Origin of the sequence: Prescottella sp. R16 (genome assembly GCF_030656875.1) — a bacterium.
In the GTDB taxonomy this organism is placed as follows: domain Bacteria; phylum Actinomycetota; class Actinomycetes; order Mycobacteriales; family Mycobacteriaceae; genus Prescottella.
Map to the genome: position 1 here is coordinate 4245378 of NZ_CP130943.1, position 227137 is coordinate 4472514.

220 protein-coding genes, 1 tRNA gene and 2 pseudogenes (2 of these 223 only partly in view) are annotated in these 227137 nt (G+C 68.3%); 92 read left to right on the forward strand and 131 right to left on the reverse strand.

What is annotated here, in order from left to right:
• Both Q5696_RS19820 and Q5696_RS19825 read right to left on the reverse strand, forming a co-directional pair.
• Positions 1-654, reverse strand: partial view of an ABC transporter substrate-binding protein gene (locus Q5696_RS19820; RefSeq protein ID WP_305092958.1) — the 5' end (the start) only. It extends 954 nt beyond the left edge of the window; the window shows 654 of its 1608 coding nt (coding positions 1-654); the start codon lies at positions 652-654; the stop codon falls past the left edge of the window.
• A 231-nt stretch (positions 655-885) separates the two neighbouring features.
• A complete protein-coding gene (locus tag Q5696_RS19825) occupies positions 886-1059 on the reverse strand; it encodes a hypothetical protein (RefSeq protein WP_305092959.1) in 174 nt (57 codons plus the stop codon).
• 13 nt (positions 1060-1072) lie between these two features.
• Between Q5696_RS19825 and Q5696_RS19830 the strand changes: the two genes are divergently transcribed.
• Positions 1073-2095: a dipeptidase gene (locus tag Q5696_RS19830; RefSeq protein ID WP_305092960.1), complete on the forward strand. Its 1023-nt coding sequence runs from the start codon at positions 1073-1075 to the stop codon at positions 2093-2095.
• Positions 2096-2188: 93 nt separating this feature from the next.
• Here the strand turns inward: Q5696_RS19830 and Q5696_RS19835 are convergent, their stop codons facing one another.
• The 8 genes from Q5696_RS19835 to casI form a co-directional block, all read right to left on the reverse strand.
• On the reverse strand, positions 2189-3007 hold the full coding sequence (locus Q5696_RS19835) for a MaoC/PaaZ C-terminal domain-containing protein (protein ID WP_305092961.1): 819 nt from the start codon (positions 3005-3007) through the stop codon (positions 2189-2191).
• Between the two features lie 20 nt (positions 3008-3027).
• A complete protein-coding gene (locus Q5696_RS19840; RefSeq protein WP_305092962.1) occupies positions 3028-4203 on the reverse strand; it encodes a lipid-transfer protein in 1176 nt (391 codons plus the stop codon).
• Complete coding sequence (locus Q5696_RS19845; protein ID WP_305092963.1) at positions 4203-4652, reverse strand: MaoC family dehydratase; 450 nt, start codon at positions 4650-4652, stop codon at positions 4203-4205. The genes Q5696_RS19840 and Q5696_RS19845 overlap by 1 nt, the downstream gene beginning before the upstream one ends.
• Entirely contained in the window at positions 4649-5761 is a 1113-nt protein-coding gene (locus tag Q5696_RS19850; protein ID WP_305092964.1) for an acyl-CoA dehydrogenase family protein, read from the reverse strand. The genes Q5696_RS19845 and Q5696_RS19850 overlap by 4 nt, the downstream gene beginning before the upstream one ends.
• Positions 5761-6699: a bifunctional MaoC family dehydratase N-terminal/OB-fold nucleic acid binding domain-containing protein gene (locus tag Q5696_RS19855; RefSeq protein ID WP_305092965.1), complete on the reverse strand. Its 939-nt coding sequence runs from the start codon at positions 6697-6699 to the stop codon at positions 5761-5763. Before Q5696_RS19855 ends, Q5696_RS19850 begins: the two co-directional genes overlap by 1 nt.
• Positions 6696-7862 carry an acyl-CoA dehydrogenase family protein gene (locus Q5696_RS19860; RefSeq protein ID WP_305092966.1) on the reverse strand — a complete coding sequence of 389 codons (1167 nt, stop codon included), beginning with the start codon at positions 7860-7862 and terminating at the stop codon, positions 6696-6698. Before Q5696_RS19860 ends, Q5696_RS19855 begins: the two co-directional genes overlap by 4 nt.
• Before the next feature lie 171 nt (positions 7863-8033).
• Positions 8034-8879: an SDR family oxidoreductase gene (locus Q5696_RS19865; protein ID WP_305092967.1), complete on the reverse strand. Its 846-nt coding sequence runs from the start codon at positions 8877-8879 to the stop codon at positions 8034-8036.
• A 1-nt stretch (position 8880) separates the two neighbouring features.
• Positions 8881-10551, reverse strand: a complete 1671-nt coding sequence (casI, locus tag Q5696_RS19870) for a steroid-22-oyl-CoA synthetase (protein WP_305092968.1) — start codon at positions 10549-10551, stop codon at positions 8881-8883.
• A gap of 236 nt (positions 10552-10787) precedes the next feature.
• Here casI and casG point away from each other — a divergent pair, with 236 nt between their 5' ends.
• Genes casG through Q5696_RS19895 form a run of 5 tightly spaced genes read left to right on the forward strand, consistent with a single transcriptional unit; the run spans position 10788 to position 15140 of the window.
• Complete coding sequence (gene casG / locus Q5696_RS19875; protein ID WP_305092969.1) at positions 10788-12452, forward strand: steroid-24-oyl-CoA synthetase; 1665 nt, start codon at positions 10788-10790, stop codon at positions 12450-12452.
• Positions 12452-12934, forward strand: a complete 483-nt coding sequence (locus Q5696_RS19880) for a nuclear transport factor 2 family protein (protein WP_305092970.1) — start codon at positions 12452-12454, stop codon at positions 12932-12934. The genes casG and Q5696_RS19880 overlap by 1 nt, the downstream gene beginning before the upstream one ends.
• Before the next feature lie 9 nt (positions 12935-12943).
• The gene (locus Q5696_RS19885) at positions 12944-13852 is read left to right on the forward strand and encodes a TIGR03619 family F420-dependent LLM class oxidoreductase (protein WP_305092971.1); all 909 of its coding nucleotides are present in this window, start codon (positions 12944-12946) and stop codon (positions 13850-13852) included.
• 11 nt (positions 13853-13863) lie between these two features.
• Positions 13864-14382: a nuclear transport factor 2 family protein gene (locus tag Q5696_RS19890; protein ID WP_305092972.1), complete on the forward strand. Its 519-nt coding sequence runs from the start codon at positions 13864-13866 to the stop codon at positions 14380-14382.
• Between the two features lie 32 nt (positions 14383-14414).
• Positions 14415-15140, forward strand: a complete 726-nt coding sequence (locus Q5696_RS19895) for a helix-turn-helix domain-containing protein (protein ID WP_305092973.1) — start codon at positions 14415-14417, stop codon at positions 15138-15140.
• On the opposite strand, the gene Q5696_RS19900 is transcribed toward Q5696_RS19895, so the two are convergent.
• Both Q5696_RS19900 and Q5696_RS19905 read right to left on the reverse strand, forming a co-directional pair.
• Positions 15077-15466 (reverse strand): VOC family protein, encoded by a 390-nt coding sequence (locus Q5696_RS19900; protein ID WP_305092974.1) that lies wholly within the window; start codon positions 15464-15466, stop codon positions 15077-15079. The two genes, Q5696_RS19895 and Q5696_RS19900, sit on opposite strands and share 64 nt — an antisense overlap.
• A 47-nt stretch (positions 15467-15513) precedes the next feature.
• The gene (locus Q5696_RS19905) at positions 15514-16434 is read right to left on the reverse strand and encodes a mechanosensitive ion channel family protein (RefSeq protein ID WP_305092975.1); all 921 of its coding nucleotides are present in this window, start codon (positions 16432-16434) and stop codon (positions 15514-15516) included.
• A 166-nt stretch (positions 16435-16600) separates the two neighbouring features.
• Here Q5696_RS19905 and Q5696_RS19910 point away from each other — a divergent pair, with 166 nt between their 5' ends.
• On the forward strand, positions 16601-16756 hold the full coding sequence (locus Q5696_RS19910) for a hypothetical protein (protein WP_305092976.1): 156 nt from the start codon (positions 16601-16603) through the stop codon (positions 16754-16756).
• A 78-nt stretch (positions 16757-16834) separates the two neighbouring features.
• Here Q5696_RS19910 and Q5696_RS19915 read toward each other — a convergent pair whose 3' ends face one another.
• The 7 genes from Q5696_RS19915 to Q5696_RS19945 form a co-directional block, all read right to left on the reverse strand.
• Positions 16835-17623, reverse strand: coding sequence for an SDR family NAD(P)-dependent oxidoreductase (locus Q5696_RS19915; RefSeq protein WP_305092977.1), 789 nt, complete (start codon positions 17621-17623; stop codon positions 16835-16837).
• 92 nt (positions 17624-17715) lie between these two features.
• Positions 17716-18366 (reverse strand): PaaI family thioesterase, encoded by a 651-nt coding sequence (locus tag Q5696_RS19920; RefSeq protein WP_305095380.1) that lies wholly within the window; start codon positions 18364-18366, stop codon positions 17716-17718.
• Positions 18366-19238, reverse strand: coding sequence for a MaoC/PaaZ C-terminal domain-containing protein (locus tag Q5696_RS19925; RefSeq protein ID WP_305092978.1), 873 nt, complete (start codon positions 19236-19238; stop codon positions 18366-18368). The genes Q5696_RS19920 and Q5696_RS19925 overlap by 1 nt, the downstream gene beginning before the upstream one ends.
• The gene (locus Q5696_RS19930) at positions 19238-20443 is read right to left on the reverse strand and encodes a lipid-transfer protein (protein ID WP_305092979.1); all 1206 of its coding nucleotides are present in this window, start codon (positions 20441-20443) and stop codon (positions 19238-19240) included. Before Q5696_RS19930 ends, Q5696_RS19925 begins: the two co-directional genes overlap by 1 nt.
• Positions 20444-20456: 13 nt before the next feature.
• Complete coding sequence (locus Q5696_RS19935; RefSeq protein WP_305092980.1) at positions 20457-22649, reverse strand: acyl-CoA dehydrogenase family protein; 2193 nt, start codon at positions 22647-22649, stop codon at positions 20457-20459.
• Positions 22650-22735: 86 nt separating this feature from the next.
• Positions 22736-23899, reverse strand: coding sequence for a steroid 3-ketoacyl-CoA thiolase (locus Q5696_RS19940; RefSeq protein WP_305092981.1), 1164 nt, complete (start codon positions 23897-23899; stop codon positions 22736-22738).
• Positions 23900-24148: 249 nt separating this feature from the next.
• Entirely contained in the window at positions 24149-24778 is a 630-nt protein-coding gene (locus tag Q5696_RS19945) for a TetR/AcrR family transcriptional regulator (protein ID WP_305095381.1), read from the reverse strand.
• Between the two features lie 209 nt (positions 24779-24987).
• Between Q5696_RS19945 and Q5696_RS19950 the strand changes: the two genes are divergently transcribed.
• Positions 24988-26532 carry an FAD-dependent oxidoreductase gene (locus Q5696_RS19950; RefSeq protein ID WP_305092982.1) on the forward strand — a complete coding sequence of 515 codons (1545 nt, stop codon included), beginning with the start codon at positions 24988-24990 and terminating at the stop codon, positions 26530-26532.
• 21 nt (positions 26533-26553) lie between these two features.
• Here the strand turns inward: Q5696_RS19950 and hsaA are convergent, their stop codons facing one another.
• Positions 26554-27720: a 3-hydroxy-9,10-secoandrosta-1,3,5(10)-triene-9,17-dione monooxygenase oxygenase subunit gene (gene hsaA, locus Q5696_RS19955; RefSeq protein ID WP_305092983.1), complete on the reverse strand. Its 1167-nt coding sequence runs from the start codon at positions 27718-27720 to the stop codon at positions 26554-26556.
• A 301-nt stretch (positions 27721-28021) separates the two neighbouring features.
• On the opposite strand from hsaA, the gene Q5696_RS19960 reads away from it, so the two are divergent.
• From Q5696_RS19960 to Q5696_RS19985, 5 genes are all read left to right on the forward strand, one after another.
• Entirely contained in the window at positions 28022-29179 is a 1158-nt protein-coding gene (locus tag Q5696_RS19960) for a 3-ketosteroid-9-alpha-monooxygenase, oxygenase component (RefSeq protein WP_305092984.1), read from the forward strand.
• Positions 29180-29231: 52 nt separating this feature from the next.
• Positions 29232-29423, forward strand: coding sequence for a hypothetical protein (locus tag Q5696_RS19965; RefSeq protein WP_370654827.1), 192 nt, complete (start codon positions 29232-29234; stop codon positions 29421-29423).
• Positions 29424-29451: 28 nt separating this feature from the next.
• The gene (locus Q5696_RS19970) at positions 29452-30243 is read left to right on the forward strand and encodes an SDR family NAD(P)-dependent oxidoreductase (protein ID WP_305092986.1); all 792 of its coding nucleotides are present in this window, start codon (positions 29452-29454) and stop codon (positions 30241-30243) included.
• A 74-nt stretch (positions 30244-30317) separates the two neighbouring features.
• Positions 30318-31211, forward strand: a complete 894-nt coding sequence (locus Q5696_RS21530; RefSeq protein WP_370654828.1) for a nuclear transport factor 2 family protein — start codon at positions 30318-30320, stop codon at positions 31209-31211.
• Between the two features lie 333 nt (positions 31212-31544).
• On the forward strand, positions 31545-32690 hold the full coding sequence (locus Q5696_RS19985) for an alpha/beta hydrolase (RefSeq protein ID WP_305092987.1): 1146 nt from the start codon (positions 31545-31547) through the stop codon (positions 32688-32690).
• Positions 32691-32759: 69 nt separating this feature from the next.
• Here Q5696_RS19985 and bphC read toward each other — a convergent pair whose 3' ends face one another.
• The 4 genes from bphC to Q5696_RS20005 all read right to left on the reverse strand — a co-directional run bounded on the left by bphC (position 32760) and on the right by Q5696_RS20005 (position 37763).
• A complete protein-coding gene (bphC, locus tag Q5696_RS19990) occupies positions 32760-33665 on the reverse strand; it encodes a biphenyl-2,3-diol 1,2-dioxygenase (protein WP_305092988.1) in 906 nt (301 codons plus the stop codon).
• Between the two features lie 40 nt (positions 33666-33705).
• On the reverse strand, positions 33706-34878 hold the full coding sequence (locus Q5696_RS19995; RefSeq protein WP_305092989.1) for an acyl-CoA dehydrogenase family protein: 1173 nt from the start codon (positions 34876-34878) through the stop codon (positions 33706-33708).
• A gap of 304 nt (positions 34879-35182) precedes the next feature.
• Positions 35183-36886 (reverse strand): FAD-binding protein, encoded by a 1704-nt coding sequence (locus tag Q5696_RS20000; protein ID WP_305092990.1) that lies wholly within the window; start codon positions 36884-36886, stop codon positions 35183-35185.
• A 10-nt stretch (positions 36887-36896) separates the two neighbouring features.
• Positions 36897-37763, reverse strand: a complete 867-nt coding sequence (locus Q5696_RS20005; protein WP_305092991.1) for an alpha/beta fold hydrolase — start codon at positions 37761-37763, stop codon at positions 36897-36899.
• Positions 37764-38026: 263 nt separating this feature from the next.
• Here Q5696_RS20005 and Q5696_RS20010 point away from each other — a divergent pair, with 263 nt between their 5' ends.
• Positions 38027-38554 carry a flavin reductase family protein gene (locus Q5696_RS20010; RefSeq protein WP_305092992.1) on the forward strand — a complete coding sequence of 176 codons (528 nt, stop codon included), beginning with the start codon at positions 38027-38029 and terminating at the stop codon, positions 38552-38554.
• 136 nt (positions 38555-38690) lie between these two features.
• On the opposite strand, the gene Q5696_RS20015 is transcribed toward Q5696_RS20010, so the two are convergent.
• Complete coding sequence (locus Q5696_RS20015) at positions 38691-39584, reverse strand: IclR family transcriptional regulator (protein ID WP_305092993.1); 894 nt, start codon at positions 39582-39584, stop codon at positions 38691-38693.
• Between the two features lie 297 nt (positions 39585-39881).
• On the opposite strand from Q5696_RS20015, the gene Q5696_RS20020 reads away from it, so the two are divergent.
• Together Q5696_RS20020 and Q5696_RS20025 are read left to right on the forward strand one after the other, a co-directional pair.
• Entirely contained in the window at positions 39882-40763 is an 882-nt protein-coding gene (locus Q5696_RS20020; protein ID WP_305095383.1) for a TIGR03619 family F420-dependent LLM class oxidoreductase, read from the forward strand.
• Between the two features lie 33 nt (positions 40764-40796).
• A complete protein-coding gene (locus tag Q5696_RS20025) occupies positions 40797-41282 on the forward strand; it encodes a nuclear transport factor 2 family protein (protein ID WP_305092994.1) in 486 nt (161 codons plus the stop codon).
• Positions 41283-41363: 81 nt separating this feature from the next.
• Here Q5696_RS20025 and Q5696_RS20030 read toward each other — a convergent pair whose 3' ends face one another.
• Complete coding sequence (locus tag Q5696_RS20030) at positions 41364-42980, reverse strand: acyl-CoA synthetase (protein ID WP_305092995.1); 1617 nt, start codon at positions 42978-42980, stop codon at positions 41364-41366.
• A gap of 288 nt (positions 42981-43268) precedes the next feature.
• Between Q5696_RS20030 and Q5696_RS20035 the strand changes: the two genes are divergently transcribed.
• Positions 43269-44210, forward strand: coding sequence for a 3-oxoacyl-ACP reductase (locus Q5696_RS20035; protein WP_305092996.1), 942 nt, complete (start codon positions 43269-43271; stop codon positions 44208-44210).
• 128 nt (positions 44211-44338) lie between these two features.
• Positions 44339-45997 (forward strand): GMC family oxidoreductase N-terminal domain-containing protein, encoded by a 1659-nt coding sequence (locus Q5696_RS20040; RefSeq protein WP_305092997.1) that lies wholly within the window; start codon positions 44339-44341, stop codon positions 45995-45997.
• A 48-nt stretch (positions 45998-46045) separates the two neighbouring features.
• On the opposite strand, the gene Q5696_RS20045 is transcribed toward Q5696_RS20040, so the two are convergent.
• Positions 46046-46978, reverse strand: coding sequence for a VOC family protein (locus Q5696_RS20045; RefSeq protein WP_305092998.1), 933 nt, complete (start codon positions 46976-46978; stop codon positions 46046-46048).
• A 140-nt stretch (positions 46979-47118) separates the two neighbouring features.
• Here Q5696_RS20045 and Q5696_RS20050 point away from each other — a divergent pair, with 140 nt between their 5' ends.
• Entirely contained in the window at positions 47119-47571 is a 453-nt protein-coding gene (locus tag Q5696_RS20050; protein WP_305092999.1) for a MarR family winged helix-turn-helix transcriptional regulator, read from the forward strand.
• A 64-nt stretch (positions 47572-47635) separates the two neighbouring features.
• Here the strand turns inward: Q5696_RS20050 and Q5696_RS20055 are convergent, their stop codons facing one another.
• The 3 genes from Q5696_RS20055 to Q5696_RS20065 form a co-directional block, all read right to left on the reverse strand.
• The gene (locus Q5696_RS20055; RefSeq protein ID WP_305093000.1) at positions 47636-48403 is read right to left on the reverse strand and encodes a MerR family transcriptional regulator; all 768 of its coding nucleotides are present in this window, start codon (positions 48401-48403) and stop codon (positions 47636-47638) included.
• Positions 48404-48431: 28 nt separating this feature from the next.
• On the reverse strand, positions 48432-49340 hold the full coding sequence (locus tag Q5696_RS20060; RefSeq protein WP_305093001.1) for a DUF2268 domain-containing putative Zn-dependent protease: 909 nt from the start codon (positions 49338-49340) through the stop codon (positions 48432-48434).
• Between the two features lie 73 nt (positions 49341-49413).
• On the reverse strand, positions 49414-50331 hold the full coding sequence (locus Q5696_RS20065) for an amidohydrolase family protein (protein ID WP_370654829.1): 918 nt from the start codon (positions 50329-50331) through the stop codon (positions 49414-49416).
• A gap of 153 nt (positions 50332-50484) precedes the next feature.
• Here Q5696_RS20065 and Q5696_RS20070 point away from each other — a divergent pair, with 153 nt between their 5' ends.
• Together Q5696_RS20070 and Q5696_RS20075 are read left to right on the forward strand one after the other, a co-directional pair.
• Entirely contained in the window at positions 50485-51624 is a 1140-nt protein-coding gene (locus Q5696_RS20070; protein WP_305093002.1) for an NADH:flavin oxidoreductase, read from the forward strand.
• A gap of 108 nt (positions 51625-51732) precedes the next feature.
• Positions 51733-52185 (forward strand): DUF7832 domain-containing protein, encoded by a 453-nt coding sequence (locus Q5696_RS20075; RefSeq protein ID WP_305093003.1) that lies wholly within the window; start codon positions 51733-51735, stop codon positions 52183-52185.
• Positions 52186-52188: 3 nt separating this feature from the next.
• Here Q5696_RS20075 and Q5696_RS20080 read toward each other — a convergent pair whose 3' ends face one another.
• Complete coding sequence (locus Q5696_RS20080) at positions 52189-52737, reverse strand: ribonuclease H family protein (protein WP_305093004.1); 549 nt, start codon at positions 52735-52737, stop codon at positions 52189-52191.
• Positions 52738-52833: 96 nt separating this feature from the next.
• Here Q5696_RS20080 and Q5696_RS20085 point away from each other — a divergent pair, with 96 nt between their 5' ends.
• Positions 52834-53739, forward strand: coding sequence for a DNA-3-methyladenine glycosylase family protein (locus Q5696_RS20085; RefSeq protein WP_305093005.1), 906 nt, complete (start codon positions 52834-52836; stop codon positions 53737-53739).
• A gap of 9 nt (positions 53740-53748) precedes the next feature.
• Here the strand turns inward: Q5696_RS20085 and Q5696_RS20090 are convergent, their stop codons facing one another.
• Genes Q5696_RS20090 through Q5696_RS20100 form a run of 3 tightly spaced genes read right to left on the reverse strand, consistent with a single transcriptional unit; the run spans position 53749 to position 56748 of the window.
• Positions 53749-54546: an SDR family NAD(P)-dependent oxidoreductase gene (locus Q5696_RS20090; RefSeq protein WP_305093006.1), complete on the reverse strand. Its 798-nt coding sequence runs from the start codon at positions 54544-54546 to the stop codon at positions 53749-53751.
• Positions 54539-55585 carry a 2,3-butanediol dehydrogenase gene (locus Q5696_RS20095; RefSeq protein WP_305093007.1) on the reverse strand — a complete coding sequence of 349 codons (1047 nt, stop codon included), beginning with the start codon at positions 55583-55585 and terminating at the stop codon, positions 54539-54541. Before Q5696_RS20095 ends, Q5696_RS20090 begins: the two co-directional genes overlap by 8 nt.
• Positions 55582-56748, reverse strand: a complete 1167-nt coding sequence (locus tag Q5696_RS20100; RefSeq protein ID WP_305093008.1) for an LLM class flavin-dependent oxidoreductase — start codon at positions 56746-56748, stop codon at positions 55582-55584. The genes Q5696_RS20095 and Q5696_RS20100 overlap by 4 nt, the downstream gene beginning before the upstream one ends.
• A gap of 126 nt (positions 56749-56874) precedes the next feature.
• Between Q5696_RS20100 and Q5696_RS20105 the strand changes: the two genes are divergently transcribed.
• On the forward strand, positions 56875-57666 hold the full coding sequence (locus Q5696_RS20105; RefSeq protein ID WP_305093009.1) for a helix-turn-helix transcriptional regulator: 792 nt from the start codon (positions 56875-56877) through the stop codon (positions 57664-57666).
• Here the strand turns inward: Q5696_RS20105 and fabG are convergent.
• The gene (fabG, locus tag Q5696_RS20110) at positions 57639-58400 is read right to left on the reverse strand and encodes a 3-oxoacyl-ACP reductase FabG (RefSeq protein WP_305093010.1); all 762 of its coding nucleotides are present in this window, start codon (positions 58398-58400) and stop codon (positions 57639-57641) included. The two genes, Q5696_RS20105 and fabG, sit on opposite strands and share 28 nt — an antisense overlap.
• 57 nt (positions 58401-58457) lie before the next feature.
• Entirely contained in the window at positions 58458-58907 is a 450-nt protein-coding gene (locus Q5696_RS20115; protein ID WP_305093011.1) for a DUF8021 domain-containing protein, read from the reverse strand.
• 127 nt (positions 58908-59034) lie between these two features.
• Here Q5696_RS20115 and Q5696_RS20120 point away from each other — a divergent pair, with 127 nt between their 5' ends.
• From Q5696_RS20120 to Q5696_RS20130, 3 genes are read left to right on the forward strand one after another with little or no spacing between them, the layout of a single operon-like run.
• Complete coding sequence (locus Q5696_RS20120; RefSeq protein ID WP_305093012.1) at positions 59035-60480, forward strand: aldehyde dehydrogenase family protein; 1446 nt, start codon at positions 59035-59037, stop codon at positions 60478-60480.
• Between the two features lie 9 nt (positions 60481-60489).
• Positions 60490-60951 carry a nuclear transport factor 2 family protein gene (locus Q5696_RS20125; RefSeq protein ID WP_305093013.1) on the forward strand — a complete coding sequence of 154 codons (462 nt, stop codon included), beginning with the start codon at positions 60490-60492 and terminating at the stop codon, positions 60949-60951.
• 4 nt (positions 60952-60955) lie between these two features.
• Positions 60956-61483, forward strand: a complete 528-nt coding sequence (locus Q5696_RS20130) for a nuclear transport factor 2 family protein (RefSeq protein WP_305093014.1) — start codon at positions 60956-60958, stop codon at positions 61481-61483.
• 9 nt (positions 61484-61492) lie between these two features.
• Here the strand turns inward: Q5696_RS20130 and Q5696_RS20135 are convergent, their stop codons facing one another.
• Positions 61493-62242: an enoyl-CoA hydratase-related protein gene (locus Q5696_RS20135; protein ID WP_305093015.1), complete on the reverse strand. Its 750-nt coding sequence runs from the start codon at positions 62240-62242 to the stop codon at positions 61493-61495.
• A 145-nt stretch (positions 62243-62387) separates the two neighbouring features.
• Here Q5696_RS20135 and Q5696_RS20140 point away from each other — a divergent pair, with 145 nt between their 5' ends.
• Positions 62388-63014 (forward strand): TetR/AcrR family transcriptional regulator, encoded by a 627-nt coding sequence (locus Q5696_RS20140; protein WP_305093016.1) that lies wholly within the window; start codon positions 62388-62390, stop codon positions 63012-63014.
• A gap of 34 nt (positions 63015-63048) precedes the next feature.
• Here the strand turns inward: Q5696_RS20140 and Q5696_RS20145 are convergent, their stop codons facing one another.
• From Q5696_RS20145 to Q5696_RS20170, 6 genes are all read right to left on the reverse strand, one after another.
• A complete protein-coding gene (locus Q5696_RS20145; RefSeq protein WP_305093017.1) occupies positions 63049-63687 on the reverse strand; it encodes a CoA transferase subunit B in 639 nt (212 codons plus the stop codon).
• On the reverse strand, positions 63684-64430 hold the full coding sequence (locus Q5696_RS20150; protein ID WP_305093018.1) for a CoA transferase subunit A: 747 nt from the start codon (positions 64428-64430) through the stop codon (positions 63684-63686). Before Q5696_RS20150 ends, Q5696_RS20145 begins: the two co-directional genes overlap by 4 nt.
• Positions 64427-65620, reverse strand: a complete 1194-nt coding sequence (gene fahA, locus Q5696_RS20155; RefSeq protein ID WP_305093019.1) for a fumarylacetoacetase — start codon at positions 65618-65620, stop codon at positions 64427-64429. Before fahA ends, Q5696_RS20150 begins: the two co-directional genes overlap by 4 nt.
• Positions 65617-66540 (reverse strand): hypothetical protein, encoded by a 924-nt coding sequence (locus Q5696_RS20160; RefSeq protein ID WP_305093020.1) that lies wholly within the window; start codon positions 66538-66540, stop codon positions 65617-65619. Before Q5696_RS20160 ends, fahA begins: the two co-directional genes overlap by 4 nt.
• The gene (locus Q5696_RS20165) at positions 66537-67754 is read right to left on the reverse strand and encodes a homogentisate 1,2-dioxygenase (RefSeq protein WP_305093021.1); all 1218 of its coding nucleotides are present in this window, start codon (positions 67752-67754) and stop codon (positions 66537-66539) included. Before Q5696_RS20165 ends, Q5696_RS20160 begins: the two co-directional genes overlap by 4 nt.
• A 250-nt stretch (positions 67755-68004) precedes the next feature.
• Positions 68005-68574 (reverse strand): MarR family winged helix-turn-helix transcriptional regulator, encoded by a 570-nt coding sequence (locus Q5696_RS20170; RefSeq protein WP_370654830.1) that lies wholly within the window; start codon positions 68572-68574, stop codon positions 68005-68007.
• A gap of 220 nt (positions 68575-68794) precedes the next feature.
• Here Q5696_RS20170 and Q5696_RS20175 point away from each other — a divergent pair, with 220 nt between their 5' ends.
• The 4 genes from Q5696_RS20175 to Q5696_RS20190 all read left to right on the forward strand — a co-directional run bounded on the left by Q5696_RS20175 (position 68795) and on the right by Q5696_RS20190 (position 74337).
• Entirely contained in the window at positions 68795-69478 is a 684-nt protein-coding gene (locus Q5696_RS20175; protein ID WP_305093022.1) for an IclR family transcriptional regulator, read from the forward strand.
• Positions 69479-69808: 330 nt separating this feature from the next.
• Entirely contained in the window at positions 69809-72109 is a 2301-nt protein-coding gene (locus Q5696_RS20180) for a cytochrome P450/oxidoreductase (protein WP_305093023.1), read from the forward strand.
• A gap of 42 nt (positions 72110-72151) precedes the next feature.
• The gene (locus tag Q5696_RS20185) at positions 72152-73498 is read left to right on the forward strand and encodes an MFS transporter (RefSeq protein WP_305093024.1); all 1347 of its coding nucleotides are present in this window, start codon (positions 72152-72154) and stop codon (positions 73496-73498) included.
• Positions 73499-73575: 77 nt separating this feature from the next.
• Positions 73576-74337: an alpha/beta fold hydrolase gene (locus Q5696_RS20190; protein WP_305093025.1), complete on the forward strand. Its 762-nt coding sequence runs from the start codon at positions 73576-73578 to the stop codon at positions 74335-74337.
• Positions 74338-74474: 137 nt separating this feature from the next.
• Here the strand turns inward: Q5696_RS20190 and Q5696_RS20195 are convergent, their stop codons facing one another.
• The 6 genes from Q5696_RS20195 to Q5696_RS20220 form a co-directional block, all read right to left on the reverse strand.
• Positions 74475-74963 (reverse strand): nuclear transport factor 2 family protein, encoded by a 489-nt coding sequence (locus tag Q5696_RS20195; protein ID WP_305093026.1) that lies wholly within the window; start codon positions 74961-74963, stop codon positions 74475-74477.
• Positions 74964-75029: 66 nt separating this feature from the next.
• Positions 75030-76397: an MFS transporter gene (locus Q5696_RS20200; RefSeq protein ID WP_305093027.1), complete on the reverse strand. Its 1368-nt coding sequence runs from the start codon at positions 76395-76397 to the stop codon at positions 75030-75032.
• Positions 76398-76439: 42 nt separating this feature from the next.
• Entirely contained in the window at positions 76440-77909 is a 1470-nt protein-coding gene (locus Q5696_RS20205; RefSeq protein ID WP_305093028.1) for an FAD-dependent oxidoreductase, read from the reverse strand.
• Positions 77906-78703, reverse strand: coding sequence for an SDR family NAD(P)-dependent oxidoreductase (locus Q5696_RS20210; RefSeq protein WP_305093029.1), 798 nt, complete (start codon positions 78701-78703; stop codon positions 77906-77908). Before Q5696_RS20210 ends, Q5696_RS20205 begins: the two co-directional genes overlap by 4 nt.
• On the reverse strand, positions 78696-79532 hold the full coding sequence (locus tag Q5696_RS20215) for an SDR family NAD(P)-dependent oxidoreductase (protein WP_305093030.1): 837 nt from the start codon (positions 79530-79532) through the stop codon (positions 78696-78698). Before Q5696_RS20215 ends, Q5696_RS20210 begins: the two co-directional genes overlap by 8 nt.
• A gap of 70 nt (positions 79533-79602) precedes the next feature.
• Positions 79603-80088: a nuclear transport factor 2 family protein gene (locus Q5696_RS20220; protein WP_305093031.1), complete on the reverse strand. Its 486-nt coding sequence runs from the start codon at positions 80086-80088 to the stop codon at positions 79603-79605.
• Between the two features lie 213 nt (positions 80089-80301).
• On the opposite strand from Q5696_RS20220, the gene Q5696_RS20225 reads away from it, so the two are divergent.
• Positions 80302-80967, forward strand: a complete 666-nt coding sequence (locus tag Q5696_RS20225) for an IclR family transcriptional regulator (RefSeq protein ID WP_305093032.1) — start codon at positions 80302-80304, stop codon at positions 80965-80967.
• A 110-nt stretch (positions 80968-81077) separates the two neighbouring features.
• Positions 81078-81929, forward strand: a complete 852-nt coding sequence (locus tag Q5696_RS20230; RefSeq protein ID WP_305093033.1) for a MerR family transcriptional regulator — start codon at positions 81078-81080, stop codon at positions 81927-81929.
• A gap of 17 nt (positions 81930-81946) precedes the next feature.
• Here Q5696_RS20230 and Q5696_RS20235 read toward each other — a convergent pair whose 3' ends face one another.
• From Q5696_RS20235 to Q5696_RS20255, 5 genes are all read right to left on the reverse strand, one after another.
• On the reverse strand, positions 81947-82069 hold the full coding sequence (locus Q5696_RS20235) for a hypothetical protein (RefSeq protein WP_305093034.1): 123 nt from the start codon (positions 82067-82069) through the stop codon (positions 81947-81949).
• A 57-nt stretch (positions 82070-82126) separates the two neighbouring features.
• Positions 82127-84043, reverse strand: a complete 1917-nt coding sequence (locus Q5696_RS20240; RefSeq protein ID WP_305093035.1) for an FAD-dependent monooxygenase — start codon at positions 84041-84043, stop codon at positions 82127-82129.
• Between the two features lie 4 nt (positions 84044-84047).
• Positions 84048-85373 carry an MFS transporter gene (locus tag Q5696_RS20245; protein ID WP_305093036.1) on the reverse strand — a complete coding sequence of 442 codons (1326 nt, stop codon included), beginning with the start codon at positions 85371-85373 and terminating at the stop codon, positions 84048-84050.
• A 252-nt stretch (positions 85374-85625) separates the two neighbouring features.
• Positions 85626-86576, reverse strand: a complete 951-nt coding sequence (locus tag Q5696_RS20250; protein WP_305093037.1) for a LysR substrate-binding domain-containing protein — start codon at positions 86574-86576, stop codon at positions 85626-85628.
• 73 nt (positions 86577-86649) lie between these two features.
• On the reverse strand, positions 86650-88080 hold the full coding sequence (locus Q5696_RS20255; RefSeq protein WP_305093038.1) for a DUF1254 domain-containing protein: 1431 nt from the start codon (positions 88078-88080) through the stop codon (positions 86650-86652).
• 152 nt (positions 88081-88232) lie between these two features.
• Between Q5696_RS20255 and Q5696_RS20260 the strand changes: the two genes are divergently transcribed.
• Together Q5696_RS20260 and Q5696_RS20265 are read left to right on the forward strand one after the other, a co-directional pair.
• Positions 88233-90182 (forward strand): acyl-CoA dehydrogenase family protein, encoded by a 1950-nt coding sequence (locus tag Q5696_RS20260; protein ID WP_305093039.1) that lies wholly within the window; start codon positions 88233-88235, stop codon positions 90180-90182.
• 143 nt (positions 90183-90325) lie between these two features.
• Positions 90326-91171, forward strand: a complete 846-nt coding sequence (locus Q5696_RS20265; RefSeq protein WP_305095386.1) for an alpha/beta fold hydrolase — start codon at positions 90326-90328, stop codon at positions 91169-91171.
• Between the two features lie 7 nt (positions 91172-91178).
• Here the strand turns inward: Q5696_RS20265 and Q5696_RS20270 are convergent, their stop codons facing one another.
• Positions 91179-92132, reverse strand: a complete 954-nt coding sequence (locus Q5696_RS20270; RefSeq protein ID WP_305093040.1) for a DUF808 domain-containing protein — start codon at positions 92130-92132, stop codon at positions 91179-91181.
• A 169-nt stretch (positions 92133-92301) separates the two neighbouring features.
• Here Q5696_RS20270 and Q5696_RS20275 point away from each other — a divergent pair, with 169 nt between their 5' ends.
• The 6 genes from Q5696_RS20275 to Q5696_RS20300 all read left to right on the forward strand — a co-directional run bounded on the left by Q5696_RS20275 (position 92302) and on the right by Q5696_RS20300 (position 101478).
• The gene (locus Q5696_RS20275; protein ID WP_305095387.1) at positions 92302-93831 is read left to right on the forward strand and encodes a bifunctional 3'-5' exonuclease/DNA polymerase; all 1530 of its coding nucleotides are present in this window, start codon (positions 92302-92304) and stop codon (positions 93829-93831) included.
• Between the two features lie 102 nt (positions 93832-93933).
• Positions 93934-94677 carry an SDR family NAD(P)-dependent oxidoreductase gene (locus Q5696_RS20280; RefSeq protein WP_305093041.1) on the forward strand — a complete coding sequence of 248 codons (744 nt, stop codon included), beginning with the start codon at positions 93934-93936 and terminating at the stop codon, positions 94675-94677.
• Positions 94678-94779: 102 nt separating this feature from the next.
• Positions 94780-96972 carry an MMPL family transporter gene (locus tag Q5696_RS20285; protein ID WP_305093042.1) on the forward strand — a complete coding sequence of 731 codons (2193 nt, stop codon included), beginning with the start codon at positions 94780-94782 and terminating at the stop codon, positions 96970-96972.
• 147 nt (positions 96973-97119) lie between these two features.
• Positions 97120-98640, forward strand: a complete 1521-nt coding sequence (locus tag Q5696_RS20290) for a catalase (protein WP_305093043.1) — start codon at positions 97120-97122, stop codon at positions 98638-98640.
• A gap of 67 nt (positions 98641-98707) precedes the next feature.
• The gene (locus Q5696_RS20295) at positions 98708-100084 is read left to right on the forward strand and encodes a hypothetical protein (protein ID WP_305093044.1); all 1377 of its coding nucleotides are present in this window, start codon (positions 98708-98710) and stop codon (positions 100082-100084) included.
• A complete protein-coding gene (locus tag Q5696_RS20300; RefSeq protein ID WP_305093045.1) occupies positions 100081-101478 on the forward strand; it encodes an outer membrane protein assembly factor BamB family protein in 1398 nt (465 codons plus the stop codon). Before Q5696_RS20295 ends, Q5696_RS20300 begins: the two co-directional genes overlap by 4 nt.
• A 7-nt stretch (positions 101479-101485) precedes the next feature.
• Here the strand turns inward: Q5696_RS20300 and Q5696_RS20305 are convergent, their stop codons facing one another.
• The 11 genes from Q5696_RS20305 to Q5696_RS20355 all read right to left on the reverse strand — a co-directional run bounded on the left by Q5696_RS20305 (position 101486) and on the right by Q5696_RS20355 (position 108402).
• On the reverse strand, positions 101486-102349 hold the full coding sequence (locus Q5696_RS20305; protein ID WP_305093046.1) for a DNA-3-methyladenine glycosylase family protein: 864 nt from the start codon (positions 102347-102349) through the stop codon (positions 101486-101488).
• On the reverse strand, positions 102346-102999 hold the full coding sequence (locus Q5696_RS20310) for an alpha-ketoglutarate-dependent dioxygenase AlkB family protein (protein WP_305093047.1): 654 nt from the start codon (positions 102997-102999) through the stop codon (positions 102346-102348). The genes Q5696_RS20305 and Q5696_RS20310 overlap by 4 nt, the downstream gene beginning before the upstream one ends.
• Positions 102996-103592: a methylated-DNA--[protein]-cysteine S-methyltransferase gene (locus tag Q5696_RS20315; RefSeq protein ID WP_305093048.1), complete on the reverse strand. Its 597-nt coding sequence runs from the start codon at positions 103590-103592 to the stop codon at positions 102996-102998. The genes Q5696_RS20310 and Q5696_RS20315 overlap by 4 nt, the downstream gene beginning before the upstream one ends.
• The gene (locus Q5696_RS20320; protein WP_370654831.1) at positions 103589-104146 is read right to left on the reverse strand and encodes an RNA polymerase sigma factor; all 558 of its coding nucleotides are present in this window, start codon (positions 104144-104146) and stop codon (positions 103589-103591) included. Before Q5696_RS20320 ends, Q5696_RS20315 begins: the two co-directional genes overlap by 4 nt.
• Positions 104133-104630 carry a methylated-DNA--[protein]-cysteine S-methyltransferase gene (locus Q5696_RS20325; RefSeq protein WP_370654832.1) on the reverse strand — a complete coding sequence of 166 codons (498 nt, stop codon included), beginning with the start codon at positions 104628-104630 and terminating at the stop codon, positions 104133-104135. Before Q5696_RS20325 ends, Q5696_RS20320 begins: the two co-directional genes overlap by 14 nt.
• A 31-nt stretch (positions 104631-104661) precedes the next feature.
• Positions 104662-105144, reverse strand: coding sequence for an Lrp/AsnC family transcriptional regulator (locus Q5696_RS20330; RefSeq protein WP_305093051.1), 483 nt, complete (start codon positions 105142-105144; stop codon positions 104662-104664).
• A gap of 13 nt (positions 105145-105157) precedes the next feature.
• Positions 105158-106009: a universal stress protein gene (locus Q5696_RS20335; RefSeq protein WP_305093052.1), complete on the reverse strand. Its 852-nt coding sequence runs from the start codon at positions 106007-106009 to the stop codon at positions 105158-105160.
• 62 nt (positions 106010-106071) lie between these two features.
• Positions 106072-107514 carry a wax ester/triacylglycerol synthase domain-containing protein gene (locus tag Q5696_RS20340; protein ID WP_305093053.1) on the reverse strand — a complete coding sequence of 481 codons (1443 nt, stop codon included), beginning with the start codon at positions 107512-107514 and terminating at the stop codon, positions 106072-106074.
• A gap of 344 nt (positions 107515-107858) precedes the next feature.
• A complete protein-coding gene (locus Q5696_RS20345) occupies positions 107859-108062 on the reverse strand; it encodes a hypothetical protein (protein ID WP_305093054.1) in 204 nt (67 codons plus the stop codon).
• Between the two features lie 36 nt (positions 108063-108098).
• Entirely contained in the window at positions 108099-108227 is a 129-nt protein-coding gene (locus Q5696_RS20350) for a hypothetical protein (protein WP_305093055.1), read from the reverse strand.
• Positions 108228-108270: 43 nt separating this feature from the next.
• Entirely contained in the window at positions 108271-108402 is a 132-nt protein-coding gene (locus tag Q5696_RS20355; RefSeq protein ID WP_305093056.1) for a hypothetical protein, read from the reverse strand.
• Between the two features lie 531 nt (positions 108403-108933).
• Here Q5696_RS20355 and hppD point away from each other — a divergent pair.
• The gene (gene hppD / locus Q5696_RS20360) at positions 108934-110121 is read left to right on the forward strand and encodes a 4-hydroxyphenylpyruvate dioxygenase (protein WP_305093057.1); all 1188 of its coding nucleotides are present in this window, start codon (positions 108934-108936) and stop codon (positions 110119-110121) included.
• A 21-nt stretch (positions 110122-110142) separates the two neighbouring features.
• Here hppD and Q5696_RS20365 read toward each other — a convergent pair whose 3' ends face one another.
• On the reverse strand, positions 110143-110955 hold the full coding sequence (locus Q5696_RS20365) for a mycofactocin-coupled SDR family oxidoreductase (RefSeq protein WP_305093058.1): 813 nt from the start codon (positions 110953-110955) through the stop codon (positions 110143-110145).
• A gap of 142 nt (positions 110956-111097) precedes the next feature.
• Here Q5696_RS20365 and Q5696_RS20370 point away from each other — a divergent pair.
• The 4 genes from Q5696_RS20370 to Q5696_RS20385 all read left to right on the forward strand — a co-directional run bounded on the left by Q5696_RS20370 (position 111098) and on the right by Q5696_RS20385 (position 112969).
• Positions 111098-111174: transfer RNA gene (locus Q5696_RS20370), tRNA-Met, on the forward strand.
• A gap of 163 nt (positions 111175-111337) precedes the next feature.
• Positions 111338-111811 (forward strand): DUF309 domain-containing protein, encoded by a 474-nt coding sequence (locus Q5696_RS20375; protein WP_305093059.1) that lies wholly within the window; start codon positions 111338-111340, stop codon positions 111809-111811.
• Between the two features lie 11 nt (positions 111812-111822).
• Positions 111823-112467: an LON peptidase substrate-binding domain-containing protein gene (locus Q5696_RS20380; RefSeq protein WP_305095388.1), complete on the forward strand. Its 645-nt coding sequence runs from the start codon at positions 111823-111825 to the stop codon at positions 112465-112467.
• 55 nt (positions 112468-112522) lie between these two features.
• Entirely contained in the window at positions 112523-112969 is a 447-nt protein-coding gene (locus Q5696_RS20385; RefSeq protein ID WP_305093060.1) for an SRPBCC family protein, read from the forward strand.
• A gap of 3 nt (positions 112970-112972) precedes the next feature.
• Here the strand turns inward: Q5696_RS20385 and Q5696_RS20390 are convergent, their stop codons facing one another.
• Positions 112973-113947: an alpha/beta hydrolase gene (locus tag Q5696_RS20390; protein WP_305093061.1), complete on the reverse strand. Its 975-nt coding sequence runs from the start codon at positions 113945-113947 to the stop codon at positions 112973-112975.
• A 71-nt stretch (positions 113948-114018) separates the two neighbouring features.
• Positions 114019-115158 (reverse strand): alkaline phosphatase family protein, encoded by a 1140-nt coding sequence (locus Q5696_RS20395; protein WP_305093062.1) that lies wholly within the window; start codon positions 115156-115158, stop codon positions 114019-114021.
• A 119-nt stretch (positions 115159-115277) separates the two neighbouring features.
• On the opposite strand from Q5696_RS20395, the gene Q5696_RS20400 reads away from it, so the two are divergent.
• From Q5696_RS20400 to Q5696_RS20425, 6 genes are all read left to right on the forward strand, one after another.
• Complete coding sequence (locus Q5696_RS20400) at positions 115278-116285, forward strand: NAD(P)H-dependent glycerol-3-phosphate dehydrogenase (protein ID WP_305093063.1); 1008 nt, start codon at positions 115278-115280, stop codon at positions 116283-116285.
• Between the two features lie 125 nt (positions 116286-116410).
• Positions 116411-117853 (forward strand): flavin-containing monooxygenase, encoded by a 1443-nt coding sequence (locus Q5696_RS20405; protein WP_305095389.1) that lies wholly within the window; start codon positions 116411-116413, stop codon positions 117851-117853.
• Positions 117854-117915: 62 nt separating this feature from the next.
• Complete coding sequence (gene aztD, locus Q5696_RS20410) at positions 117916-119178, forward strand: zinc metallochaperone AztD (RefSeq protein ID WP_305093064.1); 1263 nt, start codon at positions 117916-117918, stop codon at positions 119176-119178.
• 177 nt (positions 119179-119355) lie between these two features.
• Positions 119356-119838, forward strand: coding sequence for an alpha-isopropylmalate synthase regulatory domain-containing protein (locus tag Q5696_RS20415; RefSeq protein ID WP_305093065.1), 483 nt, complete (start codon positions 119356-119358; stop codon positions 119836-119838).
• A gap of 15 nt (positions 119839-119853) precedes the next feature.
• Entirely contained in the window at positions 119854-120507 is a 654-nt protein-coding gene (locus Q5696_RS20420) for an alpha/beta hydrolase family protein (protein WP_305093066.1), read from the forward strand.
• Between the two features lie 91 nt (positions 120508-120598).
• Positions 120599-121717, forward strand: coding sequence for a baeRF11 domain-containing protein (locus Q5696_RS20425; RefSeq protein WP_305093067.1), 1119 nt, complete (start codon positions 120599-120601; stop codon positions 121715-121717).
• Between the two features lie 27 nt (positions 121718-121744).
• On the opposite strand, the gene Q5696_RS20430 is transcribed toward Q5696_RS20425, so the two are convergent.
• Genes Q5696_RS20430 through Q5696_RS20450 form a run of 5 tightly spaced genes read right to left on the reverse strand, consistent with a single transcriptional unit; the run spans position 121745 to position 126172 of the window.
• Positions 121745-122482: a Clp protease N-terminal domain-containing protein gene (locus Q5696_RS20430; protein WP_370654833.1), complete on the reverse strand. Its 738-nt coding sequence runs from the start codon at positions 122480-122482 to the stop codon at positions 121745-121747.
• Positions 122483-122541: 59 nt separating this feature from the next.
• Positions 122542-123528 carry a glycine betaine ABC transporter substrate-binding protein gene (locus Q5696_RS20435; RefSeq protein ID WP_305093068.1) on the reverse strand — a complete coding sequence of 329 codons (987 nt, stop codon included), beginning with the start codon at positions 123526-123528 and terminating at the stop codon, positions 122542-122544.
• 1 nt (position 123529) lies between these two features.
• Positions 123530-124291: an ABC transporter permease gene (locus tag Q5696_RS20440; RefSeq protein WP_305093069.1), complete on the reverse strand. Its 762-nt coding sequence runs from the start codon at positions 124289-124291 to the stop codon at positions 123530-123532.
• Positions 124288-125523 carry an ABC transporter ATP-binding protein gene (locus Q5696_RS20445; protein WP_305093070.1) on the reverse strand — a complete coding sequence of 412 codons (1236 nt, stop codon included), beginning with the start codon at positions 125521-125523 and terminating at the stop codon, positions 124288-124290. Before Q5696_RS20445 ends, Q5696_RS20440 begins: the two co-directional genes overlap by 4 nt.
• The gene (locus Q5696_RS20450) at positions 125516-126172 is read right to left on the reverse strand and encodes an ABC transporter permease (protein ID WP_305093071.1); all 657 of its coding nucleotides are present in this window, start codon (positions 126170-126172) and stop codon (positions 125516-125518) included. Before Q5696_RS20450 ends, Q5696_RS20445 begins: the two co-directional genes overlap by 8 nt.
• Before the next feature lie 184 nt (positions 126173-126356).
• Between Q5696_RS20450 and Q5696_RS20455 the strand changes: the two genes are divergently transcribed.
• A complete protein-coding gene (locus Q5696_RS20455) occupies positions 126357-127145 on the forward strand; it encodes an SDR family NAD(P)-dependent oxidoreductase (RefSeq protein WP_305093072.1) in 789 nt (262 codons plus the stop codon).
• A gap of 1 nt (position 127146) precedes the next feature.
• On the opposite strand, the gene Q5696_RS20460 is transcribed toward Q5696_RS20455, so the two are convergent.
• Together Q5696_RS20460 and Q5696_RS20465 are read right to left on the reverse strand one after the other, a co-directional pair.
• Positions 127147-127914 carry an MgtC/SapB family protein gene (locus tag Q5696_RS20460; RefSeq protein ID WP_305093073.1) on the reverse strand — a complete coding sequence of 256 codons (768 nt, stop codon included), beginning with the start codon at positions 127912-127914 and terminating at the stop codon, positions 127147-127149.
• A gap of 35 nt (positions 127915-127949) precedes the next feature.
• Positions 127950-129128, reverse strand: a complete 1179-nt coding sequence (locus Q5696_RS20465) for a 3-ketosteroid-9-alpha-monooxygenase, oxygenase component (RefSeq protein WP_305093074.1) — start codon at positions 129126-129128, stop codon at positions 127950-127952.
• Positions 129129-129340: 212 nt separating this feature from the next.
• Here Q5696_RS20465 and Q5696_RS20470 point away from each other — a divergent pair, with 212 nt between their 5' ends.
• Positions 129341-130159, forward strand: coding sequence for an alpha/beta hydrolase (locus tag Q5696_RS20470; protein ID WP_305093075.1), 819 nt, complete (start codon positions 129341-129343; stop codon positions 130157-130159).
• Here Q5696_RS20470 and Q5696_RS20475 read toward each other — a convergent pair.
• The gene (locus tag Q5696_RS20475) at positions 130149-131117 is read right to left on the reverse strand and encodes a DUF2889 domain-containing protein (RefSeq protein ID WP_305093076.1); all 969 of its coding nucleotides are present in this window, start codon (positions 131115-131117) and stop codon (positions 130149-130151) included. The genes Q5696_RS20470 and Q5696_RS20475 overlap by 11 nt on opposite strands.
• 129 nt (positions 131118-131246) lie before the next feature.
• Here Q5696_RS20475 and Q5696_RS20480 point away from each other — a divergent pair, with 129 nt between their 5' ends.
• Complete coding sequence (locus tag Q5696_RS20480) at positions 131247-133880, forward strand: response regulator transcription factor (protein ID WP_305093077.1); 2634 nt, start codon at positions 131247-131249, stop codon at positions 133878-133880.
• A gap of 13 nt (positions 133881-133893) precedes the next feature.
• Here Q5696_RS20480 and Q5696_RS20485 read toward each other — a convergent pair whose 3' ends face one another.
• From Q5696_RS20485 to Q5696_RS20510, 6 genes are all read right to left on the reverse strand, one after another.
• A complete protein-coding gene (locus Q5696_RS20485; RefSeq protein ID WP_305093078.1) occupies positions 133894-134808 on the reverse strand; it encodes an urease accessory protein UreD in 915 nt (304 codons plus the stop codon).
• On the reverse strand, positions 134805-135419 hold the full coding sequence (gene ureG / locus Q5696_RS20490) for an urease accessory protein UreG (protein ID WP_305093079.1): 615 nt from the start codon (positions 135417-135419) through the stop codon (positions 134805-134807). Before ureG ends, Q5696_RS20485 begins: the two co-directional genes overlap by 4 nt.
• A 20-nt stretch (positions 135420-135439) precedes the next feature.
• On the reverse strand, positions 135440-136129 hold the full coding sequence (locus Q5696_RS20495) for an urease accessory protein UreF (protein ID WP_305093080.1): 690 nt from the start codon (positions 136127-136129) through the stop codon (positions 135440-135442).
• A 7-nt stretch (positions 136130-136136) separates the two neighbouring features.
• Positions 136137-138302: an urease subunit alpha gene (ureC, locus tag Q5696_RS20500; protein WP_305093081.1), complete on the reverse strand. Its 2166-nt coding sequence runs from the start codon at positions 138300-138302 to the stop codon at positions 136137-136139.
• Positions 138303-138406: 104 nt separating this feature from the next.
• Positions 138407-139195 (reverse strand): sirohydrochlorin chelatase, encoded by a 789-nt coding sequence (locus tag Q5696_RS20505; RefSeq protein ID WP_305093082.1) that lies wholly within the window; start codon positions 139193-139195, stop codon positions 138407-138409.
• Complete coding sequence (locus Q5696_RS20510) at positions 139188-139493, reverse strand: urease subunit gamma (protein ID WP_305093083.1); 306 nt, start codon at positions 139491-139493, stop codon at positions 139188-139190. Before Q5696_RS20510 ends, Q5696_RS20505 begins: the two co-directional genes overlap by 8 nt.
• A 360-nt stretch (positions 139494-139853) precedes the next feature.
• Here Q5696_RS20510 and Q5696_RS20515 point away from each other — a divergent pair, with 360 nt between their 5' ends.
• The 6 genes from Q5696_RS20515 to Q5696_RS20540 are packed head-to-tail and all read left to right on the forward strand — an operon-like array spanning position 139854 to position 146545.
• Positions 139854-141455 (forward strand): ABC transporter substrate-binding protein, encoded by a 1602-nt coding sequence (locus Q5696_RS20515; RefSeq protein ID WP_305093084.1) that lies wholly within the window; start codon positions 139854-139856, stop codon positions 141453-141455.
• Positions 141456-141469: 14 nt separating this feature from the next.
• Positions 141470-142423 carry an ABC transporter permease gene (locus tag Q5696_RS20520; RefSeq protein ID WP_305095391.1) on the forward strand — a complete coding sequence of 318 codons (954 nt, stop codon included), beginning with the start codon at positions 141470-141472 and terminating at the stop codon, positions 142421-142423.
• Complete coding sequence (locus Q5696_RS20525; RefSeq protein ID WP_305093085.1) at positions 142416-143252, forward strand: ABC transporter permease; 837 nt, start codon at positions 142416-142418, stop codon at positions 143250-143252. The genes Q5696_RS20520 and Q5696_RS20525 overlap by 8 nt, the downstream gene beginning before the upstream one ends.
• Positions 143249-144178, forward strand: a complete 930-nt coding sequence (locus Q5696_RS20530) for an ABC transporter ATP-binding protein (RefSeq protein WP_305093086.1) — start codon at positions 143249-143251, stop codon at positions 144176-144178. Before Q5696_RS20525 ends, Q5696_RS20530 begins: the two co-directional genes overlap by 4 nt.
• Positions 144175-144879, forward strand: coding sequence for an ABC transporter ATP-binding protein (locus Q5696_RS20535; RefSeq protein WP_305093087.1), 705 nt, complete (start codon positions 144175-144177; stop codon positions 144877-144879). The genes Q5696_RS20530 and Q5696_RS20535 overlap by 4 nt, the downstream gene beginning before the upstream one ends.
• A 52-nt stretch (positions 144880-144931) precedes the next feature.
• Positions 144932-146545 carry an MFS transporter gene (locus tag Q5696_RS20540; protein WP_305093088.1) on the forward strand — a complete coding sequence of 538 codons (1614 nt, stop codon included), beginning with the start codon at positions 144932-144934 and terminating at the stop codon, positions 146543-146545.
• Positions 146546-146558: 13 nt separating this feature from the next.
• Here the strand turns inward: Q5696_RS20540 and Q5696_RS20545 are convergent, their stop codons facing one another.
• Positions 146559-147125, reverse strand: a complete 567-nt coding sequence (locus tag Q5696_RS20545; protein ID WP_305093089.1) for a dihydrofolate reductase family protein — start codon at positions 147123-147125, stop codon at positions 146559-146561.
• Between the two features lie 74 nt (positions 147126-147199).
• Here Q5696_RS20545 and Q5696_RS20550 point away from each other — a divergent pair, with 74 nt between their 5' ends.
• Positions 147200-147766 (forward strand): TetR/AcrR family transcriptional regulator, encoded by a 567-nt coding sequence (locus tag Q5696_RS20550; protein WP_305093090.1) that lies wholly within the window; start codon positions 147200-147202, stop codon positions 147764-147766.
• 24 nt (positions 147767-147790) lie between these two features.
• On the opposite strand, the gene scpC is transcribed toward Q5696_RS20550, so the two are convergent.
• From scpC to Q5696_RS20565, 3 genes are all read right to left on the reverse strand, one after another.
• A complete protein-coding gene (scpC, locus tag Q5696_RS20555; RefSeq protein ID WP_305093091.1) occupies positions 147791-149323 on the reverse strand; it encodes a succinyl-CoA:acetate CoA-transferase ScpC in 1533 nt (510 codons plus the stop codon).
• A gap of 158 nt (positions 149324-149481) precedes the next feature.
• Complete coding sequence (locus Q5696_RS20560; protein WP_305093092.1) at positions 149482-149808, reverse strand: branched-chain amino acid transport AzlD family protein; 327 nt, start codon at positions 149806-149808, stop codon at positions 149482-149484.
• A complete protein-coding gene (locus tag Q5696_RS20565) occupies positions 149801-150535 on the reverse strand; it encodes an AzlC family ABC transporter permease (protein ID WP_305093093.1) in 735 nt (244 codons plus the stop codon). Before Q5696_RS20565 ends, Q5696_RS20560 begins: the two co-directional genes overlap by 8 nt.
• 79 nt (positions 150536-150614) lie before the next feature.
• Here Q5696_RS20565 and Q5696_RS20570 point away from each other — a divergent pair, with 79 nt between their 5' ends.
• Together Q5696_RS20570 and Q5696_RS20575 are read left to right on the forward strand one after the other, a co-directional pair.
• Positions 150615-151049: an Lrp/AsnC family transcriptional regulator gene (locus Q5696_RS20570; protein WP_305093094.1), complete on the forward strand. Its 435-nt coding sequence runs from the start codon at positions 150615-150617 to the stop codon at positions 151047-151049.
• Positions 151050-151208: 159 nt separating this feature from the next.
• Positions 151209-151331 (forward strand): annotated as a pseudogene (locus tag Q5696_RS20575) (M23 family metallopeptidase); the annotation flags it as partial.
• Positions 151332-151343: 12 nt separating this feature from the next.
• Here the strand turns inward: Q5696_RS20575 and Q5696_RS20580 are convergent.
• From Q5696_RS20580 to Q5696_RS20590, 3 genes are all read right to left on the reverse strand, one after another.
• Positions 151344-152882, reverse strand: coding sequence for an acyl-CoA synthetase (locus Q5696_RS20580; RefSeq protein ID WP_305093095.1), 1539 nt, complete (start codon positions 152880-152882; stop codon positions 151344-151346).
• Between the two features lie 87 nt (positions 152883-152969).
• On the reverse strand, positions 152970-153341 hold the full coding sequence (locus Q5696_RS20585; RefSeq protein WP_305093096.1) for a limonene-1,2-epoxide hydrolase family protein: 372 nt from the start codon (positions 153339-153341) through the stop codon (positions 152970-152972).
• Between the two features lie 4 nt (positions 153342-153345).
• Entirely contained in the window at positions 153346-153624 is a 279-nt protein-coding gene (locus Q5696_RS20590) for a hypothetical protein (protein WP_305093097.1), read from the reverse strand.
• Between the two features lie 116 nt (positions 153625-153740).
• Between Q5696_RS20590 and Q5696_RS20595 the strand changes: the two genes are divergently transcribed.
• Positions 153741-154007, forward strand: coding sequence for a hypothetical protein (locus tag Q5696_RS20595; protein ID WP_305093098.1), 267 nt, complete (start codon positions 153741-153743; stop codon positions 154005-154007).
• Here Q5696_RS20595 and Q5696_RS20600 read toward each other — a convergent pair.
• A complete protein-coding gene (locus tag Q5696_RS20600) occupies positions 153985-154578 on the reverse strand; it encodes a TetR/AcrR family transcriptional regulator (protein ID WP_305093099.1) in 594 nt (197 codons plus the stop codon). The genes Q5696_RS20595 and Q5696_RS20600 overlap by 23 nt on opposite strands.
• Before the next feature lie 146 nt (positions 154579-154724).
• Here Q5696_RS20600 and Q5696_RS20605 point away from each other — a divergent pair, with 146 nt between their 5' ends.
• From Q5696_RS20605 to Q5696_RS20620, 4 genes are all read left to right on the forward strand, one after another.
• Positions 154725-155894 (forward strand): phosphotransferase family protein, encoded by a 1170-nt coding sequence (locus tag Q5696_RS20605; RefSeq protein WP_305093100.1) that lies wholly within the window; start codon positions 154725-154727, stop codon positions 155892-155894.
• Complete coding sequence (locus Q5696_RS20610) at positions 155894-157054, forward strand: Rv3169 family protein (RefSeq protein ID WP_305095392.1); 1161 nt, start codon at positions 155894-155896, stop codon at positions 157052-157054. Before Q5696_RS20605 ends, Q5696_RS20610 begins: the two co-directional genes overlap by 1 nt.
• Before the next feature lie 273 nt (positions 157055-157327).
• On the forward strand, positions 157328-158062 hold the full coding sequence (locus Q5696_RS20615; protein WP_305093101.1) for a polyprenol monophosphomannose synthase: 735 nt from the start codon (positions 157328-157330) through the stop codon (positions 158060-158062).
• 110 nt (positions 158063-158172) lie between these two features.
• Positions 158173-158580, forward strand: a complete 408-nt coding sequence (locus tag Q5696_RS20620; protein ID WP_305093102.1) for a hypothetical protein — start codon at positions 158173-158175, stop codon at positions 158578-158580.
• 12 nt (positions 158581-158592) lie between these two features.
• Here the strand turns inward: Q5696_RS20620 and Q5696_RS20625 are convergent, their stop codons facing one another.
• Positions 158593-160215: a long-chain fatty acid--CoA ligase gene (locus Q5696_RS20625; protein WP_305093103.1), complete on the reverse strand. Its 1623-nt coding sequence runs from the start codon at positions 160213-160215 to the stop codon at positions 158593-158595.
• Positions 160216-160559: 344 nt separating this feature from the next.
• Here Q5696_RS20625 and Q5696_RS20630 point away from each other — a divergent pair, with 344 nt between their 5' ends.
• Entirely contained in the window at positions 160560-162293 is a 1734-nt protein-coding gene (locus Q5696_RS20630) for an RNA/DNA-binding domain-containing protein (protein WP_305093104.1), read from the forward strand.
• Between the two features lie 9 nt (positions 162294-162302).
• Here the strand turns inward: Q5696_RS20630 and Q5696_RS20635 are convergent, their stop codons facing one another.
• Positions 162303-162626 (reverse strand): cupin domain-containing protein, encoded by a 324-nt coding sequence (locus Q5696_RS20635; protein WP_305093105.1) that lies wholly within the window; start codon positions 162624-162626, stop codon positions 162303-162305.
• A gap of 200 nt (positions 162627-162826) precedes the next feature.
• Positions 162827-163417, reverse strand: coding sequence for a CHAP domain-containing protein (locus Q5696_RS20640; protein ID WP_305093106.1), 591 nt, complete (start codon positions 163415-163417; stop codon positions 162827-162829).
• 45 nt (positions 163418-163462) lie between these two features.
• Here Q5696_RS20640 and Q5696_RS20645 point away from each other — a divergent pair, with 45 nt between their 5' ends.
• The gene (locus tag Q5696_RS20645) at positions 163463-164077 is read left to right on the forward strand and encodes a class I SAM-dependent methyltransferase (RefSeq protein ID WP_305093107.1); all 615 of its coding nucleotides are present in this window, start codon (positions 163463-163465) and stop codon (positions 164075-164077) included.
• Positions 164078-164084: 7 nt separating this feature from the next.
• Here Q5696_RS20645 and zapE read toward each other — a convergent pair whose 3' ends face one another.
• The gene (gene zapE, locus Q5696_RS20650) at positions 164085-165119 is read right to left on the reverse strand and encodes a cell division protein ZapE (RefSeq protein ID WP_305093108.1); all 1035 of its coding nucleotides are present in this window, start codon (positions 165117-165119) and stop codon (positions 164085-164087) included.
• A 41-nt stretch (positions 165120-165160) separates the two neighbouring features.
• Here zapE and Q5696_RS20655 point away from each other — a divergent pair, with 41 nt between their 5' ends.
• Both Q5696_RS20655 and Q5696_RS20660 read left to right on the forward strand, forming a co-directional pair.
• A complete protein-coding gene (locus tag Q5696_RS20655; RefSeq protein ID WP_305093109.1) occupies positions 165161-165742 on the forward strand; it encodes a TetR/AcrR family transcriptional regulator in 582 nt (193 codons plus the stop codon).
• A gap of 148 nt (positions 165743-165890) precedes the next feature.
• Positions 165891-166472 (forward strand): DUF3592 domain-containing protein, encoded by a 582-nt coding sequence (locus Q5696_RS20660; RefSeq protein WP_305093110.1) that lies wholly within the window; start codon positions 165891-165893, stop codon positions 166470-166472.
• A 36-nt stretch (positions 166473-166508) separates the two neighbouring features.
• Here Q5696_RS20660 and Q5696_RS20665 read toward each other — a convergent pair whose 3' ends face one another.
• From Q5696_RS20665 to Q5696_RS20675, 3 genes are all read right to left on the reverse strand, one after another.
• Positions 166509-168194, reverse strand: coding sequence for an alkaline phosphatase D family protein (locus tag Q5696_RS20665; protein WP_305093111.1), 1686 nt, complete (start codon positions 168192-168194; stop codon positions 166509-166511).
• 199 nt (positions 168195-168393) lie between these two features.
• Positions 168394-169155: an ABC transporter permease gene (locus Q5696_RS20670; RefSeq protein WP_305093112.1), complete on the reverse strand. Its 762-nt coding sequence runs from the start codon at positions 169153-169155 to the stop codon at positions 168394-168396.
• Complete coding sequence (locus Q5696_RS20675; RefSeq protein ID WP_305093113.1) at positions 169152-169604, reverse strand: MerR family transcriptional regulator; 453 nt, start codon at positions 169602-169604, stop codon at positions 169152-169154. Before Q5696_RS20675 ends, Q5696_RS20670 begins: the two co-directional genes overlap by 4 nt.
• A gap of 75 nt (positions 169605-169679) precedes the next feature.
• Between Q5696_RS20675 and Q5696_RS20680 the strand changes: the two genes are divergently transcribed.
• Positions 169680-170900: an MFS transporter gene (locus tag Q5696_RS20680; RefSeq protein WP_305093114.1), complete on the forward strand. Its 1221-nt coding sequence runs from the start codon at positions 169680-169682 to the stop codon at positions 170898-170900.
• Positions 170901-171147: 247 nt separating this feature from the next.
• Positions 171148-171555: a DNA-binding protein gene (locus Q5696_RS20685; RefSeq protein ID WP_305093115.1), complete on the forward strand. Its 408-nt coding sequence runs from the start codon at positions 171148-171150 to the stop codon at positions 171553-171555.
• A gap of 78 nt (positions 171556-171633) precedes the next feature.
• Here Q5696_RS20685 and Q5696_RS20690 read toward each other — a convergent pair whose 3' ends face one another.
• The 4 genes and pseudogenes from Q5696_RS20690 to pepN form a co-directional block, all read right to left on the reverse strand.
• Positions 171634-171765 carry a hypothetical protein gene (locus Q5696_RS20690; RefSeq protein ID WP_005516815.1) on the reverse strand — a complete coding sequence of 44 codons (132 nt, stop codon included), beginning with the start codon at positions 171763-171765 and terminating at the stop codon, positions 171634-171636.
• Positions 171766-172030: 265 nt separating this feature from the next.
• Positions 172031-172867 carry a dioxygenase family protein gene (locus tag Q5696_RS21575; RefSeq protein WP_305095393.1) on the reverse strand — a complete coding sequence of 279 codons (837 nt, stop codon included), beginning with the start codon at positions 172865-172867 and terminating at the stop codon, positions 172031-172033.
• Between the two features lie 39 nt (positions 172868-172906).
• A pseudogene (locus tag Q5696_RS21580) lies at positions 172907-173959 on the reverse strand (maleylacetate reductase); the annotation flags it as partial.
• A 125-nt stretch (positions 173960-174084) separates the two neighbouring features.
• The gene (pepN, locus tag Q5696_RS20705; protein WP_305093116.1) at positions 174085-176574 is read right to left on the reverse strand and encodes an aminopeptidase N; all 2490 of its coding nucleotides are present in this window, start codon (positions 176572-176574) and stop codon (positions 174085-174087) included.
• 84 nt (positions 176575-176658) lie between these two features.
• On the opposite strand from pepN, the gene Q5696_RS20710 reads away from it, so the two are divergent.
• From Q5696_RS20710 to Q5696_RS20720, 3 genes are all read left to right on the forward strand, one after another.
• Positions 176659-177438, forward strand: coding sequence for an enoyl-CoA hydratase (locus Q5696_RS20710; protein ID WP_305093117.1), 780 nt, complete (start codon positions 176659-176661; stop codon positions 177436-177438).
• 97 nt (positions 177439-177535) lie between these two features.
• Positions 177536-177847: an integration host factor, actinobacterial type gene (gene mihF, locus Q5696_RS20715; protein ID WP_305093118.1), complete on the forward strand. Its 312-nt coding sequence runs from the start codon at positions 177536-177538 to the stop codon at positions 177845-177847.
• Positions 177848-178006: 159 nt separating this feature from the next.
• Positions 178007-179515 carry a flavin-containing monooxygenase gene (locus Q5696_RS20720; RefSeq protein WP_305093119.1) on the forward strand — a complete coding sequence of 503 codons (1509 nt, stop codon included), beginning with the start codon at positions 178007-178009 and terminating at the stop codon, positions 179513-179515.
• 9 nt (positions 179516-179524) lie between these two features.
• Here the strand turns inward: Q5696_RS20720 and Q5696_RS20725 are convergent, their stop codons facing one another.
• The 6 genes from Q5696_RS20725 to Q5696_RS20750 form a co-directional block, all read right to left on the reverse strand.
• Positions 179525-180220: a TIGR00266 family protein gene (locus tag Q5696_RS20725; protein ID WP_305093120.1), complete on the reverse strand. Its 696-nt coding sequence runs from the start codon at positions 180218-180220 to the stop codon at positions 179525-179527.
• Between the two features lie 296 nt (positions 180221-180516).
• A complete protein-coding gene (locus Q5696_RS20730) occupies positions 180517-182256 on the reverse strand; it encodes a cutinase family protein (protein WP_305093121.1) in 1740 nt (579 codons plus the stop codon).
• A gap of 111 nt (positions 182257-182367) precedes the next feature.
• On the reverse strand, positions 182368-183663 hold the full coding sequence (locus Q5696_RS20735; protein WP_305093122.1) for an RNA polymerase sigma factor: 1296 nt from the start codon (positions 183661-183663) through the stop codon (positions 182368-182370).
• A gap of 4 nt (positions 183664-183667) precedes the next feature.
• Entirely contained in the window at positions 183668-184090 is a 423-nt protein-coding gene (locus tag Q5696_RS20740) for a YciI family protein (protein WP_305093123.1), read from the reverse strand.
• A 175-nt stretch (positions 184091-184265) separates the two neighbouring features.
• Complete coding sequence (locus tag Q5696_RS20745; RefSeq protein ID WP_305093124.1) at positions 184266-184706, reverse strand: hypothetical protein; 441 nt, start codon at positions 184704-184706, stop codon at positions 184266-184268.
• Positions 184707-184756: 50 nt separating this feature from the next.
• Positions 184757-186205, reverse strand: a complete 1449-nt coding sequence (locus tag Q5696_RS20750) for a DUF6924 domain-containing protein (protein ID WP_305093125.1) — start codon at positions 186203-186205, stop codon at positions 184757-184759.
• Positions 186206-186353: 148 nt separating this feature from the next.
• Between Q5696_RS20750 and Q5696_RS20755 the strand changes: the two genes are divergently transcribed.
• A complete protein-coding gene (locus tag Q5696_RS20755) occupies positions 186354-187280 on the forward strand; it encodes an alpha/beta hydrolase (protein WP_305093126.1) in 927 nt (308 codons plus the stop codon).
• Here the strand turns inward: Q5696_RS20755 and Q5696_RS20760 are convergent.
• The 8 genes from Q5696_RS20760 to rpsF form a co-directional block, all read right to left on the reverse strand.
• The gene (locus Q5696_RS20760; protein ID WP_305093127.1) at positions 187258-189576 is read right to left on the reverse strand and encodes an FdhF/YdeP family oxidoreductase; all 2319 of its coding nucleotides are present in this window, start codon (positions 189574-189576) and stop codon (positions 187258-187260) included. The two genes, Q5696_RS20755 and Q5696_RS20760, sit on opposite strands and share 23 nt — an antisense overlap.
• Before the next feature lie 12 nt (positions 189577-189588).
• The gene (locus Q5696_RS20765) at positions 189589-190677 is read right to left on the reverse strand and encodes an FUSC family protein (RefSeq protein WP_305093128.1); all 1089 of its coding nucleotides are present in this window, start codon (positions 190675-190677) and stop codon (positions 189589-189591) included.
• A 154-nt stretch (positions 190678-190831) separates the two neighbouring features.
• Positions 190832-191758 (reverse strand): LysR family transcriptional regulator, encoded by a 927-nt coding sequence (locus tag Q5696_RS20770; protein WP_305093129.1) that lies wholly within the window; start codon positions 191756-191758, stop codon positions 190832-190834.
• Positions 191759-191791: 33 nt separating this feature from the next.
• Positions 191792-193180, reverse strand: a complete 1389-nt coding sequence (gene dnaB, locus Q5696_RS20775; RefSeq protein WP_305093130.1) for a replicative DNA helicase — start codon at positions 193178-193180, stop codon at positions 191792-191794.
• A 517-nt stretch (positions 193181-193697) separates the two neighbouring features.
• The gene (gene rplI / locus Q5696_RS20780) at positions 193698-194150 is read right to left on the reverse strand and encodes a 50S ribosomal protein L9 (protein ID WP_305093131.1); all 453 of its coding nucleotides are present in this window, start codon (positions 194148-194150) and stop codon (positions 193698-193700) included.
• Positions 194151-194166: 16 nt separating this feature from the next.
• The gene (rpsR, locus tag Q5696_RS20785; protein ID WP_305093132.1) at positions 194167-194409 is read right to left on the reverse strand and encodes a 30S ribosomal protein S18; all 243 of its coding nucleotides are present in this window, start codon (positions 194407-194409) and stop codon (positions 194167-194169) included.
• Positions 194410-194449: 40 nt separating this feature from the next.
• On the reverse strand, positions 194450-194980 hold the full coding sequence (locus Q5696_RS20790) for a single-stranded DNA-binding protein (protein WP_305093133.1): 531 nt from the start codon (positions 194978-194980) through the stop codon (positions 194450-194452).
• A 101-nt stretch (positions 194981-195081) separates the two neighbouring features.
• Positions 195082-195369 (reverse strand): 30S ribosomal protein S6, encoded by a 288-nt coding sequence (rpsF, locus tag Q5696_RS20795; protein ID WP_305093134.1) that lies wholly within the window; start codon positions 195367-195369, stop codon positions 195082-195084.
• 161 nt (positions 195370-195530) lie between these two features.
• On the opposite strand from rpsF, the gene Q5696_RS20800 reads away from it, so the two are divergent.
• Positions 195531-195959 carry a DUF2752 domain-containing protein gene (locus Q5696_RS20800; protein WP_305093135.1) on the forward strand — a complete coding sequence of 143 codons (429 nt, stop codon included), beginning with the start codon at positions 195531-195533 and terminating at the stop codon, positions 195957-195959.
• Here the strand turns inward: Q5696_RS20800 and Q5696_RS20805 are convergent.
• From Q5696_RS20805 to Q5696_RS20815, 3 genes are all read right to left on the reverse strand, one after another.
• Positions 195948-197576: a glycosyltransferase family 87 protein gene (locus Q5696_RS20805; protein ID WP_370654835.1), complete on the reverse strand. Its 1629-nt coding sequence runs from the start codon at positions 197574-197576 to the stop codon at positions 195948-195950. The genes Q5696_RS20800 and Q5696_RS20805 overlap by 12 nt on opposite strands.
• A gap of 23 nt (positions 197577-197599) precedes the next feature.
• Positions 197600-199753 carry a transglycosylase domain-containing protein gene (locus Q5696_RS20810; RefSeq protein WP_305095395.1) on the reverse strand — a complete coding sequence of 718 codons (2154 nt, stop codon included), beginning with the start codon at positions 199751-199753 and terminating at the stop codon, positions 197600-197602.
• Between the two features lie 450 nt (positions 199754-200203).
• Positions 200204-200629, reverse strand: a complete 426-nt coding sequence (locus tag Q5696_RS20815) for a DUF5318 domain-containing protein (RefSeq protein ID WP_305093136.1) — start codon at positions 200627-200629, stop codon at positions 200204-200206.
• A 144-nt stretch (positions 200630-200773) separates the two neighbouring features.
• Here Q5696_RS20815 and Q5696_RS20820 point away from each other — a divergent pair, with 144 nt between their 5' ends.
• From Q5696_RS20820 to abc-f, 6 genes are all read left to right on the forward strand, one after another.
• On the forward strand, positions 200774-201634 hold the full coding sequence (locus tag Q5696_RS20820) for a DUF1707 SHOCT-like domain-containing protein (protein ID WP_305093137.1): 861 nt from the start codon (positions 200774-200776) through the stop codon (positions 201632-201634).
• Positions 201631-202230 carry a hypothetical protein gene (locus Q5696_RS20825; protein WP_305093138.1) on the forward strand — a complete coding sequence of 200 codons (600 nt, stop codon included), beginning with the start codon at positions 201631-201633 and terminating at the stop codon, positions 202228-202230. Before Q5696_RS20820 ends, Q5696_RS20825 begins: the two co-directional genes overlap by 4 nt.
• A 68-nt stretch (positions 202231-202298) precedes the next feature.
• Positions 202299-203120, forward strand: coding sequence for a DUF1707 SHOCT-like domain-containing protein (locus Q5696_RS20830; protein WP_305093139.1), 822 nt, complete (start codon positions 202299-202301; stop codon positions 203118-203120).
• Between the two features lie 102 nt (positions 203121-203222).
• Positions 203223-203786 carry a PadR family transcriptional regulator gene (locus Q5696_RS20835; RefSeq protein WP_305095396.1) on the forward strand — a complete coding sequence of 188 codons (564 nt, stop codon included), beginning with the start codon at positions 203223-203225 and terminating at the stop codon, positions 203784-203786.
• Positions 203779-204876, forward strand: a complete 1098-nt coding sequence (locus tag Q5696_RS20840; protein ID WP_305093140.1) for an inositol-3-phosphate synthase — start codon at positions 203779-203781, stop codon at positions 204874-204876. The genes Q5696_RS20835 and Q5696_RS20840 overlap by 8 nt, the downstream gene beginning before the upstream one ends.
• Before the next feature lie 279 nt (positions 204877-205155).
• On the forward strand, positions 205156-206766 hold the full coding sequence (abc-f, locus tag Q5696_RS20845) for a ribosomal protection-like ABC-F family protein (RefSeq protein WP_305093141.1): 1611 nt from the start codon (positions 205156-205158) through the stop codon (positions 206764-206766).
• A 27-nt stretch (positions 206767-206793) separates the two neighbouring features.
• Here the strand turns inward: abc-f and Q5696_RS20850 are convergent, their stop codons facing one another.
• The 4 genes from Q5696_RS20850 to Q5696_RS20865 form a co-directional block, all read right to left on the reverse strand.
• On the reverse strand, positions 206794-207351 hold the full coding sequence (locus Q5696_RS20850) for a M23 family metallopeptidase (protein WP_370654953.1): 558 nt from the start codon (positions 207349-207351) through the stop codon (positions 206794-206796).
• A 256-nt stretch (positions 207352-207607) separates the two neighbouring features.
• Positions 207608-208369 carry an SDR family oxidoreductase gene (locus Q5696_RS20855; RefSeq protein WP_305093143.1) on the reverse strand — a complete coding sequence of 254 codons (762 nt, stop codon included), beginning with the start codon at positions 208367-208369 and terminating at the stop codon, positions 207608-207610.
• Positions 208369-209433 carry a phosphotransferase family protein gene (locus Q5696_RS20860; protein ID WP_305093144.1) on the reverse strand — a complete coding sequence of 355 codons (1065 nt, stop codon included), beginning with the start codon at positions 209431-209433 and terminating at the stop codon, positions 208369-208371. The genes Q5696_RS20855 and Q5696_RS20860 overlap by 1 nt, the downstream gene beginning before the upstream one ends.
• Positions 209430-210662, reverse strand: coding sequence for an acyl-CoA dehydrogenase family protein (locus Q5696_RS20865; RefSeq protein WP_305093145.1), 1233 nt, complete (start codon positions 210660-210662; stop codon positions 209430-209432). The genes Q5696_RS20860 and Q5696_RS20865 overlap by 4 nt, the downstream gene beginning before the upstream one ends.
• A gap of 91 nt (positions 210663-210753) precedes the next feature.
• On the opposite strand from Q5696_RS20865, the gene Q5696_RS20870 reads away from it, so the two are divergent.
• Both Q5696_RS20870 and Q5696_RS20875 read left to right on the forward strand, forming a co-directional pair.
• The gene (locus tag Q5696_RS20870) at positions 210754-211353 is read left to right on the forward strand and encodes a TetR/AcrR family transcriptional regulator (RefSeq protein ID WP_305093146.1); all 600 of its coding nucleotides are present in this window, start codon (positions 210754-210756) and stop codon (positions 211351-211353) included.
• Between the two features lie 194 nt (positions 211354-211547).
• Entirely contained in the window at positions 211548-212564 is a 1017-nt protein-coding gene (locus Q5696_RS20875; protein ID WP_305093147.1) for an asparagine synthase C-terminal domain-containing protein, read from the forward strand.
• A gap of 21 nt (positions 212565-212585) precedes the next feature.
• On the opposite strand, the gene Q5696_RS20880 is transcribed toward Q5696_RS20875, so the two are convergent.
• Positions 212586-214193, reverse strand: coding sequence for a hypothetical protein (locus Q5696_RS20880; RefSeq protein WP_305095397.1), 1608 nt, complete (start codon positions 214191-214193; stop codon positions 212586-212588).
• Positions 214194-214289: 96 nt separating this feature from the next.
• Entirely contained in the window at positions 214290-216485 is a 2196-nt protein-coding gene (locus Q5696_RS20885) for a transglycosylase domain-containing protein (RefSeq protein WP_370654954.1), read from the reverse strand.
• 165 nt (positions 216486-216650) lie between these two features.
• On the opposite strand from Q5696_RS20885, the gene Q5696_RS20890 reads away from it, so the two are divergent.
• The 4 genes from Q5696_RS20890 (at position 216651) to Q5696_RS20905 (ending at position 220718) form a co-directional block, all read left to right on the forward strand.
• Positions 216651-217052, forward strand: a complete 402-nt coding sequence (locus tag Q5696_RS20890; RefSeq protein ID WP_305093149.1) for a GntR family transcriptional regulator — start codon at positions 216651-216653, stop codon at positions 217050-217052.
• Positions 217049-217915, forward strand: a complete 867-nt coding sequence (locus Q5696_RS20895; protein ID WP_305093150.1) for an ABC transporter ATP-binding protein — start codon at positions 217049-217051, stop codon at positions 217913-217915. Before Q5696_RS20890 ends, Q5696_RS20895 begins: the two co-directional genes overlap by 4 nt.
• Positions 217912-218958: an ABC-2 membrane transporter-related protein gene (locus Q5696_RS20900; RefSeq protein ID WP_305093151.1), complete on the forward strand. Its 1047-nt coding sequence runs from the start codon at positions 217912-217914 to the stop codon at positions 218956-218958. Before Q5696_RS20895 ends, Q5696_RS20900 begins: the two co-directional genes overlap by 4 nt.
• 230 nt (positions 218959-219188) lie before the next feature.
• The gene (locus Q5696_RS20905) at positions 219189-220718 is read left to right on the forward strand and encodes an MFS transporter (RefSeq protein WP_305093152.1); all 1530 of its coding nucleotides are present in this window, start codon (positions 219189-219191) and stop codon (positions 220716-220718) included.
• A gap of 21 nt (positions 220719-220739) precedes the next feature.
• Here the strand turns inward: Q5696_RS20905 and Q5696_RS20910 are convergent, their stop codons facing one another.
• The 6 genes from Q5696_RS20910 to Q5696_RS20935 all read right to left on the reverse strand — a co-directional run.
• A complete protein-coding gene (locus tag Q5696_RS20910) occupies positions 220740-222947 on the reverse strand; it encodes a transglycosylase domain-containing protein (protein WP_305093153.1) in 2208 nt (735 codons plus the stop codon).
• 229 nt (positions 222948-223176) lie between these two features.
• Positions 223177-223368, reverse strand: coding sequence for a hypothetical protein (locus tag Q5696_RS20915; protein ID WP_305095413.1), 192 nt, complete (start codon positions 223366-223368; stop codon positions 223177-223179).
• Between the two features lie 14 nt (positions 223369-223382).
• Entirely contained in the window at positions 223383-224378 is a 996-nt protein-coding gene (locus tag Q5696_RS20920) for a carbohydrate ABC transporter permease (protein WP_305093154.1), read from the reverse strand.
• A complete protein-coding gene (locus tag Q5696_RS20925; protein ID WP_305093155.1) occupies positions 224378-225469 on the reverse strand; it encodes a carbohydrate ABC transporter permease in 1092 nt (363 codons plus the stop codon). Before Q5696_RS20925 ends, Q5696_RS20920 begins: the two co-directional genes overlap by 1 nt.
• 23 nt (positions 225470-225492) lie before the next feature.
• Positions 225493-226776, reverse strand: coding sequence for an ABC transporter substrate-binding protein (locus Q5696_RS20930; RefSeq protein ID WP_305093156.1), 1284 nt, complete (start codon positions 226774-226776; stop codon positions 225493-225495).
• Positions 226777-226920: 144 nt separating this feature from the next.
• A protein-coding gene (locus Q5696_RS20935) for an ABC transporter ATP-binding protein (RefSeq protein WP_305093157.1) crosses the window boundary here: on the reverse strand, positions 226921-227137 show its final stretch. It continues 866 nt past the right edge of the window; the window shows 217 of its 1083 coding nt (coding positions 867-1083); the start codon falls outside the window, past its right edge — the gene reads right to left on this strand; its stop codon occupies positions 226921-226923.

Consider the following 227137-nt stretch of genomic DNA (forward strand, 5'->3'; position numbering starts at 1 on the left):
CGGCCCGGCGCCGATCGGGGTGAACTGACCGTCCGGCCCCTCAGCGGCCGGCGCGGTCACCATGCCGTGCCCGAACGTGAACATCGCAGGAAACGCACTCCACGGGCTGGTCATCGTGAACGTCACGGTGTCCGGTGCCACGGCGTCGGTCTTCGCGACCGCCGCGACGTACAACTGCGCGTAGGCGCTGTTGTTACGGTTCACCCGGTCGATGCTCGCCACCACTGCATTCGCGTCGAGCGGTGTTCCGTCACTGAAGGTGACACCGTCGCGCAGCTTCATGGTCCAGGTGAGCCGGTCGTCGCTCTCGTCCATCGACTGCGCCAGGTGCGGCACGAACTCGTTCGTCGCCGAGTCGTGCCGGATCAGCAGGTCGTAGATGGCCGCCATCTCGGTGCCACCGGTCGTGCCGGCAACCTGAGTTCGCGCTGGATCCAGACTGGTCGGCATCGAGTACGCCGCATACGTCAGCGTTCCACCGGTCTGGACGGGGCCTCCGTCGCCCTGCTCTCCCACGATGCGGGCGGCACCCGACCGCTCGCCGCCACCGCCCGCGGTGTCGGCGCTGCCGGAAGCGCATCCCGCCACCAGTGCCGCGGCGGCACACGTGGCGAACACAGTCGCGCCGAGCCTGTGCCCGAATGTACGTCTCATTACTCGTCAGCCCTCCGTGAGTACATCGAACCCGCCATGGATCTCCCCTGCAGCTGAGCTTCGCCGGGCCCGGCTGGTGGGGCGTCGAATCGCACCGCCCCACGAGGGTGCCTCATCGTACTGTCACGAACAGTGCTGGCGCCCAGTGAATTAAGAAATTCTGTCAAATGTTCGACTCACACCCCCGGAGTGCCGACAGAAGCGCAACACCCGACCCGAACGTGATGCCCGTCACGATTCGATGCGGTAGTCTTCTCGCAATTCACCCAAATCCGAAAACTTGCCCGGCCCCGCCTCGGCGGACAGCCACCCCCGAACCGCGGATCCCCACAGCCACAAGGAGCAGATGTTGACGAAGGGTACGACCTCGTCGCCCGGCAGCGCGTTCGACGAATCGATCGTCATCGACGGATGCTCGGTGTCCGCCACCGCCTGGCACGAGCGCATCGAACACTCCGGGGCGACCGCACTGCAGACGGTCGTGACGTGGCCGCGGGACGATCTGAACCAGACGCTGAGCCGAATCCAACAGCATCGCAACATGATCCGAAAAGAGAAGCGGTTCGACCTGATCCTCACCGTCGACGACATCCACCGCTGCAAGACCGAAGGACGGGTCGGCCTCGTCCTGGGCGCACAGAGCACCGACATGCTCGGCCGGGACGACTCCCTCGTGGAGGTGCTGCACGATGCCGGCCTGCGGGTGATGCAACTCGCCTACAACGAACGCAACGCGGTCGCCGACGGAAGCCTCGAGTCGTCGAACGCCGGGCTGTCTCATTTCGGCCGAGACGTGGTCCGCGCCATGAACGAGACCGGAATGTTGATCGACCTCGTGGACACCGGTGTCGAATCCAGCCTCGAGGCAATCGAGTTGTCGACCAAACCCTGTGTCTTCTCCCGTCTCAATCCCCGCACCACCGCACTCGAACAGCAGCGGAACCTGACGGACGAGCAGATCACGGCTTGCGCCGCGAAGGGTGGGGTGATCGGACTGATCCCCTACAGCCCGCTGTGCGCGACCACCCCGGGGGAACGCCCGAGCATCGACGACTACATCCGGCACATCGACTACGTCGTCGATCTCGTGGGCATCGACCACGTCGCGATCGGCACCGACTCGGAGGCCACGCCGGGGAGCGTGTCACCGGACCTGGCGATGCTCATGGGCCGGATCGGGAGCATGGCGCACGGCGCGGACAACAGCATCGGCGAGATCGCCGTCGGCATGGGGCTACGCAAGCCCCGCACCACCCCACTCACCTACTTCGAGATGGCCGAAGCCCTGCAGAACGGCAACTGGGGTGCAACCGGATTCGAGAACGTTGCGAAACTGCCGAACCTGGCCGCCACCCTGACGAACGCCGGATGGTCCGACGCCGACCTCCGCAAACTGCTGGGCGGCAACCTGCTCCGGGTCTACGCGGCCAACTGGTCCTGAACCTCCCCCGCCTCCGGAAAAGCCGAAAGCCGAATGCCACACACGTTCAGTTGGACTGAACGCGTGTGACATTCGGCCACAGCGTGGAGAGGGTTACTTCTTCGCGAACACCGCGTGGGCGCCGGAGATGACGGCCTTGCCGTCGCGGACGAGTTCGAAGTCCACGCCGTCGGCGTCGCCCCACGCGCGCACCTGAGCGGTGTCGCCGGGGAACATGGGGGCGGCGAAGCGGCCCTGCAGTTCGAGCAGGTCCGCCGGATGCACGCCGAGCTCGCGAGCGAGCGGCAGCGTGGACGCGGCGAGCGTGCACAGGCCGTGCATGATCGGGCGGGGCTGCCCGATGACCGCGGCGGCCGCCGGATCGATGTGGATGTGGTGCATGTCGCCGAGCAGACGGTAGAGGGCCGTCTGGTTGGCGGCAGTGACCAGATCCGCCGTCACGTTCGGTTCGCCTTCGGGGCCGGCCGGCTTGGACGGTCCGCGTTCGCCGCCGAATCCGCCTGCGCCCGGGGCGAACAGGGACCAGGTCGCGACGAAGTACTCGCACTCGACCTTGACCTCGAACACCGCGGCGGCGCCCTTGTCCCACACCTCGCCGACGCTGGCCTTCAGCTCCACCGAACCGCTACGGGGCAGCGGGGCGAGGACCTTCAGTTCCTGCGAGCCGTGCAGCGCGGTCTTGGTGTCGAACGCGCCGCGCGTGCCGAGCTCGTCGGGTGCCCACTGGGCCAGGGTGAGGGCGAACGTCGGGAGTACCCGCAGCTGCTCCTCGAACACCAGGTCCAGTTCGGTGGCCTGGGCGCCCACGGCGAGGGCGTAGATGATCGCGTCCCGCTCGGTGTAGGAGACGGTACGGGTACCGAGGTCGACTCCGCGCCAGTCGCCGGCCGACTTCTGCTCCACTGCAGTCATTCTCGTGTCCTTCCGGAAGGTCAGAGGCCGAGGAGCAGACCGGACGTGGGAACCGCGGTTCCCGCCGTCACGATCATGTTCTCGACGTCCTCGGGCTGGTTGGTGGACGTACCGCGCAGAACACGGACGGCCTCGGCTATGCCGTTGACGCCGTGCAGGTACGCCTCGCCGATCTGGCCGCCGTGGGTGTTCGACGGCAGCCGGCCGCCGATCTCCAGGTTGCCCTCGCGGATGAAGTCCTTGGCCTCGCCGACGCCACAGAAGCCGAGCTCCTCGAGCTGCGGCAGCACCAGCGGCGTGAAGTGGTCGTAGAGGACCGCGGCCTGGATGTCGTCCGGGGTGAGCCCGGACTGTGCGTACAGCTGGCGTCCGACCAGTCCCATCTCCGGGATGCCGGTGATGTCGGGGCGGTAGTAACTGGTCATCATGTGCTGGTCCTTGCCGGAACCCTGCGCTGCACCCTTGATGACGACGGGCGTGTTCTTCAGGGTCTTGGCGCGTTCCGCGGAGACGATGACGAGGGCCTGGCCGCCGTCGGTCTCCTGGCAGCAGTCCAGCAGGTGCAGCGGTTCGGCGATCCAGCGCGAGTTCTGGTGGTCCTCGAGCGTGATCGGCTTGCCGTAGAACCATGCGTTCGGGTTGTTCGCGGCGTGCTTGCGGGCGACGACGGCGACACGGCCGAAGTCCTCGCTGGTGGCGCCGTACTGGTGCATGTAGCGGCGCGCGAACATCGCGACCCACTGCGCGGGCGTGGACAGGCCCTGCGGCGTCATCCACGCGTACGCGGCACGGTCGGCGGTGGAGTCCATCGGACGGTCGTGCTGGCCGAGACCGTAACGGACACCGGAGCGTTCGTTGAACGCGCGGTACACGACGACGACGTCGGCGACCCCGGTCGCGACGGCCATCGCGGCCTGCTGGACGGTGCCGCAGGCCGCGCCGCCGCCGTAGTGGACGCGCGAGAAGAACTTGAGCTCACCGAGGCCGCAGTTGCGGGCGACGATGACCTCACCGTTGGTCTCGGCGGTGTAGGTGGACAGGCCGTCGACCTCGGACGGGTCGATGCCGGCGTCCGCGAGGGCCGCGACGATCGCCTCGCACGCGAGCTGGAGTTCGCTGCGGCCCGAGTTCTTGGAGAACTCGGTGGAGCCGATACCGACGATGGCGGCGGCACCGGAGAGCGGGCTGACTGCCATCAGGCGTCCTTCCCTTCACTCGAGGGGTACGCATCCGGGAAAGACACCGTGACGGTTCCGGCGAGGTGGTTGCCGAGGCTGTTGGCTCCGACGATCTTCACCTCGACGACACCGTTCTCCTTGGCGACGACCTCACCGGTCATCGTCATGGTGTCGCCCGGGTAGTTGGGGGCGCCGAGCCGGATCTTGACGCGGCGCACCGTCGCGAACGGGCCCGCCCAGTCGGTCACGAACCGCCCCGCCAGGCCGTTGCTGGTGAGAATGTTCATGAACACGTCCTTGCTGCCGCGCTGCTGCGCCAGCTCGGGATCGTGGTGCACGTCCTGGAAGTCGCGGGTGGCCAGGGCCGTCGCGACGATCAGGGTGCGGGTCAAAGGAATCGCGAGCTCGGGCAGCTGTTCGCCGACGGTGATGTCGTCGTAGCTTCGGCCGGTGAGTGCGGTGGTCACGCGACCACCTCGACACCGGCGGCGAGCTGCGCGCCCAGACGGGCCAGGTCGGAGGCCGACCCGCCGAGAGTGGCGCCGATCTGCTTGCCCCACAGCAGGTGCCGGTGCACCGGGTAGTCGGTGTCGACACCCATGCCACCGTGGACGTGCGTGGTGCGGTGCACGATGCGCTGACCGCCGTCGGTGGCCCACCACTTGGCGACGAGCACCGAGGTGCCCGGGTCGATGCCGTCGACGAGGTTCTGCGTGGCCTGCCACAGCGTCACACTCATCGCCTGCAGGTCGATGTAGCAGTCGGCCAGCTGGTGGTTGACGGCCTGGAAGGTCGCGAGCGGGCGCCCGAACTGGTGGCGCCCGTTGAGATAGTCGACGGCCTGCGACACGGCGCCGGCGCCGACACCGAGCTGGATCGCGGCGAGCGCCAGCTCTACCCGGTCCAGCAGCCACTGCGCGGCGGTGCCGTCGGCCGGGCCGAGCAGTTCGGCGGGAGCGTTGTCGAGAGTGACGTTGCCGCAGATCTCCCAGTTGGTGGACTGCGTCTGCTCCACGGTGACACCCGCGCCCGCGAGGTCGACGACGAACAGCGCGGCACCGGTCGCGGTGGTCGCCGAGACGATCGCGCGGTCGGCGACGTGGGTGATCGGGACGACGGCCTTGGCACCGGTGAGGGTCCAGGCACCGCCGGTCTCGGCGGCGGTGGTCGCCGGAGTCCCGTCCGTGTACGGGCCGAACTCCTCGAGCCCGACGGTGAGGAACGTGCGGCCCTCGGCGACACCGGGCACCAGTGCCGCGGCCTGCTCGTCGGTGCCGAATTCGGCGACTGCGAGCGCGGCGAGCGTGGACTGCCAGATCGGCACGGGCGCCACGTGCCGGCCCTGCTGTTCGAGCAGCACGTACAACTCGGCCAGGCCCAGGCCGCCGCCACCGAGGTTCTCGGGCAGCGCGATACCGAGCAGGCCGGTGTTCGCGAGCTCACGCCACAGGTCGCGGTCGATGCGCTCGTCGCTCAGCTCGACCGCCTTGACGCGGTCGATGTCGGCCTTGCTGGTGAAGACCTCGTCGGCGAGGGTACGAATCGCCTCTTGCTCTTCGCTGAAGTTGAAGTCCATCAGGAGTCCTCCCGTGCAGCCGGCCGGAACGCGGGCAGCGTCAGATCCGGGTCGGCGTCGATCCAGTCCAGTTCCACCGGCATGCCGATCTCGACCTGCTCCGGCGTGATGCCGGTCATGTTCGCGATCAGGCGGGTGCCTTCCTCGAGTTCGATGGTCGCCACGATGAGCGGGTACTCGAAGCCGGGGATCTTCGGGTGGTGGTTGACGACGAAGCTGTAGACGGTGCCGCGGCCCGAGGCGTCGACGGTGTCCCAGTCGAGCGACCGGCACTCACCGCACATGGGGCCGGTGGGGTGCCGCAGCACGCCGCAGTTCGTGCAGCGCTGGATCACCAGACGGTGCTCCTTGGCGGCCTCGAACCAGAAGGCGTTGTCGGGGTTGAGGGCCGGGCGCGGCCGCAGGCCGACATCCGCCTTCTTCGGCTTCGGCGCGAACCGCAGGGTGCGCCACCGCTGCGTCGCGACGGTCTCGTCGTCGCCGTTGCGGTAGGTCTTGAGGGTGGTGACGAAGTGCCCGGTACCCAGGCCGGTCGTCTTCTCCTCGGAGATCGCCTCGATCGTCTCGGTGACCGAAACCCGGTCCCCGGCACGCAGTTCGGCGAAGAACTCGAAGTCCGAGTCGGTCGCGACGACGGACGTGAACCCGGCCTCGTCGAACGTGGCGATCATGTCGGTCCACACCTGCGACGGATCGTTGTTCGCCATCTTGTCGGTGAACGTGCGCATGATCCACACCTGCGCCATGAGCGCGGGCGCCACCGCGCCGTCCCGCCCGGTGGCTCTGGCAGCCTCGTCGTCGAGGTAGATCGGGTTGGTGTCCCCCATCGTCTCGACCCAGTGCCGGATCATCGGGGTGTTGACCTCGTCCGGACCCCAGGTCTTCGGGGTCAGGACCTGACCCTCGAATTCTTTGATCTTGGTAGCGAATTCGCTCACTTGACCCTCTTCTCCCGCACCAGACCCAGGCCCATCGTGCCGACCATGTCGCGCAGGACCTCGTTGACGCCGCCGCCGAACGTGTTGACCATGCCCTGACGGGAGATCTGCTCGACCTGACCGGCCAGCAGCGCGCCCGGCGACTCGGGCCGGATGCGGCCGGCCGCACCGAGGATCGCGAGCAGCGTGCGGTAGACGTCGATGTGGGTCTCGGTGCCGTACGCCTTGGTGGCGCCGGCGTCCGCACCGGACAGCGTGTCCGCGGCGACCGCGGCGGTCATCTTCCAGTTGAGCAGGCGCATCGCCTCGAGCTTCGCGTGCGTACGCGCGAACTCCTGCTGCACCCACGGGATCTCGATGGCGCCGTTCTCCCTGGCCCACTCGAGAACCTGGTGCCACAGGCCGTAGGTGCGGCCACCGATCGCGGCCAGGCCGATGCGCTCGTGGTTGAGCTGCGCGGCGATCAGCTGCCAGCCGCCGTTGACCTCGCCGATGACGTCCGATTCCGGGACCCGGATGCCGCTGTAGTACGTCGAGGTCACCATGAGGCCACCGACGGTGGGGATCGGCGACCACGAGAAGCCGGGGTCGTCGGTGGGGACGACCAGGATCGAGATGCCCTTGTGCTTGGGGGCCTCGGGATCGGTACGAGCGGCCAGCCACACGTAGTCGGCGGTGTTCGCGCCCGACGTGAAGATCTTGGCGCCGTCGACCACGAAATGGTCGCCGTCACGGACCGCGCGGGTCTTGAGGGATGCGAGGTCGGTGCCGGCCTCGGGCTCGGTGTAGCCGATCGCGAAGACGATGTCACCGGAGAGGATGCCCGGCAGGAACCGGTCCTTCATCTCCTGCGTGCCGTACTTCATCAGCGTCGGGCCGACGGTGTTGACCGTGACGAACGGGAACGGCAGGCCGGCCCGCTGCACCTCGTCGAAGAACACGAACTGCTCCTCGATGGAACGGCCCTGTCCGCCATACTCCTTCGGCCAGCCGATACCCAGCCAGCCGTCCTTGCCGAGCAGCTTGACGACCTCGCGGAAGTACTCGCCGCCGACACCTTCCTCACCGGCCTTGCGACGCTTCTCCTCCGGCAACAGCTGCGCGAAGTACGCCCGCAGCTCCTGACGGAGCGCGAGCTGTTCGGGGGATTCCCTCAAATCCATCGTTAACTCTCCCTGACGACAAACGACTGACAAAAGACTGACAATCGACACCACTGTCCGAGCGGACGACACCGGCCGTCCACCTATGTTTGGTCCGGACGCTAGCCAGCGTGCCGGACCTCCGGGGCGAACATCTCGCCCAGCGGGAACCACCCGAGACGGCCGCTCCGTTCAGCGCTCGGCGGGGGCTGCGAGGTCGGCCACCAGCTTGGGCGCCCAGACCACCCGGCCGAGGAACCGGTCGGACTCCGGCGCGGTGGCCAGCCAGACCGCGGCATCGGCCGGAACCGTCGCGGGCACCGAGTCGAACCCGGCGTCCTCGATCTTCTCGGTGCCGCCGCGGGCCTTGCCGGACTCGGTGACCACGAAGCCGGGGCTGAGGTTGAACGCCCGGACACCGCGTCCGCGGTATTCGGCGTTGACCGCGCCGGCGAGGCGGCCGAACGCCGCCTTCGACGCGGCGTAGGCCACGCCCCAGCCGCCCTCGCCGGGTGCGGCCGGCGGGTCGGTGGTCGCCGACCCGGACACCAGATTGACGACGACGCCGTCACCCCTGTCGACCATCGACGGCAGCACCCGCTGGATCAGCGCCAACTGGTGCAGGTAGTTGCCGCGCACCATCACCTCGGCATCGTCCTGCTGCAGGTCGAGGATGCGCTCCATGTGACCGGCCGTCTGGGCGTACGCGTTGTTGACGAGGACGTCGATGCGGCCCCACTCGCGCAGGACCTCGTCGGCCGCCCCGACCACCGAGTCCCGATCGAGCAGATCCATCCGGATCGGCAGTGCTCGCACCCCGCACCGCTCGATCTCGGCGGCCGTCGTCTCGAGGCTGCCGGGCACCGCGATGAGCGTCTCGCCCTCCGCGCGGGTGCGGGGCGTGACGGCACCCTCGCCCTCCCGGACCGTGCGTGCGGTGATCGCGACGTCGAATCCCTTGCGCGCGAATGCGAGCGCGATCTCACGCCCGATCCCCCGGCTGGCACCCGTGACGAGGACGGCCCTGCGGTCCGTCATCTCAGACCCCCAGGAAACGCTGGCGTCCGAAGGAGACGAACTCGGCCTCGAGTGCCGCCTTGCTGTCGTCGGTCATCGCCACGTACACGGGCTCGCCGCGACCCTCCCAGCGGTACACCGGCTCGCCGGTGCGCCACAGCTCCGCCTGCAACTCCCGCTTGAGGACCTTGTTGGAGCCGGTCACCGGCAGATGCGTCGACACCCGCAGGAACCGCGGGGTGGCCTTGCTGCCGAGATCGTCCTGGCCGGCCAGGTACTCGGCGAACTTGTCGACGTCGAACGATTCGAGCGACGCGACCTCGACCGCCGCCATCACCTGGTCGCCGGACCGCGGATCCGGGATCGCGTACACACCGGTCGCGATGACGTCGGGGTGGCGTCGGATGACCCGCTCGATCATCAGCGCGGACGTGTTCTCACCGTCGACGCGGATCCAGTCGCCCTTGCGTCCGGCGAAGTAGATGAACCCGGCCTCGTCGATGTAACCGAGGTCGCCGGTCCAGTACCAGCCGTGCTTGATGCGGTCGGCGTCGGCGGCATCGTTCTTGTAGTAGCCCTCGAAGGCCCGCGCCCCCTCGGTGTTGATCATCTCGCCGATCGCATCGTCCGGGTTGAGGACGCGGCCGTGCTCGTCGAGGATCGCGCGGGCACACTCCTGCCGGGTCTCCGGGTTCACCACGAGAATGCCGGCATGCGCGGGACGCCCCAGCGCCCCCTCCGGGGCCTCCGGGTCGAGCTTGACCGACCCGGCGCCCTCGGAGCTGCCGTAGCCCTCGAACAGCTCGGCACCGAAACGGCGCACGAACTCGACCTTGTCCTCGGGGGACGCCTCGGTGCCGAATGCGCGCTCGAGCCGATTGTCCTTGTCGTCGGCCTGCTCGGGCGTCGCCATCAGGTAGCCGAGCGCCTTGCCGACGTACGTGAAGAACGTGGCACCGAAGTACTTCACGTCGGGCAGGAAGCCCGAGGCGGAGAACTTGCGGGCCTCCGGCAGGCAGACGGTGGCGCCGTTCGCGAGCGCCGGCGCCCACAGCGCCATCAACGCATTGCCGTGGAACAGCGGCATGCAGCAGTAGTCGACGTCGTCACGCTTGTGTCCGTACTTCGCGGAGTTCGAGTACGCCAGCCGGGCCAGCCGGCCCTGGCTGCACTTGACGCCCTTCGACATGCCGGTGGTGCCGGACGTGAACAGCAGCAGGAACAGGCTGAACTCGTCGATGCCGTCGGCGATCGCCGGCTCGACCCGGTGGGCGTCGATCCGCTCCCGGTAGTCGGGGGCGTCGACGAGGACGAACCGGTCCTCGGTCAGCCCCAGATCGAGGTCCTTCAGCTTCTCCATGCCCGCCGTGTCGGTGACGATCAGCTGGCAGTCGACGTACTTGATCTCGGCCTCGAGCTCGGTGGCACCGCGCGTCGGGTTGATACCGACGACCGTCGCGCCGGCCAGGGCCGCCCCGCCGAGCCAGAACAGGAAGTCCGGCACGTTCTCGAGCAGGATGCCGATGTGGAAGGGGCCGTCGACCCGCAGGGAGCGGGCCAGGTCACCACGCGCAGCGCTCTCGCGCACCACCTCGTCCCAGGTCCAGTCCTGGTCGCGGGTGCGGAGACCGAGGTGCTGGTCACCGACGCGATCGAGCAACATCTCGGCAATCGTGGTGCGTTCCAACTTCAACTCTCCTGTCGAGGCGCCGGCGGGCGCGGGCGGCGTTCTTGGCCGAAAAGTAGCCGTGCCCTGTCGCCCGGATCACCGACAGTCTCGCTCAGTGGTAACTGTCCCCGCTCACGGTTCCGGACGTGAGAAATTGCCATGAGAAACCCGTCACATCCCATTTTCCCGAGCGGAAGAGCAGGGCGTTCACGAGTACGTCGGTGAACAGGTACGACTCCGCCTCGGAAGAAAGGCCCCTCATGACTGCCCCCGCGGATCCGCAACTGCACCTGGACCAGGTGATGTCCCGTCTGACCGGCCCCGGCGGACCGTTCGAGATCGTCGAGGAAGAGGTCCTCGGCACCCGGATGCCGGTCATGAAGAACCGGGACAAGTCGGTCGGCGACCTGCTGGCCGCGTCCGTCAAGTGGGGCGACCGCGACTACCTCGTCACCGAGGACCGCCGGGTGTCCTACGCACAGCACGCCGCCGACGCGTACGCCCTGGCTGCGGCCCTGCACGAGCGTTACGGTGTCGAAAAGGGCGACCGGGTCGCGATCCTCGCCGCCAACACCCCCGAATGGGTCACCTCGTTCTGGGCGACGCAGGCGCTCGGCGCCATCAGCGTCGGACTCAACGGCTGGTGGGTTCCCCGGGAGATCGAGTACGGCCTGCAGCACAGCACTCCCAAGGTCCTGATCGTCGACGCCAAGCGCGCGGCCGGTCTCGCCGACGTCGACACCACCGGCGTCGCGGTGCTGACCATGGAGGAAGATCTCCCCCGACTGTTCGCCGAGTTCGCCGGCGCGGACCGCCCCACCGTCGAGGTGGACGAGGACGATCCGTCCGTCATCCTCTTCACGTCCGGAACGAGCGGTCGCCCGAAGGGCGCACTGCACTCGCACCGCAACCTGCTCGCGGTCGTCGACTACCACCGCTACAACGGCGCGATCATGGCGGCGTTCACCGGCAAGCCGTTCGACCCGAACGTGCCGACCCACATGCGCGACCTGCTCACCTCCCCGCTGTTCCACATCGCAAGCCTGCACAACCTGGCGGTCCCCCGCCTCGCGATGGGCGGCGCACTGGTCATGAACCAGGGCTCGTTCGACGTCGACCGGATCCTCGCTCTCATCGAACGTGAGCGAGTCACCAACTGGGGTGCGGTCCCGACGATGGCTTCCCGCCTGCTCGAGCACGGCAACCTCGGCAAGTACGACCTGTCGTCGCTGACGTCGTTCTCGCTCGCGTCGGCACCGTCGTCGATCGCGTTCAAGGACCGGCTGCGCGAACAGGTTCCGTTCGCCCGCAACGCTCTGGTCGACAGCTACGGGCTCACCGAGTGCAGCACCGCGATCGCGGTGGCCACCTCGGCCGAACTCGAGGAGTTCCCGGGCACGCTGGGTCGGCCGATCATCATGGTGAGCATGGAGATCCGGGATCCGTTCGGCGAGTGGCTGCCCGACGGCATGGAGGGCGAGGTGTGTGTGCGCAGCCCGTTCGTCATGCTCGGCTACTGGAACGACCCCGACGCGACCGCCGCGTCGATCACCCCGGACCGCTGGCTGCGGACCGGCGACTTCGGTGTCGTCGAGAACGGCCGCCTGCGCCTCACCGGGCGTCGCTCCGACCTGATCCTGCGCGGCGGCGAGAACGTCTACCCCACCGAGATCGAGCAGACCCTCGACGAGCACCCGGCCGTGCAGGAGTGCGCCGTCATCGGAGCCCCGCACCCCGACCTGGGCCAGGAGGTGTCCGCGGTGGTCGTCGTCGCCGAGGGACATACCGTCACCGAAGAGGAGCTGCGCGAGTACGCGAGCGAGCGCCTGTCGTACTACAAGGTGCCCACCAAGTGGCGTATCACCTCCGACCTGTTGCCGCGCAACGCAACCGGAAAGATGATCCGCAAGCAGATCCACGTCTGATGCCGACCTGGACCGTCGAACGGCTCGCCGCTGTGGAGGCGATCCGCGACCTCGCGCACCGGTACACGCACCTCGTCGACGAGGGGCGCCTGGAGGAGGTCGGGGAACTCTTCTCCCGCGCGGTGTACGGGCAGTGCGACGGTTCCGGCACGCCGGTGGGGTCGGTGCACGACTCCGACCCCGCCGGCGTGCTCGAGGCGTGCCGAAACTTCATCCGGATGCACGGCACCCCACCCCGGCCGCGCACCAAGCACGTCGTCACCAACCTGCGGGTGGATGTCGCCGACGACCACCGCACCGCGACGTCGCTGTCGTACTTCACGGTGCTCCAGCAAACCGAACACCTTCCACTGCAACCGATCCTGTCCGGACGCTACTTCGACGCGTTCACCCTGATCGACGACGAGTGGACATTCACGCAGCGACTCACCTGCATCGATCTCGTCGGGGACCTGAGCGAACACGCCGCACGCGCACTGTAGAGGAGCATCATGCAGGTCGGACTGAACATCCTGGGAGCGGAACGCCTGTACGACGGCCGGATCCGGCCGGTGCTCGACCTGGCCGCGGCAGCCGACCGCGCCGGCATCGACATGATCTCCACCGGCGACCACCTCGGATTCGATGCGTCCGCGCACGCCGAACGTGTTCGCGAGCACGGCTTCCCGTTCCCGATCGACCACGACTGGTACGAGCCGATCGCCCTGCTGTCGTCGGTGGCGGCCGTGACCGAGCGAGTACTGCTGAACGTGTCCGTCCTCATCGCGACACTGCGGCCCCCACTGCTGCTGGCCAAGCAGATAGCGACCCTCGACCGACTGTCCGACGGCCGCGCCGCGATCGGCATGGGCGTCGGCTGGCAGGAAGCCGAATACACCGCAACCGGCATGCCGTGGGACGCCCGGTTCGGCCGGATGGAGGACACCGTTCGCGCCTGCCGGGAACTGTGGACGTCCGCGCCGGCCTCCTTCACCGGGCGCGACTTCGCGTTCGACGACTTCCATTCCTTCCCGCACCCGGTCCGGGACCGGGTGCCGGTGATCTTCGGATTCGCCCCCAGTCCACGCAATTTCGCACGCATCGCCCGCGTCGGTGACGGTTGGACCGTCAACCCCGCCGACATGGCGTCCTTCACCGACAGTGTCGCGCTGCTGCACCGCACGTTCGAGGAACACGACCGCGACCCGCATTCCGCGATCGTCCAAGTGTCCGTCGCGCCCGAACGTCGCGACGACGGCACCGTCGACTACGCCGCGACCGCCGGCAGGGCGCACGCCTGGCACCAAGCCGGCGCGACCGTAACCGTCTTCCGGCCCGCCACGTTCTGCACAGCGGGAGAAGAGGTTCCGCAGCTGATCGACTGGGCGGTAGAACTGAAGTCCACGATGCAGCACAGCTGAGGGGGCATATCATGGCGTCGAATGCACAGGCACTCGCCGACCTGATCGACAAACAGGCCATCCACGAGGTGGTGCTGCGCTACTGCCGCGGCATCGACCGCCTCGACTTCGACCTGGTCCGGAGTGTCTACCACCCCGGCGCCATCGACCACCACACCGGATTCGACGGCAGCATCGACGAATTCGTGACATGGGTGGAGCCGAAGCTGCGGGCCATCGGCGGCACGATGCACCACATCGGCAACCATCTGATCGAACTGCACGGTGACGTCGCGATCAGCGAGGCGTACTCGACGGCCGCACACTGGGGTGGCGGCGACGGCATCGGAATGGTCAACTTCACCAGCGGATGCCGCTACGTCGACCGTATGGAACGACGCGACGGGGTCTGGAAGATCGCCGAACGATGGGCGGTCCGCGAATGGACCCGCTCCGACGCCGGACGCCTCACCCTCCCCGAGAGCGACGGCCCGCGCGGCCGCCGCGACGGCACCGACCCTCTCGACACCCTGCGGGCCGTTCTGGGCTGACCGCCGGGGCCCACCCGTGCTGCACTGGGGGCGTGTACCGCGAGGAAGCATCCCGGAGCGTCCCCGGCGCGGTCGTGTGGCGCACCGTCCGCGCCGCCGACGGGTCGGTGCTGCCCGACGGATGCACGGACCTGGTGTGGCGGGACGGCGTCGTGGTGGTCGCCGGACCGGACACGGAGCCGTTCACTGTCCCCGCGTCATCCGAAATGGCTGTGGGGCTACGTTTTCCACCGGGGCTGCTCCCCCACCTGCTCGGCGTGCCGGCATCGGACCTGCAGAATCTGCGGGTGCCGCTCGACGACGTCGTCGGCCGACGCGCAGCACCCCTCCGCGGTATCGATCCCGGCGACGCCGCCGATGCGTTCGAGGCGTTCGGATGCGCACTCCTCGCCGGATCCGGCATGCCGGATCCGGCGGTGACCGCGACCGCACGACTCCTCGCCGCCGGCGCCACCGTCACCGTCGTCGCCGACACCACCGGCCTGTCCCCACGAACCCTGCACCGGCTCTCGGCCCGGCACTTCGGTTACGGGCCGAAGACCCTGTCGTCGATCCTGCGGCTGCAGCGTGCCCTCGCCCTCGCCGGCCGCGGACTGCCGTCCGTGGACGTGGCCACCGCCTGCGGATACGTCGACCAGGCGCACCTCATCCGCGAATCCCGACGCATCACCGGGCTACCGTTCGGTGAACTGCGTCAGGATCCGAGCGGCGCGAACAGGTCGACACCGTTACCGTCCGGGTCGACGACCGTCGCATAACGCTGCCCCCACGGCGCGTCGAACGGCTCCGTCACGGAATGTCCGGCGTCGGCGAACCGGGACCACACCGCATCCACCTCCGCCGGATCGGCGCACGCGAACGCCAACGCGACACGGGCGTCGCCCGTCGGCGGCGTGTACGGGCCGCCGAACGACTCGACCGTTGCAACCGTGTCCCACATGATCCGAATCCCACCGGCCACCGCTTCGACGTGCGGCTGCGACTCGGCGCCGTCCGGGATGTCCAGGCCGAGAAGACGATAGAAGCGAAGAGAGGCTGCAAGATCGGTGGTGACCAGGCCGATCGCATTCAACTGGGGAGTCATGACGCCCACGCTAGCGGCACCCCGCGCCCGCCGATTGGATATTTCGGTCACTCGGCGGCGGCAGGGGCCAGCACCCCCGACAGCAGCGGCACCGGTGCAGCGAACCCCATCTCGTCGAAGGCGACGAGCACAGCCTGCGAGACGAAACGCTCCACAGCCCACTGGTGGCCCGGCTTGACCTGCACCGTCAGGCGGAGAGTGACGGCCTCCGGGGTCACCTTGCTGACGCCGGCCAACTCGGGCGCCTCGAGCACCGACTCCGCGATCGCGTCCTTCCCGGCGGCGTCGAGCGCGGCCCGCAACGCCACCTCCGCAGCCCGCGTCACCGGCGTCGTATGCGCGATCGGCAACTCGACCACACCGACCGCATGCCCCTGACTCATGTTGCCGACGCGGGCGATCTCCCCGTTACGGCAGTACCAGAGCGTGCCGCCGAGATCGCGGATCGTCGTCACCCGCAACCCGACGGTCTCCACCGTGCCGACCGCGTCACCGACATCGATGATGTCCCCCACCCCGTACTGGTCCTCGAGCAACATGAACATGCCGGTCAGGAAGTCGCGCACCAGATTCTGCGCGCCGAAACCCAATGCCACACCGACCACACCGGCCGACGCCACCAACGGCGCCACATTCACACTGAACACCGTCAGGATCTGCAGCACACACCATGTCAGCGTCACGATCGACACCGCCGACTTGAGCACCGATCCGATCGTCCGCGCCCGCTGCGCCCGCCGCTGCGCGGCGATGTCGTCCCGCACCCCGGCAGGAAGGCGTTCCTTGAGCGGTTTGAGCAGCCGCGGCTCACCACCCGGGCGGTCCCGGGTGGCCCGATCGATGATCCGGTGCAACACGAAACGCAGGACGAGAGCGACCACGACATAGACCGCGATCACGATGGGCCGCTCGATCAACCACGTTCGCGCACCGTCGGACAATTCGAGTGCAGTGGTTTCGTACATCATCCGTGCCGACCATACGGACATTCACCGAATCCGGCACAGCATCGGTCGGGCGTCGGGGTCCGGGCGAAGACAGGGTGAATTCCCGGCATTCCACACCCCTTACCGCGTGCCGTCAGGTTTCATCCGTCCGAACTCCCCGATCGACACACGAAAGGAAACCCTCCCCATGATCGACATCCCCGGCATGATCGCCGTCTTCGTCCAACCCCTGTTCACCGGCAGTCTCGGCAGCTCGTCCGGCAGCCTCGGCAGTCTCGGCAGCACCTCCACCGGCAGCTTCGGCAGCTCCTACGGCAGCATCGTCGACGCACCGGGTAGCTGACCCCCTGTGGCCGAATGTCACATGCGTTCAGTCCAACTGAACCGATGTGACATTCGGCCACAGGAACCGAGTCGATGTTCAGTCCACCTGCGGCGCCCACTGGACGCCGTTGATGTGCCCGCCACCGTCGACGAACAGCGTGTTGCCGGTGACGTACCGGGAGTCGTCGCTCGCCAGGAACACCGCGACCGGGCCGATATCGTCGAGCGGATCACCGATGCGGCCCATCGGGTTCGCCTCCGCCATCGACGCGGCCATGGCCGGATTCGCCTCCTTGACCCGCCGATACGCTTCGCTCTGCGCGCCGGGACAGATGACGTTGCAGCACACCTGCCGCGGCGCCCACTCCCGGGCGGCGGTGCGCGTGAGGGTGCGCAGCGCCTCCTTCGCGGCGTTGTAGTGCACCGAGTACATGTGCGCGTTCACACCGTTCAGCGAGCACAGGTTGATCACCCGACCGGTGCCGTGCTTCGCGAGTTCCGGCAGTGCCCGCTGCATCGCCCAGAACGCGGCCATCACCGCCATGTCGAAGCCGCCCAGCATCTGTTCGTCGGTGATGTTCTCCAACCGAGCGAAACCTGAACTGCGCCAGGCATTGTTGACCAGGACGTCGAGCCGACCGAATCGCTCCACAGCCTGATCGACCATGTTGTGGACCTGGGCCTTGTCGGTGATGTCGGTACGCACGAAGTGGGCGTCGACACCCCACTCGTCCCGCAGCCACTGCACCGTGGACGTTCCGGCCGCCTCGTCGATCTCGGCCACCAGCACCGACGCACCCTCCCGGGCGAGAGCACCCGCGATACCACGACCGATTCCCATTCCCGCGCCGGTCACAACTGCCGCGCGGCCATCCATTTTGCCCACTACTGGTCTCTCTCTCGTGTTGAGCTGAAGGGACCCTTCGTGCGCCTGGAGCGTACGAAGGGTCCCTTCAGCTGGTGAACGGAACGAAACACCTACCGCGGGCGCGGAACTCCGGCTTCGATGAAGAGTCCTTCGACGGAGACGCACACTTCGCCTGCGGCATTGCGGATTTCACCGACGGTGTGGATTTTACGGCCGTCGACGGAGGTCTGCCTGCCGGTGATGGTGAGTTCCTCGAACAGGGGCGTGGGCCGGTGGTAGCGCGTGTTGAGCTGCGCGGTCATACCGGATTTGCCGCCCCAGGCGTTGGCGACGCCGAGGACGTGGTCGAGGAGCATCGAGGAAACACCGCCGTGGACGCATCCGGGGGGTCCCTGGTACGGCAGGGTGAGGGTGACGACGCCGCGGACGGTGCCGTCTTCGAGGCCTTCGAGGACGATCGGCGGGGCGATCGCGTTCTCGGGCCCGGTGATCGGGTCGTGCCGGGTGACGCCCTCGCCGGACCACATGTCGATCATGCGGTCGGCGACAGCGGGGGCGTGATCCTCGAGGTGCGCGACGATGCTGTCGAGTTCCTCGGTGACACGGTCCAGGTTGGCGTTGCTGCGGTCGGTGCGCAGCAACGCGTCGACGAGCCGGCGGGCCGCGGCGGTGGCGCGGTCGACGGGGGCGTCCTGCGGCGGCGACGTGAGCACGGTGCCGTTCGGATGTGAATGCTTGGTGGGGTGGTCCCCGGTCTCCATCACGAGCGGACCTCCATCGTGGCGTGGGTGAGCACCGGCTGGCCGTCGCGCTCGGGGCACGTGGCGAGCAGGGTGAGGGTGTCGCCGTCCTGCCAGACGGACGTCTCGATGGTCTCGCCCGGGTAGATCGAGCCGGCGAAACGCACCGAGAAGTTCTGCACGCGGGACGGATCGCCGCCGAGGATGCCGTCGACGACGGCCTTGCACACGACGCCGTACGACGCGAGCCCGTGCAGGATGGGGCGGTCGAAACCGGCCATCTGCGCGAACGCCGGGTCGGCGTGCAGCGGGTTCATGTCGGCGCTGAGGCGGTACACGAGGGCCTGCGCGGTGCCGGTCTTCGAGACCAGCACCTTGTCGGCGGCCCGCTCCGGGACCGCGTTGACGGCGTCCGGTCCGGCCTCGCCGCCGAAGCCGCCCTCGCCGCGCGCCCAGATCTGCATCTCGGTGGTCCACAACGGATTTCCGTCGTGGTCGGTGGCGGCCTGCTCGAGCACGATCATCGCGGCCTTGCCCTTGTCCCACACGTTCGCGACGCGGGACGCCACCAGCGCCGAGCCCGACGTCGGGATGGGGGCGTGCAGCGTCAGCGACTGGCCGGCGTGCAGGATCTTGCGCAGGTCGATGTCGATGCCGGGCATGTTCATCCCGGCCGGCTTCAGCGTGCCGGCGGAGATGCCCTGGCCGGCGACCATCGCGAACGTGGGCAGGACCTTGAGGTTCTTCTCGTACACCCAGCCGAGTTCGGCGGGGTCGAGCGAGTCCACCCCGGCGCCGAGGCCCAGGTGGTAGAGCAGGACGTCACGCTCGGTCCAGGCGGCCTCGCGCACGGTCGGCTCGGCCGCCAACGCGGCCGTCACATCAATAGGCATTACGACTCCTCAGAAATGGTCCCGGCACGGTACAGCGTGACGACGCACGCCCCACCGAGACCCAGATTGTGTTGCAGGGCAACCGAAGCACCCTCGACCTGGCGGGCACCGGCCCGACCGCGCAGCTGCCACGTCAGCTCCGCGCACTGTGCCAGGCCGGTGGCGCCGAGTGGATGCCCCTTCGAGATGAGACCACCGGACGGGTTGACGACCCAGCGCCCGCCGTACGTGGTGGCACCCGATTCGACGAGCTTGCCGCCGTCGCCGGGCGCGCACAATCCGAGACCCTCGTACGTGATGATCTCGTTGATCGCGAAGCAGTCGTGCAGTTCGATGACGTCGACGTCGTCGATCGTCAGCCCGGACTGCGCGAACACCTGCTCGGCGGCCGCCCGCGTCATGGGGGCCCCGACGACGTCGATCATCGACTTGTCGGCGAACGCCTCGTCGGTGTCGGTGGTCAGTGCCTGCGCGACGATCTCGACCGCACGGTCCTCGAGACCGTGCTCGCGCACGAACTTCTCGCTGACGACGATCGCCGCACCGGCACCGTCGGACGTGGGTGAACACTGCGAGCGGGTGAGCGGGGCGTGGATCATCTTGTCACCCAACACCTGTTCGAGGGTGTATTCGTCCTGGAACTGGGCGTACGGGTTGTTCACCGAATGCCTGTGGTTCTTCACCGCGACGGCCGCGATCTGCTCGACGGTGGTGCCGTAGCGCTCCATGTGCTCGAGCGCCGCATTGCCGAACAGCTGCGCGGTCATCGGGCCCGCACCCCAACCGAACGTCGAGGTCATCACCTTCAACTGTTCGTCGAGGGTGGTGACCTTCGGCATCTCCCCGGTGCCGGTCAGCGTCGTCTTCGTCATCTTCTCGAAGCCGACCGCCAGGGCGCAGTCCACGAACCCTGCCTGGACCCATTCACGGGCCGTGAGCAGGGCCGTGGACCCCGTCGCACAGTTGTTGTCGACGTTGACGATCGGGATCCCGGTCAGACCCGTCTCGTACAACGCCCGCTGCCCCGCCGTGGACGCACCGAACACGCAGCCGGCGGCGGCACGCTGCACCTGCGAGTAGTCGACGCCGGCGTCCGCGAGCGCCTTGCCCACGGCCTCGGTGACCATGTCCGGGTACTCCCAGTCACGGGACTCGATCTTCTCGAACTTGGTCATGCCGACGCCGACGACGAAGGTGCGGTTCATGGGGCTGCAGTGCCTACTTTCCGGGTTCGGGATCGCGCGGCAGACCGAGGATCCGCTCGCCGATGATGTTCAACTGAACATTCGTCGTACCACCCGCGATCGACATGCACTGCGAATTGAGGAACATCTGCGTGGCCGACTTGTTGTGCTGTCCGCCGAGCAGCGACGCCGGTCCCGCCCAGTCCATTGCCACTTCCCACACCTGCTGAATGTGTTCGACACCCAGCAGTTTCGCGATCGACGACTCCGCGCCCGGCTGTGCACCGGACAGCGATCGCATCGTGGTCCGCAGACCCATCAGGCCGCCGGACTGCGCGTCGCACAGCACCTTGCCCAGAACGGTCATTTGTTCGTCGTCGAGGCCACCGGGCAGCGTGTCGGCGAGGGTGAGCAGCGCCTCGCCGCCCGAACCGAGGGACGAGTCGTGCGACAGCGACACCCGCTCGTTCGCGAGCGTGGTGCGGGCCAGCTTCCAGCCGTCACCGGGCTCGGCGACCAGGCAGTCGTCCGGCACGAACATGTTGTCGATGAACACCTCGTTGAACAGGGCCTCACCGGTGATCTCGCGCAGCGGCCGGATGTCGAGGCCCTCGGAGTTCTTGATGTCGATCAGGAAGTACGACAGACCCTTGTGCTTGGGCACGTCGGCGTCGGTGCGGGCCAGGCAGATGCCCCAGTCGGCCTCGCGGGCCATCGACGTCCACACCTTCTGGCCGTTGAGCCGCCAACCACCCTCGACCTTGGTGGCCTTGGTGGACAGGCCCGCCAGGTCGGAACCGGCACCAGGCTCCGAGAACAGCTGGCACCACGTGATGTCGCCGCGCAGCGACCCGGGCAGGAAACGCTCCGTCTGCTCGGCATTGCCGTGCGCGATGAGCGTCGGCACCACCCAGTTTCCGATGATCATGTCGTGCGGAACGAGCGCAGCGCTGCGCAGCTCTTCGGCGATGACGAGCTGCGTGACGGCATCGGCACCCTTGCCCCACGGCGCGGGCAGGTGCGGGGACGTGTAGCCCTTCTCCGCCAGGTACGCCTTGCGCTCGGCGCCGTCGAGCGCCGTCGCGGGCTCGAGCTCGGCACGGATGTCGGCGCGGATCTGCTCGGCCTCCGCCGGCAGTTCGATGCTGAGCACGCGACGGGCACCGTCGATGGTCAGCTGCGCGACACGCCGCTTCCAGGAGGCCGTGGAGCCCAACAGGATTCGCAGGGACTGCGCGCGACGCAGGTACAGGTGGGCGTCGTGCTCCCACGTGAAACCGATGCCGCCGAGAACCTGGATGGCGTCCTTGGTGACCTGGAACGCCGACTCGAGCGCCACCGCACCGGCGACCGCCGCCGCGAGCGACGCCTCGTCCGCGGGCACGTCCTCGCGCAGAGCGCGGGCCGCGTCCCACGCGGTGACCCGGGCCTGCTCGGTGAGGCTGAGCATGCGGGCAACCTTGTGCTTGACACCCTGGAACTGGCCGATGACCCGGCCGAACTGCTGACGCACCCGTGCGTAGTCGGCGGCCGTCGTGGTGGCCCATTCCGCCAGACCCGACGCCTCCGCCGCGAACAGCGTCGCCGCGATGTCGAGGATCCGCTGCGAATCCAGTGCCAGCACGTCGCCGTCCGCGAGCTCGAGACCGTCGACGGTCACCTCGGCGTTGCGGCGGATCACGTCGTGGCTCGGCAGTTCGGTGACCGTCAGGCGATCCCGGTCGACAGCGACGAACACCAGGTCGCCCTGATCGTCGCGCGCGGCGAGCAGGAACAGGTCGCCCACCTGGCCGCCGAGCACGTAGCTCGACGTACCCGACAGCACGGCCTTGCCCCCGTCACGGGACAGCGTCAGGGTGCCCGGCTGCAGCGCGACGGCACCGAAGACGGAACCGTCGGCCAGGCCCTCGAGCTCGGCGGTGCGGCCGGCCTCGTGCAGGACGGTCGAGACGACGACCGTCGGCAGGAACGGTCCGGGCACCATCGCGCGGCCGAGTTCCTCGACGACGATCGCGAGCTCGACGAGCCCGTAGCCGACGCCACCGTGTTCCTCGGGCAGATGCAGGCCCAGCATGCCGAGCTCGGCGAGCGAACCCCAGTACGCGGGACGCGCCTCGGTCTTCGCCTCGTCGGCCTCCCGGATCACAGCCGGGGTGGCGTAACGCGCGGCCCAGCCACGCACGGAATCGCGAAGCTCGCGGTCTTCGTCACTCAAACCAATGGTCATGAAAAGTCCTCGATATCAGAAGAAGAAGGGCGGTGCGCCTTTCGGTGGCGGGTACCACCGAAAAGGCGCACGGGTGCCGAAGGCGCCTAGACCCGCTCGATCACGGTGGCGGTGGACAGGGCTCCGCCGGCGCACATGGTGATGAGGCCGGTGCTCTTGTCGGTGCGCTCGAGTTCGTGCAGGGCGGTGGTGATGAGGCGGGCACCGGTGGAGCCGACGGGGTGGCCGAGGGCGATGGCGCCGCCGTTGACGTTGACCTTGCTCATGTCGGCGTCGAGGACCTGGGCCCACGACAGTGCGACGGATGCGAAGGCTTCGTTGATTTCGACGATGTCGATGTCGCCCAACTTCATTCCGGCCTTGGCGAGGACCTGGCGGGTGGAGTCGATGGGGCCGTCGAGGTGGTAGTACGGGTCGGCGCCGACGAGGGTGGACGAGACGATGCGGGCGCGGGGGCGCAGGCCGAGTGCCGCAGCCTTCTCCTCGCTCATGAGGAGCACGGCGGCGGCACCGTCGCTGATCTGCGACGAGTTGCCGGCGGTGTGGATACCGCCCTCGACGACGGGCTTGAGTGCGGCGAGGCCTTCGGCGGTGGTTTCACGCAGGCCACCGTCACGCGTGACGGTGACGACCTCACCGGACTTGTTGCCCTCCTTGTCGACGACGGGCGCCTCGACGGGGACGATCTCACGATCGAAGCGGCCCTCGGCCCAGGCCTGGGCGGCGCGCCGCTGAGATTCGAGACCGAACGCGTCGACGTCGGCGCGCGTGATGCCGCGGTTGGCGGCGATGCGCTCGGCAGAGGTGAACTGGTCGCCCATGTCGACCGTCCAGTCCTCCGGGAACGGGATGCCGGTGCCGGGAGCGAGGGCCTGGCCGAGGAAGACGCGGCTCATGACCTCGACGCCGCAGCCGATGCCGGCGTCGATCTGACCGGAGGCGATGAGGCCGGCAACCATGTGGACGGCCTGCTGCGAGGAACCGCACGCGCAGTCGATGGTGGTGGCGGCGGTGGCGTAGGGCAGTCCGGCGTGCAGCCATGCGTTGCGGGCGACGTTGTTGGACTGTTCACCGGCCTGGGTGACGGCGCCGCCGACGACCTGCCCGATCTCCTCGGGGGCGATACCGGCGCGGTCGAGGACACCACGCTGGGCGGCGCCGAGCAGCGTGGCCGGGTGCAGGCCCGACAGCTGGCCGCGGCGACGGCCGATGGGGGTGCGGGCGGCCTCGACGATGACGACGTTGGTCATGGAGAGCTCCTTTGAGGTGCAGCGTGTAGGTGCATTCCACGAGCTGCACCGAACTGCAACTCGTTCATTTCTGGAATGTATTCTACTTATCCGCTCAGATCAACGGTCACCACGGAGTGGCCATCCCCACACGCCCGCACTCGACGGCACGGACCGTCCGGTCACCGAGGCCGATCAGCCTCCCGCGAAACTAGAATTCATTTCAATTTTGCGCGCGTGGGACACACACCGAGACCCCCCTGGGGACCGTCAGAGGTTCGTCGGCGTCCGCGCATTCGACAGATCCGCCAGCAACAACCGGCACGCGGTGCGCAGATCGGCCTCGGCGTCCGGCACCGAACTGCGCCCGTTGAGGCACGACTGGATGATCCCGAACCACGTCGACACCAGCAGTCGCACCAGCACCGAATCGTTCTCGGTGACCTGCTCGAGCCCCGCAGCATCGAACAGCACGTCCCGGAACTGCCGGTCGACGCGTGCCACGTCGGGGATCGTGGTGACCTTGGCGGTGCTCGTCGCCTGGATCATCGCGGTCGCGAGCAGTGGCTGCCGCATCAGCGACCGCGTGGCCCGCAGCAGCGTCTCGAAGATCTCGTCCTGTGGCGTGGCCGCCGGCTGGGCACGCCGCGCGAACCCCTCCCCCATCCGGTCGATCTGGTCGACCATGACCGCGACGAACAGGTGCGTCTTCGACGGGAAATAGCGATAGAGGGTACCGATCGCGACACCCGCGAGCTTCGCGACCTCGTGCATCTGTACCCGCTCGAGTTCCTTCTCGGTCCCCAGCTGCGCCGCGGCCGCGAGCATGCGCGCGAACCGTGCCCGCTGCTCGGCCGACGTCGGTTCGGCCGCGTCCCGTGCCTCGGCAACTCTCGGCACCACCGATCCCCTACTCTCTGCATCCTTCGATCCCGATCACCGTCGATCGGGCGTCGCGCACCGCAACGAGCGCACGCCGACACCCCCACGTCACCGGCACCACGCCGCCTCCGGCGGCACTTTTCCGCTGAGTGGGAGTCCGGCTGCACCGGAACAAGCACGTGCGATTGCGTCCCATATGGAACCCGAAATCTATGGAGGACACAACCATGACCGACTGGACAACCGAGTGCGACGTCGTCGTCGTCGGCTCCGGTGGCGGCGCGCTGACCGGCGCGTACACCGCTGCCGCGCAGGGCCTGAAGACGATCGTGCTGGAGAAGACCGACCTCGTCGGCGGCACCTCCTCGTACTCGGGCGCGTCCATCTGGCTGCCCGGCACCCAGGTCCAGGAGCGGGCCGGTCTGCAGGACTCCACCGAGAACGCACGCACCTACCTGCGCGCCCTGCTCGGCGACGCCGAGACCGCACGCCAGGACGCGTACGTCGACACCGCCCCGATCGTCGTCGAGTTCCTCGAACGCAACCCGCACATCGAGTTCCAGTACCGCGCGTTCCCCGACTACTACAAGGCCGAGGGCCGGATGGACGCCGGACGCTCCATCAACCCCCTCGACCTCGATCCCGCCGACATCGGCGACCTGGCCCCCATCGTGCGCCCCGAACTGGACCAGGACCGCACCGGGCAGACCCACGCTCCCGGCAAGCTGATCGGCGGACGCGCCCTCATCGGCCGCCTCCTGGCCGCGTTCACGGGCACCGGCAACGCCGAACTGCGCACCCGCACCGACATGACCGACCTGGTGATCGAGGACGGCCGCGTCGTCGGTGTCGTCGCCGACACGAAGGACGGCCAGGTCCGGATCAAGGCGAACCGTGGCGTGCTGCTGGCCGCCGGTGGCATCGAGGCCAACCCGGAGATGCGTGCCGATGCCGGCACCCCCGGCGAGGCCGCCTGGAGCATGGGCCCGTTCGGCGCCAACACCGGGGCCCCGATCGCGGCCGGTATCGCCGCAGGCGCAGCCACTGCCCTGATGGATCAGGCGTGGTTCTGCCCCGGTGTCGCCCAGCCCGACGGCTCGGCGGCGTTCATGGTCGGTGTCCGCGGCGGCATCCTCGTCGACCAGAAGGGCGAGCGATACCTCAACGAGTCGCTGCCGTACGACCGGTTCGGTCGCGCGATGGACGCCCACGACCGGGCGACCGGTGACAACCGCACACTGCCGTCGTACATGATCTTCGATTCGCGGGAGAAGGGCGGCCTGCCCGCGATCTCGCTGCCGAACACCCCGCCCGCGACACTGCTCGACGCCGGTGTGTGGGCGGTGGCCGACACCCTCGACGAACTGGCCTCGAAGATCGGTGTCCCCGCCGACGCCCTGCGCGCGACGGTCGAACAGTTCAACGACTACGCCGAGCGCGGCGTCGACGAGCAGTTCCACCGCGGCGAGGACCCGTACGACGCGTTCTTCTGCCCGCCCAACGGCGGCCCCAACAACGCGCTGACCGCGATCGAGACCGGCCCGTTCTACGCCGCGAAGATCGTGCTCAGCGACCTGGGCACCAAGGGCGGCCTGGTCACCGACGTCGACGCCCGCGTCCTGACCGCCGACGGCACCCCGATCGCGGGCCTGTACGCGGCCGGCAACACCAGTGCGTCGGTCAGCGGCAAGGTGTACCCGGGACCGGGTGTTCCGCTCGGCACGGCGATGGTGTTCGGCTACCGCGCCGTCGCCCACATGCTGGCGAACTGATCGCCCCGGCCGGGGACGACCTCAGACGAGGTTGTCCTCGACCGGCAGCCCGAACGCGCCCCGCCCGTACAGGGAGAGGGCGCGTTCGGCGTCGTTGGCGACGTGCACGCTGCCCGCGTGTGCGTCCCGCCACGCCCGCTCGATCGGGTTGCCGCGGCCCAGCGAGTTGCCGCCGGCGGTCTTGAACAGCAGGTCGATGGCCTCGAGGGCCCGTTCGGCGGCCCGGACCTGGTCCCGGCGCACCCGCAGCCGCATGCTCATCGGCAGCGGCTCCCCGGCCTGCGCCAGCTCGTACAGTTCCCGGATGTTGCGGTCCATCTGCAGTATCGCGGCATCGATCTCCGACGACGCCCGCGCGACCGCGACCTGCGCGAACTGGTCCTCCGCGAACCGTCCGCCACCGAGGCTGAGTCGCACCCGGTCCCGCATCGCCGACAGGTACTGCTCGTAACAGCCGGCGACCGTCCCGACGACCGGTGCCGCGACCGTGCTGGTGAAGATCGCCGCGAACGGCAGCTTGAACAACGGCCCTGCGTTGACCTTGTGCCCGGGCGCCCGCAGCTGCGCCACCTCGTAGTTGCGGATGGTCCGGTACTCGGGCACGAACGCCCTCTGCACCGTGATCTCGTTGCTCGCCGTGCCCCGCAGACCGACGACGTCCCACACGTCGTTGATCCGGTAGTCGGTGCGCGGCACCATCACCGTCACGAAGTCGACGGGGCGCCCCTCGGCCCCGACGACGAGACCACCGAGCAGCGCCCATGCCGCGTGATCGCAGCCCGACGAGAACCGCCACGTCCCGGTCAGTTCGTAGCCGCCGTCGACCGGTACGAGTTCCCCGACCGGCGCGTACGCCGACGACACGAGCACCGAGGTGTCCTGCCCCCACACCTCGTCCTGCACGCGCACGTCGAACAACCCCAGATGCCACGGGTGCACGCCGAGCACGGCCGTCACCCATCCGGTCGATCCGCACACCCCCGAGATCGCACGGACCACCTCGTAGAACTCGACCGGATTCGATTCGAACCCGCCGTAGCGGGCCGGCTGGAGCATCCGGAACACTCCGGCCGCGCTCAGGTCCTGGATGGTCTGGTCGGAGACCCGACGGGAATCGTCGACGGTCTGTGCACGTTCGGCGATGGCGGGCAGCAGTTCGCGGACCGACTTCAGAACCTCGCGGGCCATGTGGGTCTCCTCTTCGACCCGGGGTGGGGTCGGCTGTCGTCGATGGGGGTGCTCGCATGGTAAATCGGGATACCGGTCGTCCGTCCCGTGGGAGTCCTGTTCGCACGATTCGGGCGGATCCGCGGTTCCGTCTCGACGGTCCCGGCCAGTGGGATCACAAAGTACCGGGTGACCACAGTCACCTACCGTGGCGGCCAGATGCCATAGGTGTGCATCCTGCACACGGGACACCACCGACGGCCGGCGCTCGATCTCCGAACGCCCTCGAATTCGACATGCATTCCCCGAAAGGACGGACGAAGTGACGCTCAAGTCCGAAGAAGCCGAAGTCCGCGAAATCGTCGCAGGCGCCTCCCCCACCCGCTTCGCCCGCGGCTGGCACTGCCTGGGCCTGTCCGAGTCCTTCAAGGACGGCAAGCCGCACTCGATCGAGGCGTTCGGCACCAAGCTCGTCGTCTTCGCCGACAGCAAGGGCGACCTGAAGATCCTCGACGCCTACTGCCGGCACATGGGCGGCGACCTGAGCCAGGGCACGATCAAGGGCGACTCGGTGGCATGCCCGTTCCACGACTGGCGCTGGGGCGGCAACGGCCGCTGCACCTCGATCCCCTACGCCCGCCGCGTCCCCCCGATCGCCAAGACCCGCGCATGGCACACCCTCGATCAGGACGGCATGCTGTTCGTCTGGCACGACCCCGAGGGCAAGGCACCGACCGACGAGGACATGTACATCCCGCGGATCGAGGGCGCGCTGAGCGACGAGTGGTCCGACTGGGTCTGGTTCACCACCGAGGTCGACACCAACTGCCGCGAGATCGTCGACAACATCGTCGACATGGCGCACTTCTTCTACGTGCACTACTCGTTCCCGACGTTCTTCAAGAACGTCTTCGAGGGCCAGGTCGCGAGCCAGTTCATGCGCGGCACCGCCCGTGAGGACGAGCGTCCGCACGCCGCCGGCACCCCGAAGATGAAGGGCAGCAACTCGGCCGCGTCGTACTTCGGCCCGTCGTTCATGATCGACGACCTGGTCTACGAGTACGAGGACCACAACGTCGAATCGGTCCTGCTGAACTGCCACTACCCGGTCAGCCCGGACAAGTTCGTGCTGATGTACGGCATCATCGTCAAGAAGTCCGAGAAGTTCCAGGGCACCGCCGCCACCGACATGGCGAAGAACTTCGGCACGTTCATCGCCAAGGGCTTCGAGCAGGACATCTCGATCTGGAAGAACAAGACCCGCATCGAGAACCCGCTGCTGTGCGAGGAGGACGGCCCGGTCTACCAGCTGCGCCGCTGGTACGAGCAGTTCTACGTCGACCGCGCCGACGTCACGACCGACATGACGGACCGTTTCGAGCACGAGATGGACACCACCAAGGCCGTCGCCGCGTGGCGCAAGGAAGTGGACGCCAACCTCGAACGGAAGGCTCGCGAGAATGCAGCCGCTGGAGTGTGATCGCTGCGGGGCCTGCGTACAGGTCCAGAAGCACAGCTGGGAACACACCGCCGTGCAGTGGAACGAGGCCGCCCAGGAGGCGTGCCAGGAGATCCACCACTGGGTCGGCCGTGAAGGCCGTCCCGGCGCGCCGGTGATGCGGTGCGAGTCGCTCAGTGCCACCATCCAGAAGGCGGCACTCGACGGCCGTCTGGACATCACCAACGAGGACCCGGTGCCCACCCCGCAGGTCGTCGACCACTGAGTCGACCTGCCGACGAAAAGGATCGTTCATGATCGACAAGAATCAGTACGGCCCGTGGGCCGTCATCGCCGGTGGCTCCGAGGGTGTCGGCGCCGGCTTCGCCGACGAGCTCGCGCAGGCCGGCCTGAACCTCGTGCTCATCGCTCGCAAGCCGGGTCCGCTCGAGGAGACCGCCGAGAAGGTGCGCTCCCACGGTGTCGAGGTCCGCACCCTCGCACTGGACCTGCTCGCCGCCGACGCGATGGAGCAGATCCGCAAGGCCACCGACGACGTCGAGGTCGGTCTGCTGATCTTCAACGCCGGCGCCAACAGCTACGGCCACGAGTTCGTCACCGGTGACCTGTCGGGCTTCAGCGGTGTCATCGACCTCAACATCACCAAGCAGCTCGAGCTGTCGCACCACTTCGGTGGGCTGATGAAGGAACGCGGCCGCGGCGGCATCATGCTGCTCGGTTCGCTGGCCGGCTACATGGGCTCCGAGCACCAGAGCATCTACGCGGCGTCGAAGGCGTTCAGCCGGGTGTTCGCCGAGTCGCTGTGGCTCGAGCTCGAGCCGTACGGCGTTCACGTCGTCGAGTTCATCCTGGGTGTCACCCGCACCCCGGCCATGGTCCGTGCCGGCCTCAACTTCGACATCCCGGGCATGATCGTCCAGGAGCCGGAGGATGCGGCCCGCGAGGGCCTCGAGCATCTCGCCGACGGCCCCGTGTGGGTCGCGGGCGGCAACTACGAGGCCGCGCAGAAGCGCAGCGGCTTCCCCCGCGACAAGATGGTCAAGGGTGCGGCCGAGGCGATGCGCAAGCTCCTCAACCGCAAGTAGTTTTCCCGTGCAGCTGTGGCCGCGATCCGGAAGGGTCGCGGCCACAGTCGTCTTCGCTTCAGGAAAGGACACCGATGGACCTCGAACACCTGCTCGCCGAGCGTGAGATCACCCGCGCCGTAACCCGGTTCGCGCGTGCGATGGACGACCGGGACTGGCCCGGTCTGCACTCCATCATGACCGGCGACGTCACCGCCGAACTCGGCACCGGTACTCTGCACGGCCCCGACGCGGTGGTGGCGCTGATCCGCTCCTTCCTGGACGATTGCGGGCCCACCCAGCACCTGCTGGGCAACGCGCTCGTCGACGTGGACCTCGCGGCCGGCACCGCCACCAGTCGGACCTACGTCAGCGACATGCACCTGGGAGTCGGCGAGCACGACGGCCTGAGCTTCTCGACGCTCGGCGACTACCACGACGAGTGGCGCCTGACCGACGGTGAGTGGCGAATGAGTCACCGCACCAAGCACATGCGAGGAGCTCGAGGAGAGATCGAGGTCCTCGGTTCGGGCCCCGGACACTGGGACGGCGGGACGGCGCCGGTGAACCCGCGCACCGCAGCCGCCGACATCGAGGCCGTCAAACAGTTGAAGGCCCGCTACTTCCGTCTCATGGACGCCAAGGACTGGGACGGCCTCGCCGACGTCTTCACCCCCGACGTCACGATAGACATGACCGAAACCGGTGGCGGTGTCACGAATTCGGTGGCCGAGTACCTGCCGTTCCTGAGAGCGAACATCGAAGAAGTCACGACCGTCCACCACGGCCACACCCCCGAGATCACCCTCACCTCGGCCACCACCGCGACCGGCGTGTGGGCGATGGAGGACATGCTGTGGTGGCCGGACGGTTCGGCACTGCACAGCCTGCACGGCTACGGCCACTACCTCGAGGAATACCGCAGGACCGACGACGGCTGGCGGATCAGCGCAATGCGCCTGACCCGGCTGCGCACCGACACGGCATAAGGCGAATCGTCCGATACCGTTGCGGCAGGCGGACGGGAGGCCTGCCGCAACGGGGAGGGAACACTCGTACATCTCTCACCCTCCCCCACCACCCACTCCCGGCCGCGACCGTCGTACGAGGATTCGACACCCGACCCGAACAACGCCCGATTTCACCGGTTTATGAAGAGCTTCTGTCGTGATCCGGGACTTTTCCTTCACGAATCGCCGGTGCGGACCGGTGCAGCGCGGTACCTTACGGTGCCTTTGCCGTTCCTGACCTGGGCTTCCCGAGCGCGGCTTCCCCGGGCTCGGCTTCCGAGCTCGACTTCCGACCGATAGGGGTTCGTACCGATGTGGGGTTCCGATCCGATGCGCACGTCGCTGCGCCGCGCCGGGCGCGGTGCGCTCGGGGTGTCACTCGTCGTAATGGCCGCGCTTCCGTCGGCCGGGACCGCTGTCGCCTCGCCCGGCAGTGCCGGTAGTTTCGGTAGTGCGGCCGGGTCCAGCGGCGCCAGCGCCGACGGCGGCAGTGTCAGTGCCGGTTCGCTCATGCCGGGGTCGTGGCAGAACGAGCATCCGCCGCTGCCGGAGCTGCGCGACGACATCACCACCGCGGCGATCGTCGACGCGGAACAGAAGACGGACCGGCTCGTCCGCTTCACCGTCGCCTCCCCTGCCCTGCACCGCGAGGTGGGTGTGGAAGTGCTGCTGCCGAAGGACAATTCGGAGCCTCGGCCGTCGATCTACGCTCTCGAGGGCGTCGATGCCCGTGAGGACACCAGCGGCTGGGTGACGATCGGCGGGGCCCCGAATTTCTTCGCCGACAAGAACGTCAACGTCGTCATGATCAACGGTGGCGTGTCCGGCATGTACACCGACTGGGATCGCATCGATCCCGGTGTGGGACTGCACAAGTGGGAAACGTTCATCACCGAGGAACTGCCCCCGCTGATGGAGGAGCGTCTGAAGAGCAACGGCGTCAAGTCGCTGCTCGGCATCTCGATGGGCTCGCAGGGCGCGATGATGCTGGCGCACCGGCATCCCGGCATGTACCGCGGCATCGCCGTGTTCAGCGGCTGCTACTCCACCACCGACGACCTCGGCCGACTCAGTGTCCAGTCGACAGTGTCGTCACGCGGCGGCGACCCCGCCAACATGTGGGGTGAGATCGGCGGCCCCGACTGGGCAGCTCACGACACCGTCCGCAACGTGGACGCGTTGCGCGGCATGGACATCTACGTTTCCACCGCGACCGGTATCCCCGGCGAGTACGAGGTGCCGAGCGCATCGGACTTCCTCGACCGCGTCTTCATCGGCGGGCCGATCGAGATGATGTCCAACGCGTGCACGCAGCGCCTCGACGCCGCCCTGTCCCGAGCGAAGGTCCCCGCCACCGTCGACTACGAGATGCAGGGCATCCACGGCTGGTCGTACTGGCGGGACCGGCTGCCGAAGGCGTGGCCGACGCTCGCGAAATCACTGGATCTGCCGGCCTGACACCGGCTTCTGCGCACAGGGGCCCCGCACGGACGATTCCGTGCGGGGCCCTTGTCGTGCAGTAGGCGATCAGGCCTTCGGGATGAACGCCTTCAGCGGTTCGGAGGCCGACCAGTCGTGGCCCCAGTAGCTGTCGGCGGTGATCTCCTCGGCCGTGTAGTACCGCTCGTCGACGAGCATGCCCTCGGTGCCGAACTCGAGGTCCCAGCCGCCGGGTGCGCGCACGTAGAACGACACCATCTTGTCGTTGGTGTGGCGGCCCAGGGTCGACGAGATCGTGAAGCCGAGCTTCGCGACGCGGTCGAGTGCCTGACCGACGGCGTCGAGGGTGTCGACCTCCGTCATGAGGTGGACCAGGCCGGGCTCGTCGCTCGGGGGCGCCGGGCACAGCGCGAGGCTGTGGTGGCGCTGGTTGACGCCGAGGAACCGGACACGGTTGACGCCGTCCTGCAGGCGGACTGCGCCGCGCGGCAGGAAGCCGAGCACCTCGGTGTAGAAGGCGTACGACTCGGCGAACTTCGGGGTCGGCAGCACGACGTGGCCGAGGCCCTGGTCGCCGGTGATCCAGCGGCCACCGTGCGGCGTCACGACCGGGCTGTGGTCGAGGACCGGTCCGAAGAACACCTCGACGCGGGTGCCGGCCGGGTCGTCGAACGCGATGACCTTCTCGGCGTCGCGGTAGAGCGACTCCTCGGCGGAGAGGACGCCTACCTGGATGCCGGCCTTCTCGACAGCCTCACGGACCCGCTCGAGGGCGAACTCGTCACGCACCTCCCAGCCGACCGCGAGCGCCTTGTCGGACTCGCCGGGCAGCACGATGAGGCGGGCCCGCCGCTCGTCGACACGCAGGTACAGGCCGTCCGGCTCCGGTCCCTGGCCGACCGACATGCCGAGGCCGTCGACGACGAGCTCGCGCCAGCGTGCCACGTCCTGCGTCTGAATCCTGAGGTATCCGAGACCCCGAATTTCCGTCATATCTATCCGTCCCTGGGTGTGGAGTGCAGAGGGTTGCGAACTAGATCATCGAGCGGTGGACGCCCTGCGGCTCGCCACCGAGCTGCGTGAGCGCCGACGCGTGGTTGATCGAGCCGGGCACGTGGATGGCGTGGGTGAGGCCGACGTGCGCGTCGCGCCAGAAGCGCTGCAGCGGGAGCGTCACCTTCATGGCGCCGCCACCGGCGCGGGCGAAGACCTCGTCGAGGGCGCTGACGGCACGCCACGCGGCGTTCGTCTGGGTGCGACGGCCGATCGCGCGCTCCTCGAAGGTGATCGTCTCGCCCTTCTCGGTCTTGTCCCAGAAGCGGTCGACGGTCTCGAGGATCGCGACCCGCGACGCGTTGATCTCGTCCGCGGCCTGTCCGATGGCGTAGAGGACGTACGGGTCCTCCTTGATCGGGATACCGGTGACGGCGACGCGTTCCTTCTGCATGGCGATGTACAGGCCGAGTCCGCCCTCCGCCATGCCGATCAGCGACGAGGAGATACCGAGCGGGAAGATGCAGGAGAACGGGAACTTGTACAGCGTCTCGTCGCGGCCGGCGTGCGCGGCGCCGTTGCCCTGCAGGACGATGTCGGCGTCGATGGTGCGGTACTCGGGGACGAAGGCGCCCTTGACGGTGAAGTCCTTCGATCCGGTGCCGCGCAGGCCGACGACGTTCCAGCTGTCGTGGTCGACGGTGTAGTCGGCCTTGGGGACCAGCACGTGCAGGATCTTGCCGGTGCGGTTGCCGTCCTTGTCGCCGACCGCGGCGCCGATCATGACCCACTCGCAGTGGTCGTTGCCGGTCGAGAACGACCAGCGGCCGTTGAGGATGTAGCCGCCGTCGACGGGGACCGCGACACCCATGGGGGCGTACGGCGACGCGATCCAGGTGTCGACGTCCTCGCCCCACACCTCCTGCTGCGCCTTGGGATCGAAGAACGCCATCTCCCACGGGTGGACGCCGACGATGCCGGAGACCCAGCCGGTGGAGCCGTCGACGGCACCGAGGGCCATGGCGGTCTCCGCGAACTCGCGCGGGTGCACCTCGAGGCCGCCGAATTCCTTCGGCTGCAGCATCCGGATGACGCCGGCGTCGCGAATACGCTTGGCGTTTCCGTCGGAGAGGCGCATGAGCTTCTCGCCCTCGATGCCTCCCTCGCGGATCTCGTCCGCGAACTGCATGATGTTGTCCAAAACCTGACCCATGGCTAACCAGCCCTCTCTGTGTCGATCCCACGGCGACGCGGGTCAATTCTCAACGGACGGACCCACTGCGTTCCAGAGCAATTGGTCTCTTTTGTCCTCCCGACCCGCATCCGGTCGTGACCGCGTGCGAGTCGCGGGTCAGCGCCTTTCCGAGCGGATCGAAACTGCGCTGATCGTGCTTCGAACGGTCCCAGCTACGGGGCCGGGGAAACAAAACGCCTCCCGCTCAGCGGGACTGGGATTCGGCCACGTCAGAGCCGTTTTCCCAGTCCCACTGAATGGCCACGGGAGTTCCGTGAACCTACTACTTGCCGGCCGTCGTCGACAGACGATCGGCGCTGTTGTCCGCGATGTAGTTCGCGGCGACGTAGCCGAAGATCATCGACGGGCCGATGGTGGCGCCGGCGCCGGCGTACTCGTTGGCCATGACGGAGGCGGCGGTGTTGCCGACCGCGAACAGGCCGTCGATGACGGATCCGTCCTCGCGCAGGACACGGGCCTCGGCGTCGGTCATGAGACCGCCCTTGGTGCCGAGGTCGCCGGCTTCGATGCGGACCGCGTAGAACGGGCCCTTGACGATCTCGTCGAGCGCCGGGTTCTTCATCGTCGGGTCGCCGTAGTACTGGTCGTACGCGCTGTCGCCGCGGCCGAACTCCTCGTCCTTGCCGGTGCGGGCGTAGCCGTTGAACCGGTCGACGGTCTCGAGCAGGTTCTGCGGCGGGACACCGATCTTCTCGGCCAGCTCGCTCAGCGAGTTCGCCTTGTGGACGATGCCCTGGTCGTAGAAGCCCTGCGGGAACGGGGCACCGGGCAGGACCTGCGCGAACGGGTACCGCGAGCGAGCCTTGCTGTCCATGACGAAGTAGGCCGGGACGTGGCCGCCCTCGATCTGGTCGTGCACGAAGTTGACGTACGGTGCCGACTCGTTCGTGAACCGCTTGCCGTCCTGGTTGACGATCACCGACGGCGGGATCGACCGCTCGGACACCAGCGGGATGACCGCACCCATCGGGTGCTTCACCGACGGCATCCACCATGCGTCGTCCATGAGATCGACGGCCGCACCGAGCTTCTGGCCGGCGACGATGCCGTCACCGACGTTCTCGCGCGCGCCCATGCTGATGTTGTCGACACCGTTCTGCGGCAGGTACTTGGCGCGCATCTCGTTGTTGTGCTCGAAGCCGCCGGTGGCGAGCAGGACACCCTTACGGGCGCCGACGCGCACCTTCTTGCCGTCCTTCTCGACGACGGCACCGACGACGGCACCCGTGCTGTCGGTGATCAGCTCGGTCATCGACGTCTGCAGCCACAGCGGGACACCCGCGTCCTTGAGCGCCATGCGCATGCGGGCGACGAGCGCGCGACCACCGGTCGACATGTGACGACGGCGGACGACGTTCGACGCGACACGCCACGCCGCGACGAGCGAGGCCCGACGGCCCGCCCACGTGCGCTTGACCATCGCGAGGTCGTGGTAGTCCTTGCCGGTGACCCACAGGCCCAGCGGGCCCTTCATGCTGTTGGGGCGCTGGAACTTCTCGTCCTCGCCGAGCTTGCGGGTGTCGAACGGGGTGCATTCGACGGTGCGGCCGAGGGGGCGTCCGCCCTCGAGCTCGGGGTGGTAGTCGGAGTAGCCCTTGACCCAGTAGAACTCGATGTGGGGGCTGCGCTCGAGCAGCTCCATCATCTTCGGGCCGTTCTCGATGTAGGCGTCGAGGCGATCGCCGGCGACCTTGTCGTCGGTGAGGATGTCGAGGTAGCGACGGATCGACTCCTTCGAGTCCCGCTGGGCACCCTTGCGCAGCAGCACCGGGGCGTTGGGGATCCAGATGCCGCCACCGGAGATCGCAGTGGAGCCGCCGAACGTCTTGCCCTTGTCGACGATCAGCGCCGACAGTCCCCGGTCGGCGGCGGTGAGGCCGGCGACCATGCCGCCACCACCGCTTCCGATGATCAGGAAGTCGACGATGGTGTCGAAGTTCTCGTTGTCGGCTTTCTTGTCTGCCATTGGGTTTCGCCTACTTCTCGTCACGCAACAGGAAGGCCAGGACCGTGGCGACCCAGGCGTCCCGAGCCTCGATCATGGTCCAGTGGCCACACTTGGGGAACACGTGGAATTCCGCGTTCGGGATGTCGCGCATGGGCAGCAGGCCCATGTCGACGGGGCTGACGCGGTCGTCACGACCCCAGGTGATCAGGGTGGGGGCCTTGATCTTGCCGAACTGCGACCAGTACGGCGCCTCGTTCGACATCGCGTTCGCGGCAGCCATCGCGGCGAACGCCTTCGAGCTGTACATGCGGCGCGCGATCTCGAGCGTCTTCGGCTCGGTCGCGAGCGCCCAGCGCTCCTCGATGAGCTGCTCGGTCACGACAGCGGGGTCGTAGACCATCGACTGCAGCCACCGGATCAGGCCCTCACGGGTCGGATTGTCGGTGAACTCCATGAGCAGTTTGATGCCCTCACCGGGGGCCGGGGAGACGACGTTCTTGCCCAGGCCGCCGATCGAGACGATCTTCTCGACGCGGTCGGGGTGGGTCATCGCGAACCGGCCGGCGACGATGCCGCCCATCGAGTTGCCGATGAGGCTCACCTTGTCGAGGCCCAGGCCGTCGAGGAACGTCGGAACCGCCGCGACGGCCTCGACCATCGGGTGGCCCTCGCACGGGTCGGAGACACCGAAGCCGGGGAATTCGAGCACGTAGCAGCGGAAGTGCTTCGCGAAGTCCGCGAGCACGCCACGGTAGTTGCGCCAGCCGGTGACACCGGGGCCGGAGCCGTGGAGCAGCAGCAGCGGAGGCCCGTCACCCGCCTCGTGGTAGCGCAGCACACCCTTGTCGGTGTGCAGTTCCTTCAGAGTGTCCTCGTAGCTGAGCTCAGTAGTCATCGTCGCCTCTGCGTAGTCGGCCGCTGTCGTCGGATCCGCAACTGTCGTCGGGGTCACAACCCATCCGGGCGAAGGGTGCCAGCCCGCGTGGGACGCAGCCATCACCCATCCCGATCAGCGAGACCCCGGCCGGATCCACGGGCCACACGATGTCCGGTTCCGCTCAACGAGACCGCAGTTCAGGACACATATCCGGAGGGCCATACGCTCGCCTCATCGACCAGTCGTTCCGTTCGAACAGTTCCGTACAGGAGGTGGCTTCCATGACCGCAGAGACGATCGCACGCCCGACCACGGCAGGCTCGTGTGCTCCGACGCCCGACGAGATGCGTCGCGTCATGGGCCAGTTCGCGACCGGAGTGACCATCGTGACCGGCATCGACGAGGAGGGCCCTGTCGGGTTCGCCTGTCAGTCGTTCGCGTCGGTGTCGCTCGAGCCGGCCCTGATCCTCATCTGCGCCGACCATCGGGGCCGTGCGTGGCCGCGGATCCGCAAGTCCGGCCGTTTCTGCGTCAACGTCCTGCACGAGGACCAGTCCGAGCTGTGCGCCCGCTTCGGTTCCAGCCGCGGCCGCAAGTACGAGGACCTCGACTGGGAGCTGTCCCGGTGGGACACCCCGTCGCTGCCGGGTGTGCTGATGCGCGTCCACGCCGAGGTGGAGAACGTGCACGTCGCCGGCGACCACGACGTCATCATCGCCCGGGTGCTCGAACTCGACACCGTGTGCGAGGAGCGCCCCATGGTGTTCTTCCGCGGCAAGTTCGGCATCGAGGCACCTGCCGGCGTCTGACACTGTAGGCACCTGTCGGCGTCCGACGCCGTAGGCACCTGCCGGCGTCCGACGCCGTAGGCCCACGAACCGGAAACGGCGGCACACTTCCGAGATCGGAGTGTGCCGCCGTTTCCCGTTCGGCGCGAGGTACGTACTAGATCCACTGTCCGCTCTGGATCGACAGCAGCCGATCCATCGCGTCGGCCGACCACGTGTCGGCGGGGGTGGTGGCGGCGCGGCGACCGCGACGCGGCTGACCGAGCTCCGGGTACAGCGTGCGCGACACTTCCCGGGCCGCGTCCACCACGAGCGGCGCGACCCGCTCGAGCTGCGCGGTGCGGGAGTCGCCGCACAGCGAGATCCCGGCGACCGGACCGTCGTGGCCGCGGACGGCGACACCCACGCAGGCGACACCGCGCACCGACTCGCCGCGCTCGAACGCGAGGCCGCGGCGCTGTCGGATCCGGTTGAGTTCCTGGTGCAGCGTCGGGATGTCGGTGATGGTGCGGTCCGTGCAGCGGGCCAACCGCTCCTCGTACAGGCTGTCGACGCGCTCGGGGTCGAGCCACGCGAGCATCGACTTGCCGCCGGCAGTCGAGTACGCGGGGCCACGCCCGCCGACCCGTGACGGCAGGGTGGTCGCGAATCGTCCGCCGACCTTGTCGAGGTAGACACTCTCGCTACCGTCGAGAACCGCGAGGTGGACGACCATGCCGGTCTGCATGTGCAGCTCGTGCAGCAGCGGTGCCGCGGCGGCGCGGATCTCGCTGTGGCCACCGTCGCCGCCACCGAGACCGAGAGCTCGACGTCCGAGGCAGTAGCCGAACGACGCGTGCTCCACCCAGTTGAGCCGGACGAGCTGGTCGAGGATGCGGTGCACCGTCGAGCGCGGCAGCTGGGTCCGGCAGGCCACCTCTTCGAGCGTCAACCGGGATGCCCGGCCGTCGAACGCATCGAGGATGAGCGTCATGCGCTCGACCATGGACGGGGGCAATTCGCGGCGGGCCGCAGGAGTAGCGACGGCCTCACTGGGATCGACGATGGTCATCGACACCTCCAAACAACGTCCGCGCCCTGATCGAGGGGCGATGCGATGCGAAATTGAAATGAATTCTTACAGCAGGTTATCAGGTGCGTCCCGGTAGCCGGGAGTGTTTGTGGACGAATCTCACGAAACGGCTGCCGAATCCGGCGCACCCATCATGATCGTTGCCCGACGGTTCCGCACCCACCGGACGACACCCTGCCGGACAACGTACACACGTCCCCCGCATGTTCCCGGTCACCGGAAGAGCCGCAGCGAGCCGGGTGACGGGCCCGGTAGAACGGAGCCATGCGGACCGGGATGCACATCGGAATCGTCTCCCCCGTCGTGGTGCTGCACCCCGGCGCCCACTCGGAGTGGGAACGCACGGGCGGGATCGCCGACCTCGCCGCGATCGCCGAGACCGCCGACCGGCTCGGTTTCCACCACCTGACCTGCAGCGAACACGTCGCGGTTCCCGTCGATATCGCGGAAAACCGCGGCGGCACCTACTGGGATCCGCTCGCCACGTTCGGTTACCTCGCGGCCCGCACGCAGCGGATCCGGCTCGCGACCCAGGTCCTCGTCCTCGGCTACCACCACCCGCTCGAGATCGCGAAACGCTACGGCACCCTCGACGTCGTCAGTGGCGGACGTCTCGTTCTCGGCCTCGGGGTCGGCACGCTGAAGGAAGAGTTCGATCTGCTCGGTGCCCCGTTCGAGGACCGTGGCGCCCGCGCCGACGATGCGCTGGCCGCGCTGCGCGCCGGCCTGTCCCGCCGAGTTCCCGAGTACCACGGCGCCTACTACGACTTCGAGGACCTCGTCGTCGACCCGCACGCCGAGCAGGACCGGGTGCCGCTGTGGATCGGCGGGCGCACCCTGCGGTCACTGCGTCGCGCGGTCGCGCACGGCGACGGCTGGGTGCCGTTCGGGCTGCGACTCGAGGACCTGCAGACCATGCTCGGCAAGGTCGACGTCCCGGACGGCCTCGAGGTGGTCCTCAGCGCCGGCGGGCCTCTCGATCCGCTCGGCGACCGGGACCGCACGCTCCGCGCCCTCGAACGTCGCCGGGACGCCGGCGCCACCGTCGCGAGCGCGTCGATCTCCGCGACCGGGCCGTCGCACTACCGCGAGCAGCTCGAGGCGCTGCGGGACCTGGGCGTCGAACTCGGGCTCGCGTTCGAGCCGCCGCACGACTGATTTCCTTTTCACACCGACGCACTAGGAGATTCGATGACCGATACCGCCGCTCTCGTCCAGTCCCTGCTCGAGCGGGTCCAACTGCTCGAGGACAAGCTCGCCATCCAGGAACTCATCACCGCGTACGGCCCGGCCGTGGACGCCGGCCAGGCGGAGAAGGTGGGTGCGCTGTGGACCGAGGACGCGGTGTACGACGTCGACGTGCGCATGATGGACGGCCGCGAGGAGATCATGGAAATGGTGCGCACCAGCCCGCACCAGGACTACATCAAGAACGGCTGCGGCCACCTGCTCGATCCGGTGAACATCGTCGTCGACGGTGACACCGCGATCGCGACCTGCCACTCGCAGCTGCTGCTCCGCAACCAGGACGAGGACTCGTTCCGGGTGTGGCGGGTGACGGCGAACCGGTTCGAGCTGGTCAAGGTCGACGGCGAGTGGAAGATCGCGCGCCGCACGTCGCGCGCGCTCAACGGCAACCCGAAGGCCGTGGAACTGCTCGCCCGCGCCGGCAGCTGATCGCCCGTACACGCCGAAGCGGCCCGCACCTCGTATCGAGGTGCGGGCCGCTTTCCGTCGGACTGTCGTGGAGACCGGCTGTCAGCCTGCGGCCTCGAGCGTGGTCTTGGCCCACCGGTAGTCGGCCTTGCCGCTGGGCGAGCGCACGACGTCGGGCACCACGACGACGGTGCGCGGCACCTTGTAGCCGGCGATCTTGGTGCGGCAGTGTGCGATCACCTCGTCCTCGTCGAGGTCGTCGATGCCGTCGCGGGCCGAGATGACGGCGGAGACCCGCTGTCCGTACGTGGGATCCGGGATGCCGGCGACGAGTGCGTCGAGCACGTCGGGGTGGCTCTTGAGTGCTTCCTCGACCTCCTCGGCGTACACCTTCTCGCCGCCGGTGTTGATGCACGACGAGCCGCGGCCGAGGACGACGATGGTGCCGTCCGCTTCGACGCGGGCGAGGTCGCCGAGCACCGACAGCCGCACCCCGTCGACGACGGGGAAGGTGGCCGCGGTCTTCTCCGGGTCACCGAAGTAGCCGAGCGGCACGTGACCGGCCCGGGCCAGGTAGCCGACGGTGTCGGAGCCGGGCTCGATCGTGGAGAAGTCGGTGTCGACGACGCGGGCCTTCGGGGACGGCGGCATCCGCAGCAGGCCGTCCTCGTCCTTCTTCAGTTCGCCGTCGTTGCCGGACTCCGACGAGCCGAACGCGTCGCGCAGGTACGTGTTGGGCAGCAGTTTGTTGAGCTTCTCGCGGACGCTGGCCGACCACAGGGCGCCGCCGGAGCCGATGATCCACAGCGTGCTCAGATCGAACCGGTCGCCGTGCTCCTCGATCGCGTCGGCGAGTGGGCGGGCGATCGCGTCTCCGACCACCATCACGACGTTGATCTTGTGCTCGTGGACGAGCTCGAGCGCGGCGACCGGCTCGTACTTGGGCATGAGGACCTGCTTGGAACCCATGAACATGCACGTGAACAGCGAGTACGACGCCGCACCGTGCATCAGCGGCGCGGTGACGAGGTAGGTCATGGAGAACTGGTTGGCGGCCGCGGCCGCACCCAGGTCGGCGGGCGTCAGGATCGGGTCGCCGCCCATGACGGCGCCGCCGGACAGGGCCGCGTGGTAGAAGTCCTCGTGCCGCCACATGACGCCCTTGGGCATGCCGGTGGTGCCGCCGGTGTAGATGATGTAGATGTCGTCGTCCGAGCGCTCGGGGAAGTCTCGTTCGGGCGACTGGTCGGCGATCGCCTTGTGGTAGTCCGCAACCGACACTCCGGCGGTGGCGGCAGCTTCGGCGAGGGCCGGTCCGGCCGGTTCTCCGACCAGCACGATGTGCTTCAGCTCGGGGCACGTGGGCAGGACGGCGGCGATGGTGTCGCTGAACTCTCCGTCGGCGACGACCGCCTTCAGCTTCGCGTCGTTGTACAGGTATTCGAGTTCGGCGTCGACGTACCGGAAGTTGACGTTGACGGGCACGGCGCGGATCTTGAGACAGCCGAGCAGGGCCTCGACGAACTCGATGCTGTTGCGGGCGTGCAGTCCGACGTGGTCGCCGGGCTGCACGTTCTGCGCGGCCAGGAAGTGCGCGATGCGGTTGGCCTCGGCATCGAATTCGGCGAACGTCCGCGTCTCGGAACCGCACGCGAGCGCGACCTTGTCCGGGATGGCGTCGACCACCGCTTCCGTCAGATCCGCGAGATTGAGTGACATTACTGGCCCTTCAGGTGGTTCGCACTACGAATAGAGTGCGTTCTACCACAAACTGGACGCTTGTGTGCCGGCCGTCACACGGTGTTTGGTAGAACATATTTCGATATTGAGAGGGGTGAGCGAACCGACAGGTCGCTCTACGCTCCACGATCGCGAGGTCGACATGCACGTCATCCACATCGCGCCGCCTCGAGCCCGGGTCGTCGCAGTCAGTGGGAACCTGTTGCAAATCGACTAGAATGAATACTATTTTTTAGGGAACTGCACGGAAGGTAAAAGGAGCCTGACATGGTGGAGAATCTGAGCCTGGCCGGTAAGACGGCCATCGTCACGGGTGCGGGTGCGGGACTGGGCCGCGCCGAAGCCCTCGGCCTCGCACAGGCCGGCGCGGCCGTCGTCGTCAACGACATGGGCGCTGCCGCCCACGACGTCGTCGACGAGATCAAGGCCGCAGGCGGCCAGGCCCTCGCGATCACCGGCGATGTCTCGGACTGGGCACTCGGCGAGCGGATGGTCGCGGAGGCCGTCGCGAACTTCGGGTCGATGGACATCCTCGTCAACAACGCGGGCATCCTCCGCGACAAGATGATCTTCAACCTGTCGGAGTCCGACTGGGACGACGTCATCCGCGTCCACCTCAAGGGACATGCCGCCACGTCGCACGCCGCTGCGGTGCACTGGCGCAACGCCAGCAAGGCTGCCGACGGCCCGGTCTACGGCCGCATCATCAACACCTCCTCGGAGGCGTTCCTGTTCGGCTCCGCCGGCCAGCCCAACTACTCGGCCGCCAAGGCCGGCATCACCGCTCTCACGCTGTCGAGCGCGCAGGGCCTGTCCCGCTACGGCGTGCGTTCCAACGCGATCTGCCCGCGCGCCCGGACGGCGATGACCGCCCAGGCGTTCGGCACCGAGGACAACAGCGGCGTGCAGGGCCTCGATCCGCTCGCCCCCGAGCGCGTCGCCACCCTCGTCAACTACCTCGCCTCCCCGGCGTCCGACGAGATCAACGGCCAGGTCTTCGTGGTCTACGGCAAGATGGTCGCGCTCATGGCTGCGCCGCAGGTCGAGAACCGCTTCGACGCGGCCGGTTCGGCGTTCACCGTCGAGGAGCTCGCCGGGCAGATGACGCCGTACTTCTCGGGTCGCGGCCCGTACGAGACCTACGCGGCCTACGGTGTCGCCGGCCTGGAGAAGTTCGCGCTCGCGACCGAGGCCCCCGCCGAAGCCTGATCCGCGGCATTCATCCGGGGCGCACCAATTTTCCGGTACTGCCTCGTAACCTCCTCTGTCGGCGGTATAACGCTCGAAGCCTGCACACCTGTCCAGGCAACCGAACAAACCGCCGACAGAGGAGACACATGTTCGAAAACCGGGCGAACAAGGCTGCTGCAACTCGGGGGGCGGCATCCGTTTCACGCCGCCGATTCCTTGCCGGGGCGGGCGTGGCCGCGGGTGCCGTGGCGCTCTCCGCTGCCACCTCGACCACCGCTTCCGCCGCCCCTCGCCGTGCGCTCTCCGACGGCGACCGTGTTCCGGCACTCGTGATCGGCAGTGGCTACGGCGGTGCAGTCGCCGCTCTCCGCCTGACGCAGGCAGGCATCCCCACCCAGCTCGTGGAGATGGGCCGCAGTTGGGACGCTCCCGGCCCCGACGGCACGACGTTCTGCGGCATGCTCGACCCGGACAAGCGCTCGATGTGGCTGTCCGACAGGACCGCTCAGCCGGTCAGCAACTTCATGGGCTTCGGCATCGACAAGAACATCGAGAAGTACACCGGGGTCCTCGACTGCGAGCGCTTCGGCGGCATCAAGGTCTACCAGGGTCGCGGCGTCGGTGGCGGTTCGCTCGTCAACGGCGGTATGGCGGTCACCCCGAAGCGCGCTTGGTTCGAGGAGATCCTGCCGTCGGTCGACGCGAACGAGATGTACGGCACCTTCTTCCCGCGCGCCAACACCGGTCTCGGGGTCAACAACATCGATCAGGCGTGGTTCGAGTCGACGCCGTGGTACCAGTTCGCCCGCACCGGCCGCAAGACCGCGCAGCGTTCCGGTTTCAACACGGTGTTCGTGCCCAACGTGTACGACTTCGACTACATGAAGAAGGAAGCCGCCGGGCAGGTCACCAAGTCGGGTCTCGGCGGTGAGGTCATCTACGGCAACAACCACGGCAAGAAGTCCCTCGACAAGACGTATCTGGCGCAGGCCGCCGCGACCGGCAAGCTGACCGTCACCACCCTGCACCGCGTCACGAAGGTCGTCCCGGCATCGGGCAGCGGTTACAGCGTCACGATGGAACAGATCGACGAGCAGGGCAACATCGTCGCCACCAAGGTCGTCACCGCCGACCGGGTGTTCTTCGCGGCCGGCAGTGTCGGCACCAGCAAGCTGCTCGTCGCGATGAAGGCGCAGGGGCACCTGCCGAACCTGCCGTCGCAGGTGGGTGAGGGCTGGGGCAACAACGGCAACATCATGGTCGGCCGGGCCAACCACATGTGGGACGCCACCGGTTCCCAGCAGGCCACCATCCCGACGATGGGCATCGACAACTGGGACGATCCGACGGCCCCGATCTTCGCCGAGATCGCACCGCTGCCCGCGGGCCTCGAAACGTACGTCAGCCTGTACCTGGCGATCACGAAGAACCCGGAACGTGCCCGCTTCCAGTTCAATTCGGGTACCGGCAAGGTCGATCTGACGTGGGCGCAGTCCCAGAACCAGGTCGGTATCGACATGGCCAAGAAGGTCTTCGACAAGATCAACAAGAAGGAAGGCACGATCTACCGCACCGACCTATTCGGTCTGTACAAGACGTGGGGCGACGACTTCACGTACCACCCGCTCGGCGGCTGCGTCCTGAACGAGGCCACCGACAACTACGGCCGTCTCCCGGGCCACCCCGGCCTGTACGTCGTCGACGGTTCCCTCGTCCCCGGCAACGTCGGTGTCAACCCGTTCGTCACCATCACCGCGCTCGCCGAGCGCAACATGGCGAAGGTGATCGCAGAAGACCTGAACTAGCACCACCGCCTCCGTGCCCCCGCCGACCAGGGCGGGGGCACGGAAGCGTCAGCGCGCTTCCGCAGCAAGCGGTTTCACGATGCCGGGCAGTGCCGCCTGTGCGGCCGCGGAACGCTTGTGCCCCCAGTAGCTCGGCCGGGTGTAGGTGCGGGCCACCCAGCTGAGGTCGTCGACAGCGAGACCGCCGAAACCGTACTCGATCTGCAGGCCCGACGGACTACCGATGTACACCGACGTCATCAGATCGTTGGTGTGCCGGCCGAGGGACTGCACGATCTCGACGTCGTGCTCGTCGAGCAGGTCGATCAGCCGGCCCAGATCGTCCATGTGCTCCACCTCGAGCATGAGGTGGTTGAACCCGACGTGGCCGGGCAGTTCCGCCAGTGCGAGCGAATGGTGCCGTCCGTTGACGTGATAGAAGCGTACGTCGACGGTACTGTCGGCACCGCCGGCACCGACCGTGACGCGGTCGGAGAGCCGGAAACCGAGTACGTCGACGTAGAAGTGATCGGCGCGGGCGATGTCCGGCACCTGGAAGACCACGTGCCCGAGCCCCTGCTCGCCGGTGACGAACCCGCCTCGCATGGTGCGCCCGGCCCGGAACGACAGCGGGGTGGCCGCCTTACCCCAGCTCAGCTCGTGGCGCAGACCCCACGGGTCCTCGAACCACACCAGGCCGGCCACCTGCCGCTCGCGCAGCAACTCCGCGTCGCCGTGGTGCACCGTCACGCCCCGGGACTCCAGATGGGACGCGAAGGCATGCAGGTCGGTCTCGTTGGCCACTCCCCAGCCGGCGTACCGGAACTCGTCCTCGGACGCCGGGTGGACCGCTATGCGGTAGTCGACGTCGTCGACGGCGAGCCGGACGGCACCGTCGGGCCCGTCCGGGGCGAGCATCGCCCCGAGCAACTCGGTGCCGTAACGCCGCCAGTCCTCGGCGTGCGGCGAGCCGATTCCGATGTACGACAGTTCTTGGATCACAACACTCTCCCCTCGTTCGGTGGATACCGCGAAGCTACACATGTAAGCCAATCATTGGCAATGCCATCTATTGGGTGGGCCGATTTAATACGCCCGCTCCCCGGAGGGCTGCAACCGTTGGGCCGCCCTACAATCGGGCCATGAGCTCGACCGACAACCTCCCCGGCCTGTCCCGGCGACCCGGATTCGTGTTCGTCCGCGCCGCACTGCGGGTCCGGCAGGTGTACGCCGACGCACTCGCGCAGGTGGGGCTCCTACCGAACCAGCACGCGATCCTCAGCACCCTCGTCGACCTCGGCCCGTGCCATCAGAAGGAACTCGCGAAACGCGTCGTCGTCGACCCCGGCGACATCGTCGCCTACCTCGACGGCCTCCAGGAGAACGGCTACATCCTCCGCGAACGCGACCCACAGGACCGGCGACGCCAGATCGTCACCGTCACCGACACCGGACGAGCCCTGCTCGACGAGAGCGACGCCCTGCTCGACGCCATCGAAGCCGACACATTCTCGGTGCTCAGCGCCACGGACCGCCGGCACCTCGAGCGCATCGCGACCCGCCTGTACGGGGTGGCCGATCCGCACGCCGGCTAGACACACCGCCGGGCCGTCGATCGACTCCGTGCACTGCGACCGGTCCCCGCACCCGTGCGCGCGATCAGGACGGATGCTGCACATGGATGCGCAACGCGGTCGCAGCGAAGCGTGCGGCGGCTCGGCTACCGAAGGCTCGGTGGAAGTCCGGGTCGGTCTCGTACTTCGCGGCCACACCCAGCACCATCGCGGTGGATCTTTCCGCGTCACCGGCGTGGGTCGGTGTTCCCGGAATATCGGCGAACCAGGCCAGGTGCACGGCAGCATGCTCCTGGGCGGCCGCGGAATCGGGGTCGCATCCTTCCTCCTGCAGCTCACGCCAACGGGCGAGGAGCGCCTCCGCAGCGTCCTTCCATTCCCGTTGTCGGCGAACGGATTTGCTGTGCCACCACCGGTTCGACACCTCGAAGGCTTCACGCCCCCAACGTTGGACGACCTCGTCTTCGTAACGGTCGTTGAAGCCTTGCAGCATCACGTCCATCTGCGGTTCGCGGCCCTGACGTCGCATGGCCAGGGTGTGTTCGACCGTGTCGATGCGCCTGTCCAAGGCCTCTCGATCCGCGACCAACTGCCGCAGATGCGCCTGGAGCGCTTCGATCTCCGCAGTGGTGGCTTCCGGGGCATCGAGTACTGCGGCGATCTCACCCAGGGCCATGCCCGTGTCGCGCAGCAGCAGGATGCGGTGCAAACGTGTGACAGCGTCGGGTCCGTAATAGCGGTAGCCGTTGGACCCGACGCGGTCGGGTTCGAGTAGCCCGATGTCGTGGTAGTGACGCAGGGTACGGCCGCTGATGCCCGCGCGCTCGGCAAGTTCCTTGACCGTCCACTCCATCGTGGGCTCCTGACATTCGAGGTGATGCTCAGTGTCTCCCGGTCGGAACGAGACCGAGCCGCGGCAGAGCGGTGCGGAGGATGTCGGCGGCCCGAGTACGAACGGCCTGCGCTGCCGTACTGCCGGAAGCCTCCAGATATGCGTGGACGAGCCGGGCACCCGCGGCATACCCGGCTCCGGTCGGTAGTCCGACGGGCTCACCGCCGAACAGCCGTGCCGTGGAGTCGCCGAGGACCCAGGCAGCGAAATCCTGCATCCCGGTGACCTCGAGACCCGAGACGACCTTCGCCAGCACGCCGTCGTCTGCACGTGTTCGCTCGCCCACGAAGTGCGTGTAGCCCGCGTCGCCGTACAGTTCCGTCGCGAACACGTCCGCCAGCCCCTCGGCCACGACATGCTCACCGACCGTCACGGTGGCCGGGTTCCAGAGGATTCCACCCGGGGAGTAGCGGACGTTGTGGTGAAGTTCGTGAACCGCGATGGCTTCGAGTCGGGCGAGGACGCGTGGGGTGGGCCAGACGGTGACGACGATGTAGCCGCTGATCCCGCCGAACCCCGAAAGACCCTGTACCTCGTCGAGGAAATGCTCGTCGGTCGGGTCCCCCAGCACGAGCAGCACGTTCATGTCGGGAACCGTCGCGCCGGGATCCACGGACGTCAGGGCCGCAGCGCCGACCTCGAGTGCGTCCGCGATGCGGCGCCACGCATCGGCGGCGACCAGAGCATCCAAGCCTTCTCGCAGACGGTCCACGGGGCCTTCCCAGTCGAAGCCGAAATTCTGCCGATGCACATCGGCCATGTCGACCCCACCCGGGACGAAGTGGTACATCCCCGCCATCGGCGCCCACATCTCGCGCACGAGGTCGGCCCGGTCTTCCACCGCCGCGTCCAGAACGCGTGTCATCGCCGGAGCACTGTCGATCAGTGAAATGGTCATGACAGCCGACCGTAAACATTTCCGCTACGGCAAGGTCAACCGTCGCATCGATCGCCGTCGGACGGGACGGCCGTCAGCCGAGCCCGAACAGCGTCGCCGCGTTGTGGTGGACGACGCCGCGCACCCAGTCGTCGCCGAGGCCGAAGCGTTCGAGGGCCTCGAGGGCGTCGAGGTAGCGGTAGGGGATGTTGGGGAAGTCGCTGCCGAACAGGATCCGGTCGCCGAGGTCACGGAGGCGGGGCACGGCGTCCCGCGGGAACGGGATGTCCGATTCGGTGAAGTCGGTGAACGCCATGGTGGTGTCGAGGAGCAACCTCGGATACCGGTCGGCGAGGTCGAGGAACTCGGCGTATTCGGGCATGCCCATGTGGGCGACGATCAGCGGCAGCCGCGGGTAGCGGGCCAGCAGGGCGGCGATGCGGTCGGGGCCGGTGAACCGTCCGGGCGCGGGACCCGATCCGCAGTGCACGACGATCGGGGTTCCGGCGTCCTCGAGCAGCCCCCATACCGCGTCCAGCAGTGGATCGTTCGGGTCGTAGTCGCCGACCTGGATGTGGGACTTGAATACGCGTGCCCCGGCAGCGAGCGCGTCGGCGACGTAGCCGGGCGCCGACTCCTCCGGATAGAACGTGGCGGTGTGCAGGCAGTCGGGGGTGCGGGACGCGAAGTCCGCGGACCACTGGTCGAGCCACGCTGCCATGCCCGGCTTGTGCGGGTAGAGCATCGAGGTGAAGCGTCGGACCCCGAACGCGCGCAGCTGCCCGACGCGCGCCTGTTCCTCGATGCGGTACCGGATCGGCCAGGGTCGGCCGGTGAGCGGGCCGGCGGAGTCGAAGTACGCCCACACCTTGTCGAGAACGTTCTGCGGCATGAAGTGGGTGTGCACGTCGATCAGCGCGTCCAGCCCCAGCCGTTCCCGGAACGCGGCGACGTCGGCCACCTCGGACGTGTGGTCGTGGACGGTCTCGCCCACCGGTTCGCACACGGGCATCCCCTTTCCGTCGGGCCCGGCCGGGCACTCCCGCCGACCCTAGCCGGGGCCGGCTCGCACTGGGTGAGATCCCGGTTTGACGGCCCGGAACACACCTGGGACTCTACCTAGCAATTGCTTGGTTTACGACGATCCCGAGAAGGCACAGACGACATGACCACTTCATCTCCCCTGTTCCAGCCGCTCACGGTGCGTTCGCTCGAACTCGCGAACCGCATCGTCATGTCGCCGATGACGCGTTCCTACTCGATCGACGGCATCCCCGGGGACGACGTCGCGGGCTACTACCGTCGTCGCGCCGAGGGCGGCACAGGCCTGATCGTCACCGAGGGTGTCGCGATCGACCACGAGACCTCGGTCGACAACTCGCGCGTCCCGCGCCTCTTCGGCGACGACGCCCTCGCCGGCTGGCGCAAGGTCGTCGACGATGTCCACGAGGCCGGCGGCAAGATCATTCCGCAGCTGTGGCACGTCGGCCCGCTGTGGGGCGCGATGAGCAAGGTCGATCCCGCGCTCAAGCCGATGCGCCCGTCCGGCGAGTGGGGTCCGCTGGGCACCACGTCGTACCCGGAGTCGTACACCTCGTGGGTCCAGGAGCCCACCGAGGCGATGACCGAGCAGGACATCGCGGACGTCATCTCGGCGTTCGCCCGCGCGGCCCGCAACGCGATCGACGTCGGCTTCGACGGCATCGCCCTGCACGGCGGTCACGGCTACCTGCTGGACTCGTTCCTGTGGGCCGGCACCAACAAGCGTGACGACGCGTGGGGCGGCGACCTCGAGCGCCGTACCCGCTTCCCCGTCGAGGTCGTCAAGGCCATCCGCGCCGAGATCGGCGAGGACTACCCGATCTTCTACCGCTTCTCGCAGCACAAGCAGCAGAACTACACCGCGCGCATCGCCGAGACGCCCGACGAACTGAAGGTGATCCTCGGTGCGCTCGCCGACGCCGGGGTCGACGTCTTCGACGCCAGCATCCGCCGCTTCGACTTCCCCGCCTTCGAGGGCAGCGAACGCTCGCTGGCCGGCTGGGCCAAGGAGGTCACCGGCAAGATCACGATGGCCGTCGGTAGCGTCGGCATCGGAAAGTCGCTGCGCGACAGCCGTATCGACGGATCCGCCCCCACCGTCGACAACATCCCCGAACTCGAGAAGCGCATCGGCAGCGGCGAATTCGACCTCATCGCGATCGGCCGCCTGCACCTCGCCGACCCCGCCCTCGCATCGAAGCTGCGCGCCGGCGAACCCCTCCCCGCCTTCATCCGCGACGTCCACGAGGGCTCGCTGACGTAGTCGACGCACGCCGTGATCGGATGGTCGCCGCAACTTCTCCGCGAGGAGTTGCGGCGACCATCTCGTTTGTCGGGCAGCGACGCGGACCGACTCCAAGAAAGCAGATCCATGACGGACTCCATGACGAAGTACGACGACGCCGACTGGCACTACGGCGGCATCTTTCCCGAAGACCTGCCGAATGCGGCCGGCGGCACGCACATCGGCATGTTCGTCGCGTGGTGCCTACTGAGCGGCTTCGCGGGCGAGGACGTGGAGGACGAACTCGAGCCGCTCGAGTCGCGGGAGACGACGCCCGGCGCCTACCTGATGGAGGTGCTCGACGAGAAGTTCGTCAGCGACGATCTCACCGCCGACGGCAACGCCTTCGCCGTCGCGTACTACGCCGGTAAGAACGACGACTCCCGATACATCGAGGACTACGTCGCCGCGTTCGACACGGACGCGGCAGAGATCTACCGGGTCGAGGACAGCTGGGAGACGTACGACGTGATCGCGGAGCGGATCGACGCCCGGTTCCGTGACTGGATGGACGCCGGGCGGCCGCGCTTCCTCCCCTGACGGTCAGAACAGCGTGAGCAGTGGCTCCGGTTCGCCGGCGGTCACGGGGGCAGGAGCAGGAGCGGGAGCGGGGGCCGTGTCCGGCCGTGCGAGCCCGCGCCACGGCCGCGCCTGCCCCGGGTCGCTGCGGACGGCCCGTGCGGCTTCCCCGGCGAGTTGGTCGGCCATCTCGTTGAAGTGGTTGCCGACGTGGCCGCGCACCCACCGGAAGCGGACCGGTCCGGATCGTTCGGTGATGGCCCGGTCGATGTCCTGCACCAGTTCGAGGTTCTTCACCGCCCCGCCGGACGACGTCTTCCACCCCTTGCGTTTCCAGCCGGGCAGCCATTCCGACGCGCATTTGATGGCGTACTGCGAATCCGACTCGATGAGCAGAGGTTCGGGGCCGGGATGCGAGACGATCGCCTCCACCAACGCCCACAGTTCCGCGATCTGGTTCGTCCCCGACACGTCGCCACCGGATCGACTGCCTCCGTCGTGCGCGACCCACGCCCAGCCGATCGCACCGCCCGGATTCTTCAGACAGGATCCGTCCGTACTCACGATGATCACGATTGTGAACAATAGGCGTCTCCGGCCCCCGTGTGCCTTTCGGTAGCGGACGCCACCGAAAAGGCACGCGGGTGCGCAGCGCCTACGCTGGCCGATATGCGGTGCGAGGTGGTCACGGAACGGCCTGTGGACCTGGCGTCGACGTTGTCGCCGTTGCGGCGCGGCCGGTTCGATCCGTGTCATCGGGTGGAGTCCGACGGCACGGTGTGGCGGGCGTCGTTGCTGCCGTCGGGACCGGTGACGTACCGGTTGCGGCAGCAGGGGCCGTCACGTGTCGACGTGCAGGTGTGGGGTCCGGGTGCCGACGTGTTCGACGCGTTCCTGCCGGGGCTGCTCGGGGCCCACGACGATGCCGCCGGGTTCACGCCGACGCATCCGAAACTGGTCGAGGCGCACCGGCGGTTCCCGGATCTGCGAGTCGTGCGGACCGGGCGGGTGTTCGAGGCGCTGGTGCCCGCGATTCTGGAGCAGCGGGTGCACACCGTGGCGGCGCGGGCGTCGTGGGGCAGGCTCGTCACGGCGTTCGGAACGCCGGCTCCGGGGCCGGCCCCGGAGGGGATGCGGGTGCCGCCGGGTCCGGAGGTGTGGCGCCGGGTCCCGTCGTGGGAGTTTCACCGCGCGAACGTCGATCCGCGGCGGGCGCGGACGATCGTCGAGTGTGCTCGGGTCGCGGACCGGTTGGAGGCCGTCGTCGATCTGGGGTCGTCCGACGCGCAGCAGCGGCTGCAGTCCGTGCCGGGGGTGGGGGCGTGGACGGCAGCGGAGGTGGCGCAGCGGGCGCTCGGGGACGCGGATGCGTTGTCGGTCGGCGATTTCCATCTCGCCGCCACGGTCGGGTGGACGCTGCTCGGACGCCCTCTCGACGACGCCGACATGGTCGAGTACCTCGCGGATCTGCGCCCGCACCGCTATCGGGCGGTCCGGCTCCTCGAAGTCAGCGGTCAGGCACGGAAACCGAAGTTCGGGCCGCGGACGCCGATCGTCGACCACCGGTGGCACTGAGCCCGAGCGCTAACCGCCGAGCTTGGTGAAGTCCGGGTAGTTGGAGATCTCCCAGCCACCGTCGACCACGAGGCTGGTCCCGGTGATGTAGCTCGCGTCGTCGCCGGCCAGGTACAGGCACGGCGCCGCGATCTCGTCCGGACTCGCGGGCCGGCCCATCGGGATGCGCTCGACGAACATGTCCAGCAGCGGCTGGTAGCCGGTCACCGCGGCCACCAGCGGGGTGTCGACCAGACCGGGCAGCACCGTGTTGACGCGGATCCCGTGGCGCGCCAACTCGACCGCCGCGTTCTTGCCGAACATCTCGACGCCCGCCTTGCCCGTCGCGTACGGGCTGCCGCCGATGAGCGGCACGTGCCCGTTGAGCGACGCGACGTTGACGATGGCGCCGCCGCGCCCGCCCGCCACCATGTGCCGGGCCTCGTGCTTGGTGCACAGGAACACTCCCTTCTGCACGAGGTCGACGGTGAAGTCCCAGTCTGCTTCCTCGAGGTCGAGGATCTGCCCGCCCTTCTGCGCCCCGGCGACGTTGAACGCCATGTCGAGCCCACCGAAGCGTTCGGTCGCCACCGCGACGGCCGCGGCGACCTCGTCCTCGTTCGTGACGTCCGCGGGAGCACCGACGAACCTCTCGCCGAGTTCCTTCTCCATCGCGTCGAGCGCATCGGTGGCGACGTCGATCCCGACGACGGACGCGCCCTCGGCGACCAGTCGTGTCGCGACGGACGCCCCGATGCCCGATGCCGCGCCGGTCACGACCGCGACCCTGCCGCCGAACCGGTTGCCCACGGATCCACCCTCAGCCATGTCCCACCTCCACGAGTACCTTCATGCGCCGGCCGGCGGACGCCGCCTGCACACCTTCCACCACCACGTCCGCGAGCGGGACCGATTCGACCCACCCGTCGAGCGGGTACGCCCCGGCCGCCATCCGGTCGATGACGGTGCGGAACTCGTTGCGCGAGTAGGCCAGCGATGCCATCAGCCGCGCCTCGGTGAACATCAGCAGGTACGTGGCGAGTGGCACCGGCTCCTTGTAGGTGGCGAGCAGGACCACCGACCCGCGGGCCCGCACCGCGCCGAGCGCGGTCTGCACCGCCGCCGCGACACCGGCGCACTCGAACACCACGTCCGCGCCGACGCCGGCCGTGCGCTCGGCGACGGCCGCCGCGGGATCCTGCACCGCGGGATCGATCACGTCGAATCCCAATGCCTGCGCGACGGCCCGACGAGTCGGGGACGGCTCGCTGAGCAGGATCCGGTCGACGCCCCCGGCCCGCAGATCGAGAGCCGTCGCGATGCCGATCGGACCGGCCCCGAGCACCACCGCGTATGCCCCCGGCCGGACGCCGGACAGTGCGACGGCGTGCAGCGCCACGGCCAGCGGCTCGACCACCGCGGCCTGACGGAGGCTCACCCCGTCCGGGATCTTGTGCACGTTGCCCGCCGGAACCGCCGTGCGCTCCGACAGCCCGCCGCCGTCCGCGTCGAGTCCGTGGAACGCGATGACCTGACACAGGTGGTCGTGTCCGGCGGAACACCGCACGCACGTGCCGCACGAGTAGTTCGGCTGGACCACCACGCGGTCGCCGACGGACAGGTCCTCGACGCCCGCACCGACCTCGCGCACCACCCCGGAGAATTCGTGACCGAGGATCTGCGGCCCACAGGCGCCGGTGAGCGGATGCGGGTGCTCGGAGATGCCGAACGAGTGGATCATCCCGAGGTCCGATCCGCAGATTCCGTTGTACGCCACGTCGATCAGGACGTGGCCGTCGCGCAGTTCCGGCTCCGGCACGTCCTCGACCCGCAGATCGTCGACCCCGTGCAGGACCACTGCCCTCATCCCTTGGCCGCCAGTTCGTCCTCGTACTTGCGCGTCATGTGCGCGATCGCCGCGTGCTGCGCCCGGTTGTGGCCGTCACGCACCTTCCCGGCCCGGGCCGCCGCGTCCAGCAACGGCTGCGACTGCCCCTGGAAGTGCGGTGCCACCTGCTGCGCGATCAGCTCGAACGAACGTCTGGTCGCCGCCGGGGCGGCCCAGTCGGTGCCCATGACAAGCATCGAGCCGAAGCCGCCGGACTGGTCGACGAGCTTCTGGACCAGTTCGCGCGCCTGCGCGGGGGTGCCGATGATGCCCATGCCCGAATGGTTCATGTACTGGATCATCTGGTCCATGGACGCCCCACCGGAGCCGAAGTGCGGGAAGGCCGCGACCTTGCCGAAATAGTCGATCCATTCACCGAGACCGAAGCGGACGTCCTGCTGGGCCTGTTCCTCCGTCTCGGCAATGTGCATGGGGCACACCAGCCGCCACTGGTCGCGGTCGACGGTGGTCCCGAATTCGGCGGCCCGCTCCTCCATGATGCCGAAATGGTGGCCGAGGGCGTCGAAGCCTTCGGGAGTGAGGGTCGCGCCGATCGACAGCAGGCCCAGACCGTGCTTGCCGGCCAACCGTGGTCCGGTGGGCGAGGCCACGCCGGCGACGACGATGTCGAAGCACGGGTGCGAGTAGGGCCGCATCTGCAGCTGGGCGTCGACCAGGGTGTGCGTCTGGGTCGTCGCGGTCACCGACTCACCGTTCAACAGTCGCATCACGATGTCGAGGTTGTCGTCGAGCAGTTCGCGGCACTCGGTGGGGTCGAGGCCGATCATCGCCGAATCGGTGGGCAACGAGCCCGGCCCGACACCGAGCATGACGCGGCCACGGGTGAGGTGATCGAGCAGCACCATCCGCTCGGCCGCCCACAGCGGGTTGTGATAGCTCAGGGAGGTGACTCCGGTGCCGAGTTTGATGCGTTTGGTGCGCTCGGCCGCCGCGGCGATGAAGATCTCGGGGCTGCCGATGATCTCGCTGCCCGCCGAGTGGTGTTCACCGATCCACACCTCGTCGAAGTCGAGACGGTCGAGATGCTCCACCAGCTCGAGGTCGCGCTGCAGCGCGACGGTCGGATTCTGCCCTGCTGCATGATGGGGCGCGACGAACGCACCGAACCGTAGCCTGCCCATGCGTGTACTCCTCGGGAATTCGCTGAAACGCAGTGGATCCCGACGATAGAATCGGCTCCGCCGAGGCGACAGTGCACTTTGGTGGACAATTCCTGTGTCCCGCTCGGCGTAGACCGTTCGACGCGAATGGGTGGTGAACTGTTGATCGAGTCCTCGTTGCGTACCGCCGACTACGAGCGAGTGTTCGCGGTCCTCGAGCGGTGCGACGACGTCCGGACGGTGCCGGAGTTCCGCACCCGGATCGTCGGCGCGATGACCGACGTGTTCCCGGTGCGGGTCGCGACCTGCTTCGTCGGGGACTCGTTCGAGAGCCAGTTCGTCGACCCCGACGCCGCGCTCGCCGGTGCGGCCGGGTGGGAGCGCACACGCGCTGTCTACCAGCAGGACTGGGCCCGTTTCGACGTCTTCGGGACGCCGGAGGCGCGGCGCCGGCTGGAGGCGACGCGGGTGGCGTCGCTGCGCGACCTGCACGATCTTCCGGCGGAGTCCGCGACCTACGTCCGCGAGTACCTCGACGTGTGGCGTTCGGTCAACGCGCTGCACCTCGAGCTGCCCGGCCGCGCGCGGGCCCTGGTCGGCCTGTACGACGTCGACGAGAATGCGCTCGGGCCACGGGATTTCGTGGCACTGCGCCTGCTGGCCCGTCAGCTGTCGGTGCTCACCCGCAGTCTCGTGAATGCGCCCGGGCGGGACCTGCTCGCGGCACTGACCGACCGTCAACGCGAGGTGGCCCGGCTGGTCGCCGACGGGCTGAGCAACGCCGCGATCGCCCGTCGGCTCACCCTCACCGAGGACACCGTGAAGAAGTACGTCAGCCGCATCCTGGCGGCGACCGGGTGCGCGTCCCGCACCCAGCTCGCCCTCGACGTCCAACGCCGGGCCGAGCCGGGTCAGGCCTTCGGACCGCCCGCCACGTAGATCACCTGACCGGACACGTATCCGGCCCCCTCGCTGACGAGGAACGACACGGTGTGCGCGATGTCGTCGGGAACCCCGACCCGGCGGACCGGCGTCTCGGCCGCAATGGTCGCCTTGAACTCGTCGAACGACACCCCGAGTCGCTGCGCGGTGGCCTCGGTCATCTCGGTGGCGATGAAGCCCGGGGCGATCGCGTTGGCGGTGACACCGAACTGTCCGAGTTCGAGAGCGAGGGTCTTGGTCAGGCCCTGCATGCCGGCCTTCGCGGCGGAGTAGTTGGCCTGGCCACGGTTGCCGAGAGCGGAGATGCTGGACAGGTTGACGATGCGCCCCCACCGGGCGTCGACCATGTGCTTCTGCACGGCGCGGGTGAGCAGGAACGCGCCGCGCAGGTGCACGTTCATCACGGCGTCCCAGTCGTCGACGCTCATCTTGAACAGCAGGTTGTCGCGGGTGATGCCGGCGTTGTTGACGACGACGGTGGGCGGGCCGAGTTCACCGGCGATGCGGTCGACGGCGGTCGCCACGGCGGCCTCGTCGGACACGTCGGCGCCCACGGCGAGCGCCTCTCCGCCGGCCGCCCGGATCGCGGATACCGTGTCGGCGCAGGATGATTCGTCGAGGTCGAGGACGGCGACAGCGAACCCGTCGGAGCCGAGTCGTTTCGCGATCGCCGCCCCGATTCCGCGTGCCGCACCCGAAACCACCGCCACCTGCCGTGTACCGTCCGCCATTGCCGTCCCTTTCCGTCGTGTACTGCCGTCGTCGGTCAAGCTACGCCGAAAGCCCGGTCAGGACAGGGAGACCGGCACGATGTTCGCCTCGATCCGGTGGATCGCACCGTCGACGAGGTCGAACGTCTCGACGATCTCGACGGTCATGAGGCGCTGTTCCCCGACCCCGGAATCGAGCAGGTAGCGGGTGTGCACGGTGTCACCGGACTCGGTCATGGTCAGGTCGCGCACACCCTGGACGACGCGGTACTGGATGCCGTGGTTCAGGTCGTCGGTGAGCTGGCGGCCGTTGAACCCGGTCTGCAGGCCGACCTCGACGCGGGTGGCGTCCGGTGTGAACCGCACCGCGGACGCGTCGTGGCTGACGAGGGCGTCGATGTAGGCGCGGGCCGCGGCCTGGTTCGGGGTGTCGGCGGGGTTCGGTGCGGCCGTGGCCACAGCGGGGGCGGCGACGGCGACGGCCGATACGGCCAGCACGGACAGGGCGGCGGTCTTGGCGATACGCATGACGCATCCTAACTGGAACACGTTCTCGTCGGCCGGTTTTTCCGACATTCCCGGTCAACGAGACGGGAAGTGTTACTGCCGCCACAGCTCGTTAACTTCGTGACATCGGCAACGACAGGAGTTACCCATGAGCGAGACGGTCATCGTCACCACCCCGATCGCGGAACTGCCCCGAATCCTCGAAGCGCAGAAACGCGCGGCTGTGGAACAGGGTCCGGCGTCGGCGGAGGTACGACGCGACCGTCTGCAGCGGATGATCGATCTCCTGGTGCGCCACCACAAGTCTCTGACCGAGGCGATCGACGCCGACTTCGACGGACGCCTCGCCGCGTACTCGATCATGAACGACATCCTGGGGTCGCTCACGTCGCTCAAGCACACCCGTGATGCGTTCGAGTCGTGGATGGGCGACGACGAGCGGCCCGCGTTCGCGCCGTACGACCAGTTGGGGGCCAAGGCGTACGTGCAGTACCAGGCCAAGGGATCGGTCGGCATCATCGGCACGTGGAACGCGCCGCTGTTCACGCTGCTGAGCCCGCTCGCGTGCGCGCTGGGCGCCGGCAACCGGGCGATCCTCAAGCCCTCGGAGATCGTTCCGCGGACCGCGCAGGTCCTGGCGGACGCCGTCGCCGACGCCTTCGATCCGACCGAGGTCGCCGTCGTCACGGGCGGACCCGATCTGGCGGACACGTTCACATCGCTGCCGTTCGATCACCTGGTGTTCACGGGCAGCACCGAGGTCGGCAAGCTGGTCATGACCAATGCCGCCAAGAATCTCGTTCCCGTCACCCTCGAACTGGGCGGCAAGTCGCCGACGGTCGTGGGCCGCAGCGCCGACCTCGACGCCGCAGCGAACAAGATCGCAATCGCGAAGGCCAGCAACGCGGGTCAGCTGTGCGTCTCCCCCGACGTCGTGTACGTGCCGCGGGAACACCTCGACACGTTCGTCGAGGCGCTCGAGAAGTCGTATGCGTCGCTGCTGCCGACGGTCACCGACAACCCGGATGTCGTTGCCATCGTGAGCGATCGACACCTGGCCCGGGTCGAGGGACTCGTGGCCGACGCCCGTGAACACGGCGCCCTCATCGTCGCCACCCCGGTCGACGAGTCTCCCCGCGTCGACGGTGACCGCAAGCGGCCGCTGCGCCTGGTGATCTCGCCGCCGGAGGAGTCGAAGATCATGCAGGAGGAGATCTTCGGTCCCGCAGTGATCCTGCTGCCGTACGACCAGACCGAGGACGTCGTCGCGGACATCAACCGCCGTCCGAAGCCGTTGGCCCTCTACTACTTCGGCACCGACCCGGAGGAGCAGCACGCGGTCCTGTCGCGGACCAGTTCCGGCGGCGTCACCGTCAACGACGTCATGATGCATCCCGGCATGACCGACGCGCCGTTCGGTGGCGTCGGAGCCTCCGGCATGGGGCACTACCACGGCCGCGAGGGTTTCCTCGAGTTCAGCCATGCAAGAACGGTTTTCGAGGCACCCGAGCACGATCTGCGCGGCGAATGGGGGACCCTGCCGCCGCACGGCGAGGGCTTCCTCGAAGCCATGCAGGCTCAGGTCACCCCGTAGTCTGCGCCCATGACCCGCGAACTCATCGACCGTCTCGCCCTGTCGGATCTCGTCGCGCAGTACGCGATCGCCGTCGACCGGCGTGACGAGACCGTCCTGGCCGCCCTGTTCACCACCGATGCCCGGCTCGTGCAACCGCCTGACCTGGTGCGTCCCGGACGGGATCCGATCCTGTCCGGGGCGGTGGGGATCGCGTCGAGCATCCTCGCAGCCGTCGCACACCTGCACTCGACACGGCACGTCGTCGCGCAGCAACTCGTCGAGATCACCGGCGACAGCGCGCGCGGCGAGACGTATTGCGAAGCGCATCATATGTATCCGGTCGAGGGGGGACATCGTGACCATGTCGTCGCGCTCCGCTACCTCGACGAGTACCACCGGGCCGACGGAGCGTGGCGGATCGCCCGCCGCGAACTGATCGTCGACTTCACCGAGAACCGCACCGTAGCCCTACCGAAGAACGGGAAGTGATCCGATGACCGAGACCCCGACCGCACAGCTGACCCTGTCTCCCGTCGAGCAACTGCTCGCGATCGAGGAGATCAAGAAAGTGTTCGCCGGCCGCCTACGAGTCATGGACACCAAGCAGTGGGATCTCTACGGCAGCTTCCACACCGAGGACGTGGTCAGCGAGACGTGGGGCGGGCTGCCCGGCGACAAGCAGCCGCAGACGAACGGGACCGGCGGCCGCGTCGTGGGCCGGGAGGCGCTGACGAAGGCGATCAGCGGCATGCTCGGCGGCCCCACTCCGGTGACGACGGCACACCACGGGCACACCCCGGAGATCACCCTCACCTCCGACACCACTGCCACCGGGATCTGGCCGATGGAGGACGAATTGTGGTGGACCAACGGTGATGTCGAGGAGCATCTGCACGGCTACGGGCACTACCACGAGGAGTACCGCAAGGTCGGCGACCGGTGGCTCATCAGCTACCGCGCACTCACCCGGCTGCGGGAAGTCCACACGCCGAACTTCTTCTCCTACATGAAGGCCCTGTAACCGGTTCCGTCATCGTCCGAGCCACTGCGGTGCGCGCCGCTGCGCGAACGCGTCGAGTCCGACCCGGAAGTCGTCCGACGCCGCCACCGTGCGCAGCGCGTCCGCAGTGGCGTCCCAGCCCCGTTCGTCGGCGGCGGCGACCTGCGCGTGAAGCGCGTCCAGGCTCGCCCGCACGGACACCGGTGCAGCACTGCAGATTTCGTTCGCCATGACCAGGGCGGCGTCGAGTGCGGCACCCGGGTCGGTCACCTCGTTCACCACCCCGAGCCCGTAGGCGCGCTCGGCGGTCAGGGTGCGTCCGGTGATCAGCAGTTCCCGGGCCACGTTCAGCGGCAGGGCCCGCGGGGCCCGGAACAGTGCGCCGGACGTCGCGACCAGGCCCCGCCGGGTCTCGGGCAGGCCGAACTCGGCCGTCCGGCCCGCGACGATCAGATCGCAGGCCAATGCGATCTCGAAACCGCCGCCGAGCGCGTAGCCCTCGACCGCTGCGATCAACGGGGTGGCGCGTCGGCGTCGGACGATGCCGTACTCGCCGCCGCGCGGCATCCTCAGGTCGGCGCGTTCACGAATGTCGGTACCCGCGGAGAACACCCGCGGGGTTCCGGTCACGACACCGGCCCACAGGTCGGGGTCGTCGTCGAGCAGATCGAAGGCCTCCTCGAGCCCTTCGGCGGTCGCTCGGTCGATCGCGTTGCGCCGCTCCTCCCGCTCGATCCTGACCACGAGGATCCGCCCGTCCCGCTCGCACCGCACCGTCATCGTGTCGTCCCCGATCCCCTCCGCAGGATGTCGTATTTGCGAATATTACCCTCCGATCGCTGCACGGACGGGTAGTTTTACTTCCCACCTTGCCGCCGGATCCACCGGCCCAGAACAAACGAGAATCGGAGACGGGGGCAGACACATGACGGACGATCGCGACAGCACCGTACGCCGCGAGGAACGCAAGCAACGCACCCGCGAACGCCTGCTCGACGCCGCCCGGAAGCTGTTCTCCGAACACGGCTACGACACCACCACGATCGACGACATCGCCGTGGCCGCCCACGTCTCGCGGGGCACGTTCTTCAACTACTTCGACGGCAAGGACGCCGTACTCGCCGCACTGCACCAGGTGCACATGACGAAGCTGCCCGGCATCGTCGACGACCTCCTCGCCCGGCCGATCACCACCGCCGAACGCATCACGTCCCTGTTCGACGACGTCGTCGAGGCTGCGGTGACGCTCGAGAAGTACTTCCGGGCGACCACCCGGGAACTCGACCGCGACCTCGCCACCCCGACCCTCAGCGCTGCCCGCACCGAACGGTTCATCGTCCAGTTCCAGCGCATCCTCGAGGCCGGAATCCCCCGTGGGGAAGTGCGTCAGGATTATCCGCTCCGGTTCCTCGCCCAGATGGTGACCGCCGTCTACGTCAGCACGATCCGTTTCTGGCGTCAGGAGACCGTGTCCGACATGCGGGAGGAGTTCGACCGGGCCGCGGCCTTCATCACGGAGTCGGTTGCGGTGCAGCGCCCGTCCGGCCCGTAGCCGCCGAGGCTTCCGGGCCGGACGTTCCGACGGGCTACGTCAGGTCGACGGCCAGTTCGGTGTCGGTCGCCGCCTGTACCTGGTCGACGGTGACGTCGGGGGCGAGTTCCCGCAGCACCAGTCCGGTGTCGGTGACGTCGACGACGGCGAGGTTGGTGATGATGCGCTGCACCACCGCCCGACCGGTCAACGGCAGCGTGCACCGCTCGACGAGTTTGGCGCCGCCATCGCGGTCGGTGTGTTCCATGACCACGATGACGCGCCGGGCACCGTGCACCAGATCCATGGCACCGCCCATGCCCTTGACCATCTTGCCCGGCACCATCCAGTTGGCGAGGTCCCCGGCCGCGGAGACCTGCATGCCACCGAGGACCGCGGTGTCGATGTGGCCACCACGGATCATGCCGAACGACAACGCCGAATCGAAGAACGCCGCCCCCGGGTTGACCGTCACGGTTTCCTTGCCGGCGTTGATCAGGTCCGGGTCGACCGCATCCTCGCTCGGGTACGGGCCGGTGCCCAGGATGCCGTTCTCCGAATGCAACACCACCTTCACCCCTGCGGGCAGGTAGTTCGGGATCAGGGTCGGCAACCCGATCCCCAGATTCACGTACTCGCCGTCGATCATCTCGGCCGCCGCCCGGGCGGCCATCTGTTCCCGTGACCAGCTCATGCCGACACCGTCCGCTTCTCGATCCGCTTGTCCTGGATGCCGGTGTGCACCACCCGCTGGACGAACACACCCGGCAGATGCACCTGCGCCGGATCCAACTCGCCCGGGGCGACGAGCTTCTCGACCTGCGCGATCGTGACCCGGCCCGCCATCGCCGCCAGCGGGTTGAAGTTCATCGCGGTCTTGGCGAACACCAGATTGCCCTCGGTGTCCCCGACCTCGGCGTGCACCAGCGCATAGTCCGCGACGATCGACTCCTCGAGCACGAACGTCCTGCCACCGAACTCGCGGGTCTCCTTCGGCGGCGACGCCACCGCCACCGACCCGTCCGGGTGGTAACGCCACGGCAGACCCCCCTCCGAGACGGGGGTGCCCACCCCGGCCGGGGTGTAGAACGCCGGAATCCCCGCACCCCCGGCCCGCAACCGCTCGGCGAGCGTGCCCTGCGGGGTCAACTCCACCTCGAGTTCACCCGAGAGGTACTGCCGCGCGAACTCCTTGTTCTCCCCCACATACGACGCCGTCACCCGACGGATCCGCCCCGCCGACAACAGCACCCCCAGACCGTGATCGTCCACACCACAATTGTTGGAGAACACCTCGAGCCCCGACACACCCCGATCCGCCAGACCGGAGATCAGCTCGGTCGGGATACCGCACAGACCGAACCCACCCACCGCAAGCGACGACCCATCGGCAATGTCGGCGACGGCCTCGGCCGCAGAGTTGTAGACCTTGCTCATCGCGCATCACCGGTGGCGGGCAGGATGCGGGCACGGACCTCACCGAAGCCGATGCGTCCGCCGTTCGCGCCGGGCGCGGTCGCGGAGATCGAGATCTCGTCGCCGTCCTGGAGGAACGTGCGCTGCTCACCGGCGACCTCGACGGGTTCTGCCCCGCCCCAGGTCAATTCGATGAAGGCGCCGCGCTGGTCCTTCTCCGGGCCCGAGATGGTGCCGGACCCGAACAGGTCGCCGGTGCTGGCGGCCGCGCCGTTGACGGTGGTGTGCGCCAGCATCTGTGCGGGCGACCAGTACATCTGCGCGTACGGCGGACGGGAGACGACGTCACCGTTCCACTCGACCGCGAGATCGATGTCCAGGCCCCACTTCTCGTCACCCTGCAGGTACGGCAGCGGAGTCGGATCCTGGACCGGGGTGTCGACGCGGGCCGCCTCGAGCGCGAGCAGCGGCACCACCCACGGCGAGATCGACGTTGCGAAGCTCTTGCCGAGGTTCGGGCCCAGCGGGACGTACTCCCATGCCTGGATGTCGCGGGCCGACCAGTCGTTGAGGATCACGGCACCGAAGCAGTGCTCGGCGAACCGGTCCGGAGTGATCGAGGAGCCCATCGGCGAACCGACACCGACGATGAAGCCCATCTCGGCCTCGATGTCGAGGCGCAGCGACGGACCGAACGACGGCGTCGCATCGGCCGGGGCCTTGCGCTGACCGCACGGGCGCACGATGTCGGTGCCCGACACGATGACGGTGCTGGACCGACCGTGGTAGCCGACCGGCAGGTGCTTCCAGTTCGGCATCAGCGCAGCCGAATCCGGGCGGAACAGCTTGCCGAGGTTGGTCGCGTGGTTCTCCGACGCATAGAAGTCGACGTAGTCCGCGACCGCGATGGGCAGGTGCATCGTGACGTCACCGACCGCGAACACCGCGTCGTCGGCGATCTCGCCGGTGACGAGTTCGGTGATCTGTGCGCGCACCGCGACCCACCGGTCACGGCCCTGGGCCATGAACGCGTTGAGCGTCGGCTGGGCAAAGACCTGAGCTTCACTGTCGCCCAGCGCCTTGGCGAGGTCGACGACGCTGTCACCGACACGCACACCCACCCGCGGTCCCACGTCGGCGGTCGAGAACACGCCGTAGGGCAGGTTGTCGAGGCCGAACAGGGAATCGGCGGGAATCGAGATGACGGTCATGCGAGGGGTCCTTCCTCGGTCGAGGGGGAATCCACCGAGCCCGTAGGCGCGGAGGGCTCGGTGGATGATCGGGGCACCAGTCCGAGGCCGACCAGTTCGGTCAGCGGATCGCTGATGCTGCAGGTACCGAACGAGCGGAAACGTGCGCGCAGCACGCCAACCGCTTCGGCCGGGAGCCCGTCGAGGGCAGCCGAGAGACGGGTTCCGTCACGGTCGGCGAGCGTCGCGGCGATCTCCTCGACGCTCGCACCGTCGGCTGCCCGATGCGTCGCGAGCATGACGTTGAGGAAGCCGTGCTGCTCGAATCCTGTGTCGGGGTCCGTGTTCCGGATCGCGTGATGCAGGCCGGCGGTCGCCTTGAACCGCACACCGGACGTGACGACGGCGTGGATGGCCGCGGCCAGTTCGGCCTCGTCCGGGTACGCCTCCGCGACGATGCCGCCGGTGCGGAACTTCGCGGAGTACGCGGTTCCGGCGAGCCGGGACAGGATCTCGGGGCGGCGCCGGTCGCGCGGAACCTCGACGAAGATCTCCACGCCCGGTGCAGCCGAGGCGATCTCGTCGAGAGCACCGAACAGTGCGTCGGGGGTCTGCCCCGCGGGGACCGCGATCTCCATCGCGGCCAGCTTCACGCCGTCGATGGCGCGCAGCTGCTCGAGTGCGGCGGGGACGGCATCGGTGCCGGCGGGCACGGTCAGGCTCAGCTCGAGCTCGCCGCCCTGGCCGGCCGCCTTCTCGCCGAGGATCGCGGGCAGCTCACCGAGCCGCGGCGCGGGAAATACGAACGGACCGACGAGCGCAGCGTGGTCGCTGCCCTCGTGCGCGAAGTGCGCCGGCACCGCGACGTCCATCGGCGCGTTCCCCGGGGGGAACAGTGCCGCGTCGTCGCACAGGCCGATCAGCAACGGGGAGAATCTCATTGCGCCGCCTTCGTCCCGGACTGCGGTCCGCGTCCGGACCAGGTCCACGCATAGCCGGGGTCCTCGCACGCCAGCGCACCTTCACCGAGTTCGAGCGGGCGGAAGGTGTCGACCATGACCGCCAGCTCGTCGAAGAACTCGACGCCGATGCTGCGCTCGTATGCGCCGGGCTGCGGGCCGTGTGCGTGGCCGCCGGGGTGGATCGAGATCGAGCCCTGGCCGATACCCGAACCCTTGCGGGCCTCGTAGTCGCCTCCGCAGTAGAACATGATCTCGTCGGAGTCCACGTTCGAGTGGTAGTACGGCACCGGGATCGACAGCGGGTGGTAGTCGACCTTGCGGGGCACGAAGTTGCAGATGACGAAGTTGTTGCCCTCGAACGCCTGGTGCGCCGGCGGCGGTTGGTGCACGCGTCCCGTGATGGGCTCGTAGTCGGAGATGTTGAAGGTGTACGGGTACAGGCAGCCGTCCCAGCCGACGACGTCGAACGGGTGGTCGGGGTACACCATGCGGGTGCCGACGATCGCTCCCCCGGCGCGGTGCTTGACGAGGACCTCGACGTCGGTGCCCTCCGCGATCAACGGCTCGGTGGGGCCGTGCAGGTCGCGCTCGCAGAACGGCGCGTGCTCGAGGAACTGGCCGAACTTCGACAGGTAACGCTTGGGCGGAACGATGTGACTGTTCGCCTCGATTGCGTACGCGCGCAACGGCTCCGGGCCCTGCGGCACCCAGCGGTGGGTGGTCGACATCGGGATCAGGACGTAGTCGCCCGGACGGGCGTGCAGAGCGCCGAACACGGTCTCGACGATCGCCTCGCCGGACTCGACGTACACCATCTCGTCGCCGAGCGAATTGCGGTACAGCGGCGACTCCGTGGCGGAGACCACGTACGAGATGCGCACGTCGGCGTTGCCCAGGATCAGCCGACGCCCGGTCACGACGTCGGTCTCGGCCCAGATCTCCTCGGGGAAGAGGTCGTGCAGCTTCAGGTGCCGCGGCTTGAGCGGGTGGTTCGGGGTGGTGGTCTGGTCGCGCAGCTCCCACACGGTCGCGTCGACGATGGCCGACGGGATGTGGCGGTGGTACAGCAGCGACGAGTCGGAGGAGAAGCCCTCCTCGCCCATCAACTCCTCGAAGTAGAGCCGGCCTTCCTCGTCCCGGTGCTGGGTGTGACGCTTCGGCGGAATGCTGCCGAGCTGTCGATAGAACGCCATGACCGGCCCTCCTGATGTCTTGTGCCCGAACCGGGCCGTTGTCCGTCACCGTCGGGGGAACAGCAGCGGGGCCGTCGTCCCCTCTCCGAGGTTAGTAAACAGATTAACTAGTTTCGGTGCGTGAGCGCAACCACACGAGCGGTCCGGAACTCCCGGCACCCACCCTGAACGCGCGCCGAGTACGCACAGCGTGGGACACGGAAGGGGCGCAACGGAACGAAGGGGGAGGTCGAGCGCGGGGCGCGTGCGCTCAGTTGCGTCCGCGGACGTCGAACTGGCTGCGGTTGGTGATGAGCTTGTCGAGCAGCATGACGAGAATGTGCTGTTCGGCCTCGGTGAGCACGCTCGCCCACGCGTATTCGCGCTCGTTGTGCTCCTGATAGGTGGCGGCCATCTCGGCCCGCCCCTTCTCCGTGAGGGACAACTGCACCGAACGTCCGTCGCGCTCGTCGGGTGCGCGTTCGAGCAGGCCGGACGCCTCCAGCGTCTTCGCCAGGTTCGACACCGCGGCGCGGCTCATGCCGGTGAGCTTGGCGGCGCTCTTCGGTTCGATCGGCCCCGCCAGCCAGGTCACGAACATCAGACGGAACGCCGACCACGACAGCCCCCGAGGCCGGTGCACGGACGATTCGAGGTCGTAGGTGACGACGTTGGCGGCCCGGTTGAGGGTCAGTAGGACCTGCGTGGCCAACTGGTGCGTGGAACCGAACTCGGTGCTCAGCCGCCGGTTCGCGAGTTCGATGAACGACCAGAAGTCGAGTGGACCGGGCGCCGGCGACTCCGCTGCCACCTGCATGCCACCCCCGTCGTCCTCGCTCATGCGGCCAACCCTATCGCGGTCGGCAGTGTGGGTGCGCAGCAGCGAAGGTCCCGGATAACTCACCGATTTAGTATATCTGTGAACTACTTTTTCCGGATCTCGACACAACCCACCCACCCCACCTCCCACCTGTCGACGACCGGCTACCGCTCCACCAGGGAAAGTCGGTACAAAGGGACTCGAAACATCGGAATCCGCACGATCACAGGACGGGACACCCATGAGCACGTTGCAGACGCTCGATCGTGGGCTGCGCGCGCTCGACCTCGTCGCACAGTCGCCGTCCGGGATATCGGTCGCGGATCTGTCCAGGGAACTCGATGTCCACCGGGCCATCTGCTACCGCATCGTCGCGACACTCGAAGCACACGCGCTGGTCGCCCGTACCGCCGACGGCCGGATCCGGCTCGGCGTCGCCGCGGCCGTCCTCTCCTCACGGTTCGAGCCGCAGTTCGCCGGAGACGTCCAACCCCTGCTCCACGCCCTCGCCGACGAGACCCGCGCGACGGCATTCGTCTCCGCGGCACAGGGACCGAACTGTGTCGTGATCATGGTCGCCGAGCCGGAGGACACCCTGCTGCGTGTCGGCTACCGCGTCGGCAGCAGCCACCCCCTCGACCGCGGTGCCGCAGGAATCGCGATCCTCGCGCTGCGCCCGGAGACCTCGCGCGACCCGGAAGAAGTCCGCCGGGCCCGCGCCGAGGGCTACAGCCTCACCCGCGGGCAGCTCGAACACGGGGCCGTGGGTATCGCGTCGGGCATCGCGCTGCCGGAGGGAACCGGTTCGAGCGCCGGCCTGGAACGCAGCGTCGGAGTCGTCGCGATCGACGGCCTCGACACCGACCGCGCCGCAGCAGCCGTGATGCGCACGGCCCGCGAGATCGAGCATCTGATCAGCGTCTGACGCTTCCGCACTCTTCGTCACCCCCTTCCTCTTCCCTCGCATCCCTCTGCGCACCCCATCTCTGCACGCACCCTCCTCGCGATTTGCGCACTTGTCGGGGTGTCGAGAGGTGTCTGCGCAGCGATAAGTGCGCAAATCGCGAGACAGGGGCGACCGATTGAGCCGATTCCCGAGCCCTGGAACAAACCGCCCGCGTGGTTACAGGGAGCGCACTTGACCTCGAATGTGACCGCACTTACTCTGTGCGAAGTTCGCTCACCGATACAAGGTGTGCGTTATTAGTAACTTCGCAGCTCAATGCGAGTTTTGAGACAGACGGAGATGCAAGTCATGAGCGCGTGCCCGATCGACCACACAGCCCTCCGGAACACGGGCTGCCCGGTTTCCGCGAATGCCGCCGCCTTCGACCCCTTCACCGGCCCGTACCAGGTGGATCCCCCGGCATCGCTGCGCTGGTCGCGCGACGAGGAACCGGTGTTCTACAGCCCCACGCTGGGCTACTGGGTGGTGACGCGATACGAAGACGTCAAGGCGGTCTTCCGCGACAACATCCTGTTCTCGCCGTCGGTCGTCCTCGAGAAGATCACCCCGGTCTCCGATGAGGCGACGGCTGTGCTCGAGAAGTACGACTACGCGATGTCCCGGACTCTCGTGAACGAGGACGAGCCCGCGCACATGCCCCGCCGCCGTGCACTGATGGACCCCTTCACCCCACAGGAACTCGTCCACCACGAACCGATGGTCCGCCGCCTCACCCGCGAGTACGTCGACCGCTTCGTGGACTCCGGCAAGGCCGACCTCGTCGACGAGATGCTGTGGGAGGTCCCCCTCACCGTCGCCCTGCACTTCCTCGGAGTTCCCGAGGAAGACATGGACACGATGCGCAAGTACTCCATCGCACACACCGTCAACACGTGGGGACGCCCGGCGCCCGAGGAACAGGTGGCCGTCGCCGAGGCCGTCGGCAAGTTCTGGCAGTACGCCGGCCAGGTGCTCGAGAAGATGCGCCAGGATCCGTCCGGACACGGGTGGATGCCGTACGGCATCCGCGTCCAGAAGGAACTTCCCGAGGTCGTCACCGACTCCTACCTGCACTCGATGATGATGGCGGGAATCGTTGCGGCACACGAGACCACGGCACACGCCTCGGCGAACGCCTTCCGCCTGCTGCTCGAGAACCGCAGCGTGTGGGAGGAGATCTGCGCCGATCCGAGCCTGATCCCCAACGCCGTCGAGGAGTGCCTGCGACATTCGGGCTCGGTCGCGTCCTGGCGCCGACTGGCCACCGCGGACACCACGATCGGCGGCGTCGACATCCCGAAGGGCGCCAAACTGCTGATCGTCACGTCGTCGGCGAACCACGACGAACGGCACTTCGAGGGGGCCGACGACTTCGACATCCGCCGCGAGAACTCGAGCGATCACCTCACCTTCGGCTACGGCGGCCACCAGTGTCTCGGCAAGAACCTCGCCCGCATGGAGATGCAGATCTTCCTCGAGGAACTCACCACCCGCCTGCCGCACATGGAGCTGGTCCCCGACCAGACCTTCACCTACCTGCCCAACACCTCGTTCCGCGGGCCGGACCACGTGTGGGTGCAGTGGGACCCTGCCGCGAACCCGGAGCGCACCGAGCCGGCGACCCTCGAGCGTCGTCAGCCGGTGAAGATCGGTGAGCCGTCCAAGGTTTCGCGCACGGTCACCGTGGACTCCGTCACTCCCGCCGCCGACGGCGTCGTCCGGGTGACGCTGTCCGATCCGTCGGGCAAGCCGCTGCCGAAGTGGACCCCCGGCTCGCACGTCGACGTCGAACTCGGCGAACTGTCGCGCCAGTACTCGCTGTGCAGTGACCCGAACGACCTGTCGTACTACGAGATCGCGGTGCTCGAGGAGCCCGAGAGCCGTGGCGGCTCCCGCTACGTGCACCGCACGCTCCGCGCCGGCGACACCCTGAAGATGCGCGGGCCGCGCAACCACTTCAGACTCGATCCCGACGCCGAGCGCTACGTGTTCGTGGCGGGTGGCATCGGCATCACACCGATCATCGCGATGGCCGACCACGCCAAGACGTCCGGCAAGGACTACGAGATCCACTACTGCGGACGCGATCTCACCACGATGGCGCTGCTCGACCGGCTGACGGCCGATCACGGCGACCGGCTGACGGTCCACGCGAGTTCGGCCGGCAACCGCCTCGACATCCCGGCCCTGCTCGACGTCCCGGTCGACGGGACCCAGATCTACTCGTGCGGCCCGGAGCGTCTGCTCGACGCCCTCGAGGAGGCGACCGCGCACTGGCCCGAGGACTCGCTGCGCGTCGAACACTTCACGTCGAACCTGACCACGCTCGACCCGGCCGTCGAGCACGCGTTCGAGGTCGAACTGCGCGATTCCGGTCTGACGATCCAGGTCGCCGCCGACCAGACGGTGCTCGACGCCCTGCGTGCGTCGAACATCGACATCCAGAGCGACTGCGAGGAGGGGCTGTGCGGATCGTGCGAAGCCCCCGTCCTCGACGGCGAGGTGGATCACCGCGACATGGTGCTCACCAAAACCGAACGGGCCCAGAACAAGTCGATGATGACCTGCTGCTCGCGCGCGTGCGGCACCAAGATCACCCTCGCGCTCTGACCCACCTCTCCAGAATCTTCTCAGCACCCGAAAGGATCCGTCATGGGATCTCCGACCCTCACCGGACCCGCCGTCCCCGGCTCGTCCGCGAGCGCACAGCCACCCCGATCCAGCTTCAAGCGTGTCCTCACCGGCAGCATGGCCGGTGCGGTTCTCGAGTGGTACGACTTCGCGATCTACGGCATCCTCGCCGCCACCGTCCTGGGCCCACTGTTCTTCCCCGGTGACAGCGGCGTCGCGAAGCTGCTGCTGGCGCTCGCGACGCAGGGCCTCGGTTTCGTCGCACGCCCGCTGGGCGGCATCGTCTTCGGTCATCTGGGCGACAAGTTCGGCCGCAAGCCGATGTTGGTCGCGACGTTCATCATGCTGGGTACCGCGACCGCGGCGATCGGCCTGCTGCCCACGTACGACCAGATCGGTATCTGGGCGACGGTCATGCTGGTGGTGCTGCGCATGATCCAGGGCTTTGCACTCGGCGGCGAGTTCGGTGCCGCGGTGCTGCTGGTCAGCGAGTACGGCGAACCCAAGAAGCGCGGTTTCTGGGCGTCGTGGCCGCAGGCCGGCGCGCCGATGGGCACCGTCCTGGCGACGGTCGTGGTGTCGGTGCTCGGCGTCTTCCTCTCCGACGACGCATTCGACCAGTGGGGCTGGCGTGTGGCCTTCCTGTTCGCGATCCCGCTGCTGATCGTCGGATTCTGGGTGCGCCGCGGCGTCGAGGAGTCCCCGGTGTTCAAGGCTGCGCAGGAGCAGGCCGCGAAGGCTCCTGCAGCACAGGAACGTTCGAGCATCCTCGAGGCCCTCGCGCATCCGCGCGCGGTACTGACCGGCCTGGGCATGCGTCTCGGCGAGAACATCGCGTTCTACGTCTACACGGTCTTCGTGATCGCATACGCCACCACGTACTTCGACTTCCATCGCGGCGACATCATCCTGGCCGTGACGTTCGCGTCGCTGTTCCAGTTCGTCGGCATGATCGGCGGTGGCGCATGGTCCGACCGGGTCGGCCGCAAGACCGCGATGCTCGTGCCCGCGATCGTCCTCGTGGCGTGGGCACCGGTGTTCTTCTGGCTGGTCCAGCTCGAGAGCCTGCCGATGCTGTGGCTCGGTGTGTGCGTGGGCGCGTTCTTCCACGGCATGCTCGCCGGCCCGGAGGCCGCATGGATCACCGAACTGTTCCCCACCCGCTACCGGTACGCCGGTTCGTCGCTGGTGTTCCAGGGCTCGTCGATCATCGCCGGTGCGCCGGCCCCGTTCATCGCGGTCTGGCTCATCGAGAACTTCGGTGTCGGTATGGTCGTCGGCTACCTGGTGGTCACGATGGCGATCACAGTGGTCGCCCTCGCGTTCAGCCGGGAAACCAAGGGCGTGGATCTCGACGACGTCGCATGAGCCGAAGGGTCCCTTCATGCGCCGTCAGCATGTGGAGGGACCCTTCGGCCGACCGATCTCAGGCAAGGAGAACTCGTATGGCAATCGCGCACAAGATCGTCGGTCACGGTCCCGTCAAGGTGATCGCGCTGCACGGCTGGTTCGGCACGTCGGAGGGCTGGGGTCTGCTTCCCGACCTGGTCGACCCGGACGCCTACACGTACGCATTGATCGACTACCGCGGCTATGGGGCCCGCAAGGACGAGGCCGGCGAGTACACGCTCGAGGAGATCTCGGCGGACACCCTCGCCCTCGCCGACGAGCTGGGCTGGGACCGTTTCGCCGTGCTCGGTCACTCGATGGGCGGCGCCGCGGCGCTGCGTGTGCTGGCCGACGCTCCCGAGCGGATCACCGCGGTGATCGGCATCAGCCCGGTGCCGGCGTCGGGTGTTCCGTTCGATGCGGACAGCGAGGCGCTGTTCACCGGCGCCGAGACCGAGGACGGCAACCGCTACGCCATCCTCGACTTCACCACCGGCAACCGGCAGTCTGCGTACTGGCTGCGGCAGATGACGCAGTTCTCGGTGGACGAGTCGGTCCGCCCGGCGGTCGGCGCCTACCTGCGTGCCTGGGCCGGAGCCGATTTCGTTGCGGAACTGCCGCAGACCACCGTCCCGGTCGTGACGATCGTGGGCGAGCACGATCCGGCGCTCGGGGCCGAGACCATGAAGGCCACGTGGATGGGGCAGCTACCGCAGTGCGAGCTGGACGTCCTCGCGAACGCCGGCCACTACGCGATGTTCGAAGCGCCGGTCGCGCTGATGACCAGCATCGAGAAGGTGCTCGCCCGGCTGCAGTGACGCGCGGAAACCCGCCCCCTTCACGAAACACGCGGCCCGCCCCTCGATGTCGAGGGGCGGGCCGCGTCGGCGCGGAGGATCGCGGCCGTCGGGGGCATCGTGCATGCCGTCGCCCCACGGAAACGGACGGAAAGCGGTCAGGGCTTCCCGGTGAAGACAGGGTCCTCGAAGGAGCGACGGGACCGGACCCAGGAGGGGGGCAGGGTGTCGACGATCTCGTCGGTCACGGATTCGTCGAACACGACGATGCGGTCCGCGATGCGCCACTGCCCGTCACGCCGCTCGAACCGGTCGACGTAGCGGCACTTGACGGTGGCCCGGGACTGGGGGCCACCCGGAACGGCGGGCGCCTGCCGCAGGTAGCACAGGCAGTACGACTCGACGTTCGCCGTGTCGCCGTCGAGGTCGATGAGCACGTTGGTGACGTAGTGCAACGACGAATCGATGGTGGCGTGCCGGCTCTTCATGTCCTCGACGAGCCCCGCCACGGTGCCGATGTAGCCGCCGTGGTTGTCGATCGCGTCGGGGAAGTAGCAGTCGGCGACGCGATCGAAGTCCTTGCGGTCCACTGCCCGCGCGTAGCGGTAGAGGACCTCGGTGATCTCCTGCTTGTCGATGAGCGACACGCGCTCTCCTCTCGTGACGAACGGGCCCTGCCGGTGTCGCCACCGGCAGGGCCCGACGGGGCCGGATCAGTCGACGCGGAGCTCGATGCCCTTGGTCTCCGTGACGAAGAAGATCGCACCGAGGGTGAGCAGCGCACAGAACACGAAGTAGAACGCCGGCGCCAGGTTGTTGCCGGTGACGTCGATCAGCCACGTCGCGATGAACGGGGCCGTGCCGCCGAGCGCCATGTTGGTGATGTTGTTGCCCAGGGCCAGGCCGCTGTAGCGGACCGACGCCTTGAGCATCTCGACGTACGTCACGTAGGACGCACCGTTGACCACCGACACCGCGATGAACAGGACGGACTGGCCGACGATCGCCTGCCAGATGCTGCCGCCCGCCATGAGCATGAACATCGGGACGCCCAGGACGACGGCGGCGACGGTGCCGGTGAACAGGACGGGCTTGCGGCCGTACTTGTCCGCCAGGTAGCCGGCGATCGGCAGCGTGACGACACCGAGGACCAGGGCCAGCGACGTGGACAGGAACGCGACGGTGGACGACTGCCCGCCGGCCTTCTGCAGGTACGTGGCCGCGTACACCGAGGCGATGTAGTAGCCGCCGGTGATGAGTGCACCCAGGAAGATGATCTTCACGAGAGACGAGCCCGAGGTGGTCAGCAGCTCCTTGACGGGCACCTTCGCGGTCTCGCCCTTGTCCTCGAGCTCCTTGAACTGCGGGGTGTCCTCCATGTGGTTACGGATCCAGATGCCGACCACACCGATGACGACGGACAACAGGAACGGGATGCGCCACGCCCACGACATGATCTGGTCGTGTGTGAACACCGACGTCAGGGCGAGTGCGGTGAGCGACGCGACGAGCGAACCGAGGTAGGTACCGGAGTTGACCATCGAGGTCTGGAAGGCGCGCCATTTGGCCGGGGCAGACTCCGACACGAACGCGTTGGCACCACCCAACTCGCCGCCGGCCGCGAAGCCCTGCAGGCAGCGGGCGAGCACCAGGATCGCTGTCGCCCACACACCGAGCGTCACGTAGGTGGGCATCATGCCCATCGCCGCCGTCGCGACGACCATCAACAGAATCGTCCAGGACAGAGCGTTCTTGCGGCCGTACTTGTCGCCGATGTGGCCGAAGAAGATGCCACCGGGCACCCGCAGGAAGAACGCGACCGCGAACGTCGCGAACGTGCCGAGCAGTGCGGCGGTGTCGCTCTCCGAGACGAAGAACAGCGACGCGATGATCGTCGCCATGTAGCCGTAGATACCGAAGTCGTAGTATTCGACGACGGTGCCGACGATGGCCGCCCGCACCACCTTGACGGACGACTGCTTCTTCTCGGTCGGCACGTTCTTCTCGGACTGCACGGGATCCGGTCCTCGAACGGGTTCGGTGCTACGAACTGCGGGTGCTGCAGCATCGTTCATGGTCATGATGTTTCCTTTGTAAAAGTATGGCGCGCACAGTGTTCGGTGTCAGGCCCCGGCAGGAAGCACGGACGGGGCGGGGTGGGGTGCAGCAGGCTCGGCACGCGCGGCCAGCGCGGCATTCGTACCGGCGATCCGGCCCATCGTGAGGGCGTTCGCGACGGCGTTGCCGCCGCCCACGTAGCGGAGGCCGAGGATTCCGGCTCCGGCCTCACCGGCCGCGTAGAGTCCGTCGACCGGACGGCCGGTCCGGTCCAGAACGGATGCGTTGCCGTCGATCTCGACGCCCGCGTGGGTGCACACGAGTTCGGCGGGCAGCAGTCGCGCCGCGTAGTACGGTCCCTGCGCGATCGGATCCGGGTCCGTGGTGGAGCCCTTGTTGGCGAGGGTGCGGTGGCGCAGGAAGTCGTCGTCGGCGCCGTGGGGAAGCTGGGCGTTCCAACGTGCGACGGCCGCCTCGAGGGCATCGGCGGGAACATTCATCGCCCGAGCGAGTTCGGTGAGCGAGTCCGCGCGGAGCGTCCGCCCGGAGTCGGCCTCGTCGAGCACTCGTTCGGGGGCCCAATCGGCGTATCCCGCCGGGAGTTCCGTCCGCGCCTTCTCGTCGAAAACGATCCAGGCACCGCCCGGTTGGGCGTCGATGATCCCGGTGGAGACCGCGTACGACGCGTCCTCGTCCATGAACCGCCGACCCTCTCCGTTGATGTAGATCCGCGACTTGGGCGGGAAGCCGGACTGCCAGTGGTGGTAGCGCTGGAAGTACACCGTCGGCAGCATCAGGCCCCAGCCCTCGCCGGCGACGGACGCGTCCACCTGTTCCCCGAAGGCCAGGTGGTCGCCCTGACTACCCTCGGCGGCCACGACGAACAGCGAGTCTCCGCCCTTGTTCGCATCCGGATAGAGGCGGTCGACCAACTCCTTGTTCTGCGCGAACCCGCCGCTGGCGATCACCACCGCCGACGCCCGAACCTCGATGTCGTCGGCGACGACGCCCACGACGCGGTCGTCCTCGACGAGCAACGACTGCACGCGGGTGTTCAGGACCACCTCGACGCCGCGGTCGCGGCGGGCCCGGTCGAGTACCTGGACCAGGCCGTAACCCTGGTCCTTGGGGACGTGACCGCGCCACACGTCCTCGACACCGGCCTGGGCCAGGCCCGGCATGTGGGCGTTGGCCGACTCGCGGGCCGGGATCTCGACGCCCAGGTCGATGAGCCATTCGAGGGTGGGTCCGGCGTTTTCGCAGAACGCGCGGATCAGGCCCGGGTTGAGCATCCAGTGGTTGAGGTCCATGTAGTGCTGGAAGAACTTCTCGGCGGTGTCCTCGATGCCGAGACCGCGCTGGACGCTGGTGCCGGCGGCGGTGAACAGGCCCGCCGACAGTTGCGTCGAGCCGCCCAGTTCGGTCTGCGACTCGAACAGCAGCACGGATGCGCCCTGCTCGGCCGCGGACACCGCGGCCGCGAGTCCGGCTCCGCCGCCGCCGATCACGACGACGTCCCAGTTGTCTTCACTCATGAGAGAACTCCTCCCGTTTCGGCGAGGATGCGGTGGTAGAGCCCGTTGGACACCAGGCCGCCGTCCACCGTCATCTCGCTGCCGTTCATGTACGTCGACCGGTCGGACAGCAGGAACAGGACCGCATCGGTGATCTCGTCGACGGTGCCCATGCGTGCTGCGGGAATGCTCGCCAGTGAAGCCTCGACGAAGGCGTCCGCTCCCCCGACGAGAGCGGTGCCCACCAGTCCGGGGTGCACGGAGTTCACCCGGATGCCCCAGGACGCGAACTGTCCGGCCGCCGACTTCGACAGCCCGGTCAGTCCCCACTTGCTCGCCGCGTACGCCGCCGAGAAGTACCCGATCTGGCCGGAGATCGACGAGATGTTCACGATCGATCCGCCGCCGCTCTCCCGCATCAGCGGTGCGGCGGCCTTCATCCCGTAGAACGGGCCGAACAGATTGATGCGCAGGGTCAGTTCCCAGACGTCGTCCGGGGTGTCCATGAACTCGCGGCGGCGGCTGATGCCGGCGTTGTTGACCAGACCGCCGAGTTCGCCCTTGGTGGAACGAATCTCGTCGATCACACGAGCCCATGCCGCGGAGTCGGCGACGTCGAGTTCGTGCGCCGACGCGCTGCCACCGGCGGCCGCGATCTCGGCCGTGACCGCGGAGGTGTCCGCGATGTCGGCGACGCACACGTGCACGCCCTGCGCGGCGAGCGCCTTGGCGTGGTTGGCACCCATGCCGCCGGCGGCGCCGGTGACGAGGACGACGTTCGGGTAGCCGATCACTTCGGACTTCGAATCAGACATGGCGCGAACCACCGTCGACGGCGATGGCGTGGCCGGTGACGTAGCGGGCGCTGTCCGAGAGCAGGAACAGCAGCGGCCCGAAGACCTCCTCGGGCGAGCCGAGGCGGTGCAGCGGCACCACATCGAGGGCGTGCGCGAGCGCGGCCGGGTCCTCTTGGACCCACCGGGTCATCTCGGTGTCGATGTAGCCGGGGGCGATGGCGTTGACGCGAATACCCTTGTCGCCCAGTTCGACCGCGAGCGACTCGGTGAGATGTGCGACGGCCGCCTTGGACGTGCAGTACGCGCCGCGGCCGCGGCGGATGCGCAACGCCGACACCGACGACATGTTCACGATCGCGCTGCCGGGCGCCATGTGCCGGGCCGCGGCCTGGGCACCGAACAGCACTCCTTCGACGTTGACGTCGAGGGTTGCCGCGATCTGCTCGGGCGTGATCTCCTCGACCAGCGCGAACGGGAAGATACCCGCGTTGTTGATCCAGAAGTCGATGCGGCCGAACTCCTTCAGCGCGGTCTGCGCGAGAGCCTCGTGCTCGTCTGCCTCGGTGACGTCGATGCGGGCACCGACCACGCGTCCAGGGGTCTCGGCAAGCGAGTGCGCAGCGAGTGCGGCGTTGATCTCGTCGGCGGTGGCCGTCATCTGCTCTTCGTTGATGTCGGCACCGACGACGTCGACGCCGCGGGCGGCGAGACCGGCAGTGAAGGCGGCGCCCATGCCCCGGGCGGCACCGGTGACGACGGCGACCTTGCCGGCCATCTCCGGGTACAGCGCGGTCATCTGGGACGCGTCGGTGCGGCCGGGGTTCTGGGTGTCGACGGTTTCGGTCATGATCGGGTTTTCCTCCAAAAACAATGTTCTGCAAAAGATTCGGGTTGTTCACCCACCGAGCCCCGAGGTGTCAGGACTGCGGGGCCTGATCGTCCCGGCGGACGGCGCGGTGCGCGATGAGCCACCGGCCGCCCTCTCGCACCACTCGGTCGGTGACGGTGGTGAACCGCACGAGGCGGGAATCGCCGCCGATCCGGGTCGCGACGATCTGCAGGTAGGCGCGGACCTCGAACTCGTCGCCACCGCCGTTCTCGTCGCCACCGCCGTTCTCGTCGCCGCCGACTCTTTCGACGGCGATATTGGTGAGCACGTGCCGGTGCACCTCGCCCGCGACGGACGCGTTCGCGAAGAACCCGTCGGCGAACTCGGTGAGCGCGGCGGTTCCCACGACGGGGGCCGGGTAGCTGGGCGAGTGGAATTCGCCGCCGGCCGTGAAAGTGGCCGCCCACTCGGCTGCGTGCCCCTCGTCGACGAGGTGGCTCTGCCGGCCGTAGAGCTGGTGGATCTCCACGAAGTCGGTTGCATCGATGCCGGCGTGGCTCTCGGTACGGGTCATGAAGGAACTCCTCGGGACGACACCGGTGCAGTCCCGCTCGGGATTGCACCACCTCGCCATACGTGCGATAATCGAACGCGTTGTGCGATTAACGAGAAGCGTAGGTGTCCCACCTCACACGCGTCAAGGGAGTGAGTCATGCCCTCTGCTGGTATCGATGAGCAGATGAACGAAGGTTCCAGGAAAGTTGTTGGCGTACAGGTCGATTCGAGGATGTCGAAGACTTTGCACAACGGACTCGAGATCCTCGAGTTACTGGCCCGACACAAGCACGGGCTGACGACCACCGAGATCGCGGAAGGCATCAGTGTGCACCGGACGGTCGCGGACCGACTGGTACGCACGTTGGAGGCGCACCGGCTGTCCCGACGCACCGAGAGCAAGCGCATCCTGCTCGGGGCGGGACTCGTCACCCTCGCCGGCGCGGTGGAGCAGGATCTGCGCGAACTCGCCGGGCCGATCCTCGAGGAACTCGCGGACACGGCGCACGCGACGGCCCACCTCGCAGTACGGGAGGGCGAGGACGCCGTGCGCGCCCTGATGGTGATCGAGCCCCGGAACTCCCGTGCCCATGTGGGTTTCCATCCCGGTCAGGTCGATCCGATCGACCGCGGGTCGGCGGGGTTGGCGATGCTGGCGGCACTGCCGCCGCGGGAGGGCGAACGCCCCGAGGTCACTCGAGCCCGCGAGCGCGGCTTCGCGGTGACCTCGGGGGAGGTGACTCATTCGGTCACGGGCATCTCGGCCACATTGCCGAACCGCCGGCCCGCCGACCTGGTGAGCATCGGTGTCTCGGTGTTCGACTCGTCCGAGGAGCAGAAGCTGGGCGAGGCGGTCATGGCCGCGGCCCGGCGGTTGGGGGCGCTACTGCTGCGCTGACGCGGGTGTTGCGGGTCAGAAGCGGGCCGGAGGGAATCCTGACCCGCTTCTGTCCGGCCAACGCTGTGTCGCTTGACTCTGACACCGTGTGAGACTGCAGACTCACTTCCGTGACCGACCCCTCGAAGCTGATGTCCATCGGCCGCTTTTCCTCGTTGAGCAGGATCAGCGTGCGGATGCTGCGGCACTACGACGCAAGCGGTGTGCTGGTTCCCGCCGCGGTCGATGGTGCCAGCGGATATCGCTGGTATTCGCCGGAGCAACTGGGTGATGCCCGCCGCATTCGGCAGCTGCGTGACGTCGGGTTCGGCGTGTCCGCCATCGGAGCCCTGCTCGCCGTGTTCGGCACCCCCGCGTACGACGCTGCGCTGCGATCGCAGCGCCAGGCACTCGTGGACGAGGCCGCCTCGGCCCGGCATCGGCTGACCCTCATCGAGCACATGCTCGACCAAGCCGAAATGGAGAACACCATGTCCGACATCGACGTTCAATTGATCGACATCCCCGCGCAGACGCTGGTGGCGCTGCGCGGGACGGTACCGGACTACGCCGCCGAAGGGCAGCTGTGGGGGCGTTTCATGCCCGAGCTTCAGCGGCAGAAGATCGCGATGGCCGGTCCGGGCGGCTGCATCGAACACGACGACGAATTCCGGGAATCCGACGTCGACGAATCGGTGTTCGTGGAAATCGAGGACGGCATCGAGGTCCGAGCCCCGCTCCTCGCGCTGCACTTCCCGGCTCGCCGCGCGGTGCGCGCAACCGTGACGGGCCCGTTCGCCGAGGTGATCCCGCAGGCACACGAGCGGATCGCGGCCTTCATCGGTGACAACGGTCTACGGATCGCTCGTACCGACGACGATGTCTCGACCCACCACTTCAACGTCTATCTCACCGACCCCAGCCAGGTGCCCGAGTCGGAGGCCGTGACGTCGGTAACCGTCCCGGTCGTCCGACTCGGCTGACGGCGGAGCGTTGCGGGTCAGCGAGAAATTCTGGTCCGCAACGCGACACCGGCCGCCAGGCACACGACCGCGGCCGCGCTCGACACCAGCGGGCTCATCGACCAACCGCCGATATGGGTGGCGACGAACGCGACGGCCACGAAGACGACTCCAGCGCCGCCGGCTGCTGCCGGGCGGCGCTGGACTCGGAGACCTGCTCAGCCACCGATGGTGGCGTCCGCGTCCCGGTCGGCCGGGACGGTGAGCGTCGGGTCGGTGGCGGCCGCGATGGCCTCCTCGAACTCGCGCTGTCCCACCTGTGATCCGAGTACGAGTGCGAGGCGCGCGAGGAAACCCTCACGGTCGTTCTCGTCGACCTGGTCGAGGGCGTCGGACAGGCCCATCCACACGTTCTCGCGGCGCAGCTCGGCCGGGTCGATGGCCGGTCCGCTGTCGACGACGGCGCTGGCACCGGTGGGCGCGTCGCCCAGCGAGAGGTGGCGCGCGACGTCGTCGATGCGTCCGACGCCGTCGATGCGGCACAGCAGCACACCGTCGGGGCGGATCACGAACACCTCGCCGTCCCGCGCGCCGAGTGCGGACGCGACACCGCCGTCGGCGTCGGGAACCACCGCGACGGACGCGTCCGAGGTGTCGCTGCCGACCAGGATGGCGCGCACCGACTCCGGAGCCAGCGCACCGGCGAGGGTCGCGCTCGCGGCGGCGAGGGCGGCGGCATCGACGTTCACGCCGAGGACCGCGAAACCGTTGCCGCGCAATGTGTCGAGCGACGTCTCGGTGCCGTCGGCGGTCACCACACGGCGGTCCTCGACCGGGTCGCCCGCGGCGATGCCCTCGGCGTCGGCCGGCGTGGGCCACGTGAGCGGGGAGATCCGCGCGTTGGTGGCGCTGGACTGGCGCGGGTTGATGAGGTGGCTGAACTCGGGGCGGGTCACCGACAGCGCGAGGATCGCGTCGCGGGTGGTCAGGTAGCCGTGGCTGCCGGGCGACATGATGAGCGTGCTCTTGCCGGCGTTGGCGACGTTCTGTTGCCACGCGTCGTGACGCTCCACCGAGTACGCCTGCAGCAGGTCGGGACTCGCGTTGCCGTGGATGACGGCGGCCAGCTGCCACGCCAGGGTCTCGGCGTCCTCCATGCCCGAGTTCAGGCCGCGGACACCGAAGATCGGGACCAGGTGGGCCGCGTCGCCGGCGAACAGCAGGCGGCCGTGCGTGAAGTCGGGCAGCGCAAGGGCGCGGGCGCTGTAGAAGCCGTGCCACTCGAGCGTCCAGGGCAGGTCGTTCTGTAGCCATTCGAGATGCTTGGTGATGCGGGCCCGGATGCGGTCTTCCTGGGTCTCGATCTCGGCGTCCTCGGACGGGTCGAGCTGGTAGTCGATGCGCCAGATGTTCTTGGGCTGCTTGTGCATGATGATCGTCGAGCCGGGGTTGCTCGGCGGATCGAACCAGACCATGCGCTCGGCCGGCAGCTCGGATTCCCAGTGGATGTCGGCGATGACGTAGCGGCCGTCGTAGTTGTTGCCCTGCATCCGGAGTCCGGCGAGCTCGCGCATGCGGCTGCGGCCACCGTCGGCGGCCACGACCCAGCGGGCCCGCAGGTGGCGCTTGCCGTCGGCGCAGTCGACCTCGAGGGTGACCTCGTCGTCGGCGCGCAGCACGCCCGCGATGCTCGCGGACCAGTGCAGCGTGATGAGCGGGTTCTTCTCGATCGTGTCGACCATGATCTGCTCGAACTCCGACTGGGAGACGTTGATCATGGGCGGGCGCACGTCGTGGTCGGCGTTACGCATCTGGAAGTGCAGCACCTGCTGGTCGCGGTAGAAGCTTCGGCCACCGACCCACGGCAGCACGATCTTCTCGAGCTCGGCACCGAAGCCGAGGCGCGCGGCGGCCTCGAGGCTGTGGCGGGAGATGCAGATCGCGCGGCTGCCGAACGACACCTGGTCGGCGGCCTCGAGGATCGTGACGGGGATACCGCGCTGCGCGAGGCCGAGTGCGACGGCCATGCCGACGGGGCCGGCGCCGACGATGACGACCGGAAGGACCTCGTCGGCGGGCGTCATCGACTCGAAGACCGACGCCGCGTACTTCTTGGGCTGGTAGTAGGTCGACACTGATCTACACCGCTTCCTGCTCGATCGGACGGGGAGACGTGGTACCGGGAACCTTCAGCACGAGGATGCTGGCGAGGCTGATCAGGGCGATCAGCACGAAGTAGCCGGTGATCGCGAGCGACGACTCGAAGCTCGCGTACAGCGCGGTGGCGATGATCGGGGCGAGACCGCCACCGAGGATGGCGCCGACCTGGTAGCCGAGGGAGGCACCCGAGTAGCGGATCGCCGGCGGGAACAGCTCCGCGAACAGCGCGGACTGCGGGCCGGCGCAGCAGCCGAGGACGAAACCGAGGGCGATCATCGCGGCAGCCATGACGGGCAGCACCGCGGTGTCCATGAGCGGGAAGAACACGGCGGCGGCGATCACGAGCGCGATCGAGCTGCGCACGTACACGGTGCGCCGGCCCAGGGTGTCGGACTTCCACGCGCCCAGCGCCATACCGGCCATCCAGAACGGGCACGACCCGATCAGCAGGAACAGCATCGTGGTCTTGCTGAAGCCGAGTTCGGTCTCGCCGTACTTGAGGACGTAGACCATGTACGCGTAGGCGATGCCGTTGGTGGCGATGAACGTGCCACCGGCCAGCAGGACCGTCTTCCAGTGCTTGGTGAGGACCTCGACGATCGGCAGCTTCTCGGGCTGCTGCTGGTTCTTGGTCTCCTGGAACTCGCTGCTCTCCTCGAGGCCGAGACGGATCCACATCGCGACCAGGACGAGGACGGCACTGAACAGGAACGGGATGCGCCAGCCCCAGGACTTGAACGCCTCGTCGCTCATGAACGCGGTCAGCGGCAGATACACGAGGTTCGCGACGAGGACACCCGCCGGGACACCGATCTGCGGTGCGGCGCCGTAGAGGCCCTTGCGGCCCTCGGGGGCGTTCTCGGTGGCGACGAGCACCGCGCCGCCCCATTCGCCGCCCACGCCGAGGCCCTGGACGAAGCGCAGCGTCACCAGCAGGATCGGGGCGAACACGCCGATCGCGTCGTAGTTGGGGAGTACACCGATGCCGACGGTCGCGAAGCCCATGAGCAGCAGCGAGATGACGAGCATCGACTTGCGGCCGACGAGGTCACCGAAGTGGCCCATGACGACGCCGCCGATGGGCCGCGCGATGAAACCGACCGCGAGGGTCGCGAACGCCGCCAGGGTGCCGGCGAGGTCCGAGGAGTTCGGGAAGAACTGGTGACCGAGAACGAGAGCGGCAGCCGTGCCGTAGATGAAGAAGTCGTACCACTCGATCGCGGTACCGGCGAAGCTGCCCAGCGCGGCCCTGCGGGCCTTGCGGTGCAGCTCCTGCGGCGGAGCCGCAGCCATGGTTGCCGTCATGGTTCGGTGCCTTTCAACTCTGGAGGCGCGCAGGGACGAAACCACCTACACGCATGCCGACGAAGCGGCCTGCAGGCCATTTTGACCTGCATCACATCGCGTGAAAAGCGCAAGAAATCGGGGTGAATACGCAGAAATTCCGAGGTTTGCCACTCAGGGTCGGTACACGCCCGGGCAGCGGACTCGCCGCCTCGGATCCTCCCCTGTTCCGGACCGATTGTCCCGTGTGAGAACGGTTACACCCACGCCGTCTCAGTGGGCCGTGGCATCCCCTGCGGCAGTCCCTGGGTTGTCACCGTCGACCGCGAAGTCGACGAACGCGCGCGCGGTCCGGCTGAGGAGCGCGTCCTGCGACCACGCGAGAAGGACGTCGACCTCCGGCACCGGCGGCTCCACCTCCGGTCGGACGACGACGCCGAGTCCCTCGTACGTGACGTCGAGGTGCGGCCGCTGGATCAGCAGCGTCCAGCCGAAGCCGCGGCCGACGAGGGCGCGGGCGGTCTCGAAGTTCTTGGGACGGAACCGTACGTGCGGCGTGAATCCGGCGCGGCTGCACATCTGCAGGGCATGGAAGGAACTGGGCGGGGCGTCGAGCAGCACCATCGGTTCGTCGGCGAGTTCGGCGAGTTCGACGACCGGCGCATCGGCGAGACGGTGGTCGGCGGGCAGCAGGATCGCGGGCTGCCGGGTACCCATGCGGGCGCGTCGCAGCTCGGGCGACAGATCGAGGTCGTAGACGATCGCGAGATCCAGCTCACCGGACATCAGCCGCTGCTCGAGCCGGTCCTGGGTGTCCTCGACGAAGTCGACCGTAACCTTCGGATGCAGCTGGTTGAACTCGTACAGCAACCGGGGCAGCAGCGTCGGACCGAGCGACGAATAACAGCCGATCGCGAGCGGACCGGTGAGCACGCCCTCCGCGCCGGACGCCTCGGACGCCAGATCGCCGGCCTGCTCGAGCAGCGCCCGCGCGCGGATCAGAACCCGCTCGCCCGTCGGCGTCAGCTGGACGCCGTGCGCACGCCGCCGCACACACAACTGCGATTTGAGTCCGCGTTCGAGTTCGGTGATCGCGAGCGACACCGCGGACTGCGAGACGTGCAACCGCTCGGCCGCGGCCCGGATGGTGCCGGTCTCGGCGACCGCGACGAAAACGAACAGCTGACGCATCGTGTACGCCGGGGGTCTTGCCGAGCTGACCATGGTTACCTCCGGGCACCGATTCTCGCACCCCACCGCACGGGCGGGACCGGAGGGAACGTGCGTCCGGGCGCGGTCAGCCCCGGCCCGGATCGACCGCGACGAGTTCGCTCGGCACCCACGTCCCGTCGAACCACGGTTCGAGGGGGCCGTACAGCCGAAGTATCGGGAACCAGCTCTTGTTCGGGACGGTGCGGATCCAGTTCGCCTCCCGCCCGGCCGGCGGTGTCGGGCCGAACCACAGCACGAACGATCCGTCGTCCTCCGGGACGACGGTGCCGCCCAGGCTCATCAGGCTCGGGTAGGGGTTGTCGGTCTGCAGCAGCGATCGTGTCTGGGTGTCGTAGACGTCGACCGACCAGAAGTTCTTCGCGGGCGGGTTCGGTGGCAGCGTCAGCCGGTACGTCCTGCCGCCGTCGAGGATCGTCCCCTGGCCGTCCTCCGCGGTGTAGGCGTACGCCGATCCGGCGCCCACCTGGGCGTGCGCCATCGCCGGGGTGATCACGGTGGCGAAGTAGTGGAACTGGGTGCGGGCGTCGAGCAGGCGGGCACGGTCGTGCAGGAACTCGTAGCTGCCGCCGACGAACGCCTGCTTCCACGAGGAGCCGTCGTGCAGGAAGGCGTCGGGGTCTCGCGGGAAGTAGACGAGTGCCCGGCTGATCCCGGCAGCGGTTCGGGCGGCGGTGTCGAGGATGCCGCGCAGTCGGTCGTCGGGAGCGAAGGGTTTCCCGTGGCGGATGCCGATCGCCGCGAGCTGGCCGGCACGTTCGGGATCGAGCGACTCGGCGGGCTCCTCCTGGACCAGTTCGTCGATCTCCTCGAAGAAGGAGAAGTCGTTCGCGTGCACGGTGTTGAACTTCTTGTCGGTGATGTCGACGAACGACATCTCGGGTGGGTCCGCAGCATCGGCGAGGCGGTAGACGCGGGTCTGTCGGATCGCGTCGACCCCGCCGAGCGCACGGAAGACCGCCCAGTTGGTGAAGGTGGGCGTGCGGTGGACGAAGTAGCCGTCGGGCTCGTCGCCGTCGTAGCCGGGCGGAAGGAACAGATACTTACCGCCCTTGCCCCGGTCCGGTCCCGCGATGCCCATGTCCGCGACGTACCGGAACCAGAAGTCGTCCACGACGCACAGCGACTCGACAGGCGGTTCGACCACTACCGGGCCGTCGCGCAGATCGAGAAACATGGTGGCGTAGGTGGTCTCGGTGTTCGGGGTCAGGAAGTAGCTGCCGGAGTTGGCACGCGGATCGGTGTACGCGATCGTGCCCGGTCCGTCGATGCCGATGCTGCGGAATCCGCGCCGCATCGCGACGAGCGAGGCCCCGGGGACGGCGTTGAGGAACACCTCGATGCCGCGCAGGAAGTCGAGTCCGTCGTACAACTTTTTCGTCGTCTCGGGTACGGGCACCCCGTCGAAGAACTCGAAGGTCCCGATCGGCGTCCGGACACTGTCCGGCATGCCTATCCCCTCGAGGGCCTGCGCGAGGTCGTTACTCGAGTCGTTCACCTGGGTCTCCCGTCGACGCGAACCGGACTGCCTCCCCCGCCGACGCTAGGTACGGACGGTTCCCGACTCCTCACCCGCGCGGGGTGATCCCTTTCGCGGACGCGGCCCGAGGGGAATACTCACCGGTAGGTCTCTCTTCGAGGAGGCGGACCATGGTTACGCCGACACCGGTGACGGAAGAACAGGCCCGCGCGGTCGCCGAGGAGGCGCGGGAAGGCGGATGGGACAAGCCCTCGTTCGCGAAGGAGTTGTTCCTCGGCAGATTCCCGCTCGAGCTGGTGCACCCGTTCCCGGTGCCGGATGCCGACGAGGCGGCGCGGACGGATGCGTTCGTGGCCGAGCTCGACCGGTTCTGCCGGGGACTGGACGGCGCGGTGATCGAGCGGGACGCCCGGATCCCCGACGAGTACGTGACGGGCCTGGCGGAGTTGGGCTGTTTCGGGTTGAAGGTGCCCACCGAGTACGGCGGGCTGGGCCTGTCGCAGGTGGCGTACAACCGGGCGCTCATGGTGGTGTCGTCGGTGCATCCGAGCCTGGGCGCGCTGTTGTCGGCGCACCAGTCGATCGGGGTGCCGGAGCCGTTGAAGCTGGCGGGCACCGAGGAGCAGAAGCGAAAGTTCCTGCCGCGCTGCGCGAAAGGGGCGATCTCGGCGTTTCTGTTGACGGAGCCGGACGTCGGCTCCGATCCGGCGCGGCTGGCGTCGACGGCCACACCCACCGAGGACGGGTCGGCGTATCTGCTCGACGGCGTCAAGTTGTGGACCACCAACGGGGTGGTCGCCGAACTGCTGGTGGTGATGGCGCGGGTGCCGGACGTCCGCCGCGGTGGGGGCATCAGCGCGTTCGTCGTCGAGGCGGATTCGCCGGGCATCACCGTCGAGCGCCGCAACGCGTTCATGGGGTTGCGGGGCATCGAGAACGGGGTCACCCGCCTGCATCGGGTGCGGGTGCCGGCCGAGAACCTGATCGGGCGTGAGGGCGACGGCCTGAAGATCGCGCTGACCACGCTGAATGCAGGACGGTTGGCGATTCCCGCAATGTGCGCGGCGGCCGGCAAGTGGTCGCTGAAGATCGCGCGGGAGTGGTCGGCCGAGCGGGTGCAGTGGGGACGCCCGGTCGGCGAGCACGGTGCGGTGGAAGCGAAGATCGCGTTCGTCGCGGCCACCACGTTCGCGCTCGAGGCGGTGGTGGAGCTGGCGGGCCGGATGGCCGACGAGGGCCGGAACGACATCCGGATCGAGGCGGCGCTCGCGAAGCTGTGGTCGAGCGAGATGGGGTGCCTGATCGCCGACGAACTCGTCCAGATCCGGGGTGGCCGAGGCTACGAGACCGCGGATTCGCTCGCGGCCCGTGGGGAGCGGGCGGTGCCGGTCGAACAGTTGGTCCGGGATCTGCGGATCAACCGGATCTTCGAGGGATCGAGCGAGATCATGCGGCTGCTCATCGCTCGCGAGGCCGTCGACGCGCACCTGACGGCGGCCGGCGATCTGGCCGACCCGAAGGCCGACCTGCAGCACAAGGCGAGGGCCGCGGTCGGGGCGAGCGGTTTCTACGCCAAGTGGCTGCCGCACCTGGTGTCCGGGAAGGGGCAGCTACCGGCGTCGTACGGCGAATTCGGCAGCTTGGCACCACATTTCCGGTTCATCGAACGCAATGCCCGCAAGCTGGCCCGGTCCACGTTCTACGGTATGGCCCGCTGGCAGGCGGGACTGGAGAAGCATCAGGCGTTCCTCGGGCGCATCGTCGACATCGGGGCGGAACTGTTCGCGATGTCGGCGGCGTGCGTGCGGGCCGATATGGAGGCGAACTCCGACGACCACGAGCGGGGCGCGTCGGCGGTCGAACTCGCCGACGCCTTCTGCCTGCAGTCCCGGATGCGGATCGACCGTTCGTTCGCCGCTCTGTGGGACAACACCGACGACGTCGATCACCGGATCGCACGCAGCGCCCTGGCCGGCGAGTACGCATGGCTCGAGGCCGGAGTGTTCGACCGCAGCGAGGGCACGGGCCCGTGGATCGCGTCGTGGGCACCCGGTCCGTCGGCGGAGGAGAACATGGCCCGCCGCTTCCCGACCACCACCGCCGAGGGAGCCACCCCCTAGGGGGCGCTCGGCCCACTCCCCCGTCTGTCGGGCCCGATGATTTTCCGCGCCGCGGCGGGTCTGTCCGTGTAGGAGCCCGTTGTCGGCAGGACACGGGCCGTGCGGTACAGACGGATGAGGGGAGAATCCCTGTGGCAAAGGGGATGGAAACGATCGACGTCAACGGCGTCACGCTCGGGGTGGAGCACTTCGGGGACGCGACAGCGCCGCTGATTCTACTCGTGGGCGGAACCACCATGCTCTCGTGGCCCGACGCCCTGTGCGCCGCTCTCGCCCGCGGTGGGCACCACGTCGTGCGGTACGACCTGCGCGATTGCGGGGCGTCGACAACCGTCGATCCCGAGTCGCCAGCCTACACGTTGCGCGATCTGGCGTCGGACGCCGCGGCGCTCGCCCACGAGCTCGACTCGAGGCCGGCGCACCTGGCGGGCATCGGTGTCGGCGGAATGGTCGCCCAGGTCGCCGCGCTCGATCATGCGGACGCGTTCGGCGCGCTCACGCTCGTCGGAACGCGGCCTGTCGCTCCAGGACCGGTCGACGACGATCTGCCCGACCATGACGAGGCAACGATGGGCCGGCTGTTCTCACGTCCGGAGCCGGACTGGTCCGATCGTGCCGGCGTGGCGGAGTTCGCCGCCGCCGGCGCCGAGATCCTCGGTGACGATCCCGCCGCCGCGCGCGTGACCGCCGAACGCATCTGGGGCCGCACGCGGAGCACCCAGCCCGCGATCCAGATGGCGAACCAGCTGGGAATGGTGTTCTCCAAGCTCGACTGCGAGCCACGCTGGCGCGAACGTCTGCCCGAGCTCACGCTCCCGACACTGGTGGTGCACGGCAGGCACGACCAGTTCTTTCCCGTCGGCAACGGCGAAGCGTGCGCGCGGGAGATCCCCGGAGCGCGGCTGCTCGTGATGGAAGATGCAGCGACCGCGATTCCCGATGCGGCCACCGATGCGGTGACGACGGCGATGCTCTCGCTGGGGCGGTGATACCGCCTCAGTGCGCCGTCGTGTCCTTCTTCCGCTTCGGAATCAGGTGCGCGATCAGCACGACGATCGCGCCCAGGATCAGTCCGACGACCGCCGACGCCACAGTTCCCGCGGTCCAGGACAGAACGCCGCCGAAGCCGCCGTGCACGAGTTCGCCGAACCAGTGCTCGAGGTCGTGCAGACGGTCGGCCGGCCAGTGGAATCCGGCCTCGCCGACGTTGACGATCAGGATGTGGCCACCCACCCACAGCATCGCGGCGATGCCGACCACGGTGAGCACCGCCATCACCTTCGGCATCGCGGCCACGAGGCCGCGGCCGATCCGCCGACTGACGGTCGACTTGCGCTGGGCGAGCGCGAGACCCACGTCGTCCATCTTCACGATGAGGGCGACGACGCCGTACACCAGGACGGTGATGAGGATCGCGACGACGACGAGCACCATCAGTCGGGTGAGGAACGGTTCGTCCTCGACCGACGACAGGGCGATCACCATGATCTCGGCGGACAGGATCAGGTCGGTCCGGATCGCACCGCTGACCATCGTCTTCTCGTGCTCGGGGCCGTCCTGCGCGGCCGTCGTGCCCCCGCCCTCGTGGTGACCGCCGGTCAGCGCCTCGTAGACCTTCTCGGCGCCCTCGTAGCAGAGGAACAGACCACCGGCGATCAACAGATAGGGCAGTGCCTGCGGCAGGAACTGGCTGAGGATCATCGCCACCGGCAGGATGATCAGGAGCTTGTTCCGGATCGACCCGACCGCGATCTTGCGGATGATCGGCAGCTCCCGCTTGGGCGAGAACCCGTGCACGTAGCGGGGTGTCACGGCGGTGTCGTCCACGACCACGCCGGCCGCCTTGATGCTGGCCTTGCCGGCTGCCGCACCGACGTCGTCGATGGATGCCGCGGCCGCTTTCGCGATCGCTGCCACGTCGTCCAGCAGGGCGGCGAGACCACCAGCCAAGGGAACCTCCCGGGTTCGGATGCGCTGAGCCGGTCGACCGACGCGGGCTCGAGGCTGGACAGCCTAACGCCGTGTCGGGAGCGGCAGCCACACCGGCTCGGCCGGGGCCCGTTCCGGCACCGCGGGGGCAGTGTCGGTGCCGCCCGGCACACTGGACGTCGTGAGAACGATGCTGGTGCCCGACAGCGACGGTGCCACGCTGATCCGGACCGACGAGTCCGGCAACCCGGTGGAGGCGCCGCGGCGTACGGCCGACGTCGCGGCGACGGTCCGGGAGATCGAGGCGACCGAGCATCCCCGCTGGGTGTTCGAGGACAGCGCGCGTGCCTGTCCGCCCCTGCTGGCGGCGGGGGTGCGTGTGGCGAGAAGCCACGACCTGCGGTTGACGGGCGCGCTGCTCGACATGCGGGCCGGACGGTTCACCTCGGCGCCCGACATGCCCGTCGACGACCGTCCCAGCCTGTTCGACGCGGTCCCGTCCACCGCACCCGAGGTGGTGATCGAGCGGCACCGCCGCCAGCTCGCGGCCATCGCGGACGATCCGCGGCTGCGCCTGCTGGTGGCCGCCGAGTCTGCGGGCGGGCTCGCGGCCGCCGAGATGAGCCACGACGGGCTGCCGTTCTCCACCGACGCGCACCTGGCACTGCTCGCCGACGCGCTCGGCCCGCGCACCCGGGACGACATGTTGCCCGTCCGCCTGCACGAGGTGGCCGACGAGGTGTCGGCGGCGTTCGGGCGTCAGGTCAATCCGGCGTCGCAGCCCGAGGTGGTCGCGGCGTTCGCACGCGAGGGCATCGAACTGGCGTCCACCCGCAAGTACCTGCTGCGGGAGATCGACCATCCGGCCGTGGAGCCGCTGCTGCGGTACCGCGATCTGGCGAAGCTGCACAGCACCAACGGGTGGACGTGGCTCGACGCGTGGGTGCGCGGCAACCGGTTCCGGCCGGTGTACGTGCCGGGTGCGGTGGTGTCGGGGCGGTGGGCCAGCCGCGGTGGCGGCGCGCTGCAGATTCCGAAGGCGTTGCGCTCGAGTGTGATCGCCGATCCCGGGCACACCTTCGTGACCGCCGACGCCGGCCAGCTCGAGCCGCGCATCCTCGCAGCGATGTCCGGCGATCCGCGGATGACCGCCGCCGCCGGCACCGACGATCTGTACGCCCTCGTCGCGGCCGAGGTGTTCCGCGGCGACCGCGCCAAGGCCAAGATCGCGATCCTCGGTGTCCTCTACGGCGCCACGGCCGGGGAGGCCCGCGCGCTGTTGACCATGCTGCGCAAGCGCTTTCCCACCGCTGTCCAGCTGGTCGAGGACGCGGCTCGCGCAGGCGAGCGCGGCGAGGTGGTGCACTCGTGGCTCGGCCGCGCCTGCCCGCCGCCGTCGGAGGGGTGGTGGTCGAACGGGGACGCCCATGCCCGCGGCCGGTTCACCCGCAATTTCGTCGTGCAGGCAACGGCCGCCGAGTGGGCACTGTGCCTGCTCGCGGATCTGCGTCGACGCCTCGCCGACGCTCCCGGGGACGGGGAGTTGGTGTTCTTCCAGCACGACGAGGTGGTGGTCCACACTCGGCGCCCCGATGCCGCCACCGCCCACGTTCTGGCGGCCGCGGAGGCCGCGACCCGACTGCTGTTCGGCGCGACGGCCGTCCGGTTTCCGATGGATATCGGGGTTCGGGACTGTTATGCCGAACCCGAGTCTCTGTAACCGGGACCACACGAGCCTGACCTCTCCTGAATCCGTATCGTCGATTTCGAACGGATGTCTTGTCGTATTCACTACGACCACAACCACATCGGAGGACAGAACATGAGGCTCGAGGGCAAGGTTGCGATCGTCACCGGCGGTGCGGGCGGTATCGGCCGCGGCATCGTGCGCGCGTTCACGAAGGAGGGCGCAAAGGTCCTGGTCGTCGACATCAACGACGACGCCGGTGCCGCGCTCGAGGCCGAGCTCGGTGACGCGGTCCGCTTCCTGAAGGCCGACATCTCGAAGCAGGAGAGCGCCGCGCAGATCCGCGACGCGGCCGTCGACGCATTCGGCTCGGTGAGCGTGCTGGTCAACAACGCGCACGCGTCCCGGCAGGCGCCGCTGCTCGAGACGACGCAGGAGATGATGGACCTGTCGTTCGGCACCGGCTTCTACCCGACGCTCTGGCTGATGCAGGCCTGCTACGAGCAGTTGAAGACGAACCAGGGTTCGATCATCAACTTCGCGTCGGGCGCCGGCATCGAAGGCAAGGTGACGCAGACGTCGTACGCGGCCGCGAAGGAAGCGATCCGCGCGATCAGCCGGGTCGCCGCGAACGAGTGGGCGAAGGACGGTATCAACGTCAACCTCATCTCGCCGCTCGCCCTCACCGAGGGCATCGAGGCGTACATCGAGGCGAATCCCGCCATGGAGGAGATCCTCCTCTCGAGCACTCCGATGCACCGACTCGGCGACCCGGAATCCGACATCGGGCGGGTCGCGGTGTTCCTCGCCAGCGCCGACGCGTCCTACATGACCGGGCAGACGCTCATGGTCGACGGCGGCACCATCAAGCTGCGCTGACGTCTTCCGCCCGGTCGGGTCGTTCGCCGCACCCGACCGGGCGGTGCGTGCTGTACTGAGAGGCGTCGGTACTCGGCCGCATCCGTCGACGAGGAGCCCCCGATGACGCGTGTGGAATCGTCCGGTCGGCGGTGGCCGGTGTTCACGGTGGTGGCGGTCGCGGTCGTCGTGTTCCTGTTGGGTGGGCTCGGTGGCGGGTTCCAGGGCAAGCTCGCCGACGTGCAGAAGAACGACAATGCGTCGTTCCTTCCGGCGCAGGCGGAGTCGACGATCGTGACGAACGAGTCGGCGAAGTTCGTGTCGGTGGAGACGGTGCCGGGGGCGGTGGTCTTCCATCGTGACGGCGGGTTGACGGATGCCGACCGGGCGGCGATCGAGCAGGCCCGCACCACGATCGCGACGATCGACGGGGTGGCGACGGATTCGGTGACGCCCACCCAGTTCTCGCAGGACGGGTCGACGGCGTCGGTGTTCGTGCCGTTGATCGCGAAGCAGGACGGGACGGCGGTGACCGGGCCCGCGCTCGCCGACACCGAACAGCACGTTCTCGATGCCGCGCGTGCGGCCGTCGACGGCGGGGTGGAGGTGCTGCCGGCGGGACCGGGCGGCCTGCTGGTGGCGTTCATCGACGCCTTCGAGGGGCTCGACAGCACGCTGCTGCTCGTGGCGTTGCTCGTCGTGATCGTGATCCTGCTGGTGGTGTACCGCTCGCCGGTGCTGTGGGTGTTCCCGCTGTTCTCGGCGTTGTTGGCGCTGGGATTGTCGTCGATGGTGATCTATCTGCTCGCCGACCACGAACTGCTCACGCTCACCGGGCAGAGTCAGGGCATCCTGTTCGTGCTCGTGATCGGCGCGGGCACGGACTATGCCCTGCTGCTGATCGCCCGGTATCGGGAGGAACTGCACTTCCACGACAACCGGTTCGACGCCATGATCAAGGCGTGGCGGGAGTCGGCGCCGGCGATCACGGCGTCGGCGGTCACCGTGATCCTGGGTCTGCTGTGCCTGAGCTTCTCGGAGTTGAACTCCAACAAGAGTCTCGGTCCGGTCGCCGCGATCGGTATCGCGTGCACGTACGTGGTGATGATGACGTTCCTGCCGGTCGTCCTGTCGGTGGTCGGGCGCTGGGTGTTCTGGCCGCGCACGCCTCGGGTCGACGGTGCGACGGACCTTGCCACGCACGGGATGTGGGGGCGGATCGCCGGATTCGTGGGACGACGCGACCGGCCCGCCTGGATCGGGGCGACGGTGCTGTTGGCGGCGCTGTTCGCAGTCGGTATCGGCAGCCTGCAGACCGACGGGCTGACCGCGACGGAGAACTTCACCGGCACACCCGACGCCGTCCGCGGGCAGGCACTGTACGACGCCGACTTCGATCCCGGTGCCGGTGCCCCCGCCGTCGTCACGACGAACGCGGCGGCGGTCGATGCGGTGATCGCCGCGGCGAGCGGTGTCGAGGGGGTGCGGCAGGGACCGGGATCGGTGTGCGTGCAGATCGACCTCGAGAAGGTCGAGGGGCTGCTACGCAATTCCGGCGGTACGACGCCGGAGCTTCCGCCCGGGTGCCCGCCCGCGATCCTGAACGTCGCCCCGATCGACGGCCGCACGGTTGTCAATGTGGCCCTTGACGATTCGTACGATTCGCCGGAAGCATTGCAGACCGTGCAGCGGCTGCGGGACGCGTTGCACGAGGTTCCCGGGGCGGACGCCCTCGTCGGTGGTAGTTCGGCGGCAACTCTGGACGTGCAGACCGCGTCGGTGCACGACCGGAACCTGATCATCCCGATCGTGCTGGTGGTGATCTTCGTCGTTCTCGCGATCCTGTTGCGGGCGCTGCTCACGCCGCTGATCCTCATCGCGACGGTGGTGCTGAGTTTCGCGGCGACCCTCGGTGTGTCCGGGATCTTCTTCACGCACGTCTTCCATTTCGCGGGTGCCGACCCGTCGTTCCCACTGTTCGCGTTCGTGTTCCTGGTCGCGCTGGGCATCGACTACAACATCTTCCTCATGACACGGGTACGGGAGGAGACGCTCGAGCACGGCACCCGCTCCGGTGTGCTGCGCGGTCTCGCCGTGACCGGTGGCGTGATCACATCGGCGGGCATCGTGCTGGCCGGCACGTTCGCGGTGCTCGGGGTGCTCCCCCTCGTCGTCCTCGCGCAGGTGGGGTTCGCGGTCGCGTTCGGTGTCCTGCTCGACACGATCGTCGTGCGCAGCGTGCTCGTGCCGGCCCTGTCCCACGACATCGGCAAGGCGATCTGGTGGCCGTCGGCACTGGCCCGCGCGAAGGACTGAGCCAGGACCGGACACCGACACCCCGGAGTGGTTGACGGATCGCTCCCGAAGTGGTCGGGTGGTAGGTGACGGACGGCGCAGCCCGCCACTCCGGGCTACTGCCTTCCTTGCAGCTCTACTGCACGGCAACGTGATTCGTGGGGAAGGATGCAGATGTCGAATTTCACGACGGACGACGCCGGAATCCCGGTGCCCAGTGACCAGCATTCGCTGACCGTGGGGCCGGACGGGCCGATCCTGCTGCAGGACTATTACCTGATCGAGAAGATGGCCCAGTTCAATCGGGAACGGGTCCCGGAACGGCAACCGCATGCGAAGGGCGGCGGCGCGTTCGGCACGTTCGAGGTCACGAACGACGTGAGTGCCTACACGAAGGCCGATCTGTTCCAGCCCGGGAAGAAGACGGAGATGCTCGCCCGCTTCTCCACGGTCGCCGGCGAGCGGGGCAGCCCGGACACGTGGCGGGATCCGCGCGGATTCGCGCTCAAGTTCTACACCGAGCAGGGCAACTTCGACATGGTCGGCAACAACACGCCGATCTTCTTCATGCGGGATCCGATGAAGTTCCAGGACTTCATCCGCTCGCAGAAACGCCGGGCCGACAACAACTTGCGCGATCACGACATGCAGTGGGATTTCTGGACGCTGTCTCCCGAGTCCGCGCACCAGGTGACCTGGCTGATGGGTGATCGCGGCATCCCCCGCACCTGGCGGCACATGAACGGGTACTCGAGTCACACCTACATGTGGGTCAATGCGCAGGGCGAGCGGTTCTGGGTGAAATACCACTTCGTCACCGATCAGGGCATCGAGTTCTTCACGCAGGACGAGGCCGACCAGATGGCTGCGATCGACACCGACTACCACACGCGGGACCTGTGGGAGCACATCGACGGCGGCGACTATCCGACGTGGACGCTGAAGATGCAGATCATGCCGTACGAGGAGGCAAAGAGTTATCGGTTCAATCCGTTCGATCTGACGAAGGTGTGGCCGCACGGCGACTACCCGTTGATCGACGTGGGCACGATGCGACTCGACCGCAATCCGGCGGACTACCACTGCGAGATCGAGCAGGCCGCGTTCGAGCCGAGCAGTTCGGTGCCGGGCACCGGACCGAGTCCGGACAAGATGCTGTTGGGTCGGTGGTTCTCGTACCCGGATGCGCACCGGTATCGGATCGGCTCCAATTACAAGGAGCTACCGGTCAATTCGCCGCACGCGTCCCAGCGCCGCTCGTACACCAAGGACGGGCGCATGCGGCACCACAATCCGGGCGACCCGGTGTACGTGCCGAACTCGAAGGGCGGACCGCACGCCGATGTCGACGTGTCCGGGGAGTCCCCGGGCTGGTTCACCGACGGTGAGATGGTGCGTCAGGCGTACACGCTCCGCAAGGACGACGACGACTGGGGCCAGGCCGGAACACTCGTGCGTGACGTCCTCGACGACGCCGCCCGCGAACGGCTGGTCTCGAACATCGTGGGGCACCTGCTGAACGGGGTGACCGAGCCGGTGTTGGTGCGGGCGTTCGACTACTGGCGCAACGTCGACGCGAACCTCGGCGAGCGCGTCGAGAAGGGAGTGCGGGCCAAGAAGGACGAGAAGGATCCGAAGGCGGCCGGCCAGCAGAACCCGGCACGAAAGTCGGCGCAAGAGAAGGCATGATGTCCGTTTGATCCCGGAACCGTGATAGACAACTTCCTCGGAGGAAGTGCACGTCACGGGGAGGGCCATGAGCGACGACGACACGGATCCGGGGTCACCGTCACGCCGGATCGCGGCCTGGACGTTCGGGCTGTCGGTGGTGTCCGTCGTCGCGGCGGGTGTCGTCGTCGGCGGGCTGTTGCACACCCCGGAACCGGAGTTGACGACAGCGCTGCCGACGACGACCACCCCGCCACCCCCGCCGGAGCTCCCCGAATACAGCTACGTGACGCCGTCGGTGACGTATCCGACGCAGATCCCCGGCTGCGATGTCGTGGAGCCGCCGGGCGAGTCGGAAATGATCGCGTACGCGCACTACGGTGCGCCCGCCTACGAGAACCCCGACTATCCGTGGTTCTCCGGCCCGAAGGCGCTCGCCATGTCGCAGGCGCTGGTCGACGCCCTCCCCGCCGGGACGGAGGTGGAGTTCGCGGCACCGGAGGCGTCGCTGTACTTCCAGCCGATCTCGAGCTACGAGGACCCCACCATCGATCTCGGTGGCAGCACCGACGCGCACGCGACGCTGCGGCGCGGCGACGCCCGCGGTTCGCTCTGGGTGTCGGTGCGCCAGACCGCCGATCCGGTGCCGCCGTGTGTCGCCGGATCGCTCGATGCGCGGCGCACCCTCGGCGACGGCACCGTCGTCGACGTGCAGGACACGTGGTCGGAGACCGACGGTGTGCGGACGGTGTCGCGCAGTGCGGCGGTGTACACGACGGACGGCAGCCGGATCCACCTGTCCGCGTCCGACGCCTCGTACTCCGACGGCGAGGAGAAACACAGCAGCGCGGTTCCGCTGAGTATCGACGAGCTCGTCACGCTCGCCACGCTTCCCCAGTTGCGGGTGACCGTGCCGGTCCCGCCGGGCACGGGTATGCCGCCCATGCCCTGCTCCACGTCGGTCGAGGGCGGCCCCGCGATCGACCGAGCCGAAGCAGCCCGGCTGGGTGTCGCGCTCGCGGCGGTGCCCCTGCCGGGTGTGTCGACGGATCGTCCACTCGGGGAGCTGTGGCCGGCAGGGTACGACGCGGGCACCGTGTGCCAGGCGGTACAGGTCACGACTCCCGGCAGCGAATCCGAGCTGCGGGTGGCGATCGCCGGCGGCCAGGATCTCCCGGACACGTCCGAAACCTCTTCCGGACGAGGGTCGTACGACGGAACCTTCACCGAGATCCGCACGCTCGCGGACGGCAGCGTCGTCGAACGCCGCGAACACCACTACGCACAGGTCGGCATGGAGGCGGGTGCGCAGTCGACCCAGATGACGTCACGGACCGTCACGGTCACCCGCCTGTCCGGCGGATACGTCCAGGCGGTGTCGAATGCAGCCGTACCGGCACGACCTCTGTCGTTCGAGCAGCTCGAGGCGATCGCCCTCGCCCCCGACCTGGAGGTGACGTCGTGAACCGTGAGGTCCGCAATCTGGTGGTGGCCGCCGCCGTGGCCGCCGTCACCGTCACCGGTGCCGTCGTGACCGTCGTGCAGGCCGGCGGTGACGGCACCCGCAAGATCACCGGAACCGTCGATGCGGCACCGGGTCTGGGCTGGTCTCTCGACGCGGCCGCGATGTACGGGCAGTCGTTCGCCGAGTTCCGCGATCCGGTCACCGGAAGCGAATACGACTGGGGCAATCCGGGTTTCGTCGACGCCGGCGATACGCTGCTGTCGATCGTCGGGGTCTCGAACGGTGGTATGAGCCTGCAGGATCCCGTGATGGTCGGGGTCGACGCGGCGAGCGGTGACGTGCGCTGGCGCAGTCCCGCCGAGGAATTGGGCGGGTGCGCATCCGCCGTCCTCGACGGCGATCTCGTGTGCTTCACCGCACCACTGGCGGACGAACCCGCGCTCGTCGGCTTCGACGTCGACACCGGGGAGGTCACCCGAACCCCGACGGACTGGATGGTGTTCGCGGTGGCCACCGTCGACGATCGCCTGTACGTCGCCGAGGGCAACATCGAGGACGCCGACGTGCGCCTGCACGCCGGCTCCCTTGCCGAGCCGGATGCGCAGTGGTCGCGGCCATTCGACGTGCAGGGCTGGTGGGAGGACGATCTCACCCATGCCCTGGACGTCACGCACGGGCAGGGTGTCGTTGCGCTCGGTGCGGACCTCGCCGGGTTCGATCTCGACACCGGCGAGCCGACGTGGACGTCGTCGCTCGACGGCTGCTCGCGGGCAGAATCGACCGCTGGCGCCCTGGTGGTGACGATCCACACCGAGTGCGACGGCTACCGCCGTGTCGGTACCGAGGTGGTCGACCGGGCGGGGCGCGCGCTCGTCGCCGTGGACGGTGAAGTGGCACAGTCTCCGTCGTTCGACGATCCCGTAGACGCGACGATTCCCGTGCTCGTCGGCGACGGCGGACGCGATCGGGTGACCGGTGAACTGCTGTGGACGAGCACCGATCTGGTGTCCACGCCACGCGAGGCCGACGAGTACAACGCGAACACCACGTTCGGGACGGCCACCGCGGTCGTCGGTGACGTCGCGATCCTGCAGGACGGTGACACGACGACGGCCCTGGATCTGCGCACCGGGAACCGACTGTGGCAGCGAGAGGAAAGCGACTTCGGCACCGTGCAGGGGCACGACGATCGGGTGCTGGTGACGGCGGATCACAAGGCGATCCGGGCGTTCGACCTCCGGACCGGCGAACCCGTGTGGGAAACACCGTTTCTCGCGATCGACGACGATCGGGATGCACTCGGGTCCAACAGCATGCTCGCGACCGGTGGCGACGGACGCTACAGCTACGTCTCGGACCGCACGATGATCGGACTGCGTCCGCTCCCCCGGTGACCACGACTCACAGGTAGGCCTGCGCCGTCCACAGATGGAACAGGGCGTAGGCCCGCCACGGCCGCCAGGGCTCCGATGCCGCGGCGGCCTCGCGTGGCGTCGTCACGCCGAGAGCGCGGCGGAGCACGAGGTCGCCGGAGGGGTAGGCGTCGCGGTCACCGAGGACGCGGACCGCGAGGTAGTCGACGGTCCACGGCCCGATGCCCGGCAGGGCGAGCAGCCGGGACCGGAACTCGTCGGGGTCGGCGTCGGGTCCGAGGGGCAGGCCGTCCGCTGCCGCCTCCGCCAGCGTGTGGACGGTGCGGGCGCGTGCCCCGGTGAGTCCGACGGCCTCCCGGATCGCCGACGGGTCGAGGGCCGAAAGCTGCTGTGGTGTCGGGAAGCTCGTGAATCCGTCGATCCCGGTCGGTGCACCGAATGCCGCGACGAGACGCGACCCGAACGTCCGGGCCGCCGGGAGCGACACCTGCTGCCCCAGGACGGTGAGCACCGCGGTCTCGAATCCGTCGACGGAGCCGAGGACACGCAGCCCCGGGCGTGCGGACACGTGCGGCGCGAGAACGGCATCCGACGACAGTGCCGCGTCGACGGCGTCCGGGTCGGCGTCGAGGTCGAGCCACCAGCGGAGCAGCGATTCGAGGTGCGGGACGTCGTCGCCGTGGGCGGGCCGGATCGTCGCGTGCACGTGGTCGGTGCCGAACCGGATGCCCACCACGGCCGGCCCGTGCGGGGCGGGCACGATACGGGTGTGCGTCCCGGTGTCCGGGTCGTGCCGTTCGAGGCCGGCCACGGTGTGCGCCGCCAGTGCGGCGAGCAGTGGGGCCGATGTGAACGGCGGACGGAACGGCAGGCGCCGGGTCGTGGTCGTCACGAATCCTCGAGCCCGGTCACCCGCAGCGTGATGTTGAGCCGGCCGGAGGCCAGCCCGCACTCCGGATCCGCTGTTCCCGGAAACACTTTGGGCACACCGTGGTACGCGAACCGGGACGGCCCACCGAATACGAACAGATCACCGGAGCACAGTTCGACGTCGGTGTACGGCCGGCTGCGGGTGTCGGGGTTGCCGAACCGGAACGTGCACGTGTCGCCGATGCTCAGCGACACGACGGGTGCGGTGGACCGCTCCTCCTGGTCGCGGTGCATGCCCATGCGGGCGGTGGCGTCGTAGAAGTTGATCAGGGCCGCGTCGGGTGTATAGCCGGCCCCGGCGTCCGGGTCTTCGTAGGCGTCGGCGACGGCCCGCCTCCCCCACTGCACCAACCGGTCCGGGACCGGTGGCACCCGCACCCCGTCGACGCTGCGGAGGTAACGGTACGGGGCCCAATGCCATCCGAGGCCCACACTCTGCACCGACATGAGCCGCCCGGTGGGCAGCCGGGTCGCCCGCATCGGGATCGGGCCGCGCGCCCACTCCCGGCACGCGGCGACCAGCCGGCGCTGATCATCGGTGTCCAGCCAGTCCGGGACGTGGACCGCACCCGGTGCCACCGTCCGGCGCGGCCGCGGAAGGAGCGCTCTCACGCCGCCTCCAGATCCAGCAGCGCCCGTTTGACCTCGACGCCACCGGCGTAGCTGCTCATGGTGCCGTCGCTGCGGATCACCCGGTGGCACGGCACGAACACCGGCAGCGGGTTGGTGGCGCACGCGGTGCCGACGGCCCGTACCGCGCGCGGGCTGCCGGCGGCCTCCGCGATCTCGGTGTAGCTGGCGGTTGTGCCGTAGCCGATGTCCGGCAGCAGGGTCAGCACCGTGCGCCGGAAGCCGCGGGTCAGCCGCAGGTCGAGGGGCACGTCGAAGTGGGTGCGGCGGTGGGTGAAGTATTCGTCGAGTTGTCGGGCCGCGGCGTCGAGGCGGCCCGGCGCGGCGAGGATGCGCGGGCTGATCCGCTCGGCGAGGTCGGCGAGGACGGCGTCGTGGTCCTCGCGGGGATACGCGACCCGGACCAGACCGATATCGGTGGCGGCGAGCAGCAGCCGCCCGACGGGGGTGTCGACGGACCGGTAGCCGATGTCGAGGAGACCGTCGCGGTCGGCGGTGGCGGTGAGTCGGGCGTGCAGGCGGTCCAGGTCTGCGGCGGCCACGTCCGGGGCGGGAAGGGCGGGCAGAATGTTCATCGGGGGGCTCCTTCCGGATCGGGGGTCGGGTAGGTGCGGCGTAGCCGGGCGATGCCGTCGGCGGCGGCCCGGCGGGCCGCGTCGGTGCTGTTGCCGAGAATCTCGGCGACCTGCGCGTACGGCAGCCCGGCCAGGTGGTGGTGGACGACGGCGGCCCGCTGCGTGAACGGCAGGTCGGCGAGTGCGTCCCACAGTTCGTGGTTCCACGTGCCGGGCACGTCCCGCACGGTCGGTCGTTCGGGCAACTCGTCCGTCGGGATCGGGGTGCGGGCGCGAACCCGATGGATGTCGACGGCCTTGCGGTGCGCGATGGTCACCAGCCAGGCTTCGACGTTCGCGCCGGGCGGCAGGTCGGGGTATGCCCTCAGTGCCGCCAGGAACGTCTCGGACCAGGCATCGTCGGCGTCGGCGCTGGTGGGGCCCAGCAGCGCGCGGCACACCCGCAGCACCACCGGCCCGTGCTCGGTGACGATCTTCTCGAACGGTATCGGTCCCACATCGGGTAGACGCTCGCGGCGGCCGGAACGTGAGATCGGTTCGTCAGAACAGTCCATCCTGGACTCCCGCAGCGCCCTCCAGGTCGAGCAGGAACCGTTTCCGGTCGAGACCGCCCGCGTACCCGGTGAGGGATCCGTCGCTGCCGATCACGCGATGACAGGGGACGACGATGCCGATCGGGTTGCGCCCGTTGGCGGCGGCGACGGCCCGGATCGCGGCCGGATTGCCCAGCTGCTCCGCGAGCTGCAGATACGTCCAGGTGTCACCGTACTCGATGGTGCGCAGCGCCGCCCACACCCGCTGCTGGAACTCGGTTCCCACGGGGGCGAGGGGCACCGTGAACTCGGTGCGGTCACCGGCGAAGTACTCGGCCAACTGCCTCGTCACGTCGCCGAAACCGTCGCTGTGACGCGGCCCGAACCGCTCCGGATCCGGCAGGTGCCGTTGCTCGTGCATGTACAGCCCGCACAGGCCGTCGGGGCTGCGGACCAGAGTCAACGGTCCGACCGGGGAGTCGACGACGGTGTGCACGGTATCCACGGATCCGATACTGCCAGCTACCACCGACATCTCACGGACGGACGGCCTTGGCCAGTAACGGCACCGACCGGTACGAAACCACCTGGGACAGCACGACGACGGACACCGACCGGGCGACCGTCGACGAATGGTGCAGGTCGATGAGCAGGGCCTGCAGGTCGTCGTGGGAGGCGGCCGCGACCCGGCACAGTACGTCCCCGGCCCCGGTGGTGGCCCACGCCTCGACCACCTCCGGGATCGCCTCGAGTTCCCTGGTGAGCTGGGCGAGCGACCCCTGTGCGATCTCCAGTGTCACGAACGCCTGCACCGGGAAACCGGCCGCCCGCAGGTCGATGTCGGGTCCGTAACCGGTGACGATCCCGGCCTCCTCGAGACGGCGCAGCCGGGCCGCCGCGGTGGCCCGGGCGACCCCGGCCCGGCGCGCGAGTTCGAGCACCCCGATGCGTGGGTCCCGGCGCAGCCGGGCGATCAGGTCGACGTCGAGGCCGTCGAGCCGGTGCCCCTGCCGGTCCATGTCGGGCCGCCGGTCAGGTCGTGACGCGCGTGCGGGCCACGATGACGGGGCATTGCGCGTGGTACAGCAGCGACTGGCACGTCGACCCCAGCAACGCGCTCTCGAAACCGCCTCGGCCCCGGTTCCCGACGACCATCGCGCGGGCACCGGAGCTGAGCGCGACGAGATGCTTCGTCGGGCCGGCCTCCGCGAGCACCGTCTCCACCTGCACCGACGGGAACTTCGCCCCCCACGTCGCGATCAACCGGTCGATCCGGGCACGAGCCTCCTCGTCGGCCTCCTGGCTGCCGCGACGCCGCCGCGCGTGGACGGCCGTCACATCCGTGTGCCGGATCGCCGCCTCCTGCATCGCGGCACCCACCACGATGTCGGCGCTGTCCGAATGATCCACTCCGGCGACGACGGGCCCGGACGACGGCGGAACGGGACTGCCGTCCGCACCGCGCACGACCGCGACCGTGCAGTGGGCGTGGTGAGCCAGGGACAGGGCCGTCGACCCGAGGAGCATGCGGGCGAAGAAACCGGTGCCCACCGAGCCGACGACGAGCAGGCTCGCATGCTCGGACAGATCGACGAATGCCCGATTCACCCGTCCCCGAAGCAGTTCCACCTCGATGTCGATCGTGTAGTCCTCGATCGTCGCGGCCTCACGGGCAGCCTTCAGCACGTCTCGCCCGAACGCTTCCTCTTCCTCGAGATCGTCTGCGACGAAAGGGAAGTCGTTCTCGGTGTCGATGACGTGTACCAGTTTCAGCGGCACCTTGCGGGCATGGGCCTCTGCGGCCGCCCACTGCACGGCGTGCGTGGACGCCTCGGACCCGTCCACCCCCACGATCACCGGCCGGGACTCGTTCGCTGATGCCATCGTCTGCTCCGATCGCCTCGGGTGCTGCGGTACGCGCGCTGTTCAGACTAGCCCCGAATCCGTCACGCTTCCTGCGCTCCGGCGAACGTCGTCGTGGCCGCCGTCTCGAGCTCGTCGAGCCGCATCCGGATCAGGTCGAGGTAGCGGCCGGGGTCGGGCATCGAGGCGGCGTCGGCGACGACGGTGAGGGTGAGCCGGTCCCCGGTCGCCGCGACGACGAAATGGCGCAGTCCGTCGCCGTCGACGGGCGGCTGTCCGCCGATCACCGCGACCGCGGGCGCACCGTCGAGGGTGAGACCGTCGACGGTGAACGGCATGTTGCTCACCATCGTGTGCTGGTAGCGGGGACGGTTCAGATCCCGGTCGTTGTTCTTGTGCCCGTAGGCGATGAGCCGCATCAGCGGCGGCGGCGCGGTCTGGACGGCAGCGGCCTGCCTGCACACCACCGGATGCGCCGTGCGGACCTTCTCGGACCGGGAGGAGCCGGCGATCCGTGTCAGCCGGGCGACCGGGTCCGGGACGCCGGTGTGCATGTCGACGCTCATGATCGCGAGCCGGTTGGCCGACGCCTCCTCTTCCACCTGACGCATGGATCGCGGCACCATCGCGACGAGCGAACCCCGGTGCGGCGTACCCGTGTCGGCGAGATAGTCGGCGAGTCCGGCCCCGACGACCGCGAGCAGGACGTCGTTGACGGTGGCGTCCGGGACCGCCGCCCGGATGCGACGGATCCGGCTCGTGGAGAAGGTGGTCGACGCCGAAACGGCACGGCCGCTGACCTTGCCGTTGAAGCGGGTCGACGGTTGCTCGGCCTCTGCCTCCCAGAGCCCGGCATCGCGGGCCTCGTCCACGGCTCCGGCGGCAGCCCGGTTCCCGGGGACAGCGCGGGCGAAACGCAGGAGCTGTCCGGGAAGACTGCACAGCGAGTCGACGAGCATGCGGGCGGGAAGCAATGGTGCCGGTGTGACGGGTGTCGCCGGCCGGGCGTCGGCGGTGAAGAGACGACGGGCCAGCTCCAGCACGGCCAGTCCGTCGCCGGCACTGTGATGGGCCTTGAACACGACGGCCGTCACCCGGTCCGGCAGCCCTTTCAGCCCTTCGAGGCCGGTGAGGAAGTGCAGTTCCCAGGGCGGCCGGGTGAGATCCATCCGGGCCGACACCAGGCGGTCCACGTGGTCGTGCAGCGCCGCCCAACCCGAGCCTTCGACGGCAGTGACGTGGACGTGCTCGTCGAGCTCCACCGGAACCGGCTGCCAGTAGGGGTGTTCGAGCCCCAACGGAACCCGCCCGACGGCATGCGTGAACACGCGGTGATGACCGAGTCTCTCGGCGGTCCACTTCCTCGCCTGCTCGTGTGTGAACTCGACGTCCGGACGGCCGGTGGCATCGAAGAGGTAGACGGCGAACAGGTGCCCGGGATGGCCGTCGTGCTCCTGGTAGACGAAATCGGCGTCGCGGGGTGCGAGCGTCACACATCCGGCGGTGAGGCGATCGGACAACGACATGACACTCCTCGGGTTCGTCACGGAACGAAAGGCAATGGGCTCGAGGACGGATCGTCCTCGAGCCCATCGTGTTCACACCACCATGTGTGCGTCGATCACTTCTGCGGCGGATCCTTCAGGATCTTGCTGCCCGCTCCGGTGAGCCCGGTGACCGCCGAAAGCGATCCGATCATGAAATTGATGTATCTCTGGAACATCGTCGGTGCCTTTCGTCAGGCCGTGGGCGCGAGAGACAGGGCGTTCAGGAACTTCGTGAACGTCGCCACCAGATCGACAGATCCGAAATTCGAGAGATCGGAACTGTAGGTGAGAGACAGATCGAGCATGCGTTCTTCCTTCCCTGATTACTGGGCGGCGGCAGAGCCGAGAGCGGTGAGGAGCGCGTCGACACTGCCGTTGGCCGCGGTCGATCCGGCCGGCCAGACGCCGATGACGCCACCGATGACCTTGAACACGGCATCGACCACGCCCGTGAGTGAATTGATCGGCTCCGTGAGCGATCCGATGTCGACACTGGTGATGAGGTCGACGAGACTTCCGGTATCCACTAGATTGTCACCTTCCTTACGTTTGTCGAGGCCGAGCTAGATCGGAACTTGCCAGTCCATGTCGACCGAACCCTGCAGCGACATGACCGCCAGCTGGCCCATGACCATGTTCACGATTGCCGAGTAAGGGCCGTCGAGGACGTCGGCGAGCGAACTCAATTTCATCGGTTACTCCTCTTGTCGGAGAATGCCTTCGGATTGTTCAGGGTCAGCTCAGACGAAGCAGGCCGCCCAGCGAGCTATTGGCACCCGTGATTCCCGGAATAACCGAACCGGAATACAGGTTGGTCAGCAGGCCGTTCAACAGGTCCGCTGCGGCGTCGAGAAACGACACACTCATGGAAATCCCACTCTCTCGGTCGATGTCGAAACGGTTCGTCGATCCTCCGCACGGTGGCGCTCACCTTCACGAACAAGCGTCATCGGGCAGCACACAAGCACTCAGGGGGTAACTCACGCCGGATTGCTGTTGCCCTGTTCCGGCACCCTTCGCGATCGTGATCGAAAGGAAACTAACGCATACTCTTCGCTCTCGGAAGGTTTTCGGCAAACATTCCCCCAAGTTCACCCCCCACCGACCCTCACCCCAGAATCGTTGACAGGTACGGGATTCCGTGCGCACCGACGGGCCCGTCGACCTCCAAGTAAGTTGGACAATTGTCCAGATGAAAAGGCCCGGTCGGCGGGAACAACGTACTGCCCCGGCGCCTCCACGCCCTCGTCCGTCACATACCCCGCCGGCCGAACATATTGACCACTCGGGCCGTCGATACGCCGACCCACTCGAGCAATACGTCCAACGCCCACACCGTTCGTTGCCGGCGCGCCGCCGCAGCGGTGTGATCGAGTCACACTGCTACGGGAGGCCGCCATGACCGTCGATCAGTCCGTCGCTCGATCACTGCACCATCAGGACGACACGTCGCTGCGTCGACTGCTCGGGCTCGTCGAGCACGATCCGTCGGCCGATCCGTTTCCGGTGGTCGACTGGGACGCGATCGTGTGGGTGGTGGGCAACGCGACCCAGACCGCCACCTACTACCGCACCGTGTTCGGCATGAATCTCGAGGCGTACTCGGGCCCGGAGACCGGAAACCGGGACCACCGATCGTTCGTACTGCGCAGCGGCACGGCACGATTCGTCGTCACCGGTGGCGTGGACCCGTCGAGCCCCCTGCTCGATCATCATCGCCGGCACGGCGACGGCGTCCGCGACGTCGCCCTCGAGGTGACCGACGTGGACCGGTGCATCACGCACGCGCGCCACCAGGGCGCCACGATCCTCGTCGAACCCCACGACGAGACAGACGAACACGGCACGGTTCGTACCGCGAGCATCGCCGCATACGGCGACACCCGGCACACGCTCGTCGACCGGTCCCGCTACTCGGGCCCCTATCTTCCCGGATATGTCTCCCGGACAGACTCTTTCGACGGCGGACGACAGGTGTTCGAGGCACTCGATCATGTGGTCGGCAACGTCGAAACGGGGAAGATGAACGAGTGGGTCGACTTCTACCACCGGGTCATGGGCTTCACCGATCTGGCCGAGTTCGTCGGCGACGACATCGCCACCGAATACTCGGCACTGATGAGCAAGGTGGTCGCCAGCGGCAGCCACCGCATCAAGATTCCGCTCAACGAACCCGCCGTGGGCCGCAAACGCTCCCAGATCGACGAGTTCCTCGAATTCTATTGCGGCCCAGGATCACAGCACCTCGCACTGGCCACCCCGGACATTCTCGACGCCGTGGACCGGTTGACGGCGGCCGGTGTCGAATTCCTGCCGACACCCGCGTCGTACTACCAGGACCCCGCACTGCGCGCCCGCATCGGCGAGGTCCGCGTCCCGATCGACGAACTCGAGCGCCGCGGCATCCTCGTCGACCGCGACGAGGACGGCTACCTGCTGCAGATCTTCACCACACCGATCGGCGACCGCCCCACGGTGTTCTTCGAACTCATCGAGCGGCACGGCTCGCTCGGGTTCGGCAAGGGCAACTTCCAGGCCCTGTTCCTCGCGATCGAACGCGAGCAGGAGCGACGCGGCAACCTGTGACCGCGCCGCTCCTTCTGCGTGTCAGATGGACGTGATGCCCAGGTCCAGCGACATCTGCGAGCCGGTGACGGTACGGGACCGGTCGCTGGCCAGGTACAGCACGATCTCGGAGACGTCGTCGACGCTGCACTTGCTGAGCCCGGCGAGCGGCCACTTGTAGTTGTCGATGTAGCGCGGGTACTGCGCCAGGATCTTTCCGACGTTGGTGTCCTGACCCATCGGGGTGTCCACCGCGCCCGGATGGATGGAGTTGACGCGAATACCGAACTCGCCCAACTCGATCGCCGCGGTCTTCGTCAGACCCACCAGGCCGTGCTTGGCGGAGGTGTAGTTCGACGTGCCCGGGCTGGCCTTGATGCCGGCCGCCGAGCTGACGACGATGATCGAGCCGCCGCGGCCGCCGTCGATCATTGCGGGTGCCGCGGCCTTGAGGGTGCGCCACACACCGTTGAGGTTGATGTCGATCATCGTCGTCCACTGGTCTTCGGGCATCTCCCAGAAGCGGTTCCAGGTGGAGATGCCGGCGTTGGCGACCACGATGTCGAGGCGTCCGAAGCGTTCGACGCCGGTGTCGACGGCGGCCTGCAGTGCCGCCTGGTCGCGGACGTCGCCGATCGCGGTGACGATCTCGCGGCCCTCGGCGCGCACCAGGCGGGCGGTCTCCTCGAGATCCTCGGGGGTGGCGGCCGGGTAGCCGACATCGTCGGAGACCGGGGCGCACACGTCGAGCGCGATGATGTCCGCGCCTTCACGGGCGAACCGGACCGCATGGTTGCGTCCCTGTCCCCGTGCCGCACCCGTGATGAAGGCAACCTTGTTCTCGAGCAGTCCCATGTTCGATCCTCCGCGTTCCGTCGTCGTACCGTGTACTCGCAGGCTAGGACGGCTCCGGACGTGCACGAACCACGACTTCCGATCACCGGGACCGCCTCGATGCGGTGAATCCGCCCGTGTCGTGTACTGTGGGAAACACCGACGCGGGGTGGAGCAGCTCGGTAGCTCGCTGGGCTCATAACCCAGAGGTCGCAGGTTCAAATCCTGTCCCCGCTACCACCGAAGAACCCGGTATCGCAGCTGCGATACCGGGTTCTTCTCTGTCCGGGGCTCGTTCCGGAGCGTTCCAAGGGCTCCGTCGATGCCCGTCCTGCGCGCACGTTGACGGCCTGCCCACGGACGGTGCCTCCCTTCGCCCCGTCTCGAGCGTTAGATTGCTTGTATGGCGGACCGCGATCGGGACACGCTCGGCAAGCCCCGTAATGCCCGTCCCCGGGATCGGTTGGGGCGACCGTTGGCGTGGGGTGAGGAGGGTTTCCCGACGATGCCCGACGATCTGGATCTGGCGCCCGGTGCGGCGATCACGGAGGCGCAGCGGTTGCTGGATCACGAGTTGCCGTTCCATGCGCACGAGGTGCTCGAGGCGGCGTGGAAGAAGGCGCCGCACGAGGAGCGGGGCCTGTGGCAGGGGCTGGCGCAGTTGGCGGTTGCGGTGACGCATCTGTTGCGCGGCAATCCGGCGGGCGCAGTGTCGTTGCTGCGGCAGGGCCGGCATCGCATCGTCCCGTTCGAGGTGGATCCTCCGCACGCCCTCGATGTCACCGGCCTGGTGGCGTGGGCCGACCATCTGATCGCCGAACTGGATGCGGGTGTTCCCCCGGAGACGGTGCCGGTGCCTCGACTGCGGATGCCGTGATGACCGAACCGTTGACCGTCCTGCCGATGTTTCCGCTCGGGGTTGCGCTGCTGCCCGGGGAACGGTTGCCGCTGCACGTGTTCGAACCGCGATATCAGGCTCTGGTGCGGGACTGTATGGCCGCGACGGCCGGTCCGGTGTTCGGGACGGTGCTCATCGAACGGGGTCGGGAGGTCGGTGGCGGGGAGGACCGCTACGACGTCGGCACGTCGGTGCGCATCGTCTCCCGGATCGGGATCGGTGACGGCCGCTACGCCCTGAACTGTGTGGGCGAGGAGCGAATCCGGGTGCGGCACTGGCTCGGTGACGATCCGTACCCGCAGGCGGAGGTGGAGCCGTGGCCGGTGGACGCGTCGGGGCGTCTCTCGGACGGGCAGCTGCAGAACCTCACCGACAAGATCACCGAGTTGTACATCCTGCTGACGCGGGTGCGGGAGTTGCGGGAGGATCCGCCGCCTCCGCCGCCGCGCCTGTTCGACGTGCTCGCCCAGCCGGGGGACCATCTGTACGCGCTGGCGGCGTGGGTGCCGATGGGTGCGGCGGACAAGTTCACGATCCTGACCGCCGGGTCCGCGGACGAGCGGCATCGGGCCCTGTCCGACGCGATCGACAACACCCGGGAGATCGCCGAGTTCCGACTTTCCGGACGTCGGTGACTCAGGTCACTTTCAAGGTGTACTAGTGTCCGACTTCCAGGGAGGGAGGCACACCATGATCCACGTTCGACACAAGGCCGTCGCGGTCGTTCCCGTCGAGTTGGCGTTCGCGCACATCGACGACTACCGGAACGTGCCCGACTGGATGTTCGGTATCACCCGGTTCGATCCGATCGGTACGCAGGTGCAGGGCCTGGGTGCCCGTTACGACGCGGCCATGCAGATCGGGCCGAAGACGATGAAGTCGACGGTCGAGATCACCGAATGGGAGCAGGATCGTCTGATCACGCTGTCGTCGGTCGAGGGGTTCGGCAACAAGTCGAGCTGGATGTTCGCGCCGGTCGGTGACGACCACACCGAACTGTCCGTCGACTTCGGCTACGAGCTGCCGGGCGGTATGGCCGGCCGCATGCTCGGCAAACTGATCGAGCCGTTCGTCGTCACCGCGATCAGGCAGACGGAGGCCAATCTGCGCAAGCAGATCGAGGCTCTCGAACTGTAGTCCTCACGCCGCGTGCCGGCCACGGTGGCCGAGCGCGCGGCGCACGAAGTCGAGGCTGAACGCGATCGTCATCGTCGCCTCGTTCAGGAACGTCCCGATCACCGGGTAGGCGTGGATCTGCCCGCTCCACACGTGCGTTTCGACGGACTGTCCGGCGTCCTCGAGCAGCCCGGTCATCGTCTCGACGTCGGGGCGCATCAGTTCGTACTGGGCGACGCTGAAGAACGTCGGCGGGAACAGGCTCGGGTCGGCTTCGACCGGCGAGTCGGCACCGACGATCGTAATAGGACCATCGGCCCATTTGTCGCGCAGCTTCTCCACCTGGCTCATCGGCAGGTAGGCGTCGCGGCGCATGTAGTCCGGGTCGTGCTTCCCGAGCGCCAGGTTGAGCAGCGGCGAGTAGCCGATCACCGCGGCAGGGGTGACCAGGCCGCGGGTGGCGGCGAGTTCGGCGACCTTCATCGCGAGATACCCGCCGGCCGAGTCACCGGCGAGCACGATCTTCGACGGATCCTCGCACCGCTCGAGCAGGTCGGTGTATGCGGCCATCACGTCGTGGATCGACGTGCCGATCCCGCCGTACGGCAGCTGCCGGTATTCGACGGAGATCACCGGTATCCCGGCACGAGCGGCGAGGACCGCGCACAGGCTGCGGTGAGTGGCCAAGCCGCAGAACACGAATCCGCCACCGTGGAAGTAGAGGATCGTGGCACCGGCCAGTGCGTCGGACGCCTTGCGGTGGTGGCTGACCCGTTCGCTGGGCACCCCACCGAGCGTCATCGGCTCGACGGTGACACCGTGCGGCTTCGGCAGGCGGTCGACGAGCTTCTCGAGCCGCCCGAGCACCGCGATCCCGCGATCCGTCGTCGGCCACAGCGTGAACAGCGGTTTGACGAGGATGCGGGCGAACCAGAACACCAGCCATGCCCGCAGGCTGACCTTCCAGTGCCGGATGATCGTCGTCTCACGCGTACGCATACCGCCCCCAAGTCGTCGTTCCCGAGTCCGTCCGCCACCCTAGAGTCCGGCGCCGGGGAATGCAGCCACTCTCACACCTGCAGCAGAGGAACCAGCAGTTCGTCGTCGGTGAGGGCGCCGTGCTGTCCGATCAGCCGTGACATGCGCGGTTCCGTCTCACCCCGGACGAGGGCGGCCGTGCCACGGGCGATCGCGACGACGTCCCCGACCCGCTCGAGTGCGTCCGGTTCCGGGTCCGGGCCGAGGAGCCCGGCCACGACGAGGTCGTCCCGGGTGCCGACCCAGGCCCGATCCCCCAGTACGCCGCGCCACCGGCGCAGGACGTCGTCGGTACGTCCGGGCGCGGTGTGGACGTACCGGCAGCGGGCCTCTCCGGCGATCTCGGCGACACCGTCGGTGAGGGCCGGTTCGGTGTCGATGTCGATGCGTTCGTCGACGGTCACCATCCCGTGATCGGCGGTGACCAGGAGCCGGGTGCCGGGGCCGAGACGGGTGACGAGGTCCTCGACGAGCCGGTCGACGATGGTCAACTGTGCCGTCCAGCCGGCGGTGCCAGGCCCGTACACGTGGCCGAGGGTGTCGATTTCGCTGAGGTAGCTGTAGACGAGGGTGCGGGGGCCGGCCGTCGCCGCGGCCGCGGTGGTGTGCAGCAGATCTCCGTATGCGATCCGTCCGGCGAAGCGTCCACCGCGGAGGGCGGCACGGGTGAGGCCGGTGCCACCGAATTCGCGGGGCAGGACGGTGGTCGTGACGATGCCGGCCGCGGCAGCTCGCTCGAACACGGTGGGGTGCGGCTGGATTCGCTCGGGGACCACCGTCGACAGCAGATCTCGGTGGTCCCCGACCCGCTGCCAGCGCAGCCAGTTGAACGGTCCGCCCGCGGCGGCGACACGGGACGTGTAGCCGGTGACGCCGTGCCGCCCGGACGGTAGTCCGGTGCCGAGGGTGGTGATCGAGGTGGCGGTGGTGGTGGGGAATCCGGCCCGGATCGGCCGCGCCGTCGCACTGTTGAGGAACGGTGCGGCATCGGTGTTGCTGCGCAGCAGGTTCCAGCCCAGCCCGTCGACGAGAAGGACGATGATCCGTTCGGTGGGCGGTAGCGCCAACCGGTTCGGCTCCCCGGGCGCACCCAGCGCGGCGAGCGCCGACGGCAGCACGTCGGCGAGCGTGGGCTGCGAATACACGTCCTGCAACGGAAGAACATCCGACACGTCCCCGACGGTACGCGGGGGAGGCGCCGCGAGTTCACCGAATCGGCGCCGGGAACCGCACCGGAGTGCCAACCTGGAGTGATGGACGGCAACGGCGTTCGACGGCGAGGTGGCCGCTGATGGCCCGCCCGGTGCGCGTGGTGGTGCTCGGCTCCGGATCGTGGGGGACGACGGTGTCCGGGCTCGCGGCCCGCAACACACCCACCCTGCTGTGGTCACGCAGTCCCGAAACGGCCGACGAGATCAATCGTGAGCACCGCAACAGCCGCTATCTCGGTGATCGGGCGCTGCCGGAGAATCTGCGGGCCACCGCGGACATCGTCGAGGCCGCGAACGAGGCGGACGTGCTGGTGGTGGGGGTGCCGTCGCATGCGGTGCGTGCCACTCTGAGCCTGATCTGCAACGAGGTGCGCGCCTGGGTGCCGGTGCTGTCGCTCGCGAAGGGCCTCGAGCCGGGCACCCGGCAGCGGCCCACCGAGGTGATCTCCGAATGCCTGCCCGGCCATCCGGTCGGGTTGCTGTCGGGGCCGAACATCGCCCGCGAGATCGCCGACGGGCTGGCCGCCGCCGCGGTCGTCGCGACGCAGGACGAGGACGTCGCGACCGCGCTGCAGCCGCTGTTCGCGTCGCCGGTGTTCCGCGTCTACCGCAACACCGACGTGCTCGGTTGCGAGCTGGGCGGCGTGCTCAAGAACATCGTGGCGATCGCGTCGGGCATGGCGGACGGGCTCGGGGTCGGCGACAACACCCGCGCCATGGTGCTGGCCCGCGGGCTGGCGGAGATGACCCGGCTCGGGGAGGCGATGGGCGCGAATCCGCGGACGTTCGCGGGCCTGACCGGGGTGGGTGATCTGATCGCGACGTGCATGAGTCCGGCGTCGCGCAATCGCCGGGTCGGCGAGGCGCTCGCGCGGGGACTCACGGTGGAGCAGGCGGTCGAGGAACTCGGGCAGGTCGCGGAGGGGGTCAAGACCGCACCGACAGTGATGGAGCTGGCCCGCGACCACGGTGTGGAGATGCCGATCGCCGCCGAGGTGGAGGCCGTCGTGGCGGGCCGGCACAGTCCCGCCGAGGCCTACCGCGGCCTGCGGAAGGTGCAGCCGGGAGGCGAGGACGAGGTGGCGTGACACGGTTCGCCGATTTGTCTTGAACACCGTTCAAGTTGCACACTGACCAGCGTCGGGCAGCGAGGGGAGCGTTGCAGAGTTCCAGGGATCGGAAAAGCAGCGTGTCGCAGGTTCGCCACAGTCGGGTGTTGATCGTCGGAGCCGGGTTCGCCGGGCTCGGCATGGCTCTCGACCTGGCCCGTAGCGGCGAGCGGGACTTCACGATTCTCGAGAAGTCCGACGCGGTGGGCGGCACGTGGCGACAGAACACCTATCCGGGCTGCGCGTGCGACATCCCATCGGTCCTGTACTCGTATTCCAGTGCCCCCGAAGGGGGCTGGAAGGGTGCGCACGCCTCCCAGCCGGAGATCCGCGACTACCTGACGGGGCTGACGCGGCGACACCGCCTGGCGGACCACATCGAGTTCGGCACCGAGGTGGCCGGCGCCCGGTGGGACGCGGACACGTGCCGCTGGCACGTCGTCGACACCCGTGGCCGGGAGTTCGTCACCCGGTTCCTCGTGGTGGCGTCGGGGGCACTCAATGTTCCTCGGCTGCCTCGCATTCCGGGTTCCGAGTCGTTCCCGGGGCCGATCGTGCATTCGGCGGCGTGGCGCGACGACGTCGAGCTCACCGGCCGTCGGGTCGCCCTGATCGGCACCGGAGCCAGCGCGATCCAGCTGGCTCCGCACCTGGCGCGGACGGCGTCGCACCTGCACGTCTTCCAGCGCACCCCGGCGTGGGTGCTGCCCCGGCGCGAGCACCGGCTCGCCACCACACTGGGCCGTCACATTCCACTGGCCCGCAAGGTGTTCCGAGTATCCACCTACTGGAAATCGGAGCGACTCGCACTCGGCCTGAGCCGCTACCCACGGCTGCTCGACGTCACCGAGGCCCGCGCCCGCCACCACCTGCGCCGGCAGGTCACCGACCCGGATCTGCGGGACGCCCTCACCCCCACCTACCGGATCGGCTGCAAGCGCATCCTGCGCTCGAACGACTTCTATCCCACCCTGGCCCGGGAGAACACGACCCTGGTCACCGAGTCGGTCACCGAGATCCGGCCGGACGGAATCGTCACCGGCGACGGCACCGTCCACGAGGTCGACGCGATCGTCTGCGCCACCGGGTTCCGGGTCGCCGGGGCCCTGAACCGCATGCACCTGGTCGGCCGCGACGGGGTGAGCCTGCTCGAACGCTGGCGGCGCGACGGCGTCCGCACCCATCTGGGTGTCACGGTGGCGGGGCTGCCCAACGCGTTCTTCCTGTCCGGCCCCAACACCGGCCTGGGGCACAACTCGGTGCTCGTGATGATCGAGGCGCAGATCCGGTACGTGCGCGACGCGATGCGACTGGCCGACGCGTCCGGCGCCGACGGAGTCGACGTCCGCGCCGACGCGCAGGCGGCGTTCGATGCCGATCTGCGCCGGCGTCTGGCGCGCGGGGTGTGGAGCACGGGCGGCTGCGCGAGTTGGTACCTCGACGGGAGCGGGTCCAATCATGCGCTGTGGCCGGGATCGTCGTGGGGGTACCGGCGTCGACTCCGGCGGGTGGAGGCGGACGATTTCGAGCTGCTGCACGCGGCGTGACATGCACGAATGCATACCTTCGACTTTGACAATCATTTTCATAAACGGATAGATCTCTGGGTATGAACCGCACCACCCTCATGCCCCGACGCCGCACCCTCACCGCCTCCGCCGCCCTGTGCACGGCCCTGCTCACCGGATGCGCGGCCACCGACGCCGACACGTCCGACACGTCCGTCGCAGCCGCCACCGAGTCGACGACGACCGATGCGGGCCCCACCTCGGTCCGGTCCGCGACACCACGCCTGGCCGTCACGTACGACGGCGGCCTTCTCGTCCTGGACGCCGAAACCCTTTCGGTGGTAGGCGAATCGGAACTCGACGGGTTCAATCGGATCGCTCCGGCCGGCGACGAACGGCACGTGGCCGTCGCCACCGCGGGCGGTTTCCGGATGCTCGACACCGGCACGTGGTCGCAGGCCCACGGCGATCACGCCCACCACTACACCGCCGCTCCCGCCCTCACCGACCTGGTGTTCGACGCCGAGGAACCCGGGCACGTCGTCCGGCACGCGGGACGCACCGTCCTGTTCGACGACGGCACCGGACGTGTGGTCTCGTTCGACCCGGCCGAGCTCGCCGACGGGTCACCGGCGACGTCGGTGTTCACGACTCCGGCCGCGCACCACGGTGTCGCGATGGAACTGTCCGACGGCCGCCTGGTCACCACGCTCGGTGACGGCAAGGCTCGCACCGGCATCGTCGTGTACGACGCGAACCGCACCGAGATCGCCCGCAGCGAGGAGTGCCCGGGTGTGCACGGGGAGACGGTCGCCGCGGACGAGTCCGTGGTCTTCGGTTGCGAGAACGGCTTGTTGATCTACCGCGACGGCGTGATCACGAAGGTCACCAGCCCGGACCCGTACGGCCGGATCGGTAATCAGGCCGGCTCCGAGGACTCCCCCGTGGTACTCGGCGACTACAAGACGGACCGGGACGCCGAACTCGAACGCCCGCAACGGGTGTCGTTGACGAACACCGAGACCGGTGAGCTGCGCCTGGTCGATCTCGGTACCTCCTACACGTTCCGATCCCTCGGCCGCGGCCCGTTCGGGGAGGCGCTCGTGCTCGGCACCGACGGCGCCCTGCACGTGCTCGACCCGTCGTCCGGCGAGGTGCTCCGCCGACTGCCCGTCGTCGACCCGTGGACCGAGCCGGCGCAGTGGCAGACACCGCGCCCGGCCCTGTTCGTGCAGGGGTTCACCGCGTACGTCACCGATCCGGCGACGAACCGGATCCATGCCGTCGACGTCGAGACGGGCGAGGTCACGGCGTCCGTGGAACTGCCGCACACCCCGGACGAGATCACCGGGGTCCGCGGCTGACACGTCGGCAACAGGGGTTGCACGGCCGGGAAGTCGTGCCCTAGACTTCTCGGCCATGCAGCGCATCGAGGTAGTAGTTCACCGCCGTAGCGGGGTCTGAATCGGACCGACCCCTCGCTGCGGGTCGTTGAGCTATCTCTCGTCGGTCCTTCCTTCACTTCAGGAAGACCTCGCATCATGCGCACCTCCCACGCTTTCGCTCCCACCGCCACCGCCTCGTTCTCGGACGATCCGTTCTTCCACCGTTTCGGTACCCGCCTGCCGCGTGACCTGCGCGCCGAGGCGCAGGGCCTGAGCTGGACCGAGTTCGCGGCGCGGTTCGCCCCCACCGGCGGTCCCGTCCGGCTCGGCGCCTGGACGGCGGCAGCTCTCGGTGCGGGCCGCGGCACCTACACCGCGACGCTCGGCATCGGCGACCGCATCATGTCGGCGACCGCCACGGCCACCGGCCCCGTCTCGGCGCTCACCTCAATGCTGTACGACGCCGGTTTCCAGCTGGAGATCCTCTCGTTCCACCAGCAGTCCACGTCGGCGGGCACCGCGACGTTCGTCCTGTGCGAGCACGACGGTGAGCGCCGCTGGGCGATGGCGATCGGCGCCGACGGCATCGCGTCGTCGCTGTCGGCGATCATCGCGGGCGCCAACCTGTTGCACCGCTGACTACGCTCGACAGCCATGACCGCACCGGACACCCCGTTCGACATCGACACCGACGGCGTGCAGGGCTATCTGCACCGGCCGGGTGGCGCCCCGGTCGGTGCGGTCGCCCTCACGCACGGCGCCGGCGGGGACTGCACGGCCGAGTTGTTGCGGGACATGGCCGCCGGGTTCGCCGACCGAGGACTGCTGGTGCTGCGCTACAACCTGCCGTTCCGGCAGCGGCGGGCGTCCGGGCCCCCGCATCGGGCGCATGCCGCGCAGGACCGGGACGGCATTCTCGCGGCGGCCGACGCCGTGCGCGCGCTCACCGGTGGGCCGCTGATCCTGGCCGGGCATTCGTACGGGGGACGCCAGTCGACGATGCTCGCGGCGCAGCACCCGAATGTAGCGGATGCCCTTGTGCTGCTGTCGTATCCGCTGCATCCGCCGCGCAAGCCGGAGAAGTCGCGGACCGAGCATCTGCCGCAGTTGCGGACGCCGTCGCTGTTCGTGCACGGCGACCGGGACCCGTTCGGCACCCCCGACGAGATGCGCAGCGCACTCGAACTCGTCCCCGCCGAACACCGGCTGATCCTGATCGAGGGCGGCCGGCACGGACTCGATCCCGGCCGCGGCGACGTCGTCGCCCGCACCGTCGACGCCGCGGTGGAGTTGTTGCCCCGGCGCTGATCCTCGATGCATACCCGCCGGCTGCGGAAACCCTGCCGACGGTTGCCCTCGTGGGTACGCTGAAACCGACCAACTACCGGGAGGTCGAGGAATGCTCTACAGCGATATTCCGAGTCACGCCGAGATCCGTCGGCTCGCCGAGGTGGAGGGCCGGACCTGCGTCTCGATCTACACGCCCACCGAGGACGACATCCACGAACCGGGCAAGAGCCGCATCGAATTCACGAATCAGGTCAAGGCCGCACTCGACGAGGTCACCGACTCCAAGGAACGCGCCACATTGGAGAAGGCGTTCGGCGACCTGATCGACGACGAAGCGTTCTGGCGCTACCAGGCGCGCACCCTCGTCGTGCTCGCGACACCGGATCGGCTGCGCCGCTACCGGCTGCCCAATCGACTCGGATCGAGTGCGATCGTCAGTGATCGCTTCTACATCAAGCCGCTGCTGCGGACCGTGACGTTCCCGCAGACCGCGTTCGTGCTGGCCCTCGCGGAGGGGTCGGTCCGGCTGATCGAGGTCACCGCGGACCAGGCACCGGCGACGGTCCACGTGCCCGGGCTGCCGACCGATGCGGCGAGCCATGCGGGTGTCGAGTCGCTGGGCCGCACCGCACCGGGCCGCATCCACGGCCGGGTCCAGGGCGACGAGGGCCGCAAGCTACGCGTCCACGAGTACGTCCGCGCGGTCGATCACGAGCTCCGCAGCGTCCTCACCGGACGGGACATCCCGCTGATCCTCGCCGCCGCGGAACCTACTGCGTCCCTGTTCCGTTCGGTGAACAACTATCACAAGCTGCTCGACGAGGGCATCCCCGGAAACCCGGAGGAGATGAGCGACGAGCAGATCGCACAGGCCACCCGGAAGGTACTCGACGGCTTCTACGCGCAGCAGTTGGCCGACACCCGCTCGAAGTTCGACGATCTGCGGTCGAAGGGCCGCGCACAGGTCGAGATCACCGACGTCGCCCGCTCGGCCACGTTCGGGCGGATCGACACACTGCTGGTCGACATCGAAGGCATCGTGCCGGGCACCGTCGACCCGGAGACCGGTACGGTCTCGCTGACCGAGCTCGACGGAAACCACGCCTACGGTGTCGTCGACGAGATCGCCCGGCGGGCACTGCTGACCGGGGCGAAGGTGCTGGCCGTACGCAGCGGGGACGTCCCCGAGGACGTACCCGCCGCCGCGATCCTGCGGTTCGCCGAGTAGGGGCTCTCACCCAGTCGTTCTGCGCGGCTAGTCGTTCTGCGCGGCAACGATCGCCGAGAGCACCTCGGTGACGAAGGCGTCGGTCGCCGTCTTGTCGATGCCGGCGTCGGCGAGCACACCGGCCCCGTCCTCCTGCTCAAGGAGGGCGAGCAGGATGTGTTCGGTTCCGATGTAGTTGTGCCCGAGTCGAAGTGCTTCCCGGAAGGTCAGTTCGAGGACCTTCCGGGAAGCCGCGTCGAACGGGATCAGGTCGGGGACGGAGTCGACGCGGGCCGGGAGCACGGCCGTCGCCGCCGCCCGCAGGGCGTCGGTGTCGGCTCCCTGCACGGTCAGCGCTCGCACCGCGAGCGCGTTGGGGTCGCCGAGCAGGCCGAGCACCAGATGTTCGGGGGCGATGTGGTCGTTGCCGGCGGTGCGGGCCTCGTTCTGCGCGGCCATCACGACGTTGCGGGCGCGCGGCGTGTAGCGGCTGAAGCCCTGGTCCGCGTCGAGGTCGGACGGTTCGCCCGGCCCCTTGGGGACGAAACGTTTCTGCGCGGCCTGCTTGGTGACGCCCATGCTGTGGCCGATCTCGGTCCACGAGGCGCCGGTGCGGCGGGCCTGGTCCACGAAATGCCCGATCAGATGGTCGGCGAGTTCACCGAGGTGCTCGGCCGCGAGCACGGCGTCGGTCAGTTGTTCGAGGGCGTCGGTGTGCACTTTCTTGATCGCGTCGATCAGATCGTCGAGGCGGACGGAGTTCTTCATGGGTACCGGATTCGTCATGCGACAACCGTAGGTTGACGCTCCAAATTCGTCAACCACGGGTTGTCGATACAGCGTTTTCAGCTCTTCGCCGTCACGAACCCCTGCTTCACCATCCAGTCGCGGGCGACGGTCGCCGGATCGTCACCGTCGACGTCGACCCGACGATTGAGTTCGGTGATCTCGGTGTCGGTCAACACGGCCGACACCGGTGCCAGCACCTCTGCGATCTCGGGATGATCGGCGGCGAAACCCTCACGCATCACGATCGCCGGGTTGTACTTGGGGAAGAACTGCCGGTCGTCCTCGAGCACCACCAGGTCGAGTGCGGCGATCCGGCCGTCGGTGGTGAACACCTCGCCGAACTTGCACTGGCTGCCGTCCGCCGTCGCCTGATAGATGATGCCGGTCTGCAGGATCCGCCGCTCCACCTGCGCCGGATCGAAACCGTAGGCCGCCGCCATGCCGGGGAACCCGTCCTGCCGGACGTTGAACTCGGTTTCGACGCACGTCGCCGCGGCCGCCGGATCCCGCTGCACCAGATCGGCGTAGTCGGACAGCGTCCGCACCCCCGTCTCCTCCGCCACCCGCCGGCTCGTCGCCAGCGCGTACGTGTTGTTCATCGGCGCCGGATCCACCCACACCACACCGTTGCGTTCGAGGTCCTCGTCCCGGACCGCCTCGTACTGGGCGCGTGAATCCGGGATCGGCTGCTCGTGTCCCAGATAGTTGATCCATCCGGTGCCGGTGTACTCGTAGGAGATGTCGATCTGACCGGCGAGCTGCGCGTCCCGGACACTGTTGGACCCTTGGATGTTCGTCAGGTCCCGGACGTCGGCGCCAGCCGCGGAGAGCGCGAACTCGACGATGTAGCCGAGGATCACCTGCTCCGTGAAGTCCTTGGAGCCCACAGTGATCCGAACGCCGTCCAGTTCCGGAACCGGCCGGATGCTGCCCGGCCCCACCTTCAGAGGCACCGCGCCACCCGACTCGAGCCCGCACCCGGCCACGACGGCCAGTGTCAGCACCAGCGCCGCCAGGACCCGGATCCGTCGTGTCACCGCCATGTCACCGCAGTCCCTTCGGGCCGAGGAACGATTCGGCGAGCGCGCCGAGCCAGTCCACCAGCAGCGCGAGCGCCACCGCCAGCACCGCGCCGACGACGAGCGTCACGTTGTCGCGCAGCTTGTAGCCGGTGTCGATGAGGATGCCGAGACCACCGGCACTGACCAGGAAGCACAGGGTCGCGGTGCCGACCGCCAGCACGAGCGATGTCCGCAGGCCCGCCAGGATGTACGGCACGGCCAGCGGGAACTCGACCCGGCGCAGCACCGTGAGCGCCGACATCCCCTGGCCGCGGCCGGCGTCGATCAGTGTCGGATCGACCTGCTGGTAGCCGAGGATCGTGTTACGCAGCACCGGCAGCAGCGAATAGAACGCGATCGGCAGGACCCCGATCCAGAAGCCGGTGGTCCGCGTCGCGAGGTAGAACAGCACCAGCAGGCCGATCGCGGGCGCCGACGCCCCGATGTTGGCGATACCCACGAAAATCGGTGCCAGCCTGCGGAACCCGGGACGGGTGAGCAGGGTGCCGAGTGGCACCGCCAGCGCCAGCACGATGATCACCACCACGGCGGTGATGAGGATGTGCTGCCACGTCAGGGTGGCGATGTTGCCGACACTGATGCTCGCCTGCTGAGTGGCGGTCAGATCACGGGTGAACGCCCAGCCCAGCACACCGCCCGCGAGCAGCAGCACCAGCAGCGGCTGCACCAGCAGTCGCAGGCGCTCGGCCCGTGCGGTGGCCTCCTGTCCGGTGTTCGCGGTCATTGCGACGATTCCTCCGCGCGGCCCCCGGCGACCTGGCCGACGTCCGGGTCGCCGTCTCGACCGGCGTGGTCGTCGGCGTGTTCCTCCCGCACCTCCTGCAGTGCCTGCACGAGCGAGTCGATCGTCACGAGCCCGACGAACCGGCCGGCCCGGTCCGTCACTGCGGTGGATGCACTGGTCTGCACGAGCAGTGCCTCGAGTGCGTCCTGCAGGGTCGAGCTGACCGACACGTTCTCCCCCACCGGGTCGCCGACGGACTCGAGCGAGGCCGCCGACTCCAGGTGCTCCACGGACACCCAGCGCACCGGCCGGTCCCGCCGGTCGAGGATCACCGCCCACGTCGCCCCCTGCTCGTCGAGAGCGCGTCGCAGATCGGCGACCGACCCGTCCGGATAGGCGGTGGGGCACGGTGTCAGTTCGATGTCACCGACCCGGGTGAGCGTCAACTGTTTGAGGGACGCGTCGGCGCCGATGAATCCTGCGACGGTGTCGTTGGCCGGGTTCGCGAGGATCGCCTCGGGGGTGTCGTACTGCATGATGTGCGACTGGCTGCCGAGCACCGCGATCCGGTCACCCAATTTGACGGCCTCGTTGAAGTCGTGGGTGACGAACACGATCGTCTTGCCGAGATCGGACTGCAGTCGCATCAGCTCGTCCTGCAGCAGCCCTCGCGTGATGGGGTCGACGGCACCGAACGGCTCGTCCATGAGCAGCACCGGCGGGTCCGCCGCCAGGGCTCGGGCCACCCCGACCCGCTGCTGCTGGCCGCCCGACAGCTGCCGCGGATACCGGCTTCGGTACGTGTCCGGGTCCAGTCCGACGAGGTCGAGCATCTCGTCGACGCGTTGCGCGGTGCGTTTCTTGTCCCACCCGACCAGGCCGGGCACGGTGGCGACGTTCTTCGCAACCGTCAGGTGTGGGAACAGTCCGGCCTGCTGGATCGAGTAGCCGATACCGCGGCGCAGCCGGTCCGGGTCGATCGCGTGCGTGTCGTGTCCGGCGATGGTGATGGCCCCGGACGTCGGCTCGATCAACCTGTTGATCATCCGCATGGTGGTGGTCTTGCCGCAGCCGGACGGGCCGACGAACACCACCGTCTCCCCGGCCGGGATGGTCATCGACACGTGGTCGACGGCCGGATCGTCCTGACCCGGATATTGTTTGACGACCTCGTCGAGCACGATCTCGACGCCTCGGCCGGTGCGTTCCTCGGCGGTGAGCAGTTCAGTCACGGATCCCCCTCGAGATGGTGAAGCGCCCGAGCAGGACCAGCAGTCCGTCGAGGACGAGCGCGAGAACGACGATGAGAACGGTTCCGGTGAGCGCCTGCGGCACCGCAGTGGGGCTACCCACCCGGGACAGGCCCGAGAAGATGAGGTTGCCCAGGCCGGGGCCCTTGGCGTACGCGGCGATCGCGAGGATGCCCATGAGCATCTGTGTGCTCACCCGGATGCCGGCGAGGATCGACGGCCACGCGAGCGGGAGCTCGATCCGCCCCAGGACGTGCAGCCGGCCCATGCCGACGCCCTTGGCAGCGTCGGTGACCGCGGGATCCACCGATGCCAGCCCGATGATGGTGTTCCGGATGATCGGCAGCAGCGCGTACAGCACCAGGGCTGTCACGGTCGGTGCGACACCGAGCCCCAGAATCGGGATGAGCAGACCCAGCAGCGCGAACGACGGCAACGTGAGGATCGTGCTGGCCAGTCCCGTCGCCACCGCGGATCCGATCGGGCTGCGGTAGACCGCGATCCCGATCAGCACCGCGATGACACCCGCGATGGCCACCGATTGCACGACGGCACTGACATGGAGAAACGAGTCGGTGAGCAGTTGGTGCCGCCGTACCGACACGAAGTCCCACCAGGTCTGGAAATCCATCCGGGACCTCCTTTCGCAGCCGCCTCCCCCCAACCCTGCCCTCATCGGCGGGATTCCGCTGGGCAATCGACCGGTAAAGACCACTGAGCGAGAAGCGAGCTCGATGATTCCGACCGGTCCGGTGATAGTCGGTCACGGGCCGGGCGACCCGGCCCGCACTTGGTTCCGAGGACGCGGAGGACACATGGCACGGCTGGACGGCAAGGTTGCGATCATCACCGGGGCGGCGCAGGGCATGGGCGCGGCGACAGCCCGGCTGTTCGTCGCCGAGGGCGCCCGGGTGGCGCTCGGCGACGTGCTCGAGGACGCTGGACGCGCCCTCGCCGACGAACTGGGCGATGCCGCATTCTTCGAGCCGCTCGACGTGAGCAGCGAGACGTCGTGGACCGGTTTCGTCGAACGGACGGTCGACCGGTTCGGTGGCGTCGATGTGCTCGTCAACAATGCGGGCGTCATGCACTGGGCGCCGATCGAGGAGCTCGACGTCTCGCGGACCGAACGCCTCCTGGACGTCAACGTTCTCGGAAACCTGTTGGGCGCCAAGTCCGTCGTCCCCACCATGAAGCAGGCCGGACGCGGCGTCATCGTCAACATCTCGTCGGTCGACGGACTGCGCGGTGTCAACGGTCTGGCCGCGTACACGGCCAGCAAGTGGGCGGTCCGCGGACTGACGAAGGCCCTCGCGTACGAGCTGGGCCCGTCCGGGATCCGGGTGTGCTCGGTGCATCCCGGTGGCGTCGACACCACACTCGGCAATCCGGGTGGCCTGAGCGGGGACGAATTGCAGAGCAAGTACGCCGGCGTACCCCTGCAGCGGATCGGGGAGAGCGAGGACATCGCCCGCGCCACCCTGTTCGTCGCGAGCGACGACGCCGCCTACATCTCGGGCGCCGAACTCGCCGTCGACGGCGGCTGGTCGGCCGGCACCTACTACCCGGGCCTGCCCGGTACCCCGACGGCACTGCTGCCCTGAGTCATTCGTCGTACTCGTCGAGATCCGGTTCGTCGGCACCGTCCTCTGCGAGGCTCGTGTCGTCGAGGTCACGCCGCCCGGCCGTGACCTCGACGACCCCGTCGATCGACGCGAGCCGGTCGGCGAGCGTCGTCAGGCCGCCGCGCCCCTCCACGTCCATCGTCAGCCGCACCGTGCCGTCCTGTTCGGACCGCACGGTTCCGACGTGCGTCACCGCATAGTTCATGTCGGTGGCGGTCTGCAGGATCTGCCGTAGAAGCCCCCGCCCGTCGCGGTAACGCAGCCGGATCGGTTCGCGGCGCAGCCGGCTGCCGGGAACCAGTCGCAGGATGCGTGGATAGACGTACACGACGACGAAGTAGAAGACCGTCACGACGGCCGCAAGAACCGGCAGGCCGGCACCGCACGCCGCGCCGACGGCCGCGCTGATCCAGATGCCGGCCGCGGTGGTGAGCCCGCGGACGGCATCCTGTCGGACGAAGATGATTCCGGCACCGATGAATCCGATACCGGACACGATCTGGGCGGCGATGCGGGACGGATCGAGGTTGACGGTGCCCTCGGCGACCACGTCCCCGAACCCGAACTTGCTGATCAGCACGAACAGCGCCGCCCCGACACCGACGATCGCGTAGGTCCGGATGCCGGCACTCTTGCGACGGAACTCGCGTTCGAGGCCGATCGCCGAGCAGAGGAGCAGCGCGTAGCCGAGGGCGATCAGCGGCGCCCACCCCTGCCCGACGGCCTGCCCCCACCACACGGAGCTCACCGGCCCCATTCTGGCATCCGGACCGTGCGCGGGTGTCAGTTCGACGCAGCGAGTTCCCGTGCCTTGCGTTCGATGTTCTCGGCCACCTCACGCCGCCAGGCTGCAACCGGCTTGGTGGTGTCCATCTCGAACTCGAACCGGGCCGTCATGTCCTCGGTGACATCGGCGACGTCGACGTAGAACTGCTCGTACCAGCGACGCAGCTGGTAGACCGGGCCGTCCTCCTCGCACAGCAGCGGATTCTCGATGCGGGTCTTGTTCCTCCAGATCGCCACGTCCTGCTCGAACCCGAGCGTGATGTACGAGCCCATCGCCGTGGCCAGCTCCTGCGCCTGCTCGCCGCGGATCGCATCCGACTGCTTGATCTTGATGCCGTACATGAGCACGAACTTGTCCGGCGCGATCGGGTAGTGGCAGTTGATCAGGATCGAGTCGATGTCGAAATCCGGGTAGTGGTAGGTCAACTCGTCGATCATGAAGGACGGACCGTAGTACGCGGCGACCGAACTGTTGCCCGTCGACGCCGGCTGCCCGTCCTTGGCGGGCCGGGCCATGTCCTCGCGTCCGACCCCCTCGTAGTACTGGGTCGCGACGTGCCCCTCGAAAATGTTCTTGAACTTGATCGGAAAGCCGTAGTGCACGTAGAAGAAGTGCGCCATGTCGACGACGTTGTCGATGATCTCGCGGCAGTTCGTGTCGATGACGATCTGCTTCCACACCCAGTCCGTCCACTCCTCACCGGGAGCGGTCATGTCCGGGATGGTGACCTCCGCCGGCGGCTGGTTGCCCTCCGGGTCGTGCCACACGAACAGCAGCCCGTCCTTCTCCATCGTCGTCCAGGCCCGGGTCTTCGCGATCGGCGGCACGCGGCGGGCGTAGGGGATGTCGGTGCACTTGCCGTTGCCGCCCCAGCGCCAGTCGTGGAACGGGCACGCGATCGAATCGCCCTTGATCTCGCCCTGGCTCAGGTCACCGCCCATGTGCCGGCAGTATGCGTCGAGGATCTTCAGATCACCCTTGCTGTCCGCGAACACGACGAGCTTGGTGCCGAACGCCTCGATCGAGTGCGGCTTGCCGTCCCGCAGGTCCTGCACCAGCCCCACACAGTGCCACCCGCGGGCGAACCGCGTGGGCGCCTGTCCCGCATCGATCATGCGGATCTCGTCGTCACTCGTCCCGGTGACCGTCCCATTGTTCGTCTCGATCGTCGTCATGTCCGCTCCCCGTAGCCCTCTCTCGTGTCCTGTGCTCCGAGTCACACTGGAACACGTGTCATACGACGGTGACAGAAATCTCACTGGGTGGGACCTGTTCGCGTCCTTTGTCCCCGATCGGTGACCAAAGTCCGTACCGAAAAAGCAATTTCGGATCACGGAACCGGCTCCGGCGTGCATCGTGAAGGCAGCGACGACGGAAGGACCCGCCGATGCCCGACATCTCGCCTCGATCCCCCGTGCCCCCGGTGATGTTCGTCCACGGGTTGTGGCTGGCCGCCGCATCCTGGGACCGATGGCAGGACAAGTTCGCCGCGGCCGGTTTCCCGACCCTCGCACCCACCTGGCCCGGCGAGGCGCCGAGCATCGACGACACCCGCGCCCACGCCGACGACCAGGCCGGGATCGGCATCGACGAGATCACCGCACACTTCGCGGAGGCCATCGCGCCGCTGCACCGCAAGCCGATCGTCGTCGGGCACTCCTTCGGCGGGTTGATCGCGCAGAAACTCCTCGCCGCCGACGTCGCCGCAGCCGCCGTCGCGATCGATCCGGCCCAGATCCAGGGCGTCAAGACGATTCCACTCGCGCAGCTGAAGTCGTCGTTCCCGGTTCTCGGTAACCCGGCGAACGCCAAACGCAGCATCACCCTCACCCCGGATGCGTTCGCGTACGGCTTCGGCAACACCCTGGCCCGCGACGAGTCGGACGAACTGTACGAGCACTGGTCCATTCCGTCGCCCGGCCGCCCCCTGTTCCAGGCCGCGTTCGCGAACTTCGCCCCCGGCTCCCCGGCCCACGTCGACACCGGCGTCGAGCGCGGCCCGCTGCTGATCGTCGGCGGCGGCCGGGACCACACGGTGCCCGAGTCGGTCAGCCGGGCCACCCATCACCGATACCACAAGGCCCACACCGAGAACGACTACATGGTGTTCGCCGACCGCGGCCATTCCCTCACCGTCGACCACGGCTGGGAGGAGATCGCCGACGAGGTCCTCGACTGGCTGGCGGCCAAGGGATTCAGGGCGTGATGCTGCGCAACAGATCGTTGAGGTGCGTGCACGTTCCGACGCCCCGGAAGTCGCGGCGCACCTGCTCGTCGATCCGGTCCAGCGTCGTCCCGGCGAGCCGGCCGGCACTCGCCACCGCGCCGGGGCAATCGGACCACGGCAGTACCCGGGGCGTCGCGACCGCCCGGTCGACGACACCGGTCGTCGCGTCCGCGACGACGGTCAGTTCGTACTCGTGGACGACCGTCTCGGCGCCGTCCACCCGCCGGTAGGTGTCGCGGAACATCGCATCGATTCGCACCGATCCGTCCGTGATGCGGCGGTCGATCCGCCGGATGCGCCGCATCCCGTGCACGGCGAGCGGCTCGGACATCCAGTCGGGCGCGCCGCGCAGCGTCGGTGCGGCGGGACCGTCCGCGACCGGGCTGCGGCCCCGCTCGGCGATCGACGTCATCAGCGCACCGTCTGCCGCGTAGCCTGCGCACTGGTCGGCGATCGGAATGTATCCGCTACTCACAGTTACATTTTCGCTGTCCGGTCCGCGGGCCGCGGACACCGCGTGCCCGGAGATCAGGACGCCGACCGGGACGTCGTCGAGGAGCGCGGCGAGCGGGGCCGAGAAGCCGGCCACCGCATCGAGACCCGCCCGCCCCCGGAATCCGGCGATCGCCGACGATCCCACCAGGTCCACGAGCTCGGGCAGCGCCGGTGACGTTGCGAGACGGAGCAGGCGTCGGCCGTCGTGGTAGTCGACGGTGGCCTCGAGTTCGGCGTCACTGCACCGGCCCGATCGTCCGTCGGATCCCGTCGTACTGTCGCGGGCCCGCCCCCGCACCACCAGGTCCCCTGCCGGCCCGTCCGGGCGGAGCAGGTCGAGCCGGGTGAGACGCCGCCACGAACCAGGCTGTGCGACAGGCATGTCGGCTCGCGGCTGCCGCACGTCACCGTGCAGACGCCGATCCGGTGGAGGCTGGCTCATGTCCTCGACCGTGCCACGGTCCGGTCGATGCATCGAGTCGATTCTCACGAAGCGGGACACGGAGGCACACGTAGTCCGACTTTCCTGGTTTGCAATGATCGAATGATCGAGCGACAGGGGTGGTTCTGGGTGAGTCGAGGTCGAGACGTCCGTGGTCCCGGCGGCGCGTCGCGGCGCGCCGCCGCGTGGATCCCGCCCCGGGCCCGGCTCCATGCACGCCTCGACCGCAATGCACCGATCACCGTGATCCGCGCACCGCGGGGGTTCGGCAAGACCGATCTTCTCGCCTCGTGGTCGGACTCGGTGCGCGCCGGATCCCGCACCGTCCTGTGGATCCCCGAACCCGACGGCGTCGTCGACTCCGACACCTTCTGGCGGTCCGCCCTCGATGTCGTCCGACGATCGGGAGTCATTGTCGAGGAACCTGTTACGGATTCCGGGCACTCGGCGGCCGATACCGTCCGGGAGCTGCTGGCCGCCGGCCGGGCACCGGTCCTGCTCGTGGTGCCCCGGATCGATCTGGTGGACGACGCGCAGTTCGAGGACGAGATCGCACATCTGCTCGACCGGTGTCACCACACCACGATCGTCGCCACGGCGTGCGCGCGGACCTTGTTCGGCGATCCGATCCTGACGGAACCGGCCCACGAACTCGTCTCGTCCCACGACCTGCAGTACACACTCGACGACATCGCCGAACTCGTCGATCATGCCGAAATAACGCTCGAGCCAGGTGAAGTGGAGTACATCCACGAACGGGTCGGCGCGCTGCCCGCGCTCGTGCAGGTGGCCGTGGCCGTCGCGAAGGGCCTTCCCGCCGTTCCGGGGCGGCGGGCTCTGCTGGCGCACCGTCTCGACACCGCGATCGACCGCTACGTGCACGACACCGTGCTCGAGGATCCGGCGGTCGACCGGGACCGCGACTTCGTGACCGCGGTGGCGGCGGCCCGGATCGTGACGGCGGAGATCGCCACCCTGATCACCGGAGCCGACGACGCCGTGCACCGTCTCGAACGTCTCGAACGGGCGGGGATCGTGGCCTACTGCGAGACGACGGTGGACGACGCCTGGGAGTTCGCGCCACCGGTCCGGGAGCGGATGCTCGTGTTGCAGGAACGCGACGGGCTCGAACCGGGACGCCGGCTGACGATACTGGCCCGGCACGCGGACGCGGCCGGTGACATCGCCACCGCCGTCTCCTACGCGCTCGAGGCCCGGAATCGGGTGCTCGTGGTGGAACTCGTCGAAAAGAACTGGATCCGACTGGTGGGCAGTCATTTCGGTCTCCTGCGATCGACCCTGCGGAACCTGCCCGACGACCTGCTGGAGGGGCGTCCCGCCGTCAAGGCGGGCCGGGACCTGTTCCTGATGCTCGGCACGCAACCCACCGTCCCCGCGGATACGCTGCCGACCGACCCGGCCGCGCTCGAGGCGCTCGGGGCCTCCGAGGGGGCCCGTGATGCGCTCGCCGTCGGCTGCGTCCAGTCCCTCATGCTGCGGCTGGCCGGAGAGCATGCCCGGGCGGCACAGACCGCCCGGCAACTCTCGCATCTCGTGCGGGGAGCGCTCGCCGCCCGGCCCGACGACATCGGCCCGGGTCTGCCGATCATGCGACTGCAGTGGGGCATCACCTTCCAACTCGCGGGAGCGATCACCGAATCGTCGGTGGAGCTGAGCCTGGCGTACCGCGGCGCCACGAGCGGGGCCGCCGCCCCCACCGAGGGCGTCAACCTCGTCGCTCGCAACGCCGCCGGGAACTCGGCACTGAACTGGGCGATCATCGGTGAGCCGCGGCGCGCCGAGGAATGGATCGAATGCGAGGACGCCCACCCCGACCCCAACGGCTGGCTCGAACCCATGGTCAAGGTGGGCGGGCTGGCGGCGCGGGTCATCGTCGCCCTCGACCGGCTCGACTTCGCCGCCGCGGGCCGATGGCTCGACGAACTGGGTGAGGCGCCGGAGCGTGAAGAGTTGTGGCCGTATGTCACCTACGCCCATACCCGGCACGCCCTCGCCACCGGCCAGGCGTACACCGGCATGGCCGTCCTGCAGCGGGCGGTCGCGTCCCGGTCCGCGGTGCTGCGGCCCGCCTCGGTCGCCGCACAGGTACTGACCACCCTCGACGTCAACCTGCGGCTCGCACTGGGCGAGGGCAACCGTGCTCACACGATCCTCGCCGCACAACCGATCGAGTACCCGCTGACCGTGGTCACCGCCGCGCGCACCCACATGCTCACCGGCACACCGAGAACCGCACTCGCCCTGTGCCGGACGTGCGACTGGTACAGCTATCCGTTCACCCGCACCCAACTGGAGGTGCTGCTGGTCGAGGCCGCCGCGCATCTCACGCTCGGCGAGAAGCCGGCCGCCGTGCAGGCGTGGACGCAGGCCGTCGCGATCGTCGAACGTACCGGGCTGCTGGGCACACTCGCGACCGTGCCTCGCAGTGTCGTCGTCGAACTCGACGACGCCGCACCGAACCGGTCGGCCGCGATCGCGACGTTCCTGGCCGCCGACGCGCCCGAGATGTATCCCGCGACCGTCCACCGGGTGGTCCTGACCGAACGTGAACGCGCCGTCCTCGCCGCCCTCGCGCAGGGACTCTCCACGGGTGAGATCGCGCGGGAACAGTTCGTCTCCACCAATACCGTCAAGAGCCAGCAACGCTCGCTGTACCGCAAGATCGGCGCGCACTCGCGGGACGAGGCCCTCGAGATCGCCTACCGGGCCGGGCTGATCGACCAGGGCGGGCAGAACGGATAGAACACGGCCCCGCTCAGGTGCGGCGGATGTGCGGTGCCGGTACCCCGATCAGAAGACGACGGGCGGCATCCCAGGCCCGGTACACGACCGCGGTGACCGATTCGGTGTGGGCACCGAGCACCCGCACCCACACCCCGCAATCGTCGGGGAGCACGCTGACTCCGGCCCGGACGTCCGGTCCCGAGTCGGCGATCGCCTCGTGGACGGTGTCGGCCAGCACCGCGGCCTCGGCCGACGCGGTGACCACGTACAGCGTGCCCATGACGTCGTGGTCACCGAAGACCGCCGGTCCCGTCACCCCGTCGGTCTCCGGCTGCAACCGGATGGTGTCGACCGCGAGCAGGCTGCCGTCGGGGCGCACGATCTCGAGATCCGATGCGAACACGTCGTACCGGTGGCGTTCCCCACGTGCCAACCGGCCCGCGAGTACGGTCTCCCCGACGATCACGGTCGCGGACGGGTCGACCGTCACTTCGGTCCGCTGGTGCAGGCGTGCCCCGCCGAACGGGATGAGCGGCTCGGGCAGGTATTCGACGAATGCTCCGGCCGCGGCACGCAGCTGGACCACCTGGGTGGCGTAGTCGGTGTCCATCCGCTGCGCCTTGGTGGATGCCTGGGTCGTCAGATGCACGGACGTTCCCGGACCGCAATCGAATTCGAAGCGCATCCGATCGCCCTGCACCAGACCGCCGCCGGTCGACATCAGATACACCACCGGCAGATCGGGTCGTTCGGGGTCGACGTACAGCGGGCGCATGATCTGCAGCGGCGACTGCTGCCGGTGATGCGACAGTTCGGTGCGGCCGTCGACGACGACGAATCCGATCTCGAGAACCCCCGCCTTGCCCGGGCTTCCGGGCGGAAGCGTCTCGGGTGCACCCGCGTACCCGGCGACGACAGCGGGGACGTCCGTCCCGTCGGCCGTCACGCCGGTTTCCTGAAAGTGTCGAGGAAATCCGCGATCTCGACGATCCCCTGACCGGTCAGGCTGTTGGTGAGCTGCACCGGTCGGCCGTCCCGGACCCGGTAGGCGTCGGACTCCATGACCCCGACATCGGTCCGCACGTACTGCGCGATGTCGATCTTGTTGATCACCAGCAGGTCCGAGTCGGTGATGCCCGGTCCGCGTTTGCGTGGCATCTTCTCTCCCTCGGCGGTGTCGAGGACGAACAGGAACAGATCGACCAGTACCGGGCTGAAGGTCAATGTCAGATTGTCTCCACCGGATTCGTAGAGAAGCGTGTCGACATCCGGGAACTGTTCCAGCAGTTCGGCACCCGCCGCCAGATTCATCGTCGGATCGTCGCGTACCGCGGTGTGCGGGCACGCACCGGTCTCGACCCCCACGACACGTGCGGGGTCGAGGACCCCGGCGAGAGTGCGGCGGACATGCTCCGCGTCCTCCTGTGTGTAGATGTCGTTGGTGATCACGGCAGGGCGGTGCCCCCGCGTCGTCAGCACCGGAACCAACGCCTCGATGAGCGCGGTCTTGCCCGATCCGACGGGTCCTCCGATTCCGACCCTGAGAACGTCGGTCATGTCATCTCCTTCTTCCGATGTCAGCTGACGAACAGGCGCGCGTCGGCGCGCTCGTGCCCGGCCGACATCACATCGGCGACGGGTGTGCACCCGCCGAGATCGTTCAGTCCGCGATGCAGCGCAGCGGTGGACACCTCGTGGATCACCGGTGCGGCATCCGCCAGGATGCGTTGTGCACGTAGATGGTCGGTGAGACGCAGCCGTAGCGCCGCCCCGACGAAGCTCGACGAGAATGCGAACAGTTCACCGACGACGGCCTGCTCGACGTCCACCCCGTTCGCTGCGGTCACCACCCCGGTCACGACGGCTTGGGTTCCGGGTGTCCGTTTGTCGGTGACCTGCTGCGCGAACCGGTCGATGTCGGCACGGTCGAACGTCTGCCGTGCCACCGTCAGCATCTGGTGCCCGGTCCGGGTGCAGGCCCGCCGCAGTTCCCGATTCAGTTTGGTTGCGTGCAGCCGACGGTCGATCCGGTGCAGTTCGGTGTCGTCACCGGCCCGGACCGCGGCGTGCGCGAGTGCGAGCGCCGTCGCATCCGACGGTCCGACCGAGTTCCGCAGCAGGTCGGCCAGCAGTTCCGGCAGACTCTCCGGGGTCACCGACCGTGCCTGCGCGTACCCCTCGAGTCCGTGCGAGAGCGTGTAGAAACCCGCCGGGAACGCCGAGTCGGTGAGCTGCAGTGTCACGAGCAGTGCGGCCACATCCGTCATCGTCGCCTCACACCACGTAGAACAGTTGGGTCAGTGGAAGCCGTTGTGCCGGTGCGATCGTCACCGTTTCACCGTCCGCCCGGACGTGATAGGTGTCCGGGTCCACCGTGATGTGCGGTGTCGCGGTGTTGCGGACCATGTCCTTCTTGCCGACGGAACGACAGTTGCGCACCGCGGCGACAGGGCTGCGCAGCCCGAGCTGTTCGGGGACACCGGCGTCGACCGCGGCCTGCGACATGAACGTCATGCGCGTGGACCGCATCGCCGCTCCCAGCGCGCCGTACATGGGTCGGTAGCGCACCGGCTGTGGTGTCGAGATCGAACCGTTGGGGTCGCCCATCAGGGACCAGCAGATCATCCCGCCCTTGAGGATCAGATTGGGTTTGGCCCCGAACGAGTGCACGGGCCACAGCACGATGTCGGCCAGCTTGCCCGGCTCGAGCGATCCGACGTGGTCGGCGACACCCGCCGCGAGCGCCGGATTGATCGTGGTCTTCGCGACGTACCGCAGGACCCGGTTGTTGTCGTTGCGGGACGTACCGTCCGGCGCGGTGTCCTCGGGCAGCGGCCCTCGCTGGTCCTTGCAGTGGTGTGCCGTCTGCATCGCCCGCGTCCACGTCTCACCCACCCGCCCCATCGCCTGCGAGTCGGACGAGAAGATCGAGATGACGCCGTCGTCGTGCAGTACCGTCTCGGCGGCGATGGTCTCCGCCCGTACCCGGGAGTCGGCGAACGAGACGTCCTCCGGGATGTCGTGCCGGAGGTGATGGCACACCATCACCATGTCGAGCAGTTCGTCCACCGAGTTCACCGTGTAGGGAAGCGTCGGATTGGTCGATGCCGGAAGAACGTTCGGTTCGCCCGCGATACGGAGGATGTCGGGGGCGTGCCCGCCGCCGGCCCCTTCCGTGTGGAAGGTGTGGATGGTGCGGCCACCGATGGCGGCCAGGGTGTCCTCGTAGAAACCCGACTCGTTGAGGGTGTCGGCGTGGATCGCGACCTGGATGTCCATGTCGTCCGCGACCCGCAACGCGGCATCGATGGTGGCGGGCGTCGCACCCCAGTCCTCGTGGATCTTGAGGCCGCACAGTCCCGCCGCGACCTGTTCCGCGATCGCTGCGGGCAGCGACGTCGCCTTGCCCAGCAGGCCGACGTTCACCGGCAGCTCCTCGAGCGCCTGCAACATGCGGCCGATGTGCCACGGCCCCGGGGTACAGGTGGTGCCCTTGCTGCCGTCGGCCGGGCCGGTGCCGCCACCGATCATCGTGGTGACACCGTTGCTCAGCGCCTCCTCGACCTGCTGCGGTGCCAGGAAGTGGACGTGGGTGTCGACCGCGCCGGCGGTCGCGATCAGGTGCTCGCCCGAGATCACCTCGGTTCCCGGCCCGATCACGAATCCGGGATCGACGCCGTCCTGGGTACGCGGGTTACCGGCCTTGCCGATCCCGACGATCCGGCCCTCACGCACACCGAGATCACCCTTGACCACCCCGAGCACCCCGTCGAGCACGACGACATTGGTGATCACCAGGTCGAGAGCCCCGGATGCGGCCGTCGCGGTGGGATCCTGCGCCATCCCGTCCCGGATCGCCTTCCCACCGCCGTACACCGCCTCGTCGCCGAACGCCCCGGTGTTGCAGTCGTGTTCGACCTCCACGACGAGATCGGTGTCGGCGAGCCGGAAACGGTCACCGACCGACGGGCCGAACAGGTCCACGTAGGTGCGGCGGGGCAGGGTGGCCGCCGCCGGCTCGGGGACCTCGGCGCGGGGGCCGGATTCGTGCTCTGCGGAAAGGAATCCGAGTTCGGCGGCCCGCCGGAACGCCCGAGCACGCACGTCCTCGTCGTCGAGCGACACCACATCGTCGCCGCCGTCGTGGACGAGCCCGGCGAATCCCGCGAGTTCGCGTGTACCACCGAACTCGCACAATGTGACGGTGCGGGTGTCACCGGGTTCGAAACGGACCGCGGTGCCCGAGGCGATGTCCAGGTGCATGCCGTAGGTGACGGCACGATCGAACCGCAGGGCCCGATTGACCTCGAAGAAGTGATAGTGCGAACCCACCTGCACGGCCCGGTCCCCGATGTTCGACACCGTGACCACGACACGCTTCCGACCCACGTTCAGGTGCACGGGTTCGTCGGCGTACAGATACTTCGCTCCCTCCGTCATGTGGAGTCGCGTCCTTTCCCGCGGGGGTTCGATCCGCCGCAACAGTCCTCGTGGAGAAGCTGGTCCCGGAACCGTCCGGAACCGTCCGATGGTGGCCGGTCGAGCTAGTGGCCGTGACCGTGGCCGTGGCCGTGGCCGTGTTCTTCGCCGGGGCCGTGGCTGTGCGCGAAGCCGTGGCCGTGCTCGGCGTCCATTCCGTCGTCGACACCGTCGCGACCGTGTACCAGACCGTGCAGCGCGTCCGAGACCCGGCTCGCGACCAGTCCGCGCAGTGCGGCGTCGGAGAGCAGCGGACCGCCGTCGACGACGTCGTGCCGGCCGGCCACCCGACTCGTACCGAACCACGCCGAGAGAACGATCGGTTTGCGGGCACCGAGGCGGCGACACCGATCGACGGCACCGTCGAGATCGGGGTCACCACCCGACAGGGCCACCTCGACGAGCCCGATAGGTCCGAATTGTCGCACCAGACGGGCGATTCGGAACAGTTCGGCATCCTCGAAGGGGTCGCCGGACGGGGCGGCGATCACCAGTGCGTCCGCCGACGGGGTGTCCGTCGATGCGGATACCGCACGGCCCCGCAGCCAGCCGACCAGGTGGTCGGTCTCCCCGATCTGCCGAGCCAGCACCACGGGAGCCGAATTCGTTTTCCTGCGTGACCAACTCAGCGCTCGCGCCGCATCCGCGACAAGACCGGGATCACGCCCGACGGTCATCGGGACGACGCAGATCGGCGCCGGTGAGGATGCCTGAGCTGCCTCGACGGCCTCGCTCAGTTCACGCCCACCCGCAACGACCGTCCAGTCGGTATCGAGTCGGCGCAGATATTCCGGGTCGGGGCACTCGTGCCCGCAGGTGAGGACGATCCGGGCGGCAGACATCCCGTCACCCACCGATCGGATCGTGGCACGAGACCAGCTTGGTGCCGTCGATGAACGTGGCTTCCACCTGCACGAGCTGTGTCATCTCACGCACGCCGGGCATGACATCGGCGCTGGTGAGGACGGCTCGCCCCCGTTGCATGCACTCCGCCACGGTGCAGCCGTCCCGCGCTCCCTCGACGACGGCTTCGCTGATGAGAGCGACCGCTTCCCCGTAGTTGAGTTTCAGCCCCCGGTCCCGGCGGCGCCGCGCCAGATCGGCCACGACGTGGATGTAGAGCTTGTCCATCTCGCGGGGACTGAGATTCATGTGCAACGGTCCGTTCTCATCCCGAAGGATGCTTCGATGGTGGGTGCCGCGGGCCGGGGGAGCGATCGGGAACCTTCCGATGCGAGCGCGTGCAGCAGCTTCGTGATCCGGAATCCGGCGGCGCCCAACATCTTACAACTTCTTCCCCCACACTCCAAGACGGTCCGACTTCCCGGAAAAGCGCTGTTGAGAGGGGGTCCGAGGCATCGGACCATGATCGTAAAGTGGCCGGTACGAACCGTTTTCGACGATCCGACTTGCGGCGTACTGATACCTTTCCCTCGAATCACCATTCGGATCGCCCACGGACCACCTCCGACGTCGGCTGGATCCTCCCTCACCCCGTCCTCCGGAAGGGCCATGAAACTCGTCTCCCCTGTCTCCCTCCTCGCGCTCGTACCGTTCGCCCTGGCTGCCTGCACCGCCCCGGCCCCGACCGGCGGCGACAGCGCCTCCCTCGTCCTCGCGGACGGCTACGAACTCGGCCACTACAACCCTGTCGCCGGTTACGGGGAAGCCGGCGAGGCGAAGATGTACGACGGCCTCGTGCGGCTGACCGGCGGCGTGGACCGGGGCATCCCCGCCCTCGAGCCCGCACTCGCTGCCGAACCGCCGGTTCCCGACGCCGATGCACGGGTGTGGACCGTGCGACTGCGCGACGACGTCCGGTTCACCGACGGCACCTCCTTCGGCCCCGAGGACGTCGTCGCCACCTATCGGGCGATCCTCGACCCGGCGTCGGCGTCACCGCTGGCGACGTCGTACGCCATGCTCGAGTCCGTCGAGGCCACCGGCCCGGACACGGTGGAGTTCCGGCTCGCGTACCCGTACGCCCCGTGGCCCACCAAACTGCTCCTCGGTATCGCCCCGTCCGAACGGCTCACCGGCGGCCCGGCCGAGCAGTCCACCCTCAACAGCGAACCGGTCGGTACGGGCCCCTACCGGCTGGTGTCGCTGCGTCCGGACCAGGCGGTCTTCGAAGCCAACGAGAACTACTGGGACGGCGCCCCACAGGTGAAGAAGCTCACCGTCGTGTACGTGCCCGACGACAACGCCCGCGCACAGCGCACGGCGGCCGGGGAACTCGACGGTGCGAACCTCCCACCGCTCCTGGCGAACACGTTCGCCGGCCGCCCCGGCTACGAGGTGGTCGCGAACCGGTCGGCGGACTGGCGCGGCGTGACCCTGCCGCCCGACAATCCGGTCACCGCCGACCCTGCGATGCGGACGGCGCTCAACCTGGCCGTGGACCGCGACGTGATGGTGACGAGCATTCTCGGCGGGCACGGCCGGGCGGCGTCGACCCCGGTGCCCGAGGTCTACGGCGACACCTACGAGGCGTCCGCCGTCTTCCCGTTCGATCCTGCACGCGCGGCGCAACTGCTGGACGACGCCGGATGGCGGCCGGGGCCCGACGGGGTCCGCGGCAGGAACGGCGTCCGTGCCGAGTTCACCGTCATGTACTTCCCGCAGGAGACACTGCGCCGGGATCTGGCGCAGGCGTTCGCATCGGACGTATCGAAGATCGGGGTGCGGGTGAACGTCGCGGCCGTGGACCGCAACGTGTTCCCCGGCCGGCTCACCACCGAGGCGGGACTGCTCGGCGGCGGCGACCTGCCGTACGACCCGGACACGCAGTTGTACTCGACGCTGCACTCGTCGTACGCGCAACCGGGCGTGGGCAGCGGCTACGACAACGCTTCCGGCTACGTGAACCTGGACATCGACCGGGCACTCGACGATGCCCGCCGCAGCGTCGACCCCATGGCCCGCGCCGCCGACTACCGCGCCGTCCAGACCGCGTACGTCGCCGATCCCGGCTACGTGATGCTGGTGTTCCTCGACCACACGTACGTGCAGCGCACCGACGGCTGGACCGGGTCGACCCCGATCCTCGAACCGCACAGTCACGGCGTCGGCTGGGGTCCGTGGTGGAACCTGCGGGCCTGGACCCGCCCGTGACGGCCACGTCCCGAATGGTGCTGCGCCGCATCGTCTTCGCCGGACCACTGCTCGTGGCGGTGTCGGCAGGGCTGTTCGCGCTCGCATCCCTCTCCCCGTTCGATCCCCTCGCCGGCTACCTCGGCGACCGCTACCTGACCACCAGCGACGCCGACCGCGCCCGGCTCGCCGACGAACTCGGCCTGCACGACCCGTGGTGGACGACGTACGGGCACTGGGTCCGGGGCCTGCTGTCCGGCGACCTCGGTGTCTCCCGCAGCTTCGGGCAACCGGTGGCGACCGTGATCGCCGAGCGTCTGCCGTGGACACTGCTGCTGGCCTGTCTGGGTCTCGGGCTGGCGATCGCGGCGTCGTTCGTGCTCGGGGTGTGGTCCGGTGCCCGGCCGGGCGGTCTGCCGGACCGGGTGGTGACGCCACTCGCCTCCGTCGTGCAGGCGACGCCGCCGTTCGTGCTGTCCCTCGGCGCGGTCGCGGTGTTCGCGCTCTCGCTGGGCTGGCTGCCCGTCGCCGGTCTCACCGACGCCGGCGCCGGTCCCACGTTCGGCCAGGTGGCCGAGCACCTGGTGCTGCCGGTGATCGTGCTCGCGGTCTCCCAGGTGCCGTGGCTGACGATGTCGGTACGACAGTCGGTGCGCGACGCGATCGGGTCGGACGCCGTGCGCGGTGCCCGGGCCCGCGGCATCCCCGAACGGACGATCCTGCTGCGGCACATCGTCCCGGTGGCGCTGGGGCCGTTCGTGACCGTGATCGGTCTACGGCTACCGGAAGTCGTCGTCGGCGCCGCGGTCGTCGAGGAAGTGTTCTCCTGGCCCGGGATCGCCGGGGCGGTGGTCACATCCGCGCGTGAACTCGACTTCCCGCTCCTCGCGGCCCTCACCGTCGGCACCACGTCGATCGTGCTGATCGGATCGCTGCTCTCCGATGTCGCGCTGACACGGCTCGATCCGCGGGTGCGCGCCGATGGCTAGGTTCGCTCGCCTCGACCGGCGACTCCTCGTGTCGGTGATCGTGCTCGTCGCGATCGGCGCGTACGCGGTCCTGGTGCCGTGGCTGGCCGGCGTCGACGATCGCCTCACCGATTTCGCCGACGCCCGGCTGGCACCGAGCGCCGAGCACTGGTTCGGCACCGACACTGCCGGACGCGACCTGTTCGTCCGGGTCGCCGCCGGGCTCCGGGTGTCCCTGTTCGTCGCCGTGGTGTGTGCCGTCGCGTCCACCGTCCTGGGCACCGGAATCGGTGTCGCCGCTGCCACTTTCGGCGGACGGACGGACCGGGTCGTGATGCGTGTCGTCGACGGCGTCAACGCGCTTCCCCATCTGCTGCTGGGGATCGTCGTGGTGGCCCTCTTCCGGGGCGACATCGTGGCGATCGTCGCGTCGATCGCGCTCACCCACTGGACGCAGGTCGCACGCATCACCCGGTCCGAGGTCCTCGGGACACGAGATCGCGAGTACATCGACGCCGCCCGACTCGCGGGGGCCGGGCACCTGCACATCGTGCGGCACCATCTGCTGCCCGCGGCGGCCGGTCAGGCACTCGTCGCGGCCACCATGCTGCTCCCGCACGCCATCTGGCACGAAACCACCCTGTCGTTCCTGGGTCTCGGTCTTCCCCCGCACCAGCCGTCCCTGGGAACGATTCTGCAGGAAGCACGTTCGACACTGTTGCTCGGTGGCTGGTGGGTGCTCGTCTTCCCGTCGCTCCTGCTGATCGCCGCCACGCTCGCGGTCGTCGGTGTCGGGGCGGCGCTGCGCGACCGCATCAGCCCACCGATCCTCGAGAGGACCCCGCGATGACCACCGCACTCACCGTCGACTCCCTCACGGTTCGGATCCCGGTCGACACCGGTGTCGTGCATGCCGCCACCGACGTGGGCCTGGCCCTCACCGCCGGATCCGTGCATGCCCTCGTCGGTGAATCGGGGTGCGGCAAATCGATCGTCGCGGCGGCGATCGGCGGGCTGCTGCCCTCGAATGCCCGGGTGTCCGGCTCCGTCCGGTTGTCCGGTCCGGGCACCGACCCGATCGAGATCGTGGGCGCCTCCGAACGCCTCCTGCGGACTGTACGGGGGCGACGGATCGCACTGGTCCCCCAGTCCGCGTCGACCTACCTGACACCGGTCCGCACCGTCGGCAGCCAGCTGGACGAGACCGTGAAGCACCTCGGCAGCCGGTACACCGCGGCGGACCTCCTCGACCGGGTCGGCCTGGACGCCGGCTGCCGGGACCTGTACCCGCACGAGTTGTCCGGCGGGATGGCGCAGCGGGCCGCGGTCGCATTCGCCGTAGCGGCGGATCCCGACGTGATCGTCGCCGACGAACCGACGTCCCACCTGGATCCCGCTCTCGGCGAACGGATCCTGACCCTCCTCGACGGCTGTGCCGCGGCCGGCGCCGCCGTCCTGCTGATCACCCACGACCTCGCCGCCGCCCAGGGGCACGCGGACACGGTGTCGGTGATGTATGCCGGACGGATCCTCGAATCCGGTCCGGCTGCAGAGGTTCTCGACGATCCGTGGCACGACTACACCAAGGACCTGATGGCCGCCCTGCCCCGGAACGGACTGCATCCCATACCCGGGTCGCCGCCCGAACCGACCGACCTGCCCGACGACTGCGTCTACCACCTGCGCAGGCCGGGTACCGCGTTCTCGGGCGGTCCGACGCACCTGGTCCGGGCGGGCGACCGGACGATCCGCACCCGTGTCGGAGCCGGATCGTGAGCCTGGTCGCCGCGCAGGTACGCGCCGGGCACCGGCCGGGTCTCCCCGTACTCGACGGCGTGGACCTGGAGATTCCGGGCGGACGCACGATCGGGCTCACCGGGCCGTCCGGCGTCGGGAAGACGACGTTGGCGCGGGTGTGCGCACTGCTGCACCGCCCGTGGTCGGGCCGGGTGTGCATCGACGGTGTCGACGTGACGGGCCGGGCGGAGGCGTCACCGGAAACCCGGCGGGCCGTCGCGATGCTGTTCCAGTCCCCACGACAGTCGACGTCCCCGCGTCTGACACTCGAGCGGATCATCACCGAGCCGCTGTTGCTGTCCCGGGTCCCCCGGGCCGACCGTTCGCCCCTCGTCCGCGACGCCGCGGCGCGCGTGGGGCTCACCGGCGACCTCCTGTCCCGACGCCCCCATCAGGTGAGCGACGGGCAACTGCAACGAGCCTGTCTCGCACGGGCGCTGGTGCAACGGCCCCGCTATCTGATCTGCGACGAGATGACCGCGATGCTCGACCCTGCGACCACCGCAGCCCTCGTCGCGGTGCTGCGTGAAGAAACCCGTGCGGGCCTCGGTGTGCTTGCCGTCAGCCACGACCACACACTGCTGCACGCGTGGGCCGACAGTATCGTCGAACTCCGTACCCGACCCGCCTCCCGTGCTCCCGAGGCCGAACTCCCGAAAACGCATATCGGACAGATCTGATCGCGTACCCGGAACCGCCTCGGACCGGCCGCCGCACCTGCTTCAATCGAGTATGCAGACCGGCACCGGTTCGCGTGCGACGCTCGTGCTCGCGACGCTCGCGGCAGGGCAGTTCCTCATGACCCTCGACAGTTCCGTGATGAACGTGTCGATGGCGACGGTCGCGTCCGATCTGGGCACGACCGTCACCGGCATCCAGACGGCGATCACCCTGTACACGCTCGTCATGGCGGCGTTGATGATCACGGGTGGCCGGATCGGCAGCATCGTCGGCCGCCGCCGGGCGTTCGGGGTCGGGCTGGTCGTCTACGGATGCGGTTCGCTGACCACCGCACTGGCCCCGAACCTGACGGTCCTGCTCGTCGGATGGTCACTGCTCGAGGGCATCGGCGCGGCCCTCATCATGCCCGCGATCGTGGCCCTGGTCGCAGCCAACTTCTCCGCCGAGAAACGCTCGGGTGCATATGGTCTGGTGGCCGCATCGGGTGCGGCGGCAGTGGCGGCAGGACCGCTGATCGGTGGCGCGGTCACGACGTTCGCGTCGTGGCGGTACGTCTTCGCCGGGGAAGTCGTCCTGGTGCTGCTGATCCTGCCGGTACTCCGGCGCATCGACGACGCTCCCCCGGCCCCGGCGCGCCTCGACATCGTCGGGTCGGTGTTGTCGGCGGCCGGGCTGGGCCTCGTGGTGTTCGGTGTGCTGAGGTCCGGCGAATGGGGATGGGTGCGCGGCCACGGCAGCGGGCCGGAGATCCTGGGCCTGTCGCCGGTGTTCTGGCTGCTCCTCGGGGGCATGCTGGTGGTCTACGCGTTCGCGCGCCGGGAGGCGCATCTGCTGCGGAGCGGACGCGAACCCCTCCTCGACACCCGCCTGCTCGCCGTCCGACAGCTCTCCGGTGGTCTCACGATGTTCTTCGCACAGTTCATGATTCAGGCGGGCGTGTTCTTCACCGTCCCCCTGTTCCTGTCGGTGGTGCTGGAACTGGACGCGTTGCAGACCGGGGTGCGGTTGGTTCCACTGTCGGTGGCGTTACTGGTCACCGCGGTCGGTATCCCCCGGCTGCGGTCGCACGCCGATCCGCGGCGGGTGGTGCGCCTGGGGCTGGCGTCGATGACGGTCGGCATCGTGATTCTCGCGGCCGGCATGGATCCGGGTGCGAACGCCGCCGTCGTCGCGGTTCCGATGCTGCTGATGGGCCTGGGCCTGGGTGCTCTCGCCTCCCAGCTCGGAGCGGTCACCGTCTCCGCCGTCCCGGACGACCGCAGCGCCGAGGTCGGCGGACTGCAGAACACCGCAACGAACCTCGGTGCGTCCCTCGGCACCGCCCTCATCGGATCGGTGCTCATCGCGACACTCGGCACGTCCGTCGCCCAGGGGCTCCGGGCCGACCCGCGGGTTCCGCCGTCCGTACTGCAACAGGCGGACGTCGAACTCGCGGAAGGGATCCCGTTCGTCGGCGACACACAGCTCCGCACCGCGCTGGACGACGCAGGTGTGGACCCGGCGGCCGCGGACGCCGTCGTCGAGGCAAACTCCGACGCCCGCCTCACGGCACTGCAGAGCGCGTTCGCGGTGACGGCACTGCTGGCCGCCGGCGCCCTGTTCTTCACCGGGCGGATACCCCGACGGCCCGTCGGAGCGCGGGACGACGCACCCGCGCCGACGTGACCGTGCCTGCCGGTCAGCGCCGTCGCACGTACTCGGTGACGGACACCCCCGAGCCGAAGGTGCGGGTGTCGGCGACGTCGAACACGGTCGGCAGGTAGGTGCCCGGGGCGAACATCGGAATCCCGGCACCGAACAGCACCGGGTGACGTTTGACGACGATCCGGTCGATCTCGCCGGAGAGGAGGCTCGCCAGGGTTCCGCCACCGCACAGCCAGATGTCCGCACCCGGCTGCCGTTTCAGTTCCCGCACCGACTCGACCGGATCGGCAGCGGTCACCTCGAGGTTCTCGGCGTCGGCAGTGTGGTTGCGGGAGAACACGATCTGTCGCAGATGCCGGTACGGGCTCACCGTGCCGGGCAGGCCCACCGCGTACGTGTTCCACCCCATGAGCACCGTGTCGAACCCGGTGCACGGCTGGGCGATGCCGAGATGCTCGGCGCCGTCGGTGGGCAGTGCGTCGGCGAAGCGCGCGAGATCGGCCATGTGGTCGCCCTCGGTGGAGAAGGCGTCGAATTGCCCGTCGGGCCCGGCGATGCAGCCGTCGAGACCGGCGGCGACGTAGTACACGAGTTCACGCATTCCGACTCCAATCACTACAACTGTTGTGAATGGCAATGTACAACAGTTGTAGTGATTCGGCTAGGGTGTTCGACATGGCACGCAACGACGAGCGTCGGCAGCTGCTCGCCGACGCGGGCTTGACCGTCCTGGCCGATCAGGGCGCCCGCGGACTCACCCACCGCGCGGTCGACCGGGAGGCCGGCGTCCCGGTGGGCACGACGTCGAACTACTTCCGCAGCCGGGACGCCCTCGTCGCCGGACTGGTGGCACGGATCGGAGAGCGATTGACCCCGGACGAAACGGTGCTGGCCGCGCTCTCCACCCGGGAACCGGGTCGCGAATTGTTCGCCGACTACATGCGCGACATCGTCCGGCGTCTCACCGTGAACCGTGACGTGACGCTCGCGCTGTTCGAACTGCGGCTCGAGAGCGCCCGCAACCCGGACATCGCGGCGATGATGTCCGATTGGGGCCGAACGGGTTTCGAGGCCGATGTCGCGTTCAACACCGCGGCCGGGCTACCCGGCGGTGCGCGTGAGATCGCACTGTTCCACTACGCCGTCGACGGGCTGCTCCTCGACCGCCTCACCACACCGCTGATGCCCGACACTTCGACGGACGAGATCGTCGACGCCCTCGTCGCAGGACTCCTGCCCTGACCGTCGACCCCGACCGCAGGACGGTCAGTCCCGCAGCATCGTCCCGGTCTCGAGGAACCGCTCGTGGAACGAGAGTGCCTCGCCGAGCAGGTGCGGGGTGTGTCCGGCCACCGGAGCGTGCTCCGCGCGGTCGACGTAGTCGAGCAGGGCGGCCCGGTAGTCGGGGTGCGCACACTTGTCGATGACGACGCGGGACCGTTTGCGCGGGGACAGGCCACGCAGATCGGCGAGGCCCTGTTCGGTGACGAGCACCTGAACGTCGTGCTCGGTGTGGTCGACGTGCGGGACCATCGGCACGATCGACGAGATCGCGCCGCCCTTGGCCGTCGACGGGCTCAGGAACATCGACAGGTAGCCGTTGCGGGCGAAGTCACCCGAGCCACCGATACCGTTCATGATCTTGGTGCCCATCACGTGCGTCGAGTTCACGTTGCCGTAGATGTCGGCCTCGAGCATCCCGTTCATCGCGATGATGCCGAGCCTGCGGACGACCTCCGGATGGTTGCTGATCTCCTGCGGCCGCAACACGATGTGCTTGCGGTAGAAGTCGATGTTCGACACCAGTTCGTCGATACCGGCCTCCGACAACGCCAGTGACGTCGCCGACGCGTACCGCACGGTGCCGTGCTTGATGAGGTGCAGCATCCCGTCCTGGATCACCTCGGAGAAACAGGTGAGTCCCTTGTGCGGGCCGGCGTCGAGGCCCTGCAGGACCGCGTTGGCGACGTTGCCGATGCCGGACTGCAGTGGCAGCAGACCGTCCGCGGGCAGCCGGCCCTTCGAGATCTCGTACTCGAAGAAGTCGAGCACGTGCGCGGCGATGGCCTGGCTCACCTCGTCCGGCTGGGCCAGTTCACTGGCACTGTCGCGGGCGTGCGTCTCGACGACCGCGACGACCTTGCGCGGGTCCACCTTCAGGGTGGACTGCCCGATCCGGTCCTCGACCGAGGTGATCTGGATGGGCTTGCGGTGCGGCGGCAGCGCGGTGCCGTAGTAGACGTCGTGGATGCCCGCCATCTCCTCCGGAACCCACGAGTTGACCTCGAGGATCACCCGCTCGGCGACGTCGAGCCACGTCTTGTTGTTGCCGATGGACGCGGACGGGATCAGCTCACCTGATTCGGTGATGCCGGAGATCTCGACGACCGCGACGTCGACGTTGCCGTAGTAGCCCTCCCACACCTGTTGCGCCACGTGGGACAGGTGGATGTCGACGTAGTCCATGCGGCCGCTGTTGATGTTGCCGCGGGCGGTCGGCTCGGACTGGTAGGGCATCCGCAGGGAGATGCCGTCGACCTCGGCGAGTATGCGTTCGGTGCCGGCGGACACCGATGCACCCGTCAGCAGGTTCACGGTGAAGTTGGCGCCCTCGCCACGAACCTTCCGGATCCGCTCGGCGAGTGCCGGGATCACGTCCTTCGGGGTGCCGGCGCTGGCGAAACCACTGATCGCGACGGTGTCGTGGGGGTGGATGAACTCCACGGCGTCCCGAGCGGAAGTGATCTTCTTCCGGAACTCCGCATTACGAATCCTGGTGCCATCCACATACTGCGTCACAGTGACAAGGCTAACCCCGAACCGGACGGCAACTTCCCGGTGACGGACACATGAAAACGTCCTGACGTGCGATTTCGGTCACTTCAGGGTGATGCGGATCGGTGATGTGCCCGGAATGTGCGCCGAACGCGCACCCCACCGCGACGAACTGCACCGGGTCAGGCGAACACCCAGTTGTGGAGGACGACGAACGTCGCGGTTCCACCGACGATGCTCAGCAGGGCGTGGGACCGCCACAGGTGCAGCCCCACGGTGACGGCCAGCGCGCCGGCGACGGGCAGTATCGACGCGGGCGCCAGGGTCACGTTCCGGACGGTGTAGACGGCGAGGATCAGCATGATCCCGACCGGCATGTGCGCGCCCAGGTAGTGGACGACGGCCGACGAGCGCAGCGGCGCGATCACCGCGAACGGCACCGCCCGCAGCGCGAACGTCACCGCCAGGATCACGGCGAGGGTCGCCAGGACGTACGACAGGTCAGGCACGGACGGACCTCCTGCGCTGCCACGCGTAGCGGGCCAGCAGGGCGGTGACGAACAGTCCCATCGCGACCACCAGCATCTGTTCACGGGCGACGACGAGCGCGACGAGGGCACTGAGCAGGGCCAGGACCGGGCCGGGCACGTCCCGGCGTTCCCGGAACGCGTCGATCGTGAGCACCACGAACAGGGCGGTGAGCGCGAAGTCCAGGCCCTCGATCCGCATCGGCAGCGCGTTGCCGACGAGCGCACCGGCCACACCGCCGAGCACCCAGTACGACTGGCAGAACACCTGGATCAGCAGGATGCGGCGGCCGGTCAGCGACTCCGAATCCTTGGACGCGGTGACCGCGTACGTCTCGTCGGTGAGCGCGTACATGCTGTAGAGCCGCGCCGCCCGACCCCGGATCCGGTGCAGGGGGAACGACAGCGCATAGAAGACGTGCCGGAAGTTGACGAGCAGGGTCGTCATTGCGATCGACGCGAGCGGGGTCACGGCGAGCACGAGGCCGATGACGAGGAATTCGAGCGAGCCCGCATAGATCGTCACGGAGAAGATCGGCGTCCACCACCAGGAGAAACCCGACTGCACCATCAGCAGGCCGAACGCCACACCGAGCGGGAACAGACCGAACCCCACCGAGACGGTGTCCCGGGCAGCACTGCGCAGGTCCTCCCGCGCCGTGGCGGCGGGAGGACCTGCGGAAGCCCGATCGGTAAACGTACTGGTCACACCGCAATTTTAGTGCGTCGTGCAGGAAATATGGTTGCCATGTATTGCGTCAGAGACGCAGTAGGCGCAATATTTCTGCGTGGATGATCTCGACCGCGCAATTTTGCGCGAGCTCAGCGTGAACGGGCGTATCTCCAATGCCGATCTCGCCGACCGGGTCGGACTCACCCCCGCCCCGTGCCTGCGGCGGGTCCGCCGCCTCGAAGCCGACGGCGTCATCACCGGCTATCGGGCCGTCGTCGACGCCGATGCCGTCGGACGAGGATGGGAGGTACTCGTCAACGCCGAAATCGTCTCGCAGGACCGCCGCACCGTCGAAGCATTCGAGGCCGCCGTCGGCGCGTTCGACGAGGTCGTCGAGTTCCGGCGAATGATCGGCCGGCCCGACTACTTCATCCGCGTCGCCGTCGCCGACCTCAACGCCTTCGAAGTGTTCCTGCGCACCAAACTCATGGAACAGCCCGCGATCTCGAAACTCGAATCGCACCTGACGATGAAGAAACTGAAGGGGTGACTTCCCTACCGGCCACCCGTCTCCGTGCCGTTTCCCAGCGCACCCCGGCAACGTTTCCCTGAGATCGCTGCCCCAAAGGACCAGACAGACCACTGCTGGGCAGGTCGGTCCTGTCTCGAACTCGGCGAGCTGTTCCGAACACCGGCGACGAGATGAGTCACAGTGGGCAACCGAGGCCAGTCGACCGGTCCGCACCTGCACTTCGAGGTGTGGAATCCGGCCGGCTACCAGGTCGATCCGCTGATCTGGCTGCACGACAGCGGAGTCGCCGTCGACTGGTGACCCGGCTCCGGGTCACACCGGGTCGAGCTCGGCGCGCAGCTCACGCTTGAGCAGCTTGCCGCTCTGGTTGCGAGGCAACGCCGAGACGAAGCGAATTCGCTTGGGCACCTTGAACGGTGCGATGCGATCTCGGACGTGGTCCACGAGCACCTGTGCCGTGACCACATCCGGGTCGGCGTCGTCGCGCAGCACTACGACGGCCGTCACGGCCTCGATCCACTTCTCGTCGGGCACGCCGATCACCGCTACCTCGGCCACGCCGGGGTGCGTGTAGAGAGCGTCCTCCACCTCTCGGGACGCCACCAGGATTCCGCCGGTGTTGATCACGTCCTTGATCCGGTCGACCACGGTGATGTACCCCTCGGCGTCGCGAGTCACCAGATCTCCGGAATGGAACCAACCGTCCCGGAACGCCTCGGCCGTGGCCTCCGGATTGTCCCAGTACCCTTGGCACAGTTGCGGAGAACGATAGAGAATCTCGCCCGACTCGCCGTCGGGGACGTCGTCTCCGTTCGCGTCCACCACCCGGGTCTCGACGAAGTAGACCGCACGACCGCACGACGACGGCCGCGCCTCGTGCTCGTCGGGGCCGAGCACCGTTGCGAGCGGGCCGATCTCGGACTGCCCGAAGCAGTTGTAGAAGCCGAGGTCCGGGTACCGCTCACGTAGCCGGTTCAGGACCGTGACCGGCATGATCGACGCGCCGTACTGCGCCTTCCGCAGCGACGAGAGATCACGCCTCTCGAGGTCCGGATGCCCCGCGAGCGGAACCCACACGGTCGGGGCGAGGAACAGCGAGCCGATCCGATCGGCCTCGATGCGGCGCAGGATCTCGGGGATGTCCGGCGTCTGCATCAGGTGCACGGTCGCCCCCACCGACAGGTACGGCAGCATGAACACGTGCATTCCTGCGGAGTGATACAGCGGCATGCAGATCAACGGATTGTCGTCGGCGTTCAGCCCGAGGGCGATCACCGACGACACGTACTCGTGCACCAGTGCGCTGTGGGTCATCATGGCGCCCTTGGGCTTCGATGTCGTGCCGGAGGTGTAGAGCAGCTGCGCCAGGTCGCCACCGGACACCCGGGCCGGCGCTTCCGGGTCGTCGTCGGCCCGCGCCCACTCGAGCAGCGAGTCGCCCTCGCCCCGAAGCGCGACCACGTGCTCGAGCCCGAGATCGGCGCAGACGGATTCGAGGGTTGACCGAAGCGCCGGGTCGACCAGTACGGCCCGGGACCCCGATTGTGCAAGCAGGTAATGCAATTCGTCGCCGGTGAGCGCGTAGTTCACCGGCACGTGGACCAGGCCGGCGCGGGAGCAGGCCAGGAAGCCGATGACGTAGGCGTCGGAGTTGACGCCGTACCCGGCCACCCGGTCGCCGGGGACCAGTCCGAGCGCGAGCAGGCGCCCGGCGGCGCGGGTGACGGCGTCGTCCAGTTCGCGATACGTCCAGCTGCGGTCGTCGAAAGTCAGAGCAGTGTGTTCGGGCCGTCTCGCGGCGGACCGACGGAGCACTCCGTCGACGGTGTCGGTGCGCGGATCCTCACTCATGTGACGCAGGTTATAGGACGTCCAACTATTGCGTAAGGGCTTTCTTTCCGCTCAGCGGTTGTGTAGTTTCGCGCGTCCGCCTCGGAATCAGCCGCCGAAAGCGGCCGTGATCGCCGCCATGTCGAAGTAGTCCCGCCACGCGGCGATCTTCCCGTCGACCACCTCGAACACGCCCATGACCGGTAGCGGCGTCGCCTTGCCGAGCCCGCGGAGCACGTCCGTGCGTTCGTTCATCACGAGGCCGCCCGACTCGACCTGCTTGTGGATCTGGAAGTCGATGCCCTCGAACATCGCCAGGAAGCCCTCGAGGAACTCCCGAATCGCGGCGCGGCCCTTCACTGGATCCATCGGAATATTGTGGTAGACAGCATCTTCGGTGAAACAGTCCGCGATCACCGCGGGGTCCGGATCGGACCAGAGGGCACAGAACTCGGTGACCAGATCTTCGGCAGCACTCATGCATTCACTCCAGTTCTCGCATCCAGTTCCCGATCGGTTCGGGTGAGGCTCTCGATGTAGGGCGCCTGCTCGCGAGATCGCCTGCGCTGTAGGACCTCCCGCCGATTCCGCCGAGCAGGTCCAGCATGCCGGGGTCGGCGGCAAGGAACGTCATCTCCGTGGCGGTGACCACGCCGAGTACTGCGCCGCAGTCCACCTGCGCGGACAACTCGGCGAGCGCCGCGTCCAGTCCACGTTTCCTCCCACCCTCGCCACAGTAACCGATATTCGTCCAGTGCGACACGAATATTCGTCTCGCATCTTTTCGGGAGGATCCCGCCGACGACCGCTCCGTCAACGCTCGACACCGTCGACATCGAGGGGGGCGACGTCGCCTTCGAGGACGAGGACACCTTCCCCGTGTCGACCATCTACTCGATGCCCACCGGGGCGGTGCCGGGAAAGACGTTGCAGTGCATGGCCGTCCGGGAGCATCGAGTGAACCGCCCCATCGTGCCCCCGCCCTTCCGGCGAAGCCGGACCAGTGAGTACATCGAGCCGGTTCTCGAACCGCTCGCACACGAGCTGATCGATCGCTGCGCCGGTAGCCGGCTCGCACTGGCCGAACTGGACACCGCGCTGACGATCCTGCTGAGCCGGCCACTCACCGCGGCAGCACCCCGTTGAGCAGGATGTCGACGAGCGACGACGCGAGCCGCTCCTGGTCCTGCACGTCCCGTACCGACTGCGCGAAGATCGCCGCGCCGGCGATGACGTCGAGCAGAACCTCGGAGTCGACACCGGCACGAATCTCGCCGGCGGTGGTCGCGTCGGCGATCCGCTGCGCGAGAACCTCACGGATCACATCGATCTGACCGGTGACCAGCGTCGTCCGGGTCGTCTCGTCGGTGCGGCCCTCACTCATCAACCCCGGGACGGCCTCCCTGGTGGCCGGAGCCCCGAACAGCGCGACCGCACCGCGGGTGAGGCGTTCGATCTCGTCGACGATCGGCAGATCCGACTCCCACTCGGTCACCACCGTCGGGTAGACGGCGTCGTGCACGACGTGCGCCTTCGACGGCCACCGCCGGTAGATCGCGGGACGGCCCACACCGGCCCGGGTGGCGATGGCGTCGATCGACGTTCCCGCGTACCCGTTCTCGATCAGCAGTTCCCGGGTTGCCTGCAGCACCGCGTCGTCGATCGCAGGATTGCGCTGCGGCCCCAACCGGTGCTGCGCAGGAATTTTCAACGACATTCTTCAAACCTCTTACACGGAAACGTGACAGTCGTTACATTGTGTCACGGCTCAGTCGATACGGAATGTATCGGGTAGGCCATCCGAGTCCCGCAGACCGGGAGGCCGCCGCTCCTCAGCGGCCTCCCGCCCACCGAAGGGTCGTCATGAGCGCCGAGCACACCACCGGAAACCCGGACTTCTCCGAAGTGGCCCGTCCCGGCGCATCCCGCACCGACCCCGCCGAACTCGCGCACCGCTTGCAGACCTGGCTGCGGACCACACTGCCCACCGATGCGGAACCGCAGGTCGTAGACGTGCAGGTGCCCGACGCGAACGGCATGTCCAACGAGACGATCCTGTTCGACGCCGTGTGGCTCGAGACCGGCGAACGCCGGCACCACCACCTCGTGGCCCGCATCGCACCTGCCCCGTCGGGGGTGCCGATCTTCCCGTCGTACGACCTGGACCGGCAGTACCGGATCATGCAGGCCGTCGGCGAACGGTCGACCGTTCCGGTGCCACGCGTGTACTGGTCGGAGACGTCACCGGAGCCGCTCGGGGGCGAATTCTTCGTCATGGAACGCCGTGACGGGCTGATCCCGCCGGACGTGATGCCCTACAACTTCGGCTCGTGGCTGTCGGAGTGCACCGACACCGAACGACGCCGACTGCAGGACGCCTCGGTCGGTGTCCTCGCCGATCTGCACGCGATACCCGAACCGGCGCAACTATTCCCGGACGCGGACGAGGATTCCGCCGCGGCCGCGCTGCGCGCCCACGTCGACGGGCAGCGCCGCTACTACGAGTGGGCGACGGCGGGCGGACCGCGCTCGCCGCTCATCGAACGCGCTCTCGACTGGCTCGATACGCACTGCCCGTCCCCGTCCGGCCCGGCCGTGCTCTGCTGGGGCGACTCGCGGATCGGGAACGTCATCTACCGCGACTTCGAGCCCGTCGCGGTCCTGGACTGGGAGATGGCGACGATCGGGCCCCGCGAACTCGACCTCGGCTGGATGATCTTCATCCACCGCTTCTTCGAGGACCTCGCGGCCGTCGCCGGACTACCGGGACTGCCCGATCTGCTGCGCCGCGACGACGTCGCCCGCACCTACACCGACCGTACCGGGCACACCCCCGAGGATCTGGACTTCTACACCCTGTACGCAGCCCTGAGGCACGCGATCATCATGTTCCGGATCCAATGCCGCGCAGTGGCATTCGGTCAGGCCGAGGCGCCGGCCGACCCGGACGACATGATCATGCACCGCAAGGCGCTCGAAGAGATGCTCGCCGGCACCTACTGGGGCCGCGTCGACGGAACGGAGGTGGCGTGATGCTCTCCCCCATGGACGACTTCCCGGTGCACCAGATCGCCGAACCGATCCGGCACGTCGGCACGTCGGACCGCAACTTCTACGACCGCTACTACTTCAACTGCCATCCCGGCCTCGACTACGACGGCGAACCGCTGTTCCTCATCGTCGGCCTGGGCCAGTACCCGAATCTCGGTGTCACCGACGGGTTCGCGGTGCTTCGCCGCGGCGACGACCACATCGTGGCACGGGCGTCCAAAGCCCTCGGCCACGACCGCATGGACGTCTCCGTCGGCCCGCTGCGCATCGAGGTGATCGAAGGCCTGCACCGGCTGCGGGTGGTCCTCGAGCCCACCGCGGAGGCACCCGACCTGTCGTTCGATCTCGTCTTCACCTCGGACACCCCGGCCGCCTTGGAGGCCAGGCATTTCCACCGCCAGCTCGAGCGGGTCACGTTCGACACCCAGCGGTTCGTGCAGACCGGACGGTGGGAGGGCACCCTGACCGTCGACGGGGAGACGATCCCCGTCACCCCCGACACGTGGCGCGGCAACCGGGACCGGTCCTGGGGTGTGCGCCCGGTCGGCGAAGCCGAACCGGCCGGCCGCCGCGCCGACCCGGCGCTCGCCGGCGACCAGAACTTCTTCTGGATCTACGCGGTCATGCAGTTCGACGACTTCTCGATCGTCACGATCGTGCAGGAGGACCGCCGTGGCCGGCGGATCGTCGAGGACGCCACCCGCGTGTGGACCGACCGCAGTCGTGAACCCGAATGGCTCGGCCGCACCGAACACGACCTGTCGTTCGTCTCGGGCACGCGGGAGGTGGCCGCCGGCACCCTCGAGTTCCATCGCCCCGGCGGGTACGGGCGACCCGACGACGTCCTCACCGTCACGTGCGAGCCGGTTCTCCCCCACTACCTCGGCGTCGGCACCGGCTACGGCCTCGAACAGGACTGGCGGCACGGCATGTGGCAGGGCGAACTCGTCGTGCAGGGCCTGCGCGAGAAGGTTCCCGACATCGAGCCGTGGAAGAAGATGTTCTGCCCCGTCGACAACCTGACCCGGTTCACGCTCACCGAGAACGGCGTCACCCACACCGGTTCCGGCCTGTTCGAGGTCGCCGTGATCGGCCCGTGCGACCGCTACGGGTTCGACGGCGCCGGCGACGTCGCCCCCTGAACCACCACGACTTGCGAACGAGAATCAACCCCTCGGTCCTCGTTCGCCGCCCGCCCGGGCGGTCCTGTACCCCTCCCCCGACCAGGACCGCCCGGGCACCCTCCCTCCCCGACCGGGCCCGGCGTCACACCACAGCGAGAGGCCCGGATGGTGAACATCACCGTGAACCCGCCTGAACACTCGAATAAGCACAGGTAAGTTGCCTTCGTATGCATTGATGACCACACTCGTTTCCGCCGGAGACGACAGCGTGTGATCACCAGGGAAGGCGCCATGGACAGCAGTTCGCCGAAAACCACCATCGTTGTGCCCACATACAACGAACGCGACAACCTGCCGAAACTCGTCGAGCGGCTGGCTGCGTTGGAGGTCCCGAACCTGCACCTGCTGGTGGTCGACGACAACTCCCCCGACGGCACCGGCGACGTCGCCGAGAAACTGTCCGAGGAGTCGACGCTTCCCATCCGGGTGCTGCACCGCACCGTCAAGGACGGGCTCGGCCGTGCCTACGTCGCCGGCATGACCCGGGCACTCGACGAGGGCGCCGACATCGTCATCCAGATGGACGCCGACCTGTCGCACCCGACCGAGGTCGTCCCGACGATGATCCGCACCCTCACCACGACGGACGCCGCCGTGGTCCTCGGCTCCCGCTACGTGCCCGGCGGCGCGGTCGCGAGCGACTGGCCGTGGCACCGCAAGGCACTGTCGGCGTGGGCGAACTTCTACGTCAATGCGATCCTGCGGCTCGGCGTCAAGGACGCGACCGCCGGGTTCAAGGCGTGGCACGCCGACACGCTCCGCGCGATCGACGTCGCGTCCATCCACTCCAACGGCTACTCGTTCCAGGTGGAGATGAACTACCGCACCACCAGCCGCGGCATGCGCATCGCCGAGGTGCCGATCCGCTTCGAGGAGCGCATCGAAGGCGTCTCCAAGATGAGCCTGGGGGTCCAGCTCGAGTCGGCGCTGGTGCCGTGGAAGCTGCGGTTCGGCAAGAAGGCCTGATCCGGCGGTTCACCCGCCACGGGTGATTTCGACTCGGCCGCGCACATTCCCCGGAACTGTGCGCGGCCGAGTCGTTAGCGTGTCGATGTCACCGACACGAAGAGGTTCCCATGCGCGTCTTCCGTACGGCTTCCGTCACGGCCGCCCTCGCCGGAGCCGCCGCCCTGGCGTTCGCGCCGGCAGCGTCGGCCGCCACCGTCTACGACGTCACCGCGGTCCCGCCGATCGGGGTGGTGTACGCGAACACGATCACCACGCTCGCCGTCGTCGTCACCCCGACACCGGTGGGCGCCGACGCATCCACCCCGGTCACCGCCCGGATCACCGAACCCGACGGCGACACCCGCACCCTGACGATGCCGCTCACGCTCGGTGGGGCGACGGTGACCACCCGGACCCACGAGGCCGGGCGGTACACCGCCGTCTTCACCTATGCGCCGCCGTCGGGAACACCGGCGGAGACCACCCTGCAGTTCGACGTGGCGCCGTCCCCGTTCGGGTTCGGCAGCGCGTCCTGACCGCGGCGCCCGTCAGAGCCGGGTGACGTCGAGCGCGCCGTCGTGGAAGTCGGCGCGCAGCCGCTTCTTGTCGAACTTGCCGACGCTGGTCTTGGGGACCTCGGCGACCCGCGTCCAGTTCTCCGGCAGCTGCCACTTGGCGACCTTCTCCGCGAGGAAGTCCCGCAACTGGTCGAGGGTGGTGTCGCTGTCCTCGCGCAGCACCACCGCCACCAGCGGCCGCTCGTCCCACTTCTCGTCGGGGATGCCGATCACCGCGGCCTCGGCGACGGCCGGATGCGCCATCACCGCGTTCTCCAGATCCACCGACGAGATCCATTCGCCACCGGACTTGATGATGTCCTTCGTCCGGTCCGACAACGTCAGGAAACCGTCCGGGGTGATCGAGCCGACGTCCCCGGTCCGCAGCCAGCCGTCCCGGAACTTGTCGGGGGCGTCGACGCCGTAGTACGACGCGGTGATCCACGGGCCGCGCACCTCGAGTTCCCCGATGCTGGTGCCGTCGTGCGGCACCGTGTTGCCGTCGTCGTCGATCAGTCGCGCCTCGACGGACGCCGGGAACCGGCCCTGCGTGTAGCGGTAGCGCCAGCGCTCGTCGCCGGTCGCGCCGGCGGGCGGGCGGGCGACGGACCCGAGCGGCGACGTCTCCGTCATGCCCCATGCGTGCAGCACGGACACCTGGTGGTCGTCCTCGAACGCGTGCATCAGCGACGGCGGCACCGCCGACCCGCCGATGAGCACCTCCCGCATCGAGGAGATGTCCTGCGGCCGCTGCTCGAGATACAGGTGCAGCCCCTGCCAGATGGTGGGGACGGCCGCCGCGAACGTGGGCTGCTCGGACGCGATCAGCTCGGCGAGCGGGGCCGGCTGCAGGAACCGGTCCGGCATGATGAGCGACGCGCCGATCATGAACGCCGCGTACGGCAGGCCCCACGACATCGCGTGGAACTGGGGCACCACTGCGAGTGCCCGGTCCCCCTGCTTCAGATTGGGTCCGTCGCTCATGCACACCTGCATCGAATGCAGGTAGATCGACCGGTGCGAGTACACGACACCCTTCGGGTCGCCGGTGGTACCCGACGTGTAACACATTGCGGCAGCGGAACGTTCGTCGATCTCCGGCCAATCGTACTCGGTGGGCCGGTCCGCGAGCAGCGTCTCGTAGCTGTGCACCGCGACACCGTCCGGCACCTCGAGACCGGCCGTGGAATCACCCGTGACGATCACATGCTCGACGGTCTTCAGCTTCGGCAGTTGCGGGGCCAGCAGCGGGATCAACGTGGGATCGACGATGATCACCCGATCCTCGGCATGGTTCGCCACGTGCACCAGTTGCTCCGGGAACAACCGGATGTTGAGGGTGTGCAGCACCGCCCCCATCGCCGGCACCGCCAGATAGGCCTCGAGGTGCTCGGCGTTGTTCCACATGAACGTCGCCACCCGGTCGTCACCGTCGACACCGAGGCCGCGCAGCGCGTGGGCGAGGGCCGCGCACCGGCGTCCCACCTCTGCGTACGTCCGGCGCCGCGGACCCGACTCCGTCCACGTGACCACCTCCGCCGCCGCGTGGACCGTGCTGCCGTGCCGCAACAGTTGCGCCACGGACAGGGGAAGTTCGTTCATCGTGCTCAACATGGGGGCGGCTCCTGACTTGACGTGTTCACCGGTGACAGGCATGTCGTGAATGCAACCTACGCCACGGATGAGACGCACGTCACTACCCCGCCGGAGGTCCTGCAGAACCTCACTGGCGGGAAGCTCCGACTACTCCCGAGGAAACTCCGATCCGAACTCGAGCAGCCTCGACCCGACAAGGAGAAAACAACTCCGAACAACTCGCAACTACCAGAAAAAACGGATCTACCTGCGCAGATTCCCAGAAGTTCCGCTCCCGGCCACGCATTTCACATCCTCGATCGCTGCAAGTTGTTTCGTAGTTGTTTCAACAACTACGAAACAACTACGGGTACTGTTCACACATGGCCCCTGCCCTTCCCGATACGGTCCACAGCGCCCTCGACGAGATCTGGGCCGGCGCCACAGGCGACTCGCAGGAGTCCGCGGTGCTGGACTTCAAGGAGGATCCAGCGCGGATATCGAGTCGCCCGACCGGACGCGGGAACCCCGATGCCGCGGTTGCCGAGACGCTCATCAACGAGTGCATCTGCTTCGCCAACGGGGCCGGTGGTGAGGCCTACATCGTGCTCGGGGTGTCCGACAAGCGCGCTGGGCCGGACGCATTCAGCGGCACCGGTCGTGACACCGAATGGATCGAACGAAAAGTATTCGACAAGACCCGCCCCAACCTACGGGTGGAGGTCGACTCGGTCGACTATCGCGGGCACCGACTGCTCATCATCCGCATCCCCACCGGACTCTCCGTCTATTCGCGCACCGACGGGGCGGCGTCACGACGCATCGGGACCAACTGCGTTCCCCTCACCGAACACGAACGCCGTGACCTGCACTTCGCGCGCGCCAACCCGGACATGACAGCGCGGGCCTCGACACTCACCGCGGACGATCTCGATCCGCTTGCGATCACTCGCGCCAGAGCACTGCTTGCCGCGAAACGCCGTGCAGTCGGTGACGATACCGCCGTCCCCGAACAGACGTTCGCACTGCTGCGCGAGTTGGGTCTGACGATGCCGGACGGATCCCTCACCGTCGCAGCCGAATTGCTCTTCACAAGAACCCGGACCGAGGCGGTGTCCGCCCGCTATCTCCGTCGCGCCGTACCTGGAGGTGAACCCACCGTCACCGATCTCGACGGCGCGCTGATCCTCGTGTTCGATCAAGTACAGGATCTGGTACGTCGGCATATGGACACCGAGATCGCCCGCGTGAACCTTCCTGGTGGACAAGAGGTTGCGATTCCTGCATTCCCAGCGAAGGCCGTCGACGAAGTGCTGTCCAACGCCCTGGTGCACCGGGACTGGACGATGACCTCATCGATCGTCGTCGACCAATCACCTCGCATCCTGAAGGTCTGGTCCCCGGGCCCACTTCCCTTCGGCGTCACATCCGACCACTTGCTGACCACCCGATCCGTCCCCCGCAACAACCGCCTCATGGCCGGGATGCGAGCGCTCGGCCTCGCCGAGGAATCGTCCCGAGGATTCGACCGAATGTGGTCTGCGATGCTTTCGACCGGGCGGGCCGCACCCGAAGTCGAAGCCGACGACTTTCACGTCGGCGTCACGCTCGTTGCCTCCCGGCCCGATACTGCATTCATCGCGGGTCTCGCCCGACTCCGCAGCCGATACGGAGCCGACACCATCGACGCCGTCAACACACTCATCGTGCTCAAACACCTGTCCAAGGCGCCACTGATGACGCTCCGGCAGGTCACCACGCAGACCCAGACCGGATCCGGTGAAGCGCTCCAGATCATGGAATGGCTCACCGATGTCGACATCGTCCAACCCGTCACCGAACGCGGCGACGAATGGGTACTGACGTCGCAGGCTCGGTCCTGCCTCGGCGGCGCACTGGCAACCGATGTCGCATCCGTGTCGGTTCAGGACTGGGTCGAGGAGCGACTCCGCTCCGGGAATGCCGTCACCAATCGTGAGGTCGTGGCCGCGACCGGCGCGGACCGCCAAGACGTGACGGCGCTGCTGCGCTACCTGCGCCAGTCCGGACGAGCCGTCATCGACCCCACCGGACCCGGACGCGGGCCCGGTGTTCGCTGGATCGCCCTTGGGGTGTGACCTCCGAGGTCAGCGCAGCACGCACAACACCACGACGGAATCCTCCGCCGCGACGAGCCGGTGCACGATACCGGTGTCGAGGTTGACGGCAGAGCCCGGCACGAGGTCGACGGACGCGTCCTGCGTCTCGAACGCCACCTTGCCCATCAGCCCCTGCACCAGGATCGGGGCGGCGGCCTTGTGGTCGTCGAGGATCTGGCCGGCCGTGAAACTCAGCCGCACCACGGTCACCCCGGGGCCCGCCGACAGGCGTTCGATGTGCGGTACCGGACCGTCCTTCGGCGCGAACGTCGTCAATCCGTCGATCCGCACCAGGTCTGTCTCCGCCGTCATCGTTACACCCTTCTCGCAATCACCTCGATGGCCGTCAGATGATCACGATACGTCGCGAACGGGCGTCACACAGCGAGCACGCGGGAACGGGCATCGGCGTCGCGCAGTAGATTTCGTGCGAACGACATCGTCTCGGCGCGGCACCCGCCTCCGGCACGGAAGGAAATCGCGATACAGGTGGAGCTGTGTTCGTTACGGCTTCAGTCGAGGCGCCCGAAGCCGACGACCGCACGATCGGACTGCCAGTCCAGGTCGTGGACGCGGATCTTCCCGAGCTCGTTCCCGCCGACCGTGGTGGCCGTGTCCCCGGCCACCGCGACCACGAAGTTGGTGTGCTGGCCGAGGCGGAACTCGTTGTCGTACAACACCACGTCACCGACCTCGGGACGATAACCGTTACCGATCGGCTCGAACCGGTCCTGCGCCTGGTAGTACTCCTGCAGCGTGTACACGCCCGGGATCCGCCACGACCCCGAGTTCGGATTGGACAGCGGCTCACCGGCCTCCCGCATGATCCAACTGACGAAGTTGGCGCACCACGGCTCCTGCGCGCCGTCCGAATAGAACGTTCCCGGACGCTGATCCGTGTGCTCGGCCTCGAGAAGATCGACGATCCGAACCTGGGTAGGCGACAACGCCGTCCGATCCACCTCCGGGAACGACGCCGTGTCCCACGGCAGATACCGAGCCGGCGCCCACCACAGCACGCCACCGGCCACCACCGCCAACACCGCGACCACCGACGCGATCCACACGACAGTTCTCCGGCGACGGGACGGCTGTGCATTCATGGCGTCGAGAGTAGCCGTCGGCGGAGGCCACTACTGTCGGTCGACATGGAGCAACCCGGATACGACGCCGTCGCCGACCTCTACGTCCGAACGTTCCCGTCCCCCTACCTCACCGTGCTCGAACGCCACGCCGTGGAAATGTTCACCGACCTCGTCCACACCGGCCCGGAGACCGGGGTCGTCGTGGACGTGGGCTGCGGGCCGGGCCAGATCACCGCCGATCTGGCCGGCGCCGGACTGGACGTGATCGGCATCGACCCGAGTACGGAGATGCTGCGGATCGCGCGGGCCGAGTACCCGCACCTACGGTTCGTGCTCGGCGACGCCGCACTCGACGCGCTCCCCGGCGTGACCGTCCGCGCGATCCTGGCACGCTACAGCCTGATCCACGTTCCACCCACGAATATTCCTGAGGTACTGGACCACTGGTCCGGGCTGCTGCAGCCCGGCTCGATCGTCGCGATCGCCGGACAGTCCACCGACGAAGCCGATGCCGTCACCGAGTTCGACCACGCCGTCGCCCCCGCCTGGCGCTGGCACCCCGACCGGCTGGCCGCGGCACTGTCCGACGCCGGCTTCGACGAGATCTGGCGCACCGTCAGCCGCCCCGACGCCGACCACCGCTTCCCCGACGTGCACATCACGGCGCGGCGGCGATGAGCCGGCACTACGACCGGGCGGCCTCGAGGTCGAGCCGTCGGAGCTGACCGAGCCGGCTGCGGATGCGGCCGATGTCCACCGGCAGTCCCGCACGGTCACCGTCGAGGACATCGAGTGATGCTCGGGCAAAGAACGTCGCAGTGACATCGTGGTCGTACAGCACGTCGACGACGTTCGCAAATCGTTGTGCAGCATCTCTTTTCACGTCACGAAGATCGGGGACACCGGACACCACCCACTGCGGGAAGTCCCGGGCGAGCGTCAGATAGTCGGCCGGAGCCGTCGTCCCCTCGCACAGATCGGCGAAGTCGATCCACAGCTGATCATCGGCCCGACGGGCGCGGATTGGATGTCCGGCGGGCAGCAGGGTTCGGTGCTCGGCGGGCGCCGGGACGTGCAGGCTGAGACACGCGAGCTGTGCCGGCGTCCCGGGCGTCACCCACGCCCCGGCCGCGAATCCACCGTCGTGCACCGCGACCGTGCGGTAGTCGAGCGGCCCGTCGACGGTGACGACCGTCAGGTTGCGCTCGATCAGTTCGATCGTCGGCACGAAGTCGTCGTGGAACAGTGGATTCGGCAGCAGGGAGCGGGGCGGGTAGTTCGACGTCAGCACCACCCGGATCTCGCGTTCCACGAGGGCGGGCAGCAGCCGGGCGATGAACTTCCCGTCCGCAGGATCGTGCACGTGGAATTCGTCGAAGCAGACGACGTCGATGCCGTCGAGCATCCGGTCCAACGCTGCCGACAGGTCGTTCCGCGATGCCCTGATCGCGATGTGCAGGTCCCGGAAGAATTCGTGGAAGTGCACCCGCAGCTTGCCGCCGACCGGCAGCGCATCGAAGTACACCGACATCAGCCAGCTCTTGCCGCGGCCCACCGGACCCCACAGGTACAGATCGCGATCACCTGCGGCGAGAGCGGCAGCGGCACGGCACTGCTCCTCGTCGAGTGTGAATCCGAGTTCGCTTGCTGCCGTGCCGAACACTGCAGGGTCGACGGAACGGGAAGCCTGTGGAGGCGAGGTTTTCCGGAACCAGCGCATGGCGAAACTCTAGCATCGTAGAGGCTGCGAGAATGTGGGACATGGCTCACCGTCCGTCACGTCGCGAACTCATCTGCGAGGCAGCACTCGACCTCGCCGCGGAGGGCGGTAACCATGCCCTCACCCACCAGGCCGTCGACGCCCGGCTCGGGCTCGCCCGAGGATCGACCTCCTACTACTACCGAACCCGACATGCACTGGTCACCGCCGCGGTGACACATCTGACAGACCGGTCCCGGACCGCCTTCCGCGACCACCTCCCCGACCGGCCCCCACAGTCGCCGTCCGAGGCGGCGGACCTGATCGTCGACCAGCTCGTGAACCTGATCCACAACCGGCGCCGCGACGTCCTCGCCCGCTATGCCCTGCTCCCCGACGCCGCGAAGGACGACGCACTACGCGCCGGACTCGCATCGTGTCTGTTCTCGACCCCCGACGCCGGCGCACTGATGGGCGCCCTGGGAGCAGCCGACCCCGACGACGCCGGCCGCGACCTCGTCAGCCTCCTCGAGGGACTGGCATTCGATATGACGTACGGGTCCCGCAGCGCCGACACGGGCGACCGGCACACCGCACTGCATGCGGTGATCACGCGGTGGCTCGAGGCGCTGACCGTGAACTGACCCGTGTCGAGAAGCCGAAACCGCTCCGAGTGATCGTTACCATCGCGACCTGCCAGCTCGAGTAGGTGCATGGCCGTTCGACGACGTTGCGGGTCTCGTACGCGTCCGGATCCAAAGCCGGCGGGCGGCCCTGTCCTACGATCGGACGATGGAACCGGGGCCGGACAGAATCCCCGCATCGATCGTCGGAACGATGCTGTGCGGAACGTGGCTGGGTGTGGGTGTCGGGGTGTTCACCTGGGCACTGCCGCAGTCCGATCACGTTGCGGTGGCGACCTGGTCGATAACCCTCGCGGTGCTCGGGGGTGTCGGGCTGAGCATGATCCTCCCCGTGCCGTGGGGCGCACCCGTCGTTGCGCTGGCGGTGCTGGGTGTCGGGATCGGCGGGGCGAGTACCCATTGGGGGGTCGCCGTGGCCGGCGTCGTCGTGGCGGCTGCGCTCTTCGCGAGATGGTGGCTACGCCTGGCCCCGAGACTGACCTTGTACCGCAACGGGACACGAACGGTGGGGCGGGTGGGTGACGTGTCGGAGGATCGGTCGACGTCGGAGGACTCGCACGTCACGGTCCGCTCGGCTGTCGAATACGTCGACGGTCACGGTTCCGTTCGAGTGGTCACCGAGAAGAACAAGTTCGAGAGCGGTCGTCAGCCGCGAGTGGGTGACGAGGCGGATGTCTACTATCTTGCCGACGAGCCGGACTCGGCGGTCGTCGTGTTCCGGCCGAACTAGGGCGCATCGCCCAGGCCCTCTCGCCGCACAACCCCCTCACACTCCCGGTCGATAAGCTCCCGGATCCAGTGGCGCCGGCACCGGATGCGCCTGCTGCGCGCCGTCGGCCACCCGGTAGCTCGCGCCGTGCCGGACGGCGCCCTGCGGATTCGCCGGATCGTCGACGTAGAACCAATCCATCTGTACGCCTTGCCGGTCCATCTCGAACACGCCGTAGCCGTGCGAGTCCAGTTCGACGTAACGCACGTGCCGGTTGATCGCCGTGAACGCTTCCTCCGCGGCGACCGTCGCCGTCCGCGGCGGCACCTTCAACATGTCGTCGATGTTCGGGGACGTCACCGACGGCACCACGAACTCGGTGCCCACCGTGCCCGCTGCCGGATAGTTCGCGGCATCCACCGGCAGGTCGCACGCCCACGACGTGTGGATGTCACCGGCGAGGAACACCGTGTTGCGGACCTCGTTCCCGGTGATGGCGTCGAACAGTCGACGCCGGTCGGCGGTGTAGCCGTCCCACTGATCGGTGTTGTAGGGGATACCGGCGTCCGGGACACCGATGAGCTCGGTGATCGCCGCGGTAGTGCGGGTGTCGAGGGGCGGGAACACACACGGGGTGATCATCACCGGGTTGCCGACGATCTTCCACTGAGCCGACGAGGTGACGATGCCACCCGTCAACCAATCCATCTGCGCGCGACCCGCGATCGTCCGATCCGGGGAGTCGACCTGCCGCCACCCGGCACCGGCGGTGGGCTGCTCGTCCCGGTAGGTGCGCAGGTCCAGCATCGACAGCTCGGCGAGGGTGCCGAACCGGAAACGCCGGTACAGTGCCGCGCCGGCCCCGGTCCCGTTGACCCGCACCGGCATCCACTCGAAGTAGGCCTGGGTGGAGGCAGCCTTGCGGGCACCCCAGTCGCCCTCGGTGGCCGGGTCGTGGTTCTCGGCGCCGCCGTCGTACGCGTTGTCGGCGGACTCGTGATCGTCCCATGTCGTGATGAAGGGCAGCTTGGCGTGCAGGGCCTGAAGATCGGGATCGGTCTTGTACTGCGCGTGCCGGATTCGGTAGTCGGCGAGCGAGACGATCTCGTGCGCCGGGTCGTGCAGGCGCACCGATCCCCCGCGCGCCCCGTACTCACCGCGACCGTACTCGTAGATGTAGTCGCCCAGGTGGAGGATCGCGTCCAGGTCGTCACGCTCGGCGAGGTGCCGGTACGACGCGAAGTACCCCGCCTCCCAATTGGAGCACGACACGACACCGAAGCGCAGGCGTGCGACGTCGGCGTCCGTGGCCGGCGCGGTGCGGGTCCGCCCGACGGGCGAGACGATGCCGAGTCCGGTGAACCGGTAGAAGTATCCGGTTCCGGGACGCAGACCGGTGACGTCGACCTTCACGGTGTGGTCGGCGTCCGGACCTGCGCTCGCGGTGCCCTCGCGCACGACGCTCGCGAACCCCGGATCGGTCGCGACCTGCCACGTGACCGACACCGTCGGTCCCACACCGGATCCCGGCACCGCGTCGGCGGACGGCGTGATGCGGGTCCAGATGATCAGCCGGTCGGGCAGCGGGTCGCCCGACGCGATGCCGTGCACGAATCCGGGAGCCGGGACGGCGGCCGAGGCCCGCCCCGCGGCCGCGACGGCGACACTCGTCCCGGCGAGCACCACCGAGCTGCGCAGCAGTCCACGACGGCTGATACCGGCGAAGTCGTTGTTTTCGGTCACTCCTGGATCACAACCCAATTCGGACAAGTGTTCAACACGATCCCGGGGACGTATCGAGTGTTCACCGACTGTTCCCACTCGCGTTTCGCGCACTCAGCGCGCCGGAAACGCCCCGGAATGCGCGACAAGTGCGCGAATCGCGGGGCGTGGGGATGTGGGGTGGATCCGTGACCTCGGATCAGCGACCTGAGGAATCGGATCAGTACAGTGCGTGGGCGCCGGGGCGATGGACGATCCCGCGCGCGACCAGTTCGATCGCGACCGCCACCGAGCATGTCTGGGCGAGCAGCAACCCGACGAGAACGAGGATCTGCACTGCACCGGCCTGCACCGCGGATCCGGTCGCGAGCAGCACGCCGACGAACGCTCCGGGCAGCGTCACCAGGCCCACCGTCCGGGTCTGATCGAGGCCCGGCAACAATGCGTCCGCGGCGGCCGAGCCGACCACTTCCATTCGGGCGTCGCGCGTGCTCAGCCCCAGGCTGAGTGCGGCCTCCACCTCGCCCCACCGTTGCTCGATCGCGTCGAGCCCGCGTTTCGCGGCGAGGGAGGTGGCCGTCATCGCATTGCCCAGGACGATCCCCCCTATGGGCACCAGGGCCACTCCCTCGAGTGGCACCACCCCGCTGACGAGCATGAGCGGGACCACCAGCCCGACACCGACGGCCAACGCCGATGCCAGCCACACCGCCGAGCGGCCGGCCTGCGACCGTCGGGCCGCGGTGAACGACGCCGCCACGAACATCACCGCGAGCACCAGCAGCGACGACCACAGGTGGGCGAGCGCCGCGGCCAGGATCACCGACACCGCCGCCAGCTGCAGTGCACCCCGCGCGGCTGCCCACGGCGCAGTGAGCGGGTTCCCCAACCCGGCGAGGCGGTACACGACGGCCGTGCACGCGACCATGACCGTGCACAGGACGAACAGTGCGAGTCCGGGGTTCGCGAGCGAACTGCTCACGGTTCGACGGCTTTCGGCAGGAAGTCGTCCGCGAAGTCCTCGCCGGAGAGGGCCGCGTCGACGCGGGCCCGGATGTAGGTGCCGGTCATCGGGCAGTCGCGCGCCCGGTCGGTACGGCAGCCGAGCATGTGCTCGAGCACCGCGACCGCCCGGGACAGATTGCCGATGCGCTCACGCATCCGGGCCGCCTGGTCCTCGATCAGCCGGCTGCGATCGGTCACCGTGTCCGATTCGACGATCGCCTGGGTATCGGCGAGCGACAGCATGCCGTCCTCATGCCACAACTGGACGTAGGCCAGTCGACACAGGTCGTCACGGCTGAAATAGCGCACCCGGCCGCGACGCTCGGACGCCTCGATGAGGCCGCGCTCCTCGTAGTAGCGCAGCGCTGGGACGGACAGACCGAAGGCGTGCGCAACATCCGAAATGGAGAAGAGGTCGTCGGGCACGTGGCACCTCCGATTTGCACTCAAGTCCACTTGAGCGTGGACGCTGTGAGCCTACTCCTCGGAAAGGAACGCCCAGTGCAGTCTCTGCAGACCGGCACCGCGCCGGCCACGACCTCCCGCGCAGGTGTCGGCGCCTCGACGGTGCTGCTCGTTGCCGGCTTCGTCCTGATCAGCGCGAACACCCGCGTCGCCTTCGGTCAGATCGGTCCACTGGCACCGGTCGCCGGGTTCGACGCCTCCGTCGTCACCCTGCTCGGGCTGATCCCGCCGCTGGTCATGGGACTGTTCGCACCACTCGCCGTCGTCGCCCGCCGACGTCTCGGTGAGGAGCGCGCGCTGTTCGCCGCCGGTGCTCTGCTCCTCGTCGGGGCGCTGGTCCGGATGGTCGGGATGCAGGGACTGATCGCCGGCACCGTGATCGTGAGCGTCGCGACCGCGGTCGTGAACGTGCTCGTGCCGGTGTTCGTGCGCAAGCGGTTCGCGCCCGAGCGGACGGGCGTGATGATGGGCGTCTACGCGATGTCGATGGGTGCCGGATCCGCGGTGATCGCCGCGCTGATGGTTCCGGTGTTCCGGGCGGCGGGCGAATCCTGGCCGCCGGCAATCGGACTCGCGGTGATTCCCGCCGTCCTCGCGCTCGCCGGCACCGTGCCGCAGCTGCGGCATGCGAGCCGGCCGGACGCCCACGCCGAGACGTCGGGGCACGACCGGCCGCGGGTGCTCCGGACCTGGACGGCATGGAGCCTGACGGTGTTCTTCGGCATCCAGACCCTGCTCTTCTACGCGACGCTCGCGTGGCTGCCGTCGATCCTGGTCGCGGCCGGTGTCGCCGACGGCGCCGCCGGAAACATGCAGGCGTTGTTCATCGTCGGCGTCGCCGCGGGTGGGCTGGTGGCACCGATCCTGGCGGCCGCGAGCGTGGACCAGCGGCCCCACATCCTGGCGATCGTCGCTGTGTGCGCCACGGGTTTCGCGGGGCTGCTGATCGCGCCCGGCACCGCGCCCGTCGTATGGGCGGTGATCCTCGGTGTCGGACTCGGTGCCGGCCAGGCCGTCGCCGGAGTGCTCTACGCCCGGCGCGGGCGCACCCCGGACCACGTCGCCGCGCTCTCCACGGTGGCGCAGACCGGTGGTTACCTGATCGCGGCGACCGGGCCGATCCTGGCGTCGTTGCTGCACGACGTCACCGGATCGTGGACCGTACCGATCGTCGCTTTCCTCGTCCTGCTCGCCGTCAACGCCGTCGCGAGCATGCGTGCCGGATACGACCCGAGACGGGGAGCACAGAAGAGCTGACGGCCAGGGGCGGCAGGAATCAGGGGAGCACGAAACAGGCCGGGCCCAAAGGAATTCCCGTTCCCACCTGCACAGTCACATCGGGGCCGCCCGCCGACGTGTGGTACGCCATGATCCGATGGTCGCCGGCGGCGCGCGGAATCCATCCGACGGTGGTGTGTGCATAACATCGAGCACGAGGAATATGTGAACATTATGTTGTCAATAATCTGTTGACAACATGGTTGGGTGAGCGGATGCTCGAGTCATGACCTCGAACGACTTCACCCCACCCAACCCGAGCCGGGAGCGCGCCCACCGGGAGTACGCGGCCCTGTTCCGGATCGCCGAACGCCACGGCGCCACCCCCGAACAGCGGGCGCGCCAATCGCACCCCGAGATACTCGAACCCCTCGGAGCCATCCGCGTCGTCGCCGCACTGGCCGGCGGCGTGCACACCCCCGAGCCCGGCGAACCGGAGATCGACGACGCCGACATCACCGCGGCGCTCGGGCTGTTCCCGAAGGCGCGCGCCGAGATGGATCAACTCGAGGCGCTGTTCCTGGGGATCGCCCGCCAACGCGGAATGACCTGGCGGGAAATCGCGTTCGGACTCGGGCTGGGAAGCACCCAGGCGGCGCGGCAGCGATACGAGCGACTGGTCGAACGAACCTGAGCCCGGACACGTGTGGGGCCCGAAGCCGACGAACGGCTTCGGGCCCCACACGAATCGGCCGGCTCCCGGCCCCACCCGCTAGACGAGCAGCGCGGCGAACGCCCCCAGAGCGGCGATCAGTCCGGCGAAGGCCCCCACCGCTTCCGCACCTGCGACCACCTGATCGAAGTCGACCGAACCCAGAGCCGTAGCGAACTCCTCAGAACCCATTGTCTTCCCCTTTGCTCCCGTGAAGCTGACGCTTCGCTTGTCGCCGTTCTCGGCGTCACTGCATGTGTAGCGGAGCAGCAGATCGGTTTCCAAGCAGTGAAAGGCTTTGGCGGCAAGACATTACAGGAAAGAAACGAGCGAGAGGTCTCGCGTAAAGACGGCGTCACACCCCGTTAACACCGAGGCGGCCCGCTACCGACTACGAGAACGTCGATGTCGTTGGTCGTGCCTGTCTCCGGAGGAAGTGATCCGACGAGGAGCACGGTCACGCGTCGGGGGCGATGCGGAAGGTGAAATCGAGTCGGCGCCAGGCCCCGTCGACCACGCGGCCGTCCGGGGTGGGGCCCCGATGTTCGGGCATGTCGACGATCAGGTTGTGCTTCACCCCGAATACCGAATCGGAGGTGAGGTAGGCGCCGTCGGACGGGAAGAGCTGGGTGATCAGGCGGCGGTGCCCGGGAGCGCTGATCATGAAGTGCACGTGCGGGGCCCGGAACGGGTGCCGGCCGACCGCAGCGAGCATCTGCCCCACCGGGCCGTCGGCCGGAATAGGGTACTCGCACGGAAGGATCGTCCAGAACCGCAGCCGCCCGTCGGTATCGGTTCGGAACCGACCACGCAGGACCGGGCCGTCGAGATCGGGCAGCTGCACGTCGTAGAAGCCGTCCTCGTTGGACTGCCAGACGTCGACGATCGCCTCCGGGAGCGGGGTGCCGTCCGGGTCGGTGACGGCCACGTCCACCCACATCGGGACGCCCGGAAGCCCCTCCGCCAGATCGGCTCCGGTCTGCACGGCCGGCGGGCCCTCCACGTAGAACGGGCCGAGTACCGCCGACGGTGTCTGCTTCCGGGCACGCGAGTTGGTGAGGATATCGACCATCGTCGAGATCCCCAGCGTGTCCGACAGCAGAATGAACTCCTGGCGCACATCGGAGCAGATCTGCCCGGTACGCGTGAGGAAGTCGATCGCGAACTCCCATTCGGCGGTCGTGAGGTCGTTGCTCGTGACGAAATCGTGTGCGCGACGGACGAGGTCGGTCATGAGGGTGTGCAAGCGCGGGTCCTCGGTGTCGGCGAAACTGGCGACCACTGCGCGCGACATGCGGTCGAGTTCGGCACGGGGAAAGGCGTTTCCGCCGCCGGGCCGGGATCCCGCCACCGCATCTGCCAGCAACGCGGAAATGCCGTCGACGGTGACCGCCTGCGGATTCGGGTACGGCCGGGCCGTCGCCAGAGCCGCTGCCTTCGGGATGTCGTCGACGGTGAACCCGAGTTCCGCCAACGATGTCGGCCCGCCCAGGCTCGCTACGAGGTCGTGGACGCCGGCGGCGGCGTCCGGCACCCGCATCACCTCGGCGATCCGGCGCATCACGTCCTGCGCGGCGGGCGCGTTGTACGCCATCGCGTACGGCAGGATCACCGTGTGCATCGGGGAGTGCGGCAGATCGAAGCCGCCGCCGAGTGCATGACAGAGCTTGTGATGCAGCCCCATTCCGACCGCGGCCAGGCAGCTTCCCGACAGCCAGGCCGCCTGCAGCAGTTCACCGCGAGCATCGAGGTCCGACGGATCGGCCATCACCTTCGGCAGGCCCTGGGTGATCCCGCGGATCGCCTCGAGGGCGAGCTGATCGGTCACCGGATTGGCCTCCGGCGCGTACAGCGCCTCCACCGCGTGCGCCATCGCGTTGATCGCGCTGGTCAACGTGATCGTCGGGGGCAGACCGACGGTGAGATCCACGTCGTAGATCACCGTCTCCGGCAGGATGTCCGCCGACGACCGGGTCGTCTTCACTCCGTTCTCGGTCTCGCCGAGCACCGGCGTGACCTCGGACCCGGCATACGTGGTGGGGATGATCACCTGGTCGTAGCCGGCCCGCACCGCGAGCGCCTTCGACAGCCCCGTGGTGGATCCGCCGCCCAGCGACACGACGCAGTCGACATCGTGGGCGCGGGCCGCGGCCAGCGCCTCCTCGGTGACGTGTGTGGGGGTGTGCATCGCGGCCCCGTCGAAACGGGCGACGAGCAGATCGCCGAGTGCCCGGGTGATCTCGGCGGCCGGCTCGGCCACGTCACGGCCCGCGAGCAGCAGCACTCGGCTGCGTCCCAACCGCAGAACCTCGTCCGCGACGGTTCGGCTCGTACCGCTTCCGAACACCACTCGCGACGGCTGCGCGTTGTAGCTGAAGGTTTTCATGTTCGCCGCTCCCACATTCCACATCACGTGTTTCGTAAGTCACGCTCTGATGTCGATGACGGACGCCCGTCGACCGAGTCGTTCTGCACGATCCGCGCCGATGAGACGGCGCCATCACTCCTCCGTCAACACCACGTCGCGCGGACCCGCAACTCCCGGGCGAGATGGTCGCGCTGTTCGATCACCAGGCGGCGCAGCGCGTCGGGAGCGTCCCCGTTCGCCTCGAGCCAGGTGTCGACCCGATCGAGGGTGTCGTCCGCAGGGAAGAGCCCGAGGACGACCCGGCGGGCGATCTCGATGCTGCGCTGGGCCCACACGTCGCGGATCGCCGCGAAGTAGGCGTCGTCGTAGTCGGCGATCAGGTCGCGGCGTCCACCGGCCCGGAAACCGCCGATGACGGCGTCGAGCTGGTCGTTGCTGAGGGTGGTGTCCTCGAGCACGGACCGCCACGCGTCTGCCTTCACGTCCGGGCGGGGCCGGGCCGCGAGCGCCCGCAGGTGCGCGGTGCGCCCGGACGCGGTGTCGTCGCCCGCCAGTTCGGTGTCGAGATCGTCGTGGTCGGCGTGCCCGGTCGCCGCCAGGGCCGTCCACCACGCCCACCGCAGATCGGGGTCGAGGCGCAGCCCGTCCGGGCCGGGCCGGTCGCCGGTGAGGACGGCCCGCAGGTCGGCCGCGTACCGGTCGGCGACGGTCGCGGCCGACGCCACGGCCCGCGCCCACGACAGTTGCGCGCCCGAGCCGGGGTCGGCGGCGTGCATCGCGGTCCAGCAGGCGTCGAGCCACGTGTCGCGCCACTGCTCCCGGGTCTCGTCGGGCAGGTAGTGGGCGATCGTGTACGACGCGTTCGCCAGCACGGCCGCGGTGAGTGCGGTGTTCGTCTCCGCCGGCGCGAAACGGCGTGCCGCCTCCAGGTAGCGGCTGGGGTCGAGTTCACCGTCGCGGACCGCGTTCCACAACGCCGACCAGACGAGTCCCCGGGCGAGGGGGTCGACGATGCGGTCCAGCGACTCCTCCACGGTGGCAAGGGAATCGGTGTCGAGTCGCACCTTCGCGTAGGTGAGGTCTCCGTCGTTGAGCAGACGCAGCGCGGCGTCGGGAAGGTCGACGGGGGTCCGCGGGTCCACCACGTCGAGCTCCACCCGTTCCCGGCGGACCAGATCACCGGCCGCGTCGAAGTCGTAGAGACCGACGGCGAGCCGGTGCGGCCGCGGATCGGTCTGCACGATCTCGTCCCCGCCGTCGCCGCGTTCGAGGGTGAGCGTCGACATTCCCGTGGTCTGCAACCAGGCCCGCGCCCACGACTCGAGGTCGCGGCCCGACGCCGCCGACAGCACCGCCAGCAGATCCGCGAGTGTCGTGTTGCCGAAGGCGTGTTCCCGGAAGTAGCGGCGGGCGCCGTCGAAGAAGGCGTCCCTGCCGACGTAGGCGACGAGCTGCTTGAGGACGCTCGCGCCCTTCGCGTAGGTGATGCCGTCGAAGTTCAGTTTGGCGGCCTCGAGGTCGACGATGTCGGCGACGATCGGGTGCGTGGTCGGCAACTGGTCCTGCGAATAGGCCCACGCCTTACGACGATTCGCGAACGCCACCCACGCATCGGTCCATTCGGTGGCCTCGGCGCTCGCGAGGGCACCCATGTAGTCGGCGAAGGATTCCTTGAGCCACAGGTCGTCCCACCACACCATCGTCACGAGGTCGCCGAACCACATGTGCGCCATCTCGTGCAGGATCGTGTTGGCGCGCGCCTCGTACTGGGCGGCGGTCGCGGCACCCCGGAAGACGTACGCCTCGGTGAACGTCACGCAGCCCGGATTCTCCATCGCACCCAGGTTGTATTCGGGGACGAACACCTGGTCGTACTTGCCCCACGGGTACGGGTAGTCGAAGTGCTCGGCGAAGAAGTCGAGGCCCTGCTTCGTGACCGTGAAGATCGTCTCGGCGTCCAGGTGCTCCGCGAGCGACGCCCGGCACATCACACCGAGCGGCACCTCCAGATCACCCCGCCGCCACACGGATTCGACCCGACGATAGGGTCCGGCGACGATCGCGGTGATGTACGTGGAGATCGGCAGCGTCGGGGAGAACTCGACGAACTGGCGGTCACCGTCGTCCTCGACGACGGCCGCGGGCCGGTTCGACATCACCTCCCATCCGCTCGGCGCGGTGACGACGAACGTGAACGGCGCCTTCATGTCCGGCTGCTCGAAGCACGCGAAGACCCGGCGCGCGTCCGACGGCTCGTACTGCGTGTACAGGTACGTCTGCTCGTCGACGGGATCGACGAACCGGTGCAGCCCCTCCCCCGATCGGCTGTACTCGCCGACCGCGGCCACCACGACGACATTGGTGCTGCGCAGACCGGGCAGCCGGATGCGGGCGCCGTCGTACTCGACGTCCACGAACTGGCCGTTGACGATGACGGAACGGACCTCGAGTCCGAGGAAGTCGAGCCACGTCTCGGGGCCGGACGCGTCGAAGGCGACGGTCGTGGTGGTGAGGAACCCTGCCTCCGTCGGGTCCGGTGCGCCGGTGACGTCCAGTTCCACCCGGTACGACCGGACGGTGACCGCGGCGGAACGGGCGGCGGTCTCGGTGCGGGTCAGATTCGCGATGCTCACGTCTCCGATCCTGCCAGTCCGACAGGACGACGGCGGACTCTCGGCCTAGCATCGGGACCACCGGATGATCATGGGAGGTTCGCCGTGAACGATGCACTCCGAGTCGATGTCGACCACGCGACCGGAATTGCGACACTCGTCCTGAACCGGCCGCAGCAACGCAATCCGCTCTCCACCGGAACGATGCGCGCGCTCACCGCGGCGCTGCGCACGATCGCCGACGACGCAGCGGTCCGGGTCGTCGTGATCACGGCGGCCGGGCCGGTGTTCTCGGCCGGCCACGACCTGTCCGAGATGGTCGATCGCACCCTCGACGACGAACGGGCGGTCTTCGAGGTGTGCACGGAGTTGATGGACACCGTGCAGGAGATTCCGCAGCCGGTGATCGCCGCCGTGCAGGGGCCGGCCGTCGCGGCCGGATGCCAGCTGGTCGCGTCGTGCGATCTGGTGGTGGCGTCGTCGGCCGCCGTGTTCGGGACACCCGGCGTCCGGATCGGGCTGTTCTGTTCCACCCCGATGGTGGCCGTCACCCGCGCGATCGGGCGTAAGCGGGCGATGCAGTTGCTGCTCACCGGCGACACGATCGACGCCGACACCGCGGCCGACTGGGGGCTGGTGAACTTCGTCGTCGCCCCCGATGAACTGGACGATCGTACAAATGAATTGGCCGCACGCATCGCCGCGTCCAGCCCGCTGACGCTCGCGATCGGCAAGCAGGCGTTCTACCGGCAGATCGACCTTCCGCAGGACGAGGCGTACGAGCTGATGTCGGAGACCATGGCCACCAACGCCGTCACGTGCGACGCCCAGGAAGGCATGAGCGCATTCCTCGCGAAACGGACACCCACGTGGGTCGGGAAGTAGATGTCGGCGTGACACGCGGACCGAAGTTGCCGCGCATCGATGCGGTTCGCGTTCTAGCCTGTGGTTCACCCGCGCACCGCAACCAGAGAGGCACACCATGGCACTGCCCACCTTGACCCCCGAGCAGCGTGCTGCCGCCCTCCAGAAGGCGGCCGCGTCCCGCAAGGCGCGCGCCGAGCTTCGCGAGGGACTCAAGTCCGGCAAGCTCACGCTGGTCGAGGTTCTCGACAAGGCGGAGACCGACGAGTTGGTCGGCAAGACGAAGGTGCTCTACCTGCTCGAGTCGCTGCCGAAGGTCGGCAAGATCAAGGCCCGCGACATCGCCGAATCCGTCGGCATCGCCGAGACCCGCCGGGTCTCCGGTCTGGGTGCGCGTCAGCGCGCCGACCTGATCGCCAAGCTCGGCTGATCGTCCCGCGTCACGCGCAGCGGCCCGCACTCCGGTGCGGGCCGCTGCGCGTTTCCGGCCCCGGCGTCTCGATCACCGTACGACGGTATCGAAGAGCCTCGAACCGGGTTACCGTGCAGGTACAGACCTCGTACTCGGTCCCGTCACCGGAGGATTGCGATGAGCGAACCCGATACCGTCGCACCCGAACATGCCGACGTCCTCGTGATCGGGGCGGGCCTGTCGGGGATCGGGGTGGCGGCCCGGTTGCGCCGCGAGCATCCCGAGCGCACGGTACTGATCCTCGAGTCCCGGTCCGCGTCCGGTGGCACGTGGGATCTGTTCCGCTATCCCGGGATTCGCACCGACTCCGACGTCCAGACGTACGGGTACGACTTCAAGCCGTGGCAGGGAAGCACGGCACTCGCGCCGGCCGCCGACATCCTCGGCTACGTTCGGGACACGGCCCGCGAGTACCGCCTCGACGAGAGGATCCGATACCGCCACAAGGTTGTTCGCGCCGACTGGTCGTCACCGAACGCCTGCTGGACGGTCACTGCCGACACCGGCGACGGCACAGCCACATTCACCACGAACTGGTTGTTCTGCGCCACCGGCTACTACAACTACGAGCACGGCTACACACCGGAACTTCCCGGTACCGAGCGGTTCACGGGCCGGCTCGTGCACCCACAGCAGTGGCCGGAGGACCTCGACTACGCCGGCAAACGGGTCGTCGTCATCGGGTCCGGTGCCACTGCCGTCACCCTGATCCCGGCGATGGCCGACGCCACCGCACACGTCACGATGCTGCAGCGGTCACCGTCGTACATCATCCCGCTTCCCGCAGAGGACAAGCTGCACACCCTGTTCCGCCGGGTGCTCGGCGACGAGCGCGGGTACCGACTCACCCGGCAGAAGAACATCGCCCAGAACGTGTGGGTGTACAAGCTGTGCCAACGGTTTCCGAGGCAGGCGCGGGCCGTGATCCGCTGGCTGAACAAGCGGCTGCTGCCCACCGGTTTCGATGTCGACACCCACTTCAATCCGCGGTACGACCCGTGGGATCAGCGGCTGTGCGTCGTGCCGGGCGGAGACCTGTTCTCGGCGATCCGCCGCGGCAAGGCGTCGGTCGTCACCGACACCGTCGACACGTTCACCGAGACCGGGATCGCACTCACGTCGGGCCGGCATCTGGACGCCGACATCGTGATCACCGCAACGGGACTCGACCTGCTCGCCCTCGGTGGGATCACGCTGAGCCTCGACGGCACACCGGTCGACATCACGACGCGTCTCGCGTTCAAGGGCACGATGCTCTCGGACGTCCCGAACTTCTCGTTCGCGGTCGGATACACGAACGCTCCGTGGACGCTGAAGGTCGATCTCGTCGCCGAATACCTGTGCCGGGTGCTCACCGCGATGGACCGACGGGGTGCGACGGTGGTGATCGCCGAGAACGACCGCCCCGACATGCCGACCCGGCCCCTGTTGGACTTCGCGGCCGGCTACGTCCAACGGTCCCTGGATCTGTGGCCGCGGGCCGGCAGCGTCGATCCGTGGAACCTGCAGATGGACTACTACAAGGACATCACCGTCCTGCGGAACACCCCCGTCGACGACGGCACCCTCACGTTCACCGGCGCCGACGAGGCTACCCGCGGTGGCGATCTCGTCCGCCCGGACTGACTGCCGCCGTCAGTCGCTGCTGCTGCCGGAACCACCGCTCGACGACGGCATCCGGGCGCGCAGCCAGTCGACGAGATCCGACGTGCTGCGGGTCTGCATCCACACCTGCCCGGGGCCGGTGAACTCGGTGACGATGCCCTCGCCGCCGAGGAAGAACGACTTCCAGCCGCCGGCCTTCTTGATGCGGTACCGGACGGTCTCGTCGAACGCGACGACATGCCCCGAATCGAGGGTCATCGTCTCCCCGTCGGACAGGACGATCGGCCGGATCGCACCGTAACTGGACAGCAGGATCTGCCCGTGCCCGCTGCACCGCAGCAGCACCAGTCCGGCACCGCTGAAGAACCCCTTCGCCCCACCCCACCGGGAGTCGACCTCGACCGTCGGATCCGACGCGAGCCAGCAGCCGGACTGGACCAGCAGCGCGGGCTCCCCGGTCACGGTGGTCTCGACGAGGTCGCCGGGCAGCGCACCCGCGACACCGACGATGCCGCCGTTCTCGCTGACGAAATCGTTGACGAAGAAGCTCGAACCGCCCAGGGACCGGCGCAGCCCCTTCATGAATCCACCCTTCGTCGAGGTGGTGATCGCGATATCGCCGCGCATCATCGCCATCGCCCCGGCCTCGACCCGCACCGAACCTCCCGGCGGCACATGGATTTCCGCGATCGCGAAGGCAGGTCCACAACTGATGTCGGTCTTCATGAGCATCCCTTCCGTGACGGGAACCGGGCATCAAGAAGATAGCGCCCGAACCGGTGCCGTGCCGGGTGGACACTCGAACCCACCGGACCGGGACCGGAGGATCCCTACGCCACCCCGGCGCTGTCACGGGGCAAATCCCCCTACACCCCGCCCCGCCACCGAACTAGCGTTCATCGTGTCGAACGGTTCGTCCGATCGATTCACGGTCCCCCGGACCCCCGACCTGGTGGGCCGTGTGCGGGCGGTGGTGCCGGACCCCTTCCGGTGCCACCGCCCGATCCCCTCGGGGATTCTTCCTATCCCGCCGGTGTGGGCGTGGACTCCGTCGTCGAATCGGTTCGGCTCTCCTTCGGAGCCGTCACAGTCTTCGGAGCCGTCACGGCCTTCGTGGTCGTCGTGGTGGTGACCGTGGTCGACGGCGGTGCCGGTACGGCCGTGCCCGACTCGGTGGCGGACGGCTCGGTGGCGGACGGTTCCGTCGTCCCGGTACCGGTGTCGTCGGATTCGGGTGTCCTCGTCTCCGGGTTCGTCGCCGGGTTCGCCGACTCCGTGCCGTCCGGCACTGCGGGGCCCGCTGCCGTCTCCGTCGGGGTGCCCGGCACGGCACTCGAGGACATCGCCTCGTCGAGCGCCGCCGACAGTTCCTCGGCGCTCGGCTTCGCCGCCGCGTCCACCTGCTTCCCGGCCTGCGCCTGCTGCGCGAGATGCGTCAGCCACGCCGCCGCATAGGCAGCCGACGTCAACGGCCGTCCATCGGTGGCGTCCCGCCAGTAGTCGAAGTGGTGGCCGACGCCCGGAGCCAGCGTCAACTGGTAGGGATCGTTCATGATCACCGGGATGGTGTTCGTGTTCGTCGTGATCAGCCCGACGACCTCCCGGAACAGTTTCTGCGGCAGGTAGGCCAGCGGGGACATCGTCTCGACGTCGATCGAATCCTTTCCGGCCGCAACGGGAGTGGTCGCCGATACGTCGGCCGCATCGGGAGACGGTGTCGTGGTGGGCCGCGTGTACGACGGATCCGACACCGTCAGCAGCACGTCGAGGAACGTCTCGTCGCTGCGCATCCAGTCCGGCTGCGCCTCGATGTGGGCGAACGCGTCGAGTGCGATCCGCGACAGTACGGTCGCGACGTCCATGCCTGTTGCCGGTGTCAACTGTTCCCGCTCGAGCGCATCGACATTCAGTTGCCGGCCCACGTTCACCACCAGCTGCAGCAACGAAATGTTCTGCGGTGCAGAGCAGGTGAGATCACCGTCGGAGCAGAACGACGCGATCCTGCCGTTCAGTGCCCCGAAGTCGGCGCCGCCGGTGTCCGGCAGTGCGCCCTGTCCGGGCACCGGATTCGTGCCGTCCTGATACTTCACGTCGAATCCGTCGGGGTTCGTGTACGGGTTCTCCGCCCCGGGGAACGGGCCCTGACCGTCGGCGCGACCGGCGTCGGCGAGGATGACGACACCGACGACGTTCGTGGGGTCGACGAGCCGGTACCCGCCGGTCTCGTCGGGCTCCTGGTGTCCGATGTTCATCGCGACCCGCCGGGCCACGTCCGCGCCCTCGCTGTAGCCGACGATCGCAAATGTCGTGTCCGGGCAGGAGGTTCGGATCGCCTGAATCACGGCCTCGGTGTTCGCGACACCGGTCGTCACCGCGTTCTCGTAGCTCGCCATGTCGGCCGGATAGGCGATGTACATCGCCGCATACGAACCCGGTTCCACCGCGGCGAGCGGCGCATTCGACGCCTCGTCGATCCACGAACTGACGTAGTCCTCCGCCGACGCCGCCGGCAGTTCGGCACCGTTCGCGTCGACGAGCATCTTCGTGGTGCCCGGCCGTGGTGTGTCGCCCCGGCCGGCGATCGACAGGGTCACCATGTCGTGGCAGTCGGTGGTGGACGCCGTCAGCTCGGTGTCGGCGGTGCGGGTCGGGGTGGACCACAACGCCCACGCCAGCACCACCAGCAGGGCCACCCCCAGCGCGATCGGTGTCGTCACCCGCACGGCGAGGCGGCCACGTATCGAAGATCCGCGAACAGTCATGTGCACTCCCCAAACCCGACTCACGGTCGACACCCGGTGAGACCCCCACACCACGCGTCACGTCACGGGGAACGTCGCCGCGCCGGCGGACGGTGTTACACCCGGGCCGGATCAGGGAGCGGGGAGCGACGCGCACTTCCGTTCGAGAATCACGCGTTCGCGGGTGTTCTCGGTGAGCTCCAGGGCCGCCGCGAACTCGGTGCGTGCCTCGTCGAAACGCCCGAGTCGGACGAGTAGTTCGGCGCGGGTCGCCGGCAGCATGCGGTAGCGGGCGAGTCGTCCGTCCGCGACGAGCCGGTCGACGATGTCGAGGGCGTCCTGCGGCCCGGACGCCATCGCCACCGCGGCGGCCCGGTTGAGATCGACCACCGGTGAGGGGGCCAGCCGCCCCAGTGCCTCGTACAGCACCACGATGCGTTCCCAGTCGGTGTCGTCGACGCCGGACGCCACCGCATGGCATTCGGCGATCGCGGCCTGCAGTGCGTAGGCACCCCGGCCGCGTCCCACCGCGTCCGCGCGGGCGAGCGCGGCCCGGCCCCGGGTGATCGCCCCACGGTCCCAGCGGCGGCGGTCCTGGTCGGCGAGCAGCACCGGATCGCCCGACGCATCGAGGCGGGCGGGGAACCGGGCGGCGGTGAGTTCGGTGAGCGCGACCAGACCGTGCACCTCGGGTTCGTCGGGTACCAGGCCCGCGAGCACACGTGCCAGTCGCATCGCTTCCCGGCACAGGTCCGGGCGCATCCAGTCGTCTCCGGCACTCGCCGCGTAGCCCTCGTTGAACACGAGGTACAGCACACCGAGAACGGCACCGAGTCGCGCACCGAACTCGGCGCGGTCGGGTGCCTCGAACGGCACCTTCGCGGCGGCGAGGGTCTTCTTCGCCCGCACGATCCGCTGCTGCACGGTGCTCGTCGGGACGAGGAAGGCGCGTGCGATCTCGTCGCTCGACAGGCCCCCGATCACCTTGAGCGTCAAAGCGACCCGCGCCTCCCGGGACAGCACCGGATGGCAGGCGACGAACATGAGCCGCAGGACGTCGTCGTCGATGCGGTCCGGATCCCAGGGCAGGTCGTCGGCACCGGACGCCGTGTCCCGCGCGAGGTCCTGCTCGAGGTCACGGGTGATCGTGGCGAGGCGGTCGTCGTAGCGTTCCCGGCGGCGCCACCCGTCGATCGCTTTCCGTTTCGCGACGGCCGTCAGCCAGGCGCCCGGGTTCGCCGGTATCCCCGATTCGGGCCACTGTGCCAGGGCGTCGGCCAGAGCGTCCTGCGCGAGATCCTCGGCCCGGCCGAAGTCGCCGACCGCCCGGGTGAGAGTGGCGACGATCCGGGCCGATTCGATCCGCCACACCGCGGCGACGGACCGGCGAACGGCCTCGCCCGGGTCCGTCCGCCGAGCCGTCACCACCGTCTCAGCCCTTACGGTTCTCGAGTTCCTCGCGCCAGCCCTCTTCCTTCTGGACCCATTCGTTGTCCTGCGGGAAATCCTCGACGCCCGTCACCCGCCGCACCTCGAGCTTCGTCCCCGGCCCGAGCGGCGCCCGCTTGGCCCACTCCGCAGCCTCCTCCTTCGAGGCGACCTCGAGGATCCAGAATCCGTTGAACAGTTCCTTGATCTCTCCATAAGGCCCGTCGGTGACCAGCGGCGTCTCGCTGGAAAAGTCGACGACGAAACCTTCCTCGGCGTCCGAGAGGCCCTCGCCGGCGAGGAGGACACCGGCCTTCATCATGGACTCGTTGTACCTGCCCATGTCCTCGATGATCTGCTCGAACGGGATGTCCTTCGAAGCCTCGATCGCCTCGTCGGTGACGCGCATGATCAGCATGTACTTCATCGGTTCACTCCTTCGTCTCCGGTCGCGGTTCGACCCTCTCACCCACTACGTCGAACGGGAAGACCACAGATCGACACACGCCGGAAATTATTTTTTCGAGAAGTGTTCGTCGAGCGTGGCGTGCATCGGTTCGGTGCGCGCCACCACCGGAACCCCGATCGCGAAGACCCCGTCGTCACCGGTGCCGCGGTCGGTGTCCTGACTGCACTCGTTTCCGGGGCAGTCGACGGCTGCTCAGGTACTCGTGTCCGAAGGCGAGTACGACGGCCGCCAACGCGATCGGAAGGTAGAAGAGATAGACATTCGCCGCGTAGTCGGAGGAGACGAAGCCGCGCAGCGACCCGAGCAGCAGCAGCCCGGCCGCAGTGCCCGCGACCCAACCGAACGGTGCCACCACCGGAAAGATGCACAGCAGCGCCGGGACCCCGAGTATGCCCACGGTCGCCGGACCGAAATAGTCGCGGATCGGTTGCTCGCACAACTCCATCGTGTAGAGCCCCGGAAGAAATTCGATCTCGCACGACGTGATCTGCAGCATCGACTCCCCCGCCACGAACCAGCCGAACGCCGCCGTGAGTGCGGCCAGAACGATCCAGCAGAGACGAGCGAGAGTCATTCGGCCACACTAGCGGTGGACGGTCGCCCGGCGACCCGCACGACCGAATATCAGAATCCTCGGTAGACCCCGTCGGCGCCGGCACTCTCGACGAAATCTTCGAAATCCATGTTCGCGAGGGCCAGGTTGTTCTCGATCGACCACATCTGGGACGGGATCACCCGCACCGTCTGCCCTCGCTCGGGGCTGAACTCTTCCGGACCGGTGTCGACAGCGAGAATCGGGTGCTCGGGGTCGGCAATCGTGACACGGTCGGCGAGAAAGACGTAGTACGGCAGATTGTCCCCGATCTTCTCGAGCAGATCGGAAATCGACAGACCGTCGTTCTCCGGGTGATCGATACAGGTCAGATTCGCGTAGAACGCGTCTTCGCCGCTGCCGCCACCACCCGGCGCGGTCACCGCGGACACGGTCGCACGCCAAGCTGCATCGTCACTGAAATCGGTTCGGACGAGCAGAGAGTCACCGCCTCGATCGCCGAGATGGTCGTCGAGTCGACGTCCGGTACCGAGTATCACCTGAAGTTCGGCGTCGGCCTTCTCTGCTGCTTCGAGGTCGAGGGCCGCACGAATCTGCTCCGGGGTCCCGGACGGCGGATCGGCCGGGACGATCGATTCGACGACCCGCGCACAGTCGTCGACACCGATCGGGGTGCGACTGCGAATCTCGTAGGTCCACGGCCCGACCGTTTTCCGGTAGCGCGAGGGCACGTGACTGTTCATCCAGTCGAGTTCGGGCTCGCCGATCTCGGTGAGCCACTGCAGCACAGTGATCCCCTCGGACCGGAGATGCACCTGCAGATCCAGAGCGCCCGTACGCGGATCGCCGTCGCTCGGATGGGACTCGATGGTGCCGGGCAGCCAGGTGATCTGTGGTCGCGGCATCTGCGCCAGTGCTGCCGCCTTCTGTTCGTGCTCGCGCTGCACCGACGAGACGAAACGGTCCGATTCCTCCCGGGTCGGGCCGGCCCACAGGAACAGACCGGGATCGAAATCCTCGTCGAGGACGGGGTCGGACAGCTCCATCACCCGAGTAGCTGTGGACTTCGACAGGGCCACACCGCAGTCCGCGTCGATGACGTACGTGACCTCGGCGCCGGATTCCTCCTCGACGAACCAAACCTCCCACCCGGGCCGACCGTGCACTGTCGCCGGCCGCGGCGCGCTCACCGGCCGCAGCCGCAGGGGCACCCCTCGTTGTTCCAGCGGCCACAGCGAGTACGCCTGCAACAGTTGTTCCGGCGCCTCACCGACAGTCGCGACGATCCGGTTGCGCGATTTCGCAGAATGCACCATCACACCGTCCTCGTCGCGACGGTACTCGTCGGTGGCGTTCTCGATGTAGGTCACGTCGCCCGCAGCATCCTCGATCCGCCACGATGCCGGTGGACGGAACCAGACCCGGCCGGACCGGGCCCCGTCGACCCACGTCTCGGCGCGGACGGCCCGCCCCATCGTCCCGAAGTTCGTCCCTCGTACCTGCGCCCATGACAACGACATTCACTCACCATAGGTGTCCTGTCCGACACGAACCGGACGGAACGACCCGTCGTCGGTTCCGCTTCCACACCGAGTAGTGGCGGGACGGGCCACGAGCCCTCCCCCACCCCGCTACCCTCGTGTCGCAACCCGACTGCGAGGAGAGCACGTGCGATTCACACTGGACAGCCTCGTGGTCGACGTGCCGGCCGGGCAGGTCGAGGAGGCGCAGTCGTTCTACCGTGCCCGCAGAACCGGACGCGGCCCCGCCTCGTTCGAGGAATTGCAGCAGGTGCGGGCGAAGACTCCCCCACCGTCGCCCGCCGAGCCGCCGGCACTCGAGGAGACCGTCGAATTCGCGGGCGCCCGGGTACCGGTGCGGATCTGCCTTCCCACCGAGGGCCCGGTGGACGGCGTGTACCTCGACATCCACGGCGGCGGCTTCTACATGGGTTCCGCGGCGCAGGACGACGTCCGCAACCGCGCCCTCGCGGACGCCCTGCGGATGGCGGTCGTGAGTGTCGACTACCGGCTCGCACCCGAGCATCCGTGGCCGGCCGCGCCCGACGACTGCGAGACGGTGGCACTGTGGCTCGTCGAGAACACCGGCCCCCGATTCGGGTCGGTGCGGCTGGCGGTCGGTGGACGGTCGGCAGGAGCCACGCTCACCCTGACGACACTGCTGCGCCTGCGGGACAGGGGAATGGCAGACCGATTCCTCGGTGCCACACTGCAATTCGGCACCTATGACATCAGTGCACAGACCCCGGCGGGGCGTCGGATCGCCGACGAATACTTCATCGAGGCCTACGCCGGACACGTCGACGACCGCACCGCCGCCGACCTGTCACCGATCTACGGCGACCTCCACGGTCTGCCTCCGACACTGCTGGTCGTCGGCGCCGACGACATCCTTCTGGAAGACAATCTCGCGATGGCCGGACGCCTGACCGCCGCCGGAAACGACATCGAACTACGGGTCTATCCCGAAGCACCCCACGGGTTCACCGGCCACCCCACCGCGCTCGCCCGGACCGCTCGTGCCGGCGTCGAGGCCTGGCTGCGCGAACGAGTCAGGCACTCGGGCACACGGTGACCTTCACGTTCTTCATCAGGGGCTGGTCGCTCTGTGTACTGAAGTCTCCGATGGCGCACAGCACGTTCATCTCCGGCATGTATCCGGCAGCATTACCGCGGGGAATGTCGTACGGAATTGCGGTGTAGCCGTTGAGGTTCCGGGTGGTTCCGTCGCGGGCGATACTGGTGATGTCGACGTGGCCGAAGTCGCGGATGCCGCGCTCGCGCATGTCGTCAGCGTTCATGAAGATCAGCGTGCGCATGTTCTCGACACCACGGTAGCGGTCGTTGTTCGAGTAGATCGTGGTGTTCCACTGGTCGTGCGACCGCATGGTGCCGAGCGTCAGGTGCCCGTCGACCGGCACCACGTCCGGTAGTGCGGCGGTGGAGAATTCCGCACGCCCGGACGCCGTGTCGAAAACCAGTTCACGAGCGGGCTGACGGATGCGGAATCCCAACGGGAGACGCACCCGCCGATTGAAGTCCTCGAACCCGTCCAGGACCCGCGACATGGTGTCGCGGATCCTGTCGTAGTCCTGGACGTACCACTCCCACGGGGTGGCGCTGTCGGGCAGCGCGGCCCGGGCGATACCGGCGATGATCGCGGGTTCCGACAACAGGTGTGGTGATGCCGGGCGTTTCATGCCGACGGACAGGTGCACCATGCTCATCGAATCCTCGACCGACGTCGACTGCACACCACCCACCTGCTCGTCCTTCTCGGTGCGGCCGAGGCAGGGCAGGATCAACGCGTCCCGTCCATGCACGAGATGACTGCGGTTGAGCTTGGTGCTGACGTGCACCGTCATCCGGCACTTCCGCAGTGCCGCACAGGTATACGCCGTGTCCGGGGCGGCGAGCGCGAAGTTGCCGCCCATTCCGACGAACACCTGCACCTCGCCACGATGCATGGCTTCGATGGTGCCGACGGTGTCCAGTCCATGGGCGCGCGGCGGGTCGATCTCGCAGACGTCCGCGAGCCGGTCCAGGAACTGGCGGCCGGGACGATGGTCGATGCCACAGGTGCGGTTTCCCTGCACGTTGCTGTGGCCGCGCACCGGTGACGGGCCGGCGCCTTCCCGACCGATGTTCCCTCGCAACAGCAGCAGATTGACGATCTCGCGGACCGTGTCGACGCCGTGATCGTGCTGGGTGACACCCAGGCACCAGCTGATGATGCTCCGGTCCGCCCGGCAATAGACCTGCGCGGCCTTCCGGATGTCGGCGCGTCCGACCCCGGACTGGTGCTCGATCTCCTCCCAGGAGGTCGCCTCGCACAGGTCCCGATACTCCGCGAACCCGGTCGTGTGGCGTTCGACGAACTCGAGGTCGACCGCCTTCGGATCGGTGCGGGCGGTGTCGAACACCGCCTTGGACATGCCCCGCAGCAGTGCCATGTCGCCGCCGATGCGCGGCTGCAGGTTCAGGCTGCTGGTGGGGGTGGCCCGGAACGTCGCCATGGCGGAGAAGTCGTGCGGAATGATCGCGCGACGCGCCGCGGCCTCGACGAGGGGATTGATGTGCACGATCCGGGCACCGCGCTTGTGCGCCTCGACGAGCGAGGTCAGCATGCGCGGCGCGTTCGACGCGGCATTGACACCCATGACGAACAGGGCGTCCGTGACCCCCCAGTCCGCGAGATCGACGGTGCCCTTACCCGTCCCCAATGCCGCTTTCAGGGCGCGACCGCTCGCCTCGTGGCACATGTTCGAACAGTCCGGGAGATTGTTCGTGCCGAGTTCCCGGGCCAGCAACTGGTACAGGAACGTGGCCTCGTTGCCGAGCCGGCCCGAGGTGTAGAACGCCGCCCGATCGGGGGTGTCGAGTTCCCGCAGCGTCGTACCGATGTGGTCGAAGGCGTCACGCCAGCTGATCGGCAAATAGCGGTCGGTGGCCGCGTCGTACCGCATCGGCTCGGTCAACCGGCCCTGCGCCTCGAGCGCGGCATCCGTCCACTCCGACAACTCCGACACGGTGTGGGCGGCGAAGAACTCACGCCCGACCCGCTTGTGGGTCATCTCCCAAGTGACGTGCTTGATCCCGTTCTCACAGATGTCCAGGTGCAGGCCCTTCAGGTCGTCCGGCCAAGCGCACCCCGGGCAGTCGAATCCACCGTTCTCGTGGTTCATCCGCATGATGGCCCGTGGGCCGTCGACGAACTCGCCTTCCCGCGAGAGGAACCGGCTCACACTCTTCGCCGCACCCCAGCCCGCAGCCGGATGGTGGTAGGGCCGGAACCGGAAACCATCGCTCCCGGACCCGCTGCTCCCGGTGGCCGGCGCTTCGTTCGAATCGTCCCGATCGGATACCGTCATCGCGACAAGCTCCTAAAGACTTGGAACACAGCGTGATCCGACCAGTCTACGACGATCACCGCTTCCGCCCGGGTGGAAGTCCGGATCCGTTCCGCGGGCACGTCCCCGGATCGCGAACGCGGCGACGACACCGGCGGTCACCCCGATCAGAGTGTCGATCCCACGGGCCACGACGAGTTCCGACGGTACGGACGGCGCCGCGAGATCGGTCATCACCATGATCAACGGGGTGAAGAACCCGAGCGCGAGCGCATAGTTGCGGGCCATGAACAGTTCCGTGGGAAACAGCAGCACCATCACGCAGACCGCCAGCACGGTGGGACTCGGGTGCAGGACGAGGATCGAGGCGGTCACGATCAGCCCGACGAAAGTGCCGGCCAGCCGGTGGAGACCCCGGTGGACGCAACCCGGCGGGTCCGCCGCGACGAGCGGCACCGCAGCCGCGGCCATGGCCCAGTTGGCGTGGTCGACGCCGAGCAGGACCCCGGCAGTGCCCGCAACCCCGATCGCCGTCACATAGCGACCGGCGTGGACCAGCGAACCCGCCCACTGCGGTCGCTGCGGCACCACCGCCCGGGTTCGCTGCACGCACCCCGGATACAAGGTGCCGACCGACCCCAACAGCAGACAGAACAGTGCGGTCGCCGCGCAGATCGCCACCGCCACCCACGGGGCGACCCCACCCGCCGGAATGGTGGCGACCGCACCGAGCGCGAAGATGCCGTAGAACGGGCCGGCCGGTTCGAGCCCGAACAGGTCCGCCACCACGGACACCACCCCGGCGAAACCCACCTCGGTGACCACGAGGATCCACGACGGCGCCCCGAGAGCGGACAGCGTCACGCCCACCCCGACACCGGTCACCAGGATCGTCGCCGCCCGAGCCTGCCGGGTGAGGCGACTGCGCAGGCCGTCGGCGCGACCGTACATGCCGGTGAAGGCACCGAAAACCGCATAGATGATCAGGTCGGGACGCCCACTCACCGACAACACGATCCCGGGAACCGCCAGACCGAGGGCAACCCTCAGGGCCGGCAGATGGTCGGCGGTGGCGGGGCCGACGGTGACGAGCGCCCGCGCATGCGCCCTGATTCCGTGCATGGAGGCTCTCCGATCGCGGCAGTGCGGACAGTGCCGATCGACGATCGACGAAACAACCGGGGCGACAGGCGCACAACCGGCACGAATCAAGATTCCGGCACCGCGACCACACACGTCAAAGCGGTAGTTCCGACGACCTGATCGGCGCCGCCTATCACCGGTGTTCGGGGTCCTCGCCGACACGATCGAGAACGGCCTCCGCATCGGTGTGCCGGGCAATGTCCGCGAGAGCACGGGCCATGACCGATCCGGGTTCACCGGCAGTGGCGACCAGGCCGACGCGTGCCGTCCGAACCGGCTCGATCAACGGTGTCATCCGCAGGCCGGGTGGCAGACCCAACACGTGCACCCACGCGCGCGGGACGATGCCGGCCCACCGCCCGGTCCGTACGTGCGCGTAGAGCGATGCCAGCGAGTCGGTTTCCACCTCGGGTTCCGGCTGCACGCCGACCTCCGCGAACACCGCGTCCAGCACCCGACGCCCCTGCATCTCCGGCCCCAGAAGACACAACGGCAACCTGGACGCCTCCGACCACGACACACCGTCCACGGGAACCGGCATGTCCGCGGCAGCGAGCAGCACGTACCGCTCCCGATAGAGCGGGACGACCCGGAACCCCGACTCGGGAACCGTATCGAGGTAGGTGATGCCGGCATCGAGTTCGAAGTTCCGCAGCCGGGCGAGGATGTCGCCCGACTGCAGATCGGAGGCCACCTGCACCGTCACCAACGGATGCTCGGCACAGAACTGCTCAGTCAGCAGCGGCACCACCGGGGCGGCGGTGGGCACCACACCGATACGCAGTTGCCCGCTCAAACCGGTTCGCAACGCACCGACTTCATGCTTCAACGCGTCCCGGTCGGCAAGAATCCTCCTCGCCCACAACACGATTCGCTCACCCTCCGGGGTGAGGCCCTCATATTTGCGGCCCCGCCGGACCAACGGCACATCGAGTTCCTTCTCGAGTTTGCGCAACGCCTCGGACAACGCCGGCTGCGACACGAAGCACGCCTGTGCGGCACGTGCGAAATGCCGCTCACGCGAAAGGGCCACGAGGTACTCGAGCTGACGGAAGAGCATCCACCAGATGTACCCGACGGGCCGCCCCTCGAACTACCCCCGCGCCATGTCCACGAACCGCGAGTAGTGCAGCTGGTGGGCGACGGTGATGTTCGCGGTCGGACCGCCACGGTGCTTGCCGAGAATGATGTCGGCCTCGCCGCCGCGGGGGTCGTCGCGTTCGATGGCGTCGGGTCGGTGCAGCAGCATGACCATGTCGGCGTCCTGCTCGAGCGAGCCCGACTCACGTAGATCGGACACCTGGGGGCGTTTGTCGGTGCGCTGTTCGGGGCCACGGTTGAGCTGCGAGATCGCGACGACCGGCACCTCGAGTTCCTTCGCGAGCAGTTTGATGTTTCGGGAGAACTCGGAGACTTCCTGCTGCCGGGATTCGACCTTCTTACCGGACGTCATCAGCTGCATGTAGTCGATGACGATCAGCTTGATGTCGTGTTTCTGCTTGAGCCGGCGGGCCTTCGCCCGGATCTCCATCATCGTCAGGTTGGGGGAGTCGTCGATGAACAGCGGCGCCTCGCTGATCTCACTCATCCGCCGCGCCAGCCGCGTCCAGTCGTCGTCGGTCATCCGACCCGACCGCATGTCGGCGAGTTTGATCTTCGCTTCCGCCGACAGAATGCGCATGACGATTTCCGTCTTGCTCATTTCCAGCGAGAAAATAACGCTCGCCAAACCATGTTTAATGGAACATGAGCGCATAAAATCCATAGCGATCGTCGATTTGCCGACGCCAGGTCTCGCCGCCACGATAATCATCTGACCTGGGTGAAGTCCGTTGGTGACCTCGTCGAGTTCGCTGAACCCGGTGGGCACGCCGAGGGAGATTCCGCCGCGACTGGCGATGGAGTCGATTTCGTCCATCGTGGGCTGCAGCAGTTCTTCGAGGGGCATGAAATCTTCGGTGGTGCGTCGTTCGGTGACCTCGAAGATTTCGGCTTGCGCGCGGTCCACCACCTCGGCGACGTCCTGTCCGTCGGAGCCCGCGTAGCCGTACTGGACGATGCGGGTGCCGGCGTCGACGAGGCGGCGCAGCACAGACTTCTCGGCGACGATCTCCGCGTAGAACGCGGCGTTCGCGGCCGTCGGGACCGTCTGGGTGAGCGTCACCAGGTAGGGGGCACCACCGATGCGCCGGAGGTCGCCGCGACGCTCGAGTTCCGCGGACACCGTCACCGGGTCGGCCGGCTCGCCGCGGCCGTACAGGTCGAGGATCGCGTCGTACACCGACTGGTGGGCGGGGCGGTAGAAGTCGCCTGGTCGCAGTACCTCGAGCACGTCGGCGATCGCGTCCTTGCTCAGCAGCATGCCGCCGAGGACGGACTGCTCGGCAACCATGTCGTGCGGGGGCTGCCGACCGAACTCCTCGCTCGGCTCCTCGGGCGGTTCCGGGTATTCGGAACGGCCACGATCATCCACAACAGCCACGCGACCGCCTTCCCGAAACGAGTGCTCCGACGGGTACGCGGTCTCCCACGCTGCCGTCGTGTCCACTCTGTTTGTACTCGCATGCTCCGACAATCCGAGCCCACCGCAGAGGCTGCTGGAGACACACGCTCGCGACGACGTTAGGGGGTGAAGAAGCCTCCCGCAAACCTACCTGTGCACAAACCTGTGGATGAATTGGGGACGCGGGCGGCTCAGGTGTTAACCGGTCGGCGTCATCTGTGGACAAGTTGGGGACAGTCTGGGGACAGACGAAAATCACAGCTGAGAACATGCAGGTAGGGCCTTGTTTTTTCACGCACAGCCCTGTGGATGAATTCCTTCCCGGCGTGTCGCGTGGATGTACGGAATGGGTGTGTCCGGCGAACAGAGCCCGAACATCACCGTGGTCCGGGTTACAAAACTGCCGTGACGTGGCGAATTCATCCACAGCCCGTCCCCAGGCATGCGGAAGGCCCCGGGGACACTGTCCACGGGGCCTTCCGGGCGAACGGGTCGACTAGGCGGCGACGACGTTCAGGTGGAACTTGGCGGCAACCTCGGGGTGCAGGTTGACCACGATCTGGTGCTTGCCGGTGGCCTTGATGTGCGCCTTCGGCAGCTCCAGGCTGCGCTTGTCGACGGCCGGGCCGCCGGCAGCCTTGATGGCGCCCGCGACGTCGGCAGCGGTGACGGAACCGAACAGCTTGCCGGCGTCGGAGGTCTTCACCGACAGCGACACACCCTCGAGACCCTCGATGGCAGCCTTCAGCTCCTTGGCATGATCGAGACCACGGACCGCGCGAGCCTCCTGGGCGCGACGGATGCCCTCGACCTGCTTCTGGGCGCCACGGGTGGCAACGATGGCCAGGCCGCGGGGGAGCAGGTAGTTACGGCCGTAGCCGTCCTTGACATCGACGGTGTCGCCGGGCGCACCGAGGTTGTCCACATCAGCGGTGAGGATCAGCTTCATGTCGTCCTCCCTTTCCTTAGCGAGCCGTCGAGACGTAAGGCAGCAGCGCCACCTCACGCGAGTTCTTCACGGCGACCGCGATGTCCCGCTGATGCTGGACGCAGTTGCCGGTGACACGGCGGGCACGGATCTTGCCCCGGTCGCTGACGTACTTACGCAGCAGCGTCGTGTCCTTGTAGTCGATCTGCGTGTTCTTTTCCTTGCAGAACGTGCAGACCTTCTTCTTCATAACCTTGTCGCGCAGCGGCGCCTTCGGCATGTCTATCTCCGTTTTCTGGATGTTCCGATCGAGGTACGGATCAGAACGGCGGTTCGTCGTCCATGCCCTGGGAGCCTCCGAAGGAGCCCGCTTGAGGTGCGGTGCCCCACGGATCGTCTCCGCCCTGGCTGAAATTGTTGTTGGACGCCGGACGGCCGCCGCCGGATCCGCCGGAGGAGCCACCGAAGCCGCCCCCGCCACCACCACGGCTGACCTTGTTGATCTTTGCCGTGGCGTATCGGAGCGAGGGGCCGATCTCGTCGACCTCGAGCTCGACGACAGTACGCTTCTCGCCTTCGCGAGTCTCGTACGAACGCTGCTTGAGCCGTCCGCTCACGATCACTCGCGAGCCGCGGGTCAAGCTCTCCGCCACGTTCTCCGCTGCCTCACGCCAGATGTTGCAGCGCAAGAACAGGGCCTCGCCGTCCTTCCATTCGTTGGACTGACGGTCGAAGACGCGGGGAGTGGACGCGACCGTGAAGTTCGCGACCGCGGCACCCGCGGGGGTGAAACGGAGTTCGGGGTCAGCCGTCAGGTTTCCGATGACGGTGATGACGGTGTCGCCTGCCATGTGGTTCCTCCTGCAGTGTGGGGAGTTCCTGTTGTTCCAGAGCCTAGGTGCCGATACCGACATCGGTACCGACGAATCCCCGGGCCGGGATCAGACGGGAATCACTTGCCGTGGCGCAGGACCTTCGTACGCAGCACCGACTCGTTCAGACCCAGCTGACGGTCGAGCTCGTTGACGGTGGCCGGCTCGGCAGTGAGGTCGATGACCGCGTAGATGCCTTCGCTGTGCTTGGCGATCTCGTACGCGAGACGACGCTTACCCCAGACGTCGACCTTGTCGACACTGCCGCCGTCCTTACGGACGACATTGAGGAACGTATCCAGCGACGGGGCGACAGTGCGCTCGTCCAGGCTGGGGTCCAGGATGACCATCAGTTCGTAATGACGCATAAGACCTCATCACCTCCTATGGACTGTGAATCGGCCACGGACTGTCCGTGGCAGGAGGGTCGTTGCGTCAGCAACCTTTGCAGGGTACACGAGCGGCCTGTGACCTGCGAAATTGATCTGCGGAACCATCGTGCGGCCCTCGGCCCGCCTACGCTCGGGGAATGGTGACCGGGACCGACGATCGACCGCTCACGCGGCGCCTCGTCGCGCCCGGGGCCGTCGCTGCGGCAGCGGTCGCGGTGTGCGGATTCGTCGTGTGGGCCGACCCGACGACCCCGGGTGGCGTGATCCCGGTGTGCCCGACGAAGGCGCTGTTCGGGATCGACTGCCCGGGCTGCGGCAGCACCCGCATGCTGTACGCGCTCCTGCATCTCGACGTTCCGGCGGCGCTGCGGTTCAACGCTGTCGGGGTGGCTGCCGTCGTCCTCGCCGTCGCGGGCTACACGGTCTGGACGTGGGGCCGGGCCCGGGGGCGGCCCGCCCGAATGCTCCGCGGCCGGTGGCTGCCGATCACCGCACTGGCCGTCACCGTCGTCTGGTTCGTGGTGCGCAACATTCCGGTCGCACCGTTCACGGCGCTACGGGTGTGACGCGACAGTCGCCCGCCGCGGATCGTCCCGCACGGCCTCCCGCGGCCGCAGCCACGACGGCAGCCAGCGCGGGGGTGCGTCGTCGGCCTGGTCGAGGACGCCGCCGACGGGGTCGTCGATGAAACCGAACCGGACCAGGTCCTCGGCGGGCCGGTAGATCTGCCGCAGCACCAGCACGCACAGTGCGATCACGGCGAGGTCCCGGACGGCGACGGTGGCGGTGAACCACTGTTCGGGCAGGCCCTTGTTGGCGACGCCGAGGTAGTACATCATCCGCGGCACCCAGACGAAGGCGTCGATCGTCATCCACGCCAGCAGGATCCGGCGGTGGGGGAGTGCGAGCACGGCGAGCGGCACCAGCCACAGCGAGTACTGCGGACTCCATACCTTGTTGGTGAGCAGGAATCCGGCGACCAGCAGGAAACACAGCTGCGCGACCCGGGGCCGGCGCGGCGCGGTCAGCGCGACCCAGCCGATGCCGGCGCACACCGCGACGAACGCCACCAGCGATACCGCGTTGAGGACGCTCGGGGCCTCGCCGGGGGCGAGGGGGCCGTCGAATCCGGCCCATCCGGTGAACGACGAGACCACGTTGTAGATCGAGTCCGGGTCGGCGACCCGGTCGGAGTTGAGCCGGAAGAACTCGGCCCAGCCGCGCGGGAACAGCAGCGCGACGGGCAGATTCACCACCAGCCACGCGCCGGCCGCGCCCAGCAGGGTCTGCGTCCAGGCCCGCATCCGTCCGGCCCGCAGACACAGCACGAGCAGCGGTCCGAGCAGCATCAGCGGATACAGTTTCGCGGCACCGCCGAGGCCGAGCAGGACACCGGCGAGCACAGGGCGTTTCCGCGACCAGGCGAGCAGGCCGCCGGCGGCGAACGCGGTGGCGAGCGGATCGAAGTTCGTGAACGCGTGCACGATCACCAGCGGTGAGCAGGCGATGAGCGCCGCGTCCCACACTCGGCGTCCCGCCAGCAGGGTGCTCGCCCACACCGTGATCAGCCAGGCCAGCGCCAACCCGAACGCGACGACGTTGAAGTAGATCGCCACCTGGAGGCCACCCGGCAACCACGGGGTGGCGTGCCAGGCTTTCGCGACGATCATCGAGCCGTACTGGTACAGCCCGGACAGCACCGGGTATTCCATGTAGCGGCGCTGCACGGACCCGTCGGGCCGCGGTTCCTCCCACCACTTCTTGTAGGGGAACGCGCCCTCGTCGAGGTGTTCGGCACCGTACAGCGGCACGGTGTCCGAGTAACACATCGCGACGTACTGCCGGTTGCCGCTCCAGTCCAGTCCGAGCGCGCCGTCCGAGCCGACGGGACCCTGCTGGATACAGGCGGCCTTGGTGAACCAGCCGAAACTGAGGAACACGATCGCCAGCAGCAGGATCACCCGCATCGGGGTGAAGAACCGGGTGCGGCCGATCAGTGCGTGCCGGCCGACCGGGCCGCCGATCGTCGACGTCAACTGTGCGGTCAGCGGATCGGTGCGGCCGGGGACGTCCCGCCAGTCCGCGGAACGCCGATCGGCGGCGAGGGGTGCCGGGGACACCCACTCGCCGCCGTCTCGGGTGCTCGACCCGCCGGTCGGCTCACCCGCTGCGCTTCCGGTCACCCCGCGAGGCTACCGGGGTTCGTCTACCCGACGGGGACGGGACGCTGCAGTCCGCGTGCCGCCGCGCCGCCCTCGGGCACCAGCGGATCCGTCGTCGACTCGTCGGTGGTGTCGGTGGACTCCGGCTCCGACGTCTCGGTGGTGCGGCCCGGCGCGATGCCCGGGATCGGGATCGTCACGCCCGGCAGGATCTCCACGTTGCTCGTGGTGATCCGGATCGGCTCGGACGTCGTCGAGGACGGCGCCGACGTGGACGGCGCCGACGTCTTCGGCGGTGCCGGTGCGGTGTAGGCGGGGACACCCGAGACACCGGCGATCGGGTCCGGGGTCGGGAACTTCTCGACGTCGGTGCCCTTCAGCGCGCCGTCCATCGTGCCCTTCCAGATGTCCGACGGCAGACCCGAGCCGTAGATCATGCCGCCCCAGCTGTTCTCGAGCGGCAGCCCCTGCTCGGTACCCACCCACACGGCCGTCGACAGCGACGGCGTGTAGCCGACCATCCAGGCGTCCTTGTTCTTGCCGGTATCACCGAGCTGCGCGGTACCGGTCTTCGACGCCGACGGGCGTCCACCGGCCAGGTTGTGGCCGTTGGAGTATGCGGCGATCGGGACCATCGCGGCCGTCGTGTTGTCGGCGACGGCGGCGTCGAGGCGCTTCTCCCCGTTCGGGGTTCCGCGGTCGAGGAGGATCGTGCCGTCGGAGGTCACGACCTTCTGCACGAAGTACGGCTCGTGGTAGACGCCGGACGCGGCGAGTGTCGCGTACGCGGACGCCATGTCGAGCGGACGCGACTGGTACTGGCCCAGCACGATGCCGTTGTTGGGACCGCTGCCGTCCGGTTCGGTGAGGGACGCCCCGACGCCCGGGATCTCCTTGGGGATGCCGGCCTCGTGCGCCAGGTCGGCGATGGCCTGCGGACCGTTGTCCATCTGCAGCATCATCCGGTAGAAGCTGGTGTTGAGCGACCGCTTGAGTGCCTCGGCGATGGTGCAGGTGCCGCAGGATTCGCCGGCGACGTTGCCGATCGAGATGCCGTTGATGGTGAGCGGGCCGCTGTCGTACATCTGCGACAGCGGGATGCCCTGGTCGAGGGCCGCGGCGAGACCGAACACCTTGAACGACGATCCGGTCTGCAGGCCGGCGTTGGCGAAGTCGTAGCCGGTGCCGTCGGTACCGCCGTAGTAGGCGCGGACGGCACCGGTGTGCGGGTCGACGGAGACCACGGCGGTACGCAGCTCGGACGGCTCGCCCTCCATGTACTTCTCCACCGAGCTCTCGGCGGCCTGCTGCGCCTGCGGGTCGATGGTGGTGGTGATCTGCAGGCCCTCGGTGTTGAGGTCCTGGTCGCTGATACCGGCCGCCGACAGTTCCTGCAGAACCTGGCGCTTGATCAGGCCCTCGGGTCCCCCGCTGTTGCCGTAGTCGACCTCGGAGCTGGGGATGGTCGGCGGGAACTGCGCGGCGGCCCGGTCGGTGGCGGCGAGGGTGCCGGTGTCGACCATGCCGTCGAGGACGTAGTTCCAGCGGGTTTCGGCGCCGGTGGCGTTGAACTCGGGGTCCAGGCCGGACGGCTGCTGGATGATCGCGGCCAGCAGGGCGCCCTCGGAGACGGTCAACTGTTCGACCGGCTTACCGAAGTAGGCCTGCGAGGCGGCGGCGATACCGTATGCGCCGCGTCCGAAGTAGATGGTGTTGAGGTAGGCGGCGAGGATCTCGTCCTTGGACCACTGCTTGGCCATCTTCGACGAGATCACCAGCTCCTTCATCTTGCGGGTGAGGGAGCGTTCGGAGCCGACCATCGCGTTCTTGACGTACTGCTGGGTGATGGTGGAGCCACCGCCGGCGCTGTCGCGGCCGAGCAGGTTGTCACGCGCGGCACGACCGAACCCGGTCACCGAGAAGCCCGGATTCGAGTAGAAGTTGCGGTCCTCGGCGGCGAGTACGGCGTTGCGCACGTGCAGCGGGATCTGGTCGATCGTGACCTCGGTGCGGTTGCCTTCCGGCGGCACGACCCGGGTGATCTCCGTCGTCCCGTCGGACGCGAGGATGGTGGCGACCTGGTTGGTCTTCATGTCGCCGGGGCGCGGAACGTCCGCGGCTACGTAGGAGACCATGAACGCCAGCAGCGGCACGATCACGCCGAGCGCGACCGCCGCGAGGACGGTGCGGCGGACGATCTTCCACCGCTTCGACTTCGCCTTCTTGTTCGGGGGCTTCGGCGGCTCACCGCCGGAACCACCGCCCGGCTTGCGGGCGGTCGGCGGGGGGCCGGTGGGAGGCCGGCCGCCGGGGCCACCGCCCTGCGCGGGACGTGGTTGAGCCGGACCGGGCTGCGCGGGACGCTGCTGAGCGGGGCGTGCGGCTCCCTGGCCCTGGCGTGGTGCGGGCCGTCCGGCCGGCGGCGGACCCGGGTTGCGGCGTGGTGCCGGGCCGGTGGGCCCGTTCACGGGACGGCCGGGCTGTTGCCCGGCCGGTCGTCCACTCTGCTGGGGTCCGTTGGGTCGGCGCGGCCCGTTGGGGCGGCCGCCCTGCGGCGTGTTGGGGGAACTCACGTACCAATCTCCAGTAGTCGGGTGCCTGTGGGCAGTCCTCGGTTGTGTCGGGCGGTGGGCACAGTTGTCGGCGTCCTACTCGCTGGCGGTGCGGCGGCGAGGCGAACGACTCGACGACCGTCTCGGCTGCTTCGGCGCGGGGACCGCACCGAGTACGTAGGACTGGACCAGGTGGTTCCAGCTGCATGTGCGGCACACCTCGACCACGTGCACCGAGAACTCTTCCTCGGTCGCGGCCAGCCGGACGAGTTCCTCGGGTGTCCGGGCCGAGCCCGAGACGGGGCCCAGTTTGTCGCCGAACACCCAGGACACGAGGGTCAGTTCTTCCTTGCGGCAGACCGGGCACATCACCTCGCTGCCACGGCCGTGGAACTTGGCCGCGCGCAGCAGGTACGGGCTCGCGTCGCAGACCTCGCTGACGCCGGTCCGCCCCGAGTAGACCTCGGCGAGCAGGGACCGTCGCTGCAGCGCGTAGTCCACGACCTGCCGCTGTATCCGCACGGGACCAGAGTACGTGCGTCCGGTGCGGACAGGGCGTGTCGGACCTCGGCACGTGGGGACCGACACACGCTCTTGACAGACGATGTCCGGTGTCTTCCGGACGTGGTCGAGCGGCATTTCGGACAATTTTCTAGAATCCGAGGGATGTCCAGGCAGTCGTCACCACGCACCCGCGCACGCGATCTCGATCGGGTCCGCACCTGCGGGATGCTCGACGCCGGCTACAGCGACGGGCAGCTCGACGCGGGCGAGTACCGGGCACGGACCGACGCGGCAATGACCGCGACGACGCTCGGCGAGCTCGACGCCCTCACCGCCGATCTGCAGATCCCCGATCATCTGCTCGAGACGGTGGAACCGGACCCGGTACCGCGCCGGCAGATCCCGGGCCGTCTCGTCGCGGTGGCGATCGCCGTGCTCGCGGCCGTCGCAACCCTGGTGGCCTTGGTGGTCACGGTGAACCACGACGACGATCCGCCGACCCCCACCGAGACAGTGGCCGCGCCCGCACCGGTGCGGGCGCCGCTGCCCCAGGGGGAACCGGAGCCGATCGTGATCGAGCCGATCGACACGACGACCGCGGACGGGATCGAGAAGTTCCTGCGGCAGTTCCGGGACGAGTTCGGTGATCTGCAGGTGGACGAGGTGACGTTCTACCCGTCGCACGTCGCCTTCACCCGCATGTTCGACGGTCAGTCGCACCGCAAGCAGGGCTGGCGGTTCCAGGGCGGCTTCGAACCGTCGGGTGCACCGGAGTCACGGCCCCTCGACACCGAGACGATCGATCTGGCCGACATGGACGTCGATGCGCTGGGTGGGCTGATCGCGACGGGCGCCGACCGGCTCGCCGTGCCGAACGGGAAGGTCACGTACATCATCGTGGAACCGCAGCTGATCACCGGGGAGAAGCAGATCAAGCTCTATGCCCAGAACGGCGACAAACAGTCCGGTCACCTGACCGCCCGCCTCGACGGCACGGTCACCGACGTCTACCCGCCCTCGTGAGCGCAGCACAGCGCCGCGCGCGCCTGATCGCCGTGCTCGTGGCCGTCGTCGCCGTGGCGGGGGCACTCCTCGTACTCGTCTCGGGTGGCGACGACGACGCATCCGGTTCGTCCGGACCTGCAGCCGAGGATGTGGAACTGACCACCGCGGCAGGCCTGTCGCAACTGCTCGACGACGTCGCCGCCGAACTGGGCGACTCGAAGGTCGACAACCTGACCGTCTTCCCGGACTACGCGGTCTTCGACCGGGCCGTGCCCGGCAAACCAGGCCGTTCGGAGTCGTACCGGTACGAGATCGAGGACGGCCGGGGCCGGACGACCCGGAGCGGCGGCGACTCGTCGCGCACGAGCGCCGGTGTACCCGTCGACCTGGCTGCACTGCGGCCGAACGTGCCGACCGTGATCGGGCTGCTGTACGGCGCCGACCGCACCCTCGGAGTGACCGATCCGACCGATGTCCATCTCTCGATGAAACGGGACGACAACGTCGGCCAGGTCGTGACGATCTATGTGCAGAACCGGGACATCGGGGCTGTGGGTTACCTGACCGTCGGCTTCGACGGCAAGGTTCGCGACGTCGACCGCGCCGACCGCTGACCTGCACACAGCCGACGTTCCGGTCGGTTCTCTAGGATCGTCCGGTGCCGAAGCGAGCCTCGACCGGAATGCGCGCACGTGACCTCGATCGGGTCCGCACGTGCGAGTTGCTCGACGCCGGTTACAGCGACGGTCAGCTCGATGCGGCCGAGTATCGGGCGCGGACCGAGAAGGCGCTGGCGGCGCGGACGATCCGGCAACTCGCGGCACTCGTCACGGATCTCCAGGTTCCTGAGCATCTCGCCGCTGCGGGGTCTGCATCCGGGTCTGCGACGCCGGAGCAGCACCGTCTCCCCCGACGCGTTCTGGCCGCGATCGCCGTCGCGGCCGTGGCTGTCTACGCGGCGGTCCTGTACACGAACCGTGAGGTCGCGGCGTCCGACACGACGGCCGCGGTGGAACCGGCCCAGGCTCCGCCCGGCGAGCCGGAACCGATCGTGATCGAGCGGCTCGACCCTGTTTCGCCCGCCGGACTCCGCGAGTTCCTGCGCCGGTACGAGGCGGAGTTCGGGAATCTGCGGGTGGACGACGTGATCTTCTACCCGGACTACGCGCTGGCGACCCGAGCGCTCCCGGACCGGCCGCACCGCGAGCAGGAGTTGGTCTTCCGCGGCGGCTTCTCGGTGTCGGGGCAGTCGGGCAGTCGCGACCCGGATGCGGTCACGGTCGACCTCGCGGATCTCGACGTCGACCGGCTCGCCGAGGTACTCGTGGCCGGACCGGACCGGGTCGGTCTCCTGTCGGCAACGGTGGAGCACATCTTCGTGCGCCCGGATTCGACCGGCGATGTGCTGGTCTCTGTGCTGTTCGAGGGCCGGGACGAACGAACGGGAATGATCGACACCCGCATGGACGGCACCGTCGTCGACGTCCACCGGGCCGACCGGTAGATCGTCCACGGCCTGTCGGCATCTGTGTACCCGAATATATCGGTGCGATATAGTTGGCAATCGCATCAGTCGGTTATGGTCCGGAACTCAGGGGGTGTGGTCTTGCTCGAACTGGCGATTCTCGGGCTGCTCCTCGAGTCACCGATGCACGGGTATGAGCTGCGGAAGCGGCTCACCGGTCTGCTCGGAGCGTTCCGCGCCTTCTCCTACGGCTCGCTGTATCCGACGCTGCGTCGGATGCAGGCGAACGGTCTCATCGTCGAGGGCGGCAACGAGGACGGGGCGCTCAAGCGTCGTGCCCGCCGCGTCTACGAGCTGACCCCCGCAGGGAGGAAGCGTTTCTCCGAGCTGGTGGCCGACACCGGGCCCCAGAACTACACCGACGACGGGTTCGGCGTGCACCTCGCCTTCTTCAGCCGCACCCCCGCCGAAGCGCGGATGCGAATCCTGGAAGGCAGGCGACGGCAGGTCGAGGAGCGCCGGGAGGGGCTGCGCGACGCCATCGGGCGGGCCACCGGGTCACTCGACCGGTACACCCGCCAGCTCCACCAGCTCGGGCTCGAATCGAGCGAACGCGAAGTGCGGTGGCTGAACGAGCTGATCGCCGCCGAACAATCAACGACAGCAGCACCCGAGAAAAAAGAAGGAGAACCCGACCATGGGTGACAACAGCACCGCGGTGCGCGTAGCCATTGTGGGCGTGGGCAACTGTGCCTCGTCACTGGTCCAGGGCGTGCAGTACTACAAGGACGCGGACGAGAACTCGACCGTTCCCGGTCTGATGCACGTCAAGTTCGGCCAGTACCACGTCCGCGACGTGCAGTTCGTCGCCGCCTTCGACGTCGATGCCAAGAAGGTCGGGTTCGACCTCTCCGAGGCGATCAACGCCAGCGAGAACAACACCATCAAGATCACCGACGTCCCGCCGCTGGACGTGCCGGTGCAGCGTGGCCCGACGCTCGACGGCATCGGCAAGTACTACGCGCAGACCATCGAGGTCTCCGACGCCGACCCCGTCGACGTCGTCGCCGCGCTGAAGGCCGCCGAGGTCGACGTCCTCGTCTCCTACCTGCCGGTGGGTTCCGAGGAGGCCGACAAGTTCTACGCGCAGTGCGCCATCGACGCCGGTGTCGCGTTCGTCAACGCGCTGCCCGTGTTCATCGCATCCGATCCGGAGTGGGCCGAGAAGTTCAAGGCGGCCGGTGTCCCGATCGTCGGCGACGACATCAAGAGCCAGGTCGGCGCCACCATCACGCACCGCGTGATGGCGAAGCTGTTCGAGGATCGCGGCGTCATCCTCGACCGCACGTACCAGCTGAACGTCGGCGGCAACATGGACTTCAAGAACATGCTCGAGCGTGAGCGTCTGGAGTCCAAGAAGGTGTCGAAGACGCAGGCCGTCACGTCGATCCTCGAGGGTCCGCTGGCCGGCAAGGTCCACGACCGCAACGTCCACATCGGCCCGTCCGACTACGTCGAGTGGCTCGACGACCGCAAGTGGGCGTACGTCCGCCTCGAGGGTCGCAACTTCGGTGATGCCCCGCTGAACCTGGAGTACAAGCTCGAGGTGTGGGACTCCCCGAACTCGGCCGGCATCATCATCGACGCCATCCGCGCCGCGAAGATCGCCAAGGACCGCGGCATCGGCGGCCCGATCCTGCCCGCATCGGCGTACCTGATGAAGTCCCCGCCGGTCCAGATGCCGGACGACCAGGCTCGCGCCGAGCTCGAAGCCTTCATCATCGGGGCCGAGTAGGTCGCGTAAACCTCGTGTGGCGGTGGTCGATTCGTTCGACCACCGCCACAGGTGTATTCGGGGAGGACTCCTCCGGATAATCGGTGGTCGGGCGAATCCTCCGGTGCTACGGTGGTTTTCGTGGGTACTCTGAATCAGTAGATCGGGACGTCGCGTCGAGCATGCTCCGCGACGGGTCCTGAGCGCGCATACACATCCATCCGGTTCTGCCGGGTCGATTGCGCGAGGACACCTTTCCCCGATCGGCCCGGTTCGTCCGGGCACAAGGAGCGCACCCCCGTGTCCACCTCCCAACTCTCCCTCCGCTCGGTCTCGAAACGCTTCGGCGACCGACTCGTCCTCGACGGCGCGGACCTGTCCGTCCCGCCGGGAGCGAAGGTCGGTGTCGTCGGCGACAACGGATCCGGCAAGTCCACACTGCTCGCGCTGCTGGCCGGACATCTCCGTGCCGACAACGGTGACGTCCACGTCGTCGCCCCGGGCGGGATCGCCCATGCCGCACAGTCCCTGGACCTGCCCGACGATGCGATCGTCGCGGACGCCGTCGACCACGTCCTCGGCGACCTGCGGGCGCTCGAATCCAGGATCCGCGACCTGGAACAACGCCTGGCCGAGGCGGCCGATGGCGACCTCGGCGGCCTTTTGTCCGAATACACCGATGCGACAGAACTTTTCGAGAGCCTGGACGGCTACACCGTCGACGAGCGGGTCGACGTCGGCCTGCACGTCCTCGGGATGCCGGGCCTCGACCGGTCGCGGCGGTTGCGCACGCTCTCCGGTGGCGAACAGGCCCGGCTCGCCCTGGCCGCGAGCCTGGCGTCGAACGCCGAACTGCTCCTGCTCGACGAACCGACGAACGATCTCGACGACGAGGCCGTCACCTGGCTCGAGGAGCATCTGCTCGCACATCACGGCACCGTGGTCGCCGTGACCCACGATCGCGCGTTCCTCGATCGTCTGACCTCGGTGATCGTCGAGGTCGGTGACCGCAGGATCCGACGCTACGGCGACGGCTACGACGGATATCTCGTCGCGAAGGCCGCGGAGCGGCGACGGCGACAGCAGGAGTACGAGGAATGGAAGGTCGAGCTGGCCCGGAACACTCACCTCGTCGAGGTCGGTGCGGCACGGCTCGCCGCGATTCCCCGCAAGCAGGAGAAAGCCGGGTTCGGGCACGGGGCGTTCCGGGCGCGCGGACGTGAACACGGGGCGATGGGCCGGATCCGGGGAGCCAAGCAGAGGATCGAGCAGTTGACGACGAACACCGTTGCACCCCCGCCCGATCCGTTACGGTTCACCCCGTCGCTGACCACTCGGGGCTCCGGGGAATCCGGGGGACCGTCGGTACTGCTGGCCGACGTCCGCGTCGGGACCCGGCTCGCGGTCCCGACACTGGCGGTACCGAGGGGCGGCCGACTGCTGGTGACCGGCCGGAACGGGGCCGGCAAGACCACATTGCTGAATGTGATTGCGGGCGAGATCGTTCCCGACAGTGGGTCCGTGGTGGCACCCGAGCGGATCGGATACCTACGACAGGCACCACGCTCGTGGCCCTCCTCGGCGACGTTGCTGCAGGCGTACGGGGAAGAGTGTCCCGGCGACCCGGACGAGGTGGCGTCGGAACTGCTCTCGCTCGGGCTGTTCCGCCCCGACGATCTGCACCGACGGATCGCGGACCTGTCCTTCGGGCAGCGTCGGCGCCTCGAGGTGGCACTGTTGTCCACCTCCGGCGCCGACCTGCTGCTCCTGGACGAGCCCACGAACCATCTCGCACCGGTGCTCGTCGAGGAACTGGAGAACGCCCTCGACGCGTTCGACGGCTCCGTCGTCGTCGTCACCCACGATCGGCGGATGCGGCGACGTTTCGACGGTGACCACCTGGAACTGTGATCCTCGGTCGGCCCGCGGCGGGCAGGGTCACCAGGTCGGGGAGACGCCGTTGGCCTGCAGCCAGGTCTGGGGGTCGACCTGCCGGCCGCTGGGATCCCAGACCTCGAAGTGCAGGTGTGGGCCCGTCGACTGGCCACGGTTGCCGACCGTCGCGATCTGCTGCCCCGCGGCGACATGCCGGCCGACACCGACGATGTAGGTGTCGACGTGGCCGTACACCGTGATCGTGCCGTCGTTGTGCTGCACGCGGACCCACTGCCCGAACCCGGAGGCCGGGCCGGCCGAGATCACCGTGCCGGCCGCGGCCGAGTGGATCGGTGTGCCGAGTCCGGCACCGATGTCGATACCGTTGTGATGACTGCCCCAACGCGGCCCGTAGCTCGACGTCAGGACTCCGGAAACTGGTTGCACTACAGACGAACTCGATCCGAACATGTGGACGGATCCGATGCTTCGGGAGAATTGCGGCGACGCGGATGCGGTGGTGATGCCGAGCTGCGCGCCTCCGGCGAGGAGGGTTCCGGCGACGGCGACGACCACTGCCGCCTTCAGGGATCGACGACGAGTACCGGAATTCGACGGGATCGTGTTGCGAACGAAACGGTGCGGCTGGTGATGCTTGCCCACGGGGTTACCTCATTTGTGTCCTGCTCAGCGGCCCCAGGAAAAGTGCTTCCGTGGGGCCCGTCACAAAAGAGTAACGAAGCTGTATCAATCCGTCGATAGTTATCGGATATTTATTTTCATCGTCTAATAAACCGACCAGTTTCGAGTAATTGCAGGTCAGAACCCCGTCCGGTCGATCGCGATGGGCTAGATACCGCCACGCGTCACCTCGGAATCAGGACATCTTCGACACCACCGACAGTGGCAGCACCTTCATCGCGACGGACAGCGGCGCCCACGGCCACGCCGGAACGTACGCCTTATTCGGTTCCTTCTCGATCGTCGCAGCCAGGGCACGACAGCCGGTGTCAGTGTCGACGATGAACGGAACCTTCTTCACCTTCTCGTTGATCTCGGAACGGATGAAGCCGGGAAAAATGGTGGAGACGTCGATACCGGTTTTCGCGAGGTCGGCGCGCATACCCTCGCCGAGCGCCGCCACCCCGGCCTTGGACGCCGCGTAGGTGGTGAGATTGCGCGGCATCCCGCGCATCGCGCTCACCGACGAGATCAGCACCACGTGGCCGGTGTTCCGCGGCCGGAACAGCTCGAGCGCCGCCTCGCTCTGTGCGAGGGCACCCAGGAAATTCGTCTGTGCCGTCGCCGCGTTGGCGCGAAAGTATCCGGTGCCCAACGGCTGTCCCTTTCCGAGGCCGGCGTTGACGATCACCCGGTCCAGGCCGCCCAACTCCTCGTCGAACTCCCGGAACACGCTGAACACCTGGTCGTGGACGTCGACGTCGAGTTCGCGGATCGCGACCGTGATACCGGGATTCGCGGCGAGCAGTTCGTCGCGCAGCTCCTCGAGCCGTTCGGTGCGCCGCGCCGCGAGCGCGAGATTGCGTCCCCGCGAGGCGAATTCGCGGGCCATGCCCCGCCCGAGTCCCGAGCTGGCGCCGGTGACGAGAATGTTCCTGCGCGTCGTGCGGCTGCCCACTAGTTCTCCTCCGTGTCGATCAGTTCGTTGCAGCGAGTGTCGAGATAGCCCACGGCGATCCAGAAGTGCTCGAACGCCGGATTGGTGGTCTGCCCGTGGTGGAAGCGGTAGTAGATCTGCTGTGCGATCACCGCCAGCCGGAACAGCCCGAACACCTCGTAGAAGCGCCAGTTGTCGATCGGCAGACCCGTACGCTCGCCGTAGTATTCGACGATCTCGCGGCGCGTGAGCATGCCCGGCAGGTCCGACGGCTGCCGCTTGGTCGCCAGCATCATCGGATGGTCGTCGGCCTGCACCCAGTACGCCAGGCTGGAGCCGAGGTCCATGAGCGGATCACCGACGGTGGCGAGTTCCCAGTCCAGCACGGCGCGCGGCCGCAGGTCGTCACCGAGGACGACGTTGTCGAGCCGGAAGTCGCCGTGGATCACCGTCGACGCGATGTCGGCGGGCTGGTTGTCGGCGAGCCACCGCATCACCTGCGCGAAGTCTGGGACGTTGTCGGTGCGGGCGGCGGCGTAACGTTTGGTCCAACCCGCGACCTGCCGGGCGACATATCCTGTGCCGCGGCCGAACTCGTCGAGACCCGACGCGGCGGCGTCGACACCGTGTAGTTCGATCAGCAGGTCGATCACCTGCAGGCACAGCTCCCGCGTGTTCGCCGGGGTGAGCCCGAGTTCGGCCGGGGGAGCGGACCGCAGGATGGTGCCCTCGACCCGTTCCATGACGTAGAAATCGCTGCCCAGCACCGACGGATCGGTGCACAACCCCACCATCGCCGGCACGTGCGGGTACACCGGCGCGAGCAGCGACTGGATGCGGTACTCGCGGACCATGTCGTGCCCGGATGACGGCTTGGCCCCGGCCGGCGGGCGCCGCAGCACCAGATCGCGGTCCGGGTAGCGCAGCAGATAGGTCAGGTTGGACGCGCCACCGGCGAACTGTCGGACCTCGGGAATGCCGTCCTCGGGCACACCGTTCGCGCGGAGCCACTGCGCGACGGTCTCGACGTCGAACGCGTCCTCGTCGCGGACGGTGCGCGCGTTCTCCGGCAGCTTCGCGGTCACTGGTACTTACCCAACTCGAAGCGGGCCACGAGACCCTGGTGGACCTCGTCGGGACCGTCGGCCAGCCGCAACGCCCGGGCCGCCGTCCACGCGCCGGCGAGCGGGAAGTCGTCGGACAGGCCGCCGCCGCCGTGGAGCTGGATCGCGAAGTCGATCACCTGCTGCGCCACCCGCGGTGCGGCGACCTTGATCTCCGACACCGCGGACCGGGCACCGAAGATGCCCTGGGTGTCGAGCAGCCACGCCGTGTTGAGCACGAGCAGTCGGAGTTGGTTGATGGCGATGCGGGCGTCGGCGACGCGTTCCCGGTTGCCACCCAGGTTGATCAGCGGCTTGCCGAAGGCGACGCGTTCGGTGCCGCGGCGGATCGCCAGCTCGAGCGCGGCCTCCGCGAGCCCGACCAGGCGCATGCAGTGGTGCACGCGGCCGGGACCGAGGCGTCCCTGCGCGATCTCGAATCCCCGTCCGGGGCCGGCGATGATCGCATCCAGCGGCAGCCGGACGTTCGTGAACGAGACCTCGCCGTGGCCGCCCGGCCCGTCGTAGAACCCCATGGTCGAGAGCATCCGCTCGACCTTCACGCCGGGGGTGTCGAGCGGGACCAGCACCATCGAATGCCGTTGATGCTTGGGCGCTTCCGGATCGGTGAGGCCCATGAAGATGAGGATCTTGCAGTCCGGGCTGCCGATGCCGGTGCTCCACCACTTGCGGCCGTCCAGCACCACCTCGTCGCCCTCGACGACGGCGGTGGCCGCCATGTTGGTGGCGTCGGACGACGCGACGCCGGGCTCGGTCATGCAGAACGCAGAACGGATCTCGCCGTCCAGCAACGGTTTCAGCCAGCGTTCCTTCTGGTCGTCGCTGCCGTAGTGGTAGAGCACCTCCATGTTGCCGGTGTCGGGGGCGTCGCAGTTGAAGACCGCGGAGACGAACGGGGAGCGGCCCATCTCCTCGGCGAGCGGCGCGTAGTCGACGTTGCTCAGGCCGGCACCGAGTTCGGCGTCGGGCAGGAAGAGGTTCCACAGTCCCTGCGCGCGGGCCTTCGCCTGCAGGGCACGGAACTCGTCGGACACCTGCCACATCGCGGCACCGGGGACGTCGGCGCGCTGGGCGAACGGCGCGATCCGCTCGGCCCGCAGCCGGGCCTCGACGGGAGCGACCTCGGTCGCGATGAACTCACGCAGTCGGTCCAGATACTCCTGCGACCGCGCGCTCGGGGCGAAATCCATACCGGCCTCCAAGTCGTCGACTAACTGAGCATTGCTCAGTTAACCTAAACGTAGACTTGCCCCGCAATCAAGAACCTGGATGGTGCATTTCTTGTCCACTCGAACCGAGACGACGGAACCGACGGCGCGGCGGCGACTCCCACCGGAGGAACGCAAGCGGCAGCTCGTCGCGATCGGCCTGCAGGAACTGTCGACACGGCCGATCCACGCGCTGTCGATCGACCAGGTGGCCCAGAAGGCCGGCATCTCCCGCGGCCTGCTGTTCCGGTACTTCCCGACCAAGCAGGACTACTACGTCGCGGTCGTCGGCGCAGCCGCGCGAAGGCTGCTCCGGGCCGCAGTGCCGGACGCGGCCGACCCGACCGCCGATCAGCTGCGGGCCGTCGTGCACGCGTTCGTCTCGTTCGTCGACCGGCACGGCGACAACTACCAGTCGTTCTTCCACGGCGGTTTCGGCGCCGACCCGCAGATCCGGGAGATCCGCGAACACATGAAGAACACGATGGTCGAGCGCACCCTCGCGGCCACCGGCACCGAACCGTCGCCGACCGTCCGGATGCTGCTGCGCGCGTGGTGGTCGATGGTGGAGAGCCTCGCGATCGACCGCACCACCGATCCGGTCTTCACGGTCGACGACGTCGTCGACCGGGCGATCGACGCACTGCCGATTCCCTCCGGCGCCACCGGCTGAACCCACTCGGAACAGAAGAACCGGGTCCACCGAGCGTCCGGCCCGCGCTGACGACGCCGGTAGCGGGTGGCTCACGGTGGCTGCGGTCAGCCCACGCCACATTGGAAAATAGGGCGAATGGGACCGCCGGGAGAGGGGTCCTGCCTACAATCCGCCGTACCGGTCACCGTGATCGACAGAAAAGGAACCCACACGTGCGCCAGCCCCTTGCCGGACAGACCGCCACCGGCGTGCAGTATGTCGCCGACTGCGAGAACGTCGACATCGACGGCATCGAACTACGCACGATCACCGACGCGGACACGGCCGCTCTCGCCGTCGCGGACGAGACGGCCGACCGGCTACGGGCTGTGTTCGACGCCTTTCGCGGTCGCCCCATCGTGCTGTTGTCCGGCGGTGTCGACTCGATTCTCGTCGCGGCGACGGCCGCGACACTCGGCACCCGCCCACACGCGATCACCGTCGTCACCGATGTCGATACCGACGACTACGGTCCGGCCTCCGCCGCGGCGCAGGCACTCGGACTCACCCACGAGGTCATCTACCTCACTCAGGACGAGGTCGTCGACCTCGCCGAACGCACCACCCGCATACTCGGGACCGCCGAACTGTACGAGGTCGCCGCCGCGATTCCGTTGGTAGCTGCCAGGAACGCGATCGCCGCGCACGCCGCCCAACAGGACGAAGCCGTGGCCCTCCTCACCGGGAGCGGCGCCGACGCCATCTTCGCCGGGGGCCGATTCGTCACCGCGCCCATCGATTCTCCCTCCGCGACAGCCGAACTGGATGCATTCGTCCGTGCGGAGGTGTGCGCCAACTTCGTCCGCCACCGCCTCGTCCCCGACTACTACGAACGCGTCCTCGGCGACTTCGCCGACAATCTCGTCCACGTGTTCCAGACGGAACGCTTCTGGCAGATCGGCCGGACGCTCGCCCCGCCCGCACTGTTCCGGAACGTCGACGGCACAGTGCGGGACAAGATGCCGCTACGGATCGCGTGCTCGAACACCCTTCCGTCCGGAGCGGCCTCCCTGGCGTGGACACGCAAGTCACCGATCCAGCGGAGTACCGGAGTACTCGGTGCGCTCACGCAGGCCGCGCGGGCGTCGGCCGCGTGCCTGCCCGGCGCCGGCACCTACTCCGATCCGCTCACCGAGCCGATCGAGAACGTCGCGGTGCGTCTCTACCTGCACCACGTGGCCCGCTCGTGATCGGACCGCCGGGTGCGTGGATCAGCGCACCACGAGGTCGTGGTCGGTGGCGCTGAGCGTGATCGCCGCGATCTGCTTGCCACGCATCCAGTCCCGCACGAATGCGTCGAGCACGGGGTCGTTGCCGCGGGCGTCGAACTGCTTCTGCGGGATCTCGATCGCCCCGACGAGGTGCCGGGGATTGCCGTCGAGTCCGGCACCACGCGGCGCGAACCGCAGACCGTCGGCGGTGTGCACGATCACCTCGATCTCGGCTCCGTCGGGTGCGGTCACGGTGGCGGTGCGCGTCGTCGCGACCGGATCGAAGTGCTCGAGCGTCAACCGGTAGCCGGACGGCCCGGCGTGCAGGCCGACCTGGTCGAGCAGGCGCGGGTCGAGGATCGAGTACGGCAGCACACTGTCGACGAGGACCTGGCCGTCCACCCACGCGTCCCGTGACGGCAGATCGGTGGACAGGGTCCACGGTGCGGCCGGGGCCAGGGTGTCGGCGGAGCGGTCCCGCGGCGAGTTCGCGAGCGGGGTGCCGGGCAGCTCGGCGCCGGTCGCGGTGAACTCCCAGCCGCTCGCGGTCAGATGCTTGTGCCAGAAGCCGGTGACACCGTCGCGGCTACCGGCGACCCGCAGTTCGCGGGCGTCCGGGCCGACGCCGGTGGAGTGCACGCTGATCGCCGACGTGATGTCGCCGGGGATCTTGGGCTGACGCACCCAGTCCTGTGCGGGCAGCTGGATCGCGGCGTAGCCCTTGAACCACGACTCGAACGCCGAGTTCGGTGCGGTCGGCTTCCCGGTCTGGTCGTCCCAGCTGTACCGGAAGAAGATCGAGTCCGAGCCGGAGCCGTCGACGTCGAAGTTGCGGGTGTACATGTCGCCGTACTCGTTGGTCACGAACGTCGTCGACGCGGACGACGACAGTGCCACCGATTTGAAGCGGCCGCCGAGCGGACCACCGATCTCGTAGCTGTCGTCGTTCGGCAGCCACGGGTCCGCGTAGGTGATGCGGCTGCCGTCCCCCGTCAGCGACGGCACCATCGTCATCTTCGCCAGACCGAAGTAGTGCAGGCGACCGGCGACGTCCGCGTACGTCTGGTTGTCCCACGGTGACGCGACGGACAGCGCCCACTGCCCGGCCTCGCCGCCGAGGAGCCGTTTGCCGCCGGCCGTCCAGAGCGGGGCACCGAACGCCGACGTCCAGTTCCACGTCAGCGGCGTCTGCGACGCGTTGTCCATCGTGTAGATCCAGCCGTCGGCGTCGAGCGCGACCAGCTCGTCGTCGTCCGCGGAGATGCCGACGAGGGTGCCGCGGAGGCAGTCCGGCAGCGGCACGTACCGCCACGGCTCGGCGTTCTCGCCGTTCCACGCCCGCGGCCGGGTCAGCAGGGCACCGTCGTCGACCAGCGCGAAGTCCCAGAACTTGTTGAACTGGGTTGTCTGCGTCCGCAGTTCGACCGACGACGGTGCGTGGTCGCCGAGGAACGGCGGCAGGGTCGCGAGCCCGTCACGAGCTCCCATCGACGGCAGGCCCGGCGGCAGCTGGGCGGTCCCGAACGGCACACACGACGCCGGCCCCGACGGCGCCGCCGAGGCCGGTGCCGCCGTCAGCACTCCCGCGAGCACGCCGGCACACACCACCGTGCCGCCGAACCGGGACAGGAACCGTCGACGAGAACCATGATCATTCACGTCGTCGACTATCCCAGAAAATCGGACGATATTCGCATCGTGTGGTTACCCGGGCAGCGGAATCCGGATGCCCGGCAGGATCTCGATGAACCTGGGGGCCGGGGGCGGAGGCAACTGCGGTGCGGCCGGGGGAGCGCCCGGTGCCGGCGCGTCGGGCGCGGCTGCGCCCGTCGTGGGAGTGCCGGTGGAGACCCCGGTGAACGCCGGGACGCCGGCCTGGCCGCCGATCGGATCCGGCCACGGGAACTTCTCCACCGGGGTGCCCTGCAGTGCCCCGTCCATCGTCTTCTTCCAGATGTCCGACGGCAGACCCGACCCGTACACCGATCCGCCCCAACTGTTCTCGACGGCCTGAGAGTCCGCGGTACCCACCCACACGGCCGTCGACAGCGACGGCGTGTAACCGACCATCCAGGCGTCCTTGTTCCTGCCGGTGTCACCCAACTGCGCGGTACCGGTCTTCGACGCCGACGGGCGTCCACCGGCCAGGTTGTGGCCGGCCGAGTAGGCCGCGATCGGCAGCATCGCCTGCGTGGTGTTCTCGGCGACGGCGGCGTCGAGGCGGCGTTCCCCCTCGGACGCCGGCCGGTCGAGCAGGACGTCACCGTCGGCGGTCACGACCTTCTGCACGAAGTACGGCTCGTGGTAGACGCCGGACGCGGCCAGGGTCGCGTACGCCGACGCCATGTCGAGGGGACGGGACAGATACTGCCCCAGCACGATTCCGTTCTCCGGCGACCCGCCTTCCTGGGTGAGGGTGGGATACTCCCAGCCCGGCACCGTCTCGGGGATACCGGCCTCGTGGGCGGCATCGGCGATCTTCTGGGCACCGTCGTCCATCGACAGCGTCAACCGGTAGAAGCTGGTGTTGAGCGAACGTTTGAGCGCCTCGGCGATGGTGCACTTGCCACACGACTCGCCGCCGACGTTGCCGATCGACACACCGTAGATGCTCAGCGGCGAGCTGTCGTACGTCTGCGACAGCGGAATCCCCTGCTGCAGTGCGGCAACCAGGCCGAACACCTTGAACGCCGAACCGGTCTGCAGGCCGGCCTGCGCGAAGTCGAAGCCCTTGCCGTCGGCGCCGCCGTAGTAGGCGCGCACCGCACCGGATCGCGGATCCACCGACACCACGGCGGTCCGCAGGTTCTCCGGCTCCCCGTCGAACGTCGACTCCACGGCGTCGACCGCGGCCCGCTGCGCGGTGGGATCGATCGTGGTGGTGATCTGCAGGCCCTCGGTGTTGAGGTCCTGTTCGCTGACGCCGGACGCCGTGAGCTCGCGCAGCACCTGCGCGCGGATCAACCCTTCCGGTCCGGGCGCGGCACCCGAGTCGGCGACCGGCGCCTGCGGTAGGACCACCGGGAACTCGGTGGCCTGCCGCTCCTCCGGAGTCAGCGTCGACATCGTCACCATGCCGTCGAGGACGTAGTTCCACCGCGCCGTCAGCGCATCCGGGTTGGTGACCGGATCGAGACTCGACGGGGACTGGATCACCGCGGCCAGCACGGCCCCCTCCGCGACCGTGAGGTCGGCGAGCGGCTTGCCGAAGTAGGCGTCGGATGCGGCCGCGATGCCGTACGCGCCGCGACCGAAATAGATGGTGTTGAGGTAGGCGGCGAGAATCTCGTCCTTGGACCACTCGCGGGCCATCTTCGACGAGATCACCAGTTCCTCGAGTTTGCGGTCGATCGACCGTTCGGAACCGACGAGCGTGTTCTTGACGTACTGCTGGGTGATGGTGGAGCCGCCGCCGGCACTCTCGCGACCGAGGATGTTGTCGCGGGCGGCCCGCGCGAACCCGGACACCGAGAAACCCGGGTTGGAGTAGAAGTCGCGGTCCTCCGCGGAGAGCACCGCGTTGCGCATCTGCACCGGGATCTCGTCGATCGCCACCTCGGTGCGGTTGCCCTCGGGCGGCACGACACGGGCGATCTCCGTCGAACCGTCGGCCGCGAGGATCGTCGACACCTGGTTGGTGCGCATGTCCGACGGCCGCGGCACATCCGCGTTCTTGTAGGAGACCCCGAACCAGACCAGCGGCACGGTGATCAGCAGTACCAGCACGACCAGGCTCGCGTACAGCGTGATCCGCAGGCCCTTGCGACGAGACTTCCCGGGCTTGGCCTTCGCCGCCTTCGGTTTCGCCTTTGCCTTCGCCTTCGGCTTCGGTTTCGGTTTCGGTTTCGACGCGGCCGGGCCCGTCTTCCCGGGACCACCGGTATTCGTTGAATTCACTATCGAACTTCCGTCTCGAACAGCACGTCACCGGCATTTTCGCACCGGACAAGGGTCGGACGCGACATTTGCCCCGACACGCGCAGAACCTCGCGAACAGGTTGACATCCGGCATCGCCTCCATGCAACCTCTATTTCACTAATGTTGTAGTTGAATGGAGGTTCGGTGTGGTCGAGTTCCACATCAACCGGCGGTCCGGGATCCCCGCCTACGTCCAGCTGGTGCTCCAGGTGAAACAGGCGCTGCGGCTCGGCGACCTCGCACCGGGTGACCGCCTGCCCACCGCGAAGGACGTCGTCGCGGCCTGCACCGTCAACCCGAACACCGTGCTCAAGGCGTACCGGGAACTCGAAAACGACGGGCTCGTCGAAGCACGCCCCGGCCTGGGGACGTTCGTCACCCGCTCCCTCGCCAAACCGGGCATGGCCGAGCGGCACGCCCTGCAGGACGAACTGTCCACCTGGGTGCGGCACGCCGCGGCAGCCGGCCTCGACCGCTCCGACCTCGAGGCCCTCGTGACCGCGGCACTCGACAGCGAATTCGGCGACGACACAGGAGAATCCAGATGACCGAGACACACGAGGTCGCACTGTCGGTGCGTGACGTCCACAAGCGGTTCCGCCGCACCGACGCCCTGCGCGGATGCAGCTTCGACGTGCAGCGCGGCAGCATCACCGCCCTCGTCGGCGCGAACGGCGCCGGCAAGTCGACACTCATGTCGATCGCCGTCGGGCTACTCGAACCCGACTCCGGTGAAGTGACCGTCCTCGGCCGGCAACCGGACCGCCGCGGCATCGCACCCGGCCTGGCGTACGTCGCACAGCACAAGCCGCTCCACCGCGGCTTCACCGTCGCCGACACCCTGCTGTTCGGCGCGAAGACCAACACACAGTGGGACGACGCCTACGCGTCACGGCTCGTGACCGACGCCGGAATCCCCCTGACAGCGCGGGTGAAAACCCTGTCGCCCGGACATCGGGCCCGCGTCGCACTGGCCCTCGCCCTCGGGCGGCGCCCCGACGTGCTGCTCCTCGACGAACCCCTCGCCGAACTCGATCCACTCGCACGGCGCGACGTCGTCCGCACCCTCATGGAAGACGCCGCCGACCACGGCACCACCGTCGTCCTGTCGTCACACGTGCTGTCCGAGGTCGCCGAGATCGCCGACCAGATCGTCATCCTCGGCTCCGGACGCACCCGGCTCACCGGCGCACTCGACGACCTCGTCGACGAGCACTACCTGCTCACCGGACCCGCCGACCCCCGGGACGTCGTCGCCGACGGCACCGTCGTCGACACCCACCGCAGCACACACCTCGTGCGCGGCCCACGCCCCACCGCCACCGCCACCGACGGATGGCGCATCGAACCCGCGAACCTCGACGACATCGTCCTGGCCTACCTGACCGCAACCACCGAGGAGGCAGCATGATCTGGGTGACGTGGCGGCAGTACCGCACGACGATCCTCGCCGCGACCGGCACGGTTCTGGCACTGGCAGTGGTGGCCGCGGCGTGCGGGATCATCGTGCGGCGCGATGGCGGCCGATACTTCGGCACCGCCTTCGGATGTGGCAAAGGCCCTGAGTGCCTGGCCGAATCGGGTCTGACCCTCATCACCCTGCTGACGCTGGCGATGCCGGTTCTCCTCGGCGCCCTCGTCGGTGTCACCGTGTTCTCCCGCGACATCGAACGCGGCACCCACGTACTCGGCCTGACGCAGTCCGTGAGCCGGCTGAGGTGGTACTGGACGCGGACCCTGGTGGTGTTCACACCGATCGTGGTCGCCATGGTGATTCTCGGGTCAGTTCTCGAGTGGACGCGAGCCTTCCTGCGGGACAGCAACTACGCCTTCTTCTCGACAATGTGGTCCGGCCACTCAGCGCTGTCGTATCCGTTGTTCCAGTCCACCGGCCCGATCGCCGGCGCCTACACCGTCCTCGGTCTCACCGTCGGCAGCTGCCTGGCGCTACTGCTGCGGAACACACTGGGCGCCATGGTGCTGACACTGATCGCGACGACCGCGGTGCTCGTCGGCTTCCAGGTCGTGGCGCGGCCGTACTATGCGACGCCGCGGGTGGAGGTGCAGGAACTCGGATCCAACCCCTATGGAGCGCAGTACGCCTCGGACATCGGGGCTACGTGGACGATCGGGTCGGCGTACGTCGACACGAACGGCCGCGACGTCGACTTCGACTACTCGAACTGCAACCACGTGTGGAACAACCTCGGCTGGGAGCAGCGCCCCGACGAAACCCGGGCCGAGTACGACGCACGAACGGACCTCCTCATCGAACAGCAGAACCGCGAGTTCGCCGACTGCCAGCGCGCCCAGGGCATCGATCATTTCGAGGTCCGCTATCACCCGGACACCCTGTTCCGGCGTTTCCAGACGATCGAAGTGCTGCTGACACTGGCGCTTTCGGCGCTGCTGCTGATCCCGTCACTGTGGGCGGTGCGCCGGCTGCGGCCCTGACCGGACGACACGATGGGCGAAGCATCACAATTGTGATTCTTCGCCCATCGGTGTCTCGAAACCGACTATTCGTGAACATGTTTCGGCACTCGGGGCAGTAAATCGTGCGAGTTCCCGAACATCCCACTGAACGGACATGTGACTGGCGTCACGCATCGCGCATCAGTGTCATGTGAGGGCTCGAACTCACTCGAGCTCACCCCGTTTCGGTGTCCGAAAGGATGACACGGATGGCCTTCACCCCGACCGACGGCACGACACCGTCGCCCGCCGGAGACAACGCCGGCTGGAACCCGCGGCTCGTGCTCTCACTGGCCGCGATCGTGCTCCTGCTCGAGCTGCTCGCAGTCAGCTACATCATGATCTCGACGGCCCTGCCGGCGATCGCCACGCACTACCAGACCACCCAGGGCGCATGGCTGTTGACCGCGTTCCTCCTGGTCGGCGCCATGTGCGCCCCACTGATCGGCAAGCTCGCCGACATGTACGGCAAACGCAAGATGCTGCTGGCCTGCGTCGCGATCTCCCTCGTCGGATCGCTCGTCTCCGCACTCGCCACGTCGTACGCGATGATGATCGCCGGCCGCTGCCTGGCCGGACTGATGGTGCCGACCCTGTTCCTCAGCTACTCGCTGATCCGCGACGTCTTTCCCGCGAAGACGGTGCCGCTCGCCGTCAGCATCGCCACCAGCGGCATGGGCCTGATCGCGATCCCCGCACCGTTCCTCACCGGGTGGCTGCTCGACGACTTCGGCTTCCGGGCCATCTTCTGGTTCTTCGTGGTGTGCCTCGTCGTGCTCGGCGGACTGATCCAGCTCACCACACCCGAATCGAACGTCCGACTCCGGTCCAGTATCGATTTCGTCGGCGCGGTCCTGCTCGGCGCAGGTATCGCTGGCATCCTCATCGCCCTCAGCTTCGGACCCTCCTGGGGCTGGGCGAACGGCGGAACCCTCGCGTTCCTGATCGGCGGCATCGCACTCGTGATCGCGTGGCTCGTGTCGGCCCGGATGGTCACCGAACCGCTGATCGATCTCGACGTGCTCGGCAAGCGTCCCGTTCTGCTCACCACGATCGGCTCCGGTGTCGTCTACGGATCGTCCGGACTGTTCACGATCCTGCTGCCGATGATGGTCATGACCCCGGCGATCCTGGGCCTGGGCTACGGATTCGGTGTCGACGCCGAAGGTTTCGCGCTGTACCAGGTTCCGGTCGGCGGCGCCGTCGTGCTCGGCGGCCTGCTCGTCGGCACTCTCGTCGGCCGCGGAACCCGGCCTCGCACGACGCTGGTGATCGGACTGCTCCTCAACTCCGTCGCGTTCGCATCGATCGCGCAGGCCAACGACACCACGGTCGTCGTCATGATCGTCTGTGCGATCTTCGGTTTCGGTATGGGCATGGGCTACGCGTCGATCCCCAACCTGCTGATCGAGGCCGTGCCGCCTCAGTTGCAGGCCAGCTCCGCATCCATGGTGGGGGTGGCCCAGTCGGTGTTCCCGGCGGTGCTCCCCGTCGTCGCGTTCACGATCATGAACAACTCGCACATCGCCGTGCTTCCGGCTGAGGTGCAGGCTCAGATGCAGGGCGCCGTGTTCTACGCCGAGAGCGGCTTCCAGATCGCGTTCTGGATCGGCGCGATCGTCGCACTGGTCGGAGCCGGTGTGGCATTCCTGTTGCCGCGCAACATCGAACAAGTGGCAGTGCCGACGACGTCCACGCGAACCGATGCGGGTGGCGACGAACTGGTCACCGCGGGCTGACCCCGGGGCCCGGCATCACCGTCACCGCGGCAGCGGGATGGTGATGCCGGGCAGGATCTCGATGCCCGGCGCCGGTGGGGCCGGCGGGGGCGGGGGTGCCGGCAGCTGAGGCGGGGGTGGCAGCGCCGGCAGTTGCGGCGGTTCGATCTGCTGTGGAACAGGATTGGCTTGGACGGCGGCCGGTGGCCCGGTCGAGACAGGCGGTGACCAGTCCGGTTCCTCGGTGTACGTCTGCACGGACCGCTGCCGGGTCGGCGCCGGCTCACTGTACTGCTCCTGCGTGTACTGCCCGCCGCCCCCGGACGACGTGGTGGTGGGCGCCGGCGCCGGGCTTCCCTCCGGTGCGGCGAACTGCTCGTTCCCGGTCCCGGCGAGGGCGCCGTCCATCGTTTCCTTCCAGATGTCCGACGGCAGACCCGACCCGTAGATCAGCCCGCCCCAACTGTTTTCGATGGCCTTCCCGTCGGCGGTACCGACCCACACCGCCGTCGACAGCGACGGCGTGTAGCCGACCATCCACGCATCCTTGTTCTTCCCGGTGTCACCCAACTGCGCGGTCCCGGTCTTCGCGGCCGACACCCGGCCACCGGCGAGGCCGTGTCCGCGCGAGTAGGCGGCGATCGGCGTCATCGCCTGCGTGACCGAGTCCGCGATCGCCGGATCGATCCGCTTCTCACCCTCGGACGGCTGCCGGTCGAGCAGAACCCGGCCGTCGGCGTCGACCACCTTCTGCACGAAGTACGGCGGGTGGAACGTGCCCGACGCCGCGAGCGTCCCGTACGCGGACGCCATGTCGATGGGTCGGGTCTGGTACTGGCCCAGCACGATTCCCGTCTCTGGCGGACCGCCGTTCTGGGTGAGGGTGTCGTGGTCGAGGCCGGGAATCCGCGTCGGGATACCGGCCTGGTGGGCGGCGTCGGCGATCTTCTGCGCGCCGTCCTCCATCGACAGCGTCAACCGGTAGTAACTGGTGTTGAGCGACCGTTTGAGCGCCTCGGACAGACTGCACGTGCCGCAGGTTTCACCCTCGACGTTCCTGATCGTCAGACCACCGACCGTGAGCGGCGCACTGCTGAACGGCGTCGACAACGGAATCTTGTTCTCCAACGCCGCCACCGCCCCGAACACCTTGAACGACGACCCCGTCTGCAGGCCGGCCTGCGCGAAGTCGTAGCCGGCGCCCTCCGTCCCGCCGTAGTAGGCGCGCACCGCACCGGACCGCGGATCGATCGAGACGACCGCCGTGCGCAGTTCGTCGGGCTGACCGCCGAGGGTGCGCCGGACCGCGTCCACCGCCGCCTGCTGTGCCTTCGCGTCGATCGTCGTGGTGATCTGCAGGCCGCCGGTGTTCAGATCCTGCTCGCTGATCCCGGACGCCTCGAGTTCCCGCACCACCTGGGTGCGGATCAACCCCTCCGGACCGGGTGTGACGTCGGGCGGCACCGCCGGCAACACGTCCGGGAACTCGATATCGGCCCGTTCCGCGGCCGCCAGTACCCCCATCTCGACCATGCCGTCGAGCACATAGTTCCAGCGGGCCGTCAGCCCGTCCCGGTTCGTGTCCGGATCCAGTGCGGACGGCGACTGGATCACCGCCGCCAGCACCACACCCTCGGGGAGCGTCAATCGGTCGACGGACTTGCCGAAGAACGCGTGCGACGCGGCGGCGATACCGTACGCACCACGTCCGAAATAGATCGTGTTGAGGTAGGCGGCCAGGATCTCGTCCTTCGACCACTGCCGCGCCATCTTCGCCGACACCACCAGCTCGCGTGCCTTGCGGATCACATTGCGGTCGGTGCCCACGAGCGCGTTCTTCACATACTGCTGCGTGATCGTCGACCCGCCGCCCGCGCTCTCCCGGCCCAGCAGATTGTCGCGTCCGGCACGCAGGAACCCGGAGATCGAATACCCCGGATTGGAGTAGAACTCGCGGTCCTCCGCCGACAGCACCGCATTCCGGACATGACCGGGCACCGCGTCGAGCGGCACCTCCGTCCGATTGCCCTCCGGCGGAATCACCGTCGTCACCACCGTCGACCCGTCGGACGCGAAAAGCGTCGCCACCTGGTTGGGCCGCATCTCGTCGGGACTCGGGACGTCGGCGAGTACGTACGCCATGCCGAGCAGGATCATCGGGACGATCACGACGAGCGCGAGAACACGCAGAATCCGGCGTCGGCGCGGTCGTGAAGGTGTGTGCGGTGGCGCGCTGCTCGTGGAGTTCACGTAGGTAACTTCCGGTCCGCAGTCGGTGACCCGCCCGGTGTCGGTCGGATCCGGTCGTCACCCGATCGTGGCACCTCACGCCGCCGTCGGCACGCCGATCACCACCATTCACCCCGGATCCCGGGACGGACCGGACGTACCCGACACCACCGCGGGCGGTTGCTGTGGCATCGGCCGAGAGACCCGCGCAGCAACAGCCCGCCGCAGCCGCCCGCCTACAACCGGCCGACTACAACCGTCGATGCGCGACGAGCGCCCCGCCGAGCGCCAGCACACATCCGAGCAGCACCAGGGACGCCGTGACCGACGGCTCACCGCGCACGATCGGGACGACCGCCGCGAGGAACGCCATGAACGTGAAGAACCCGAGGATGCCGATGAGCATTTCGAGGGACTGCCGTCCCCGCTGCGGTCTAGACACGTCCGGCCGCCATGTCAGCTCTTCACGCCGCCCGCGGTCAGGCCCGAAACGATGCGCCGCTGGAACAGCAGCACCATGATCACCAGGGGGATGGTGACGAGCGTGCCGGCCGCCATGATCGCCGCGTACGGCTGCTCCCACGAGTTCGCGCCCGCGAACCGGGCGATCGCAACGGTGACCGGTTCGGTGCTCTCCGTCGACAGCAGGCTCGACAGCATGAACTCGTTCCACGTGGCGATGAACGCGAGGATCGCGGTGGTGAACAGGGCGGGCGCGGCCAGCGGCAGGATCACCAGCCGGAACGCCTGGAACCGGGATGCACCGTCGATGCGGGCGGCCTCCTCGAGTTCCCACGGCAGATCCGACAGGAACGAGGTGAGCGTGTAGATCGTCAACGGCAGCACGAACGAGATGTTCGGGATGATCAGCGCCTGGTACTGGCCGATCCAGCCGAAGTCGCCGAACAGTTGGAACAGCGGCGTCATGAGCGCGACGGTCGGGAACATCGACGCGCCCAGAACGATGCCGGTGACGACGAACTTGCCGCGGAACTCGATGCGGGCCAGCGCGTACGCGGCGAACACACCGAGCAGCAGGCCGACGGCCGTCGTCACCACACCGATGATCAGGCTGTTGACGATGGCGCCGAGGAAGTCGTTGCCCTTGTCCGTGGACAGGGCGGCCCGGAAGTTGTCGAGCGTGACGTACGTCGGCCACGGTGTCGTGTCGAAGGTGTGGTCGACGCGCCGGAATGCGGTGACGACCATCCAGTAGAACGGCGCCAGACCCCAGATCAGGATGATCGCGACACCGAGATAGGTGCGGGCCGCCTTGCCGCGGTCGGTGCGCCGGCGCGGCTTGTCGAGGACGGTGGCCCGGTCGGTGTCCGGCGGGGGAGTGAGGACCGCGGTCGCGGTCGGCACCGACGACGTCTGTGTCACCGCATGCGCGTCGTGGACGTCGTAGGCGTCGGGCTCGTCGTACTCGTCGGGCTTGCTGTGGCGTCCCATCAGTGATCCGCTCCCTTCCGCTGCTCGTCCTGGGTACGCACCGCGTTGGCGCCGAGGAACTTCACCATGACGAACGCGACCGCGAAGATCAGTAGGAAGATCAGCGTCGACAGAGCGGACGCGCTCTGGAAGTTGCCCTGCCGGATGTCGGCCATCACCAGGATGGACAGCGTCGTGTTCGGGGTGGCACCGGATGTGCCGGACAGGATCGCGGGCAGGTCGTACATGCGGAGCACATCGAGGGTGCGGAACAGGACCGCGACCATGAGGGCGGGTTTGACCAGCGGCAGCGTGATCTTCGTGAACCGCTGCCATGCGCTCGCGCCGTCGACCTTCGCGGCCTCGTACACGTCCTGCGGGATCATCTGCAGGCCCGCGAGGATGAGCAGCGCCATGAACGGTGTCGTCTTCCACACGTCGGCGATGATGACCGCGAACCTCGACGCCCACGGGTCGGTGGTCCACGCGATGGACGTGCCCATCAGCCGGTTCGCGATGCCGTTCTCGGCGAAGATGAAGAACCACAGCTTCGCGGTGACCGCGGTGGGGATGGCCCACGGGATGAGCACGCTCGCCCGCAGCAGCGACCGGCCCCAGAACGTCTTGCCCATGACGGTGGCCATCCACAGGCCGAGCAGCACCTCGATCGCGACGGTGACGACGGCGAAGAACAGTGTCACCCACAACGCGGGCCAGAAGTCGTGGGAGAGGGTGCCGGGTGGGCACGTGCCCGCACCGGCACCGCAGTCCTGCACGAGCCACTGCAGGTAGTGCTTGAATCCGGCGAACCCACCGTCGGTGAATCGGCCGGTGTCGGGATCGATGCCCTTGTTCGCCTGGAACGACAGGTACACGGCACGGATCACCGGGTACACGATGACGACGGCCAGGATCACCATCGTCGGGGCGATCAGCCAGACCGGCCGGAAGTCGCGCTTACGGCGCGCAGCGACCGTCGGGGATTCGTCGTCGTGACCCGTCCGCGTGGTGCCGGGGCCGGGCCCGGACACGCGACCGCCGTGGTCGGGATCGTCGACCCCGACCACGGCGCGGGCCTCGTCTGCTCGCCGCAGCTCAGCAGAGTCAGCCATCGTGCGTTACCTGATCTCTCGTGTTACTTGGTGGCGTTGGTGATCGCCGCGGCCATGTCGCTGGTCGCCTGGTCGACGGTGACCTTGCCGTTCAGGGCAGCGCTGGCGTTGTCCATGATCGCCTTCGAGACACCCTCGTAGTACGGGGTGACCGGACGCGGCTGCGCGTTCTCGAGCGCCGCCTTCAGCGCCGGCAGGTACGGGTACTTGGCGATCAGGGCCGGGTCGTCGTAGACGGACTTGAGGACCGGCGGGAACGACGCGTCCGCGAACGACATCTGGTTCTCCTCGTTCTGGACGAACGCGACGAAGTCCCGCGCGGTCGCCTTGTTCTTCGAGAAGACGTTGATGCCGTTGTTGAAGCCGCCGACGGTGGAGGCGCCGGGGCCGTTCGGGCCGACGATCGGTGCGACGGCAACCTTGCCCTGCACCTTCGAGCCGTCCTTCTCCGCGTTGTCCCACATGTACGGCCAGTTGTAGGCGTACGCGGACTCGCCGCCGACGAACGCGAGGTTGGTCTCCTCCTCGGTGAACCCGGTGGAGCGCTTCGCGATGACGCCGGACTGGTAGGCGTCGACCAGTGCCTGCAGGCCCGCCTTCGCCTCCGGCGAGGTGACCTCGGGGGTCTTGCCGTCGTCGCCGACGACCGCACCGCCCCACGAGTTGATGAACTGGGTGGTGTTGATGACGAGGCCCTCGTACTGCTTGAGCTGCGTGACCATGCAGTCCGGAACCGTCTTGACCTGCTCGGTGGCGCAGCTCTCGCTCAGCGCGTTCCAGTCGGCGGGCGCCTGCGGAACCAGGTCGGTGCGGTAGTACAGCAGCTGCGCGTTGGTGTTCTGCGGTGCCGCGTACAGCGTGCCGCGGTAGGTCGCGGAGTCGACGGTGGCCGGCAGCAGCGGCTCGGTGTCGATCGCCAGCTCACCCTCGAGCGGCTGCAGCCAGCCGTTCGCGGCGAACTCTGCCGTCCACGGCAGGTCCAGGGCCATCACGTCGTAGTCGGCGTTGCCGGCCTGCAGCGACTGCACGAGCTTGGTGCGCTGATCGTTGGCCTCGCCCGGGAGCTCCTTGAGGGAGACCTGTTCGTTGGGGTGAGTGGCGTTCCACTTGGCGATCACCGGCTGCAGCTTGTCGGTGTCGGTCTTGCCCATCGCGAAGGAGATCGCGCCGCGGCCGTCGAGGTTCTGTGTGACGGCGTCGTCGGTGTTACCGCCGCCCCCGTTGTCGCTCGAGCAGCCGGCGAGCGCGAGCAGCGCGACGGCCGAGGCCGCGACCGCCACCCGCGAACGCGTAGTGAATGAACGCATGGTCCACCTTTCCGATAGACGATCCGGCTCCGACATCGGACGCCGTGTGGCGTCGTGAACGTCGGGCCGAGGCATATGTCGCCGCCTACTTTGGCACGAACAAGGCCCGGTTTCGGTCATTACACCCGGACTGGATCGGTCCGGTCATCCCAGCCGGCGGCCGTCGGTGACGGAGAACAAGTGCACCGACTCCGGATCGACACGCAGCGTGATGTGTTCGCCGGGGCGCGGGGGATTACGCCAGTCGACGCGGGCGACCAGCGGATGCTCCCCGGGGCCGCCCAGCGATGTGCGGCCGTAGACGAACGCGTCGGCGCCGAGTTCCTCCACGACGTCGACGTCCATCGGCAGCCCTTCACCG

What these genes read in the sequence shown, in the direction of transcription:
- Q5696_RS19825 (WP_305092959.1), bottom strand. Translation starts at nt 1,059, where the DNA reads ATGACGATCGATTCGTCGAACGCGCTGCCGGGCGACGAGGTCGTACCC.
- Q5696_RS19835 (WP_305092961.1), bottom strand. Translation starts at nt 3,007, where the DNA reads ATGACTGCAGTGGAGCAGAAGTCGGCCGGCGACTGGCGCGGAGTCGAC.
- Q5696_RS19840 (WP_305092962.1), bottom strand. Translation starts at nt 4,203, where the DNA reads ATGGCAGTCAGCCCGCTCTCCGGTGCCGCCGCCATCGTCGGTATCGGC.
- Q5696_RS19850 (WP_305092964.1), bottom strand. Translation starts at nt 5,761, where the DNA reads ATGGACTTCAACTTCAGCGAAGAGCAAGAGGCGATTCGTACCCTCGCC.
- Q5696_RS19860 (WP_305092966.1), bottom strand. Translation starts at nt 7,862, where the DNA reads ATGGATTTGAGGGAATCCCCCGAACAGCTCGCGCTCCGTCAGGAGCTG.
- Q5696_RS19865 (WP_305092967.1), bottom strand. Translation starts at nt 8,879, where the DNA reads ATGACGGACCGCAGGGCCGTCCTCGTCACGGGTGCCAGCCGGGGGATC.
- casG (WP_305092969.1), top strand. Translation starts at nt 10,788, where the DNA reads ATGACTGCCCCCGCGGATCCGCAACTGCACCTGGACCAGGTGATGTCC.
- Q5696_RS19880 (WP_305092970.1), top strand. Translation starts at nt 12,452, where the DNA reads ATGCCGACCTGGACCGTCGAACGGCTCGCCGCTGTGGAGGCGATCCGC.
- Q5696_RS19885 (WP_305092971.1), top strand. Translation starts at nt 12,944, where the DNA reads ATGCAGGTCGGACTGAACATCCTGGGAGCGGAACGCCTGTACGACGGC.
- Q5696_RS19890 (WP_305092972.1), top strand. Translation starts at nt 13,864, where the DNA reads ATGGCGTCGAATGCACAGGCACTCGCCGACCTGATCGACAAACAGGCC.
- Q5696_RS19900 (WP_305092974.1), bottom strand. Translation starts at nt 15,466, where the DNA reads ATGACTCCCCAGTTGAATGCGATCGGCCTGGTCACCACCGATCTTGCA.
- Q5696_RS19905 (WP_305092975.1), bottom strand. Translation starts at nt 16,434, where the DNA reads ATGATGTACGAAACCACTGCACTCGAATTGTCCGACGGTGCGCGAACG.
- Q5696_RS19910 (WP_305092976.1), top strand. Translation starts at nt 16,601, where the DNA reads ATGATCGACATCCCCGGCATGATCGCCGTCTTCGTCCAACCCCTGTTC.
- Q5696_RS19920 (WP_305095380.1), bottom strand. Translation starts at nt 18,366, where the DNA reads ATGGAGACCGGGGACCACCCCACCAAGCATTCACATCCGAACGGCACC.
- Q5696_RS19925 (WP_305092978.1), bottom strand. Translation starts at nt 19,238, where the DNA reads ATGCCTATTGATGTGACGGCCGCGTTGGCGGCCGAGCCGACCGTGCGC.
- Q5696_RS19930 (WP_305092979.1), bottom strand. Translation starts at nt 20,443, where the DNA reads ATGAACCGCACCTTCGTCGTCGGCGTCGGCATGACCAAGTTCGAGAAG.
- Q5696_RS19935 (WP_305092980.1), bottom strand. Translation starts at nt 22,649, where the DNA reads ATGACCATTGGTTTGAGTGACGAAGACCGCGAGCTTCGCGATTCCGTG.
- Q5696_RS19940 (WP_305092981.1), bottom strand. Translation starts at nt 23,899, where the DNA reads ATGACCAACGTCGTCATCGTCGAGGCCGCCCGCACCCCCATCGGCCGT.
- Q5696_RS19950 (WP_305092982.1), top strand. Translation starts at nt 24,988, where the DNA reads ATGACCGACTGGACAACCGAGTGCGACGTCGTCGTCGTCGGCTCCGGT.
- hsaA (WP_305092983.1), bottom strand. Translation starts at nt 27,720, where the DNA reads ATGGCCCGCGAGGTTCTGAAGTCGGTCCGCGAACTGCTGCCCGCCATC.
- Q5696_RS19970 (WP_305092986.1), top strand. Translation starts at nt 29,452, where the DNA reads ATGATCGACAAGAATCAGTACGGCCCGTGGGCCGTCATCGCCGGTGGC.
- Q5696_RS21530 (WP_370654828.1), top strand. Translation starts at nt 30,318, where the DNA reads ATGGACCTCGAACACCTGCTCGCCGAGCGTGAGATCACCCGCGCCGTA.
- Q5696_RS19985 (WP_305092987.1), top strand. Translation starts at nt 31,545, where the DNA reads ATGTGGGGTTCCGATCCGATGCGCACGTCGCTGCGCCGCGCCGGGCGC.
- bphC (WP_305092988.1), bottom strand. Translation starts at nt 33,665, where the DNA reads ATGACGGAAATTCGGGGTCTCGGATACCTCAGGATTCAGACGCAGGAC.
- Q5696_RS19995 (WP_305092989.1), bottom strand. Translation starts at nt 34,878, where the DNA reads ATGGGTCAGGTTTTGGACAACATCATGCAGTTCGCGGACGAGATCCGC.
- Q5696_RS20000 (WP_305092990.1), bottom strand. Translation starts at nt 36,886, where the DNA reads ATGGCAGACAAGAAAGCCGACAACGAGAACTTCGACACCATCGTCGAC.
- Q5696_RS20005 (WP_305092991.1), bottom strand. Translation starts at nt 37,763, where the DNA reads ATGACTACTGAGCTCAGCTACGAGGACACTCTGAAGGAACTGCACACC.
- Q5696_RS20010 (WP_305092992.1), top strand. Translation starts at nt 38,027, where the DNA reads ATGACCGCAGAGACGATCGCACGCCCGACCACGGCAGGCTCGTGTGCT.
- Q5696_RS20015 (WP_305092993.1), bottom strand. Translation starts at nt 39,584, where the DNA reads ATGACCATCGTCGATCCCAGTGAGGCCGTCGCTACTCCTGCGGCCCGC.
- Q5696_RS20020 (WP_305095383.1), top strand. Translation starts at nt 39,882, where the DNA reads ATGCACATCGGAATCGTCTCCCCCGTCGTGGTGCTGCACCCCGGCGCC.
- Q5696_RS20025 (WP_305092994.1), top strand. Translation starts at nt 40,797, where the DNA reads ATGACCGATACCGCCGCTCTCGTCCAGTCCCTGCTCGAGCGGGTCCAA.
- Q5696_RS20030 (WP_305092995.1), bottom strand. Translation starts at nt 42,980, where the DNA reads ATGTCACTCAATCTCGCGGATCTGACGGAAGCGGTGGTCGACGCCATC.
- Q5696_RS20035 (WP_305092996.1), top strand. Translation starts at nt 43,269, where the DNA reads ATGGTGGAGAATCTGAGCCTGGCCGGTAAGACGGCCATCGTCACGGGT.
- Q5696_RS20040 (WP_305092997.1), top strand. Translation starts at nt 44,339, where the DNA reads ATGTTCGAAAACCGGGCGAACAAGGCTGCTGCAACTCGGGGGGCGGCA.
- Q5696_RS20050 (WP_305092999.1), top strand. Translation starts at nt 47,119, where the DNA reads ATGAGCTCGACCGACAACCTCCCCGGCCTGTCCCGGCGACCCGGATTC.
- Q5696_RS20055 (WP_305093000.1), bottom strand. Translation starts at nt 48,403, where the DNA reads ATGGAGTGGACGGTCAAGGAACTTGCCGAGCGCGCGGGCATCAGCGGC.
- Q5696_RS20060 (WP_305093001.1), bottom strand. Translation starts at nt 49,340, where the DNA reads ATGACCATTTCACTGATCGACAGTGCTCCGGCGATGACACGCGTTCTG.
- Q5696_RS20065 (WP_370654829.1), bottom strand. Translation starts at nt 50,331, where the DNA reads ATGCCCGTGTGCGAACCGGTGGGCGAGACCGTCCACGACCACACGTCC.
- Q5696_RS20070 (WP_305093002.1), top strand. Translation starts at nt 50,485, where the DNA reads ATGACCACTTCATCTCCCCTGTTCCAGCCGCTCACGGTGCGTTCGCTC.
- Q5696_RS20075 (WP_305093003.1), top strand. Translation starts at nt 51,733, where the DNA reads ATGACGGACTCCATGACGAAGTACGACGACGCCGACTGGCACTACGGC.
- Q5696_RS20085 (WP_305093005.1), top strand. Translation starts at nt 52,834, where the DNA reads ATGCGGTGCGAGGTGGTCACGGAACGGCCTGTGGACCTGGCGTCGACG.
- Q5696_RS20090 (WP_305093006.1), bottom strand. Translation starts at nt 54,546, where the DNA reads ATGGCTGAGGGTGGATCCGTGGGCAACCGGTTCGGCGGCAGGGTCGCG.
- Q5696_RS20095 (WP_305093007.1), bottom strand. Translation starts at nt 55,585, where the DNA reads ATGAGGGCAGTGGTCCTGCACGGGGTCGACGATCTGCGGGTCGAGGAC.
- Q5696_RS20100 (WP_305093008.1), bottom strand. Translation starts at nt 56,748, where the DNA reads ATGGGCAGGCTACGGTTCGGTGCGTTCGTCGCGCCCCATCATGCAGCA.
- Q5696_RS20105 (WP_305093009.1), top strand. Translation starts at nt 56,875, where the DNA reads ATGGGTGGTGAACTGTTGATCGAGTCCTCGTTGCGTACCGCCGACTAC.
- fabG (WP_305093010.1), bottom strand. Translation starts at nt 58,400, where the DNA reads ATGGCGGACGGTACACGGCAGGTGGCGGTGGTTTCGGGTGCGGCACGC.
- Q5696_RS20115 (WP_305093011.1), bottom strand. Translation starts at nt 58,907, where the DNA reads ATGCGTATCGCCAAGACCGCCGCCCTGTCCGTGCTGGCCGTATCGGCC.
- Q5696_RS20120 (WP_305093012.1), top strand. Translation starts at nt 59,035, where the DNA reads ATGAGCGAGACGGTCATCGTCACCACCCCGATCGCGGAACTGCCCCGA.
- Q5696_RS20125 (WP_305093013.1), top strand. Translation starts at nt 60,490, where the DNA reads ATGACCCGCGAACTCATCGACCGTCTCGCCCTGTCGGATCTCGTCGCG.
- Q5696_RS20130 (WP_305093014.1), top strand. Translation starts at nt 60,956, where the DNA reads ATGACCGAGACCCCGACCGCACAGCTGACCCTGTCTCCCGTCGAGCAA.
- Q5696_RS20135 (WP_305093015.1), bottom strand. Translation starts at nt 62,242, where the DNA reads ATGACGGTGCGGTGCGAGCGGGACGGGCGGATCCTCGTGGTCAGGATC.
- Q5696_RS20140 (WP_305093016.1), top strand. Translation starts at nt 62,388, where the DNA reads ATGACGGACGATCGCGACAGCACCGTACGCCGCGAGGAACGCAAGCAA.
- Q5696_RS20145 (WP_305093017.1), bottom strand. Translation starts at nt 63,687, where the DNA reads ATGAGCTGGTCACGGGAACAGATGGCCGCCCGGGCGGCGGCCGAGATG.
- Q5696_RS20150 (WP_305093018.1), bottom strand. Translation starts at nt 64,430, where the DNA reads ATGAGCAAGGTCTACAACTCTGCGGCCGAGGCCGTCGCCGACATTGCC.
- fahA (WP_305093019.1), bottom strand. Translation starts at nt 65,620, where the DNA reads ATGACCGTCATCTCGATTCCCGCCGATTCCCTGTTCGGCCTCGACAAC.
- Q5696_RS20160 (WP_305093020.1), bottom strand. Translation starts at nt 66,540, where the DNA reads ATGAGATTCTCCCCGTTGCTGATCGGCCTGTGCGACGACGCGGCACTG.
- Q5696_RS20165 (WP_305093021.1), bottom strand. Translation starts at nt 67,754, where the DNA reads ATGGCGTTCTATCGACAGCTCGGCAGCATTCCGCCGAAGCGTCACACC.
- Q5696_RS20170 (WP_370654830.1), bottom strand. Translation starts at nt 68,574, where the DNA reads ATGAGCGAGGACGACGGGGGTGGCATGCAGGTGGCAGCGGAGTCGCCG.
- Q5696_RS20175 (WP_305093022.1), top strand. Translation starts at nt 68,795, where the DNA reads ATGAGCACGTTGCAGACGCTCGATCGTGGGCTGCGCGCGCTCGACCTC.
- Q5696_RS20180 (WP_305093023.1), top strand. Translation starts at nt 69,809, where the DNA reads ATGAGCGCGTGCCCGATCGACCACACAGCCCTCCGGAACACGGGCTGC.
- Q5696_RS20185 (WP_305093024.1), top strand. Translation starts at nt 72,152, where the DNA reads ATGGGATCTCCGACCCTCACCGGACCCGCCGTCCCCGGCTCGTCCGCG.
- Q5696_RS20190 (WP_305093025.1), top strand. Translation starts at nt 73,576, where the DNA reads ATGGCAATCGCGCACAAGATCGTCGGTCACGGTCCCGTCAAGGTGATC.
- Q5696_RS20200 (WP_305093027.1), bottom strand. Translation starts at nt 76,397, where the DNA reads ATGACCATGAACGATGCTGCAGCACCCGCAGTTCGTAGCACCGAACCC.
- Q5696_RS20205 (WP_305093028.1), bottom strand. Translation starts at nt 77,909, where the DNA reads ATGAGTGAAGACAACTGGGACGTCGTCGTGATCGGCGGCGGCGGAGCC.
- Q5696_RS20210 (WP_305093029.1), bottom strand. Translation starts at nt 78,703, where the DNA reads ATGTCTGATTCGAAGTCCGAAGTGATCGGCTACCCGAACGTCGTCCTC.
- Q5696_RS20215 (WP_305093030.1), bottom strand. Translation starts at nt 79,532, where the DNA reads ATGACCGAAACCGTCGACACCCAGAACCCCGGCCGCACCGACGCGTCC.
- Q5696_RS20220 (WP_305093031.1), bottom strand. Translation starts at nt 80,088, where the DNA reads ATGACCCGTACCGAGAGCCACGCCGGCATCGATGCAACCGACTTCGTG.
- Q5696_RS20225 (WP_305093032.1), top strand. Translation starts at nt 80,302, where the DNA reads ATGTCGAAGACTTTGCACAACGGACTCGAGATCCTCGAGTTACTGGCC.
- Q5696_RS20245 (WP_305093036.1), bottom strand. Translation starts at nt 85,373, where the DNA reads ATGACGGCAACCATGGCTGCGGCTCCGCCGCAGGAGCTGCACCGCAAG.
- Q5696_RS20250 (WP_305093037.1), bottom strand. Translation starts at nt 86,576, where the DNA reads ATGGTCAGCTCGGCAAGACCCCCGGCGTACACGATGCGTCAGCTGTTC.
- Q5696_RS20260 (WP_305093039.1), top strand. Translation starts at nt 88,233, where the DNA reads ATGGTTACGCCGACACCGGTGACGGAAGAACAGGCCCGCGCGGTCGCC.
- Q5696_RS20265 (WP_305095386.1), top strand. Translation starts at nt 90,326, where the DNA reads ATGGAAACGATCGACGTCAACGGCGTCACGCTCGGGGTGGAGCACTTC.
- Q5696_RS20275 (WP_305095387.1), top strand. Translation starts at nt 92,302, where the DNA reads ATGCTGGTGCCCGACAGCGACGGTGCCACGCTGATCCGGACCGACGAG.
- Q5696_RS20280 (WP_305093041.1), top strand. Translation starts at nt 93,934, where the DNA reads ATGAGGCTCGAGGGCAAGGTTGCGATCGTCACCGGCGGTGCGGGCGGT.
- Q5696_RS20285 (WP_305093042.1), top strand. Translation starts at nt 94,780, where the DNA reads ATGACGCGTGTGGAATCGTCCGGTCGGCGGTGGCCGGTGTTCACGGTG.
- Q5696_RS20290 (WP_305093043.1), top strand. Translation starts at nt 97,120, where the DNA reads ATGCAGATGTCGAATTTCACGACGGACGACGCCGGAATCCCGGTGCCC.
- Q5696_RS20295 (WP_305093044.1), top strand. Translation starts at nt 98,708, where the DNA reads ATGAGCGACGACGACACGGATCCGGGGTCACCGTCACGCCGGATCGCG.
- Q5696_RS20315 (WP_305093048.1), bottom strand. Translation starts at nt 103,592, where the DNA reads ATGAACATTCTGCCCGCCCTTCCCGCCCCGGACGTGGCCGCCGCAGAC.
- Q5696_RS20320 (WP_370654831.1), bottom strand. Translation starts at nt 104,146, where the DNA reads ATGGACTGTTCTGACGAACCGATCTCACGTTCCGGCCGCCGCGAGCGT.
- Q5696_RS20330 (WP_305093051.1), bottom strand. Translation starts at nt 105,144, where the DNA reads ATGGACCGGCAGGGGCACCGGCTCGACGGCCTCGACGTCGACCTGATC.
- Q5696_RS20335 (WP_305093052.1), bottom strand. Translation starts at nt 106,009, where the DNA reads ATGGCATCAGCGAACGAGTCCCGGCCGGTGATCGTGGGGGTGGACGGG.
- Q5696_RS20340 (WP_305093053.1), bottom strand. Translation starts at nt 107,514, where the DNA reads ATGTCGTTGTCCGATCGCCTCACCGCCGGATGTGTGACGCTCGCACCC.
- Q5696_RS20350 (WP_305093055.1), bottom strand. Translation starts at nt 108,227, where the DNA reads ATGAAATTGAGTTCGCTCGCCGACGTCCTCGACGGCCCTTACTCGGCA.
- Q5696_RS20355 (WP_305093056.1), bottom strand. Translation starts at nt 108,402, where the DNA reads ATGAGTGTGTCGTTTCTCGACGCCGCAGCGGACCTGTTGAACGGCCTG.
- hppD (WP_305093057.1), top strand. Translation starts at nt 108,934, where the DNA reads ATGACCGTCGATCAGTCCGTCGCTCGATCACTGCACCATCAGGACGAC.
- Q5696_RS20365 (WP_305093058.1), bottom strand. Translation starts at nt 110,955, where the DNA reads ATGGGACTGCTCGAGAACAAGGTTGCCTTCATCACGGGTGCGGCACGG.
- Q5696_RS20375 (WP_305093059.1), top strand. Translation starts at nt 111,338, where the DNA reads ATGGCGGACCGCGATCGGGACACGCTCGGCAAGCCCCGTAATGCCCGT.
- Q5696_RS20385 (WP_305093060.1), top strand. Translation starts at nt 112,523, where the DNA reads ATGATCCACGTTCGACACAAGGCCGTCGCGGTCGTTCCCGTCGAGTTG.
- Q5696_RS20390 (WP_305093061.1), bottom strand. Translation starts at nt 113,947, where the DNA reads ATGCGTACGCGTGAGACGACGATCATCCGGCACTGGAAGGTCAGCCTG.
- Q5696_RS20400 (WP_305093063.1), top strand. Translation starts at nt 115,278, where the DNA reads ATGGCCCGCCCGGTGCGCGTGGTGGTGCTCGGCTCCGGATCGTGGGGG.
- aztD (WP_305093064.1), top strand. Translation starts at nt 117,916, where the DNA reads ATGAACCGCACCACCCTCATGCCCCGACGCCGCACCCTCACCGCCTCC.
- Q5696_RS20415 (WP_305093065.1), top strand. Translation starts at nt 119,356, where the DNA reads ATGCGCACCTCCCACGCTTTCGCTCCCACCGCCACCGCCTCGTTCTCG.
- Q5696_RS20420 (WP_305093066.1), top strand. Translation starts at nt 119,854, where the DNA reads ATGACCGCACCGGACACCCCGTTCGACATCGACACCGACGGCGTGCAG.
- Q5696_RS20425 (WP_305093067.1), top strand. Translation starts at nt 120,599, where the DNA reads ATGCTCTACAGCGATATTCCGAGTCACGCCGAGATCCGTCGGCTCGCC.
- Q5696_RS20430 (WP_370654833.1), bottom strand. Translation starts at nt 122,482, where the DNA reads ATGACGAATCCGGTACCCATGAAGAACTCCGTCCGCCTCGACGATCTG.
- Q5696_RS20435 (WP_305093068.1), bottom strand. Translation starts at nt 123,528, where the DNA reads ATGGCGGTGACACGACGGATCCGGGTCCTGGCGGCGCTGGTGCTGACA.
- Q5696_RS20440 (WP_305093069.1), bottom strand. Translation starts at nt 124,291, where the DNA reads ATGACCGCGAACACCGGACAGGAGGCCACCGCACGGGCCGAGCGCCTG.
- Q5696_RS20450 (WP_305093071.1), bottom strand. Translation starts at nt 126,172, where the DNA reads ATGGATTTCCAGACCTGGTGGGACTTCGTGTCGGTACGGCGGCACCAA.
- Q5696_RS20455 (WP_305093072.1), top strand. Translation starts at nt 126,357, where the DNA reads ATGGCACGGCTGGACGGCAAGGTTGCGATCATCACCGGGGCGGCGCAG.
- Q5696_RS20465 (WP_305093074.1), bottom strand. Translation starts at nt 129,128, where the DNA reads ATGACGACGATCGAGACGAACAATGGGACGGTCACCGGGACGAGTGAC.
- Q5696_RS20470 (WP_305093075.1), top strand. Translation starts at nt 129,341, where the DNA reads ATGCCCGACATCTCGCCTCGATCCCCCGTGCCCCCGGTGATGTTCGTC.
- Q5696_RS20475 (WP_305093076.1), bottom strand. Translation starts at nt 131,117, where the DNA reads ATGAGCCAGCCTCCACCGGATCGGCGTCTGCACGGTGACGTGCGGCAG.
- ureG (WP_305093079.1), bottom strand. Translation starts at nt 135,419, where the DNA reads ATGACCGACGTTCTCAGGGTCGGAATCGGAGGACCCGTCGGATCGGGC.
- Q5696_RS20495 (WP_305093080.1), bottom strand. Translation starts at nt 136,129, where the DNA reads ATGACGGATGTGGCCGCACTGCTCGTGACACTGCAGCTCACCGACTCG.
- ureC (WP_305093081.1), bottom strand. Translation starts at nt 138,302, where the DNA reads ATGACGGAGGGAGCGAAGTATCTGTACGCCGACGAACCCGTGCACCTG.
- Q5696_RS20510 (WP_305093083.1), bottom strand. Translation starts at nt 139,493, where the DNA reads ATGAATCTCAGTCCCCGCGAGATGGACAAGCTCTACATCCACGTCGTG.
- Q5696_RS20515 (WP_305093084.1), top strand. Translation starts at nt 139,854, where the DNA reads ATGAAACTCGTCTCCCCTGTCTCCCTCCTCGCGCTCGTACCGTTCGCC.
- Q5696_RS20520 (WP_305095391.1), top strand. Translation starts at nt 141,470, where the DNA reads ATGGTGCTGCGCCGCATCGTCTTCGCCGGACCACTGCTCGTGGCGGTG.
- Q5696_RS20525 (WP_305093085.1), top strand. Translation starts at nt 142,416, where the DNA reads ATGGCTAGGTTCGCTCGCCTCGACCGGCGACTCCTCGTGTCGGTGATC.
- Q5696_RS20530 (WP_305093086.1), top strand. Translation starts at nt 143,249, where the DNA reads ATGACCACCGCACTCACCGTCGACTCCCTCACGGTTCGGATCCCGGTC.
- Q5696_RS20540 (WP_305093088.1), top strand. Translation starts at nt 144,932, where the DNA reads ATGCAGACCGGCACCGGTTCGCGTGCGACGCTCGTGCTCGCGACGCTC.
- Q5696_RS20545 (WP_305093089.1), bottom strand. Translation starts at nt 147,125, where the DNA reads ATGCGTGAACTCGTGTACTACGTCGCCGCCGGTCTCGACGGCTGCATC.
- Q5696_RS20550 (WP_305093090.1), top strand. Translation starts at nt 147,200, where the DNA reads ATGGCACGCAACGACGAGCGTCGGCAGCTGCTCGCCGACGCGGGCTTG.
- Q5696_RS20580 (WP_305093095.1), bottom strand. Translation starts at nt 152,882, where the DNA reads ATGAGTGAGGATCCGCGCACCGACACCGTCGACGGAGTGCTCCGTCGG.
- Q5696_RS20585 (WP_305093096.1), bottom strand. Translation starts at nt 153,341, where the DNA reads ATGAGTGCTGCCGAAGATCTGGTCACCGAGTTCTGTGCCCTCTGGTCC.
- Q5696_RS20600 (WP_305093099.1), bottom strand. Translation starts at nt 154,578, where the DNA reads ATGTCGTTGAAAATTCCTGCGCAGCACCGGTTGGGGCCGCAGCGCAAT.
- Q5696_RS20605 (WP_305093100.1), top strand. Translation starts at nt 154,725, where the DNA reads ATGAGCGCCGAGCACACCACCGGAAACCCGGACTTCTCCGAAGTGGCC.
- Q5696_RS20610 (WP_305095392.1), top strand. Translation starts at nt 155,894, where the DNA reads ATGCTCTCCCCCATGGACGACTTCCCGGTGCACCAGATCGCCGAACCG.
- Q5696_RS20615 (WP_305093101.1), top strand. Translation starts at nt 157,328, where the DNA reads ATGGACAGCAGTTCGCCGAAAACCACCATCGTTGTGCCCACATACAAC.
- Q5696_RS20620 (WP_305093102.1), top strand. Translation starts at nt 158,173, where the DNA reads ATGCGCGTCTTCCGTACGGCTTCCGTCACGGCCGCCCTCGCCGGAGCC.
- Q5696_RS20625 (WP_305093103.1), bottom strand. Translation starts at nt 160,215, where the DNA reads ATGTTGAGCACGATGAACGAACTTCCCCTGTCCGTGGCGCAACTGTTG.
- Q5696_RS20630 (WP_305093104.1), top strand. Translation starts at nt 160,560, where the DNA reads ATGGCCCCTGCCCTTCCCGATACGGTCCACAGCGCCCTCGACGAGATC.
- Q5696_RS20635 (WP_305093105.1), bottom strand. Translation starts at nt 162,626, where the DNA reads ATGACGGCGGAGACAGACCTGGTGCGGATCGACGGATTGACGACGTTC.
- Q5696_RS20640 (WP_305093106.1), bottom strand. Translation starts at nt 163,417, where the DNA reads ATGAATGCACAGCCGTCCCGTCGCCGGAGAACTGTCGTGTGGATCGCG.
- Q5696_RS20645 (WP_305093107.1), top strand. Translation starts at nt 163,463, where the DNA reads ATGGAGCAACCCGGATACGACGCCGTCGCCGACCTCTACGTCCGAACG.
- zapE (WP_305093108.1), bottom strand. Translation starts at nt 165,119, where the DNA reads ATGCGCTGGTTCCGGAAAACCTCGCCTCCACAGGCTTCCCGTTCCGTC.
- Q5696_RS20655 (WP_305093109.1), top strand. Translation starts at nt 165,161, where the DNA reads ATGGCTCACCGTCCGTCACGTCGCGAACTCATCTGCGAGGCAGCACTC.
- Q5696_RS20660 (WP_305093110.1), top strand. Translation starts at nt 165,891, where the DNA reads ATGGAACCGGGGCCGGACAGAATCCCCGCATCGATCGTCGGAACGATG.
- Q5696_RS20685 (WP_305093115.1), top strand. Translation starts at nt 171,148, where the DNA reads ATGACCTCGAACGACTTCACCCCACCCAACCCGAGCCGGGAGCGCGCC.
- Q5696_RS20690 (WP_005516815.1), bottom strand. Translation starts at nt 171,765, where the DNA reads ATGGGTTCTGAGGAGTTCGCTACGGCTCTGGGTTCGGTCGACTTCGAT.
- Q5696_RS21575 (WP_305095393.1), bottom strand. Translation starts at nt 172,867, where the DNA reads ATGTCGCGCGCAGTGGTCGCCAGTTTCGCCGACACCGAGGACCCGCGC.
- mihF (WP_305093118.1), top strand. Translation starts at nt 177,536, where the DNA reads ATGGCACTGCCCACCTTGACCCCCGAGCAGCGTGCTGCCGCCCTCCAG.
- Q5696_RS20720 (WP_305093119.1), top strand. Translation starts at nt 178,007, where the DNA reads ATGAGCGAACCCGATACCGTCGCACCCGAACATGCCGACGTCCTCGTG.
- Q5696_RS20725 (WP_305093120.1), bottom strand. Translation starts at nt 180,220, where the DNA reads ATGAAGACCGACATCAGTTGTGGACCTGCCTTCGCGATCGCGGAAATC.
- Q5696_RS20730 (WP_305093121.1), bottom strand. Translation starts at nt 182,256, where the DNA reads ATGACTGTTCGCGGATCTTCGATACGTGGCCGCCTCGCCGTGCGGGTG.
- Q5696_RS20740 (WP_305093123.1), bottom strand. Translation starts at nt 184,090, where the DNA reads ATGAAGTACATGCTGATCATGCGCGTCACCGACGAGGCGATCGAGGCT.
- Q5696_RS20745 (WP_305093124.1), bottom strand. Translation starts at nt 184,706, where the DNA reads ATGACTCTCGCTCGTCTCTGCTGGATCGTTCTGGCCGCACTCACGGCG.
- Q5696_RS20750 (WP_305093125.1), bottom strand. Translation starts at nt 186,205, where the DNA reads ATGTCGTTGTCATGGGCGCAGGTACGAGGGACGAACTTCGGGACGATG.
- Q5696_RS20760 (WP_305093127.1), bottom strand. Translation starts at nt 189,576, where the DNA reads ATGACGGTATCCGATCGGGACGATTCGAACGAAGCGCCGGCCACCGGG.
- Q5696_RS20765 (WP_305093128.1), bottom strand. Translation starts at nt 190,677, where the DNA reads ATGCACGGAATCAGGGCGCATGCGCGGGCGCTCGTCACCGTCGGCCCC.
- Q5696_RS20770 (WP_305093129.1), bottom strand. Translation starts at nt 191,758, where the DNA reads ATGCTCTTCCGTCAGCTCGAGTACCTCGTGGCCCTTTCGCGTGAGCGG.
- rplI (WP_305093131.1), bottom strand. Translation starts at nt 194,150, where the DNA reads ATGAAGCTGATCCTCACCGCTGATGTGGACAACCTCGGTGCGCCCGGC.
- rpsR (WP_305093132.1), bottom strand. Translation starts at nt 194,409, where the DNA reads ATGCCGAAGGCGCCGCTGCGCGACAAGGTTATGAAGAAGAAGGTCTGC.
- Q5696_RS20790 (WP_305093133.1), bottom strand. Translation starts at nt 194,980, where the DNA reads ATGGCAGGCGACACCGTCATCACCGTCATCGGAAACCTGACGGCTGAC.
- rpsF (WP_305093134.1), bottom strand. Translation starts at nt 195,369, where the DNA reads ATGCGTCATTACGAACTGATGGTCATCCTGGACCCCAGCCTGGACGAG.
- Q5696_RS20800 (WP_305093135.1), top strand. Translation starts at nt 195,531, where the DNA reads ATGGTGACCGGGACCGACGATCGACCGCTCACGCGGCGCCTCGTCGCG.
- Q5696_RS20820 (WP_305093137.1), top strand. Translation starts at nt 200,774, where the DNA reads ATGTCCAGGCAGTCGTCACCACGCACCCGCGCACGCGATCTCGATCGG.
- Q5696_RS20830 (WP_305093139.1), top strand. Translation starts at nt 202,299, where the DNA reads ATGCGCGCACGTGACCTCGATCGGGTCCGCACGTGCGAGTTGCTCGAC.
- Q5696_RS20840 (WP_305093140.1), top strand. Translation starts at nt 203,779, where the DNA reads ATGGGTGACAACAGCACCGCGGTGCGCGTAGCCATTGTGGGCGTGGGC.
- Q5696_RS20865 (WP_305093145.1), bottom strand. Translation starts at nt 210,662, where the DNA reads ATGGATTTCGCCCCGAGCGCGCGGTCGCAGGAGTATCTGGACCGACTG.
- Q5696_RS20895 (WP_305093150.1), top strand. Translation starts at nt 217,049, where the DNA reads ATGACCGAGACACACGAGGTCGCACTGTCGGTGCGTGACGTCCACAAG.
- Q5696_RS20900 (WP_305093151.1), top strand. Translation starts at nt 217,912, where the DNA reads ATGATCTGGGTGACGTGGCGGCAGTACCGCACGACGATCCTCGCCGCG.
- Q5696_RS20905 (WP_305093152.1), top strand. Translation starts at nt 219,189, where the DNA reads ATGGCCTTCACCCCGACCGACGGCACGACACCGTCGCCCGCCGGAGAC.
- Q5696_RS20920 (WP_305093154.1), bottom strand. Translation starts at nt 224,378, where the DNA reads ATGGGACGCCACAGCAAGCCCGACGAGTACGACGAGCCCGACGCCTAC.
- Q5696_RS20925 (WP_305093155.1), bottom strand. Translation starts at nt 225,469, where the DNA reads ATGGCTGACTCTGCTGAGCTGCGGCGAGCAGACGAGGCCCGCGCCGTG.
- Q5696_RS20930 (WP_305093156.1), bottom strand. Translation starts at nt 226,776, where the DNA reads ATGCGTTCATTCACTACGCGTTCGCGGGTGGCGGTCGCGGCCTCGGCC.